213 protein-coding genes, 1 tRNA gene and 4 pseudogenes (1 of these 218 cut by a window edge) are annotated in these 225,580 nt (G+C 59.0%); 122 read left to right on the forward strand and 96 right to left on the reverse strand.

The features are described from left to right. The 4 genes and pseudogenes from AC07OG_RS12840 to AC07OG_RS12855 all read right to left on the reverse strand — a co-directional run. Positions 1 to 245: pseudogene (locus tag AC07OG_RS12840) on the reverse strand (phospholipase); the annotation flags it as partial. Then, positions 242 to 451 carry a hypothetical protein gene (locus AC07OG_RS12845; protein WP_495067192.1) on the reverse strand — a complete coding sequence of 70 codons (210 nt, stop codon included), beginning with the start codon at positions 449 to 451 and terminating at the stop codon, positions 242 to 244. The gene AC07OG_RS12845 and the pseudogene AC07OG_RS12840, both read right to left, overlap by 4 nt. Before the next feature lie 225 nt (positions 452 to 676). Then, the gene (locus AC07OG_RS12850; RefSeq protein WP_495067193.1) at positions 677 to 976 is read right to left on the reverse strand and encodes a DUF6124 family protein; all 300 of its coding nucleotides are present in this window, start codon (positions 974 to 976) and stop codon (positions 677 to 679) included. An 819-nt stretch (positions 977 to 1,795) separates the two neighbouring features. Continuing rightward, on the reverse strand, positions 1,796 to 2,449 hold the full coding sequence (locus AC07OG_RS12855; RefSeq protein ID WP_495067194.1) for an HD domain-containing protein: 654 nt from the start codon (positions 2,447 to 2,449) through the stop codon (positions 1,796 to 1,798). Positions 2,450 to 2,729: 280 nt separating this feature from the next. On the opposite strand from AC07OG_RS12855, the gene AC07OG_RS12860 reads away from it, so the two are divergent. Together AC07OG_RS12860 and AC07OG_RS12865 are read left to right on the forward strand one after the other, a co-directional pair. Continuing rightward, on the forward strand, positions 2,730 to 2,987 hold the full coding sequence (locus tag AC07OG_RS12860) for a hypothetical protein (protein ID WP_060542943.1): 258 nt from the start codon (positions 2,730 to 2,732) through the stop codon (positions 2,985 to 2,987). Between the two features lie 390 nt (positions 2,988 to 3,377). Next, positions 3,378 to 3,812, forward strand: coding sequence for a hypothetical protein (locus AC07OG_RS12865; protein WP_495067195.1), 435 nt, complete (start codon positions 3,378 to 3,380; stop codon positions 3,810 to 3,812). Between the two features lie 145 nt (positions 3,813 to 3,957). On the opposite strand, the gene AC07OG_RS12870 is transcribed toward AC07OG_RS12865, so the two are convergent. The 9 genes from AC07OG_RS12870 to AC07OG_RS12910 form a co-directional block, all read right to left on the reverse strand. Next, positions 3,958 to 4,938, reverse strand: coding sequence for a peptide ABC transporter ATP-binding protein (locus AC07OG_RS12870; RefSeq protein ID WP_218425629.1), 981 nt, complete (start codon positions 4,936 to 4,938; stop codon positions 3,958 to 3,960). Next, on the reverse strand, positions 4,938 to 5,906 hold the full coding sequence (locus AC07OG_RS12875) for an ABC transporter ATP-binding protein (protein WP_060542945.1): 969 nt from the start codon (positions 5,904 to 5,906) through the stop codon (positions 4,938 to 4,940). Before AC07OG_RS12875 ends, AC07OG_RS12870 begins: the two co-directional genes overlap by 1 nt. Positions 5,907 to 5,916: 10 nt before the next feature. Further along, the gene (locus AC07OG_RS12880) at positions 5,917 to 6,840 is read right to left on the reverse strand and encodes an ABC transporter permease subunit (RefSeq protein WP_495067196.1); all 924 of its coding nucleotides are present in this window, start codon (positions 6,838 to 6,840) and stop codon (positions 5,917 to 5,919) included. Positions 6,841 to 6,850: 10 nt separating this feature from the next. Beyond that, positions 6,851 to 7,861 carry an ABC transporter permease subunit gene (locus tag AC07OG_RS12885; RefSeq protein ID WP_060542947.1) on the reverse strand — a complete coding sequence of 337 codons (1,011 nt, stop codon included), beginning with the start codon at positions 7,859 to 7,861 and terminating at the stop codon, positions 6,851 to 6,853. Positions 7,862 to 7,933: 72 nt separating this feature from the next. Then, positions 7,934 to 9,529 (reverse strand): ABC transporter substrate-binding protein, encoded by a 1,596-nt coding sequence (locus AC07OG_RS12890; RefSeq protein ID WP_495067197.1) that lies wholly within the window; start codon positions 9,527 to 9,529, stop codon positions 7,934 to 7,936. 79 nt (positions 9,530 to 9,608) lie between these two features. Next, positions 9,609 to 11,042 (reverse strand): OprD family porin, encoded by a 1,434-nt coding sequence (locus AC07OG_RS12895; RefSeq protein ID WP_218425626.1) that lies wholly within the window; start codon positions 11,040 to 11,042, stop codon positions 9,609 to 9,611. Positions 11,043 to 11,215: 173 nt separating this feature from the next. Then, complete coding sequence (locus AC07OG_RS12900) at positions 11,216 to 12,817, reverse strand: ABC transporter substrate-binding protein (protein WP_060542950.1); 1,602 nt, start codon at positions 12,815 to 12,817, stop codon at positions 11,216 to 11,218. Between the two features lie 302 nt (positions 12,818 to 13,119). Continuing rightward, complete coding sequence (locus tag AC07OG_RS12905) at positions 13,120 to 14,745, reverse strand: ABC transporter substrate-binding protein (protein WP_060542951.1); 1,626 nt, start codon at positions 14,743 to 14,745, stop codon at positions 13,120 to 13,122. A 469-nt stretch (positions 14,746 to 15,214) separates the two neighbouring features. Continuing rightward, a complete protein-coding gene (locus AC07OG_RS12910) occupies positions 15,215 to 15,931 on the reverse strand; it encodes an SIMPL domain-containing protein (protein WP_495067198.1) in 717 nt (238 codons plus the stop codon). Between the two features lie 447 nt (positions 15,932 to 16,378). On the opposite strand from AC07OG_RS12910, the gene AC07OG_RS12915 reads away from it, so the two are divergent. From AC07OG_RS12915 to AC07OG_RS12930, 4 genes are all read left to right on the forward strand, one after another. After that, the gene (locus tag AC07OG_RS12915) at positions 16,379 to 17,641 is read left to right on the forward strand and encodes an ATP-binding protein (protein WP_060542953.1); all 1,263 of its coding nucleotides are present in this window, start codon (positions 16,379 to 16,381) and stop codon (positions 17,639 to 17,641) included. Beyond that, positions 17,634 to 18,194 carry a response regulator transcription factor gene (locus AC07OG_RS12920; RefSeq protein ID WP_060542954.1) on the forward strand — a complete coding sequence of 187 codons (561 nt, stop codon included), beginning with the start codon at positions 17,634 to 17,636 and terminating at the stop codon, positions 18,192 to 18,194. Before AC07OG_RS12915 ends, AC07OG_RS12920 begins: the two co-directional genes overlap by 8 nt. 97 nt (positions 18,195 to 18,291) lie before the next feature. Next, positions 18,292 to 20,019 carry an ABC transporter ATP-binding protein/permease gene (locus AC07OG_RS12925; RefSeq protein WP_495067199.1) on the forward strand — a complete coding sequence of 576 codons (1,728 nt, stop codon included), beginning with the start codon at positions 18,292 to 18,294 and terminating at the stop codon, positions 20,017 to 20,019. Positions 20,020 to 20,166: 147 nt separating this feature from the next. Next, positions 20,167 to 20,916, forward strand: a complete 750-nt coding sequence (locus AC07OG_RS12930) for a FadR/GntR family transcriptional regulator (RefSeq protein ID WP_495067200.1) — start codon at positions 20,167 to 20,169, stop codon at positions 20,914 to 20,916. Positions 20,917 to 20,941: 25 nt separating this feature from the next. On the opposite strand, the gene AC07OG_RS12935 is transcribed toward AC07OG_RS12930, so the two are convergent. Continuing rightward, complete coding sequence (locus AC07OG_RS12935; RefSeq protein ID WP_495067201.1) at positions 20,942 to 21,298, reverse strand: hypothetical protein; 357 nt, start codon at positions 21,296 to 21,298, stop codon at positions 20,942 to 20,944. 382 nt (positions 21,299 to 21,680) lie between these two features. Between AC07OG_RS12935 and kdgD the strand changes: the two genes are divergently transcribed. The 5 genes from kdgD to AC07OG_RS12960 all read left to right on the forward strand — a co-directional run bounded on the left by kdgD (position 21,681) and on the right by AC07OG_RS12960 (position 28,314). Beyond that, complete coding sequence (gene kdgD / locus AC07OG_RS12940; protein WP_060542957.1) at positions 21,681 to 22,592, forward strand: 5-dehydro-4-deoxyglucarate dehydratase; 912 nt, start codon at positions 21,681 to 21,683, stop codon at positions 22,590 to 22,592. Positions 22,593 to 22,653: 61 nt separating this feature from the next. Then, complete coding sequence (locus AC07OG_RS12945; protein ID WP_495067202.1) at positions 22,654 to 24,099, forward strand: aldehyde dehydrogenase family protein; 1,446 nt, start codon at positions 22,654 to 22,656, stop codon at positions 24,097 to 24,099. A gap of 166 nt (positions 24,100 to 24,265) precedes the next feature. Further along, positions 24,266 to 25,633, forward strand: coding sequence for an MFS transporter (locus AC07OG_RS12950; RefSeq protein WP_495067203.1), 1,368 nt, complete (start codon positions 24,266 to 24,268; stop codon positions 25,631 to 25,633). Between the two features lie 11 nt (positions 25,634 to 25,644). Beyond that, positions 25,645 to 27,198, forward strand: coding sequence for a galactarate dehydratase (gene garD / locus AC07OG_RS12955; RefSeq protein WP_495067204.1), 1,554 nt, complete (start codon positions 25,645 to 25,647; stop codon positions 27,196 to 27,198). 174 nt (positions 27,199 to 27,372) lie between these two features. Next, positions 27,373 to 28,314: an AEC family transporter gene (locus AC07OG_RS12960; RefSeq protein ID WP_218425618.1), complete on the forward strand. Its 942-nt coding sequence runs from the start codon at positions 27,373 to 27,375 to the stop codon at positions 28,312 to 28,314. A 155-nt stretch (positions 28,315 to 28,469) separates the two neighbouring features. Here AC07OG_RS12960 and AC07OG_RS12965 read toward each other — a convergent pair whose 3' ends face one another. From AC07OG_RS12965 to gatC, 6 genes are all read right to left on the reverse strand, one after another. Then, positions 28,470 to 28,850 (reverse strand): carboxymuconolactone decarboxylase family protein, encoded by a 381-nt coding sequence (locus AC07OG_RS12965; RefSeq protein WP_060542962.1) that lies wholly within the window; start codon positions 28,848 to 28,850, stop codon positions 28,470 to 28,472. Further along, positions 28,847 to 29,908: a calcium/sodium antiporter gene (locus AC07OG_RS12970; RefSeq protein ID WP_060542963.1), complete on the reverse strand. Its 1,062-nt coding sequence runs from the start codon at positions 29,906 to 29,908 to the stop codon at positions 28,847 to 28,849. Before AC07OG_RS12970 ends, AC07OG_RS12965 begins: the two co-directional genes overlap by 4 nt. A gap of 50 nt (positions 29,909 to 29,958) precedes the next feature. Continuing rightward, complete coding sequence (locus AC07OG_RS12975; RefSeq protein ID WP_060542964.1) at positions 29,959 to 30,330, reverse strand: septal ring lytic transglycosylase RlpA family protein; 372 nt, start codon at positions 30,328 to 30,330, stop codon at positions 29,959 to 29,961. A gap of 225 nt (positions 30,331 to 30,555) precedes the next feature. Further along, positions 30,556 to 32,001, reverse strand: coding sequence for an Asp-tRNA(Asn)/Glu-tRNA(Gln) amidotransferase subunit GatB (gatB, locus tag AC07OG_RS12980; RefSeq protein WP_060542965.1), 1,446 nt, complete (start codon positions 31,999 to 32,001; stop codon positions 30,556 to 30,558). Positions 32,002 to 32,011: 10 nt separating this feature from the next. Then, positions 32,012 to 33,463 carry an Asp-tRNA(Asn)/Glu-tRNA(Gln) amidotransferase subunit GatA gene (gene gatA / locus AC07OG_RS12985; protein ID WP_218425617.1) on the reverse strand — a complete coding sequence of 484 codons (1,452 nt, stop codon included), beginning with the start codon at positions 33,461 to 33,463 and terminating at the stop codon, positions 32,012 to 32,014. Positions 33,464 to 33,479: 16 nt separating this feature from the next. Then, the gene (gatC, locus tag AC07OG_RS12990; protein WP_007976465.1) at positions 33,480 to 33,767 is read right to left on the reverse strand and encodes an Asp-tRNA(Asn)/Glu-tRNA(Gln) amidotransferase subunit GatC; all 288 of its coding nucleotides are present in this window, start codon (positions 33,765 to 33,767) and stop codon (positions 33,480 to 33,482) included. 211 nt (positions 33,768 to 33,978) lie between these two features. Here gatC and mreB point away from each other — a divergent pair, with 211 nt between their 5' ends. From mreB to tldD, 8 genes are all read left to right on the forward strand, one after another. Continuing rightward, positions 33,979 to 35,016, forward strand: a complete 1,038-nt coding sequence (mreB, locus tag AC07OG_RS12995; RefSeq protein WP_002555108.1) for a rod shape-determining protein MreB — start codon at positions 33,979 to 33,981, stop codon at positions 35,014 to 35,016. Positions 35,017 to 35,159: 143 nt separating this feature from the next. Continuing rightward, positions 35,160 to 36,281 carry a rod shape-determining protein MreC gene (mreC, locus tag AC07OG_RS13000; RefSeq protein WP_495067325.1) on the forward strand — a complete coding sequence of 374 codons (1,122 nt, stop codon included), beginning with the start codon at positions 35,160 to 35,162 and terminating at the stop codon, positions 36,279 to 36,281. Then, positions 36,281 to 36,772: a rod shape-determining protein MreD gene (gene mreD / locus AC07OG_RS13005; protein WP_060542968.1), complete on the forward strand. Its 492-nt coding sequence runs from the start codon at positions 36,281 to 36,283 to the stop codon at positions 36,770 to 36,772. Before mreC ends, mreD begins: the two co-directional genes overlap by 1 nt. A gap of 85 nt (positions 36,773 to 36,857) precedes the next feature. After that, entirely contained in the window at positions 36,858 to 37,445 is a 588-nt protein-coding gene (locus AC07OG_RS13010; RefSeq protein WP_060542969.1) for a Maf family protein, read from the forward strand. A gap of 67 nt (positions 37,446 to 37,512) precedes the next feature. After that, positions 37,513 to 38,970, forward strand: coding sequence for a ribonuclease G (gene rng, locus AC07OG_RS13015; protein ID WP_060542970.1), 1,458 nt, complete (start codon positions 37,513 to 37,515; stop codon positions 38,968 to 38,970). Between the two features lie 76 nt (positions 38,971 to 39,046). Then, a complete protein-coding gene (locus tag AC07OG_RS13020) occupies positions 39,047 to 42,850 on the forward strand; it encodes a YhdP family protein (RefSeq protein WP_495067205.1) in 3,804 nt (1,267 codons plus the stop codon). A gap of 197 nt (positions 42,851 to 43,047) precedes the next feature. Next, a complete protein-coding gene (locus AC07OG_RS13025; protein WP_218425615.1) occupies positions 43,048 to 43,902 on the forward strand; it encodes a carbon-nitrogen hydrolase family protein in 855 nt (284 codons plus the stop codon). Positions 43,903 to 43,914: 12 nt separating this feature from the next. Next, positions 43,915 to 45,357, forward strand: coding sequence for a metalloprotease TldD (tldD, locus tag AC07OG_RS13030; protein ID WP_495067206.1), 1,443 nt, complete (start codon positions 43,915 to 43,917; stop codon positions 45,355 to 45,357). Between the two features lie 122 nt (positions 45,358 to 45,479). Here tldD and yjgA read toward each other — a convergent pair whose 3' ends face one another. Then, positions 45,480 to 46,004, reverse strand: coding sequence for a ribosome biogenesis factor YjgA (gene yjgA / locus AC07OG_RS13035; RefSeq protein WP_218425613.1), 525 nt, complete (start codon positions 46,002 to 46,004; stop codon positions 45,480 to 45,482). A gap of 108 nt (positions 46,005 to 46,112) precedes the next feature. Here yjgA and pmbA point away from each other — a divergent pair, with 108 nt between their 5' ends. Then, entirely contained in the window at positions 46,113 to 47,459 is a 1,347-nt protein-coding gene (gene pmbA / locus AC07OG_RS13040; protein WP_060542975.1) for a metalloprotease PmbA, read from the forward strand. A 144-nt stretch (positions 47,460 to 47,603) separates the two neighbouring features. Here pmbA and AC07OG_RS13045 read toward each other — a convergent pair whose 3' ends face one another. From AC07OG_RS13045 to AC07OG_RS13090, 10 genes are all read right to left on the reverse strand, one after another. Then, complete coding sequence (locus AC07OG_RS13045) at positions 47,604 to 47,876, reverse strand: HPr family phosphocarrier protein (protein ID WP_060542976.1); 273 nt, start codon at positions 47,874 to 47,876, stop codon at positions 47,604 to 47,606. A 15-nt stretch (positions 47,877 to 47,891) separates the two neighbouring features. Continuing rightward, positions 47,892 to 48,749, reverse strand: coding sequence for an RNase adapter RapZ (gene rapZ / locus AC07OG_RS13050; RefSeq protein WP_060542977.1), 858 nt, complete (start codon positions 48,747 to 48,749; stop codon positions 47,892 to 47,894). A 2-nt stretch (positions 48,750 to 48,751) separates the two neighbouring features. After that, positions 48,752 to 49,216, reverse strand: coding sequence for a PTS IIA-like nitrogen regulatory protein PtsN (ptsN, locus tag AC07OG_RS13055; protein WP_060542978.1), 465 nt, complete (start codon positions 49,214 to 49,216; stop codon positions 48,752 to 48,754). Positions 49,217 to 49,228: 12 nt separating this feature from the next. Next, the gene (gene hpf / locus AC07OG_RS13060; protein WP_060542979.1) at positions 49,229 to 49,537 is read right to left on the reverse strand and encodes a ribosome hibernation-promoting factor, HPF/YfiA family; all 309 of its coding nucleotides are present in this window, start codon (positions 49,535 to 49,537) and stop codon (positions 49,229 to 49,231) included. Positions 49,538 to 49,611: 74 nt separating this feature from the next. Then, positions 49,612 to 51,105, reverse strand: coding sequence for an RNA polymerase factor sigma-54 (locus AC07OG_RS13065; protein ID WP_060542980.1), 1,494 nt, complete (start codon positions 51,103 to 51,105; stop codon positions 49,612 to 49,614). A 184-nt stretch (positions 51,106 to 51,289) separates the two neighbouring features. After that, positions 51,290 to 52,015 (reverse strand): LPS export ABC transporter ATP-binding protein, encoded by a 726-nt coding sequence (gene lptB / locus AC07OG_RS13070; protein ID WP_007970262.1) that lies wholly within the window; start codon positions 52,013 to 52,015, stop codon positions 51,290 to 51,292. Then, entirely contained in the window at positions 52,015 to 52,563 is a 549-nt protein-coding gene (gene lptA, locus AC07OG_RS13075) for a lipopolysaccharide transport periplasmic protein LptA (RefSeq protein WP_060542981.1), read from the reverse strand. Before lptA ends, lptB begins: the two co-directional genes overlap by 1 nt. Continuing rightward, positions 52,550 to 53,122, reverse strand: coding sequence for an LPS export ABC transporter periplasmic protein LptC (gene lptC / locus AC07OG_RS13080; RefSeq protein WP_060542982.1), 573 nt, complete (start codon positions 53,120 to 53,122; stop codon positions 52,550 to 52,552). The genes lptA and lptC overlap by 14 nt, the downstream gene beginning before the upstream one ends. Positions 53,123 to 53,129: 7 nt before the next feature. Continuing rightward, a complete protein-coding gene (locus AC07OG_RS13085) occupies positions 53,130 to 53,654 on the reverse strand; it encodes a KdsC family phosphatase (RefSeq protein WP_060542983.1) in 525 nt (174 codons plus the stop codon). Further along, positions 53,654 to 54,628 carry a KpsF/GutQ family sugar-phosphate isomerase gene (locus tag AC07OG_RS13090; RefSeq protein ID WP_060542984.1) on the reverse strand — a complete coding sequence of 325 codons (975 nt, stop codon included), beginning with the start codon at positions 54,626 to 54,628 and terminating at the stop codon, positions 53,654 to 53,656. The genes AC07OG_RS13085 and AC07OG_RS13090 overlap by 1 nt, the downstream gene beginning before the upstream one ends. Before the next feature lie 277 nt (positions 54,629 to 54,905). Here AC07OG_RS13090 and AC07OG_RS13095 point away from each other — a divergent pair, with 277 nt between their 5' ends. The 10 genes from AC07OG_RS13095 to hisC all read left to right on the forward strand — a co-directional run bounded on the left by AC07OG_RS13095 (position 54,906) and on the right by hisC (position 62,845). Then, positions 54,906 to 55,715, forward strand: a complete 810-nt coding sequence (locus tag AC07OG_RS13095) for an ATP-binding cassette domain-containing protein (protein ID WP_060542985.1) — start codon at positions 54,906 to 54,908, stop codon at positions 55,713 to 55,715. Beyond that, entirely contained in the window at positions 55,715 to 56,512 is a 798-nt protein-coding gene (gene mlaE / locus AC07OG_RS13100) for a lipid asymmetry maintenance ABC transporter permease subunit MlaE (RefSeq protein ID WP_495067207.1), read from the forward strand. The genes AC07OG_RS13095 and mlaE overlap by 1 nt, the downstream gene beginning before the upstream one ends. Beyond that, positions 56,512 to 56,979: an outer membrane lipid asymmetry maintenance protein MlaD gene (gene mlaD / locus AC07OG_RS13105; RefSeq protein ID WP_060542987.1), complete on the forward strand. Its 468-nt coding sequence runs from the start codon at positions 56,512 to 56,514 to the stop codon at positions 56,977 to 56,979. Before mlaE ends, mlaD begins: the two co-directional genes overlap by 1 nt. 11 nt (positions 56,980 to 56,990) lie before the next feature. Then, complete coding sequence (locus AC07OG_RS13110) at positions 56,991 to 57,632, forward strand: MlaC/ttg2D family ABC transporter substrate-binding protein (protein ID WP_495067208.1); 642 nt, start codon at positions 56,991 to 56,993, stop codon at positions 57,630 to 57,632. Next, a complete protein-coding gene (locus AC07OG_RS13115; RefSeq protein WP_060542989.1) occupies positions 57,629 to 57,934 on the forward strand; it encodes an STAS domain-containing protein in 306 nt (101 codons plus the stop codon). The genes AC07OG_RS13110 and AC07OG_RS13115 overlap by 4 nt, the downstream gene beginning before the upstream one ends. Before the next feature lie 114 nt (positions 57,935 to 58,048). Then, positions 58,049 to 58,288 (forward strand): BolA family protein, encoded by a 240-nt coding sequence (locus tag AC07OG_RS13120; RefSeq protein ID WP_007912386.1) that lies wholly within the window; start codon positions 58,049 to 58,051, stop codon positions 58,286 to 58,288. 22 nt (positions 58,289 to 58,310) lie between these two features. Continuing rightward, entirely contained in the window at positions 58,311 to 59,576 is a 1,266-nt protein-coding gene (gene murA, locus AC07OG_RS13125) for a UDP-N-acetylglucosamine 1-carboxyvinyltransferase (RefSeq protein WP_495067209.1), read from the forward strand. 127 nt (positions 59,577 to 59,703) lie between these two features. Next, positions 59,704 to 60,339 carry an ATP phosphoribosyltransferase gene (gene hisG, locus AC07OG_RS13130; protein WP_060542991.1) on the forward strand — a complete coding sequence of 212 codons (636 nt, stop codon included), beginning with the start codon at positions 59,704 to 59,706 and terminating at the stop codon, positions 60,337 to 60,339. 125 nt (positions 60,340 to 60,464) lie between these two features. Beyond that, entirely contained in the window at positions 60,465 to 61,790 is a 1,326-nt protein-coding gene (gene hisD / locus AC07OG_RS13135; protein ID WP_218425612.1) for a histidinol dehydrogenase, read from the forward strand. 2 nt (positions 61,791 to 61,792) lie between these two features. Then, positions 61,793 to 62,845, forward strand: a complete 1,053-nt coding sequence (hisC, locus tag AC07OG_RS13140; RefSeq protein WP_495067210.1) for a histidinol-phosphate transaminase — start codon at positions 61,793 to 61,795, stop codon at positions 62,843 to 62,845. 126 nt (positions 62,846 to 62,971) lie between these two features. On the opposite strand, the gene algW is transcribed toward hisC, so the two are convergent. Then, the gene (gene algW / locus AC07OG_RS13145) at positions 62,972 to 64,132 is read right to left on the reverse strand and encodes a Do family serine endopeptidase AlgW (protein WP_495067211.1); all 1,161 of its coding nucleotides are present in this window, start codon (positions 64,130 to 64,132) and stop codon (positions 62,972 to 62,974) included. Between the two features lie 103 nt (positions 64,133 to 64,235). On the opposite strand from algW, the gene AC07OG_RS13150 reads away from it, so the two are divergent. From AC07OG_RS13150 to AC07OG_RS13175, 6 genes are all read left to right on the forward strand, one after another. Beyond that, entirely contained in the window at positions 64,236 to 64,994 is a 759-nt protein-coding gene (locus tag AC07OG_RS13150; RefSeq protein WP_495067212.1) for a Nif3-like dinuclear metal center hexameric protein, read from the forward strand. Positions 64,995 to 65,256: 262 nt separating this feature from the next. After that, on the forward strand, positions 65,257 to 66,174 hold the full coding sequence (gene cysD, locus AC07OG_RS13155) for a sulfate adenylyltransferase subunit CysD (protein WP_060542996.1): 918 nt from the start codon (positions 65,257 to 65,259) through the stop codon (positions 66,172 to 66,174). Between the two features lie 9 nt (positions 66,175 to 66,183). Continuing rightward, a complete protein-coding gene (gene cysN / locus AC07OG_RS13160) occupies positions 66,184 to 68,082 on the forward strand; it encodes a sulfate adenylyltransferase subunit CysN (RefSeq protein ID WP_060542997.1) in 1,899 nt (632 codons plus the stop codon). A gap of 453 nt (positions 68,083 to 68,535) precedes the next feature. After that, positions 68,536 to 69,087, forward strand: coding sequence for a hypothetical protein (locus tag AC07OG_RS13165; RefSeq protein ID WP_495067213.1), 552 nt, complete (start codon positions 68,536 to 68,538; stop codon positions 69,085 to 69,087). After that, a complete protein-coding gene (locus tag AC07OG_RS13170) occupies positions 69,068 to 69,652 on the forward strand; it encodes a 2OG-Fe(II) oxygenase (RefSeq protein ID WP_495067214.1) in 585 nt (194 codons plus the stop codon). Before AC07OG_RS13165 ends, AC07OG_RS13170 begins: the two co-directional genes overlap by 20 nt. A 3-nt stretch (positions 69,653 to 69,655) precedes the next feature. Continuing rightward, on the forward strand, positions 69,656 to 70,456 hold the full coding sequence (locus AC07OG_RS13175) for a hypothetical protein (RefSeq protein WP_495067215.1): 801 nt from the start codon (positions 69,656 to 69,658) through the stop codon (positions 70,454 to 70,456). A 426-nt stretch (positions 70,457 to 70,882) separates the two neighbouring features. Here AC07OG_RS13175 and yihG read toward each other — a convergent pair whose 3' ends face one another. From yihG to AC07OG_RS13190, 3 genes are read right to left on the reverse strand one after another with little or no spacing between them, the layout of a single operon-like run. Next, positions 70,883 to 71,788, reverse strand: coding sequence for a 1-acylglycerol-3-phosphate O-acyltransferase, YihG family (gene yihG, locus AC07OG_RS13180; RefSeq protein WP_495067216.1), 906 nt, complete (start codon positions 71,786 to 71,788; stop codon positions 70,883 to 70,885). Further along, positions 71,789 to 73,888, reverse strand: coding sequence for a phosphate acetyltransferase (pta, locus tag AC07OG_RS13185; protein ID WP_060542999.1), 2,100 nt, complete (start codon positions 73,886 to 73,888; stop codon positions 71,789 to 71,791). 60 nt (positions 73,889 to 73,948) lie between these two features. Beyond that, positions 73,949 to 74,275: a DUF3565 domain-containing protein gene (locus AC07OG_RS13190; protein WP_495067217.1), complete on the reverse strand. Its 327-nt coding sequence runs from the start codon at positions 74,273 to 74,275 to the stop codon at positions 73,949 to 73,951. Between AC07OG_RS13190 and AC07OG_RS13195 the strand changes: the two genes are divergently transcribed. The 3 genes from AC07OG_RS13195 (at position 74,244) to AC07OG_RS13205 (ending at position 76,656) form a co-directional block, all read left to right on the forward strand. Next, positions 74,244 to 74,729 carry an FKBP-type peptidyl-prolyl cis-trans isomerase gene (locus AC07OG_RS13195; RefSeq protein ID WP_008054392.1) on the forward strand — a complete coding sequence of 162 codons (486 nt, stop codon included), beginning with the start codon at positions 74,244 to 74,246 and terminating at the stop codon, positions 74,727 to 74,729. The two genes, AC07OG_RS13190 and AC07OG_RS13195, sit on opposite strands and share 32 nt — an antisense overlap. A gap of 121 nt (positions 74,730 to 74,850) precedes the next feature. Continuing rightward, positions 74,851 to 75,333 carry a glutathione peroxidase gene (locus AC07OG_RS13200; RefSeq protein ID WP_060543000.1) on the forward strand — a complete coding sequence of 161 codons (483 nt, stop codon included), beginning with the start codon at positions 74,851 to 74,853 and terminating at the stop codon, positions 75,331 to 75,333. 219 nt (positions 75,334 to 75,552) lie between these two features. Next, entirely contained in the window at positions 75,553 to 76,656 is a 1,104-nt protein-coding gene (locus AC07OG_RS13205; protein ID WP_495067218.1) for an NADH:flavin oxidoreductase, read from the forward strand. Positions 76,657 to 76,782: 126 nt separating this feature from the next. Here the strand turns inward: AC07OG_RS13205 and AC07OG_RS13210 are convergent, their stop codons facing one another. Together AC07OG_RS13210 and cysZ are read right to left on the reverse strand one after the other, a co-directional pair. After that, positions 76,783 to 77,982, reverse strand: coding sequence for a glycosyltransferase family 4 protein (locus AC07OG_RS13210; RefSeq protein ID WP_495067219.1), 1,200 nt, complete (start codon positions 77,980 to 77,982; stop codon positions 76,783 to 76,785). A 42-nt stretch (positions 77,983 to 78,024) separates the two neighbouring features. Then, positions 78,025 to 78,777 (reverse strand): sulfate transporter CysZ, encoded by a 753-nt coding sequence (gene cysZ, locus AC07OG_RS13215; protein ID WP_060543003.1) that lies wholly within the window; start codon positions 78,775 to 78,777, stop codon positions 78,025 to 78,027. 314 nt (positions 78,778 to 79,091) lie between these two features. Between cysZ and trxB the strand changes: the two genes are divergently transcribed. Beyond that, on the forward strand, positions 79,092 to 80,048 hold the full coding sequence (gene trxB / locus AC07OG_RS13220; RefSeq protein WP_218425607.1) for a thioredoxin-disulfide reductase: 957 nt from the start codon (positions 79,092 to 79,094) through the stop codon (positions 80,046 to 80,048). Positions 80,049 to 80,225: 177 nt separating this feature from the next. Here the strand turns inward: trxB and AC07OG_RS13225 are convergent, their stop codons facing one another. From AC07OG_RS13225 to AC07OG_RS13255, 7 genes are all read right to left on the reverse strand, one after another. After that, positions 80,226 to 81,476, reverse strand: a complete 1,251-nt coding sequence (locus AC07OG_RS13225; RefSeq protein ID WP_495067220.1) for a 2-aminoadipate transaminase — start codon at positions 81,474 to 81,476, stop codon at positions 80,226 to 80,228. 335 nt (positions 81,477 to 81,811) lie between these two features. Beyond that, entirely contained in the window at positions 81,812 to 82,150 is a 339-nt protein-coding gene (locus AC07OG_RS13230) for a HopJ type III effector protein (RefSeq protein ID WP_218425606.1), read from the reverse strand. After that, on the reverse strand, positions 82,143 to 82,439 hold the full coding sequence (locus AC07OG_RS13235) for a DUF1244 domain-containing protein (protein WP_007944633.1): 297 nt from the start codon (positions 82,437 to 82,439) through the stop codon (positions 82,143 to 82,145). The genes AC07OG_RS13230 and AC07OG_RS13235 overlap by 8 nt, the downstream gene beginning before the upstream one ends. A 95-nt stretch (positions 82,440 to 82,534) precedes the next feature. Next, positions 82,535 to 82,906 (reverse strand): dihydroneopterin triphosphate 2'-epimerase, encoded by a 372-nt coding sequence (folX, locus tag AC07OG_RS13240; protein WP_059403284.1) that lies wholly within the window; start codon positions 82,904 to 82,906, stop codon positions 82,535 to 82,537. Further along, positions 82,906 to 83,484, reverse strand: a complete 579-nt coding sequence (gene folE, locus AC07OG_RS13245; protein WP_060543007.1) for a GTP cyclohydrolase I FolE — start codon at positions 83,482 to 83,484, stop codon at positions 82,906 to 82,908. Before folE ends, folX begins: the two co-directional genes overlap by 1 nt. 20 nt (positions 83,485 to 83,504) lie before the next feature. Further along, positions 83,505 to 84,215 (reverse strand): dihydromonapterin reductase, encoded by a 711-nt coding sequence (gene folM / locus AC07OG_RS13250; protein ID WP_060543008.1) that lies wholly within the window; start codon positions 84,213 to 84,215, stop codon positions 83,505 to 83,507. Between the two features lie 167 nt (positions 84,216 to 84,382). After that, positions 84,383 to 84,955 (reverse strand): antibiotic biosynthesis monooxygenase, encoded by a 573-nt coding sequence (locus tag AC07OG_RS13255; RefSeq protein WP_060543009.1) that lies wholly within the window; start codon positions 84,953 to 84,955, stop codon positions 84,383 to 84,385. A gap of 212 nt (positions 84,956 to 85,167) precedes the next feature. On the opposite strand from AC07OG_RS13255, the gene AC07OG_RS13260 reads away from it, so the two are divergent. Further along, a complete protein-coding gene (locus AC07OG_RS13260) occupies positions 85,168 to 86,127 on the forward strand; it encodes a MerR family transcriptional regulator (RefSeq protein WP_495067221.1) in 960 nt (319 codons plus the stop codon). Between the two features lie 3 nt (positions 86,128 to 86,130). Here the strand turns inward: AC07OG_RS13260 and AC07OG_RS13265 are convergent, their stop codons facing one another. Both AC07OG_RS13265 and AC07OG_RS13270 read right to left on the reverse strand, forming a co-directional pair. Then, entirely contained in the window at positions 86,131 to 86,736 is a 606-nt protein-coding gene (locus AC07OG_RS13265; protein ID WP_495067222.1) for a hypothetical protein, read from the reverse strand. Positions 86,737 to 86,790: 54 nt separating this feature from the next. Further along, positions 86,791 to 87,267 (reverse strand): PAS domain-containing protein, encoded by a 477-nt coding sequence (locus tag AC07OG_RS13270; RefSeq protein ID WP_218425631.1) that lies wholly within the window; start codon positions 87,265 to 87,267, stop codon positions 86,791 to 86,793. 103 nt (positions 87,268 to 87,370) lie between these two features. On the opposite strand from AC07OG_RS13270, the gene AC07OG_RS13275 reads away from it, so the two are divergent. From AC07OG_RS13275 to AC07OG_RS13290, 4 genes are all read left to right on the forward strand, one after another. After that, entirely contained in the window at positions 87,371 to 87,826 is a 456-nt protein-coding gene (locus tag AC07OG_RS13275; protein WP_060543013.1) for a flavodoxin, read from the forward strand. Positions 87,827 to 88,055: 229 nt separating this feature from the next. Next, a complete protein-coding gene (locus AC07OG_RS13280; RefSeq protein ID WP_371318102.1) occupies positions 88,056 to 88,832 on the forward strand; it encodes a class II aldolase/adducin family protein in 777 nt (258 codons plus the stop codon). Then, positions 88,832 to 89,734 carry an alpha/beta fold hydrolase gene (locus AC07OG_RS13285; protein ID WP_218425602.1) on the forward strand — a complete coding sequence of 301 codons (903 nt, stop codon included), beginning with the start codon at positions 88,832 to 88,834 and terminating at the stop codon, positions 89,732 to 89,734. The genes AC07OG_RS13280 and AC07OG_RS13285 overlap by 1 nt, the downstream gene beginning before the upstream one ends. A 145-nt stretch (positions 89,735 to 89,879) precedes the next feature. Further along, positions 89,880 to 90,791, forward strand: coding sequence for an SDR family oxidoreductase (locus AC07OG_RS13290; protein WP_060543016.1), 912 nt, complete (start codon positions 89,880 to 89,882; stop codon positions 90,789 to 90,791). A gap of 141 nt (positions 90,792 to 90,932) precedes the next feature. Here the strand turns inward: AC07OG_RS13290 and AC07OG_RS13295 are convergent, their stop codons facing one another. After that, positions 90,933 to 91,724 carry an N-acetylmuramoyl-L-alanine amidase gene (locus tag AC07OG_RS13295; RefSeq protein WP_495067223.1) on the reverse strand — a complete coding sequence of 264 codons (792 nt, stop codon included), beginning with the start codon at positions 91,722 to 91,724 and terminating at the stop codon, positions 90,933 to 90,935. Between the two features lie 546 nt (positions 91,725 to 92,270). Here AC07OG_RS13295 and AC07OG_RS13300 point away from each other — a divergent pair. The 3 genes from AC07OG_RS13300 to AC07OG_RS13310 all read left to right on the forward strand — a co-directional run bounded on the left by AC07OG_RS13300 (position 92,271) and on the right by AC07OG_RS13310 (position 98,142). Next, on the forward strand, positions 92,271 to 94,064 hold the full coding sequence (locus AC07OG_RS13300; protein ID WP_060543018.1) for a DUF1302 domain-containing protein: 1,794 nt from the start codon (positions 92,271 to 92,273) through the stop codon (positions 94,062 to 94,064). A gap of 23 nt (positions 94,065 to 94,087) precedes the next feature. Continuing rightward, the gene (locus tag AC07OG_RS13305; RefSeq protein ID WP_495067224.1) at positions 94,088 to 95,458 is read left to right on the forward strand and encodes a DUF1329 domain-containing protein; all 1,371 of its coding nucleotides are present in this window, start codon (positions 94,088 to 94,090) and stop codon (positions 95,456 to 95,458) included. A gap of 140 nt (positions 95,459 to 95,598) precedes the next feature. Beyond that, positions 95,599 to 98,142: a helix-turn-helix transcriptional regulator gene (locus AC07OG_RS13310; protein WP_495067225.1), complete on the forward strand. Its 2,544-nt coding sequence runs from the start codon at positions 95,599 to 95,601 to the stop codon at positions 98,140 to 98,142. A gap of 15 nt (positions 98,143 to 98,157) precedes the next feature. On the opposite strand, the gene AC07OG_RS13315 is transcribed toward AC07OG_RS13310, so the two are convergent. Continuing rightward, the gene (locus tag AC07OG_RS13315) at positions 98,158 to 98,958 is read right to left on the reverse strand and encodes an IclR family transcriptional regulator (RefSeq protein WP_495067226.1); all 801 of its coding nucleotides are present in this window, start codon (positions 98,956 to 98,958) and stop codon (positions 98,158 to 98,160) included. A 164-nt stretch (positions 98,959 to 99,122) separates the two neighbouring features. Here AC07OG_RS13315 and hmgA point away from each other — a divergent pair, with 164 nt between their 5' ends. From hmgA to maiA, 3 genes are read left to right on the forward strand one after another with little or no spacing between them, the layout of a single operon-like run. Continuing rightward, complete coding sequence (hmgA, locus tag AC07OG_RS13320; protein WP_495067227.1) at positions 99,123 to 100,427, forward strand: homogentisate 1,2-dioxygenase; 1,305 nt, start codon at positions 99,123 to 99,125, stop codon at positions 100,425 to 100,427. A 3-nt stretch (positions 100,428 to 100,430) separates the two neighbouring features. Further along, complete coding sequence (gene fahA, locus AC07OG_RS13325) at positions 100,431 to 101,735, forward strand: fumarylacetoacetase (RefSeq protein ID WP_495067228.1); 1,305 nt, start codon at positions 100,431 to 100,433, stop codon at positions 101,733 to 101,735. A 12-nt stretch (positions 101,736 to 101,747) separates the two neighbouring features. Beyond that, positions 101,748 to 102,383 (forward strand): maleylacetoacetate isomerase, encoded by a 636-nt coding sequence (gene maiA, locus AC07OG_RS13330; RefSeq protein WP_495067229.1) that lies wholly within the window; start codon positions 101,748 to 101,750, stop codon positions 102,381 to 102,383. Between the two features lie 23 nt (positions 102,384 to 102,406). On the opposite strand, the gene AC07OG_RS13335 is transcribed toward maiA, so the two are convergent. Then, entirely contained in the window at positions 102,407 to 103,210 is an 804-nt protein-coding gene (locus tag AC07OG_RS13335) for a SirB1 family protein (protein ID WP_060543025.1), read from the reverse strand. A 185-nt stretch (positions 103,211 to 103,395) separates the two neighbouring features. On the opposite strand from AC07OG_RS13335, the gene AC07OG_RS13340 reads away from it, so the two are divergent. Next, positions 103,396 to 104,415, forward strand: a complete 1,020-nt coding sequence (locus AC07OG_RS13340; RefSeq protein ID WP_060543026.1) for a Leu/Phe/Val dehydrogenase — start codon at positions 103,396 to 103,398, stop codon at positions 104,413 to 104,415. 202 nt (positions 104,416 to 104,617) lie between these two features. Here AC07OG_RS13340 and AC07OG_RS13345 read toward each other — a convergent pair. Next, positions 104,618 to 104,872: pseudogene (locus AC07OG_RS13345) on the reverse strand (YebG family protein); the annotation flags it as partial. A 316-nt stretch (positions 104,873 to 105,188) separates the two neighbouring features. Here AC07OG_RS13345 and AC07OG_RS13350 point away from each other — a divergent pair. Beyond that, entirely contained in the window at positions 105,189 to 105,689 is a 501-nt protein-coding gene (locus AC07OG_RS13350; protein ID WP_060543028.1) for a phosphate-starvation-inducible protein PsiE, read from the forward strand. Here AC07OG_RS13350 and AC07OG_RS13355 read toward each other — a convergent pair. Then, positions 105,686 to 106,003, reverse strand: coding sequence for a DUF3509 domain-containing protein (locus tag AC07OG_RS13355; protein WP_060543029.1), 318 nt, complete (start codon positions 106,001 to 106,003; stop codon positions 105,686 to 105,688). The two genes, AC07OG_RS13350 and AC07OG_RS13355, sit on opposite strands and share 4 nt — an antisense overlap. 254 nt (positions 106,004 to 106,257) lie before the next feature. Then, the gene (locus AC07OG_RS13360; protein WP_060543030.1) at positions 106,258 to 107,634 is read right to left on the reverse strand and encodes an L-serine ammonia-lyase; all 1,377 of its coding nucleotides are present in this window, start codon (positions 107,632 to 107,634) and stop codon (positions 106,258 to 106,260) included. Positions 107,635 to 107,769: 135 nt separating this feature from the next. Between AC07OG_RS13360 and AC07OG_RS13365 the strand changes: the two genes are divergently transcribed. Both AC07OG_RS13365 and AC07OG_RS13370 read left to right on the forward strand, forming a co-directional pair. Next, positions 107,770 to 108,717: a LysR substrate-binding domain-containing protein gene (locus tag AC07OG_RS13365; protein ID WP_218425595.1), complete on the forward strand. Its 948-nt coding sequence runs from the start codon at positions 107,770 to 107,772 to the stop codon at positions 108,715 to 108,717. Positions 108,718 to 108,930: 213 nt separating this feature from the next. Further along, positions 108,931 to 109,338, forward strand: coding sequence for an HPF/RaiA family ribosome-associated protein (locus AC07OG_RS13370; RefSeq protein WP_060543032.1), 408 nt, complete (start codon positions 108,931 to 108,933; stop codon positions 109,336 to 109,338). A 112-nt stretch (positions 109,339 to 109,450) separates the two neighbouring features. Here the strand turns inward: AC07OG_RS13370 and AC07OG_RS13375 are convergent, their stop codons facing one another. Beyond that, the gene (locus AC07OG_RS13375; RefSeq protein ID WP_060543033.1) at positions 109,451 to 110,326 is read right to left on the reverse strand and encodes an AraC family transcriptional regulator; all 876 of its coding nucleotides are present in this window, start codon (positions 110,324 to 110,326) and stop codon (positions 109,451 to 109,453) included. A 138-nt stretch (positions 110,327 to 110,464) separates the two neighbouring features. Between AC07OG_RS13375 and AC07OG_RS13380 the strand changes: the two genes are divergently transcribed. After that, positions 110,465 to 111,367 (forward strand): DMT family transporter, encoded by a 903-nt coding sequence (locus AC07OG_RS13380; RefSeq protein ID WP_495067230.1) that lies wholly within the window; start codon positions 110,465 to 110,467, stop codon positions 111,365 to 111,367. A gap of 6 nt (positions 111,368 to 111,373) precedes the next feature. On the opposite strand, the gene AC07OG_RS13385 is transcribed toward AC07OG_RS13380, so the two are convergent. Together AC07OG_RS13385 and AC07OG_RS13390 are read right to left on the reverse strand one after the other, a co-directional pair. Then, a complete protein-coding gene (locus AC07OG_RS13385) occupies positions 111,374 to 111,883 on the reverse strand; it encodes a DUF2165 family protein (protein ID WP_495067231.1) in 510 nt (169 codons plus the stop codon). A gap of 183 nt (positions 111,884 to 112,066) precedes the next feature. Then, a complete protein-coding gene (locus AC07OG_RS13390) occupies positions 112,067 to 113,041 on the reverse strand; it encodes a 2-hydroxyacid dehydrogenase (protein WP_495067232.1) in 975 nt (324 codons plus the stop codon). Positions 113,042 to 113,232: 191 nt separating this feature from the next. Between AC07OG_RS13390 and AC07OG_RS13395 the strand changes: the two genes are divergently transcribed. After that, positions 113,233 to 113,490: a hypothetical protein gene (locus AC07OG_RS13395; protein WP_060543037.1), complete on the forward strand. Its 258-nt coding sequence runs from the start codon at positions 113,233 to 113,235 to the stop codon at positions 113,488 to 113,490. Positions 113,491 to 113,563: 73 nt separating this feature from the next. On the opposite strand, the gene AC07OG_RS13400 is transcribed toward AC07OG_RS13395, so the two are convergent. From AC07OG_RS13400 to norR, 4 genes are all read right to left on the reverse strand, one after another. Continuing rightward, positions 113,564 to 113,890: a hypothetical protein gene (locus AC07OG_RS13400; protein ID WP_060543038.1), complete on the reverse strand. Its 327-nt coding sequence runs from the start codon at positions 113,888 to 113,890 to the stop codon at positions 113,564 to 113,566. 105 nt (positions 113,891 to 113,995) lie between these two features. Continuing rightward, on the reverse strand, positions 113,996 to 114,454 hold the full coding sequence (locus tag AC07OG_RS13405; RefSeq protein ID WP_495067233.1) for a GNAT family N-acetyltransferase: 459 nt from the start codon (positions 114,452 to 114,454) through the stop codon (positions 113,996 to 113,998). 27 nt (positions 114,455 to 114,481) lie between these two features. Then, positions 114,482 to 115,384: a chemotaxis protein CheV gene (locus AC07OG_RS13410; protein ID WP_060543040.1), complete on the reverse strand. Its 903-nt coding sequence runs from the start codon at positions 115,382 to 115,384 to the stop codon at positions 114,482 to 114,484. 384 nt (positions 115,385 to 115,768) lie between these two features. Beyond that, complete coding sequence (norR, locus tag AC07OG_RS13415) at positions 115,769 to 117,319, reverse strand: nitric oxide reductase transcriptional regulator NorR (RefSeq protein ID WP_060543041.1); 1,551 nt, start codon at positions 117,317 to 117,319, stop codon at positions 115,769 to 115,771. A gap of 154 nt (positions 117,320 to 117,473) precedes the next feature. Here norR and hmpA point away from each other — a divergent pair, with 154 nt between their 5' ends. From hmpA to AC07OG_RS13465, 10 genes and pseudogenes are all read left to right on the forward strand, one after another. Then, entirely contained in the window at positions 117,474 to 118,655 is a 1,182-nt protein-coding gene (hmpA, locus tag AC07OG_RS13420) for an NO-inducible flavohemoprotein (RefSeq protein WP_495067234.1), read from the forward strand. A 286-nt stretch (positions 118,656 to 118,941) separates the two neighbouring features. Then, positions 118,942 to 119,451, forward strand: a complete 510-nt coding sequence (locus AC07OG_RS13425) for a disulfide bond formation protein B (protein ID WP_060543043.1) — start codon at positions 118,942 to 118,944, stop codon at positions 119,449 to 119,451. A gap of 818 nt (positions 119,452 to 120,269) precedes the next feature. Continuing rightward, on the forward strand, positions 120,270 to 121,205 hold the full coding sequence (cyoA, locus tag AC07OG_RS13430) for a ubiquinol oxidase subunit II (protein ID WP_060543045.1): 936 nt from the start codon (positions 120,270 to 120,272) through the stop codon (positions 121,203 to 121,205). A gap of 3 nt (positions 121,206 to 121,208) precedes the next feature. Next, on the forward strand, positions 121,209 to 123,239 hold the full coding sequence (gene cyoB / locus AC07OG_RS13435) for a cytochrome o ubiquinol oxidase subunit I (RefSeq protein WP_495067235.1): 2,031 nt from the start codon (positions 121,209 to 121,211) through the stop codon (positions 123,237 to 123,239). Between the two features lie 3 nt (positions 123,240 to 123,242). Beyond that, a complete protein-coding gene (locus tag AC07OG_RS13440) occupies positions 123,243 to 123,869 on the forward strand; it encodes a cytochrome o ubiquinol oxidase subunit III (RefSeq protein ID WP_110660132.1) in 627 nt (208 codons plus the stop codon). After that, positions 123,870 to 124,205 (forward strand): cytochrome o ubiquinol oxidase subunit IV, encoded by a 336-nt coding sequence (gene cyoD, locus AC07OG_RS13445; RefSeq protein WP_495067236.1) that lies wholly within the window; start codon positions 123,870 to 123,872, stop codon positions 124,203 to 124,205. An 11-nt stretch (positions 124,206 to 124,216) separates the two neighbouring features. Further along, positions 124,217 to 125,104 (forward strand): heme o synthase, encoded by an 888-nt coding sequence (cyoE, locus tag AC07OG_RS13450; protein WP_060543049.1) that lies wholly within the window; start codon positions 124,217 to 124,219, stop codon positions 125,102 to 125,104. A 200-nt stretch (positions 125,105 to 125,304) separates the two neighbouring features. Beyond that, a pseudogene (locus AC07OG_RS13455) lies at positions 125,305 to 125,647 on the forward strand (toxin). Next, positions 125,644 to 125,958 (forward strand): helix-turn-helix domain-containing protein, encoded by a 315-nt coding sequence (locus AC07OG_RS13460; RefSeq protein ID WP_060543051.1) that lies wholly within the window; start codon positions 125,644 to 125,646, stop codon positions 125,956 to 125,958. The pseudogene AC07OG_RS13455 and the gene AC07OG_RS13460 overlap by 4 nt, the downstream one beginning before the upstream one ends. A 308-nt stretch (positions 125,959 to 126,266) precedes the next feature. Continuing rightward, positions 126,267 to 126,761: a RidA family protein gene (locus tag AC07OG_RS13465; RefSeq protein ID WP_060543052.1), complete on the forward strand. Its 495-nt coding sequence runs from the start codon at positions 126,267 to 126,269 to the stop codon at positions 126,759 to 126,761. A 325-nt stretch (positions 126,762 to 127,086) separates the two neighbouring features. Here the strand turns inward: AC07OG_RS13465 and AC07OG_RS13470 are convergent, their stop codons facing one another. From AC07OG_RS13470 to AC07OG_RS13480, 3 genes are all read right to left on the reverse strand, one after another. Continuing rightward, entirely contained in the window at positions 127,087 to 127,791 is a 705-nt protein-coding gene (locus tag AC07OG_RS13470) for a hypothetical protein (RefSeq protein ID WP_495067237.1), read from the reverse strand. Positions 127,792 to 128,105: 314 nt separating this feature from the next. After that, positions 128,106 to 129,626 (reverse strand): sensor histidine kinase, encoded by a 1,521-nt coding sequence (locus AC07OG_RS13475; protein ID WP_495067238.1) that lies wholly within the window; start codon positions 129,624 to 129,626, stop codon positions 128,106 to 128,108. After that, positions 129,623 to 130,342 (reverse strand): response regulator transcription factor, encoded by a 720-nt coding sequence (locus AC07OG_RS13480; protein ID WP_495067239.1) that lies wholly within the window; start codon positions 130,340 to 130,342, stop codon positions 129,623 to 129,625. Before AC07OG_RS13480 ends, AC07OG_RS13475 begins: the two co-directional genes overlap by 4 nt. 186 nt (positions 130,343 to 130,528) lie before the next feature. On the opposite strand from AC07OG_RS13480, the gene msrB reads away from it, so the two are divergent. Both msrB and msrA read left to right on the forward strand, forming a co-directional pair. Beyond that, positions 130,529 to 131,047, forward strand: a complete 519-nt coding sequence (gene msrB / locus AC07OG_RS13485; RefSeq protein ID WP_495067240.1) for a peptide-methionine (R)-S-oxide reductase MsrB — start codon at positions 130,529 to 130,531, stop codon at positions 131,045 to 131,047. A 67-nt stretch (positions 131,048 to 131,114) separates the two neighbouring features. Further along, complete coding sequence (msrA, locus tag AC07OG_RS13490; protein ID WP_495067241.1) at positions 131,115 to 131,822, forward strand: peptide-methionine (S)-S-oxide reductase MsrA; 708 nt, start codon at positions 131,115 to 131,117, stop codon at positions 131,820 to 131,822. A gap of 10 nt (positions 131,823 to 131,832) precedes the next feature. Here msrA and AC07OG_RS13495 read toward each other — a convergent pair. Together AC07OG_RS13495 and AC07OG_RS13500 are read right to left on the reverse strand one after the other, a co-directional pair. After that, positions 131,833 to 132,846: pseudogene (locus AC07OG_RS13495) on the reverse strand (sensor domain-containing diguanylate cyclase). A 72-nt stretch (positions 132,847 to 132,918) separates the two neighbouring features. Then, the gene (locus AC07OG_RS13500; RefSeq protein ID WP_060543059.1) at positions 132,919 to 133,824 is read right to left on the reverse strand and encodes a LysR family transcriptional regulator; all 906 of its coding nucleotides are present in this window, start codon (positions 133,822 to 133,824) and stop codon (positions 132,919 to 132,921) included. Between the two features lie 232 nt (positions 133,825 to 134,056). Between AC07OG_RS13500 and AC07OG_RS13505 the strand changes: the two genes are divergently transcribed. Further along, on the forward strand, positions 134,057 to 135,247 hold the full coding sequence (locus AC07OG_RS13505) for an aspartate aminotransferase family protein (RefSeq protein ID WP_495067242.1): 1,191 nt from the start codon (positions 134,057 to 134,059) through the stop codon (positions 135,245 to 135,247). On the opposite strand, the gene AC07OG_RS13510 is transcribed toward AC07OG_RS13505, so the two are convergent. The 4 genes from AC07OG_RS13510 to AC07OG_RS13525 form a co-directional block, all read right to left on the reverse strand. Then, positions 135,241 to 135,495, reverse strand: a complete 255-nt coding sequence (locus AC07OG_RS13510) for a Txe/YoeB family addiction module toxin (RefSeq protein ID WP_060543062.1) — start codon at positions 135,493 to 135,495, stop codon at positions 135,241 to 135,243. The genes AC07OG_RS13505 and AC07OG_RS13510 overlap by 7 nt on opposite strands. After that, complete coding sequence (locus AC07OG_RS13515; RefSeq protein ID WP_082457593.1) at positions 135,492 to 135,746, reverse strand: type II toxin-antitoxin system prevent-host-death family antitoxin; 255 nt, start codon at positions 135,744 to 135,746, stop codon at positions 135,492 to 135,494. The genes AC07OG_RS13510 and AC07OG_RS13515 overlap by 4 nt, the downstream gene beginning before the upstream one ends. 185 nt (positions 135,747 to 135,931) lie before the next feature. Next, positions 135,932 to 136,423, reverse strand: a complete 492-nt coding sequence (locus tag AC07OG_RS13520; RefSeq protein ID WP_495067326.1) for a P-loop NTPase family protein — start codon at positions 136,421 to 136,423, stop codon at positions 135,932 to 135,934. A 56-nt stretch (positions 136,424 to 136,479) separates the two neighbouring features. After that, on the reverse strand, positions 136,480 to 138,399 hold the full coding sequence (locus AC07OG_RS13525) for an alkaline phosphatase D family protein (protein ID WP_495067243.1): 1,920 nt from the start codon (positions 138,397 to 138,399) through the stop codon (positions 136,480 to 136,482). Positions 138,400 to 138,526: 127 nt separating this feature from the next. Between AC07OG_RS13525 and AC07OG_RS13530 the strand changes: the two genes are divergently transcribed. The 8 genes from AC07OG_RS13530 to AC07OG_RS13565 all read left to right on the forward strand — a co-directional run bounded on the left by AC07OG_RS13530 (position 138,527) and on the right by AC07OG_RS13565 (position 145,526). Beyond that, positions 138,527 to 138,988, forward strand: a complete 462-nt coding sequence (locus AC07OG_RS13530; protein WP_060543064.1) for a hypothetical protein — start codon at positions 138,527 to 138,529, stop codon at positions 138,986 to 138,988. A 150-nt stretch (positions 138,989 to 139,138) separates the two neighbouring features. Continuing rightward, positions 139,139 to 140,119 carry a quinone oxidoreductase family protein gene (locus AC07OG_RS13535; RefSeq protein WP_060543065.1) on the forward strand — a complete coding sequence of 327 codons (981 nt, stop codon included), beginning with the start codon at positions 139,139 to 139,141 and terminating at the stop codon, positions 140,117 to 140,119. Positions 140,120 to 140,132: 13 nt separating this feature from the next. After that, positions 140,133 to 140,981: a TauD/TfdA dioxygenase family protein gene (locus tag AC07OG_RS13540; protein ID WP_060543066.1), complete on the forward strand. Its 849-nt coding sequence runs from the start codon at positions 140,133 to 140,135 to the stop codon at positions 140,979 to 140,981. An 83-nt stretch (positions 140,982 to 141,064) separates the two neighbouring features. After that, entirely contained in the window at positions 141,065 to 142,117 is a 1,053-nt protein-coding gene (locus AC07OG_RS13545) for a beta-keto acid cleavage family enzyme (RefSeq protein WP_060543067.1), read from the forward strand. A 91-nt stretch (positions 142,118 to 142,208) separates the two neighbouring features. After that, on the forward strand, positions 142,209 to 143,537 hold the full coding sequence (locus AC07OG_RS13550) for an MFS transporter (protein WP_495067244.1): 1,329 nt from the start codon (positions 142,209 to 142,211) through the stop codon (positions 143,535 to 143,537). Then, on the forward strand, positions 143,534 to 144,196 hold the full coding sequence (locus AC07OG_RS13555; protein WP_495067245.1) for a DsbA family oxidoreductase: 663 nt from the start codon (positions 143,534 to 143,536) through the stop codon (positions 144,194 to 144,196). Before AC07OG_RS13550 ends, AC07OG_RS13555 begins: the two co-directional genes overlap by 4 nt. After that, on the forward strand, positions 144,193 to 144,519 hold the full coding sequence (locus AC07OG_RS13560; RefSeq protein WP_060543070.1) for a Rieske (2Fe-2S) protein: 327 nt from the start codon (positions 144,193 to 144,195) through the stop codon (positions 144,517 to 144,519). The genes AC07OG_RS13555 and AC07OG_RS13560 overlap by 4 nt, the downstream gene beginning before the upstream one ends. Beyond that, on the forward strand, positions 144,516 to 145,526 hold the full coding sequence (locus AC07OG_RS13565) for a YeiH family protein (RefSeq protein ID WP_495067246.1): 1,011 nt from the start codon (positions 144,516 to 144,518) through the stop codon (positions 145,524 to 145,526). The genes AC07OG_RS13560 and AC07OG_RS13565 overlap by 4 nt, the downstream gene beginning before the upstream one ends. Before the next feature lie 328 nt (positions 145,527 to 145,854). Here AC07OG_RS13565 and AC07OG_RS13570 read toward each other — a convergent pair whose 3' ends face one another. Beyond that, positions 145,855 to 146,910 (reverse strand): AraC family transcriptional regulator, encoded by a 1,056-nt coding sequence (locus tag AC07OG_RS13570; RefSeq protein ID WP_495067247.1) that lies wholly within the window; start codon positions 146,908 to 146,910, stop codon positions 145,855 to 145,857. A 364-nt stretch (positions 146,911 to 147,274) separates the two neighbouring features. On the opposite strand from AC07OG_RS13570, the gene AC07OG_RS13575 reads away from it, so the two are divergent. The 8 genes from AC07OG_RS13575 to AC07OG_RS13610 all read left to right on the forward strand — a co-directional run bounded on the left by AC07OG_RS13575 (position 147,275) and on the right by AC07OG_RS13610 (position 159,441). Then, positions 147,275 to 147,841: an RBBP9/YdeN family alpha/beta hydrolase gene (locus AC07OG_RS13575; RefSeq protein ID WP_060543073.1), complete on the forward strand. Its 567-nt coding sequence runs from the start codon at positions 147,275 to 147,277 to the stop codon at positions 147,839 to 147,841. Positions 147,842 to 147,963: 122 nt separating this feature from the next. Next, positions 147,964 to 149,976, forward strand: a complete 2,013-nt coding sequence (locus AC07OG_RS13580; protein ID WP_495067248.1) for a DUF1302 domain-containing protein — start codon at positions 147,964 to 147,966, stop codon at positions 149,974 to 149,976. 40 nt (positions 149,977 to 150,016) lie between these two features. Continuing rightward, positions 150,017 to 151,375 carry a DUF1329 domain-containing protein gene (locus tag AC07OG_RS13585; RefSeq protein ID WP_495067249.1) on the forward strand — a complete coding sequence of 453 codons (1,359 nt, stop codon included), beginning with the start codon at positions 150,017 to 150,019 and terminating at the stop codon, positions 151,373 to 151,375. 258 nt (positions 151,376 to 151,633) lie between these two features. Then, positions 151,634 to 152,725, forward strand: a complete 1,092-nt coding sequence (locus tag AC07OG_RS13590; RefSeq protein ID WP_495067250.1) for a WD40/YVTN/BNR-like repeat-containing protein — start codon at positions 151,634 to 151,636, stop codon at positions 152,723 to 152,725. 16 nt (positions 152,726 to 152,741) lie between these two features. Next, a complete protein-coding gene (locus tag AC07OG_RS13595) occupies positions 152,742 to 155,270 on the forward strand; it encodes an efflux RND transporter permease subunit (protein WP_495067251.1) in 2,529 nt (842 codons plus the stop codon). 6 nt (positions 155,271 to 155,276) lie between these two features. Beyond that, a complete protein-coding gene (locus AC07OG_RS13600) occupies positions 155,277 to 157,055 on the forward strand; it encodes an acyl-CoA dehydrogenase C-terminal domain-containing protein (RefSeq protein ID WP_060543078.1) in 1,779 nt (592 codons plus the stop codon). 41 nt (positions 157,056 to 157,096) lie between these two features. Then, positions 157,097 to 158,740 carry a fatty acid--CoA ligase gene (locus AC07OG_RS13605; protein ID WP_218425572.1) on the forward strand — a complete coding sequence of 548 codons (1,644 nt, stop codon included), beginning with the start codon at positions 157,097 to 157,099 and terminating at the stop codon, positions 158,738 to 158,740. A gap of 353 nt (positions 158,741 to 159,093) precedes the next feature. Continuing rightward, entirely contained in the window at positions 159,094 to 159,441 is a 348-nt protein-coding gene (locus AC07OG_RS13610) for a potassium channel family protein (protein ID WP_495067252.1), read from the forward strand. Between the two features lie 1,225 nt (positions 159,442 to 160,666). On the opposite strand, the gene AC07OG_RS13615 is transcribed toward AC07OG_RS13610, so the two are convergent. The 5 genes from AC07OG_RS13615 to AC07OG_RS13635 form a co-directional block, all read right to left on the reverse strand. Next, complete coding sequence (locus AC07OG_RS13615; RefSeq protein ID WP_218425570.1) at positions 160,667 to 160,888, reverse strand: formate dehydrogenase subunit delta; 222 nt, start codon at positions 160,886 to 160,888, stop codon at positions 160,667 to 160,669. Beyond that, complete coding sequence (fdhF, locus tag AC07OG_RS13620; protein ID WP_495067253.1) at positions 160,885 to 163,767, reverse strand: formate dehydrogenase subunit alpha; 2,883 nt, start codon at positions 163,765 to 163,767, stop codon at positions 160,885 to 160,887. Before fdhF ends, AC07OG_RS13615 begins: the two co-directional genes overlap by 4 nt. After that, positions 163,764 to 165,323: a formate dehydrogenase beta subunit gene (locus tag AC07OG_RS13625; protein WP_495067254.1), complete on the reverse strand. Its 1,560-nt coding sequence runs from the start codon at positions 165,321 to 165,323 to the stop codon at positions 163,764 to 163,766. Before AC07OG_RS13625 ends, fdhF begins: the two co-directional genes overlap by 4 nt. Then, positions 165,323 to 165,799, reverse strand: coding sequence for a formate dehydrogenase subunit gamma (locus AC07OG_RS13630; RefSeq protein WP_495067255.1), 477 nt, complete (start codon positions 165,797 to 165,799; stop codon positions 165,323 to 165,325). Before AC07OG_RS13630 ends, AC07OG_RS13625 begins: the two co-directional genes overlap by 1 nt. Positions 165,800 to 166,761: 962 nt before the next feature. Beyond that, on the reverse strand, positions 166,762 to 167,070 hold the full coding sequence (locus AC07OG_RS13635) for a DUF3077 domain-containing protein (protein ID WP_495067256.1): 309 nt from the start codon (positions 167,068 to 167,070) through the stop codon (positions 166,762 to 166,764). A gap of 537 nt (positions 167,071 to 167,607) precedes the next feature. Here AC07OG_RS13635 and AC07OG_RS13640 point away from each other — a divergent pair. Continuing rightward, positions 167,608 to 168,321, forward strand: coding sequence for a hypothetical protein (locus AC07OG_RS13640; RefSeq protein WP_495067257.1), 714 nt, complete (start codon positions 167,608 to 167,610; stop codon positions 168,319 to 168,321). Positions 168,322 to 168,488: 167 nt separating this feature from the next. On the opposite strand, the gene AC07OG_RS13645 is transcribed toward AC07OG_RS13640, so the two are convergent. The 3 genes from AC07OG_RS13645 to AC07OG_RS13655 all read right to left on the reverse strand — a co-directional run bounded on the left by AC07OG_RS13645 (position 168,489) and on the right by AC07OG_RS13655 (position 170,968). Further along, positions 168,489 to 169,499, reverse strand: a complete 1,011-nt coding sequence (locus AC07OG_RS13645; RefSeq protein ID WP_495067258.1) for an RHS repeat-associated core domain-containing protein — start codon at positions 169,497 to 169,499, stop codon at positions 168,489 to 168,491. 151 nt (positions 169,500 to 169,650) lie between these two features. Beyond that, complete coding sequence (locus AC07OG_RS13650; RefSeq protein WP_495067259.1) at positions 169,651 to 169,980, reverse strand: hypothetical protein; 330 nt, start codon at positions 169,978 to 169,980, stop codon at positions 169,651 to 169,653. A gap of 265 nt (positions 169,981 to 170,245) precedes the next feature. Further along, positions 170,246 to 170,968, reverse strand: coding sequence for a hypothetical protein (locus AC07OG_RS13655; protein WP_495067260.1), 723 nt, complete (start codon positions 170,966 to 170,968; stop codon positions 170,246 to 170,248). An 839-nt stretch (positions 170,969 to 171,807) separates the two neighbouring features. Here AC07OG_RS13655 and AC07OG_RS13660 point away from each other — a divergent pair. From AC07OG_RS13660 to AC07OG_RS13675, 4 genes are all read left to right on the forward strand, one after another. After that, positions 171,808 to 174,420: an AAA family ATPase gene (locus AC07OG_RS13660; RefSeq protein ID WP_495067261.1), complete on the forward strand. Its 2,613-nt coding sequence runs from the start codon at positions 171,808 to 171,810 to the stop codon at positions 174,418 to 174,420. A 252-nt stretch (positions 174,421 to 174,672) separates the two neighbouring features. After that, positions 174,673 to 175,950 carry a hypothetical protein gene (locus AC07OG_RS13665; RefSeq protein WP_495067262.1) on the forward strand — a complete coding sequence of 426 codons (1,278 nt, stop codon included), beginning with the start codon at positions 174,673 to 174,675 and terminating at the stop codon, positions 175,948 to 175,950. 1 nt (position 175,951) lies between these two features. Further along, the gene (locus tag AC07OG_RS13670) at positions 175,952 to 177,064 is read left to right on the forward strand and encodes a hypothetical protein (protein WP_495067263.1); all 1,113 of its coding nucleotides are present in this window, start codon (positions 175,952 to 175,954) and stop codon (positions 177,062 to 177,064) included. Positions 177,065 to 177,245: 181 nt separating this feature from the next. Further along, positions 177,246 to 177,974 (forward strand): hypothetical protein, encoded by a 729-nt coding sequence (locus AC07OG_RS13675; protein WP_495067264.1) that lies wholly within the window; start codon positions 177,246 to 177,248, stop codon positions 177,972 to 177,974. A 153-nt stretch (positions 177,975 to 178,127) separates the two neighbouring features. On the opposite strand, the gene AC07OG_RS13680 is transcribed toward AC07OG_RS13675, so the two are convergent. The 11 genes from AC07OG_RS13680 to AC07OG_RS13730 form a co-directional block, all read right to left on the reverse strand. After that, positions 178,128 to 178,313 (reverse strand): hypothetical protein, encoded by a 186-nt coding sequence (locus tag AC07OG_RS13680; protein ID WP_495067265.1) that lies wholly within the window; start codon positions 178,311 to 178,313, stop codon positions 178,128 to 178,130. Positions 178,314 to 178,378: 65 nt separating this feature from the next. Next, complete coding sequence (locus AC07OG_RS13685) at positions 178,379 to 179,221, reverse strand: chromosome segregation protein SMC (protein WP_495067266.1); 843 nt, start codon at positions 179,219 to 179,221, stop codon at positions 178,379 to 178,381. A 92-nt stretch (positions 179,222 to 179,313) separates the two neighbouring features. Next, positions 179,314 to 182,220, reverse strand: coding sequence for a DUF927 domain-containing protein (locus AC07OG_RS13690; protein ID WP_495067267.1), 2,907 nt, complete (start codon positions 182,218 to 182,220; stop codon positions 179,314 to 179,316). Beyond that, the gene (locus AC07OG_RS13695) at positions 182,217 to 182,483 is read right to left on the reverse strand and encodes a DUF3077 domain-containing protein (protein WP_495067268.1); all 267 of its coding nucleotides are present in this window, start codon (positions 182,481 to 182,483) and stop codon (positions 182,217 to 182,219) included. Before AC07OG_RS13695 ends, AC07OG_RS13690 begins: the two co-directional genes overlap by 4 nt. Beyond that, complete coding sequence (locus tag AC07OG_RS13700) at positions 182,480 to 182,764, reverse strand: hypothetical protein (protein WP_495067269.1); 285 nt, start codon at positions 182,762 to 182,764, stop codon at positions 182,480 to 182,482. The genes AC07OG_RS13695 and AC07OG_RS13700 overlap by 4 nt, the downstream gene beginning before the upstream one ends. After that, positions 182,761 to 182,919 carry a hypothetical protein gene (locus AC07OG_RS13705; protein ID WP_495067270.1) on the reverse strand — a complete coding sequence of 53 codons (159 nt, stop codon included), beginning with the start codon at positions 182,917 to 182,919 and terminating at the stop codon, positions 182,761 to 182,763. Before AC07OG_RS13705 ends, AC07OG_RS13700 begins: the two co-directional genes overlap by 4 nt. A gap of 376 nt (positions 182,920 to 183,295) precedes the next feature. Continuing rightward, complete coding sequence (locus AC07OG_RS13710) at positions 183,296 to 183,601, reverse strand: hypothetical protein (RefSeq protein ID WP_495067271.1); 306 nt, start codon at positions 183,599 to 183,601, stop codon at positions 183,296 to 183,298. Continuing rightward, positions 183,598 to 183,864, reverse strand: a complete 267-nt coding sequence (locus tag AC07OG_RS13715; protein ID WP_495067272.1) for a helix-turn-helix transcriptional regulator — start codon at positions 183,862 to 183,864, stop codon at positions 183,598 to 183,600. The genes AC07OG_RS13710 and AC07OG_RS13715 overlap by 4 nt, the downstream gene beginning before the upstream one ends. An 88-nt stretch (positions 183,865 to 183,952) precedes the next feature. Continuing rightward, a complete protein-coding gene (locus AC07OG_RS13720; RefSeq protein ID WP_495067273.1) occupies positions 183,953 to 184,873 on the reverse strand; it encodes a hypothetical protein in 921 nt (306 codons plus the stop codon). Between the two features lie 244 nt (positions 184,874 to 185,117). Further along, positions 185,118 to 186,359, reverse strand: coding sequence for a tyrosine-type recombinase/integrase (locus AC07OG_RS13725; RefSeq protein ID WP_495067274.1), 1,242 nt, complete (start codon positions 186,357 to 186,359; stop codon positions 185,118 to 185,120). Between the two features lie 164 nt (positions 186,360 to 186,523). Next, positions 186,524 to 186,608: transfer RNA gene (locus AC07OG_RS13730), tRNA-Leu, on the reverse strand. 105 nt (positions 186,609 to 186,713) lie between these two features. Here AC07OG_RS13730 and queA point away from each other — a divergent pair. The 6 genes from queA (at position 186,714) to AC07OG_RS13760 (ending at position 192,818) form a co-directional block, all read left to right on the forward strand. After that, positions 186,714 to 187,778, forward strand: coding sequence for a tRNA preQ1(34) S-adenosylmethionine ribosyltransferase-isomerase QueA (gene queA / locus AC07OG_RS13735; protein ID WP_060543097.1), 1,065 nt, complete (start codon positions 186,714 to 186,716; stop codon positions 187,776 to 187,778). Between the two features lie 14 nt (positions 187,779 to 187,792). Then, positions 187,793 to 188,908 carry a tRNA guanosine(34) transglycosylase Tgt gene (gene tgt / locus AC07OG_RS13740; RefSeq protein ID WP_162488928.1) on the forward strand — a complete coding sequence of 372 codons (1,116 nt, stop codon included), beginning with the start codon at positions 187,793 to 187,795 and terminating at the stop codon, positions 188,906 to 188,908. A 43-nt stretch (positions 188,909 to 188,951) separates the two neighbouring features. Beyond that, complete coding sequence (gene yajC, locus AC07OG_RS13745; protein WP_007916913.1) at positions 188,952 to 189,290, forward strand: preprotein translocase subunit YajC; 339 nt, start codon at positions 188,952 to 188,954, stop codon at positions 189,288 to 189,290. 64 nt (positions 189,291 to 189,354) lie between these two features. Further along, positions 189,355 to 191,223 carry a protein translocase subunit SecD gene (secD, locus tag AC07OG_RS13750; RefSeq protein ID WP_495067275.1) on the forward strand — a complete coding sequence of 623 codons (1,869 nt, stop codon included), beginning with the start codon at positions 189,355 to 189,357 and terminating at the stop codon, positions 191,221 to 191,223. Between the two features lie 9 nt (positions 191,224 to 191,232). Beyond that, positions 191,233 to 192,147, forward strand: a complete 915-nt coding sequence (secF, locus tag AC07OG_RS13755) for a protein translocase subunit SecF (RefSeq protein WP_495067276.1) — start codon at positions 191,233 to 191,235, stop codon at positions 192,145 to 192,147. Positions 192,148 to 192,266: 119 nt separating this feature from the next. Beyond that, a complete protein-coding gene (locus tag AC07OG_RS13760; RefSeq protein ID WP_495067277.1) occupies positions 192,267 to 192,818 on the forward strand; it encodes a glycine zipper 2TM domain-containing protein in 552 nt (183 codons plus the stop codon). A 246-nt stretch (positions 192,819 to 193,064) separates the two neighbouring features. Here AC07OG_RS13760 and suhB read toward each other — a convergent pair whose 3' ends face one another. Beyond that, positions 193,065 to 193,883 (reverse strand): type III secretion system regulator SuhB, encoded by an 819-nt coding sequence (suhB, locus tag AC07OG_RS13765; protein ID WP_016984379.1) that lies wholly within the window; start codon positions 193,881 to 193,883, stop codon positions 193,065 to 193,067. Between the two features lie 146 nt (positions 193,884 to 194,029). Here suhB and trmJ point away from each other — a divergent pair, with 146 nt between their 5' ends. The 21 genes from trmJ to AC07OG_RS13870 all read left to right on the forward strand — a co-directional run bounded on the left by trmJ (position 194,030) and on the right by AC07OG_RS13870 (position 213,117). After that, positions 194,030 to 194,800 (forward strand): tRNA (cytosine(32)/uridine(32)-2'-O)-methyltransferase TrmJ, encoded by a 771-nt coding sequence (gene trmJ, locus AC07OG_RS13770; protein ID WP_060543102.1) that lies wholly within the window; start codon positions 194,030 to 194,032, stop codon positions 194,798 to 194,800. Between the two features lie 2 nt (positions 194,801 to 194,802). Next, the gene (gene cysE, locus AC07OG_RS13775) at positions 194,803 to 195,579 is read left to right on the forward strand and encodes a serine O-acetyltransferase (RefSeq protein WP_060543103.1); all 777 of its coding nucleotides are present in this window, start codon (positions 194,803 to 194,805) and stop codon (positions 195,577 to 195,579) included. Positions 195,580 to 195,817: 238 nt separating this feature from the next. Continuing rightward, the gene (gene iscR / locus AC07OG_RS13780) at positions 195,818 to 196,309 is read left to right on the forward strand and encodes a Fe-S cluster assembly transcriptional regulator IscR (RefSeq protein WP_003227911.1); all 492 of its coding nucleotides are present in this window, start codon (positions 195,818 to 195,820) and stop codon (positions 196,307 to 196,309) included. A 50-nt stretch (positions 196,310 to 196,359) separates the two neighbouring features. Continuing rightward, positions 196,360 to 197,574: an IscS subfamily cysteine desulfurase gene (locus AC07OG_RS13785; protein WP_053162334.1), complete on the forward strand. Its 1,215-nt coding sequence runs from the start codon at positions 196,360 to 196,362 to the stop codon at positions 197,572 to 197,574. A gap of 101 nt (positions 197,575 to 197,675) precedes the next feature. Beyond that, entirely contained in the window at positions 197,676 to 198,062 is a 387-nt protein-coding gene (gene iscU / locus AC07OG_RS13790) for a Fe-S cluster assembly scaffold IscU (protein WP_007974006.1), read from the forward strand. Between the two features lie 34 nt (positions 198,063 to 198,096). Then, positions 198,097 to 198,420 (forward strand): iron-sulfur cluster assembly protein IscA, encoded by a 324-nt coding sequence (iscA, locus tag AC07OG_RS13795; protein WP_003227904.1) that lies wholly within the window; start codon positions 198,097 to 198,099, stop codon positions 198,418 to 198,420. Between the two features lie 8 nt (positions 198,421 to 198,428). Beyond that, the gene (gene hscB / locus AC07OG_RS13800; RefSeq protein ID WP_060543105.1) at positions 198,429 to 198,950 is read left to right on the forward strand and encodes a co-chaperone HscB; all 522 of its coding nucleotides are present in this window, start codon (positions 198,429 to 198,431) and stop codon (positions 198,948 to 198,950) included. A 51-nt stretch (positions 198,951 to 199,001) separates the two neighbouring features. Next, positions 199,002 to 200,864, forward strand: coding sequence for a Fe-S protein assembly chaperone HscA (gene hscA / locus AC07OG_RS13805; protein ID WP_060543106.1), 1,863 nt, complete (start codon positions 199,002 to 199,004; stop codon positions 200,862 to 200,864). Between the two features lie 2 nt (positions 200,865 to 200,866). After that, a complete protein-coding gene (fdx, locus tag AC07OG_RS13810) occupies positions 200,867 to 201,208 on the forward strand; it encodes an ISC system 2Fe-2S type ferredoxin (RefSeq protein WP_060543107.1) in 342 nt (113 codons plus the stop codon). 14 nt (positions 201,209 to 201,222) lie between these two features. Next, on the forward strand, positions 201,223 to 201,423 hold the full coding sequence (gene iscX, locus AC07OG_RS13815) for a Fe-S cluster assembly protein IscX (RefSeq protein WP_060543108.1): 201 nt from the start codon (positions 201,223 to 201,225) through the stop codon (positions 201,421 to 201,423). An 88-nt stretch (positions 201,424 to 201,511) separates the two neighbouring features. Then, positions 201,512 to 201,937, forward strand: a complete 426-nt coding sequence (gene ndk / locus AC07OG_RS13820; RefSeq protein ID WP_024014216.1) for a nucleoside-diphosphate kinase — start codon at positions 201,512 to 201,514, stop codon at positions 201,935 to 201,937. A gap of 28 nt (positions 201,938 to 201,965) precedes the next feature. Beyond that, the gene (gene rlmN / locus AC07OG_RS13825) at positions 201,966 to 203,114 is read left to right on the forward strand and encodes a dual-specificity RNA methyltransferase RlmN (protein WP_218424919.1); all 1,149 of its coding nucleotides are present in this window, start codon (positions 201,966 to 201,968) and stop codon (positions 203,112 to 203,114) included. A gap of 12 nt (positions 203,115 to 203,126) precedes the next feature. Further along, positions 203,127 to 203,885: a type IV pilus biogenesis/stability protein PilW gene (gene pilW, locus AC07OG_RS13830; protein WP_060543110.1), complete on the forward strand. Its 759-nt coding sequence runs from the start codon at positions 203,127 to 203,129 to the stop codon at positions 203,883 to 203,885. Next, complete coding sequence (locus AC07OG_RS13835) at positions 203,885 to 204,931, forward strand: RodZ domain-containing protein (RefSeq protein WP_495067278.1); 1,047 nt, start codon at positions 203,885 to 203,887, stop codon at positions 204,929 to 204,931. The genes pilW and AC07OG_RS13835 overlap by 1 nt, the downstream gene beginning before the upstream one ends. A gap of 3 nt (positions 204,932 to 204,934) precedes the next feature. Further along, positions 204,935 to 206,044, forward strand: a complete 1,110-nt coding sequence (ispG, locus tag AC07OG_RS13840) for a flavodoxin-dependent (E)-4-hydroxy-3-methylbut-2-enyl-diphosphate synthase (protein ID WP_060543112.1) — start codon at positions 204,935 to 204,937, stop codon at positions 206,042 to 206,044. A gap of 39 nt (positions 206,045 to 206,083) precedes the next feature. After that, on the forward strand, positions 206,084 to 207,373 hold the full coding sequence (hisS, locus tag AC07OG_RS13845; protein WP_495067279.1) for a histidine--tRNA ligase: 1,290 nt from the start codon (positions 206,084 to 206,086) through the stop codon (positions 207,371 to 207,373). 41 nt (positions 207,374 to 207,414) lie between these two features. Next, entirely contained in the window at positions 207,415 to 208,056 is a 642-nt protein-coding gene (locus tag AC07OG_RS13850) for a tetratricopeptide repeat protein (RefSeq protein ID WP_495067280.1), read from the forward strand. Continuing rightward, positions 208,049 to 209,200 carry an outer membrane protein assembly factor BamB gene (gene bamB, locus AC07OG_RS13855; RefSeq protein ID WP_218424914.1) on the forward strand — a complete coding sequence of 384 codons (1,152 nt, stop codon included), beginning with the start codon at positions 208,049 to 208,051 and terminating at the stop codon, positions 209,198 to 209,200. Before AC07OG_RS13850 ends, bamB begins: the two co-directional genes overlap by 8 nt. Positions 209,201 to 209,413: 213 nt before the next feature. Beyond that, positions 209,414 to 210,883: a ribosome biogenesis GTPase Der gene (gene der, locus AC07OG_RS13860; RefSeq protein ID WP_060543116.1), complete on the forward strand. Its 1,470-nt coding sequence runs from the start codon at positions 209,414 to 209,416 to the stop codon at positions 210,881 to 210,883. A 306-nt stretch (positions 210,884 to 211,189) separates the two neighbouring features. Then, positions 211,190 to 212,338, forward strand: a complete 1,149-nt coding sequence (locus AC07OG_RS13865; protein WP_495067281.1) for a pyridoxal phosphate-dependent aminotransferase — start codon at positions 211,190 to 211,192, stop codon at positions 212,336 to 212,338. Further along, positions 212,326 to 213,117 carry an amidohydrolase gene (locus tag AC07OG_RS13870; RefSeq protein WP_060543118.1) on the forward strand — a complete coding sequence of 264 codons (792 nt, stop codon included), beginning with the start codon at positions 212,326 to 212,328 and terminating at the stop codon, positions 213,115 to 213,117. Before AC07OG_RS13865 ends, AC07OG_RS13870 begins: the two co-directional genes overlap by 13 nt. Before the next feature lie 189 nt (positions 213,118 to 213,306). On the opposite strand, the gene leuA is transcribed toward AC07OG_RS13870, so the two are convergent. From leuA to AC07OG_RS13890, 4 genes are all read right to left on the reverse strand, one after another. Then, positions 213,307 to 214,986: a 2-isopropylmalate synthase gene (gene leuA, locus AC07OG_RS13875; protein ID WP_218424912.1), complete on the reverse strand. Its 1,680-nt coding sequence runs from the start codon at positions 214,984 to 214,986 to the stop codon at positions 213,307 to 213,309. Positions 214,987 to 215,488: 502 nt separating this feature from the next. Next, a complete protein-coding gene (locus AC07OG_RS13880) occupies positions 215,489 to 216,310 on the reverse strand; it encodes a peptidoglycan DD-metalloendopeptidase family protein (protein WP_495067282.1) in 822 nt (273 codons plus the stop codon). A gap of 3 nt (positions 216,311 to 216,313) precedes the next feature. Continuing rightward, positions 216,314 to 217,693 carry an exodeoxyribonuclease VII large subunit gene (gene xseA, locus AC07OG_RS13885; protein ID WP_495067283.1) on the reverse strand — a complete coding sequence of 460 codons (1,380 nt, stop codon included), beginning with the start codon at positions 217,691 to 217,693 and terminating at the stop codon, positions 216,314 to 216,316. A gap of 42 nt (positions 217,694 to 217,735) precedes the next feature. After that, positions 217,736 to 218,626: a LysR family transcriptional regulator gene (locus AC07OG_RS13890; protein ID WP_495067327.1), complete on the reverse strand. Its 891-nt coding sequence runs from the start codon at positions 218,624 to 218,626 to the stop codon at positions 217,736 to 217,738. A gap of 99 nt (positions 218,627 to 218,725) precedes the next feature. On the opposite strand from AC07OG_RS13890, the gene AC07OG_RS13895 reads away from it, so the two are divergent. Next, positions 218,726 to 219,493 carry a sulfite exporter TauE/SafE family protein gene (locus tag AC07OG_RS13895; RefSeq protein ID WP_495067284.1) on the forward strand — a complete coding sequence of 256 codons (768 nt, stop codon included), beginning with the start codon at positions 218,726 to 218,728 and terminating at the stop codon, positions 219,491 to 219,493. A 193-nt stretch (positions 219,494 to 219,686) separates the two neighbouring features. Here AC07OG_RS13895 and AC07OG_RS13900 read toward each other — a convergent pair whose 3' ends face one another. From AC07OG_RS13900 to AC07OG_RS13910, 3 genes are read right to left on the reverse strand one after another with little or no spacing between them, the layout of a single operon-like run. Next, positions 219,687 to 220,082, reverse strand: coding sequence for a hypothetical protein (locus tag AC07OG_RS13900; protein WP_060543124.1), 396 nt, complete (start codon positions 220,080 to 220,082; stop codon positions 219,687 to 219,689). 8 nt (positions 220,083 to 220,090) lie between these two features. Further along, complete coding sequence (locus AC07OG_RS13905) at positions 220,091 to 220,519, reverse strand: DNA polymerase III subunit chi (protein ID WP_495067285.1); 429 nt, start codon at positions 220,517 to 220,519, stop codon at positions 220,091 to 220,093. 60 nt (positions 220,520 to 220,579) lie between these two features. After that, complete coding sequence (locus tag AC07OG_RS13910) at positions 220,580 to 222,070, reverse strand: leucyl aminopeptidase (protein WP_218424906.1); 1,491 nt, start codon at positions 222,068 to 222,070, stop codon at positions 220,580 to 220,582. Positions 222,071 to 222,463: 393 nt separating this feature from the next. Between AC07OG_RS13910 and lptF the strand changes: the two genes are divergently transcribed. From lptF to lepA, 3 genes are all read left to right on the forward strand, one after another. After that, positions 222,464 to 223,582, forward strand: a complete 1,119-nt coding sequence (gene lptF, locus AC07OG_RS13915) for an LPS export ABC transporter permease LptF (protein WP_060543127.1) — start codon at positions 222,464 to 222,466, stop codon at positions 223,580 to 223,582. After that, positions 223,575 to 224,636, forward strand: a complete 1,062-nt coding sequence (lptG, locus tag AC07OG_RS13920; protein WP_495067286.1) for an LPS export ABC transporter permease LptG — start codon at positions 223,575 to 223,577, stop codon at positions 224,634 to 224,636. Before lptF ends, lptG begins: the two co-directional genes overlap by 8 nt. 171 nt (positions 224,637 to 224,807) lie before the next feature. Then, positions 224,808 to 225,580, forward strand: partial view of a translation elongation factor 4 gene (lepA, locus tag AC07OG_RS13925; RefSeq protein ID WP_060543129.1) — the 5' end (the start) only. 1,027 nt of this gene lie beyond the right edge of the window; only the first 773 of its 1,800 coding nucleotides appear in the window; it begins with the start codon at positions 224,808 to 224,810; the stop codon falls past the right edge of the window.

Here is a 225,580-nt window from a genome sequence, read left to right on the forward strand (position 1 = left end):
GGCGCCTTGCCGTCGCGGATGAAAAACATCGACGGCTGAAACCCCCAGCAGATGATATCGACGGATTTTTTCGCCCCAGCGATGGCCTCGTGCACGGCCTTGAACGCCTCTTCGCCGTTGATCAACGGCTGATAGGTGGCGCCAACCGGATGGTATTCGGTGTTGCACACGTACCAGGGCGCTGTGCAGGTGGCCGTGTTGGTGTGCTGCAGTGCGATGGGCACCACGCATTCAAATTGAGTCATCGGGTTTTCTCTCCTTGAGGGGCGATGTGCGCGGCGTACTGTCCGCGATGATCGGTGTGCGAAGCGGGCTGATTGACACTGGTATCGGTTTGCGAGGGGTGGTTATGCAGCCCCTGATTGGCGAGGACGTCGAGGTGGGTGTCGAGTTGGTCGATCTTGAGTTTATGGCGGCTGTGGTCGTAAAAAGTGCGCAGCGGATCGCTCATGCTCAGTCACTCCTTGTCTGCGGGGGACGGGCAGAAAAGGCAGAGCTTTCACCCGGGTCCTGGGGGGATGAAAGCATTGAAAATTTGGAGAACAGTTGAAATAGGAAGCTTCTGAGGTGTGTGTAGGACGCGTCCAAAAAAGTTGCAGTGCTTGATCTGTAGGGATTTATTCGGCTCTGGGTTTTGTGGCGATGGCACTGGGGCTCTCGCCACAAGGTTCAGCGTTTAGTCCAGCGGCGCGACGTTATCCAGTGCGCGGTTGACGGCCAGGTCCGCCAGCATGATCACCTGCTGGATGCCCAGCAGCATGCTGCGCTGCGGGCCGTCGAGGAAGGTGGCGAAGTCGCTGGCCATCACGCTTGCCGAGGCCAGGGATTCGCAGGCGTGGGCCAGGAGGCTTTCGGTGTCGATGTTGGGGGCGATGACGAACATTGCGCTGGGCTTGTGGGGGATGCTGGGCTTGAGAATGGCGGGTTTGAGGTTGAGGGTATTGGATTCAGGGGGATTGGGGGTGGGTTTGACCATGATGGAGCTCCTTGATTGATGGAGCTGCCACGGTTCGCTGCGAAGCGGAGAAGGTGGCAGCCATACGCAGGTTCGCAGACCGGGAATCAAGGAACCCGGCAGACCGGAGGTCTCCCGCGCATAGCCGCCATGACGCATTACAGTGTGCAAACAAAAGCGCCAACTGAATGGAAACGGTGGCGCTGAGCGCCTTGATTGACCCAGGCTGCGAAACCCGATCGCTGAGTTTTCAGCGACCCGGCGACGATAGAGTCCGGGTCCAAGGCGCACAAGCCGGCGGATTCTGGCGTAGTTGTAGGCAATGGCGCAAGGCGGTGTAGTTACGGTTCTGGTCCTACAGACCGCTCTGATATTTGCCCATGTGGCGGGAGCGTGCAGGCCGCCATCGCTGGCAAGCCACACACAGGTGAACGGGTCTGCTCACGGAATTCGCGCCCGGCGAAGAACAACTGTAGGAGCCGGCTTGCTGGCGATGGTCGTCAACGATGACGCTGGGTCCCTGATACCCCGCAGCGCGCCAAGGTTTTTCGCGAGCGTGCTCGCTCCTACAGGGGGGCGGTGTCTGTTCGCGAATTTTGCGCCTGGCGCTGATCAACTGTAGGAGCGAGCATGCTCTGGTCGGCGTTCCGACGAAGGAGGTTAACGATGACGCGGGCATTCCGGGTGCCCTCGGCGCTCTCGGGTTTTTCGCGAGCCTGCTCGCTCCTACAGGGTATGGCGTCAGATGATGGATTTGGCGTCTGGCGTAGATCAACTGTGGGAGCCTGCTCGCGAAGGATCCGGATTCGCCGCGTTTAGTCAGAATGTCTGCGCTGTGAATCAGCCAATCCCGATCTCTTCCTTGAACTGCTCCAGAAACCCCTTCAAACGATCATGGCGAACATGTGCCAAACGTTGTCCCGTAGTGGTCTGGAAACCATCCGCCAAGTGCAGCAGCTTGGTCTGGAAATGGTCTATGCAAAAGCGAGTGTCATCGTAGTCGCGGTCGTTTGCTTCGGGGTCTTGCGGGTCGTAGAGAGCGCTGCCCATGCGTCCGGCCACGTAAAAGGTACGGGCGACTCCGAGCATGCCCAGGGAGTCGAGGCGATCGGCGTCCTGGATGACTTTCGCTTCCAGCGAGGTTGGAGTGATGTTGGCGGAAAAACTGTGGGCTTCAATGGCGTGGGCGACGGCTGCGATTTTGCTGTCGGACCAAGCCATCTCCGCTAACACCCTCGACGCTTTCTGCGCCGCCAGTTGTGATGCCTGGGAACGCAGCGGCGAGTTCTTTTCCACCGCCACGCAATCATGCAACAGCACCCCGGCCAGCAGCACTTCAAGATCGCCACCTTCTTGTGCCTGAATCAAGCGCACGTTGTGCCATACCCGCTGCAGGTGCGACAGGTCGTGAGCACCGTCTCCCGAGGGTTCCAGGGCGTGGGGCAGCAAGGTAGCGGCGAGTGATTGCATCGGTGCGAAAGCGCTGGTGGTCATCCGGTGTCCTATGGTCTGAACGTACTTTGCCGCGCATGTCGGCCAATCTTGCGAGGAGTCATTGTGGCATGCAAAACCTGGGCTCCCGAAGAAAGATCAAAAGATCGCAGCCTTCGGCAGCTCCTACAGATATCGATCTTTTCGGCATAACCCTTATTGCAAACCAGTCTCCAGCCCAATGGCATTCCGTCCGCTCGCTTGCGTCCTATCTGGAGAACCGTGCTGATCGCAACTAGATTTCAGTCAGCGCCATACACTCCACAAATGGAAGGACTCGGCCATGAACAGGTTGCTACGTGTTTTATTGGTATTGAAGGTGTTGGTGATGCTGTCCCTCGGCAGTGCTACGGCGTGGGCCGAGTGCGAGAAGCATGAAACCCAGGCTTCGAATGCTCAAGCTGGGCAGGGTGAATTGATGATCGCCGCGTCCGACTCGGAGCCGGGCGACATGGGGCAGGGTGGCAGCGCGGGCAATGATGACGCGACCACTGATGAACCGGATTCCGATGACCCCGACGAAGGCGATAGCCAGACGTAAATCACAGAAAAAATAAAACCCCTTCCAGAGGGATTGGAAGGGGGCTGACCGAGTAACACGATCCCTGTGGGAGCGAGCTTGCTCGCGATGGCGGCGCGTCAGTACCCCTTATGCTGACTGACACTCCGCCATCGCGAGCGCGCTCGCTCCTACAGTTTTTTCACTCCGTTGTTATATCGCGCGTCGAGAAATTGCTCGGCGTAGTGGCAGCCACCTGAGGGCTGCCTGGCAATATGGATGACGAAAAGCTATTGCTGCCGTCTGTCTGGAAAATTGATGGAAACGTAATAACTGTCAAAAGTGACAGTAGACGGTTGTCCGAGTGATGCCTTCAAATATGCGCTCAAGTTAGATATTTTATCTCTGAGTATAAATATAAAGGTATCAATCATGAAAGCTGTAGGTGTTGAGAATATAACAGAAGGTCAGTTAATAGCTGTGGGGCATACCACAGGAGGTTTCGTTGCTACGAAAGTTGAATTTAATTGTGGTCAAAGAAATCGCTTTATTGAGTTTGCAGGGTGGAAGGACAATGGCGAAAGATTTTGGTTTATGGTGAATGATGTTTATGATAATCACATTGAAATAGGCAGGCATTATGTGCTTCGTACTACTGATAGTCCGCGAGATGCACAAGGCGATTTCACTGATGACAAAGGTAGAAGGTTTAAAGTGACCTCCGGGTACATTGTTTTTAAAAGATACAGCTTTGAGTTTCATCATGCCACACTTGAAGCCAAGTTTGTCTCCAGCGAGCTTGGCGAGGAAACTGAAATTAATATGGAGGCTAAGTTCGACGGCTTTAATATAGTTGACTTGGTATGACCACTCTCTCTCGATTGATGCGCAATCGAGGAAGAAAGGACTGGTGAGCAGTGTGGGAGCGGGCTTGCTCGCGAAGGCGGTCTGTCAGTCGTAGTAATATTGACTGAAATGACGCCTTCGCGAGCAAGCCCGCTCCCACATTTTTTTATGCCGCGCCGTCGAGGAACTGCTCGGCGTAGTGGCAAGCAACCTGGCGGTTGTCGAGCGCGCGCAAGGCCGGCTCTTCAGTGCTGCAGCGCTCGGTCGCGTACGGGCAGCGCTTGTGGAAAGCGCAGCCGGGTGGCGGGTTCAGCGGGTTGGGCAATTCGCCGACGATCTTGATCTTCGGCTTGTTCGGGTCCGGGTGAATGGTCGGGGTGGCCGACAGCAACGCCTGGGTGTACGGGTGCAGCGGACGCTCATAGATGTCGTTCTTCGGGCCCATTTCCACCGGGCGGCCGAGGTACATCACCATCACGTCATCGGCGACGTGTTGCACCACCGCGAGGTTGTGGGAGATGAACACGTAGGCGGTGTTGAACTCTTGCTGCAGATCCATGAACAGGTTCAGTACCTGCGCCTGAATCGACACGTCCAGGGCCGAGGTCGGTTCGTCCGCCACCAGCACTTTCGGTTGCAGCATCATCGCCCGCGCCAGGGCAATCCGCTGGCGCTGACCGCCGGAGAACATGTGCGGATAACGCTGATAATGCTCAGGGCGCAGACCCACTTGCTTCATCATCGCCTGCACTTTTTCGCGACGTTCCGAGGCGCTCAGGTTGGTGTTGATCAACAGCGGTTCGGCCAGCTGATCACCGACTTTCTGCCGTGGGTTCAACGAGGCGTACGGGCTCTGGAACACCATCTGCACGTCTTTGCGCAGCTGTTTGCGCTGGGCTTTGTCTGCGCCGGAAACTTCCTGCCCGGCGATTTTCAAGGAGCCGGAGGACGGCTCTTCGATCAGCGTCAGGGCTCGGGCCAGGGTGGATTTGCCGCAACCCGACTCGCCCACGACGGCGAGGGTCTTGCCGGCTTCCAGCTCGAACGACACGCCGTTGAGGGCGCGTACGGTCGCGTGCCCCTTGAACATGCCACGGGACACTTCGTAATGACGGGTGAGGTCGCGGGCGGTAAGTACGACGGCCATTACGCCACCTCCTGGTTCAGCGGGTAGAAGCAGCGGGCGAGGCTGTTGCTTTTCGGGTCAAGGGTCGGACGCTGCGCGCGGCAGTTGTCCTGCACATACGGGCAGCGCGGCGACAGCAGGCAGCCTTGCGGACGGTCATAACGACCAGGAACGATGCCCGGCAGGGTCGACAGACGCGAGGCCCCCAGGCTGTGTTCCGGAATCGCCTTGAGCAGTGCTTCGCTGTAAGGGTGCGCCGGAATGTCGAACAGTTGTGGTACCTGACCGACTTCTACGGCTTGCCCTGCGTACATCACGCACACGCGCTGGGCGGTTTCCGCCACGACGGCAAGGTCGTGGGTGATCAGCACCAGGCCCATGTTCTGTTCTTTCTGCAACGCCAGCAGCAGGTCCATGATCTGCGCCTGAATGGTTACGTCCAGTGCAGTGGTCGGTTCGTCGGCGATCAGCAGCTTTGGTTCGCCGGCAATCGCCATGGCGATCGCGACGCGCTGGCTCATGCCGCCGGACAGTTGATGCGGGTAGGCGTCCATGCGACTGGCCGCGCCCGGAATCTCAACTTTTTCCAGCAGTTCGATGGCGCGTTTGCGCGCAGCCTTGCCGGACATTTTCAGGTGCAGGCGCAGCACTTCTTCGATCTGGAAACCGACGGTGTAGCTTGGGTTTAGCGCAGTCATCGGGTCCTGGAAGACCATCGACAGGTCCTTGCCGACGATCTGCCGACGCTGACGATTGCTCAGCTTGAGCATGTCCTTGCCGTCAAAGCTGAGGGAGTCGGCGGTGACGATGCCTGGGTGCTCGATCAAGCCCATCAGCGCCATCATGGTCACGGATTTACCCGAACCCGACTCGCCAACGATGGCCAGCACTTCGCCCTTGTCGACTTTCAGGTCGAGGCCGTCGACCACTGGCGTGGCGTTCTTGTCGCCGAAGCGCACATTGAGATTCTTGATTTCTAACAGTGACATTGGAATCTCCTCAGGCGGCGTTCTTGAGTTTCGGGTCCAGCGCGTCGCGCAGGCCGTCACCCATCAAGTTGATTGCCAGCACGCTGAGCAAAATGGTCAAACCAGGCAGGCTCACGACCCACCAGGCGCGTTCGATGTAGTCGCGAGCGGAAGCCAGCATGGTGCCCCACTCAGGGGTTGGCGGTTGTACGCCAAGGCCGAGGAAGCCCAGTGCCGCGGCATCGAGAATCGCCGAGGAGAAGCTCAGGGTAGCCTGAACGATCAGCGGCGCCATGCAGTTGGGCAGCACGGTGACGAACATCAGGCGTGGCAGGCCGGCACCGGCCAGGCGCGCGGCGGTCACGTAGTCGCGGTTCAGTTCGCCCATCACCGCGGCGCGGGTCAGACGAACGTAGGACGGCAGGGATACCACGGCGATCGCGATCACGGTGTTGATCAGGCCAGGGCCGAGGATGGCGACGATCGCCACGGCCAGCAGCAGGGACGGCAGGGCCAGCATGATGTCCATCAGACGCATGATGCTCGGGCCGAGCAGGCGCGGGAAGAACCCGGCGAACAGACCCAGCAGGATGCCCGGGATCAGCGACATCACCACCGACGACAGGCCGATCATCAAGGACAGGCGCGAACCCTGGATCAGGCGCGACAGCAGGTCACGGCCCAGCTCGTCGGTGCCCAGCAGGAACTGCAGTTGCCCACCTTCCAGCCAGGCTGGCGGGGTCAGCAGGAAGTCACGGTATTGCTCGCTCGGGTCATGGGGCGCGACCCATGGAGCGAAGATGGCGCAGAAAATCACCAGCAACATGAACATCAGACCGGCAACGGCACCCTTGTTGCGGGAAAACGCGTGCCAGAATTCTTTGTACGGAGACGGGTACAGCAGGCTTTGATCGACTGTTACCGCTTGATTTGGAGTTGTAGCTGGAGTGGTCATGGTCATGATCTCAGCGCTGATGACGGATGCGTGGGTTGGCAAAGCCGTAGAGGATGTCCACTACGAAGTTGACCACAATCACCAGGCAGGCGATTAACAGGATGCCGTTCTGCACAACCGGATAGTCCCGGGCGCCAATGGCTTCGATCAGCCATTTGCCGATGCCGGGCCAGGAGAAGATGGTTTCAGTCAGGACCGCACCGGCCAGCAGGGTACCGACTTGCAGGCCGACCACGGTGAGTACCGGGATCAGTGCGTTGCGCAGGCCGTGAACGAACACCACGCGTGCCGGCGACAGGCCCTTGGCCTTGGCGGTGCGGATGTAGTCCTCGCGCAGCACTTCGAGCATCGACGAACGGGTCATCCGCGCGATCACTGCCAGCGGAATGGTGCCGAGCACAATGGCCGGCAGAATCAGGTGGTGCAGGGCGTCGAAGAAGGCGTCCGGCTCGTCGGCCAGCAGCGTATCGATGAGCATGAAGCCGGTGCGTGGCTCGATGTCGTACAGCAGGTCGATCCGCCCGGAAACCGGAGTCCATCCCAGGCTTACCGAGAAGAACATGATCAGGATCAGGCCCCACCAGAAGATCGGCATCGAGTATCCCGCCAGGGAGATGCCCATCACCCCATGGTCGAACAGGGATCCTCGCTTGAGTGCCGCGATCACCCCGGCCAGAAGGCCCAGGATGCCGGCGAACAACAGGGCGGCCATGGACAGTTCCAGGGTCGCGGGGAACAGGGAAGTGAACTCGCTCCACACGCTTTCACGGGTACGCAGGGACTCACCGAGATCGCCCTGGGCCAGCTTGCCGATGTAGTCCAGGTACTGGGCGTACAGGGGTTTGTTCAAACCTAGGCGTTCCATTGCCTGAGCGTGCATTTCAGGGTCAACCCTGCGTTCTCCCATCATGACTTCCACTGGGTCGCCGGGGATCATGCGAATCAACGCGAAAGTCAGCAAGGTGATGCCGAAGAACGTGGGGATCAGTAACCCCAGTCGGCGGGCAATAAAACTAAACATCGTGTGGTGTACCTCATCAGCCGGTTAGGCGTGCCCGGCATGCCTGGGTCAGCCATGCCGGGAGTTTCTTATCTACTTCACCTGGGTGGTGGCGAAGTTATTAGTGGTGAGTGGACTAATGTGGTAGCCCTCTACGTTGTTGCGCATTGCGGTGAACATTCTAGTGTGTGCCATGCTGATCCATGGCTGGTCCTGGTTAAAAATAACCTGAGCCTGTTCGTAAAGCGCTGCACGTTCGGCCGGATCGGTTTTTTCCCGGGCCTGGTCGATCAGCGTCTGGAACTTGTCATTGCACCAGCGCGCGTAGTTTTCTCCGTTCTTCGCCGCTTCACAACTGAGCATAGGCGTAAGGAAATTATCCGGGTCGCCGTTGTCGCCCGCCCATCCGGCGGAAACCATATCGTGCTCACCGTTTTTCGCGCGCTTGAGCATTTCACCCCATTCCATCACGCGGATGTCGATCTTGATGCCGACCTTGGCCAGGTCGGCCTGCATCATCTGCGCGCCAAGCATCGGGTTGGGGTTGGTCGGGCCGCCACCGTTGCGGGTGAACAGGGTGAACGTGGTGCCCTCGGGAACGCCGGCTTCCTTGAGCAGGGCGCGGGCCTTGTCCAGATCGCGAGGCGGGTTCTTCAGGTTGTGGTTGTAGCCCAGCAGGGTGTCCGGGTACGGGTTCACCGCCACTGTCGCATTGCCTTTGCCGAACAGTGCGTTGACGTAGGCCTCCTTGTCGAAGGCGATGTCGATGGCTTTGCGCACTCGCACGTCGCTCATGTACTTGTGCGTGGTGTTCATGCCGATGTACGAAACGGTCATCGCGTTCAGCTCGTCGACCTTCAGGTTCGGGTCTTTCTTGATGCTCGGGATGTCATCCGGTTTCGGATACAGCGCGATCTGGCACTCATTGGCCTTGAGTTTCTGCAGGCGCACGTTGTTGTCGGTAGCGATGGCCAGGATCAGCGCATCAGCCGGTGGTTTGCCACGGAAGTAATCCGGGTTGGCCTTGAAGCGAACCTGGGCGTCCTTGTTGTAACGCTGGAAAACGAACGGGCCGGTGCCGACAGGCTTGTTGTTCAGGTCGCCGGTCTTGTTGGCCTTGAGCAGCTGGTCGGCGTACTCGGCGGAGTAGATCGAGGAGAACGCCATGGCGATGTCGGCCAGGAACGGCGCCTCGCGACGGGTCAGGGTGAATTTGACCGTGTTGTCGTCGACCTTCTCGACGCTTTTGAGCAGTTCCTTGAAGCCCATGCTTTCAAAGTACGGGAAGCCCACGCTCGACAGTTTGTGCCATGGATGATTCGGGTCCAACTGGCGCTGGAAGCTCCAGACCACGTCGTCGGCATTCATGTCGCGGGTCGGCTTGAAGTATTCGGTGGTGTGAAACTTGACGCCTTTGCGCAGGTGAAAGGTGTAGCTCAGGCCGTCCTCGCTGATGTCCCAGGATTCGGCCAGTGCCGGAATCACATCAGTGGTGCCGGGTTTGAAGTCCACCAAACGATTGAAGATGGTCTCGGCCACCGCATCGGCGGTGACTGCAGTCGTGTACTGGACCATGTCGAAGCCTTCCGGACTGGCTTCGGTGCAGACCACCAAAGGTTTGGCCGATACGCCAACCGCAACACTCAGCAACGCAGCCGCGAGGGCCGCACGTAGGGGAAGTATTTTCATCAAGAACCCTCTGCAATCGGTTAGAAGGACAAAAGCCGAACGGCCGATTCGTCACTGAATCAGCCGTTCGACCGGTGCATTACAGGATGTTGAACGGAACCGTGGTCACGAGACGGAACTCGTTGATGCTGCCGTCATTCTGGTTTTCACTGGCACGGTGGGCGGTGTAGGTAGCGCGCACAGTGGTGGCCTTGAGCGGGCCACTCTGTACGGCGTAGGTCGCACCGATACCGTATTCATAGTGGTGTTCGCCATCCTGGGCCTGGATGCCGTCGTAACCCTTGCCGGCCACGCCGCCGTTGCCGGTGTAGTGCGTACCGTCGATGCCCCAGCCGCGAGCCTGGTAGATGTTGAATTTCAGGCCTGGCACGCCGTATTCGGCCATGTTCAAACCGTAGGCGACCTGGAAGGATTTCTCGTTCGGGCCGTTGAAGTCCGAGAGCAGGGAGTTGGCCAGGTAGATGCCGTTGGTTTCGTGCAGGTAGTCGAAGTACTCGTTACCGTTCACTTGCTGGTAGGAGAGTGTCAGGGTGTGGGCCAGGTGGGTCAGGCCGAACGACAGGGAGTAGGTGTCGTTGTCGATGTCGCCGATCAGGGCCTTGCCGGTGTCCTGAGTCTTGTAGTAGTTCAGGCCGGTGGTCAGGCTCAGCACCTGGCTGTCACCGAGTACGTGGGTGGCGCCGAAGTAGTACTGGTTCCAGATGTCTTCAGCCTGGGTCGCCCAAAGGCTGGTGGTCAGGCTGGCGAGTGGGGTGTAGGTGATGCCGGCGGTGTTGACGTGATCGGTTTCAACGATGCCGTTGGCGTATTCAGTGCGGAATTTGCTCAGGCTTTCTTCGGTACGCGGTGAGTTGCGATCGAAAGTGGCCAGGTCGAAGGCCAGGTTGTTCAGCTCTTCGCTGTGAAGCGCCACACCCTGGAAGCTCGAAGGCAGCGCACGGTTGCCGATGACGTCGACCTGCGGGCTGCTGAAGTTCATGCGGCCGGCGGTCAGGGTGCTGTTGGACACACGGGCCTTGACGTTGGCCAGACCCAGTTTGCTCCACTGGCCCTGGGCGTCACCGCCTTCTTTGGTCAGCGTACGGTTGTTGCCGGCGCCTGGACGAGTGCCGGGTGCGCCGCCATTGTTGGATGCCAGATCCTTGCGGTCCTGATCCAGGGCGATGGCGTTGTAGGCCGCCACTTCAGTGCTGAAACCAACGGTGCCTTCGGTGAAGCCCGAGTTGTACTTGACGATGGTGCCCTGGACCCAGTTGATCCGGCGATCAGTCGGGGTCGACACGCCGTCTTTCTTGTAGGAAAACTTGGCGCCGCGCTTGAGTTGTTCGTTGGCGTACCAGTTACGGGTAGTGCCGCTGATCGACTGCCCCTCGATGAAGCCGGTCGCTTCGCTCTGGGCGCTTTTATCTTTGACGGTAACCGGGGTGAATTCCTGGCTCTGGGTTTCTGCGTACGCCGTGGCGGTTATGCTGCTGATGGCCAAGGCCAATAACGCGGTGCTACTCAGTTTCATGGTGAAGCTCCTCACTTTCTTTTTGTATTCCGGTCTCTTCTTGTGATCCGGCTTTTTGGTTTAGAACTCATGCATGGCACTGCAAACGTTTGCTATTGGCCAAATTGGCGAATTACGGCAATACGCTTGCATGGGGGCGAAAAATTCGCCCCCCGGCATTTCTGACAAAACGGTTATTTTTCCAGGCTGACACCCGAGAACACGTTGCGACCGAACGGGCTCACCTTGAACCCTTCGATTTTGGCACTCAACGGCTGGTTGACCGTCGAGTGAGCGACCGGCGTGATCGGCACTTGCTGCTTGAGCAACTGCTGCGCCTGTTTGTAGAGCACGGTGCGCTGGTCGCGGTCGGTGACGACCTTGGCCTGCTTGATCAGCTTGTCGTAAGCCGGATCACACCACATGGAGTAGTTGTTGCCGCCAATGGCATCGCAGCTGTACAGCGTGCCCAGCCAGTTGTCCGGGTCCCCGTTGTCCCCGGTCCAGCCGATCAGGCTCACATCATGCTCGCCATTCTTGGTGCGCTTGATGTACTCGCCCCATTCGTAGCTGACGATCTTGACCTTGAGGCCGATTTTCGCCCAGTCGGCCTGGAGCATCTCGGCCATCAACTTGGCGTTGGGGTTGTACGGACGCTGAACCGGCATGGCCCAGAGGGTGATTTCGGTGCCTTCCTTGACGCCGGCGGCCTTGAGCAATTCCCGGGCTTTTTCCGGGTTGTAGGCGGCATCCTTGATGGTCTCGTCGTAGGACCATTGGGTTGGCGGCATGGCATTGACCGCCAATTGGCCCGCGCCCTGGTAAACGGCGTTGAGAATGCCTTGCTTGTTCACCGCCATGTCCAGCGCCTGGCGCACTTCGAGCTGGTCGAATGGTTTGTGGCGCACGTTGTAGGCTATGTAGCCAAGGTTAAAGCCGGGCTTTTCGATGAGCTTCAGGGCCGGGTCGCTTTTCAACGCGGTCACGTCGGCAGGGCGCGGATGCAGGGTGATCTGGCACTCGTTGGCCTTGAGCTTCTGTACGCGTACCGACGCGTCGGTGTTGATGGCGAAAATCAGGTTGTCGAGCTTGACCCGGCTCGGGTCCCAGTACTGCTTGTTGCCGGTGTAGCGGATGTTCGAGTCTTTCTGGTAGCTCTTGAACACGAATGGCCCGGTGCCGATCGGTTTCTGGTTGATGTCGCTCGGCTTGCCCTCGGCCAGCAGTTTGTCGGCGTATTCGGCGGACAGGATGGCGGCGAAGCTCATGGCGATATTCTGGATGAACGCGGCATCGACGCTGTTGAGCGTCATGACCACGGTCAATGGCCCGGTTTTTTCGACCTTGGCGATGTTCTTGTTCAGGCTCATGCCGTTGAAGTACGGAAACTCGGTCGGATAAGCCTTGCGGAATGGTTGTTGCGGATCGAGCATGCGATTGAAGGTGAAGAGCACGTCGTCGGCGTTGAAGTCACGGGTCGGGGTGAAGTATTTGGTTGTGTGAAACTTCACGCCTTCGCGCAGGTGGAAGGTGTACTTGAGGCCGTCCTCGGAAATATCCCAGCTGGTAGCCAGGCCCGGTACGACGTTGGTCGCGCCTTTTTCAAACTCTGCCAGGCGGTTGTATAGCGGCTCGGCGGCATCATTATCGGTCGCCGTGGTGTACTGCGCCGTGTCGAAACCGGCGGGGCTGCCTTCGGAGCAGAATACCAGGCTGTTGCTCGCGGCCTGGCTGATGGAGGCGGTGGCCAACAGGCCGGTGCCCAGCAATGCGGATAAAATCAAGGTATGGCGCATAACGCTCCCTTTTTCTCTAAGTGATTGGCAATGAGCCGTCATCCCATCCCTGGACGTAGCGGCATCACTGATCTCAAGCCATACGCGCGGCAATGACCGATGACCCACGCAGTCGCTGGTCAGACCCCGACGGTATGAGTCGTGGGTCCGGCAGTAAATGCGAAAGGTCCTAAAGTCTTGTAGGAAATAGAAACATCGCTAACCCGGTGCCTGTAGCCAGTTGCGGATTGGGATGTAGGCAAATTCCTGCTTTATCGGCAGATATGCAACGGCGACGTCAAAAACGTCGCCGTTGCATAACCTTATTTGCTGACGCTGACGCCGTAGAAGGAGTTCAAGCCAAACGGGCTGATCTTGAAGTCCTGCACGTTGTCGCGCATAGGCTGGAACACCGTCGAGTGAGCGATAGGTGTCATTGGAACTGCATCTTTGAGGACGTGTTGCGCCTGCTTGTACAGTTCGGTGCGCTTGGCCTGGTCGGTTGTGCGCTTGGCTTCCTTGACGATGCCGTCAAATTTCTTGTCGCACCATTTGGAGAAGTTATTGCCTTCCAGCGAGTCGCAGCCGAACAGCACGTTGAGCCAGTTGTCCGGGTCACCATTGTCACCGCTCCAGCCGATGATCATCGCCTGGTTCTCGCCACCCTTGGAGCGCTTGATGTACTCGCCCCATTCGTAGCTGACAATTTTCACTTTGAGACCGATTTTGGCCCAGTCGGACTGCAGCATTTCAGCCATCAGTTTGGCGTTCGGGTTGTACGGACGCTGCACCGGCATCGCCCACAGAACGATTTCGGTGCCTTCCTTGACGCCAGCTTCCTTGAGCAGCTCTTTGGCTTTCTCAGGGTCGTACTTGGCATCCTTGATGGTGGTGTCGTAGGACCACTGGGTCGGCGGCATGGCGTTTACGGCCAGTTGGCCCGCGCCCTGGTAAACCGAGTCGATGATCTGCTGTTTATTGACGGCCATGTCCAGTGCCTGACGCACTTTCAGCTGGGCCAGCGGGTTCGCCTCGTTGCTGCCCTTGACCTTGTCCATCACGTTATAGGCGATGTAACCCAGGTTGAAACCAGCCTGGTCAGGCACTTTCAGGGCCTTGTCTTCTTTCAGCGCCTTCAGGTCAGCCGGACGCGGGAACAGAGTGATCTGGCACTCGTTCTTCTTCAGCTTCTGTATACGTACCGACGGGTCGGTGGTGATGGCGAAGATCAGGTTGTCGATCTTCACGTCTTCAGGCTTCCAGTAGTCCTTGTTCCCGGTGTAGCGGATGTTGGAGTCTTTCTGGTAGCTCTTGAACACGAACGGACCAGTGCCAACCGGCTTCTGGTTGATGTCGGCGGCCTTGCCTTCTTTCAGCAGCTGGGCTGCGTACTCGGCGGACTGCACCGAAGCGAAGCTCATGGCCATGTTCTGGATGAACGCGGCATCAACTTCCTTGAGGGTGAACTTGACGGTTTTGTCGTCGACTTTATCGATCTTGGTGATGTTGGTGTCCATCCCCATGTCGGTGAAGTACGGGAATTCGGTCGGGTACACCTTACGGAACGGATCATCCTTGTTGATCATTCGATTGAAGGTGAACAACACGTCGTCGGCGTTGAACTCACGAGTCGGCTTGAAGTACGAGGTGGTGTGGAACTTGACGCCTTCGCGCAGGTGGAAGGTGTACGTCAACCCGTCCGGGGAAATGTCCCAGCTGGTGGCCAGACCAGGAACCACGGCGGTGCCGCCGCGCTCGAACTGGGTCAAGCGGTTGAACATGGTTTCTGCAGAGGCGTCGAAGTCGGTTCCGGTGGTGTATTGACCTGGATCGAAACCGGCCGGGCTCCCTTCGGAGCAGAACACCAGGTTAGTCGCAGCTTGAGCGAAAGGTGCGCTGGCCAATAGGCTGGCGCCGACTAAAAACGGAATGACCGCGTGTTTAAGCATGGTGGCCTCAGATTGTTGTCATTTTTCGAATTAGAGGACGACCTCGTGAGTCGTGCCTGCGGATACTTATGCAGGGGCCATACCCAATGCAAGATCCAGAGTGACTACAAGCCTTAAACGGTGGCACGAACGTACCTTAATGTCGCATATGTATAATTTTTGACGCATTTGAACGTTTGCGCGACGTTTTTGCGGTGCAACTCGCGCACTTTTGTCGTGCGTCGCACCCAACGGGATGCTCCCGGTTGGGGCGGGTGTTACTTATTTATACCCTTGGCACTGGGGTGGGTATGGCACAAGTGCGGCTGGTTATTGTTGCACCCGGGTTGCGCAGACAAGTCCGAGTGATACCGGGTACAACCACTGGCTTTGCCAGTACACCTATTCATTTATAGCTCACGGGAAAACCGCTGCAAAAAAAACGGCGATCATTTTCGATGATCGCCGTTTGGGTATTCGAGTCAGCGAATCAAGGCATCAGCACTTCAATAGAGCCGTCTGCGGTCATGCTGACCTGACTGGTACCGGCTTCAACTTCCGGAGTGACCGGTGCGGTATCCATGGCGGCGGCTTTCATCATCATCGGCCCGCGCATATAGGGTTGTGGATAACCGTTGCTGTTGAGGTTCAGGTTGACGATTTTGTAGCTCTTGCCGCCCAAGGCATCGGTGGCCAGTTGAGCACGGGCCTTGAAGGCGCTTACGGCCTCTTTGAGCAGGGCGTCTTCGCTGGCCTTGCGGGTCGGCGTCGCGATGGCGAAGTCCATGCCGCCCATTTTCAGATCGGTGAGCAGTTCGCCGGTCAGTTTCGACAGCGCGGCGAAGTCCGCACTTTCCAGGCGCAGTTCGGCGCGTTCACGCCAGCCGGTGATCTTCTGACCCTTGGTGTCGTAGATCGGGTAGCTGTTGCGGCTGCCCTGGCGCAGCGTGATGTCTTTGACTTGCTTGGCCTGGGCCAGCGCCTTGTTCATGGTGGTGCTGACGTCGGCGGCGAGTTTGGCCGGGTCGCTGTTCTGTTCTTCGGTGTAGAGGGTCACGATCATCAGGTCGCGGGCCACTTCCTGACTGACTTCGGCGCGCAGGGAAATCTGGTTGTAATGAAGCTCGTCGGCCGCCAGGGCCGGGAGGCTGGCGAGGGTGCCAACGCCCAGGGCGAGGAGGGCGGCGCTGCGGCGGAATGTGTACATGAAGGCTCCTTGAAAGGTGCGCAGGGGTATGGTCCGGGCCTGCGTGAAATCATCAGACTCTAGCTTTGATGGTCGGGTTCGCATAGTTACAACTTCTATACAGATGTAACTCAGGTGGCCCTGTGTGGAAGGGGGCTGCTGTGGAAGGGGGCTGCTGTGGCGAGGGGGCTTGCAGTGGCGAGGGGGCTTGCTGTGGCGAGGGGGCTTGCCCCCGTTGGACTGCGAAGCAGTCCCCCCCCAACCCTGCCGCCGCATTTTATCTGCCGTACCAGGTGAGGCAATCCACGACTGCTTCGCAGCCGAACGGGGGCAAGCCCCCTCGCCACAGTTGTCATCGCCCGGGAAATCATGGGTAGCACTGTGGCCGTTTGCCGCACTTTTGCCTGCCAGCCCCCGCGCTTGGTTATACTCCCAGCGATCCGCCTGGAGCGCTCATCAGGAGAGCTCATGCTCGCCCCCGTTCAAATCACCTCCGCCACTCGCCAGAACCTCTGGCGGCTGACCTTCATCCGCACGTTGGTGCTGGCCGCTCAGGCCGGTTCCGTGGGGCTGGCCTACTGGCTTGAGTTGTTGCCGCTGCCCTGGTTTCAACTGGCCGCTACCCTTGCTTGCTCAATGCTGCTGTGCGCGTTCACGGCAATTCGCCTGCGCACCTCGTGGCCAGTGACCGAGCTTGAATACGCCGTACAACTGGCCTGCGATCTGTTTATCCACAGCGCCTTGCTGTACTTCTCCGGTGGTTCGACCAATCCCTTCGTCTCTTATTACCTGGTGCCGCTGACCATCGCCGCGGTGACGCTGCCGTGGCGCTATTCGGTGATCCTGTCGGGCATCGCGTTGACGATGTACACCCTGCTGCTGGCGCGGTTCTATCCACTGCAAACCTTTCCCATTGCCCGGGAAAACCTGCAGGTGTACGGCATGTGGCTGAGCTTCGCCCTCGCCGCAGCGGTGATCACCTTCTTCGCCGCACGCATGGCCGAGGAGTTGCGTCGCCAGGAGGAACTGCGCGCCATACGTCGTGAAGAAGGCCTGCGTGATCAGCAGTTGCTGGCGGTCGCAACCCAGGCGGCCGGTGCCGCTCATGAATTGGGCACGCCGTTGGCAACCATGAGCGTACTGCTCAAGGAAATGCGCCAGGACCATCACGACCCGATGTTGCAGGACGACCTCAGTGTGCTGCAGGATCAGGTCAAGCTATGCAAGGAAACCTTGCAGCATCTGGTGCGCGCCGCCGAGGCCAACCGGCGTCTTGCCGTGGAAATGCAAGACGTTACCGATTGGCTCGACGAGGCATTGAATCGCTGGCACCTGATGCGCCCCGAAGCCAGCTATCGCTTCCAGCGACTCGGCCAGGGCGCCGTTCCACGCATGGCGCCGCCGCCGGACCTGACCCAGGCCTTGTTAAACTTGCTCAATAACGCCGCCGATGCGTGTCCCGAGGGGCTGCAAGTGACGCTGGACTGGGACGCGGAAAACCTGACCATCAGCATTCGCGACCATGGCGCCGGTGTGCCATTGGCCATTGCCGAGCAAATCGGCAAGCCGTTTTTTACCACCAAGGGCAAAGGTTTCGGCCTGGGCCTGTTTTTGAGCAAGGCCAGCGTGACTCGCGCTGGCGGCTCAGTAAAACTCTACAGTCATGAGGAAGGCGGTACGCTCACCGAGCTGCGCCTGCCCCGTGTCGCCCGAGGAGACGAACATGAGTGACGATATCCAGGTTGAAGGCGAAGAACTGCCGCACTTGCTGCTGGTCGATGACGACGCCACGTTCACCCGCGTCATGGCCCGTGCCATGGCTCGCCGTGGGTTTCGTGTCAGTACGGCCGGCTCTGCCGAAGAAGGGCTGGAACTGGCCAAGGCCGATCTGCCGGACTACGCTGCGCTGGACCTGAAAATGGATGGCGATTCCGGCCTGGTGCTGCTGCCCAAGTTGCTGGAAATGGATCCGGAAATGCGCGTGGTGATTCTCACCGGCTATTCCAGCATTGCCACCGCTGTTGAAGCGATCAAGCGCGGCGCCTGCAACTACCTGTGCAAACCGGCCGATGCCGACGACGTGCTGGCAGCGCTGCTGTCCGAACACGCCGACCTCGACAGCCTGGTGCCGGAAAACCCGATGTCCGTGGACCGCCTGCAGTGGGAGCACATTCAGCGCGTTCTGACCGAACACGAAGGCAACATCTCCGCCACCGCCCGCGCCCTGGGCATGCATCGGCGCACCTTGCAGCGCAAATTGCAGAAGCGTCCCGTTCGCCGCTGAACCTGCGCTGAACGAATGCCGGCCGCTGCTCGCGACAAACCGAACCGATCATCTATGATCGGTTCGTGCGTGTACTTTTCTCTATCGAGCCTTTTCCATGAATCAGAACGCTGAGTACTCCGCGGTCAACGATGCTGTGCGCGGGCAGTTTTTTCGCAAAGTGTGGGCGATGATCACGCCTTACTGGCGAAGTGAAGAAAAGGGCAAGGCCTGGACCTTGCTGATCGCTGTGATTGCGCTGTCGCTGATCAGCGTGGGGATCTCGGTGTGGTTCAACACCTGGTACAAGGATTTCTACAACGCCCTGCAGCAAAAAGACGAGGCGGCCTTCTGGCGGCTTATTCTGTATTTCTGCGGGATTGCCGCGGTGGCGATTGTCGGTGCGGTGTACCGGCTCTACCTGACGCAGATGCTGACAATCCGCTGGCGGGCGTGGCTCACCGAAAAACACTTCACTCGCTGGCTCGACGACAAGAATTACTACCGGCTGGAGCAGGGCGGTTACACCGATAACCCCGATCAGCGGATTTCCGAAGATCTCAATAATTTCACCTCCGATACCTTGAGCCTGGGCATTGGCCTGCTGCGCAACGTCGTCAGCCTCGTGTCGTTCTCGATCATCCTCTGGGGTGTGTCGGGGAGCATCGAAGTGTTCGGTGTGACCATTCCCGGCTACATGTTCTGGTGCGTACTGGTTTACGCGGTGCTGGGCAGTTGGCTGACGCATTTGATCGGTCGTCGCTTGATCGGCCTGAACAACCGGCAACAACGTTTCGAAGCCGACCTGCGTTTCTCCCTGGTGCGGGTCCGCGAGAATGCCGAAAGCATCGCGTTGTACAACGGCGAGCCGAACGAGAATCGCCGATTGAGCAGCCGCTTCGGCATGGTCTGGCATAATTTCTGGGACATCATGAAAGTGTCCAAGCGTCTCACCTTCTTCACTTCCGGTTACGAACAGGCCGCAGTCATTTTTCCTTTCATGGTTGCTGCGCCACGCTACCTCGCCGGCAAGATCGAGCTCGGTGAACTGATGCAAATCAGCTCGGCGTTCGGCAATGTCCAGGACAGTTTCAGCTGGTTTATCACTGCCTACCAGAACCTCGCCTCGTGGCGTGCCACCTGCGATCGTCTGCTCAGCTTCCGTCAGGCCATGACCGACAACGAGCAGCGTGCACCGGCCATCGACGTGCAAAACACTGGCTCGGTGTTGAAGGTGCATGACTTGGGTCTTGATCTGGCTGACGGTCGTCACTTGCTGACCAGCGCCGACATGACCGTGCAAGAGGGCGAGCGCGTCATGCTCAGCGGCCGTTCCGGCAGCGGCAAGTCCACCTTGCTGCGGGCGATGGGGCATCTTTGGCCGACGGGGCACGGAAGCATTCGATTACCGGCGGCGCGCTACCTGTTCCTGCCGCAAAAACCCTATCTGCCCATTGGCACACTGCGAGAGGCACTGAGTTATCCACAGCCTGGCGAAACCTACCCGCAAGAACGTTACGTCCAAGTGCTGGAAACCTGCCGTTTGCCGCATCTGGTGGCACGCCTGGATGAAGCTAACCACTGGCAGCGCATGCTGTCGCCGGGTGAGCAGCAACGCCTGGCCTTTGCCCGGGCTCTGCTGTACGCGCCGCAGTGGCTATACATGGATGAAGCGACGTCGGCGATGGATGAAGAAGACGAGGCTTCGCTGTATCAGGCTCTGATTGATGAGTTGCCGGGGCTGAGTATTGTCAGCGTTGGCCATCGCAGCAGCCTCAAGCGTTTCCATCCAAGGCACATCCGCATCGAGAATGGCCATCTGGTGGATCAGGCAGTGACTGCGTAGCCACTCTTGTTCGCGATTTGTGGCGATGCGGCGTTCCCACAAGCCCCCTCACCACAAAGCCAGCTCCTGCAAGGGAGGGTGGTGATCGTACAACCCGCTTGAGCTATGATGCACTTTCAGCCGATTCTTTCGAGACAGATGTTCACCATGGAAAACCCGAACGCCGTACCACGCCTCCCTCGCAAGCGCCGCAGCCTCGCTCAGGAACTGGTGACGGTGCTGTCCGAGCAGATCCGCGACGGGCAGCTCAAACGTGGCGACAAATTGCCCACCGAATCGGCGATCATGGATTCCCATGGCGTCAGCCGGACGGTCGTGCGCGAAGCGATATCCCGTTTGCAGGCGGCCGGGCAGGTGGAAACCCGCCATGGCATCGGCACCTTCGTGCTCGACACTCCGAGCCCGAGCGGTTTCCGTATCGACCCGGCGACAGTGGTCACCTTGCGCGATGTGCTGGCGATTCTCGAGCTGCGTATCAGCCTCGAAGTGGAGTCGGCAGGTCTGGCAGCGCAGCGCCGCAGCCCCGAGCAGCTGGCGTTGATGCGCGCGGCACTGGACGCGCTGAATGAAAGCGTTTCCCACGCCAGCGATGCCGTGGCTTCGGACTTCCAGTTCCACCTGCAAATTGCCCTGGCGACCGGCAACCGCTACTTCACCGACATCATGACCCACCTGGGCACCAGCATCATCCCGCGCACCCGCCTCAACTCTGCGCGACTGGCCCATGACGACCAGCAGCACTACATGAATCGCCTGAGCCGTGAGCACGAAGAGATCTACGACGCGATTGCCCGCCAAGACTCCGATGCTGCGCGTGCAGCCATGCGCCTGCACCTGACCAACAGCCGCGAGCGGCTGCGCCAAGCCCACGAAGAGGCTGAGGCGCAGCGCGGCTGATGCCAAAAAAGGGTCTGGCGGGGCGTCAGGGTTCGATCCGCACCTCAAGCTGAGCCGAGCTGATTGCCAAGTCCGACTCTCCGCTGGTTTGGTAGCTCAGGCTCACTGACCGGTTCAGGTACTTCTCCAGCTCTTTCTTGGGGATTGGTACGCTCAGGTTCCTCACTCTTTCAATGTCTTCAGTTTCTTCGTTCCATTGTCCCACCTGAACCCTGGCGCTGCGCCAGTCCGGGGTTTCTTGACTTTCCCCCAGTATCGCAAAGACATCATTCATCGTTGGTATGTCAGCTTCATTCGGGATGCTGAGATCCACTGGATCCTTTAGTTTCGACAGCGATACAACATCGGTGAATCCTTTGATACTGGGGGCGGGAAGTGCCATGAGATGTCTCCTTTAGCGACGATTGAGCCGTAGTGTTTGCGGTTCACCAGAGCGTTATCGCGCCACATGGCCTTCGTCGAAACTGTAAGAAATAACAGTTTCGACGAGTGGTGCTGGGTGCCTCGATCTCTCCTCAGGGCCTGGAGCTACTGCTCTTAGGACAACGTATGTCCTGTGTAGGCTTGCGTCGAAGCAGCAGCCTCTCTCACGCCAACAGCATCCCCCGCGCAGCGGTCGGTCGACGGCCCCTTGTCCAAAATTTTCACCCCTGCCGATGAAATGCAGTTGACGGTTATTTTTTAAGTTGTACGATGACCTACAACTTCGGCGCAGGCTGAACGGTTTTCTCACACATAACGTCGCAACCCAGGGTGTTCGAATAATGAATCCACAAGAACTGAAGTCCATCCTCTCTTCCGGTCTGCTGTCTTTCCCGGTCACCGATTTCAATGCCCAGGGCGACTTCAATCGCGCGGGTTACATCAAGCGTCTCGAATGGCTGGCCCCATACGGCGCCTCGGCTCTGTTCGCCGCAGGCGGCACCGGTGAGTTCTTCTCTCTGGCGGCCAGCGAATATTCGGAAATCATCAAGACTGCGGTCGACACCTGCGCGACCAGCGTGCCGATTCTGGCCGGCGTTGGCGGTTCTACTCGCCAGGCCATCGAATATGCACAGGAAGCCGAGCGCCTGGGCGCCAAAGGCCTGTTGCTGCTGCCGCACTACCTGACCGAAGCCAGCCAGGACGGCGTTGCCGCCCACGTTGAAGCGGTGTGCAAGTCGGTCAGCATCGGCGTCGTGGTCTACAACCGTAACGTCTGCCGCCTGACCGCGCCGCTGCTGGAACGCCTGGCCGAGCGCTGCCCGAACCTGATCGGCTACAAGGATGGCCTGGGCGATATCGAATTGATGGTGTCGATCCGCCGCCGCCTCGGTGATCGCTTCAGCTACCTGGGTGGCCTGCCGACCGCCGAAGTCTACGCCGCTGCCTACAAGGCTTTGGGCGTACCGGTCTACTCCTCGGCGGTGTTCAACTTCATCCCGAAAACCGCGATGGATTTCTACCACGCCATCGCTCGTGAAGATCACGCCACCGTCGGCAAGATCATCGACGACTTCTTCCTGCCGTACCTGGACATCCGTAACCGCAAGGCCGGCTACGCCGTGAGCATCGTCAAGGCCGGGGCAAAAATTGCCGGCTATGACGCCGGTCCCGTGCGTGCGCCGCTGACCGATCTGACCGGCGAAGAGTACGAAATGCTCGCCGCGCTGATCGACAAGCAGGGTGCGCAGTAATACATCCGATTTAGTAAGGCCGCTGAGCAATCAGCGGCCTTTTGCGTGAGGAGATATTAAAGTGGCAGATGCAAAGCGTTTCGATAACTACATCAATGGGGAATGGGTTGCCGGTGGCGATTATTCGGCCAACATCAACCCGTCCGAACTGACCGACACCATCGGCGATTACGCCAAGGCCGACCTGGCTCAGGTCAACGCCGCCATCGATGCTGCCCGTGCCGCATTCCCGGCCTGGTCCACTTCCGGCATTCAGGCCCGTCACGATTCCCTGGATAAAGTCGGCACCGAAATCCTCGCCCGTCGCGAAGAACTCGGCACCCTGTTGGCCCGGGAAGAGGGCAAGACCCTGCCTGAAGCCATCGGCGAAGTGACCCGCGCCGGCAACATCTTCAAGTTCTTCGCCGGCGAATGCCTGCGCCTGTCCGGCGACTATCTGCCGTCGGTGCGTCCGGGCGTCAACGTTGAAGTCACCCGCGAAGCCCTTGGCGTGGTCGGTCTGATCACCCCGTGGAACTTCCCGATTGCCATCCCGTCGTGGAAAATCGCCCCGGCCCTGGCCTACGGCAACTGCGTCGTGCTGAAACCTGCTGACCTGGTACCGGGTTGCGCCTGGGCCCTGGCCGAAATCATCTCCCGCGCCGGCTTCCCGGCCGGTGTGTTCAACCTGGTGATGGGCAGCGGTCGCGTGGTTGGCGATGCACTGGTCCATAGCCCGAAAGTCGACGGCATCAGCTTCACCGGTTCCGTGGGTGTTGGTCGTCAGATTGCTGTCAGCTGCGTGTCGCGTCAGGCCAAAGTTCAGCTGGAAATGGGCGGCAAGAACCCGCAGATCATTCTCGACGACGCCGACCTCAAGCAAGCCGTCGAACTGTCGGTACAGAGCGCGTTCTACTCCACCGGCCAGCGTTGCACCGCATCGAGCCGCTTCATCGTCACCGCCGGGATTCACGACAAATTCGTCGAAGCCATGGCCGAGCGCATGAAGTCGATCAAGGTCGGCCACGCGTTGAAATCCGGCACGGACATCGGTCCTGTGGTATCGCAAGCCCAGCTTGAGCAGGACATGAAGTACATCGACATCGGCCAGTCCGAAGGTGCACGTCTGGTCAGCGGCGGCGGTCTGGTGACCTGCGACACCGAGGGCTACTTCCTCGCGCCAACGCTGTTTGCCGACAGCGAAGCGTCGATGCGCATCAGCCGCGAAGAGATCTTCGGCCCGGTGGCCAATATTGTCCGTGTCGCCGATTACGAAGCCGCACTGGCCATGGCCAACGACACCGAGTTCGGTCTGTCGGCGGGTATCGCCACCACTTCGTTGAAGTACGCCAACCACTTCAAACGCCACTCCCAGGCCGGGATGGTGATGGTCAACCTGCCGACGGCCGGCGTGGATTACCACGTTCCGTTCGGGGGGCGTAAAGGTTCATCCTATGGATCACGTGAGCAAGGTCGCTATGCGCAAGAGTTCTACACGGTCGTGAAAACCAGCTACATCGGTTCGTAAACGCAAAACCCTGTAGGAGCGAGCGTGCTCGCGATGGTCTTGAGGTCGCGGCGGTAAACCTGATGCCCCGCGTCATCGTTGACGACCATCTCGAGCAGGCCCGCTCCTACAGGGAGCAGTAACAGATTCACCCGCGCATAAAAATAATTTGTGGGAGTACATCTACATGCAATCGACCAAGCCGACTCACGTCCGCTATTTGATCCTGCTCATGCTTTTTCTGGTGACCACGATCAACTACGCCGACCGGGCTACCATCGCAATCGCTGGCTCCAGCCTGCAAAAAGATCTCGGCATCGACGCCGTTACCCTCGGCTACATCTTCTCCGCATTCGGTTGGGCCTACGTGGCCGGGCAAATCCCCGGCGGCTGGCTGCTGGACCGATTCGGTTCGAAAAAAATCTATGCGCTGAGCATTTTCACCTGGTCACTCTTCACCGTGTTGCAGGGCTATGTCGGTGAGTTCGGCATGTCCACAGCGGTGGTCGCACTGTTCATGCTGCGCTTCCTCGTGGGCCTGGCCGAAGCGCCATCCTTTCCCGGTAACGCACGTATAGTCGCGGCCTGGTTCCCGACCGCTGAACGCGGCACCGCCTCGGCGATCTTCAACTCCGCGCAATACTTTGCCACTGTATTGTTCGCACCGTTGATGGGCTGGATCGTCTACAGCTTCGGCTGGCAGCACGTGTTCATCGTCATGGGCGTGATCGGCATCATCTTCTCGGGGATCTGGCTGAAGGTGATCTACAGCCCGCGTCAGCACCCGATGATCAACGAGGCCGAGTTCAAGCACATTGCTGACAACGGCGGCATGGTCGACATGGACCAGGACAAGGGCAAAGGCAAAAAGGGCGACGGTCCGAAGTGGGACTACATCCGCCAGTTGCTGACCAACCGCATGATGCTCGGCGTGTATCTGGGCCAGTACTGCATCAACGGTATCACTTACTTCTTCCTGACCTGGTTCCCGGTGTACTTGGTACAGGAACGCGGCATGACCATCCTCAAGGCCGGTTTCATCGCCTCTTTACCAGCGATCTGCGGCTTCATCGGCGGTGTACTCGGCGGGGTGATTTCCGATTACCTGCTGCGTAAAGGCCATTCCCTGACTTTCGCCCGCAAGGCGCCGATCATCGCTGGCCTGCTGGTTTCCAGCAGCATCGTGGCGTGCAACTACGTGGACGTTGAATGGATGGTTGTCGGCTTCATGGCCCTGGCATTCTTCGGCAAAGGCGTGGGCGCATTGGGCTGGGCGGTGGTGTCCGACACCTCGCCGAAGCAAATCGCCGGTCTCAGCGGTGGCTTGTTCAATACCTTCGGCAACATTGCTTCGATCACCACACCAATCGTGATCGGCTACATCATCAGCTCCACCGGTTCGTTCAAATGGGCGCTGGTGTTTGTTGGTTGCAACGCACTGGTCGCGGTGTTCAGCTACCTGGTGATCGTGGGTCCGATCAAGCGTGTGGTGCTCAAAGAGCCACCTGCGAACGGTACTGAAGCCCCTGGCAAATTGTCTCAAGCGCATTCCTGAGGAGCGGCGTCATGCAGTTGATTGAACATTCCGATTCGCCGCGCTACATCCGTCTGCACGAGCGGGACAACGTGGTGATCGTGGTCAATGATCAGGGCGTACCGGCCGGCACCGAGTTTGCCGATGGCCTGGTTACCGTGGACTTCGTGCCCCAGAGCCACAAGGTCACTCTGGAAGACATTCCCGAGGGTGGCCAGGTGATACGTTACGGCCAGGTCATTGGCTACGCTCTGCAGCCGATTCCCCGTGGCAGTTGGGTCAAGGAAGATCAACTGCGCATGCCGACCGCGCCACCGCTGGACAGCCTGCCGCTGTCCACCGAAGTGCCGGCCGCGCAGGCACCGCTGGAAGGGTTTACTTTCGAGGGTTATCGCAACGTCGACGGCACCGTCGGCACGCGCAACATCCTTGGTATCACCACCACGGTTCAGTGCGTAACGGGTGTGCTCGACCATGCGGTAAAACGCATCAAGGACGAGTTGCTGCCCAAGTATCCGCACGTCGATGACGTGGTGGCGCTGACCCACAGCTACGGCTGTGGTGTGGCAATCACCGCCACCGATGCGTACATCCCGATCCGTACCGTGCGCAACCTGGCACGCAACCCGAACCTGGGCGGTGAAGCCCTGGTGATCAGCCTGGGCTGCGAGAAATTGCAGGCCGGGCAGGTGATGCACGAGAACGACAGTTCGGTGGATCTCAGCGAGCCATGGCTGTACCGCTTGCAGGATTCCAGCCACGGTTTCAGCGAAATGATCGAGCAGATCATGGAACTGGCCGAGACCCGTTTGAAGAAGCTCGATCAGCGTCGCCGGGAAACCGTGCCGGCGTCCGAGCTGATTCTCGGTATGCAGTGCGGCGGCAGCGATGCGTTCTCCGGAATTACCGCCAACCCGGCGCTCGGTTATGCCTCCGATCTGCTGCTGCGGGCTGGCGCGACAGTGATGTTTTCCGAAGTCACCGAAGTGCGCGATGCGATTTACCTGCTGACCTCCCGCGCTCAAACCGAGGAGGTTGCCCGGGAACTGGTGCGGGAAATGGACTGGTACGACCGTTACCTGGCCAAGGGTGAGGCCGATCGCAGCGCCAACACCACGCCGGGCAACAAGAAGGGCGGGTTGTCGAACATTGTCGAGAAGTCCCTGGGCTCGATCGTCAAGTCCGGCAGCAGCGCTATCACGGGGGTTCTCGGCCCTGGCGAGCGATTCAAGGAAAAAGGCCTGATCTTTTGTGCGACCCCGGCCAGCGACTTTGTCTGCGGTACGTTGCAACTGGCGGCGGGGATGAACCTGCATGTGTTCACCACGGGGCGCGGTACGCCTTATGGACTGGCCATGGCGCCGGTGGTGAAAGTGTCGACCCGGACCGAACTGGCGCAGCGCTGGCCTGATCTGATTGATATCGACGCCGGGCGCATTGCCACCGGGCGCGCATCCATCGAAGAGCTTGGCTGGGAGCTGTTTCACTACTACCTGGATGTGGCCAGCGGCAAGCAGCAGACCTGGGCTGAAAAGCACAAGTTGCATAACGACATCACGTTGTTCAATCCGGCGCCGATTACCTGATACCGCGTCGTCTGCTTCGCGAGCAAGCCCGCTCCCACATTCGACCGCATGTAGCCTGAGCGAATGCGATCAAATGTGGGAGCGGCCTTGCTCGCGAAGGCGATCTCCCAGACGCCGAAGTCCTTGGTGGCTTATCATTAGCCAACTAACGACACCTTCAAGGTTCCCTCCGGCATGCTGGCAATTTTCCTCGAAACCCTGAACATCACCGCCCCGGTGTTCGCCATGCTGTTTCTCGGTGTGTTGCTCAAACGCATCGACTGGATCAACGACAACTTCATCCACACCGCGTCGTCCCTGGTGTTCAACGTCACCATGCCGGCGCTGCTGTTTCTGGGCATCCTGCATGCCGACCTGCACGCCGCGCTGCAACCGGCTCTGCTGATCTACTTCTCCCTGGCGACCCTGGCGTGTTTTGCCATCGCCTGGGGCTGGGCGATCTTCAAGTGCCCGCGGGAGGATCGGGGGATTTATACCCAGGGGGCCTTTCGCGGCAACAACGGTGTGATCGGCCTGGCGCTGGCAGCGAGCATGTACGGCGACTACGGTATTTCCCTCGGGGCGATTCTCGCGGCGCTGGTGATTCTGTTCTACAACACGCTCTCGACCATCGTCCTGGCGGTATACAGCCCGGTGATCAAGTCCGATCCCTGGAGCATCTGCAAAAGTGTTTTCAGCAATCCGCTGATCATCAGCGTGATTGCCGCTGCCCCGTTCGCCTATTTCCAGATCGGCTTGCCTGGGTGGCTGGAAACGTCCGGCCAATACCTGGCGCAAACCACTTTGCCGCTGGCGCTGATCTGTATCGGCGGCACGCTGTCACTGGCGGCGCTGCGCAAAAGCGGCAAGATGGCGCTCAGTTCCAGCCTGGTGAAAATGCTCGGATTGCCGATACTGGCGACGCTGGGCGCATGGTTATGGGGCTTTCGCGGGGCGGAACTGGGGATTCTGTTCCTGTACTTCGGCAGCCCGACCGCCGCAGCCAGTTTTGTAATGGCGCGGGCGGCGGATGGCAATCATGAACTGGCGGCGGCGATTATCGTCATCACCACGTTGATGGCGGCGGTGACGACTAATATCGGGATCTTTTTGTTGCAGTGGGGTGGGTGGATCTGACTGGCAGTGTTGTGGTGTGCTCTCGGGCCTCTTCGCGGGCAAGCCCGCTCCCACAGGGTTCTTTTGTGTGAATTAAATTTCAGAACCACATAGGAACCTGTGGGAGCGGGCTTGCTCGCGAAGGCGTCAGATCAGGCAACCGGAATCCCAATGACTCACGTGGGTTGTTGGTAACTATCAATCACTTCCTGCGCCGCCCGAAACGCATCGATCGCCGCCGGCACGCCTGCATACACTGCGCAATGCAGCAGCGCCTCGCGAATCTCGTCCACGGTGCAACCGTTGTTCAGCGCACCGCGCACGTGACCTTTCAACTCTTGCGGGCATTTGAGTGCGGTCAAGGCGGCGAGGGTGATCAGGCTGCGGGTCTTCAGCGGCAGGCCTTCGCGATTCCACACGCCACCCCAGGCGTGTTCATTGACGAAATCCTGCAGCGGCTGGGTGAACTCGGTGGCATTGCCCAGTGCCCGGTCGACGAAGGCGTCGCCCATCACTTGGCGGCGGACTTCAACGCCGGGTTTTTTATGCTCGGTCATGGCGATTCCTTTTTATGGTGTTGGCGACGCCAGGCGCGCAGTGACGTGAATAGCAAAAACGCCACCAGCGCCGGCAAAACGAAAAACAGCATCAGGTGCTCAAGCTTGCCGGCCAGGGGCATGCCGGTGGTGAACGACACCACGTGCAGCCCATAGGCCATATAAAGGCCCAGAAACAGCAGGCCTTCGGCGCGGGTCACCCGATAGCCGGAATAAAATAACGGCAGGCACAGCACTGCCACGCCGAGCATCACTGGCAGGTCGAAATCCAGGGCATTGGGCGACACCGACAATGGCGACGGCGCCACGAGCGCCGTGAAACCGAGCACTCCCAGAAGATTGAACAGGTTACTGCCGATCACGTTGCCCACGGCGATATCGCGCTGACCACGTAGCGCGGCGATCAATGAAGTGGCCAGCTCGGGCAACGATGTACTGATTGCGACGATGGTCAGGCCAATGATGCGCTCCGACAACCCCAGATCGGTGGCGACCACCACTGCGGCCCCAAGCAGCAGGTGCCCGGCGTACACCAGCATCGCCAGTCCGGCAACGATCATCAGCAAGCTGCTGAACCAGGGTGCTTGCGTGTTGCGTCCCTGGCTCGATACCGGACGCGCCGAGTGCCGGGACTGGCGCAGCAACAGACCCAGATACAGCGCCAGTGCTATCAGCAGCACCACGCCGTCGGTCCGGGTCAGTTGTTCATTCCAGGCCAGTATGGACACCAGCAGGCTGGCGCCGATCATCAGTGGAATATCCAGGCGCACCAATTGCCGGGACACGCGCAAGGGAATGATCAGCGCAGACAACCCGAGCGTGACTAGGATGTTGAAAATGCTGCTGCCAATCACGCTGCCGACGGCGATGTCGGTGTTGTTGGCCAGGGTGGCTTGCAGGCTGACGGCCATCTGCGGGGCGCTGCTGCCGAGGGCGACGATGGTCAGGCCGATGATCAGCGGGCGCACATGCAAGCGTGCGGCCAGGCGTACGGCGGCGCGCACCATCAGTTCGGCGCCGGCTATCAGCAGGCATAGCCCGCTGAGCAATTCGATCACGCTGATCAGGGGTAGGTCGTCTAATCCGAAAATGGTTGTGGCTCCGTCTATCAGTCGAGGGCTTGCACACGAACCCGCGCGGTACCGCTCTTGACCATGCCCAGGCGTTCGGCGGCTTCGTGGGAAAGGTCGATCAGACGTCCACGGGTGTGCGGCCCACGATCATTGATGCGCACCACACAGGACTTGTCGTTTTTCAGATTGGTGACCTTCACCCGTGTACCGAAGGGTAGCTGGCGGTGGGCGGCGGTCATGGAATTCTTGTCAAAACGCTCGCCACTGGCGGTGCGCTTGCCTTGGTGTTTGGCGCCGTAGTACGAGGCTACGCCAGTTTTGTCGTAGCCATGCGGATCGACGGTGTCGGTGCTGGCGCAACCGGCCAGCAGCGAGAGGAGGGCGCAGGCGCCAAGCAGACGTTTCATTCAAGGTTTTCCCGAAGCTATTGTGGGACAGAGCCAATGTGGCGAGGGGGCGTGCCCCCGTTGGGTTGCCCAGCAGCCCCAATACCTGCATTCGGAGTCTATCTGACACACCGAGTTTTCAAGTATCGGGATTGCTGTGCAACCCAACGGGGGCAAGCCCCCTCGCCACAAAAGCCCGCTCCCACAGGGGGTTGGAGCCAGATTTTAGAGCTGGCTCCATTTGCATCAGCCTTCGAGCTTGCTTTTGAGCAGTTCGTTGACCTGTTGCGGGTTGGCCTTGCCTTTGGAGGCTTTCATGGCCTGGCCGACAAAGAAGCCGAACATTTTGCCGCGCTTGGCTTCATCTGCCGCGCGGTATTGTTCGACCTGCTCGGCGTTGGCCGCGAGCATTTCGTCCAGCACCGCCGAAATGGCGCCGGTGTCGGTAACCTGCTTGAGGCCGCGCTTGTCGATAATCTCGTCTGCGCTGCCTTCGCCGTTGGCCATCGCTTCAAACACGACCTTGGCGATCTTGCCGGAGATGGTGTTGTCCTTGATGCGCAACAGCATGCCGCCCAATTGCTCGGCCGAAACTGGCGACTCTTCAATGTCCAGGCCTTGCTTGTTGAGCAGGCTGCCCAACTCGACCATCACCCAGTTCGCCGCCAGCTTGGCGTCGCCGCCGATGCTCGCGACTTTCTCGAAGTAGTCGGCCTGTTCGCGGCTGGTCGCCAGAACGCTGGCGTCGTAGACCGACAGGCCGAACTGCTCCTGGAAGCGCTCGCGCTTTTGCGGTGGCAGTTCCGGCAGGGTGGCGCGCACGTCGTCGAGGAACGAGCTTTCGATCACGACTGGCAGCAGGTCCGGGTCAGGGAAGTAACGGTAGTCGTTGGCCTCCTCTTTGCTGCGCATCGGACGGGTTTCGTCCTTGTTAGGATCGTACAGACGGGTCTGCTGGATCACTTTGCCGCCGTCTTCGATCAGCTCGATCTGACGCTGAATCTCGGAGTTGATCGCCTTCTCGATGAAACGGAACGAGTTGACGTTCTTGATCTCGCAGCGGGTGCCAAACTCGACCTGGCCTTTTGGACGGATCGACACGTTGCAGTCGCAACGCAGCGAGCCTTCGGCCATGTTGCCATCGCAAATCCCCAGGTAACGCACCAGCGCGTGGATCGCCTTGACGTAAGCCACGGCTTCCTTGGCGCTGCGCATGTCCGGCTCGGAAACGATTTCCAGCAGCGGCGTGCCGGCACGGTTCAGATCGATGCCGCTGGCACCGTTGAATTCTTCGTGCAGGCTCTTGCCGGCGTCTTCTTCCAGGTGTGCGCGGGTGATGCCGACACGTTTGACCGTGCCGTCTTCCAGGGCGATGTCCAGGTGTCCCTTGCCGACGATCGGCAATTCCATCTGGCTGATCTGGTAGCCCTTGGGCAGGTCCGGGTAAAAGTAGTTTTTACGGGCGAACACGTTGTGCTGGCCGATCTCGGCGTCAATCGCCAGACCGAACATCACCGCCATGCGCACAGCTTCCTGGTTCAGCACCGGCAACACGCCGGGCATGCCCAGGTCGATCAGGCTGGCCTGGGTGTTCGGCTCGGAACCGAAGGTGGTGGAACTACCGGAAAAGATTTTCGACCGGGTGGTGAGCTGGGTATGAATCTCCAGCCCGATCACGACTTCCCATTGCATGTGTGTCTCCTCAGAAGCCGGTTGGGGTGCGGGTGTGCCAGTCAGTGTGTAACTGATACTGGTGCGCAACGTTGAGCAAGCGGCCTTCCTGGAAATACGGAGCGAGCAACTGCACGCCGACCGGCAGACCGTCGACAAAACCTGCTGGCATCGACAGGCCCGGCAGGCCCGCGAGGTTGGCGGTGATGGTGTAGACGTCTTCCAGGTACGCAGCGACCGGGTCGCTGTTCTTGGCGCCGAGCTTCCAGGCCGGGTTCGGCGTGGTTGGGCCGAGGATGATGTCGACCTCATTGAAGGCAGCCATGAAGTCGTTCTTGATCAAGCGACGGATCTTCTGCGCCTTCAGGTAGTAGGCGTCGTAGTAACCGGCGGACAGTGCGTAGGCACCGACCATGATCCGACGCTGTACTTCCGGGCCGAAGCCTTCGCCACGGGAGCGTTTGTACAGGTCGATCAGGTTGACCGGGTTCTCGCAGCGGTAGCCGAAGCGCACCCCATCGAAACGCGACAGGTTGGAAGAAGCTTCCGCCGGGGCGATCACGTAGTACGCAGGAATCGCGTGCTGCATGTTCGGCAGGCTGATTTCCTTGATCACGGCGCCGAGCTTTTCCAGCTCCTTGACGCTGTTGTGGATCAGCTCGGCGATGCGCGGGTCGAGACCGGCGCTGAAATACTCTTTCGGCACGCCGATGCGCAGGCCTTGCAGCGAGCCGTTGAGGCTGGCGCTGTAGTCTGGCACCGGCTCATCGATGCTGGTGGAGTCGTTTGCATCGAAGCCTGCCATGCCTTGTAACAAAATCGCGCAGTCTTCGGCGGTGCGTGCCATCGGTCCGCCCTGATCCAGGCTTGAGGCGTAAGCGATCATGCCCCAGCGTGAAACACGACCGTACGTCGGTTTCAGGCCAGTCAGGTTGGTCAACGCAGCGGGCTGACGAATGGAACCACCGGTGTCGGTGCCGGTAGCGGCAGGCAACAGACGAGCGGCAACCGCGGCGGCCGAACCGCCGGACGAACCGCCCGGAACGTGTTCCAGGTTCCACGGGTTTTTCACTGCGCCGTAGTAGCTCGACTCGTTGGCCGAACCCATGGCGAATTCGTCCATGTTGGTCTTGCCCAGGGTCACGGCCCCGGCAGCGGCCAGCTTGGCGACGACGGTCGCGTCGTAGGGTGCCTTGAAGTTGTCGAGCATCTTCGAGCCGCAGCTGGTGCGAATGCCCTGGGTGCAGAACAGGTCTTTGTGGGCGATCGGCGCACCGAGCAGGGCACCGCTCTCACCATTGGCCCGGCGGGCGTCAGCGGCTTTCGCCTGCGACAGCGCCAGGTCTTCGGTGAGGCTGATGAAACTGTTGAGCTGTGGATCGAGCTGGGCGATACGCGCCAGCAGGACCTTGGTCAGCTCTTCGGAAGAAAACTTTTTATCGGCGAGTCCGCGGGCGATCTCGGCCAGAGTCAATTGATGCATTGCAGGCTCTTTCCCTTTAGTCGATGACTTTCGGAACCAGGTACAGGCCGTTTTCGACCGCTGGTGCGATGGACTGGTAGGCCTCGCGGTTATTGGTCTCGGTCACGACGTCTGCGCGCAGGCGCTGGCTGGCTTCCAGTGGGTGGGCCAGCGGCTCGATACCGTCGGTATTGACCGCCTGCATTTCGTCGACCAGCCCGAGAATGCTGTTTAGGGCCGAAGTGATGTGTGGAAGATCGGCATCATTGAGGCCCAGACAGGCCAGATGAGCGATTTTTTCCACGTCGGAGCGTTCAAGCGCCATTGGGATTCTCCAGTGGAAAACAGAACGGACGGCGTCCGTGTGTTAGATTGTCGGAACACTACCGCACTTCTACGGTCATAAGGCCGCGATTGTGGGGCTTGGTGCACAGAAAAGCGGCCAATTTAACATATTGGCGCCTTGCCCAAAATCCCTGTCGTTGTTAGAGTTTGCCGCACTTTTTTACCCACGCGTTGCCTAGGGTCCCTTTCCCATGTTCAAGAAACTGCGTGGCATGTTTTCCAGCGATCTTTCCATTGACCTGGGCACTGCCAACACCCTTATTTACGTGCGCGAGCGCGGTATCGTCCTGAATGAGCCATCGGTTGTGGCTATTCGGACACACGGTAACCAGAAAAGTGTCGTAGCTGTCGGCACCGAAGCGAAGCGCATGTTGGGCCGAACGCCGGGCAACATTGCTGCCATTCGTCCGATGAAGGATGGCGTGATCGCCGACTTCAGTGTCTGCGAAAAGATGCTGCAGTACTTCATCAACAAGGTTCACGAAAACAGCTTCCTGCAGCCCAGCCCTCGTGTGCTGATCTGCGTTCCATGCAAATCCACCCAGGTTGAGCGTCGTGCCATCCGTGAATCGGCCCTTGGTGCCGGTGCCCGTGAAGTGTTCCTGATCGAAGAGCCAATGGCCGCTGCGATCGGTGCCGGCCTGCCGGTTGAGGAAGCTCGCGGTTCGATGGTCGTGGATATCGGTGGTGGTACCACTGAAATCGCGCTGATCTCCCTGAACGGTGTGGTTTACGCCGAATCCGTACGGGTTGGCGGCGACCGCTTCGACGAAGCGATCATCACCTATGTGCGTCGCAACTACGGCAGCCTGATCGGCGAATCCACCGCCGAGCGCATCAAGCAGGAAATCGGTACTGCCTACCCGGGCGGCGAAGTTCGTGAAGTCGACGTTCGTGGCCGTAACCTGGCTGAAGGCGTTCCACGCGCATTCACCCTGAACTCCAACGAAGTGCTGGAAGCTCTGCAAGAGTCCCTGGCCACTATCGTTCAAGCCGTGAAAAGCGCCCTGGAGCAATCGCCGCCGGAACTGGCTTCCGACATCGCCGAGCGTGGCCTGGTGCTGACCGGTGGTGGCGCCTTGCTGCGTGACCTCGACAAGTTGCTGGCCCAGGAAACCGGTCTGCCGGTGATCGTCGCCGAAGACCCACTGACCTGCGTTGCTCGCGGTGGTGGCCGTGCATTGGAAATGATGGATAAACACACCATGGATCTGCTCTCCAGCGAATAAGTCGCCGGATTGCCTCTATGCTGTTGAGCGCGCAGGCGGCACTTTGCAGTGCTGCCTGTTGGCGTTTATCTTCTGTCACTCTGCATCCAGGCCGGTTTGATGCCGTATGAATAAAGAAAATATTTGCCTGGGAGGAGCGGCTTATTAAACCGCTTTTCACCAAGGGTCCCTCACTGGGCGTGCGCTTGTTGGTGCTGGTCGTGCTGTCGGTCGCGCTGATGGTGTTCGATGCCCGCTTCACACTGCTTAAGCCAGTGCGTAGCCAAATGTCGCTGGTATTGATGCAGTCTTACTGGATCACCGACCTGCCGCAGAGGCTATGGCAAGGTGTGGCCAGCCAGTTTGGCAGCCGGACCGAACTCGTCGCCGAAAACGAAAAACTCAAGACCGAAAACTTGCTGTTGCAGGGGCGCATGCAGAAGCTTGCCGCCCTGACCGAGCAGAACGTTCGGCTGCGCGAGTTGCTCAACTCATCCGCGCTGGTCAACGAGAAGGTCGAAGTGGCCGAGTTGATCGGCATGGATCCCAACCCGTTCACCCATCGCATCATCATCAACAAGGGTGAGCGCGACGGCGTGATCCTCGGTCAGCCGGTGCTCGATGCCCGTGGCCTGATGGGGCAGGTGGTCGAGTTGATGCCGTATACCTCCCGTGTCCTGTTGCTGACCGATACCACCCACAGCATTCCGGTACAGGTAAACCGCAACGGTCTGCGCGCTATTGCCAGCGGCACCGGTAACCCGGAACGCCTGGAGTTGCGCCACGTGGCGGACACCGCTGACATCAAGGAAGGCGATCTGCTGGTCAGCTCGGGCCTGGGTCAACGTTTCCCGGCAGGTTACCCGGTCGCGACCGTCAAGGAAGTGATTCATGATTCCGGCCAGCCATTTGCCATCGTCCGAGCCGTACCGACCGCTGCTTTGAACCGCAGCCGTTACCTGCTGCTGGTGTTCAGCGACACCCGTACCCCGGAAGAGCGTGCCAACGACGCCGCCCAGGCCCAGGAAAGTCTGGACGCGCAGGGCGGTGGTCCGGTCATTCCGGCGACCGTGCCGAAACTGGTCAGTCCGGCCGCTGCGGCTACGCCAGCCGCTCCGGCCGCTGCACCTGCTGCCACAGCTCCGGCCGCTGCACCTGCTGCTACAGCCCCGGCAGTCACCCCGGCTAAACCGGCTGCCGCCGCTCCGGCGAAGCCACCCGCTGTCGTGAAGCCAGCTGTCAAACCGCCAGTCTCCGCGCCGGCCACTCCAGGGGGAAGAGAATAATGGCTGGTGTCAAAGCATCCCGTAACGGCTGGATAGTCTGGCTGACGTTCGCCGTCGGCCTGTTGCTCAGCGTTTCGCCGTTGCCACAATTCATGGAAGTCCTGCGCCCGCTGTGGCTGGCCTTGCTGCTGGCGTTCTGGGCACTGGCCCTGCCGCAGAAAGTCGGCATGGCGACCGCGTGGTGCCTGGGCCTGGCTGAAGACGTGCTGTACGGCACGCTGCTGGGGCAGAACGCATTGATCCTGACCCTTATCACTTACCTGGTGCTGGCGCTGCAGCAACGACTGCGCATGTTCCCGATGTGGCAACAGAGCCTGGTGATCCTGGTGATTTTCGGCCTCGCGCAGCTGGTTCAGCTATGGCTGAGCGCCTTGACCGGCAACCGTCAGCCAACCCTGGCGTTGGTGCTGCCGGCATTGGTCAGCGCATTGCTGTGGCCCTGGATCAGTTTCGGTTTGCGCGGATTAAGTCGACGCTACAAAATCAATTGATTCGGTCAGGCATTGGCCCGCACCGGTGACGCCGCCAAAAAGGAACAGTATTGGTGAGCAGGGCACTAAACAGGGAGATGTCTCGATGAAACAGCTGTACCTCGCCTCTGGCTCGCCGCGTCGGCGTGAACTGCTCACGCAGATCGGCGTGCCGTTCGCCGCTGTCAGTGCGGACATCGATGAAACCCCCTTGCATCAAGAATCCCCGCCGGCCTATGTCGAGCGTCTGGCGCGCGGCAAGGCCAGGGCCGGATACGATGCTGTGGTGTCTGAAAATCCGTTTTGTGTGCTCGGCGCCGATACCGCCGTGGTGCTCGACGGAAAAATTCTCGGCAAACCGCTGGATGAAGCCGACGCATGCGCCATGCTGATGATGCTGTCCGGTGGTGAGCATCAGGTCTTGACCGCGATTGCCGTACTCGATGGCGAGCGTTGCGAATCCCGGGTGATCACCAGTCAGGTGCGTTTTCGTGACATCAGTCGCGATGAAGCGGCGGCCTACTGGGCCAGCGGCGAGCCACGTGACAAGGCTGGAGGCTACGGTATTCAAGGCCTGGGTGCAGTGTTCGTCGCCGGGCTTGCAGGAAGTTATTCGGCGGTGGTCGGATTGCCGCTGTGCGAAACCTTCGAGTTGCTCGGCCATTTCGGCATACCCTGTTGGCAAACCCTTTAACGCGCGCTGAGCGTCGTACTGACAAGATGCGGCCATTATCGTGAACATGCCTGAGCGAGACCCTGCCATGAGTGAAGAGATCCTGATCAACATCACGCCGATGGAATCGCGTGTGGCGGTGGTCGAAAACGGTGTGCTGCAAGAGGTCCATGTCGAGCGCACGCAGAAACGCGGAATCGTCGGCAATATCTACAAAGGCAAAGTCGTGCGGGTATTGCCGGGTATGCAGGCGGCTTTTGTCGACATCGGCCTTGATCGGGCCGCGTTCATTCATGCTTCGGAAATTTCCCTGCGTGAAGGCCCGGCAGTCGAGAGCATCAGCGCGCTGGTACACGAAGGCCAGAGTCTGGTGGTGCAAGTCACCAAGGACCCAATTGGCTCCAAGGGCGCGCGCCTGACCACTCAGTTGTCGATCCCGTCGCGTTATCTGGTGTATATGCCGCGCACCGCCCACGTCGGCATTTCCCTGAAGATCGAAGACGAAGCCGAGCGCGAGCGCCTCAAGCAAGTGGTCACCGATTGCGTGGCCAAGGAAGGCATCAAGGAAGCCGGTGGTTTCATCCTGCGAACGGCGGCCGAAGGTGCCGGGGGCGATGAAATTCTCATGGACATCCGCTACCTGCGCCGCCTGTGGGACCAGATCAACGCCCAGATCAAAACCATTAGTGCGCCGAGCGTGATTTACGAAGACCTCGGCCTGGCGCTCCGCACCCTGCGAGACCTGGTGAGCCCGAAGATCGAGAAGATCCGTATCGATTCGCGGGAAACCTTCCAGAAAACCACACAGTTCGTCGCCGAATTGATGCCGGAAATTGCCGATCGTCTGGAGCACTATCCGGGTGAGCGGCCTATTTTCGACCTGTACGGCGTCGAAGACGAAATCCAGAAAGCCCTCGAGCGCAAAGTCCCGCTCAAGTCCGGGGGCTATCTGGTAGTGGATCCGGCGGAGGCAATGACTACCATTGACGTGAACACCGGGGCATTCGTCGGTCATCGCAATCTCGAAGAAACCATCTTCAAGACCAATCTCGAAGCCGCCACCGCTATTGCCCGTCAGCTGCGCCTGCGCAACCTGGGCGGCATCATCATCATCGACTTCATCGACATGGAAGACGAAGAGCATCAGCGTCAGGTGCTGCGCACGCTCGAGAAGCAACTGGAGCGCGATCACGCCAAGACCAACATCATCGGTATCACCGAGTTGGGCCTGGTGCAGATGACCCGCAAGCGCACCCGCGAAAGCCTTGAGCAAGTGCTGTGCGAGCCATGCAGCTGTTGCCAGGGCCGCGGCAAGCTCAAGACCGCCGAAACCATATGCTACGAAATCTTCCGGGAAATCCTGCGGGAGGCTCGCGCCTATGAGGCGGAAGGCTATCGTGTATTGGCGAACCAGAAAGTCGTCGACCGCCTGCTTGATGAAGAGTCGGGCAATGTCGCCGAGCTGGAAGGATTTATCGGGCGCACCATTCGCTTTCAGGTAGAAACCATGTATTCCCAGGAACAATACGACGTGGTGTTGCTCTGAATCCCTACGTTGCAACCGTTCCACAAAGGCTGGCCTCAGCTTTTTGCAAATTTTTTTGCCATGGGAGCCATCCGACATGGACCGTCTGACACGCATTTTGGCCGCACTGATCCGCTGGGGTCTGGGCCTGTGCGCGTTGGTTTTGGTGGTGATGGCGCTCTATGTCAGCCTCGGGCGAGAGCTGACGCCGCTGGTGGCCGAATACCGTGGCGAAATCGAAACCAGAGCCACCCAAGCCTTGGGCATGCCGCTGCAGATTGGCGAACTGGAAGGCAACTGGAGCGGGCTCGCCCCCATCCTTTCCGCTCATGATGTGACGGTCGGCGACGGCGCCAACGCACTGCACCTGGAAAAAGTGCGCGCCGTTCCGGACCTTTGGGGCAGCTTGCTGGCGCGTGAAGTGCGGATCGCTCATCTGGAGCTCAATGGCCTGAAAATCAGCCTCAAGCAAGGTGATGACGGTCGGTGGTCCCTGGAAGGCTTGCCGGTGAAGGACGACCAGCCCCTCGACCCGGAACAGTTGCTCAATCGTATGCAAATGATTCAGCGGTTGTCGGTACTCGATAGCCAGATCACTTTGCAGCCGTGGGGAGAATCGCCGCTGACCCTGAAGTATGTCGGCTTGAACCTGAAAACCGGTCCTTCCCGTCAACGCCTGGATGCCCGCTTGACCCTGCCCGATGGTCAGCCGGTAGCCATGAGCCTGCGTACGCGCATTCGTGCCAGCCATTGGAAAGACGGCGAAGCGCAGGTTTATGTGAGCCTGCCGCAAAGCGACTGGTCGAAATGGTTGCCTGAAACCCTGACCCAGCAATGGAATTTCTCCGAGTTCAAGGCTGGCGGCGAGCTGTGGCTGAACTGGAGCGAGGGTGCCATGCAGAGCGGCGCTGTGCGACTGAACGCGCCGCAACTCAAGGGGGCCTACGCCGAACGCAAACCGATCCAGATCCACAATCTGGCGCTCAACGGCTATTTCCAGCGCAGCAGCGAAGGTGTGTTGGTGAGCCTCGACTCCCTGGCCATGAACTTTGGCGAGACCCGCTGGGAAACGCATCTGCAGCTCAAGCAAAGCGCCGCCACCGACAAGTCCTTGGAACTCTGGCACCTGCAAGCGGATCGACTCGACCTCACGCCACTCACGCCGTTGCTCAACGCCTTGGCGCCGTTACCAGAGGGGCTGGCCAAGACGGTCGAGCGTCTCAAAGTCATTGGCAGCCTGCGTAACGTGCTGATTGATGTTCGTCCCAATGCTACCGACGACAGCAAGTTCAGCTTTGCCGCCAACCTCGATCAGGTGGGCTTCGACGCCTATCACGGCGCCCCGGCGGCACGAAATGTCACGGGCAGCATCAGCGGTGACCTGGGGCACGGGGAATTGCGCATGGACAGCAAGGATTTCATGCTGCACCTGGACCCGATATTCGCTAAACCATGGCAATACATTCAGGCCAATGCACGGTTGACCTGGAAGCTCGACAAAGACAGTTTCACCCTCGTCGCGCCGTATCTGAAGGTGTTGGGCGAAGAAGGCAAGATTGCCGGCGACTTCCTGATCCGTCTGTTTTTCGATCCCGCCCAAGAAGACTACATGGACCTGCGTGTGGGCATGGTGGAGGGCGATGGTCGCTATACCGCCAAGTATCTGCCGGCAGTCCTCAGCCCGGCGCTGGATGGATGGTTGCGCACAGCGATTCTCAAGGGCGCGGTGGATGAAGGTTTCTTTCAGTACCAGGGATCGTTGAATCACGGCGCGGCGGAAACGGCGCGCAGTATCAGTCTGTTTTTCAAAGTGCACGATGCCGAGTTGGCGTTCCAGCCGGGCTGGCCGCACGTCAGCAAGGTCACAGGTGACGTGTTCGTTGAAGACAGCGGAGTGCGGGTGCTGGCCAGCAAGGGCCAACTGCTCGACACCCAGGTCAGCGACGTTTACGTCAACATTCCCCATGTGCCTGACGGGCAGAACGTTCATTTGTTCCTCGATGGCGGTTTTTCGGGTGGATTGGGCGACGGCCTGAAAATCCTCAAGGAAGCGCCGATCGGAACTGCCGACACCTTTGCCGGCTGGGAAGGCGAGGGTGAACTGCAAGGCAAGCTCAAGCTGGATATTCCATTGGCCAAAGGCGAGGAGCCGAAAATTCTCGTCGACTTCAAGACCGCCAAGGCGCGCTTGAAATTGGCCGAGCCGCCACTGGAATTGACCCAGCTCAAAGGTGATTTCCGTTTTGACAGCACCAAGGGTCTGAGCGGGCAAAACATCAGCGCGAGAGCCTTCGACAAACCGGTGACCGCGCAGATTTTTGCCGATGGCCGCGCCGGCAAGCTTAATACCCGTGTCACCGCTTCCGGTCAGGTCGAGGTGAAGAAACTCACCGAATGGCTGAGTGTGACCCAGCCGCTGCCGGTCAGTGGCGTGATTCCCTATCAACTGCAACTGACCCTCGACGGTGCCGACAGCCAGTTGATGGTCAATTCCAGCCTCAAGGGGGTGGCGGTGGATCTGCCGGCACCGTTCGGGCTGGCGGCCGATGCCGGGCGCGATACGACATTTCGCATGACATTGCAGGGCGAAGAGCGACGCTATTGGGTCAACTACGCCGATCTGGCGAACTTTACCTTTGCTGCCCCTGCCGGCAACTTCGGCGATGGTCGCGGGGAGCTTTTCCTGGGCGGTGGCAATGCGGTTTTACCCGGAACAAAGGGCCTGCGGATACGGGGCGAACTGTCTGAGCTGGATGTTGGCCCGTGGAAGGATCTGCTGGACAAGTACGCCGGCCAGGACCCCACCGGCAGTGCCAAGCAATTGCTCAGCGGCGCGGACATCAAGGTCGGCAAGCTCAGTGGCATCGGCACGACCCTCGATCAGGCATCGGTTCAACTGACACGTAAGCCGGCGTCCTGGGCGCTGCAACTCGACAGTCAGCAGGTCAAGGGCAGCGCGGCTGTTCCCGATGCGAGTGGCGCGCCGATTGTGATCAATCTGCAATACGTGCGCCTGCCGGCACCGGACCCGACCGTGCTGGCCGATGAAAACTCACCGGACCCGCTGGCCTCGGTGGACCCGACGAAAATCCCGGCGATGGACATCACCATCAAGCAGTTGTTACAGGGCCAGGACCTGGTGGGCGCCTGGTCACTGAAGATTCGTCCGACGGCCAAGGGCATCGTCCTGAATGCGCTGGACCTGGGCCTCAAGGGAATCATGCTGGCGGGCAGCGGTGGTTGGGAAGGCAAACCCGGAGCGAGTTCCAGCTGGTACAAGGGCCGGATCAGCGGCAAGAATCTCGCCGATGTGCTCAAGGGCTGGGGCTATGCACCGAGCGTCACCAGCCAGGAGTTCCATATGGATGTCGATGGGCGCTGGCCGGGTTCCCCGGCATGGCTGGCGACCAAGCGCTTCTCCGGTACCCTCGATGCTTCGCTCAACGAAGGTCAATTCGTCGAGGTAGAGGGTAGTGCTTCTGCGTTGCGAGTGTTTGGCCTGCTCAACTTCAACTCGATTGGCCGGCGCTTGCGCCTGGACTTCTCCGACCTGTTCGGCAAGGGCTTGAGCTATGACCGGGTCAAGGGCCTGCTGGTGGCGGACAACGGCGTGTACGTCACCCGTGAGCCAATCCGGATGACCGGTCCTTCGAGCAATATTGAACTCGATGGCACCCTGAACGCGGTGGCCGACCGGATCGACGCGAAACTGCTGGTGACCTTGCCGGTCACCAACAACTTGCCGATCGCCGCATTGATCGTCGGCGCACCGGCCATCGGCGGCGCGCTGTTCCTGATCGACAAGTTGATCGGTGATCGCGTGTCCCGTTTCGCCAGTGTGAAATACACCGTCAAGGGGCCCTGGAAAGAACCGCAGATCACCTTCGACAAACCTTTTTGAGAAACCATTTTCCGGACCTATGGAGTAGCATGGTCATAGTCCATCGCTTACCCCTGTAGGAGCGAGCCCGCTCGCGATGGGCGTGAACGATTACGCGTGCTACCTGAAACAGCTCAGTTTCAATTTCATCGTCGGACTGCCACCGCGCAACAAGCTCGCTCCTACAGGTATGTAATGATCTCGATAAGGAACAGGCCATGTCGGTAGCGGTGATACAAATGGTCAGTCAGAGCGATGTGCTGGCCAATCTGGCCCAGGCCCGCCGACTGCTGGAGCAAGCGGCGCAAGGCGGCGCGAAGCTGGCTGTCCTGCCGGAAAACTTCGCCGCCATGGGCCGGCGCGACATCGCCGACATCGGCCGGGCCGAAGCGCAGGGCGAAGGCCCGATCCTGCCCTGGTTGAAACAGACTGCGCGCGACCTCAAGTTATGGATAGTGGCCGGCACCTTGCCGTTGCCGCCGGTGGATCAACCGACGGCCAAGGTGCATGCCTGCTCGTTACTGGTCGATGATCAGGGCGAAATTGTTGCGCGCTATGACAAGTTGCACCTGTTCGACGTGGATGTGGCGGACAATCGTGGCCGTTATCGCGAATCCGATGACTATGCTTATGGCAGCGGGGTAGTGGTGGCGGACACGCCGGTCGGTCGCGTCGGCCTGACGGTTTGTTATGACCTGCGCTTCCCCGAGTTGTATAGCGAATTGCGTGCCGCCGGGGCGGAGTTGATTACTGCACCGTCGGCGTTTACCGCGGTAACCGGTGCGGCGCATTGGGACGTACTGATCCGTGCTCGGGCCATCGAGACTCAATGTTATGTCCTCGCGGCTGCCCAGGGTGGAACACACCCGGGGCCGCGGGAAACCTTCGGGCATGCCGCCATCATCGACCCTTGGGGGCGAGTGCTGGCGCAACAGGACCAAGGTGAAGCCGTGCTGCTGGCCGAGCGTGACAGCAGCGAACAGGCGTCCATCAGGGCGCGGATGCCGGTGTCCAGTCACCGGCGCTTTTTCTCGCAGGGCGCCCGGCGACCTGCATCAGAACGACGAATTTAAGGCGTAAAGCATATGAGCGAGTTGTTGTCCTCAGTCAGTGAACACCTCCTGGCGCCCGGCGGCGTGACGATCGAGAGCTTGCAAGGCGTGCTCGGCGATCTGGCCGGCCCGGGCATCGATGCCGCCGACCTGTATTTCCAGGGGCAGATATCCGAGTCCTGGGCCCTCGAAGACGGCATCGTCAAGGAAGGCAGCTTCAACCTTGACCAAGGGGTCGGCGTGCGCGCGCAATCGGGTGAGAAAACCGGTTTCGCCTACAGCAATGCCATCACGCTGGAAGCCCTCGGGGCGGCAGCGCGAGCGGCCCGTTCGATCTCTCGCGCGGGGCAAAGCGGTACCGTCCAGGCCTTCACCACCCAGGAGGTGGCCCAGCTGTACGGTCCGGATAATCCGCTGGAAGTCCTGACCCGCGCTGAAAAAGTCGATTTGCTCAAGCGCGTCGACGCCGCAACCCGCGCCCTGGATCCACGCATCCAGCAGGTTACCGTGAGCATGGCCGGTGTCTGGGAACGGATTCTGGTGGCCTCCACCGACGGCGGCCTGGCGGCGGATGTGCGGCCATTGGTGCGCTTCAACGTCAGTGTGATCGTCGAACAGAACGGCCGCCGCGAACGCGGCGGCCATGGCGGTGGCGGGCGGACCGATTACCGTTATTTCCTCGGCGAAGACCGCGCCATGAGCTACGCCCGCGAAGCGTTGCGCCAGGCCCTGGTCAACCTCGAAGCCATCCCGGCACCGGCGGGTACCTTGCCGGTGGTGCTTGGGTCCGGTTGGTCGGGCGTGCTGCTGCATGAAGCCGTCGGCCATGGTCTGGAAGGCGACTTTAACCGCAAGGGCAGTTCCGCCTATAGCGGGCGCATGGGTGAAATGGTTGCGTCGAAACTCTGCACCATCGTCGATGATGGCACCCTGGCCGGCCGTCGCGGATCATTGAGCGTCGATGACGAAGGCACCCCGACCGAGTGCACCACGCTGATCGAAAACGGCGTACTCAAAGGCTACATGCAGGACAAACTCAACGCGCGCCTGATGGGCGTGGCCCGTACCGGCAACGGTCGGCGTGAATCCTACGCGCATCTACCGATGCCGCGCATGACCAACACCTACATGCTCGGTGGTGACAGCGATCCGGCGGAAATCATCGCCTCGGTGAAGCGTGGCATCTACTGCGCCAATCTCGGCGGCGGTCAGGTGGACATCACCAGCGGCAAGTTCGTGTTCTCCACCAGCGAGGCGTACCTGATCGAGGACGGCAAGATTACCGCACCGGTCAAAGGCGCGACCCTGATCGGCAACGGTCCTGAAGCCATGAGCAAAGTGTCGATGGTCGGTAACGACCTGGCGCTGGACAGCGGTGTGGGGACGTGTGGCAAGGACGGGCAGTCGGTGCCGGTGGGTGTCGGTCAGCCAACGCTGAAGATTGATGCAATTACCGTGGGTGGCACGGGCGCGTAAGGGGATACACCTGTAGGAGCGAGCATGCTCGCGATGGACGTCAACGATAACGCTGGCATCCTGACACCCAGCGGTGTCATTGAGTTCATCGCGAGCATGCTCGCTCCTACAGAGGGCGGGGCTCAGCGCAGACCGCGTTGAGTCTCGTCCAGTTCACGGATGTACTTGAAGATTTTACGGCTGGAAGCAGGAGGCTTGTTTTGCGCAACCTCGTGCTGGGCCTGACGGACCAGGGAACGCAATTGCTGGCGATCCGCGTCCGGGTATTCGACGACGAATTTTTCCAGTACCGCGTCGTCGCCGGCAATCAATCGATCGCGCCAGCGCTCCAGGTTATGGAAACGTTCGTTGTATTGGCGAGTGGAGGCATCAAGTTGGTCGAGCAGAACAAGAATGGCGTCAATGTCCTGATCGCGCATCAGTTTGCCGATGAACTGAAGGTGCCGTTTACGCGCGATATTCGCGGTGTGCTTGGGCGCATCGGCCAGAGCCCGGCGCAATGCGTCGGTCAGGGGCAGTTTTGCCAGCAAGTCAGGCTTGAGTGTTGTAAGGCGCTCGCCGAGGTCAACCAGAGCATGCAGCTCGCGTTTAACCTGGGATTTGCTTTTTTCTCCCGTATCGAGGGAGTCATCGTAAGAATCAACCATGGTGGCCGTCCGCAAAGAAACGCCGCCATGATAACCAGTCGGGGGCCGCTTGTCCGGCCCGGTCGCTCGATGACCGTTACCGAAAGCAGAATTTGAGTGGAGAACAGCATGAGTGCAGTTGAAAGCGTCGGCCCACAAGCGTTGCCGGCACTGCAGGAACAAGTCGAGCAGATCATCGCTGAAGCCAAGCGCCAGGGCGCCAGTGCCTGTGAAGTTGCGGTGTCCCTGGAGCAAGGCCTGTCGACCACGGTGCGCCAGCGTGAAGTCGAAACGGTCGAGTTCAATCGCGACCAGGGCTTTGGTATCACCCTGTACGTCGGCCAGCGTAAAGGCTCGGCCAGCACCTCGGCCAGCGGTCCGGACGCGATTCGCGAAACCGTCGCCGCCGCCCTGGCCATCGCCAAACACACCTCGGAAGACGAGGCCTCGGGTCTGGCAGATGCCGCGCTGATGGCCAAAGATCTAGCGGATTTCGACCTGTTCCACCAATGGGATATCACCCCGGAACAGGCCATCGAGCAGGCCCTGGCCTGTGAAGCGGCGGCGTTTGCGGCCGATAGCCGGATCAAGAATGCCGACGGCACCACGCTCAATACCCATCAGGGCTGCCGTGTCTATGGCAACAGCCACGGGTTTGTCGGTGGCTATGCGTCGACCCGGCACAGCCTGAGCTGCGTGATGATTGCCGAGGCCGACGGTCAGATGCAGCGCGACTACTGGTACGACGTCAATCGCCAGGGCAACTTGCTGGCTGACCCGGTGAGCATCGGCCAGCGTGCCGCGCAACGCGCAGCCAGTCGTCTGGGCGCGCGTCCGGTGCCGACCTGCGAAGTACCGGTGCTGTTTTCCGCTGAATTGGCCGGTGGTCTGTTTGGCAGTTTCCTGTCGGCGATTTCCGGTGGCAGCCTGTATCGCAAGTCATCCTTCCTCGAAGGCACCCTGGGCCAGAAGCTGTTTCCGGAGTGGCTGACCATCGATGAGCGTCCACACCTGATGCGTGCCATGGGCAGCGCCGCGTTCGACGGTGATGGCCTGGCGACCTATGCCAAGCCGTTCGTCGAAAAAGGCGAGTTGGTGTCCTACATCCTTGGCACCTACTCCGGCCGCAAGCTCGGCATGCCGAGCACCGCTAACGCTGGCGGCGTGCACAACCTGTTCGTCACCCATGGCGATGAAGACCAGGCGGCCTTGCTGCGCCGTATGGGGCGCGGCCTGCTGGTCACCGAGTTGATGGGGCAGGGACTGAACATGGTCACCGGCGATTATTCCCGTGGAGCGGCGGGTTACTGGGTCGAGAACGGCGAAATCCAGTTCGCGGTGCAGGAAGTGACCATCGCCGGCAACATGCGCGACATGTTCAAGCAGATTGTCGCGGTCGGTAATGATCTGGAGCTGCGCAGCAACATTCGCACGGGTTCGGTATTGATCGAGCGGATGATGGTGGCGGGTAGCTGATTCCCGGTCGCAACACAAAAGGCGCGTCACCCATCGGGTGGCGCTTTTTTTTAGATCAAAAAATCGCGGCCTTCGTCAGTTCCTGCAAGTAATCCAATGCAGGAGCTGCCGAAGACTGCGATCTTTTGATCTTGATCCTGACTGTTACTCGCCTTCGTCGAAGAAGTTGTTGATCAACGCCACCAGCGCGGCCAGCGCTTCATCTTCCTGCTCGCCTTCAGTACTCAAATGAATCGTTGTGCCTTTGCCAGCCGCGAGCATCATCATGGCCATGATGCTTTTGCCATCGACCATCGATGTGGGTGTACGACCGGCCCGGATCTGGCACGGGTACTGACCTGCCACCCCAACAAATTTCGCAGAAGCGCGGGCGTGCAGCCCCAGCTTGTTGATGATTTCGATTTCCAGAGCAGGCATCGCGGTGTGAATCCTTTAGCTGAGGTCGCGGTGGCGAACCTGGACGTTCTTCAGAGATTGTTGCAGGACCTGGCCAAGACGTTCGGTCAGGTACACGGAGCGGTGATGCCCGCCGGTGCAGCCAATGGCAATGGTGACGTACGCGCGGTTGCTGGCGGCAAAACGCGGCAGCCACTTTAGCAGATATGTGGAAATATCCTGGAACATCTCTTCGACATCCGGCTGCGCTGCAAGGTATTCGGCAACCGGCTGATCGAGACCGGACTGCTCGCGCAACTCCGGTTTCCAATAGGGGTTTGGCAGGCAGCGCACATCGAACACCAGGTCGGCATCCACCGGCATCCCGCGCTTGAATCCGAAAGACTCCACCAGAAACGCGGTGCCGGGTTCCGGCTGGTTCAGCAGGCGCAGCTTGATGGCATCACGCAGCTGATACAGGTTCAGGCTGGTGGTGTTGATTTTCAGGTCGGCGAGGTCAGCGATGGGCCCGAGCAGAAGGCTCTCGACGCTGATGGCTTCGGCCAGCGAACGGTTGGCATTGCTCAGTGGGTGGCGCCGGCGGGTTTCCGAGAAGCGCTTGAGCAGGGTCTCTTCGTCAGCGTCCAGGTACAGGACATCGCAATGGATATGGCGACTGCGAACTTCCTCGAGCAGGTCGGGAAAGCGCGACAGGTGGCTTGGCAGGTTGCGCGCGTCGATGGATACGGCCACCAGCGGCTGAGTCAGTTCAGTGTGGATCAGCGCTGTTTGCGCGAGTTCCGGCAGCAGCCCGGCAGGCAGGTTGTCGATACAGTAATAGCCGTTGTCCTCGAGTACATCGAGGGCGGTACTTTTACCTGAGCCGGAACGGCCACTGACGATGATCAAGCGCATGATTACTGACCGTTCTGCTCGTCCAGGACAACCTGATACAAGGCTTCGTTGCTTGGGGCGCTACGCAGCTTTTCCCGTACTTCCTTGCGGTCGAGCATGCTGGCGATCTGCCGCAGCAACTCAAGGTGCGCATCGGTAGCGGCTTGCGGGACCAGCAGTACGAACAGCAGGTCAACCGGTGCGCCGTCGATGGCGTCGAAATCGATGGGTGCGTCCAGGTGCATCAAGGCACTGATGGGCGAATTGCAGCCCTTGAGGCGGCAATGGGGAATGGCGATGCCGTTGCCAAACCCGGTGGAACCGAGTTTTTCACGGGCAATCAATGCCTCGAAGACATCTTGCATCTCCATGCCCGGCACTTCGCGGGCGATCAGATTGGCAATTTGTTCGAGGGCTTTCTTTTTACTGCCGCCCGGCACGTTCACCAGGGAACGGCCGGGGGTCAGGATACTTTCAAGTCGGATCATGGGTTGGGAGTGTTAACGACCGGTTGCGCCCTGAAGGAGGCTCTGGGTCTTTTCCTTATGCTTTTTGAGTTGGCGATCCAGCTTGTCGGTGAGTGAGTCGATAGCCGCATACATGTCGTCATGTTCTGCGTTTGCGACTACTTCACTACCGGGAATATGCAAGGTGGCTTCGATTTTCTGCTTCAGCTTTTCGACTGTCATCGTGACCTGCACGTTGGTGATCTTGTCGAAATGCCTTTCCAATCGTTCGAGTTTTTCGCCGATGTAGGTGCGAAGAGGTTCGGTCACTTCCAGTTGGTGTCCACTGATATTGACTTGCATACAGCTTCTCCTTCGTTGCCAGTGCATAAAGCGGTAGATCAGATGATCTACCACTGGAACGCTGTGGCGTGGCTCTACATCAACCGCTTACGTTCGCTCGAAGGCGCGATCCCGAGGGATTCGCGGTATTTGGCGACGGTGCGGCGAGCCACCTGAATGCCTTGTGCTTCCAGTAAACCAGCGATCTTGCTGTCACTCAATGGCTTTTTCTGATTTTCCGCGGCAACCAGTTTTTTGATGATCGCGCGGATCGCCGTAGACGAGCATTCACCGCCTTCGGAGGTGCTGACGTGGCTGGAGAAAAAGTATTTCAGTTCATAGATTCCCCGAGGGGTGTGCATGAACTTCTGGGTGGTGACCCGGGAAATCGTCGATTCGTGCATGCCCACCGCTTCGGCGATGTCATGCAGGACCAGCGGCTTCATGGCTTCATCGCCGTACTCGAGAAAACCGCGCTGGTGCTCGACGATCTGGGTCGCCACTTTCATCAGGGTCTCGTTGCGGCTTTGCAGGCTCTTGATGAACCAGCGGGCTTCCTGCAACTGGTTACGCATGAAGGTGTTGTCGGCGCTGGTGTCGGCGCGGCGCACGAAACCGGCGTACTGGGCGTTGACGCGCAGGCGTGGCACCGACTCCTGATTCAGTTCGACCAGCCAGCGCTCGTTGTCCTTGCGCACGATGACGTCCGGTACGACGTACTCGGCTTCGGTGGACTCGATCTGCGAGCCGGGCCGAGGGTTGAGGCTCTGAACCAGTTCGATCACCTGGCGCAGCTCATCTTCCTTGAGTTTCATGCGGCGCATCAGCTGGCTGTAGTCGCGGCTGCCCAGCAGGTCGATGTAGTCGCTGACCAGGCGCTTGGCCTCGGCCAGCCAAGGGGTCTTGGCCGGCAACTGGCGCAATTGCAGCAGCAGGCACTCGCTCAGATTGCGGGCGCCGATGCCAGCGGGCTCGAATTGCTGGATGCGGTGCAGGACGGCTTCGATTTCGTCCAGTTCAATGTCCAGCTCCGGATCGAAGGCTTCGAGGATTTCCTCGAGTGTCTCGTCCAGGTAGCCCTGATTGTTGATGCAGTCGATCAGGGTGACGGCTATCAGCCGATCGGTGTCGGACATCGGCGCCAGATTCAACTGCCACAGCAGGTGGCTTTGCAGGCTTTCGCCAGCCGATGTGCGGGTGGTGAAATCCCATTCGTCGTCATCGTTGCTTGGCAGGCTGCTGGCGCTGGTCTGATAAACGTCTTCCCACGCTGTATCGACGGGGAGCTCGTTGGGAATGCGCTCGTTCCAGTCGCCTTCCTCCAGGTTATCCACCGTGGGGGCGCTTTCCTGGTAGGAAGGCTCCTGAATGTCGGTATTGGGCTTCTGTTCGGCACTGTCGGCCAGGGGGTCGGAATTGTCGAAGTCGTCGCCTTCTTCCTGGCGTTCGAGCATCGGATTGGACTCCAGCGCCTCCTGGATTTCCTGTTGCAGGTCCAGGGTCGACAATTGGAGCAGGCGGATGGCCTGTTGCAGCTGCGGTGTCATCGTCAGCTGCTGGCCCATTCTCAAGACTAGCGATGGTTTCATGGCAGGGGCTTAACACCTTATTCGCCGGCGCACATGCGCCATCCACTACAGGGCGCCGAAGCGCCAAACATAAGCAAATTATATGCCCGAAACTGCAGTGTTTGCCTAGAGCGCTGTAACAATAAAAAAGTGTTGATTTTTTATCGAGATAAGCACTCTGGCGACCTGCCAGACACCTCAGCGCTTACAGGCGGAACTCATGGCCCAGGTAAACTTCCTTCACCAGGTCGTTGGCCAGGATGGTCTCGGCGTCGCCCTCGGCGATCAATTGGCCATCGTTGACGATGTAGGCGGTTTCGCAGATATCCAGGGTTTCACGGACGTTGTGGTCAGTGATCAGCACGCCAATGCCCTTGGCCTTGAGGTGGTAGATGATCTGTTTGATGTCGCCCACCGAAATCGGGTCGACGCCGGCGAAAGGTTCATCCAGGAGGATGAATTTCGGGTTGGTGGCCAGTGCCCGGGCGATCTCCACGCGGCGGCGCTCACCGCCGGACAGGCTCATGCCGAGGTTGTCGCGGATGTGGCTGATGTGGAATTCCTGCAGCAGGCTTTCCAGCTCCTTGCGGCGACCGGCCTTGTCGAGTTCCTTGCGGGTCTCGAGGATCGCCATGATGTTGTCGGCCACCGAGAGTTTGCGAAAGATCGATGCTTCCTGCGGCAGATAGCCGATGCCGGCCTTTGCACGGCCGTGCATTGGCTGGTGGCTGACGTCCAGGTCGTCGATCAGCACGCGACCCTGATCAGCCTGCACCAGGCCTACGATCATGTAGAAACAGGTGGTCTTGCCGGCGCCGTTGGGGCCGAGCAGGCCGACGATCTGACCGCTGTCGATGGACAGGCTGACGTCACGTACGACCTGGCGGCTCTTGTAGCTCTTGGCCAGATGCTGAGCTTTCAGAGTTGCCATTACTGGGCCTTTTTCTCGTCGGTTTTCTTCTTCGGCTGGATAACCATGTCGATGCGCGGGCGCGACTCGGTCACCTTGCTGCCGGTAGCGCGACCGGCGCTGGCGAGCTTCTTCTCGGTGTCGTAGACGATTTTCTCGCCCTGGGTGATGTTGTTGTCCTTGTCGACAACTTTGGCCTTGTCGATCAGCACGACGCGATTTTGCGCGGCGTGGTACTGGATCGTCACGCCCCAGCCCTGCACAGGCTTGGTATCACCAGCCGTTTGCAACTGCTCGAAGTAGGCCAGATTGCCCACCGAGGTCACCACGTCGATGTCACCGTTGGGGGTGCGGGTCATGGTTACCTTGTTGCCGGTAACCTTCATCGAGCCCTGGGTGATGATTACGTCGCCGGTGTAGGTGGCAACACCGTTCTTGTCGTCCAGTTGGGCGTCGTCGGCCTGAATGCGAATAGGCTGTTGTTGATCGTCCGGCAGAGCCCAGGCGCTCACGCTTCCCAGTGCTGCGCCCAGACTGAGCAAAATCGGAAGGGTTTTAACGAGCCTCATACTGTCCTCTTACGTTCGATAGCAGGTGTATCCTGCTTTCTTTCAAATACGCTTTCATTCCCTTGCCAGTCGATACACCGCCAGCGCCGTCGATTCTAACGTCTTGCTCGGTCTGCGCATATTCTTGCTGCGGGAACACCGTCATGCGGGTGCTGGTGATCAGGGTTCTTCGGTTTTTCTCGTCGAAGCGGGTGATGCGCACGTCATCGATCAATTCGACTTCCGTGCCGTCCGGGTTTACTTCAGCGCGCAAACTCTGGACATGCCATGGAAACTCCGTACCGCGAAACATATTCAGGTCGGGGTTGGTCAGCAGTGTCACTTCGGTCGCCTTGAGGTGTTCGACCTTGTCCGACGTCATTTCGTATTGCAATCCGCCGTCCGGCAGGAACTGCACACTGTGCGCATTGATGGCGTAATAGTCGATGGCACTTTCATCGACAGGCACAACCGGCTTGTCGAGGAAACGTTCAGGGCTGATGTTCCAATAGCCGACCGCGGCGAATATCGCAGCGATGCAACCGAACAGTAGTGTGTTGCGAAACTTTTTGCTCAGCATAGTGGGCTCACAGGTACGCAGCGTTGGCCGCATCGAGGCGGCCCTGGGCGCGCAGGATCAATTCGCAGAATTCGCGTGCGGCACCTTCGCCGCCACGGGCAACGGTAATGCCGTGGGCGTGTTCGCGCACGAAGCTGGCGGCGTTGGCCACCGCCATGCCCAGGCCTACGCGGCGAATCACCGGCAGGTCCGGCAGGTCGTCGCCAAGATAGGCGACCTGTTCATAGCTTAGATTGAGTTGGGCGAGAAGTTCGTCCAGTACCACCAGTTTATCCTCTCGTCCCTGATAAAGGTGCGGGATGCCGAGGTTCTTGGCCCGTCGCTCGACCACCGGGGTCTTGCGGCCACTGATGATAGCTGTCTGTACGCCGGCTGCCATCAACATCTTGATGCCCTGGCCGTCGAGGGTGTTGAAGGTCTTGAACTCGCTGCCGTCTTCGAGGAAGTACAGGCGCCCGTCGGTGAGGACGCCGTCGACGTCGAAAACCGCCAGTTTGATCTGCTTGCCACGTTGCATCAGGTCAATGGTCATTACATTACTCCTGCGCGCAGCAAGTCGTGCATGTTCAAGGCACCGACCGGGCGGTCGTCGCCGTCGACCACGACCAGCGCGTTGATCTTGTGGTCTTCCATGATTTTCAGTGCTTCGGCCGCGAGCATCTCGGCCCGGGCAGTCTTGCCATGGGCGGTCATGACCTGGTCGATGGTGGCACTGTGGATGTCGATGCTGCGGTCCAGGGTGCGGCGCAAATCACCGTCGGTGAAGATCCCCGCCAGTTTGCCGTCGGCTTCCAGGATCACGGTCATGCCCAGGCCCTTGCGGGTCATTTCCATCAGCGCGTCCTTGAGCAGGGTGCCGCGTTGCACCTGTGGTAGTTCCTGGCCGGCGTGCATGACGTTTTCCACTTTCAGCAACAGCCGTCGACCCAGTGCACCACCGGGGTGGGAGAAGGCGAAGTCTTCGGCGGTAAAGCCGCGGGCTTCCAGCAGCGCAACAGCCAGGGCATCGCCCATGACCAGTGCTGCGGTGGTCGACGAGGTGGGCGCCAGGTTCAATGGGCAGGCTTCATGCTCGACGTGAACATTGAGGTTGACCTCGGCAGCCTTGGCCAGCGCCGACTCGGGGTTGCCGGTCACGCTGATCAGCTTGATGCCAAGGCGCTTGATCAGTGGCAGCAGGGTGACGATTTCATTGGTGGAGCCGGAGTTCGAGAGCGCCAGAATGATGTCGTCACGGGTGATCATGCCCATGTCACCATGGCTGGCTTCGGCCGGGTGCACGAAAAAAGCCGTTGTGCCGGTGCTGGCCAGGGTGGCGGCGATCTTGTTGCCGACGTGCCCGGATTTGCCCATGCCGACCACCACCACGCGGCCTTTGCTGGCCAGAATCATCTCGCAAGCGCGTACGAAATCCGCGTCGATATGGGGCAGCAGGCCTTGTACGGCCTCTACCTCGAGGCGGATGGTGCGTTGTGCCGATTGAATCAGGTCGCTGGATTGGCTCATGTCTGAAATCGTATAGCCCGATGAAAAGGCGGCGATTATAGCGGTTATGATCGAATCCCTCACGCTAGTTCGTCGCGCATTGTCACTCCTTGTTACCACGAAGCCTCTATAAAGAAGCTTTCAGTCATTCATGTTGTTGCACATGGCCCGGCTTTAGCCTTGGGCGCGTGGCCTTTGCAGTGATATAGTTCGCCGCCTGTTCGGCCTGCCCGGGAGGTATGTGCTTTCGCTGGAAAGCCAGGCGCCCGAGCAAGAGGCTGCATCGCAAGGAGTTTAGATGAGTGCCGATAACGCCTACGCGGTCGAGCTGAAGGGACTGACCTTCAAGCGCGGTGCGCGGAGCATTTTCAATAACGTTGATATTCGCATACCGCGCGGCAAGGTCACGGGCATCATGGGGCCGTCCGGGTGCGGCAAGACCACGCTCCTGCGTTTGATGGGCGCCCAGTTGCGGCCTACCAGCGGCGAAGTCTGGGTCAATGGGCAGAATTTGCCGGAGCTTTCGCGCAGCGACCTGTTCGATGCGCGCAAGCATATGGGCGTGCTGTTTCAGAGCGGCGCATTGTTTACCGACCTCGATGTGTTCGAGAACGTCGCCTTTCCGCTGCGGGTCCACACCCGGCTGCCGGAAGAAATGATCCGCGACATCGTTCTGCTCAAATTGCAGGCCGTGGGCCTGCGTGGCGCTATCGACCTGATGCCCGACGAACTGTCCGGTGGCATGAAGCGTCGTGTCGCGCTGGCCCGGGCGATTGCCCTGGATCCGCAGATCCTCATGTATGACGAGCCCTTTGTCGGCCAGGACCCTATCGCGATGGGCGTTCTGGTGCGCCTGATCCGCTTGCTCAACGATGCGCTGGGTATCACCAGCATCGTGGTTTCCCACGATCTGGCCGAGACCGCGAGCATTGCCGACTACATCTATGTGGTGGGCGACGGCCAGGTGCTGGGGCAGGGCACGCCAGACGAGTTGATGAACTCGGATGACCCACGGATTCGCCAGTTCATGACCGGTGAGCCTGATGGGCCGGTGCCGTATCACTTTCCAGCGACGGATTACCGCGCAGATCTTCTGGGGAAGCGCTGATGCGCAAAACTTCATTAATAGAACGTGTACGCCGGTTCGGCCACGCAGCCATTGATGCGCTGGCGGTGTTCGGGCGTGCGACGCTGTTCCTGTTTCATGCCCTGCTCGGTCGCGGTGGCATTGGCGGCGGTTTCGGGTTGCTGATCAAGCAGCTGCATTCGGTGGGCGTCATGTCCCTGGTGATCATCGTGGTCTCCGGGGTGTTCATCGGCATGGTGCTGGCCCTGCAAGGCTTCAACATCCTGTCCAGCTATGGTTCCGAGCAGGCTGTCGGGCAGATGGTTGCGCTGACGCTGTTGCGTGAACTGGGGCCGGTGGTGACGGCCTTGCTGTTCGCCGGGCGTGCCGGTTCGGCGTTGACAGCCGAAATCGGCAACATGAAATCCACCGAGCAGTTGTCCAGTCTGGAAATGATCGGGGTCGACCCGCTCAAGTACATCATTGCCCCGCGCCTGTGGGCCGGCTTCATTTCCCTGCCGGTGCTGGCGATGATTTTCAGCGTGGTGGGCATCTGGGGTGGTTCGTGGGTGGCGGTGGACTGGCTGGGCGTCTATGAGGGCTCCTACTGGTCGAACATGCAGAACAGCGTGACATTCACCGATGACGTCCTGAACGGGATCGTCAAAAGTGTTGTCTTTGCCTTTGTCGTGACCTGGATCGCCGTATTCCAAGGCTATGATTGTGAACCCACTTCCGAGGGGATCAGTCGTGCCACTACCAAGACCGTTGTGTACGCCTCGTTGGCTGTACTCGGCCTGGACTTTATTCTGACCGCCTTGATGTTTGGAGATTTCTGATGCAAAACCGCACCCTGGAAATCGGTGTCGGCCTTTTCCTGCTGGCTGGCATCCTGGCTTTGTTGTTGCTGGCGTTGCGGGTCAGCGGCCTGTCGCCGAGCCCGAGCACTGACACTTATAAACTTTACGCATATTTTGACAATATCGCCGGTTTGACGGTCAGAGCGAAGGTGACCATGGCCGGTGTAACCATCGGCAAGGTGACCGCGATCGATCTGGATCGCGACAGCTTTACCGGTCGGGTGACCATGGAGCTGGAAAAACGCGTCGATAACCTGCCGTCTGACTCTACCGCCTCTATCCTGACTGCGGGCCTGTTGGGCGAGAAGTACATCGGCATCAGTGTCGGCGGGGAAGAAAGTCTGCTCGCGGATGGCGCAACCATCCACGACACCCAGTCGTCGCTTGTGCTGGAAGACCTGATCGGTAAATTCCTGCTCAATACCGTTAGCAAAGAAGCTAAATGAGGAACTGTTAAATGATCTCTATCTTGCGACGTGGCCTGTTGGTAATGCTCGCGGCGCTGCCGTTGGTGGCCAACGCAGTGGCGGCGCCTTCGGCACACGATCTGGTACAGGACACTACCAATCGTATGCTTGCCGATCTGGCGGCCAACAAAGAAAAGTACAAGCAGGATCCGCAGGACTTTTATGCGGCGCTCGACAGCATTGTCGGTCCTGTCGTGGATGCCGAGGGTATTTCCAAGAGCATCATGACGGTCAAGTACTCGCGCAAGGCCACGCCTGCGCAGATGAAAACCTTTGAAGAGAACTTCAAAAAAGGTCTGTTTCAGTTCTATGGCAATGCCTTGCTGGAGTACAACAATCAGGGCATCGTCGTTGACCCGCCCAAGGACGAGTCGGGCGACCGCACCAGCGTCGGCATGACGGTCAAGGGCAGCAGCGGCGCGATCTACCCGGTTTCCTACACGCTGGAAAAGATCAATGGCGAATGGAAACTGCGCAACGTGATCATCAATGGCATCAACATTGGCAAACTGTTCCGTGACCAGTTCGCTGACGCGATGCAGCGCAATGGCAATGATCTGGACAAGACCATCAATGGTTGGGCCGGAGAAGTTGCCAAGGCCAAGCAGTCCACCGAGAAACAAAGCCAATGAGTGAGTCCGCCGTTCAAATGAACGAGGCTGGCGAGCTACAGCTCAGCGGTGTGCTGGATTATCGCAGCGGCCCGGGCCTGCGCGAGCAGGGCCAGGCGCTGATCAAGGCGAGCAAGGCTGCTGCGCTGGTGGTTGATTGTTCGGCGGTGACGAAGTCCAGTAGCATCGGCCTGTCGCTGCTGCTGTGCTTCATGCGCGATGCGCAGGCGGCCGGCAAGCCGTTGAGCATCCGCGGGATGCCAGAAGACATGCGCGAAATCGCCCAGGTCAGTGAGCTGACCGAGCTGTTGGCGCATCCCTAACCCGCATCGACAAACAAGCCCCCCGTCCGAGTCCTGCTTGGCGGGGTTCGCAGGCGCGGGGCTTTTTTGTATGATGTCCGACCCGCGCGCACAGGGCGCCGATTGAGGTTGAGCATGCAGGCCGTAGAAGTGAAGAGCTTCCTTGAAGGAAAGCTGCCCGGAACGTTGGTGGAAGTTGAGGGCGAAGGCTGCAATTTCCAGCTGAACGTGATTAGCGATGAACTGGCGGCATTGAGCCCGGTCAAGCGTCAGCAGCAGATCTATGCCCATTTGAACCCATGGATCACCGATGGCAGCATCCATGCGGTCACTATGAAATTTTTCAGCAGCGCGGCCTGGGCCGAGCGCACCTGAGCCCAAGGGCGTCGAGATTCTTATGGATAAATTGATTATTACCGGTGGCGTTCGTCTTGATGGCGAAATCCGCATCTCCGGGGCAAAGAACTCTGCCCTGCCGATCCTGGCTGCCACCCTGCTGTGCGACGGCCCGGTAACCGTGGCCAACCTGCCGCACCTGCACGACATCACCACGATGATTGAGCTGTTCGGTCGCATGGGCATTGAGCCGGTGATCGACGAAAAACTCAGCGTCGAAATCGACCCGCGCACCATCAAGACCCTGATCGCTCCGTACGAACTGGTTAAAACCATGCGTGCTTCGATTCTGGTGCTGGGCCCGATGGTTGCCCGCTTCGGTGAAGCCGAAGTCGCGTTGCCTGGCGGTTGCGCCATCGGTTCGCGTCCGGTCGACCTGCACATCCGTGGCCTGGAAGCCATGGGCGCGGTCATCGATGTCGAAGGCGGCTACATCAAGGCCAAGGCGCCTGAAGGCGGCCTGCGCGGTGCGCAGTTCTTCTTCGACACCGTCAGCGTAACCGGTACCGAGAACATCATGATGGCCGCCGCTCTGGCCAAGGGCCGCAGCGTACTGCAAAACGCCGCTCGCGAGCCTGAAGTGGTCGACCTGGCCAACTTCCTCAACGCCATGGGCGCCAAGGTTTCCGGCGCCGGCACCGACACCATCACCATCGATGGCGTCGAGCGTCTGCACACCACCACCTACAAGGTCATGCCCGATCGTATCGAAACCGGTACTTACCTGGTGGCGGCGGCCGTGACTGGCGGTCGTGTGAAGGTCAAGGACACCGATCCGACCATTCTCGAAGCGGTGTTGGAAAAGCTGCGCGAGTCGGGTGCCGAAATCACTTGCGGCGAAGACTGGATCGAACTGAACATGCACGGCAAGCGGGCCAAGGCCGTCAACGTGCGGACCGCTCCGTACCCGGCGTTCCCGACGGACATGCAGGCGCAGTTCATCTCCCTCAACGCCGTTGCCGAAGGCACGGGCGCCGTGATCGAGACGATCTTCGAAAACCGTTTCATGCACGTTTACGAACTGCACCGCATGGGCGCCAAAATCCAGGTCGAAGGCAACACTGCGATCGTCACCGGCACCGAAAAACTCAAGGGCGCGCCAGTCATGGCGACCGACTTGCGTGCTTCGGCCAGCCTGGTGATCTCGGCCCTGGTTGCCGAAGGCGACACCTTGATCGATCGCATCTACCACATAGACCGTGGCTACGAGTGCATCGAAGAGAAACTGCAGATGCTGGGCGCCAAGATCCGTCGCGTTCCGGGCTAGTAGTGCTGCATGGGCACAGGGACGTGCCTGTTGGATTGATATAAGTCGAGCCGGTTTCCGGCTCGATGCGTGTCCGGCGCCGATTGCGTCCGGGCATAAGATTGCTGATTAAGGGCTGACGTTTCCCATGCTGACTATCGCACTGTCCAAGGGCCGCATCCTTGACGACACCTTGCCGCTTCTGGCTGAAGCGGGCATCGTGCCGACCGAGAATCCGGACAAGAGCCGCAAGCTGATCATCCCCACGACCCAGGACGATGTACGTCTGCTGATCGTGCGCGCTACCGATGTGCCGACCTACGTCGAGCATGGTGCCGCGGACCTCGGCGTGGCCGGTAAGGATGTGCTGATGGAATATGGCGGCCAGGGCCTGTACGAGCCACTGGACCTGCAGATCGCCCAATGCAAGCTGATGACCGCCGGTAAAGTCGGTGCGATCGAGCCCAAGGGCCGCCTGCGCATCGCCACCAAGTTCGTCAACGTCGCCAAGCGCTACTACGCCGAGCAAGGTCGTCAGGTCGATATCATCAAGCTTTACGGCTCGATGGAGCTGGCGCCGCTGATCGGCCTGGCGGACAAGATCATCGACGTTGTCGACACCGGTAACACGCTGCGGGCCAATGGCCTGGAGCCACAGGATTTCATTGCTGCCATCAGCTCCCGGCTGATCGTCAACAAAGCTTCGATGAAAATGCAGCACGCCCGTATCCAGGCGTTGATCGACACCCTGCGCAAGGCAGTGGAGTCTCGACACCGCGGCTGATTCACCTGCGCGACGTTAAGTTGCGCCCGTCTATCCGCCTCATAGCCAGAATCTCAGGTGCCCAAGCGGAAACGACTGCTAAGTTAGGGCGCCTGAGTTTTTGCCATTCCTATGAGGCTCTCGCTATGACCGCACCGACTGCAATTCGCCGACTCAACGCTGCTGACCCGGATTTCGCGCATCATCTGGATCATCTGCTGAGCTGGGAAAGTGTGTCTGACGACTCGGTCAATCAGCGGGTGCTGGACATCATCAAGGCTGTGCGTGAGCGTGGCGACGCGGCACTGGTGGACTTTACCCGCCAGTTCGACGGCCTGGACGTAGCGTCCATGGCCGACCTGATCCTGCCGCGCGAGCGTCTGGAACTGGCACTGACCCGTATCTCCGTGCCCCAGCGCGAAGCCCTGGAAGTCGCCGCCGCCCGTGTGCGCAGCTACCACGAAAAGCAGAAGCAGGACTCCTGGAGCTACACCGAGGCCGACGGCACCGTGCTGGGCCAGAAAGTCACGCCGCTGGACCGTGCCGGCCTGTACGTCCCGGGTGGCAAGGCATCGTACCCGTCGTCGGTGTTGATGAACGCGATTCCGGCCAAGGTCGCCGGTGTCACCGAAGTGGTCATGGTCGTACCGACTCCGCGCGGTGAAATCAACGAGCTGGTACTGGCCGCCGCTTGCATCGCCGGCGTTGACCGTGTGTTCACCATCGGTGGTGCCCAAGCGGTTGCCGCGCTGGCTTACGGCACCGAAAGCGTGCCGAAGGTCGACAAGGTGGTAGGCCCGGGCAACATCTATGTCGCCACCGCCAAGCGCCACGTGTTTGGCCAGGTCGGTATCGACATGATTGCCGGCCCTTCGGAAATTCTCGTGGTTTGTGACGGTCAGACCGATCCGGACTGGATCGCCATGGACCTGTTTTCCCAGGCCGAGCACGACGAAGACGCTCAGGCGATTCTGGTCAGCCCGGATGCCGAGTTCCTCGACAAGGTTGCCGCCAGCATCGACAAGCTGATGCCGACCATGGAGCGTGCCGCGATCATCGAAACCTCGATCAATGGCCGTGGTGCACTGATCAAGGTTCGCGACATGGAGCAGGCCATCGAAGTCGCCAACCGCATTGCTCCGGAACACCTGGAGTTGTCGGTCGCCGATCCGCAAGCCTGGCTGCCGCAGATCCGTCACGCTGGCGCAATCTTCATGGGCCGCCACACCTCTGAGGCCTTGGGCGACTACTGCGCAGGTCCCAACCACGTGTTGCCGACCTCCGGTACTGCGCGTTTCTCCTCGCCGCTGGGTGTTTACGACTTCCAGAAACGTTCGTCGATCATCTTCTGCTCCGAGCAAGGTGCGTCAGAACTGGGCAAGACTGCTTCCGTGCTGGCCCGTGGCGAATCGCTGAGCGCTCACGCACGTAGCGCCGAATACCGCATCAAAGACGAAGCGAAGGGGAACTGAGCATGAGCAAATTCTGGAGCCCGTTCGTCAAGGATCTGGTGCCTTATGTGCCGGGTGAGCAGCCGAAGCTGACCAAACTGGTCAAGCTCAACACCAACGAGAACCCGTACGGTCCGTCGCCAAAAGCCTTGGCGGCGATGCAGACCGAACTCAATGACAACCTGCGCCTGTACCCGGACCCGAACAGCGATCTGCTGAAAAATGCAGTCGCCAAGTATTACGGCGTGCAGAGCAATCAGGTGTTCCTCGGCAACGGTTCGGATGAGGTGCTGGCGCACATTTTCCACGGTCTGTTGCAACACGAGCAGCCGATTCTGTTCCCGGACATCAGCTATAGCTTCTACCCGGTGTATTGCGGGCTGTACGGCATCAAGTTCGATGCAGTGCCGCTGGATGAGGAATTCCAGATCAACCCGGCGGACTACGCCAAGCCGAACGGCGGGATCATTTTCCCTAACCCGAACGCGCCGACCGGTTGCCTGCTGGCACTGGACGCGGTCGAGCAAATCCTCAAGGCCAGCCCGAACTCGGTGGTGGTTGTGGATGAGGCTTATATCGACTTCGGCGGCGAGACAGCGATCAGTCTGGTGGACCGTTATCCGAACCTGCTGGTGACTCAAACCCTGTCCAAGTCCCGTTCGCTGGCGGGCCTGCGGGTTGGCCTGGCGGTTGGGCACCCGGAGCTGATCGAGGCGCTGGAGCGGATCAAGAACAGCTTCAACTCCTATCCGCTGGACCGTCTGGCGAATGTCGGCGCGGCGGCGGCGTTCGAGGATCGCGAGTACTTCGACAAGACTTGCCGTCTGGTCATCGAGAGCCGTGAGTGGGTGATCGCGCAGTTGCAGGCCAAGGGCTTTGAAGTGTTGCCGTCGGCAGCGAACTTCATTTTTGCCCGGCATCCGCAGCATGACGCGGCAGGGCTGGCGGCGAAACTGCGCGAGCAGGGCGTGATCGTGCGCCACTTCAAGCAGGAGCGGATTGCGCAGTTCCTGCGGATCTCCATCGGCACACCTGAGCAGAACCAGGCGCTGATTGACGGTCTTGGCGATCTTTAACCCACGACTAACCCTAATGTGGGAGCGGGCTTGCTCGCGAATACGGTTTTTCATTCAACAGAAATGTTGACTGATCGACCGCTTTCGCGAGCAAGCCCGCTCCCATATTGGTTCTTGTATACGGCTTCAGTCTTCTTCTTTCTCTTTGACCGGAGCCGGCGGCGGACGCAGGCCGATTTCCGCGCTCAGCTTGAGTTCCTTGCCGTTGCGCATCACCTGGATCGACACCTTGTCGGTCGGTTTGATCCGCGCCACCTGATTCATCGAACGGCGACCATCACCCGCCGGCTCGCCGTCGATGGCAAGAATCACATCGCCCAGTTGCAGGCCGGCTTTCTGCGCCGGACCGTCGCGGAAAATTCCCGCAACGACAATTCCCGGACGTCCCGACAAGCCAAAGGACTCGGCCAGTTCCTGGGTCAACGGCTGCACTTCAATGCCCAGCCAGCCGCGAATCACCTGGCCGTGTTCGATGATCGACTTCATCACCTCCATCGCCAGTTTCACCGGGATCGCGAAGCCGATGCCCTGGGAGCCACCGGACTTGGAGAAAATCGCCGTATTGATGCCGGTCAGGTTGCCGCTTGCATCCACCAGCGCACCACCGGAGTTGCCGGGGTTGATCGCCGCATCGGTCTGGATGAAGTCTTCATAGTTGTTCAGGCCCAGCTGATTGCGCCCGGTGGCACTGATAATACCCATGGTCACGGTCTGGCCGACGCCGAACGGGTTGCCAATGGCCAGCGCGACGTCGCCGATGCGGATGTTGTCGGAACGACCGACCGTGATCGATGGCAAACTTTTCAGATCGATCTTCAGCACCGCAAGGTCGGTTTCCGGATCGCTACCGATCACCCGGGCCAGGGTCTCACGCCCGTCCTTGAGCGCCACGACAATCTGGTCGGCACCGCTGGTCACGTGGTTGTTGGTCAGGATGTAGCCTTCCGGGCTCATGATCACGCCGGAACCCAGGCTCGACTCCATGCGCTTTTGCTTGGGCGAGTTGTCGCCGAAAAAGCGCCGGAACTGCGGGTCTTCAAACAGCGGATGAGAGGGTTTGTTAATGACCTTGGTGGTGTAGAGGTTGACCACCGACGGCGCGGCCGTGGTCACCGCGTCGGCGTAAGACACCGGCCCTTGCTGTACGCTGGTGGTTTGCGGGGCTTGTTGCAGATTGACGTCGAGGCTCGGGAGCCCGACCCACTGCGGGTAACGCTGGATGATTAACAGAGCGACAAGCACGCCGGCCAACAGCGGCCAGCCGGAAAAACGCAGCGCCTTGAGCATTAAGCACGTCCTGAGAGAGTTGCAGGCGGAATGAGACCGCTCATAATGTCGCGCATTATACGAGGCCGCGCGTGCCTCTGAACGGGATATTTAGGAGTCTTTTATGGCCGTAGCCCTGAGCACCCTGGTCGAAGAAGCCGACCGTTACCTTGGCAGTTCGAAAATTGCCGATTATTGCCCCAACGGCCTGCAAGTGGAGGGGCGGCCGCAGGTGCTGCGCATCGTCAGCGGCGTCACCGCCAGTCAGGCCCTGCTCGATGCCGCCGTGCAAGCCAACGCCGATCTGGTGCTGGTGCATCATGGCTACTTCTGGAAGGGCGAGAATCCGTGCATCACTGGCATGAAGCAGCGTCGCCTGAAGACCTTGCTCAAGCACGACATCAGCCTGCTCGCTTACCACTTACCCCTGGATCTGCACCCGGACGTCGGCAATAACGTGCAGTTGGCGCGTCAGCTGGATATCACCGTCGAAGGCCCGCTCGATCCGGATAACCTGAAGATCGTCGGCCTGGTCGGTTCGTTGAATGAACCGGCGACCCCCCGGGATTTCGCCCGACGGGTCCAGGAAGTCATGGGCCGCGAGCCACTGTTGATTGAAGGTAGTGCGGTGATCCGTCGGGTTGGCTGGTGCACCGGGGGTGGCCAGGGCTACATCGATCAGGCAGTAATGGCCGGGTGCGACCTGTTCCTCAGTGGCGAGGCGTCCGAGCAAACCTTCCACAGTGCCCGGGAAAACGACATCAGCTTCATCGCCGCCGGCCACCACGCCACCGAGCGTTATGGTGTTCAGGCGCTGGGGGATTACCTGGCACGACGCTTTGCCCTTGAACACATCTTCATCGATTGCCCGAACCCGATCTGACGGTGAACGCGACACTGTAGGAGCGAGCATGCTCGCGATGAACCTGAGAACAACGCCGGGTGTCAGGTTTCCAGCGTTATCGTTGACGACCATCGCGAGCCTGCTCGCTCCTACAGAAGCTCCCGTATCGCCCAAACGAGCAGGCATATTCATATATTTTTTCGATCTAGTTGGCGTCCTGATTAGAAGAGGTCGCTGTGCTAGGATTCCTCGCTCGAACACGGCCCGCTGGCCGTTCATAAGAAAGCTTTCGTGAGTAGCCATGGTCGACAAACTGACGCATCTGAAACAGCTGGAGGCGGAAAGCATCCACATCATCCGCGAGGTGGCCGCCGAGTTCGATAACCCGGTGATGCTGTACTCCATCGGTAAGGACTCCGCCGTGATGCTGCATCTGGCACGCAAGGCGTTCTTCCCGGGCAAGCTGCCGTTTCCGGTGATGCACGTCGACACCCAGTGGAAATTCCAGGAGATGTACAGCTTCCGCGACAAGATGGTCGCGGAACTGGGCCTCGACCTGATCACTCACGTCAATCCTGACGGCGTGGCGCAGGGCATCAACCCGTTCACCCACGGCAGTGCCAAGCACACCGACATCATGAAGACCGAAGGCCTCAAGCAGGCCCTGGACAAACATGGTTTCGACGCCGCCTTCGGTGGTGCGCGCCGCGATGAAGAGAAATCCCGCGCCAAGGAGCGCGTGTACTCGTTCCGCGACAGCAAGCATCGCTGGGACCCGAAGAACCAGCGTCCCGAGTTGTGGAACGTCTACAACGGCAAGGTCAACAAGGGCGAATCCATCCGCGTCTTCCCGTTGTCGAACTGGACCGAGCTGGACATCTGGCAGTACATCTACCTCGAAGGCATCCCGATCGTGCCGCTGTACTTCGCCGCCGAGCGTGAAGTCATCGAGAAGAACGGCACCCTGATCATGATCGACGACGAGCGCATCCTCGAACACCTGAGCGATGAAGACAAAGCCCGTATCGTCAAAAAGAAAGTGCGTTTCCGTACCCTTGGTTGCTACCCGTTGACGGGCGCGGTGGAGTCCGAGGCCGAAAGCCTCACGGACATCATTCAGGAAATGCTCCTGACGCGAACTTCCGAGCGCCAGGGCCGTGTCATCGACCACGATGGCGCCGGCTCCATGGAAGACAAAAAACGTCAGGGTTATTTCTAAGGGGTTGTCATGTCGCACGTATCTGATTTGATCAGCGAGGACATCCTCGCCTACCTGGGCCAGCACGAACGTAAAGAGCTGCTGCGCTTTCTGACCTGCGGTAACGTCGATGACGGCAAGAGCACCCTGATCGGGCGCCTGCTGCACGACTCCAAGATGATTTACGAAGATCACCTGGAAGCCATTACCCGCGACTCGAAAAAAGTCGGCACCACCGGCGAAGACATCGACCTGGCATTGCTGGTCGACGGCCTGCAGGCCGAGCGCGAGCAAGGCATCACCATCGATGTCGCGTACCGCTATTTCTCCACCGCCAAGCGCAAATTCATCATCGCCGACACCCCCGGCCATGAGCAGTACACCCGCAACATGGCCACCGGTGCTTCCACCTGTGACCTGGCGATCATCCTGGTCGACGCCCGTTACGGCGTGCAGACCCAGACCCGTCGCCACAGCTTCATCGCCTCGTTGCTGGGCATCAAGCATATCGTTGTGGCCATCAACAAGATGGACCTCAAGGGCTTCGACCAGGGCGTGTTCGAGTCGATCAAGGCCGACTACCTGGCGTTCGCCGAAGGCCTGAAGCTCAAGCCGACCAGCATGCACTTCGTGCCGATGTCTGCCCTCAAGGGCGACAACGTGGTGAACAAGTCCGAGCGCTCGCCGTGGTACACCGGCCAGTCACTGATGGAAATCCTCGAGACCGTGGAAGTGGCGGGCGATCGCAACTTTACCGACCTGCGTTTCCCGGTGCAGTACGTCAACCGTCCAAACCTGAACTTCCGTGGTTTCGCCGGCACCCTGGCCAGCGGCATCGTCAAGAAAGGCGACGAAGTCGTGGTCCTGCCTTCGGGCAAGAGCAGCCGCGTGAAGTCCATCGTCACCTTCGAAGGCGAACTGGAGCACGCAGGTCCTGGCCAGGCTGTGACGCTGACCATGGAAGACGAGATCGATATCTCCCGTGGCGACCTCTTGGTGCATGCCGACAACGTTCCGCCAGTCACCGACAGCTTCGAAGCGATGCTGGTGTGGATGGCTGAAGAGCCAATGCTGCCGGGCAAGAAGTACGACATCAAGCGCGCCACCAGTTACGTGCCGGGCTCGATTGCCAGCATCGTCAATAAGGTCGACGTGAACACTTTGGAAGAAGGTCCGGCCAGCGCATTGCAGCTGAACGAAATCGGCAAGGTCAGGATCGCGCTCGACGCGCCGATTGCCCTCGACGGTTACGACAGCAACCGCACCACCGGCGCGTTCATCATCATTGACCGGTTGACCAACGGCACCGTTGGCGCTGGCATGATCGTCGCCCAGCCTTTGGCCCACGGCACCAGCACGCACCACGGCAAACTGGCTCACGTCGCTACCGAAGAGCGCGCTCAGCGCTTCGGCCAGCAACCGGCCACCGTATTGTTCAGCGGCCTGTCGGGCGCGGGCAAGAGCACTCTGGCTTATGCCGTCGAGCGCAAGCTCTTCGACCTGGGCCGTGCGGTGTTTGTGCTCGATGGCCAGAACCTGCGTCACGACCTGAACAAAGGTCTGCCGCAGGATCGCGCCGGGCGTACCGAGAACTGGCGTCGTGCGGCCCACGTCGCCCGTCAGTTCAACGAAGCCGGCCTGCTGACCCTGGCAGCGTTCGTTGCGCCGAGTGCTGAAGGTCGTGAACAGGCCAAGGACCTGATCGGCAAAGAGCGTCTGGTGACGGTCTACGTCCAGGCCTCGCCGGCGGTCTGTGCCGAGCGTGACCCGCAAGGCCTGTACGCTGCTGCCGGCGATAACATCCCGGGCGAATCCTTCCCGTACGATGTGCCGCTGGATGCCGATCTGGTGATCGACACCCAGTCTGTTTCGCTGGAAGAGGGCGTGAAGCAGGTGCTGGATCTGTTGCGTAGCCGCGGCGCGATCTAAGCAGGAATAGCACCAAGCTTCCGGTTTCAAGCTGCAAACAAAAACCCGCATACGAGTGATCGTCTGCGGGTTTTTTTGTGCTCGGGATTTACGGTTAACAAAGCGCTCTGCGAGCGGGGTTTCCGCGATGGGCGCCGCAGTCATCATAGTTACTGACTGATCAGTCCCAATATCAGCCGAGGAAGCAGTTGGTCGTCTCCCGTCAATTTCCAGCGTCATTAGCACTTGGGAAATGGACTACAGGGTTATCGGAAATGGGTAAGTTACGTTTCTTTGTGTAGGGGGATATTGTCTTTGACAGAGGCAAGACCCCAGGGGGTATGCGTTTTTTAAAGTTGTTTCTTGCTATTCGAGCGTGGCGTTATAAGTTGGGTTATTTCTAAATTGTGAATAACCACAAAAATACTCAGCGCTATGTCGGTAGTGTTGTTGTTCAGGTTTGTGGGTGCCTCTATGTGTGCAAAAAAAACATCTATTTCAGTTCGGTATATTGCTAGTTTTGGTGAGATTGTTCTTTGTGTGGTATTGCTTTTTTGTTTGTTGTTAGCCTTGTTTTTTATAGGTGGTGGAATAAAAAAAATCCCGCCATTGCCAGAGCAGTTTGTTATGGAGAGGGCTTGTGTTTTTCGGGCCGTTTCGCACGAAAAGAGCTCCTCGTATTTATACCTTAGAGTCGGAGTGGGTGATGAGTCATATAAGTACGTCATTGAGGCTCATAGTGGTGATGTGCGGCATCTGGATTTTAGTAAGTCACGAAAGCTCTGGGTTGCCGTAGATTCGGATCGAAGTAAAAAATTTGTTTGGTCGGTTTATGATGCTGGCGGTGGGTTGCTGATCAGTCGGTCAGACATATTGTACTGGGCGAAATACCAGAACGTTGGTGTCTATTTAGTAATGTTTGGTTGGTCTGTTTCGTCTTTGTGGTTGCTTGTTTTTGTTATTAGGGACGGTGTTTGGAATAGATGTGTTTCTAAAAGGAAGGGATATGAAGATCGAGAAAATTGATGGTGAAATATATGTAGTCGACGACTTTTTAACGGAAAGCGAAGAGGCTGGTATAAATCTTCAGCTTAAGGGGGCTGTCTGGAGATACAACTGGCCGAATTATGAAGAACTCCCGTTCGTTCGACCCTGCTGGCATGTATTCATCGCAGGTAAAGGCCGTCCTGATCGAAAGTCCTGCTTAGAAGAGTTGAGTAATAATGAGTCGTGGTGTTTTCTGATCGGTTTTTGGGAGCGCTTCATAGGATTACATAACTTTGACATGACATTGTTAGGTGTTTACGCGAACGGGCAGACGTTTGGGCAGGACACCATTATTCACCGCGATAACAAAACGCATTCAGGACTGACAGTGATCGTTTTCGGTAACGAATACTGGCCGACGTCTTGGGGAGGGGAGCTCGTTTTTTATGATGATACGAAACAAAATATCATTAAGGCGGTACTTCCGAAATCTCGTCGGGTAGTGATTTTCGATGGGCGGATTCCCCATGCTGCAAGATCACCTTCCGTGAAGTGTGACCAGGTAAGAATGACATTAGCATTTAAAACTGTGATCAAGGAGTAAGGTATGGCCGGGAAAGCTGAGATATTTGTGGGCGTGGTGAACGATGGTGTTACTGTCGGTTCGGGCGCGACTGCGGTGGCAGATCAGTTTTTAGTAAATGGGAATGGTATGGTGGTGTTGAATCAGGCTGCACAGACCGGGGCTGTTATAGCTAGCGTGACGTCTGTCACCAAAATAGCAGGTCCATATGTGCCGATTGTGAGTATGCCTGCCAATATAACTGCAGGAACGATTACATTACTAAAGATAGGGGTAGACATTAGGGATGGCGCGAAATTTGATTTGAATGATGTTGTTAGTCTTGTTGGTAATGTTGCAGGTGTGATCGCGACTATGGCCGTTTTAATGGCTTCTCCGACGGTGGTTGTTGTCAGTTTGAGTGTTTCTGCTGTTGCTGGTGGATACTCAATCTATCAATCGCAAGTCGTTAAAGATATCATAACAAATGCGGCAGCCTTCTTTGAGGGGAATGCGCTGGATAATTATATCGATTATGTTTGGGCTCCCGATATGAAGTTTGTGCATAAAGACGTATTGGGGGTGTCGTACAATAGTCAAATGCTTTCACTCAATTGGTCGCCTGAGACCGGGGAGGTGGTGCCTTCGGCAGTATCTACAATTAGTGAGGATAGTGGGGGTGGGGGTTTTGCTCCGCCAACGAATCCTGTGCTTCCGACTCCTCCTCCTGATATAGTTCCAACAATCACCATCGGTCCCCTTGAATTTGGTAATGGAAATGCTGGTGCAGACGATAACGGTGATGAGTATGGGTGCTGCACTAGTGGAAGTGATGGTTATGTGTAATTGCCCACATACATAGCTAATGTCGTTCTGATTCTTTCTCCGATTTAAAATCTCGTTAACGAATTATTCGTCGGTCAAGTAATAATGGTGAGTTAGGCTGTGCTGATTAGTGCGTCTGCGTGTTTCCCTCGTCAGCCCTTTGATCCGTATTAACCTGGAACGAAGCTAAAATTTTTTTTCAAAAACTCTCGGTTGTGTCGCTTGAGAAGGCGTCAAGCAAGTTCTGGATCTGTTGCGCAAACGTGGCGCGATCTAATTCTTAGCCAGAAATGAATAACCCGCCGACGAGTGATCAACGGCGGGTTTTTTATTTCAGGTCGACCCGGTCAACTGTGGGAGCGGGCTTGCTCGCGAATACGGACGAACATTCAACGTTGATGCCGACTGATGCGCCGCTTTCGCGAGCAAGCCCGCTCCCACATTGGTTCAGCGGCGGTCTGGGTATTCCCGATGCATTTGCCCCAACAACGCATCCTTGTCTTCCCACAACTGGTTGATCCAGCCTTGGAACTGCAGTCGGTATTCCCCATCCTGATCGTAGTTCTTGCCAATGAACTGCGGCGGAATCTTCAGTTCCTCAAAATGCACCACCACATCCGCGACATTCCCGCACAGTAAATCCCAGAAACCGGGACGTCCGGCGGGGTAGTGAATAGTCACGTTGACGATGGATTCCAATTGCTCACCCATGGCATCCAGCACGAATGCAATGCCGCCAGCCTTGGGTTTGAGCAAGTACTTGAACGGTGACTTTTGCTGGGCGTGCTTGCCCTCGGTGAAGCGCGTGCCCTCGACGAAATTGAAAATCCCCACCGGGTTATGGCGAAATTTCGCGCACGTCTTGCGGGTGGTTTCCAGGTCCTTGCCTTTCTTCTCCGGGTGCTTTTCCAGATAAGCCTTGGAGTAGCGCTTCATGAACGGAAAATCGAGCGCCCACCAGGCCAGGCCGATCACAGGGACCCAGATCAGCTCTTGCTTGAGAAAGAACTTCAACGGCTGGATGCGGCGGTTGAGCACGTATTGCAGCACGAGGATGTCGACCCAGCTCTGGTGGTTGCTGGTGATCAGGTAGGAGTGTTGATAGTCGAGACCTTGCAGGCCACTGATGTGCCAACGGGTACGGCGCACCAGATTCATCCAGCCTTTATTGTTGCTGATCCAGGCTTCGTGGGTATGGCTCATCAGCCAGTGTGCGAAACGCCGGGTAAGGGCGAACGGCAAGGCTTTCAACAGCGCCACGCAGAACAGAAAGGTGCAGAGCAATATCGTGTTCAGAGCCAACAGCACAGAGGTGATCACGCCTCGCAGCGGTGCAGGTAGAAAATCCAGCATTTAAATATCCATAGGTCGGTTGGCAGCCTGAATCGCGGTCAGTGCGATGGTATAGACGATGTCGTCGACCTGCGCGCCGCGCGGCAGGTCGTTCACCGGTTTGCGCAGGCCTTGCAGCATCGGCCCGAGGCTGACGCAGTCGGCGCTGCGCTGCACAGCTTTGTGAGTGGTGTTACCGGTGTTGAGGTCGGGGAACACGAATACCGTGGCGCGACCGGCCACCTGGCTGTTCGGCGCCAGTTGCCGGGCCACGGTTTCGTTGGCGGCGGCGTCGTACTGCAACGGGCCATCGATCAGCAGTGAATTTTGCTGTTCGTGGGCGAGCAGGGTGGCCTCGCGCACTTTTTCGACTTCTTCGCCACTGGCCGAATCACCGCTGGAGTAGCTGATCATAGCCACCCGTGGCGTGATGCCGAACGCAGCGGCCGAGTCGGCGCTTTGCAGGGCAATCTCGGCCAGTTCACTCGCGCTCGGGTGCGGGTTCATGACGCAGTCGCCATAGACCAGCACTTCTTCGGGAAACAGCATGAAGAACACCGACGACACCAAGGTGCAGCCGGGCGCGGTCTTGATCAGCTGCAGGGCTGGGCGGATGGTGTTGGCGGTGGAGTGAATGACACCCGATACCAGGCCGTCGACCTCATCCAGCGCCAGCATCATGGTGCCGATCACCACGGTGTCTTCCAGTTGCTGCTCGGCCATTGGCGCGTTGAGGCTCTTGCTTTTGCGCAGGGCGACCATGGGTTCGACGTAGCGCTCGCGGATCAAATCCGGATCGAGGATTTCCAGCCCCGGCGGCAGCTCGATGCCCTGGGCGCGAGCGACCGCCTGCACGTCTTCGGGTTTGGCCAGCAACACGCAGCGAGCGATGCCGCGCGCCTGGCAGATCGCCGCGGCCTGCACGGTCAGCGGCTCGCTGCCTTCGGGCAGGACGATGCGCTTGTTGGCGCCTTGGGCGCGCTGGATCAATTGATAGCGGAATACCGCCGGCGACAGGCGCATCTCCCGAGGTGTGCCGCAGCGCTGGTGCAGCCAGTTGGCGTCCAGATGGCTGGCGACGAAATCGGTGATGATCTCCGCGCGCTCGCGGTCATCGATGGGGATCTCCTTGTTCAGGCCGTTCAACTGGTTGGCGGTGTCGTAGGAGCCGGTGCTCACCGACAACACCGGCAGGCCAGCCTGCAAGGCGCCTCGGCACAGGTCCATGATGCGCGGGTCGGGCAGGGTGTCGCTGGTCAGCAACAGGCCGGCCAGAGGCACGCCATTCATCGCCGCGAGGCTGACGGCGAGGATGATGTCGTCGCGATCGCCGGGGGTTACCACCAGCACGCCGGGCTTGAGCAGCTCCACAGTGTTGCGCATGGTGCGCGCGCAAATGATGATTTTGGTCATGCGTCGGGTTTCGTAGTCGCCGGCGTTGAGCACTTGCGCGCCCATCAGGTCGGCTACGTCGCGGGTGCGCGGTGCGTTCAATTCCGGCTGGAACGGAATGCAGCCCAGCAGGCGGAAATCGCCACTGCGCAACAGTGGCGAATGTTCCTTCAGCCGTGCGGCGAACGCCTCCATGCTCTCGTCGGTCTTGACCTTGTTGAGAATCACGCCAAGGACTTTCGGGTCCTTCGGGCCACCGAACAATTGCGCCTGCAATTCCACGCGGCCGGACAGTTCGGTCAGCACTTCGTTTTCCGGTGCCGAGACCAGAATCACCTCGGCGTCGAGGCTCTTGGCCAGATGCAGGTTGACCCGTGCGGCGTAGCTGGCGCTGCGGGTCGGCACCATGCCTTCGACGATCAGCACGTCCTTGCCGATGGCGGCCTGCTGATAGAGCGTGATGATCTCTTCGAGCAATTCGTCCAGTTGACCATCGCCCAGCATGCGCTCGACATGGGCCAGACCCAAAGGCTGTGGTGGTTTGAGCCCGTGGGTGCGGGCCACCAGCTCGGTGGAGCGCTCGGGCCCGGTGTCGCCGGGATGGGGCTGGGCAATCGGCTTGAAGAAGCCGACTTTCAGGCCGGCTCGCTCAAGGGTGCGCACCAGCCCGAGGCTGATGGAGGTCAGACCCACGCCAAAATCGGTGGGGGCGATAAAAAAAGTTTGCATGCGGATTCTCTGGAGGTGCATGGCAATGGTGACGGCCTATGACTGGCCCTCTACCGAAATTCAGTGGTCAAGATTATCGCTAACCGAGCCTTGTGCGCACCAACCGCAAGCAAAGGGTTGGCCTATTTTTTCCTGGCGTTGCGCAGGGTCCATGACCCAGGCCCGGGATTGCCACGGCGGCTGATGCCGCAGGTGCTGGGTATGGCCGCAGGAAAGCTCGGCCACCCAGTGCCCGTCCTCGTCCTGATGGAAGCCTTTGATCGTCGAATCCCGTCTGTCCGGGTTGTGTTCGCTTTCGGGCGATGGCTTCGCTAAACTTGGTCTTTCAAATTTCTTATGCAAAAGGTCTCGCCCCATGCTGATCGCCGCCAATAAGGCTGTCTCCATCGACTATACCCTGACCAACGACGCTGGTGAGGTCATCGACAGCTCCGCCGGCGGCGCGCCGCTGGTTTACCTGCAAGGTGCAGGCAATATCATCCCGGGCCTGGAAAAGGCACTGGAAGGCAAGGCCGTTGGCGACGAACTGACTGTAGCCGTTGAACCTGAAGACGCTTACGGCGAATACGCTGCCGAACTGGTCAGCACCCTGAGCCGCAGCATGTTCGAAGGCGTCGATGAACTGGAAGTGGGCATGCAGTTCCACGCTTCCGCTCCGGACGGCCAGATGCAGATCGTGACCATTCGCGACCTCGATGGCGACGACGTTACCGTTGACGGCAACCACCCGTTGGCTGGTCAGCGCCTGAATTTCCAGGTCAAGATCATCAACATCCGCGATGCCAGCCAGGAAGAAATCGCTCATGGTCACGTCCATGGCGAAGGTGGCCATCACCACTGATTTCTGCGCTAAGCTCAGATAACTGGAGAGGCGCCCCGAGGGCGCCTTTTTAGTCTGCGGTCGTCCCGGCGACACCGCCAAGTGGCTGTTTCGAGAAGAACACGGGAATCTGGAGTACGCGATGAGTGCTTTTCACGACCTTAAATTGACAGCCCTGGATGGACAGGAGCTACCACTGGCGCCCTTCAAAGGGCAAGTTGTGCTGGTGGTTAACGTCGCGTCCAAATGTGGCCTGACTCCGCAGTACGCAGCGCTGGAAAACCTTTACCAGCAATACAAGGCCAAAGGCTTCAGCGTGCTGGGCTTGCCCTGCAACCAGTTTGCCGGGCAGGAACCGGGTAGCGAGCAGGAGATCAAGGATTTCTGCAGCCTCAACTATGGCGTGACCTTTCCGTTATCCAGCAAGCTGGAAGTCAACGGACACGAGCGTCATCAGTTGTACCGCCTGCTGGCGGGAGAGGGCGCGGAGTTCCCCGGCGACATCACCTGGAACTTCGAGAAGTTCCTGTTGGGCAAGGACGGCCGCGTACTGGCGCGTTTCTCGCCGCGCACGGCGCCGGATGATCCGACCATTGTCCATGCGATTGAAAAAGCCCTGAGCTGACGTCCCCCTGGAGGAGCGAGCATGCGCGCGATGGTCGTGAACGATAACGCGGGGTAACTGACACCCCACGGCGTTCTCAGGTTTATCGCGAGCAGGCTCGCTCCTGCAACGTTATTCGTTACCTTTTGAGCCTTAATCACCAAAATCAATAATGCTGTTAAATGCTTTGCGGACGCAATATTATGGCTGTCATAAAGTCATTCTTCCGTGGAGCGTCCCATGCCAGTAAAAGCCCTGTTCAAACCGTTCCACCTCGGCACCCTCCAATTGCCGACCCGCGTCGTCATGGCGCCGATGACCCGCTCGTTTTCCCCAGGTGGCGTCCCTAATTCCAAAGTGATCGAATACTACCGTCGTCGCGCCGCTGCGGGCGTCGGCCTGATCATCACCGAAGGCACCACCGTCGGGCACCAGGCTTCTAACGGTTACCCGAACGTTCCGCATTTCTACGGTGAAGCGGCTCTGGCTGGCTGGAAAAAAGTCGTCGACGCGGTCCACGCCGAAGGCGGCAAGATCGTTCCGCAACTGTGGCATGTGGGCAACGTGCGTCGCATCGGCACCGAGCCGGACGCCGGCGTGCCGGGTTACGGCCCGTCGGAAAAAGTGAAGGACGGCCAGGTCGTGGTTCACGGCATGACTAAACAAGATATCCAGGAGGTGATCGCCGCGTTCGCCCAAGCGGCAAAGGATGCCCAGAGCATCGGCATGGACGGCGTGGAAATCCACGGCGCCCACGGCTATCTGGTCGACCAGTTCTTCTGGGAAGGCAGCAACCAGCGCACCGACGAATACGGCGGCAGCCTGGCCAACCGTTCGCGCTTCGCCATCGAGCTGATTCAGGCGGTGCGTGCCGCAGTCGGGGAAGATTTCCCGATTATCTTGCGCTTTTCGCAGTGGAAACAGCAGGACTACACCGCGCGCCTGGTACAAACCCCGGAGGCGCTGGGCGAGTTCCTCAAGCCGTTGTCTGATGCGGGTGTGGATATTTTCCACTGCTCGACCCGCCGTTTCTGGGAGCCGGAATTCGACGGTTCCGAGCTGAACCTGGCAGGCTGGACCCGCCAACTCACCGGCAAGCCAACCATCACTGTGGGCAGCGTCGGCCTGGACGGCGAGTTCCTGCAGTTCATGGTCAACACCGACAAGGTCGCGCAGCCTGCCAGCCTGGAGAAGCTGCTGGAGCGCCTGAACAACGATGAGTTCGACCTGGTTGCGGTCGGTCGTGCCTTGCTGGTTGACCCGGACTGGGCGCAGAAAGTGCGTGACGGTCGCGAGGAAGACATCCTGCCGTTCAGTCGTGAGGCGTTGATGACGCTGGTTTAAGCGACGTCTGGACTTACGCCTTCGCGAGCAAGCCCGCTCCCACATTTGACCTCATCTCTCTGAGATAACCCGGTAACCTGTGGGAGCGGGCTTGCTCGCGAAGACTGACTAAAGGGCACTACAAAATCAGGGAACAATCGGTGTATTCGGCACCACCAGTTCCCCGGCACACGCCCCACGCAACTGCCCCTCGAATTGCTCGATAATCGTCGCCCAACCCTGTCGACTGGCATGCTGTCGCGCATTGAGCCTGATATTGCGCAACGCTTCGCGCTCCTCCAGCAACCACGCCGCTGCATCGCAGAACGCCTCTTCATCCCCCGGCATAGCCAATACTCCGTTGTAGCCATGCCGAATATGCTGGGCTGCCGCCGCCTGGTCGTAGGCCACTACCCCAAGCCCCGAGGCGAGCGCTTCAAGCACCACATTGCCGAAGGTTTCGGTCAGGCTCGGGAACAAAAACACATCCCCCGAGGCGTAATGGCAGGCCAGGGCTTCGCCACGCTGGGCGCCGCAGAAAACCGCCTCGGGCAGTTCCCGTTGCAGCTCCTGACGCTGCGGGCCGTCGCCGACCACGATCAGCTTGAGAACGTGCTGTGGATAACTTGTCTTGAGGGCGTCAAATGTACGTTTGAGCAAGCCGAGGTTCTTTTCCACAGCCAGACGACCGACATGAATGACGGCAATGTCTTGCTCGGCCAACCCCCATTGCTCGCGCAGGGCATTCAGGCGTTTGGCGGGGTGAAACAATTGGCTGTCGACACCCCTGGACAGCAAGGCCAGGCGTTCGAAATGACGCCGTTCCAGTTCCATTCGCTGACTGACACTGGGTACCAGGGTCAAATTGGAGCGGTTATGAAACCAGCGCAAGTAATGAGTCAGCAAACGTGTCAGCAGGCCAAGGCCGTACTCGCTGGTGTATTGCTGGAAATTGGTGTGAAAGCCACTGACCACAGAAATACCCAGGCGCCGTGCGGCGCGCAATGCCGACAACCCCAGCGGTCCTTCAGTGGCGATGTACAGCACGTCCGGGCGATGACGCTTCCAGCGTCGCAACAGCTTATGCATCGACGACTGGCCCCACTGCAGGCCAGGATAGCCCGGCAGCGGCCAGCCCCGGCACAACATCAATTCATCGTCGCTGCCCTGTTGCTGGTCACAGCCCTGGCGCGGTCGTACCAGCTCCACCTGATGCCCGCGCGCGCGCAAGCCATCGCACAAACGGCCAAGGGTGTTGGCCACGCCGTTGATTTCCGGTGGGAAGGTTTCGGTGATCAGGGTGATATGTAGAGTTGTCGTCATGACCCCAGTGTCGATTGGGGTCATGTCGTCAGTGTGACGTCGGGATGATGGATTTGTGACGACCGCTTAGCGCTGGGCCACCAGATTCTCGGCACCGCGCTCACGCACCCAGAACAGCGTCGCCCCGGCCACGGCGGCCGGCATCATCAGGATGTTGACCACCGGGATCAGCAGCACCAGATAAACGCTCCCGCCAAAGCTCATGCTCTGCCAGCGCTTCTCGCGCAGCCAGGCGAGCATCTCGTTCCAGCCCAGCTTGTGGTTGTCCGCCGGGTAGTCGATGTACTGGATCGCCATCATCCACACCCCGAACAGCAGCCATAGCGGCGCGGCAATGATGTTCAGCACCGGGATGAACGAGAGGATGAACAGCCCGATTGCCCGCGGCAGGAAGTAGCCGAGTTTGCGCATCTCCCGGGCCAATGTTCGCGGAACCATTGCGACCAGTTCGCCCCAGCTGAAAGCCGGGAAGTCGTCAGTGCCGCGTACCACCACCTCGACTTTCTCCGCGAGAAAACCGTTGAACGGCGCGGCGATGACGTTGGCGAGCATGGTGAAGGTGAAGAACACCATCAACCCCACCAGAACCACGAACAACGGCCAGAGGATGTAACTGAGAAAACTCAGCCAGTCGGGCAGGGACGGCATCAGCGCATCGACCCACAGGCTGAATTGATGGCCGGCCAGATAGATCAATCCGACGAACAGCACCAGGTTGATCGCCAGCGGCAAAAGCACAAACAGGCGCAGGCCGGGACTCAGCACCAGCTTGAGGCCTTCGCGCAGGTATTGCGGGCCGGACAGAACGGGGGCGGGCATAACGGGCTCCGAGCAGAGGGAAAACGCGCCGACCTTACCGGCTTTGCGGTGCAGGTGAAAGCGCGGCGGCGGTATCGACATTCACTGTAACAAAGACGTCCCTTTAGTCACGGTGATGGAATAGAGACCACCTATGAGCTGGATTGTTATTCGGTATTTCCTTAATCTTCGCCCCCTCGATACGCTGCACCCAACTTTTTACAGGACGGTCGTGTTCAAGCCTTCCCCAAGTGCTTGCAACCGTTCTTTTTTATTCCCGCCGGCGATCCGGCGTTCCGCGCCAGGTGTTCCGGGCCGGTCAACAGGAGCAGGTCATGTCTGAAGTTCGTCATTCGCGAGTGATTATTCTCGGTTCCGGCCCTGCCGGTTACAGCGCCGCGGTCTATGCCGCCCGTGCCAACCTCAAGCCACTGCTGATCACCGGCATGCAGGCCGGCGGTCAACTGACTACCACCACCGAAGTCGACAACTGGCCTGGCGATGTCCACGGTCTGACCGGCCCGGCGCTGATGGAGCGGATGAAAGAGCACGCCGAGCGTTTTGAAACCGAGATCGTTTTCGATCACATCAATGCCGTGGACTTCGCTGCCAAGCCGTACACCCTGACCGGTGACAGCGCGACCTACACCTGTGATGCCCTGATCATCGCCACCGGTGCCAGCGCTCGTTACCTGGGCCTGCCATCGGAAGAAGCGTTCATGGGCAAAGGCGTTTCCGCCTGCGCTACCTGCGACGGTTTCTTCTATCGCAACAAGCCAGTGGCCGTGGTCGGTGGTGGCAACACAGCGGTGGAAGAAGCACTGTACCTGGCCAACATTGCCAGCACCGTGACCCTGATCCACCGTCGCGAAACCTTCCGCGCCGAGAAGATCCTGATCGACAAGCTCAATGCCCGGGTTGCCGAAGGCAAGATCATCCTGAAGCTGAACGCGACCCTGGACGAAGTCCTGGGCGACAACATGGGCGTGACCGGCGCGCGTCTGAAGAACAACGACGGCAGCTTCGACGAAATCAAGGTCGACGGCGTGTTCATCGCCATCGGCCACACCCCGAACACTTCGCTGTTCGAGGGCCAGTTGACCCTCAAAGACGGCTACCTGGTCGTGCAGGGCGGCCGTGACGGCAACGCCACTGCGACCAACCTTGAAGGTATCTTCGCCGCTGGCGACGTAGCAGACCACGTGTACCGTCAGGCCATCACCTCGGCCGGCGCCGGCTGCATGGCGGCACTGGATGCAGAGCGCTACCTCGACAATCTGAAAAACGCTTGATTCTGTGCTCGTAAAAAAACCGGCTTCGGCCGGTTTTTTTTGTCCACAATTTAGTGCCTGATTACATTCCGGACCTTTAGGAGCCGGCTTGCCAGCGATGACGGTGCATCAACCCACATTGAGCTCGCCTGACACACCGCCTTCGCCAGCAAGCCGGCTTCTACAGGGATCAGGTTGTCAGGACAGTCTGGCCAGGCACGCTTCAAGAATATCCAGGCCTTCCTCCAATACCGCCGCCTCGGTAGTCAGCGGCGCCAACAGCCGAACAATGTGCCGCGACTTGCCACTTGGCATCAGCAGCAACCCGGCTTCCCGCGCCAGGCCCAGCAGTTGCGTCAACTGCGCCGAGGCCGGTGTGCCGTCGGCGTTGGCCAGTTCAATGCCACGCATCGAGCCAACGCCGGTCAGGCGTCCGAGGTAGGGGGACAGGTTGCGATCGCGCCAGGATTGGTAGCGGCTGACAATCGCCTCCTCCTGCTGCGAACCCCAGGCTTGCAGATTGGCGTCGGTCATTACGTCCAGCGTCGCCAGTCCGGCAGCGCACGCGATGGGGTTGCCCGAATAGGTGCCACCGAGTCCGCCCTTGGGCAAGTTGTCGAGCAGTGCCTTGCGCCCGACCACCGCGCCCAGCGGTACGCCGCCGGCGATGCTTTTGCCCAGCAGGATCAGGTCCGGCTCGATGCCCAGCCGCGAGAAGGCAAAGCGCTGCCCGGTACGGCCGAAGCCGGACTGGATTTCATCGGCGATCAGCAGGATGCCTTTCTCGTCGCACAAGCGCCGCAGCGCCTGGGCGAATTGCACGTCCATGGCCAGGAAGCCGCCTTCACCCTGCACCGGTTCGACGATGAAACAGGCCACGTCGTCGACATCGATCTCGACGTTGAACAACCGCTCCATGGCCTTCAGGGCCTCGGCGCAGGTCACGTCGTTATCCTGGCTGGGGAAGGGCAGGTGGTACACCGGGCCGGGCAACACGCCGACTTTCTGTTTGTAGGGGGCAACTTTGCCGTTGAGATTGAGGGTGGCCAGTGTGCGACCGTGGAAGGCGCCATCAAAGGCGACGACTGCCGTGCGACCCGTAGCGCCGCGAACGATCTTCAAGGCGTTTTCAGCCGCCTCGGCGCCGCTGTTGGTGAACATTCCGCTGACCGGGTAATCCACCGGGATAAACGCGCAGAGGCGGTCCATGAACTCGATGTAGGGCGTATGGGGCGCAGCGTTGAAAGCGTAATGAGTCAGTTTTGTCGCTTGTTCGCCAATGGCCTGGACGATACGCGGATGGCAGTGGCCGAGGTTCAGCACGCCGATGCCGCCGACAAAGTCGATGTAGCGTTTGCCATCGGTGTCCCAGACCTCGGCATTTTTGCCGTGGCTGAGCGTGACAGGGTGAACGATGTTGATCGACTGACTGATGCTTTCGCTGTTCATGGATGACCGGCTCGAAAGAAGGGAGGCTTCTTTTATCTAAGCCGCGATCAGCGCTACCGGACAAACGAAATAAAGTGGCGGGATCAATCTTAAAAGTCTGGATGTGCTGTTCGATCAGGCGCAGACCCTGTAGGAGCGAGCATGCTCGCGATGCTCGCGAACGATTACGCTGGGCGCCAGATACCCCGCAGCATTCCCAGGTTCATCGCGGCGATGTGGCGCAGACCCTGTAGGAGCGAGCATGCTCGCGATGGTCGTTAACGATAACGCTGGGCGCCAGATACCCCGCAGCGTTCTCAGGTTCATCGCGAGCATGCTCGCTCCTACAAGTTGAATCAGCGGCGGGTCAGGGGCTGCCGGGCGAACTTCACCCCGGCCAGCCCATTGGCGATCAACGCACGGATATTGCCGTGGTCGCTGCCTTCAGGGGTGGCCAGCACCGAGCGGTAATGCTCGCCAAATGCCAACAGCGCTTCTTCATCGCTCAACCCTTCCAGCAGGGCCAGGCCCAGGGTCTTGCACGAACCTTCGTTTTGCAAGGCGGCGTTTTCCACACCGCCGTTGTTGAATGCCTGAGGCTGATAGTCATAGCCGGCGGCGATGAACGCCAGGGTATCGGCGAAAACGTGTTCGCCGCTCTTCAGGCTGGTGCGCAAGGTGTTCAAATCACTCATTGGGTTTTCCTTTGGCGAACGCCGCTTGTTGTTCGGCGCTGGCTTCTTGCTGGTATTGGGCTTTCCACTCGGCGTACGGCATGCCGTAGACGACTTCACGGGCGTCATCAAGGCTGACGTCGATCTGGCGTTCGTCAGCCGCGGCCTTGTACCACTTCGACAGGCAGTTGCGGCAGAACCCCGAGAGGTTCATCAGGTCGATGTTCTGTACATCCTTGCGGCTGTCCAGATGGGCCACCAGCCGGCGAAAGGCGGCGGCTTCGAGTTCCAGGCGTTGTTGATCGGTCATGGGGGTCTCTTCGAGACAGCTTTGAGCGGCAAGCTTCGAGCTGCAAGTGGATTGCGGTGCGGTGAAGTTTACAGCTTGCCGCTTGCCGCTTGAAGCTAACGGCTCGCTGCGAGTGTTATCGACACCGACTCTGCAAAACGCAGGGCATGAGGTTTGTCGACCTCGACTTCGGCGTACAGCACCGATTCATTGGCCATGACCAGATCGAGAATTTCCTGGGTCAGGCGTTCGAGCAAGGCGAATCGATTGCCTTCCACGTGCGCGATGATCGCTTTGGTGATGGTGCGGTAATTCAACGCGTGATCGATATCGTTGTCACGCACGGCATCCTGCGCCGCATACAGAATCGTCAGGTTGATCAACACATCCTGCTTGTTGAGGATTTCATCCTCGTTGATCCCGATGAAGGTGCGCAGGCACAGGTCCTTGACCCGGATGCGTGCCATGCCTGGTTGAAGTTGTGGCATTACTTCTTGCTCCGTCCAATCAATTGCAGGAACTCCTGTCGGGTGTTGCTCGACTCGCGGAAGGCGCCGAGCATCACCGAGGTGTTCATGGTCGAATTCTGTTTTTCGACGCCGCGCATCATCATGCACATGTGCTGCGCCTCGATGACCACCGCAACGCCGGCCGCGCCGGTCACTTGTTGTACCGCGTCGGCAATTTGCCGAGTGAGGTTTTCCTGGATTTGCAGGCGACGGGCGAACATGTCCACCAACCGCGCAATCTTCGACAGGCCCAGCACCTTGCCCGTTGGAATATAAGCCACATGAGCCTTGCCGATGAAGGGCAACAGATGATGTTCGCACAGAGAATACAGTTCGATGTTGTCGACGATGACCATTTCATCGTTGTCCGAGGCGAACAACGCGCCGTTGACGATCTCTTCGATACTTTGATCGTACCCGTGGCAGAGGTACTGCATGGCTTTGGCCGCCCGTGCCGGTGTATCGAGCAAGCCTTCGCGCTCGGGATTTTCACCAAGGCCGATGAGGATCTCGCGATAGCTCTGGGACAAGGACTGCCGGGGCAGGGGTAGCGTCATGGAACATCCTCGCGGGGCGGTTATTTGACGTGCCGTCCGCCGTTGACGGTCAGTGTGGTGCCGGTCACATAAGGGCTGTCGAGCAAATAGCGCAGGCTTTGGTAGATCACTTCGCTGCCAGGCTCAATGCCCAGTGCGGATTTGGCCAGCGCCTTGGCGCGGTAGGCTGCATCGTCATCGGCATTGAACAGTAGCAGGGCTGGCGCGATGCCGTTGACCTTGATGCCTGGCGCGTACTTCGCGGCGAAGGACAGGGTCAGGCTGTCGAGCCCGGCTTTACTGGCGCAATAGCCGATGTGCTTGCTGCTGCCCTTGCGGGTCACGTCATCGCCGATGTGCACGATGTCGGCCGGCGTCGAGCGTTGCAGCAAATCAGCGCAATGCAGGTTGATCAGGTAGGGCGCCAGCATGTGCACGCTGAACATGCGCGTGAACGCTGCGGCATCGGTGTCGGGGGTTTCGGCCAGCCATTCGGAAGCGTTATGGACAATCGCCCGCAGGCTGTCGGTATGGGTTTTCAGGTCGCTGATGAATGCGAAAATCCCGGTTTCACTGGAGAAATCCGCGAACAGTGCAGTCGCCCCCAGATCGCGCAGGGCTCGCACGCCCGGGCGCTCGGTGCGGTAGGTGAAGATCACCCGGTGGCCGTCTTCAAGCAATCGTTGCGCGCAGTGCAGGCCGACACGCTGGCCGGCGCCGGTGATGAGAATGGGGGCTGCGGAAGAGGTCATGAACGGCTCACGTCGCGGTAATAGCAAAACTATACCAGCGCGCGGTGGTGTTCACCTATCGAGGGTGCGTCGTCTGAGGGAGCCAGCCTGCTCGCGATGGCGGTAGATCAGGCGCCACTGATGTTGAATGTGGCGGCCTCATCGCAAGCAGGCTCGCTCCCGCAGGTTTATCTATGATTTTGCGTGGAGGGCTCGACGTGCAAGTGGCGTGCAGGCGTGGCATTCAACCAGTTGGCCAGCAACCGGGTCGAGAGGGGAATGAAGAGATACACCATCATCGGCGTCAGGCACAGGGTGCTGACTAACACCTTGGGCAGCAATGCCATGTCACTGAGCAATGGGCCCAGTACAAAGTTGAACAGCATCGATACCGGAAAAAATGCCAGCCAGATCGCCACTGCCTGTTTCCAGCGTGGCGGTCGTTGACCGGCCGCACCGAACCAGCCTTCGATACCGCTTACTCGATGTTCGGTTGGATGGGCGAACAGATCGCTGCCACGTCCGAGCCAGGCAGTGCGCGAAGCGGAGTGCTCCCAGGCGTGCAGGGTCTGCTCGTCGGCGAAGCGAAAGATGATCTGGAATTCGTCATCGTCGGGCGGCGGAGCAAGCACGCCGGAGCCGAGATAGCCGGGGAAGTCGGTGGCCAGTTGTTCGCCTTCGCGCAACCAGGCGATCAGTTCCTGATAGCGGCCATCGGCAACGCGGCGAGCAACCATCAGCGTGACGGGTGAGGTAGACATTGTGTATCTCCGTAAATACGTCTGCGATGTTCCGGGTAGGAACTTCGCCAGGCACAGCGCCGGGGTGGTGGGCTGCCTCTGGGGACTAGCAAGGACTATTCCGTATTCTACCTGTTTTCGTATTTGTTGTTTTTCGAGCAGCGATGGCTTGAATCAAAGTGGTGCAAGAGCGTTAAATGGGGGGCCGAACTACACATGGACGTAGAACGCCGATGCCCGTACTCACTGATGCTGCTTCAGGTGTACAGGTGTCCGCTTCGCTGGAACAGCAAGAGTTGTTTCCGATTCGCGAGGTGGCGCGCCTGACAGGAGTCAACCCGGTCACGCTCCGGGCCTGGGAGCGCCGTCATGGGCTGATCGTGCCCACGCGCACCGAAAGTGGGCATCGCCTGTATTCGATGACCGATATTGAGCGTGTTCGCAGTATTCTGGGCTGGATAGAGCGCGGTGTTGCTGTCAGCAAGATTGGCACGATACTGGCCAGGTCTGCTCCGTTGCAGCCATTGGCGCATCTGATTCCCAACGACCTGGTGCAAGCCGACTACGCGCAATGGCAGCAGCAGGTTCAGGCTGCCGTCAGCGCGTTTGACGAGATCCAGCTGGAGCGAATCTACGGGCAGATCTTTTCCACATATTCCCAAGCGGTGGTGTTTCAAGACATTCTGATGCCTGTCTGGAAGCAATTGCTGCATCGCCAGGATAGATTCGGCGGCTCCAGCGAGTGGCTGTTCTTCGATGGTTTCCTGCGGGATCGAGTGCTGCAACGACTGCTGTTGAATCGCGGTACAGATCCTCGAAGGGTGATTGTCGGCGCCCTGGCCGGCCAGTGCCGGGAACTGGAATTGCTGGTTGCCTCGCTGTTTCTTGGCGCAGGGCAGGCGGGAGTGCGAGTACTGAATATCGGTCAGTTGCTAGACGAACTGCCCCTGGTCTGCGAAAGGATCAGGCCCGAGGCGCTGGTGTTGTTCTCCAATCACCTGCCGGCAGCCGACTTGCCCCGGCGCTTGAACCGCCTGGCCATGAGCCTGGAATGCCGGTTGTTGCTGGCCGGGGATGCTTCTGATTTGGCGGAAGAGGAACTGGCCGGATCATCCATCGGTTGCCTGGGTCACGACGGCGATGTCATGTGCCAACGTCTGAATCAGTTCCTGGCAGGCAATCTCGATACTTGACAGTCATTGATGCAAGGCGGGGTGAGTCAGCCGATGCTGCTGCAGGATGTACTGGCGCAGGCGTTCGGTTTCGTCGGTATCACTCTGGTTCAATTGGTAGGCGTAGAAACCCTGTTCGGTTTCTTTCTCAAAGGTGCCGCGCAACGCGATCCGCTCGTAGCCCGAAGGGCTGAACCACAGGGCAAAATGCTTGGGCGGTTTGGTCTTGTTGCGCACTTCCAGCAAAACCCCTTTGAACGACACTTCATGCACCCACATTGTACCGGGTTGGCCAGTGGCGTTCTCCAGTGCCACAGGTTCATTGAGCACCAGCCGCCATGGTCGGACCAACGGCCCGTCTTCATAAATGGCAGGAACACCAAGGCGTAAATGCAAGGCATGGAATTCGTCTTCCACCAGGTGCAGGGGGAAGGCTATTTGCTGGTTTTCGAAACTCGCCTGAATGGTCACCTGTTCATGCGCTGCCAGCCGGGTGAGCAAGTCACGGATTTGCGATCCACCGTTGACGAGCAGGCTCGACGTCGCATCCCGCACATTTAGCTGCGGGTTGTGTTGCATGGTCTGGATGAAATCCAGCTCATCCTGGGTCAGGAGTGCGTCACGATGCATGGTCAGCTCGAAAGGTATAATTACAAAGTCATTGGTGATTATAGTTAATGACCATTAGTTCTCGGTTTTGTTTCTACCGTTCGTCGCCTGCAGTGCTGCAAGCTCAGACTTCAGCGCGGCCACCTGTGCTTCAAGCTGAACCACACGCTGTTGCGCCTTGACCTGAGCGGTGACGTCTTTCTGCACGCCGACGAAATAGGTTTGTCCGTCGTTGGGGTTCTTCACCGTCGAAAGGGACAATTCGTTCCAGAACGGCGTGCCGTCCTTGCGGTAGTTTCTGAGGATTTCCCGGCAGGATCCTTGGCCTTTCAGCGCGGCGCGAATAGATGTCAGCGCTTCCTGATCCCGGTCGCCGGACTGCAGAAAGCGGCAGTCCTGATAGAGGATTTCTTCACTGGTGTAGCCTGTCAGGCGTTCGAACGCCGGGTTGACGTAAATCAGGATGTTGTCTTGATCGCCTTCCTTTTCGGCAATCACGATGCCGTCGTTAGAGGCATTTATGACCATCTGCAAAAGCTGCGCGTTAATCATCGTGGCATCCATTCGTGATTGATTGTCGATTGCATTCTAAAAGAACATTCAACAGCGGGCTGTTAATATCCCGGTCCTCTACTTGGTATCAGGATTCAGATTGATGAAAGTCGCCATCATTTCCGGCTCGGTCTATGGCTCGGCGGAAGAAGTTGCCCGCCACGCAGCGAGCATTTTGCAAGCCGCCGGTTTCGACACCTGGCACAACCCGCGAGGCACGCTTGCAGACGTTCTGGCCTATGGCCCGCAAGCCTTTCTGGCAGTGACTTCGACCACAGGCATGGGCGAGTTGCCGGACAACCTGCAACCCCTGTATTCGACGATTCGTGACCAGTTGCCCGCCGCCTGGCGTGGCCTGCCGGGCGCCGTGATCGGATTGGGTGATGCGAGCTATGGCGATACGTTTTGCGGCGGCGGCGAACTGATGCGGGAATTGTTCAGCGAGATGGGCGTTCGTGAAGTCGTACCGATGCTGCGTCTGGATGCCAGCGAAAGCGTGACCCCGGAGACGGACGCCGAGCCTTGGCTAGCCCAACTGATCAGCGCCTTGCAGGGCTGAGAGACACCCAATTGCAGAAGCAGTCATGGTTCTGGCGGCCAGGCATTCACTGCCCGCCTGACCATGACTGGCGTCGGTACTTTGACACTGATGCGGTTTCCCACAGCGACTGACTCGCCGGGCCATCAAGCTGGCTGCCAATGCAACTACACGAACCCTGCGGGGGACTAGACTCGGTAATCATTGGATACACACCATAATAAAAAGACCGAGGTTTCTGGCCGTGTACATAGCTCCAGTCTTATCCCCCAATCGTGTAAAAGACCGGGTCAGTGCAGCCGAGTGGCAAACTCGCGTCGACCTCGCTGCCTGTTACCGACTGGTAGCGCAGCATGGCTGGGATGATCTGATTTTTACCCACATCTCGGCCAAGGTGCCGGGCACTGAAGACTTCCTGATCAACCCGTTCGGGCTGATGTTTGACGAAATCACCGCATCGAGCCTGGTCAAGGTCGATCAGGCGGGCAACAAACTGATGGACAGCCCCTACGAGATCAATCCGGCGGGGTACACCATCCATAGCGCGGTGCATGAAGTGCGACACGACGTCGTTTGCGTGTTGCATACCCATACGGCGTCGGGTGTCGCCGTATCGGCGCAGAAACAGGGCATTGTGCCAATCAGCCAGCAGGCACTGTTTGTTCTTTCCAGCCTGGCTTATCACCCCTATGAAGGTGTCGCACTCAACCATGAAGAAAAAGCGCGGTTGCAGGCCGATCTGGGCGAAAACAACTTCCTGATGTTGCATAACCACGGTTTGCTGACCTGCGGCAGCACCATCGCCGACACGTTTCTGATGATGTTTACCTTCCAGCGCGCCTGTGACATTCAGGTCATGGCGCAAAACGGCAGTGCCGAACTGATTGCCATCGAGCCACAGGTTCTGGCCGGTGCCAAGGCGATGATTGCTGGCGTTACCCGAAGTGCTCAAGGAATGGGCGGAGCGTTGGCCTGGCCGGCGCTGCTGCGCAAACTCGATAAACTCGACCCGGGTTACAAACTCTGATGGAACTCCCCGAGATCCCGCTGTGTGTCTGGCGCAAACGCAGCCAGATGTTTGAATTCCGCGGGCAGGCCATCCGCTACTGGACGGCAGGTCAGGGCGAGCCCCTGCTGCTCATTCATGGCTTTCCTACAGCCAGTTGGGACTGGCACTACCTTTGGCAGCCGCTGGCCCAGCGTTTTCGTGTGATTGCCTGCGACATGTTGGGTTTTGGTGATTCCGCCAAACCGGTGAACCATGAATACAGCCTGCTGGAGCAGGCGGACCTGCAAGAGGCGCTACTCGCGCATTTGAAGGTCGAGCAAGCGGTGCACTTGTTGGCCCACGATTATGGCGACAGTGTGGCGCAAGAACTGCTGGCCAGGCATTACGAATCGCGCGTGATGCTGGCCAGTTGCGTGTTTCTCAACGGCGGCCTGTTTCCTGAAACCCATCGTCCGGTATTGGTGCAAAAGCTGCTGCTCAGCCCGTTGGGCTGGATGATCGGCCGCGCCTTCAGCCGGGACGGACTGGTAAAGAGTTTTCGGCAGATATTCGGGCCGCACACCCGCCCCAGCGAAAGCGAGATGGATGACTTCTGGAGCCTGGTGGAAAGCCATCGCGGGCCACGGATCATGCACAAATTGATCGGCTACATCCCCGAACGACGAGTCTGGCGTGACCGTTGGGTGACAGCGATGCAGCGTGGTGAAGTGCCGTTGCGGGTGATCGATGGCGAAGTCGATCCGATCTCCGGTGCGCATATGGTCGAACGTTATCGGCAACTGATTGCCGAGCCGGACACTGTGGTTTTGCCGGGCATCGGCCATTACCCGCAGATCGAGGCTGCGGGGCAGGTGCTCAGGCACTACCTGGAGTTTCGTGATCAATTGATGTCGCAACCGCGCAAAGTGGCCTGCTCCTGAGCAGCCACAGGACCGTGTCTACTTCTTCAGTCAATCATCCCCCAGCCTTATCGCGCACCATTCAGCCTTCCTCGTGTTCATTGTGACCCGCCGCGCCGTGCCTGACACTCGGACCTATCGTCCCTAGGCCTGCTGGAGTCCCCCAATGAATGAGTCTGTGCGCTTCGAAGATAAAGTTGTGATCATTACCGGCGCAGGTGGTGGCCTGGGACGCGCCCATGCACTGCTGTTCGCCAAGCAGGGCGCCAGGGTTCTGGTCAACGATCTCGGCGGCTCGGCCCAGGGCGAGGGCGCCAACGCTTCGGCGGCAGACCGGGTAGTCGCGGAGATTCGCGAGGCCGGCGGCATCGCCGAGGCCAACCACGACTCCGTCACCGATGGCGACAAACTCGTGCAACACGCCCTCGACGTTTTTGGCCGGGTCGACGTGGTGGTCAACAATGCCGGGATCCTGCGCGACAAGACCTTCCACAAGATGGACGACGCCGACTGGGACCTGGTTTACCGCGTCCACGTGGAGGGCGCCTACAAAGTGACCCGCGCGGCCTGGCCGCACATGCGTGAGCAAAACTACGGTCGGGTGATCTTCACTGCGTCCACCTCGGGCATCTACGGCAACTTCGGCCAGTCCAACTACGGCATGGCCAAACTCGGCCTCTACGGCCTGACCCGCACCCTCGCCATCGAAGGTCGCAAGAACAACATTCTGGTCAACGCCATAGCCCCGACCGGCGGCACCCGCATGACCGAAGGCCTGATCCCGCCGCAAGTGTTCGAGCAACTGAAGCCGGAACTGGTCAGCCCGCTGGTGGTGTACCTGGCCAGCGAGAACTGCCAGGAAACCTCCGGCCTGTTCGAAGTCGGCGGCGGCTGGATGGGCAAGGTCCGCTGGGAGCGCAGCCTGGGGGCAGGGTTTGATCCGCGGGTTGGATTTTCTCCGGAAGACGTGGCGGCGCACTGGCAGCAGATTTGTGATTTCGAAGGCGCGGCGCATCCAAAGGACAATATTGAAGCGTTGAAGGAGATGATGGGGAATTTGCAGAAGTATTCTCTGTAAAGAGTTGCAGGCGGGTTTTGTCGGAACGATTTGCCAAGATTCTATGAAACCCAACCAGAACGATGAGAAGGGTAAAGCAACTCGCGTATACGGTATCGGCAAGGCCACACTCTGTGTCCTTGCCGATTTTTTAATGGCGGATCACAGTCCGGTTTTCGCAGGTGATTCAGGGAAGTACTTGTGTACCAGCGCCGCCAGGTTTGCGGCCGTCTGTGCGTCGATCACCCCATCGTAATTTTCCGAGCGAAAGTGCAACTGAAACGCGCGGACAAGTGCTTTGAGTCCCGCCTTGTTAGAGGCGTTAGATGTGTCATACCCATAACGTTTAAATAATCTCAATAATTCACATTGCGCCGGAACACCGGATGCCTCGTATTGCTGAAGATATTTGTCACGGGTTGATTCATCAAACCAGGCACCGACGCCCTTCAAGTAAAGTGTATGCCAGGGGAACTCTGGCCCGGGGTCGCTTCTGCGACCAATCGTGATATCGGAATGACCCAGAACATGCGTGGGGTTAATATCTGGATAACGCGTCAGAATATTCAGCGCCAGATCTTCAATCACGGCAATTTGCTCGGGATGATACGGCGGAAAAAAGAACTCACCACCGTTGTCGGTCGCCAGGTTGACGATTTCTACACCGATGGAAGACTCATTCAGCAGCCGGCGGTTACCCCACTGGCTGACGCCTGCATGCCAAGCGCGATCGCGTTCGTCCACCAGGTTGAAGACTTCCTGTTCCGTGTAGCCGGCTTCCAGGTAGGTCGGGTCGGTAATATCCGGAACCAGATAATGAGCGCTGACAGACGGACCGGTCAATAAATCGATTGAGCGGGCAAAGTCGCTGGCCGTGTAGTGGAACACCAGAAAACGTACGCGACTGTCAAAGCCTGCAATTGAGCGATACTTGTTATATGTGATTTTTTTCATGGGGAGACTCGTGTGGTCAAGATTTAAACCAGCTGTCCATTCAGTGATGGCTGGAAATTGATCTTAAGTCCAATAAGTGCTCAGGATGTTTGCGCAAGTATGTATGGGTGTTCCCGACAAGTGGGATAACTTTATATAAAGATGTGTAGTGAATATTATTGGTTAATTGATGTTGCCCATAAAAAAGGCCGCTGCAAACGCAGCGGCCAAAGTAAGACGTTTGATCAAGGAGCAACAAATCAACGTCAGTGCACACAGGGCGATAAACCGAAGTCTTCAGTTCATCCGAAATCTGTCAGTAACGACCCGAGTCGTTACGTCCTGCGCTCAGGCGGTTTACCGCGAGCGCACAAAAAGCATAGACCCCGAATCCTCCAGGAAAAATACCGATTCCGGACATGCACTGTTGCAGCCGGGGCAACAGTCGGCGAAATCCACTGCCCAGTCATCCTTTCGAGCTACACCGCGAATACCTCCTTGGTGCGCTTATCGACCCCGGTACCCGGCAGTAGGGTGAAGCCTTCTGTCACTCACCGGGGAAGACGCATGACAAAAACAACAATGCGCGCCATCTTCACACCGCAAGCCTTGGCGGCTGCGGTGGCTTTGGGTTGCTGTGCCCAGGCACAGGCCATTTCATTCAACATCGGCGAGATCGAGGGGACGTTCGACTCTTCACTCTCGGTCGGCGCGAGTTGGGGGATGCGGGACGCGGATGACGCGTTGGTGGGCACGGTCAATGGCGGCAGTGGTCAGGCCTCGACCGGTGACGACGGGCGACTGAACTTCAAGAAGGGTGAAACCTTCTCGAAGATTTTCAAAGGTATTCATGACCTCGAACTGAAGTACGGCGACACCGGTGTGTTTGTTCGCGGCAAGTACTGGTACGACTTCGAGTTGAAGGACGAAGATCGTGAGTTCAAGCCGATCAGCGATCACAATCGCAAAGAGGGCGCCAAGTCGTCAGGGGGGCAGATCCTCGATGCCTTCGTCTATCACAACTATTCCATCGCCGATCTGCCCGGTACGTCGCGAGTCGGCAAGCAGGTGGTCAGTTGGGGGGAAAGTACTTTCATCGGCAACTCGATCAACAGCATCAACCCGGTCGACGTGTCCGCGTTTCGCCGCCCGGGTGCCGAGATCAAGGAAGGCCTGATTCCGGTCAACATGCTGTTCGCTTCCCAGGGCCTGACCGACAAATTGACAGTCGAAGGCTTCTACCAGCTGGAGTGGGACCAGACCGTCGTCGATAACTGCGGCACCTTCTTTGGTGTCGATGTGGTGGCGGACGGTTGCAACAAGGGCTACACCGTCGGCAACCCGGCCATTGCACCGTTGCAGCCGATTGCCGCTGCGTTTGGCCAGGGCTTCGAAGTCACCCGCGAAGGCGTGGTCGTGCCCCGTGGCGGCGACCGCGATGCGCGGGATTCGGGGCAGTGGGGTTCGGCGCTGCGCTGGTTGGGGGATGACACCGAGTACGGTCTGTACTTCATGAACTATCACAGCCGCACACCCAATGTCGGCACCACCACCGCCGGGGCCGGGACGCTGGCGAGCATTCCGGGGATCGTCGCTACCGCCAACCGTATCGCTCCCGGCACAGGCTCGGGGCTGGCGCAAAGCGTGATGCTCGGGCGCGGCCAGTACTACCTCGAGTACCCCGAAGACATTCGCCTGTATGGCGCGAGCTTCTCCACCACGTTGTCGACCGGTACCGCCTGGACCGGCGAGATCAGCTATCGCCCCAACGCCCCGGTACAGGTCAACACCAACGACTTGACCCTGGCGTTGCTCAATCCGATCGCCGGCGGTGCGGCGTCACCGATTGCGACCTCGCCCGGTGCCGACAACAAAGGCTATCGCCGCAAGGAAGTGACGCAGATCCAGAGCACCCTGACACACTTCATCGATCAAGTTGCAGGTGCCGATCGCCTGACCCTGGTGGGTGAGGCCGCAGTGGTGCGGGTCGGCGGACTGGAGGGGCGCAGCAAACTGCGTTACGGCCGCGATTCGGTGTACGGCCAGTACGGCTTCGGCGGTGACACCGATGGCTTCGTCACATCGACGTCATGGGGTTATCGCGCCCGGGCCATCCTCGACTACAACAACGTCATCGCCGGGATCAACTTGAAGCCCAACCTCTCATGGTCCCACGACGTCGCTGGTTATGGCCCCAACGGTCTGTTCAATGAAGGCGCCAAGGCGGTCAGCCTCGGCGTCGATGCGGACTACCGCAATACCTACAGCGCGAGCCTCAGTTACACCGACTTTTTCGGTGGTGATTACAACGTCCTCGAAGACCGTGACTTCGTGGCATTGAGCTTTGGCGTGAACTTCTGATCTGGCTGAAAAGGATAATTGCAATGCGCAAGATGATTCTGCAAATCGGCAGTGTTCTGGCCCTGAGCTTGCTGGCCGCCAATGTGATGGCCGCGGTATCGCCGCAGGAGGCCGACAAGCTCGGTACCAGCCTCACGCCCGTAGGCGCCGAGAAGGCCGGCAATGCCGCTGGCTCGATTCCGGCCTGGACCGGTGGCATCGCGAAAAACGCCGGCGCCGTGGACAGCAAGGGTTTCCTCGCCGACCCGTTTGCCAATGAAAAACCGTTGTTCATCATCACGGCAGCGACCGCCGACAAGTACAAGGACAAGCTCTCTGACGGTCAGCTCGCGATGTTCAAACGCTATCCCGAAACCTACAAGATCCCGGTTTACCCGACTCACCGCACCGTGGCCCTGCCGACGGAGATCTACGAGTCGGCCAAGCGCAGCGCGCTGAACGTGACCCCGATCAACGACGGTAACGGGCTGGCCAATTTCACCGGCAAGCGCTACTACGCCTTCCCGATTCCGAAAAACGGCGTGGAGGTGATCTGGAACCACATCACCCGTTATCACGGCGGCAATCTGCGCCGTACCATCACCCAGGCAACACCACAATCGAATGGTGATTTCACTGTCATCCGCTTCAAGGACGAGGTGGCCGTACCGTCGTTGCTGGGGGATCTGAAGCCTGGAAGTGATGAAAACGTCCTCAGCTATTTCAAGCAGGAAGTCACCGCACCGGCGCGGCTGGCGGGCAACGTGTTGCTGGTTCACGAGACCCTCGATCAGGTCAAGGAGCCGCGCAAGGCCTGGATCTACAACGCCGGCCAGCGCCGGGTACGACGCGCGCCACAAGTGGCGTATGACGGTGTCGGCACCTCGTCGGACGGGTTGCGCACCACCGACAACTTCGACATGTTTTCCGGGGCGCCGGATCGCTACGACTGGAAGCTGATCGGCAAGAAGGAAATGTACATCCCCTACAACAGCTACAAACTCGACTCGCCAAACCTCAAATACACCGATGTGATCAAGGCCGGGCATATCAATCAGGACCTGACCCGCTATGAGCTGCACCGGGTCTGGGAGGTCGTCGCCACAGTCAAACCCAACGAACGGCACGTATACGCCAAGCGGCACATGTACATCGACGAGGACAGCTGGCAGGTGGCCCTGGCCGATCACTACGACGGGCGTGGCCAACTCTGGCGAGTCGCCGAAGGGCATGCGCAGTTCTACTACGATCACCAGGTGCCGGCCTACACCGTCGAAGCCTTGTATGACCTGATCGCCGGTCGCTACATTGCCTTGGGGATGAAGAACGAAGAGAAGCGCAGCTTTGAGTTCAACATCGATGCCAAAGCAGGGGACTACACACCGGCAGCCTTGCGGAGTACGGGCGTGCGGTAGTTTTCCTACATCGTTTGCACAAAAGGGTGACTTTTCGGTCACCTTTTTTATAGCGGGCGATCAGTGTGTTGAATACTTCTTCACCAAGCGCTCGGGAGAGGTCTAGGGTGGCGCCAGAATTATAAAAAAGGCGCACCACAATGACTGCAATGAGGGCCTGTCAGGATCGCCCCGCATTTGTGCCCCGATTGTCATCCCAGCACCTGTCGCGCCAGCGCCTGACCGAGCCGATGCTGGCCTCCACGGCGCGGGTGAAGTTGCTGTGTGCTCCCGCGGGCAGCGGCAAGAGCGCGCTGCTTACCGAGTGCTTGTTACGGGCACCGGAGCACTGTCGGGTGTATTGGCTGCCACTGGCGGGGGAGTCCTTCAGTGTTGGCGGATTTGTGTTGCGTCTGTCACAGGTGCTGGGCCTGGCTTCGTCGGATGAGTCAGGGTTGCTGGAGTCTCTGGCTCAGTTGCAAACTCCAACCTGGCTGTTTCTCGACGATTACTGTCGCCTGCCCAATCCAGAGCTCGATCGCCTGCTGGATCGCCTGCTGGCCGTCGCCAGTCCGGCGCTGACATGGTGGCTGGGTTCGCGTCGGCGACCGCCTTGCAACTGGCCACGGTTGCTGCTGGATGACCAACTGTATGAGTGCGAAAGCCGGACACTGGCGTTTACCGAAGCCGAGATCGCCCAGCTACTTGTCCATGTCGAGCCATCTGTGGCGATGCAAACCGCCAGAAAAGTTTTCGAGCGCAGTGGCGGCTGGTGTGCCGGCGTGCGTATCACATTGCTAGAGGGTTGTCCCTGGGCGAGCGAGCAGGGGCGTTCGACGACGCTGCTCGATTACTTGCAACATGAACTGTTCAACACCCTGCCGCCGGAACTGGTCGAGGTATGGCAGGTGTTGGTCCATTTGCCGCGTTTCAATGCCAGCCTGTGCGAGCATCTTTTCGGCGCCGGTGAGGGCGCGCAATGGCTGCATGCGTTGCAGGAGGCGGGCTGCTTCATCGAACCCTGGGAGGACTCCGCCGAGTGGTTGCGAATCTTCGAACCATTGGCCAGGGCGATGCGTGACGAGCCAGGTTCGACCGGCCGTTCCTGGCATCGCCGGGCCTGCCAATGGTTCAGCGCCGAGGAGGACTGGCAGGGTGCGTTCGAGCAAGCGTTATTGGCGCAGGAGTTCGAGGTCGCGGTCAGCCTGTTGCAGCATTTCAGCGTTGAGCACCTGTTCAAACGCCAGAATGTAACCTTGTTGTTGAGGCTGCATGAACGCCTGGGCGAGCAATTGACCCTGGGGACGCCGCACCGGGTGGGGCTGATTACCGCTGCGCTGCTATTTGCCGGGCGCTTCGAGCAGGGGGCTGCCTGCATTGAACAGTTGGGACGCTTCGCCCCGCAGCCGACCGCGCTGTTGCAGCGCCAGCTGCTGGCCCGTTGGCAAGCGCAGCAGGGCTGGCTCCTGCATTTGCAGGGGCGCAAAGCGCCTGCGCGGGCACACTTCCTTGAAGCGCTGGACGACCTGGGCCCCGACGCCTGGCCGGCCAGGCTGCTGTGTTTTTCCGGGTTGACCCAGCAAGCGTTGCTCGATGCCGACCTGGACGCTGCCCAGTCTTTCAATCGCGACGCATTGTGCCTGGCGCGGGCGCAAGGCTCGCTGCTGTTCGAGGGCTTGCTGGAACTGGATCATGCGCAATTGCTGGAGCAACGGGGCGCGCCCGGGCGTGCCGAGCGGTTGCTGGTCGATATCGAGGAAATGCTGGGGCGCCAGGCCGATCGGCCGACGCCCCTGCTGGGGCGCATTGCCTTGCGTCGCGGGCGGTTGGCCCTCAGTCAGGGGCAAGACGAATTGGCCGCAGAGTTGTTCCGCAGCGGCCTGGATGATTGCCTGCTCAGCCAGGACAAGCATGTGTTGTATGGCTTTCTCGGGCAGGCGCAGATAGCCGCTAATCAGCGCGATTACGCCCATGCGTTTGATCGTCTGCGCGAGGCGGAACGGCTGATGCAACAGCGGCAGATTCCCGACACGGTTTATCGCGGAGTGTTGCTGCAAATCAGCAGCCATTTCTGGTTGCAGCAAGGGCGTGCGCAATTGGCTCGTGAAGCCTTGACCCGTGTCTTGCGTCATTATCGCGGGCCCCATGCGCGCCAGGCTCCTCCGGCGACGTTGCAGTTGATCACGCGTATCGAATATCAACTGTTGCTGGCAGAGACCTATCAGCAACAGGCGCAGCAGCCACTGCATCGGCTCAGGGAGTTACTCGATCATGCGCAGCGGCACGCCATGCTGACGCTGGAAGCGGAATTGCAACTGGTGATCTGCGAAGTGGCGGACCTCACCGGCGAGCCGGCTCTGGCCAAGAGCGCACTGGCTGCAGGCCTGGCGCTGGTGGAACGCTGCAATGGGCAACAGGCATTGCGCGAGCTGTGTCTACGCCAGCCTGACCTGCTCTGCCGCTTGCGCGGGGAAGTACCGGCGGCCACGCTGGCGCCAGACGCCAGCTTGTTGAGTACTCGTGAGCTTGAAGTGCTCGGGTTGATTGCCCAAGGTCACTCCAATCAACAAATTGCCGAGCAGTTGTTCATCTCATTGCACACGGTAAAAACCCACGCACGGCGTATCCATGGCAAGTTGGGTGTTGAACGTCGCACCCAGGCTGTTGCCATGGCCAAGAAACTGGGATTGATGCTGCACGCCTGATCACAAGCGCCGGGTTCAAGGGGGCGATGCTGCGGGTTCAAACCCCATGCGCCAACTGACCGCACGGCTGGCCGCCAGCAAACGCCGGGCAGCGGGACCGTCTTCATCGGCATGGAACAGCGAGGTCGGCCCGACCACGGTCAGTACCGCGATTATTTTGCCCATCGTGTTGAACACCGGTGCCGACAGGGCATCTACGCCAGGCATCAGCAAGCCGTGGACATGATGCAGGCCGCGTTGGCGGATCTGTTCGCAGGTTGCCGACCAGGCCTGCTCATGCGCCATCCCATGGGCTGCGTTGCCTTGTAACTCCTGATCACGCAGCTCCACGGTCTCCCGTGCAGGCAGATAAGCGCCGAACACCAGCCCTGTCGAAGAGCTGAGCAGCGGCAGCACCGACCCCAGTTGTGTTACCACCGTCACCGCGCGCACCGCCGGTTCGATGTGTACCACCGTGGCACCCTGATTGCCCCAAACCGCCAGGAAACAGGTTTCGTTCAAGTCGTCGCGTAACTCGGCCAGGGGCAGGGCGGCGACTTTCAGCACGTCCATACTGTTGAGTGCCGCCAGGCCTACGCGCAAAGCTTCGCGGCCCAGTCCGTAATGGTTGGTGGCGGGGTTCTGTTCGGCGAAACCGCTGGCGATCAGCGCCTGCAGATAACGGTGAACCTTGCTTGCCGGCATCTGCACGTGTTCAGCCAGGCGCGACAGCGAGGTCGAAGGCGACAACATGGCCAGGGCCTTGAGGATGTCGGTGCCGACCTCGGCCGAGCGGACTTTCTGTTTGCCGTTGCTGTCGCTGGTAGGTTTTTCCATGGCGGCGGTGTGATCCCGTATCGAATGGGCGTCTTTATAACTTGACGGTCAATACCAATCAAATTACGTTATGCGTAATTGAATTACGATAAAAATAACCCAGGCGTGCCTTCAGCCCTGCACCAGGGCGACTGGCCGGCGCCGACTCCCGTTCAGGAGGCTCCATGAACACCGATTCAACGACGTCGGCGCTGGCGTATCTGCCTGGTTTCGGCAACGAATTCAGCAGTGAAGCGTTGCCCGGCGCACTGCCCGTCGGCCACAACTCCCCGCAGAAAGCGCCGTACGGCCTCTACACCGAACAGTTTTCCGGCACGGCGTTCACCATGCCGCGCAGTGAAGCGCGGCGAACCTGGATGTACCGCATTCAGCCGTCAGCCAACCACCCGGCGTTCGTCAAACTCGATCGGCAACTGGCCGGCGGCCCATTGGGTGAAGTCACCCCCAATCGCCTGCGCTGGAATCCGCTGGACATTCCCGCCGAGCCGACTGATTTCATCGACGGGCTGGTGAGCATGGCGGCCAACTCGGCCGGGGAAAAACCGGCCGGGATCAGCATCTATCACTACAGCGCCAACCGCTCCATGGAACGTGTGTTCTTCAATGCTGACGGTGAACTGTTGCTGGTTCCGGAGTTGGGCCGCCTGCGCATTGCCACAGAGCTTGGCGTGCTGGAGCTTGCGCCATTGGAGATCGCCGTGCTGCCGCGTGGCCTCAAATTCCGTATCGAGTTGCTCGACCCGCAAGCTCGCGGCTATGTTGCCGAGAACCATGGTGCGCCACTGCGCCTGCCGGACCTGGGGCCGATCGGCAGCAACGGCCTGGCCAATGCACGAGACTTTCTGACCCCGGTCGCTGCCTATGAAAACCTGCAGCAACCGACCACTCTGGTGCAGAAATTCCTCGGCCAGTTGTGGGCCTGCGAGCTCGACCATTCGCCGTTGAACGTGGTGGCCTGGCACGGTAACAACGTGCCGTACAAATATGACCTGCGCCGCTTCAATACCCTCGGCACGGTCAGCTTCGATCACCCCGATCCTTCGATTTTCACAGTCCTGACCTCGCCGACCAGCGTCCATGGCCTGGCCAATCTAGACTTCGTGATCTTCCCGCCGCGCTGGATGGTGGCCGAGAACACCTTCCGGCCGCCGTGGTTCCACCGCAATCTGATGAACGAATACATGGGCCTGATCCAGGGCGAATACGACGCCAAGGCCGAAGGCTTCGTGCCTGGCGGCGCATCCCTGCACAGCTGCATGAGCGCCCACGGCCCGGACGGCGAAACCTGCACCAAGGCCATCAACGCCGAGCTCAAGCCTTCGAAAATCGACAGCACCATGGCCTTCATGTTCGAGACCAGCCAGGTGCTGCGCCCGAGCCGTTTCGCCCTCGATTGCCCGCAACTGCAAAACACTTACGACGCCTGCTGGGCCACGCTGCCCGCCACTTTCGACCCGACCCGGAGATAACCCATGACGCAAACAACCATTACTCGCAGCTGGGTTGCTTCGGCCAACGGCCATGCTGATTTCCCCCTGCAGAACCTGCCGTTGGGCGTGTTCAGCTGCCAGGGGTCGGCGCCCCGTTGCGGCGTGGCCATCGGCGAACATATTTTCGATCTGCAGGCGGCACTCGATGCCGGCCTGTTTGACGGTGCTGCAAAAACTGCGGTGGAAGCGACCCGCGGCGGTCAGTTGAACGCCTTTTTCGAACTGGGCCGTGACGCGCGAGTAGCCCTGCGCGAACGCCTGCTGGAATTGTTCGCCGAAGGCAGCACCCTGCACGGCAAGATCGAAGCCCAGGGCGCAAAACTGCTGCCGCTGGCGGCGGACTGCGAAATGCACCTGCCGGCGAAAATCAACGACTACACCGACTTCTACGTCGGCATCGAGCACGCGCAGAACGTCGGCAAACTGTTCCGTCCGGACAATCCGCTGCTGCCGAACTACAAGTACGTACCGATCGGCTACCACGGCCGCGCATCGACCATTCGCCCCTCCGGCACCGACGTGCGCCGTCCGAAAGGCCAGACCTTGCCTGCCGGTCAGACCGAGCCGGTATTCGGCCCTTGCGCGCGCCTGGACTACGAACTGGAACTGGGTATCTGGATCGGCCAGGGCAACGACATGGGCGACTCGATTGCCATCGGTGACGCTGCCGATCACATCGCCGGTTTCTGCCTGCTCAACGACTGGTCGGCGCGGGATATCCAGGCCTGGGAATACCAGCCGCTGGGCCCGTTCCTGTCGAAGAGTTTCATCACCAGCATTTCGCCGTGGGTAGTCACTGCCGAAGCCCTGGAGCCGTTCCGGCGCGCCCAGCCTGCGCGTCCGCAAGGTGACCCGCAGCCGTTGCCGTACCTGCTCGACAAGCGTGACCAGTTGGGCGGCGCTTTCGACATCGAGCTGGAAGTGTTGCTCCTTACCGAAACCATGCGTGAACAGAATCTGCCAGCCCATCGCCTGACCCTGAGCAACACCCGGCACATGTACTGGACGGTGGCACAAATGGTCGCGCACCACAGCGTCAATGGCTGCCAGCTGCAGGCCGGTGACCTGTTCGGTTCGGGTACCTTGTCGGGGCCGCAAAGCGGTCAGTTCGGCAGCCTGCTGGAGATCACCGAAGGCGGCAAGCAGCCCATCGAACTGGCTTCCGGCGAGGTGCGCAAATTCCTCGAGGACGGTGATGAAATCATCCTGCGTGGGCGCTGCACCCGCGAGGGTTTTGCTTCCATCGGTTTTGGCGAGTGCCGCGGCAAAGTACTGCCGGCGCGTTAACGGGAGCGGGGCATGGAACTCTATACCTACTACCGCTCGACTTCGTCCTACCGGGTGCGCATCGCGCTGGCATTGAAGGGGCTGGACTATCAGGCGTTGCCGGTCAACCTGATCGCCCCGCCGGGTGGCGAGCACCGACAGCCAGCGTATCTGGGCATCAATCCCCAGGGGCGAGTGCCGGCGTTGCGCACTGACGAGGGCGAGTTGCTGATCCAGTCTCCCGCGATCATCGAGTACCTGGAGGAACGTTATCCACAGGTGGCGCTGCTTTCCAGTGACCTTGGCGCGCGCGCCCGGGAGCGCGGGGTGGCGGCGGTGATCGGCTGCGACGTGCATCCATTGCACAACGTCAGCGTGCTCAACAGGCTGCGCCAGTTGGGCCATGACGAACCGCAGGTGGTGGAATGGATTGGCCACTGGATCGGCCAGGGGCTGCCGACAGTGGAGCAGTTGATCGGTGATGAGGGTTACTGCTTCGGCCCTGAGCCTGGCCTGGCTGACGTTTACCTGATCCCACAACTGTACGCGGCCGAGCGTTTCAATGTTTCCCTTGAGGCGTATCCACGGATTCGCCGCGTGGCGGCATTGGCAGCGAACCATTCGGCATTCATCAAGGCTCATCCGGCGAATCAGCCAGATACGCCTTGAATCAAAAGCCGGATTTTTTGCTTTTAATGGACGATGGCATTGGGCGGTAAATGGCCCAGGCGCTCCGTCAGTCGAATCCGCTGGATCGGGTCGTCACTGAGCATCAGGGCATGTTCCAGGTCGAAGCGTTCCGCATTCGGGCAGTCCAGCCTTTGATACAGGCTGGCCCGGGCCAGATAGTCGGAAGCGCTGGCGTTGCCCAGTTCGAGTACCCGCTCGGCGTCGATCAGGGCGCCAATGTAGTCTTCGTGCGACAGGTGCAACTGACGCAGGTTGCGCGACAGCCGCTGCAGCATTTGCACCGGTTCGGCGGTGACCAGATGTTCGGCGCTGAGCTTCATGTCCGGACCGTATTGACGGTGTAGCAGCTCCCGGCAATCGTTGGGATACAGGCGTCGACCGCCACAGGGGTCGAGCAGGTGATCGGCGCCTGGTACCCGCAACAGGAAGTGTCCGGGAAAGTTCACCCCGACCATGGGGATCTCCAGGCCTCTGGCCAGCTCAAGCGCAATCAGGCCCAGGGTGAGAGGCTGCCCACGCCGACGTTCCAGGACTTTATTGAGCAACGCCACTTGCGGGCGCAACGGGGTGAAGTCGTCCTGGGCAAAGCCCAGGTCGTTCATGCGCCGCAGCAACGGCTGGGCCAGTTCGCTCACTGGCAGCATCGGCAAACCGCTACTGACCCGCTGTTGCAGTTCCTTGAAATCCGCCAGTGCGGCCTCGGGTTTGACCTCGGCGTCGTGTTCGGCCGCAATCCACAGCGCCGCCTCGAACAGTGCGGGCGGTGAACGTTGCAGGCAGGCGAAGAACGATTGGCGCGGGGTCATCAAAATCTCCGGGGGAATGCCTCGTTTTAGCCCCGTCGTCGGCTTTCGTCCAGTACCACGCGAGACTCCTTCGAGGTTATTTCCGAAAGCCTGCATGGCGCTCGTGCTTATTCCGGTGCGCTTCTGCAATTTTTGGGCGCAAGCCTATACTGGCGTCTACAAGAAAGTGATTCGGGAGCCTTACGATGTTCGCTCTCATGCAAAGCACTCGCCTTGAATCGCTGCATCTGAGCGTCGACCCGGTGACCGGGTTGAAGGCGGTCATTGCCATTCATAACAGCCGTTTAGGGCCCGCCCTGGGTGGTTGTCGTTACCTTGCCTATCCCAACGACGAGTCTGCGGTCGAGGACGCTGCGCGCCTGGCTCAGGGCATGAGCTACAAGGCGGCGCTGGCCGGCCTGGCCCAGGGCGGAGGCGTCGCGGTGATCGTGCGCCCGGCCCATGTCGAAAGCCGGGCTGCGCTGTTCGAGGCATTCGGGCGTTGCATCGAGCAGCTCGAGGGCCGCTACATCACGGCGATCGACAGCGGCACTTCAGTGGCCGATATGGACTGCATCGCCCAACAGACCCGGCACGTCACCAGTACCACTTCGGCGGGTGATCCTGCTCCGCATGCGGCGATGGGTGTGTTCACCGGTATTCGCAGCACTGCCATGGCCCGGCTCGGCAGCGATAATCTGGAAGGTTTGCGCGTGGCCATCCAGGGGCTGGGCAATGTCGGCTATGCGCTGGCCGAACAGCTGCATGCCGCCGGCGCCGAATTACTGGTCAGCGATATCGACCACGGCAAGGTGCAACTGGCCATGGAACAACTCGGCGCTCATCCGATCGCCAACGACGCCCTGCTCAGCACGCCCTGCGACATCCTCGCGCCCTGCGGCCTGGGGGGTGTGCTCAACAGCCATTCGGTGGCGCAACTGCGCTGTTCGGCGGTGGCCGGCTCGGCAAACAACCAGTTGACTCATCTTGATGTCGCCGACCAGTTGGAGCGTCGCGGAATTTTGTATGCCCCGGACTACGTGATCAATGCCGGCGGGTTGATCTACGTGTCGCTCAAGCACCGTGGCGATGAGTTGGGCACCATCACGGCACACCTGTCGAAAATCAGCTCGCGACTGACCGAAGTCTTCGCCCATGCCCAGGCGGAAAAGCGCTCGCCAGCCCGGGTGGCCGACGAACTCGCCGAGAAAGTGCTGTACCGGTAGGAGCTGCCGCAGGTCGGGCCGCGTTCGGACGGTCTTTTGCTGTAGCCATGAAAAAGGCCCTGAGCCATTCGACTCAGGGCCTATTCAATTCGGGCATTGCTTACTTTGCTGCTTTCGATGCCTTGGCCGGTTTGGTCGGGGCGATCGGCTCGGCGCCGGCCTCTTCAACAGGCGCCGCGACTTCAACCGTTTCCGCGACTTCGGCAGGAGCACTGAGCAATTCGGACAGGGCGTCCGGCTGGCTCTTGAACGCCTTGGCAAATACATCGCGGTTCTTCGCCATGTAGATCCCGGCTTCTTCCACTTGCTGCTCGGTCAGGGACGGAACGGCTTTGTGCAGCACTTCAGCCAGCAACTCGGCCAGCTCGAGCATTTTGTCATGACGGTCAGCTTCGGCTTTATCCATGAACAAGCGCTCCAGATCTCGGCTGCTGCGGTATACCACTTCGACGGCCATTTACCACCTCACATGCCTTCACATTGGTTGTCTGTATCGACTACTGTATCTATATACAGCTAAAGAATAAGCGAATCCCCGTGGTTTGGGTAGTGGCTTTTTAATGTAGCTTGATTTCGGGGTTTGTCCGGTGGCCTGTGCAGCATCCATTCGCGAGCAACACCGGCTTCGGGGAGGCAGCCACGGGTGCGACCAAACGCCACGGCGCGCGATCCCTGACGGCTCGCCATCATGGGCTGGCCTTTTTTCTGCATGCAGAATAACCGTCACGTCCAACCCGCATCATCCGGTCGAGCAGACCTAAGGAAGCATCATCGTGAAAATCAATTGGGCCGAAAGGCTGCGGCAGAACGTGCATGAACTGGCCGAGTCCCTGGGCAACCTGTTCGTCGAATCCTTTCACTACCTGGCACTGTTTGCCATCGGAGCGGTGACCGCCTGGGCGGCGGTCATGGAATTTTTGGGGATGATCGAGCAGGGACGCATCAAGATCGATGACATCCTGCTGCTGTTCATTTATCTGGAATTGGGTGCAATGGTCGGGATTTATTTCAAGACCAACCATATGCCAGTGCGCTTCCTGATCTATGTGGCGATCACGGCGCTGACGCGGCTGCTGATCTCCAACGTGTCGCACCACAATCCGCCGGATATCGGGATCATCTACCTGTGCGGCGGGATCCTGTTGCTGGCGTTTGCGATTCTGGTGGTGCGCTACGCTTCGTCGCAATTCCCGTCGGTGAAGATCGAACACCCGCAACGCAAGATCGGTGCGGGTTCCGGGGAGCATCCCGAAATCGAGAAAGGCGAGCTTTAAAGGTACAGGTTGGGGCGGGGCCTGCCCTTGGTCCGTGGCGGCGGCAGGGTATGGCTGTCGCCATTGGTCATGGCGTCGAGGATGGCCTTGGCGCTGTGACCCTGTTCGATGGCAATGCCGAACTGAATGCTTTGCACCAGGCGCTTGAGGCGCTTGGGGTCATTGCGCTGGTCGGCGCTGATCATCCGCTTGGCTACCACGCGGCCCTTGTTGGAAAGGGTCAGCATGATGCTGCCATCGAGGCCCTGAATGCTCAGGTTGACCTGGTAATCCGGCGCAAAGGCATCGGTAATGAGCTGGAAAGGGTTGTCCATGATGCGTCACCGCCTGATTGAACGTGCAGTTGTTGACCGGCCGTGATCGGGTTTAGTTCGCAACACCGGACCATCGGCCATCGCCATCATCATTTCTGTGGAGCAGCCTGCGGCAGCTCTTCCAGCATGTAGCAAGGCGCGTGCCGGAAGAATTTTCGAACAATAAACACTGGAAATAGAAGGCGCGCACGAGGCCCGCCTGCTTTCTGCCCGCCCGATTCAGGGCAGTAAACAGCGGTATGCCACCAAAGCGGTCAGCACTCCACCCAGTTCACCGCCAGGCCGCCTCGGGAAGTTTCCTTGTATTTGTCATGCATGTCGGCGCCGGTATCACGCATGGTACGGATGACCCGGTCCAGGGAAATGAAGTGCTTGCCGTCGCCGCGCAGGGCCATCTGCGTGGCATTGATTGCCTTCACCGCAGCGATCGCGTTGCGCTCGATGCACGGCACCTGCACCAACCCGCCGACCGGGTCGCAGGTCAGGCCGAGGTTATGCTCGAGGCCGATTTCGGCGGCGTTTTCCAATTGCTCGGGCGTGGCGCCGAGCACTTCTGCAAGTCCGGCGGCAGCCATGGCGCAGGCGGAGCCGACTTCGCCCTGGCATCCGACTTCGGCGCCGGAGATCGAGGCATTTTTCTTGCACAGAATGCCAACCGCTGCCGCACCCAGGAGGAAGGCAACGACGTCATCGTCCGAGGCATCCGCATTGAATTTCATGTAGTAGTGCAACACCGCCGGAATGATCCCCGCCGCGCCGTTGGTCGGTGCAGTGACCATGCGCCCGCCGGCGGCGTTTTCTTCGTTCACGGCCAGGGCAAACAGGTTGACCCACTCCATCGCCGACAAGGTCGAAGTGATGACATTCGGCTTGCCGATTTCCAGCAGGCTGCGGTGCAGTTTCGCCGCCCGACGAGGAACATTCAGGCCGCCGGGCAGGATGCCTTCGTGACGCAGTCCTTGCTCGACGCACTCGCGCATTACCGACCAGATGTGCAGTAGCCCTTGGCGGATCTGCACCTCGCTGCGCCATGCGCGTTCGTTGGCCATCATCAGTTCGCCAACTCGCAGGCCGTGCTGGTTGCATAGCTTGAGCAATTCAGCGGCGCTGGAAAAATCGTACGGCAATTCGACTTCATTGCCCGGCGCCTTGCCTGAGGCCGCCTCGGCCGCTTCGATGATGAAACCACCGCCCACCGAGTAATAGGTTTGCTCGAACAGTTCCCCGGTTTCGCCGAAGGCTGTCAGCGACATGGCATTGGGGTGGTAGGGCAGGCTCTCGTCGAGCAGCAGGAGATCGCGTTGCCAGTTGAAGGCAATGGTTGCCTGGCCTGCCAGATAAAGTTCGCCCGTTTCGCGCAGGGCCTGGATGCGCCCGTCGATGGTGCCAGGATCTATGCTGTCCGGCCATTCGCCCATCAAGCCCATGACACAGGCACGGTCTGTCGCGTGGCCGACGCCGGTTGCCGACAGGGAGCCGTAGAGGCGGATTTGTACCCGTCGCACGTCGGCCAGAAATCCTTGATCTATCAGGGCTTGGGCAAAGGTTGCGGCAGCACGCATGGGGCCCACGGTGTGGGAACTGGACGGACCGATGCCGACTTTGAATAGATCGAAAACACTGATAGCCATGCTAAACCCTATACAAGCAATGGAAGAGGAATCGCTGCCATTTGTGTAGGACAAGCGCAATTTCGGCGATACTGCCTGTCAAGGTCTTCCATGACCAACGACAATTCCTAAGACATCCTTTAGCAGGACTAAACGATGAGCCGTCAATTACACGCCCAGACTTATGTCTGGCTCAACGTGTTTGCCTGTGCCGCGCGACACTTGTCCTTCACCCGCTGTGCCGAAGAACTGCACATCACACCGGGGGCGGTCAGCCAGCAGATCCGTCAACTGGAGGAGCGTCTGGGGTTTCGCTTGTTTCATCGGCGGGCCCGAGGGGTGGAGTTGAGTGCTGAAGGACAGCGACTGGCCATTACTGTGAATGAGGCCTACGGCAGCATCGACGCGGAACTGCGGCGGCTGGACGCGGGCATGATCAGCGGGATTTTGCGCGTGCGCTCGATTCCCTCCTTCCTGAGCAAATGGTTGACCCCGCGCCTGCCGCGCCTGCAGCAGCGCTTCCCGGATATCCAGTTGCGCCTGGTGGCCGAGGACAGCAGCGTGCCGTTGCACGAAGGGGACTTCGATCTGGCGATCGATCTGAACGATGGCAGTTACCCGGGCCTGTTATCCACAGCCTTGCTCGATGAGCAGATCTTTCCGGTGTGCGCGCCGAGTCTGTTGCGTGGCCGCCCACCGCTGCACGGCCCTGCCGACCTGATGCATTTTCCCTTGTTGCACGACATCACTGCCTGGCGCGGCAGTTACGAGTACGCGGAGTGGGAGTTCTATCTCAATGCCATCGGTTTCGAGGGGGCCGACGTACGGCGCGGACATACCTTCAACCGCAATCACCTGACGATCGAAGCGGCCATCGCCGGGATGGGCGTGGCGATTGCCCGGCGAACGCTGCTCAATGATGAGCTGGAGCGCGGCGCGTTGATCGTGCCGTTTGGCCTGGCGGTACCCAACCACAAACGTTACATGCTGCTGTATGCCCCGGGGGCACTGAGCCATCCGGGCGTGCGCGCGGTGCATGACTGGCTGGTAGAGGAGGCGGGGGTTTTTCGCGGTCTGCACCCGTTGGGCGAGCAGCAGATGTGAGGATTTCGCATCAACAAGTGGTGCGACCCAACTCCCGACCTTAGCAGCGCTTTTGCCCTTTGTCCGACTTTTTTTGCGTATGAATATTTATCTTTTTTCAGGGGTTGAAATGTTCAGCGTACAGACCGATTGTGTAAGTAAGAGGTCACGGTGATGACGCCCAAGGGCTAACTGACCGGCCTCTCGCGAGCTAGCTGAAATAAGGGATGAACTATGCAAATCCAAGTCAATAGCGATAACCATATTCAAGGCAGTAAACGACTGGAGGAGTGGGTACGTACTACCATTGAGAGCACGCTCGAACGATACGAAGAGGATCTGACCCGGGTTGAGGTTCACCTGCGGGACGAGAACGGCGACAAGCCCGGTCCTCACGATATGCGCTGCCAGCTGGAAGCGCGGCCAAAAGGCCATCAACCGATTTCCGTCACCCATAAAGCCTCCACCATGGAGCAGGCGATCGACGGCGCGGCGACCAAACTCGAACATGCGCTGGAACATATGTTCGGCAAATTACGCGGCAAGCGAGCTAGTGTGGTGCCCATCGAGAGTGGCGCCCATGCCGATCAGCTGCTGGAAGAAGAGTTTCTGGAAAACGAACAGGCTGCGCTTAACGGCTGACAGCTGATTCACTTTACCTTCCCCAGTCTTTCACCTGAAAACAACGGGCCTGCAATCGCAGGCCCGTTTTGTTTGTACGGCGTTGCGGGCGATTCGAACAAGCAATTGCGGGTTAACGCACAAACGCCTGCCGATATTCCCCCGGAGCCGCGCCCAGAGCCTGACGAAACCGGTTGGTAAAATGACTGGCACTGGAGAATCCGCAGGCCAGGGCAATATCTCCCAGCGGCTGCACTGTTGTGCGCAGCAAATCCCGCGCCCGGCTCAAGCGTCGCGCCAACACATACTGGTGCGGCGGCAAGCCGAAGCTTTCGCGGAACATTCGCGCAAAGTGGTATTCCGATAGCGCGCACAGCGCGGCCAACTGCCCCAGGCTGAGAGCTTCAGCCAGTTGGCTGTCGATAAACTCAATCAAGTGCCGACGCTGGTGTGCGGCCAGGCCACCCTTGAGGCGCAGACCTTGACGCACGCCGACCTGGCTGAGCAGGGCATGACTGAGCATTTCATGAGCCAGGCTGCTGGTTAGCAGGCGCTCCGCCGGTTCGTCCCAGTTGAGGGCGATCAACTGCCGAAAACGTAATGCCTGTTGAGGGTCCTCCAGAAAGGTTTGCTCACGAAGTTGTACCTCACGCGGTTCGCGATCGAGCAGGGTGACGCAGCCAAGGGCAAACTGTTGTGGGCTGAAATACAGGTGAGCCAGGCGAATGTCGCCGTTGATCACCCAGCCTGACTGGTGGTCGGCGGGCAGGATGCACAGCTTGTCCGGGGCGCCCTTTTTGCCGGGCTGGTCGCGGCGAAAGGTGCCGGTGCCTCCGGAGAGGTAGCAGGACAGGGTGTGGTGGCTGGGAGCTTCGTAATCCCTGGCATCGTGATGATTGCTCCACAAGGCTGCGGACAAGCCGTCACCGAGCTCGGCACTGTGCTCGAGACGAGCATTCGGCGAACTGTTGAGGGCTTGAAAGACTTGCAAGGTGTCCAGTGCGGCCATGATCGGTTCTCTCCAACGCCTTGCATCCTACTCTGTAGTCGATCACCTGCCAGCCCGTCACCTGACAAATGCGCAAGATTATGCAAGTGCGCCCAAGCCCATCGCAGGACACTGGGCTCCTATTGAGGAGCCTGTGTCATGAACCTTTCTTTGTACCTGTTGACCGTCTTGATCTGGGGCACCACCTGGATCGCCTTGAAATGGCAGCTGGGTGTGGTGGCCATTCCGGTGTCGATAGTCTATCGCTTCGGCCTCGCCGCGCTGGTGCTGTTCGTGATGCTGCTGCTAAGCCGGCGCCTGCAAGTGATGAACCGGCGTGGGCATTTGATTTGTCTGGCCCAGGGGCTGTGCCTGTTTTGCGTCAACTTCATGTGCTTTCTCACCGCCAGCCAGTGGATTCCCAGTGGCCTGGTGGCCGTGGTGTTTTCTACCGCCACACTATGGAACGCTCTTAATGCGCGGGTGTTTTTCGGCCTGAGAATTGCACGCAACGTACTGATGGGCGGTGCCTTGGGTCTGCTGGGCCTTGGGTTACTGTTCTGGCCGGAACTGGCAGGGCACACCGCCAGCCCTGAAACCCTTCTGGGGCTCGGCCTGGCACTGTGTGGCACCTTGTGCTTCTCGGCAGGCAACATTTTGTCGAGCCTGCAGCAAAAGGCGGGCCTCAAGCCGCTCACTACCAACGCCTGGGGCATGGCCTACGGCGCGGCGATGCTCTCGGTCTGGTGCCTGGTCAAAGGTATTCCATTCGATATGGAGTGGAACACGCGCTACATCGGCTCGTTGCTGTACCTCGTCATTCCGGGATCGGTGATCGGCTTCACGGCCTACCTGACCCTGGTCGGGCGCATGGGGCCCGAGCGTGCCGCCTATTGCACCGTGCTGTTTCCGGTGGTGGCGCTCAATGTCTCGGCATTTGCCGAAGGTTACCAATGGACGGCGCCGGCACTGGTGGGGCTGCTGATGGTGATGTCGGGTAATGTGCTGGTGTTTCGCAAGCCCAGGGCCGGCGTCAATTCCACGGCGGAAAAACTGGCCTGAAACTATTTAACTGTCCCTTGGCAAGGTGAGGAATATTAATCCCAGGAACATATATTCAATATTGTTTCTGGCCCACTCATAACCGGTATGGTGAGGGGCGAAAGCCATGTCGAACCATTCATTAAGAATGATTGAGTAAAAGGTTTGGTAGGTGAAGATTGCTGTAGCGAAACCTATTATTGCAAATTTTTTTGCTTCATTGAATTCTCTGCGCGGTGCATTGAGCTTGTGCAGGAGTTGAAGGGTGCCCAGTAACAGACAAAAGGTGAAAATTATCTCGAGCGTGATGATGGCCCAGTACAATCGGTGATGGAGAAGGCCCGAGGTAACGGCCCTGTGGCGCCTGGAATCGTTGCCTTCGGTATTGGTCATGCTGAGGACATTACCAATGAACTCTGCATAGGCAGAGTAGTCGGTGAAGTTGTTGGCAAGAGTAGTTAGTCCGAATAGTGTCGCCATGAAAACAATTAAAACTTTGCTTCGCCTTATCACGTAGGCGCTGGTGAAGTGGTGCATGTTGTGTGCTCCGAATATGCGGCGATGGATTTATCGATGTTCGGAGTTTATAGGGCTTTAGAAGGGAGGGGCCAAGGGGTGCTTTGCAAGTTATGTCTCTAACTGTGTTGTGCACAGTGGTTGGTTGAGGTTGTTTTATTGATTTGTAAAGTGGCACGTCCAGCAGGACGTGCCTTCGTTCAATCAGCCTTTCCACACTTGCGGATTAACCAGATCCTGCGGTCGTTCGCCCAGCAAGGCGCTGCGCAGGTTAGTCAGGGCACGGTTGGCCATGGCATCGCGGGTTTCATGGGTGGCCGAGCCGATGTGGGGTAAGGTTACGGCGTTTTTCAGCTGAAACAGAGGCGACTCGGTCAGCGGCTCCTTTTCATAGACGTCCAGCCCGGCGCCACGGATCCGGTTGTTTTGCAGCGCTTCAATCAGGGCCGGTTCATCCACTACAGGCCCACGGGAAATGTTCACCAGAATGGCGCTCGGCTTCATTAGCGCGAGTTCACGATGGCTGATCAGATGTCGGGTCTTTTCGCTGAGGGGTACAACCAGGCAGACGAAGTCGGCCTCGGCCAGCAGTTGATCGAGGCTGCGAAATTGCGCGCCGAGTTCCTGCTCCAGTTCGGTCTTGCGGCTGTTACCGCTGTAAATGACCGGCATGTTGAAGCCCAGGCGACCGCGTCGGGCAATGGCCGCACCAATGTTGCCCATGCCGACGATGCCCAGGGTCTTGCCGTGCACATCACAACCGAACAGCGGTGCGCCAACGGTCGCTTGCCATTGGCCGGCCTTGGTCCAGGCATCGAGTTCCGCGACGCGACGGGCGCTGCTCATCAAGAGTGCGAAGGCAAGATCCGCAGTGCTTTCGGTGAGCACGTCGGGCGTGTTGGTGAGCATGATCCCGCGTTCATTGAAGTACGCCAGATCGTAGTTGTCGTAGCCCACCGAGACACTGGAAACCACTTCCAGGCGGGTAGCGTTTTCCAGCTGAGTGCGACCGAGTTTGCGACCCACGCCGATCAGGCCGTGGGCATTAGGCAGGGCTTCGTTGAATTGAGCGGTGATGTCACCGTTTTTCGGATTCGGCACGATGACGTCGAAGTCTTGTTGCAGGCGTTCGACCATTTCGGGAGTGACGCGGCTGAAAGCCAGGACGGTCTTTTTCATGAGGCGGGCTCGTCGGGCGGAGAATGCTGAGCACGCTAACATTCGCCCGGCGGCAGCTACAAGCGGCAAGTCACGGTGAAGGGAGCGGCTTTAAACTTGCCGCTAGAGGCTTGTCGCTCACGATCCGTTATACTGGCGCCTTTCGCGGCTCGCTGATCGGGCCCGACATTTATGCACCACCCGGAGCTTTCATGACATCCCCGAAACAACCGCCGGTAGCCGACGCATCCAGCGTCGCCCAGGCAGAGCTGCCAGACAGCGTCGACTCCAGCGCAGACAGCGAAACCGAGGCTGCGATCCCGGCGTTCAAGTTCCCGTTCAAGCCCGGCGAGCTGGCAGCGGCCAAGAACTCCAACCAGCCGTGGTACAAGAACGGCGCCAAGAACGGCCACACCAAGACTCCGGGGATGGCACCTCCCGGGACTCGTCGTTCGATGGGCAAGCGCTAGGTTTCAGGTTGCTCGGTGACTGCGGCGACTAATGCCGCCGCAAATACTGGTATCGAAGCATGTCATGCACCCTTCACTGTGCCTTGGCAGTTGGCCGGATAGAGTCCCATTCGGTGACATACGCGGTTTTGCTCTTTTTGCTGTACAGGCACAGCTCGGTACCTTGCGCGCCTTTCATGTGTTTTTGCGGGTACTGGCCCTGGAGCAGCAGCGCGGTATAACCGACGCGATCATCGAACTGCGCAGGGTTGCCGACGGGGTTGGCATTCTTCAGGCCACTGGCCTTGGTGCAACTGGCCAGTACTGTCTTGTCGTAGGCGGCCCAGGCGTCAAGGCTGGAGGCGCTGGCCTGATGGGCGAGGGCGGCGATGCAGAGCAGGCTCAGGGTTGCGGCTTTCATGGTTCAGGAGTCCTTGGGCAGGTGCGGTCCAAGGGGTGAGTATGCCTGATGGTGGGATGGTATCTGTAAGGCCGTCATGGCGAGCCTGATCGCGAAGGCGATGTATCAGACCGGCACCGCCTCCCGGCGAACCACGCGCATCCCGACACTTTCATACAATCGCTGCGCCCGTTGATTGTCTTCCAGCACCTTCAAATCCACGAAACCCTCCCGGCGTTGTTGAAACGTCTTGAACGCCTGTAGCAGCAACGCGCGGCCCAAACCTTGTCGTTGAGCCCGCGGATGCACCACCAGATTGTAGATATACGCGCTGGTCCAGCACTGGCACACGGCAACCACGCCCTCGGCGTCCAGAGCAATGAAACACAGGGACGGGTCGTATTCGGGGTCGGTTTCGAACCGCTGTTGCCAGGCGTCCAGCGCCGGAACGCGACCACCACCTTGCCGATGGCCGAGCTCCATCAGTTGGTGCACGGCAGCGGCGAGGGCAGGGTGATATTGAGTCAACTGCACGCCGGCTGGCCAGATGGCTTGCGGCACGACGTCAGTAAGGTCGCGCCGCATCAGCCAGCAAAATTCTCCGGCCAAGACTCAATAACCTTGCTCGGCAACGGCCTTGGCTGCGGTGATCAGGCACTGGGTCAACTCGGGTGAAGAAAACTTGGTCAGTACCGCATTCGCCCCGGCCACGCGCGCTTTCTCTGCGTTCATCGCGCTGTCGAGGGAAGTGTGCAGCAACACATAGAGGTGTGCGAAGTCCGGAGTTTCACGCAGGGTACGGGTAAAGGCGTAACCGTCCATTTCCGACATTTCAATGTCCGAGACAATCAGGTTGATCTGATTGGCGGTGCCTTGCAGGTCCAGCAGGCAGTCGATGGCTTCCTTGGCGCTGCGGGCGGTATGACATTGCAGGCCGAGGTTGCGCAGGGTGTGCACCGACTGTTGCAGTGCGACCTGGCTGTCATCGACTACCAGAATCCGCGCACTGCCGAGCGTCTCGGCGTCCTCCATGCTCAGTTCGGTGGGTGCCATCTCGATCTGCACCGGGGCGATGCCGTGAATGACTTTTTCGATATCCAGCACTTGCACCAGGTTGCCATCGACCGAGGTCACACCGGTGATGTACGAACGCAGGCCGCCGGAACCGAAGGGGGGCGGACGGATGTCGGTGGTCAGGCAATGGATGATCTTGCTGACTGCCTGAACATGCAGCCCCTGCTTGGAGCGACTGACATCGGTGACGATCAGGCAACCGCCGTTCGGGTCCTCCAGCGGGCGCTCACCAATGGCGCGGCTGAGGTCGATCACCGACAGCGACGCTCCGCGCAGGGTGGCGATGCCTTTGACGTGAGGATGCGACTCCGGCAACTTGGTCAGCGGCGGGCAGGGAATGATTTCACTGACCTTGAGCAGGTTGATCGCCATCAGCTTGCCGCTGCGCAAGGTAAACAGCAGAAGCGACAGTGAGTCTGCGCGGGCTTTGGTGGCGGTCATATGAACCTTCTGTTGAGAAAGGTGGCGGGCAATCCCGGGATGGCCAACGGCTATCGATGCCGGGTTATCGACTTGTTGGGGGCAGGCTTTAATGCAATCAGTCTACCTGTGGCAATGGGGCTTTCTGTTGTGAGGGAGCTCGCTATGGTCACGGCGCCTTCTGTGGTCAGGGAGCCTTCTGTGGCGAGGGGGCTTGCTGTGGCGAGGGGGCTTGCCCCCGTCGGAGTGCGAAGCGCTCCCCAGCCTTTGCGACCGCTTCGCGGTCGAACGGGGGCAAGCCCCCTCGCCACAGAAAGCCCCAATTCCCAGCAAGCCCCGTTCCCCAGCAAGCCCCGTTCCACAGCAACCCCCATACCACAGCATGCCCTCTTGCCACAGGGGGATTCATTTCATCCCCAAGCGCTTGGCCATGCGCCCCAGGTTCGCCCGATCCAGGCCTAGTTCACGCGCGGCACTAGCCCAGTTGTTGTGATGCCGTTCCAGGCACGCGGCGATCACTTGGCGTTGATAGTTCTCGGTGGCCTCGCGCAAGTCTCCCGTTACCAGCGTCATCGCAGGCGCTGCAGGCTGCTGTGCGGTGACTTCAACGCTGCCATTGGGCAAGTCCAGATCCGCGGCGCTCAGGCTTAGAATCTTCGGTCTCTCCTTACAGTTACCCAGCGCTTTGAGGGCGCTGCGGCCGATCAAGTGTTCCAGTTCGCGAACATTGCCCGGCCAGTCATAGGCAAGCAGTGCGTTTTGCGCATCACTACCCAGGCGCAGACTGTTGAGGCCCATGCGCGAACGATTCTGCTCCAGGAAATACCCGCTGAGCAGCAACACGTCACGCCCGCGATCGCGCAGCGCCGGCACCAGCAACGGGTAGACGCTGAGGCGGTGATAAAAGTCGGCACGATAACGGCCGCTGCGCACTTCCTCGGCCAGGTCGCGGTTGGTTGCCGCGATCAGGCGGACGTCGACCTGATGCTCCTTGTCCGAACCCAATCGCTGCAGTTGGCCGCTTTGCAGCACGCGCAACAGCTTGGCCTGCACGGTCAATGACAATTCGCCGACTTCATCGAGAAACAGCGTGCCGCCATTGGCCAGTTCGAACTTGCCGCGCCGGTCGTTCATCGCCCCGGTAAAGGCACCGCGCACATGCCCGAACAGCTCGCTCTCCACCAGGGTGTCCGGCAGCGCGGCACAGTTGAGGCTGATGATCGGTTTGTCGGCGCGGGCCGAGGCGGCGTGAATGGCCTGGGCCACCAACTCCTTGCCCACCCCGGTTTCCCCGGTGATCAGCACGGTCAGATCGCTGCCGCCGACCAGATTGATTTCTTCGACCAGCCGTTTGTGGGCCTTGCTCTGGCCGATCATCTCGCGGCTCTGCTGGCCGCTGGCCTGGCGGTACACCTCGGCGCGCTGGTGTTCGTCTTCGGCGCGATTGGCCAGGCGTTCGATGCGCTCGGCGGCGTTGACCGTGGCGGCGGCGAGGCTGGCGAAGGCTTGCAGAGCGTCCAGTTCGATCGGTTCGAAGCGCTCCGGGTCGAGGGCATCGAGGGTCAGCAGGCCCCATGGACGCTCGTCGATAAACAGTGGGCAACCCATGCAATCATGCACTTCCAGATGATCATCCAGGCCATCGACCAGACCGTCATAAGGGTCGGGCAACTCGCTGTCGGCGGCGAAGCGCGTCGGCCCAGGGCTGCCGAGCAGTGCCTGGAAGCGCGGATGTTCGCTGACTTTGAAGCGCCGGCCGAGGGTGTCGGTGCTCAAGCCATCGACGGCCAGCGGCACCAGCCATTCGCCATCGAGACGCAGCAGCGCGGCAGCATCGCACGGCAGCAGGGCGCGCATCGCTTCGAGCAAGCGGCGATAGCGCTCGCCTTCGGGGAGTTCACGGGACAGGTCAGAGACCAGAGGCAGCAGTGCGGTCAGCAGGGATTTTGCAGTCATATTGACTCCATGTAGTCGGTATGACTATAAAGCAGTCTGTGTCTAAATGACTATGTTGATACTAAGCTTTTGATTTTAAACAATAAAATAGTTGGCACGGAAGCTGATAAGTATAGGGCAATCAGTTAGCAATCAAGAAACCTGGAGTCACTTTATGCTGAGCGCCCAAGACCGTGCCATCGTCAAATCCACTGTCCCGCTGCTGGAAAGCGGTGGCGAAGCGTTGATCACGCACTTTTACCGCATGATGCTCTGCGAATACCCTGAAGTGCGCCCATTGTTCAATCAGGCCCACCAGGCCAGCGGCGATCAGCCGCGCGCCCTGGCCAACGGCGTGCTGATGTATGCGCGCCACATCGATCAGCTCGATCAACTGGGTGATCTGGTGGCCAAGATCATCAACAAGCACGTGGCCCTGCAGATCCTGCCGGAACATTACCCGATTGTCGGCAACTGCCTGCTGCGTGCAATCGCCGAAGTGCTGGGCGAAGAAATTGCCACGCCGCAAGTGATTGCAGCCTGGGGTGCAGCTTACGGTCAACTGGCCGACATTCTGATCGGTGCCGAAGGCAGCATTTACGACCAGAAAGCGCAGGCACCCGGCGGCTGGCGTGGAGCGCGGGATTTCATCGTTGCAGCCAAGGTCGAGGAAAGCGCGGAAATCACCTCGTTCTACTTCGAACCGGCTGACAAAGGACCGATTCTCGCTGCTGAACCGGGCCAGTACATCGGCATGAAACTGTTCCTCGATGGAGAGGAAATCCGTCGTAACTATTCACTGTCGGCCTTGGCGAGCAAAGGCCAGTACCGCATCAGCGTCAAGCGCGAAAGCGGTGGCCGCGCCTCCAACTATCTGCACGACCAATTGCCGGTCGGTGCGAGCATCCAGTTGTTTCCGCCATCGGGTGAGTTTGTGCTGACTGCCAGCGACAAACCCCTGGTATTGATCAGCGGCGGAGTCGGCATTACGCCAACCCTGGCGATGCTCGAAGCGGCATTGCAAACCGAGCGTCCAGTGCATTTCATTCACTGCGCGCGTAACGGCAGCGTTCATGCGTTCCGCGACTGGATCGACGGGCTGGCCGAGCGTCATCCGCAACTCAAGCGCTTCTATTGCTATGCCGAGGATGACGGTGTGAGCCCGGCGGCGCACAAGGTTGGATTGCTGAGCCAGCAACAGTTGAACGAATGGTTGCCGCAAGAGCGCGATGTGGATGCTTACTTCCTCGGGCCGAAGGGCTTCATGGGAGCGATCAAGCGCCACCTCAAGGCCTTGGGTGTGCCGGAGAAACAGAGCCGTTACGAGTTCTTCGGGCCGGCTTCGGCGCTGGAGTAAGTAGCGAGGTGACTCGGGGATCGAGTCGCCAGCTTCGCGAGCAAGCCCGCTCCCACACTGATCGCGGTGAACACAAAGTTTTGTGTCCGGCGTCAATCCAATGTGGGAGCGGGCTTGCTCGCGAATGCTGCACCGCGTTTTCAACTTGTGAAAAACCTTTGAAAGTTAATCCCTTCTTAACCCGCTTATCGTCTATTCCCCCAAATCCCCCGACACGCTCCAGGCTCTCAAAGGTCATGGCCAGCGTGTAGACTGGCGGGCAATCGATATATTGAAGGGAAACGCGATGAGCGAGGAAACCATGCGGTTGGGGCGTGAACGACGCTATCTGGTGTTGCTGGGCATCATTTGCCTGGCACTGATCGGTGGCGCGTTGTACATGCAGATTGTGCTGGGCGAGGCGCCTTGCCCGCTGTGCATCCTGCAACGGTACGCATTGCTGCTGATCGCCATTTTTGCCTTCGTCGGCGCCGCCATGCGTTCGCGCCGCAGCATCACGATTTTTGAAACCCTGGTGGTGATTTGCGCTCTGGCGGGTGTCGCAGTGGCCGGGCATCACGTTTATACGCAGTTCTATCCGGCGATCAGTTGTGGCATCGATGTGCTGCAACCCATAGTCGACGGCCTGCCGCTGGCGAAGATCTTCCCGCTGGGTTTCCAGGTCGACGGCTTCTGCTCCACGCCCTATCCACCCATCCTCGGTTTGTCGCTGGCGCAGTGGGCACTATTGGCCTTCGTGCTGATCGTGATTCTGGTGCCGCTACTGACCTCGCGTAACCGTAAAGCGCTGCGCTGAGTTCATCTGCCGGCAACCATTGTCGGACAAAAAAACGCCCCGGTCCTCGATGAGAGGAGCGGGGCGTTTTTGCATTTCACATGCCCGGTAAAAAGACCGTGATGCGTGACAGTCAGGGGTGCGACACGTGTGCGACACGTTGTCACAGCGAAAAGGTCGCAGGTCATTTCATGAAGCCGGATCAGCAGGTGATCGAGTCACCCAATCAGCCTGTTCCGGCCGTTGCCGACTTCCACCACGTCGAGCTGGAACAGGCAGTTTTAACAAGGTCTGGCGAATGGCCAGAGCCCTTGTCATATCGGGCTTGCGGCAAGGTCGAGGGCAATGGAAGTTGCGTCGATACTGTCTGAAATGCCGGGGGTAGACCTACTTATTTTGGTGTTTTTGTTGAGAATTTATTTCGATAAGATGCGCGACTTTTACGAGATCGGCGAATGATTGTTGCCGCTTCGGATAAAAATTATTTCGGGATGAGACATGGTTTATAAAACGCTACATATCTACAATCGCCCGCACTGAATTCCCGGCACTGCTCAATCCTTGATCAGGTACTGAGCGGGACAGGGTGTCGAGAGCTTCACGCGACCCCGGTGTCGGTGCCGCCAACTACCCGCACCAAATGGAATTGGTCTGTAACAAGGCCTTTGACCACGAATTCGAATAAGAACTCAACGCAGGCCCAGGATTTGTCGAAACGCGTCTGACGCCACGACGGGCAGGCCCTTATTCAATCCAAGAAAAATGCCAACCCTTGGCAGGGTGAAGTGTTGGCGATCAAAACCCAACTGCATTGCGCAAGCTGCTTTAGAGGTCGTGAGATGAGTAAAAACAGGTACCCCAGACTACTAGGCTTATTGCCGCTGATCGGCACGTTGCTGCTGTCAGGCTGCAACATGACCTTGCTCAATCCCAAGGGCCAGGTTGGTCTGGACGAGCGAAACCTGATCATCACCGCAACGCTGCTGATGCTGTTGGTCGTGGTTCCGGTCATCGTCATGACTTTCCTGTTCGCCTGGAAATACCGCGCGTCCAACACCAGCGCTACCTACACGCCGAAATGGAACCACTCCACCAAGATCGAGATCGCGGTGTGGGCTGTTCCGGTACTGATCATCATTGCCCTGGGTTACGTCACCTACAAGTCGACCCACGCCCTTGACCCGTACAAGCCACTGGAATCCGACGTCAAGCCTGTGACCATCGAAGTGGTCGCGCTGGACTGGAAGTGGCTGTTCATCTACCCGGAACAAGGCATCGCCACGGTCAACAAGATCGTGTTCCCGGCGCACACCCCGATCAACTTCAAGATCACTTCCGACGCTGTGATGAACTCGTTCTTCATCCCTGCTCTGGGTGGCCAGATCTACGCGATGGCGGGCATGCAGACCAAGCTGCACCTGATCGCCAACGAAAACGCTGAAATGGACGGTATCTCCGCCAACTACAGCGGCGCCGGTTTCACCGGTATGAAATTCAAAGCGATCGCAACTTCCCAGGAAGATTTCGACGCCTGGGTCAGTGAAGTCAAAAAGGCACCTAAACAGCTTGAACAAGCTGAATACGCAGCCCTTGCCAAGCAGAGCCAGAACAACCCAGTCGAGCTCTACTCCTCGGTCACACCGAACCTGTTCCAGACCATCGTCGACAAGTACGAAGGCATGAAACCAGGTCCGAAAGTGAAGCACGAGAAGAAAGAGAAAGAAGTGGCCGCTACGGACATGGATTCGCATTCAGCTGCCGGGGCAGAGGAGTAAACGATGTTTGGTAAATTAAGTTGGGAAGCGGTCCCGTTCCACGAGCCGATCGTGATGGTGACCATCGCCATGATCGCGCTGGGTGGTCTGGCACTGTTTGCAGGTATCACTTATTTCAAGAAGTGGACCTACCTGTGGACCGAGTGGCTGACGTCGGTCGACCACAAGAAAATCGGCGTGATGTACATCATCGTCGCCATGGTCATGCTGCTGCGCGGTTTTGCCGACGCCATCATGATGCGTACCCAGTTGGCCATGGCCACCGAGGGTTCGCCTGGCTACCTGCCACCTGAACACTATGACCAGATCTTCACCGCCCACGGTGTGATCATGATCATCTTCATGGCGATGCCATTCTTCACCGGCCTGATGAACCTTGCAGTGCCGCTGCAGATCGGCGCGCGTGACGTTGCCTACCCGTTCCTGAACTCCCTGAGCTTCTGGCTGCTGGTTTCCGGCGTGGTGCTGATCAACCTGTCCCTGGGCGTCGGCGAATTCGCCAAGACCGGCTGGGTTGCCTATCCACCGCTGTCGGGTCTGCAATACAGCCCTGGCGTGGGGATGGACTACTACATCTGGGCGCTACAGCTATCGGGTCTGGGGACAACGCTGACGGGGGTCAACTTCCTGGCCACCGTGCTGAAAATGCGTACCCCTGGCATGAAGCTGATGGACATGCCGATCTTCACCTGGACCTGCACCTGGGCCAACGTCCTGATCGTGGCTTCGTTCCCGATCCTGACCGCTACCCTGGCACTGCTGACGCTTGACCGTTACATGGATTTCCACATTTTCACCAACGAACTTGGTGGCAATCCGATGATGTACGTGAACCTGTTCTGGGCATGGGGTCACCCTGAGGTGTACATCCTGATCCTGCCAGCGTTCGGTATCTTCTCTGAAGTCATCTCGACCTTCACCGGCAAGAAACTGTTCGGCCACCACTCGATGGTCTATGCATCGGGCGCGATCTCGATCCTGGGCTTCATGGTCTGGCTGCACCACTTCTTCACCATGGGTTCGGGTGCCAGCGTCAACGCCTTCTTCGGTCTGGCGACGATGCTGATTTCCATCCCGACGGGTGTGAAACTGTTCAACTGGCTGTTCACCATCTACCAGGGCCGTCTGCGTTTCACCAGCCAGGTTCTGTGGACCCTGGGCTTCATGGTGACCTTCGCCATCGGCGGCATGACCGGCGTACTGCTGGCCATTCCGGGTGCTGACTTCGTTCTGCACAACAGCCTGTTCGTGATCGCGCACTTCCATAACGTGATCATCGGCGGCGCGGTATTCGGCTACATCGCAGGCTTCGCGTTCTACTTCCCGAAAGCGTTCGGCTTCAAGCTGCACGAAGGTTGGGGCAAGGCAGCGTTCTGGTTCTGGATCAGCGGCTTCTTCGTCGCGTTCATGCCGCTCTACGCTCTGGGCTTCATGGGCATGACCCGTCGCCTGAACGCCACCACCAACCCTGAGTGGGTGCCGTACCTGTACGTCGCCATGTTCGGTGCGGTGATGATCGCCGTGGGTATCGCTTGTCAGTTGATCCAGCTCTACGTGAGTGTGCGTGACCGCAACAAGCCAGAGAACATGTGCGAACACGGTGACCCGTGGAATGCTCACACTCTGGAATGGTCGACCTCTTCGCCACCTCCGTTCTACAACTTCGCCGTGCTGCCAAAAGCCGACGTAGTCGACCCGTTCACCGAAGCCAAGGAAAACGGCACCGCGTACAAGGCTCCGGCCAAGTACGAGCCGATCCACATGCCAAACAACACCGCGACCGGTGTGGTCATGGGCGCACTGTTGACCGTGTTCGGCTTCGCGATGATCTGGCACATCTGGTGGCTGGCGATCGCTGGCCTGGCCGGCACCGTGATCTACTTCGTGATCCACGCGGCCCGTGATGATCAAGGCTATATGGTGCCGGTCGACGTGATCGAGCGCATCGAAGCCGAGCAGCACAAGCGTCTGGTAGCAGCCGGGAAAGTCCCAGCCACTGCCACCCGTGTTGAAACCTCGTTGGAACAGGCTTAAACCATGTCGAACTTAGTGACCAATGCTGGACACACCCATGTCGATGGACATGGGCATGATGACCATCACCACGACTCGGGCGAGATGACCGTATTCGGCTTCTGGCTCTACCTGATGACCGACTGCATTCTGTTTGCGTCGATCTTCGCAGCGTACGCGGTACTGGTTAACAACGTAGCGGGTGGCCCGTCGGGCCACGATATCTTTGAACTGCCATACGTACTGGGCGAAACCGCTCTGCTGCTGTTCAGTTCGATCACCTACGGCTTCGCCATGCTGGCGTTCTTCAAGGGCAACAAGAAGCAGGTCCTGGGCTGGCTGGCCATGACCTTCCTGTTCGGTGCCGGCTTCATCGGCATGGAGATCAACGAGTTCCACATGCTGATCTCCGAGGGCTACGGCCCTAGCCGTTCGGGCTTCCTCTCCGGGTTCTTCACCCTGGTCGGCACCCACGGTCTGCACGTGACCAGCGGTCTGATCTGGATGGCGATCATGATGTATCAGGTGCAGAAAAACGGCCTGACGGCGACCAACAAGACCCGTCTGAGCTGCCTGAGCCTGTTCTGGCACTTCCTGGACGTTGTGTGGATCTGTGTATTCACCGTTGTTTACCTGATGGGGACTATGTAAATGGCTAACGCACATTCCCACGACAACCACGATGCCGGTCACGGCAGCGTCAAGTCCTACGGCATCGGTTTCATCCTGTCGGTGATCCTGACCCTGATCCCGTTCGGCCTGGTGATGTACCCGACGCTGCCGAAGTCGATCACCCTGATGATCGTCGTCGCAATGGCCGTCATCCAGGTGCTGGTGCACCTGGTGTACTTCCTGCACCTAGACCGTTCGGCCGCGCAGCGTAACAACGTGATTGCGTTTGTCTTTGCCGCGATCGTGATTGTCCTGCTGGTTGGCCTGTCGCTGTGGATCATGTTCAGCATCCACACGTTCATGATGGCGAAGTGAGGTAAGTCCGCATGTCCCTCAAGCACTTTATCCAAATCACCAAACCGGGGATCATTTTCGGTAACGTGCTTTCTGTGGCAGGCGGATTTTTCCTGGCCTCCAAAGGGCATGTCGATCTGGCCATCTTCCTGGCCGCCATGATCGGCACGTCCCTGGTGGTCGCCTCCGGTTGCGTGTTCAACAACTGCATCGACCGCGACATCGACCTGAAGATGGAGCGCACCAAGAACCGGGTGCTGGTCCAGGGCTTGATCTCCCTGAAACTGGCCCTGATCTACGCGACCGTCCTGGGTGTCGCCGGCGTTGTGTTGTTGTACAAAGTAGCCAATCCGCTGGCTGCTTTGTTCGCAGTCATCGGCTTCGTGATCTACGTCGGCTTCTACAGCCTGTACCTCAAGCGCAAGTCGGTTCACGGCACGCTGGTGGGCAGTCTGTCGGGCGCCATGCCGCCGGTGATCGGCTACGTCGCGGTAAGCAATACCTTCGACATGGCCGCGCTGACCCTGCTGGTGATGTTCAGCCTGTGGCAGATGCCGCATTCCTACGCCATCGCGATCTTCCGCTTCAACGATTACCTGGCCGCATCGATTCCGGTGCTGCCAGTCAAGCGCGGGATCAAAGTGGCCAAGAAGCACATCCTGCTCTACATCCTGGCGTTCCTCGTGGCGACCTTGATGCTGACCTTCAGCGGCTACGCCGGCATGAGCTACCTCGCCGTCGCCGCCGCCATGGGCATGTACTGGCTGTACATGGCCTGGACCGGCTACAAGGCAGTGGATGACACGGTCTGGGCACGCAAGCTGTTCGTGTTCTCGATCTTCACCATTACCGCGTTGAGCGTGATGATGTCCCTGGACTTCAAGGTGCCGGCAGAGCTGTTGCTGACGTACGCGCCTTAAGATTCAGATGCTGCACCGAAAAGCCCCGCCTTCGAGAGAAGCGCGGGGCTTTTTGTTTGGATGTGTCTCGTCCTGAATAAGGTTTACACCTGTTTCAGGACGAGACAATGCTTTTTAGCAGGTCGAGGTCGTTAGCAGGGTTTGTCAGGAAGATGACTCGCCGGTTGCCTGACTATAAGCATATTGCGTATAGTTAGGCGATGCGAACCGTATTCTTCGAAACCACATCCTTTACTGCCACCGTTGGCAATTATCTGACGGACGATGAGTATCGTGCGCTGCAAACCCGCATGCAGCTCAATCCCCTGGCGGGCGCTGTGATGCCTCGCACGGGAGGCTTTCGAAAACTCCGCTGGGCCGATGAGCGTCGAGGAAGGCAGGCGAGGTGGCTTGCGGGTTATCTATTATTGGCTTATGAATGATGGCCAGTTCTGGATGTTTGCAATTTATGACAAAGATGAGCTTGAGAATTTGACCGCCGACCAAGAAAAGGTGCTCAAGAAAGCCATAGAAACAGAGTTGAAAAAACGAGGTACCCCATGAAAAAACGCGACCTGTTTGCAGAGTTGATGCAGGGCGTTGATGAGATGGCGGCTCAACGCGAAGGCAAGATTACGTTGCGCAACACGACCGTGGAGGACATTCCGGCTCCTGAGGTGGGGGCGCAGGAAATCGTTGCACTACGGGAAAAGTTGCACATGTCCCAAGCCGTTTTCGCCAAGCGAATTCGCACCAGCCCCAGCACCCTGAGAAACTGGGAACAGCAAAAGTCGAAGCCAAATGCTCAGGCCGCCTTGTTGATCAGGTTGGTGGAGAAATTTCCGGATATGGTTGATCGACTGGCAGTCGTTTGATCAAACCATCGAACAATTGAAAAGCCCCGCCTTCGAGAGAAGCGCGGGGCTTTTTGTTGGTGCAGTGTTTGGGATGGCAAGGCGGTGTCGCCGTTTGCGGAGTTTGACAAGGCCAATGTCTGGCTCGACGCGGCCACCAACAGCGTTCTGGCCCTGGGCTATCGGCCCTTGTTATTGTTGTTGCCATCAGCTTTATGGGTGCTTGGCCGCCGCTCCCTGAGCTTCACGCTGCTGTGTATTGGCGCAGCTGTGTGTTGAACGGGCAAGGGCGAGAATTTTTTGCAGTACTGATCAAGAGGACTGGCTAAATGATTGGGAACATGACCTGCGATGAACGCTTCATCGCCCTGGCCAAGGAATTCGGTTACGACATCTATGGCGAAAACACCGTCGGCGGGCATTACGCACCGCTGATCCGTCACCACGACGAACTCTATATCAGCGGTCTGGTGCCACGCATGAACGGCAAAATTCACTACCCCGGCCGGGTCGGGCTGGATCTGACCCTGACCGATGCGCAAGCGGCAGCCGGCATCAGTGCGCTGCGTGGGCTGGCGCTGATCGTCGATGCGATCGGTTCGCTGGACAAAATCAAATCGCTGATTCGGGTGACGGTGTATGTGAAGTCGACAGCGGATTTTGTCGACCTGAGCGAAGTGGCCAATGGCGCGTCGGATGTATTCAGCCATGTTCTGGGTGAGGCGGGCAAACACACGCGAACGACGGTTGGTGTTTATCAGTTACCGAAGAACGCCGCGATTGAGGTGGACATGATCGCGGCATTGCGTCCATCGGTCTCCTGAACAAGGATGGAATGAATCGCGGGCAATAAAACGCCCCGCACTGGGGCGTCATGCTGTTCTCTCAAGCGGGGCACACACCTTGTGGTGAGGGGGCTTGCCTGTGGCGAGGGGGTTCGTCGGACCGCCGCACCGCAGCACCGCCCCGTTCGGTTGAGGAGCAGCCGCAAGACCATTACACGCGGTGTATCTGATACGGCTCGGTGGCAGGTTTTGGGGCCGCTTCGCGGCCCAACGGGGGCAAGCCCCCTCGCCACAGGCAAGCCCTCTGCCACAGATGAGCCCCCTTGTCACAGATGAGCCTCACCAGAATTTATCGCGCTTTGGACTATTGCGCGGCGATGGCGTAGCCAGCAAACGCGGTCTGCTGTTGCAGGGCGGTGATGATGTTCTTGCGGTTGACCGCCAGTTCAGCCCCGGAGTTGTCCAGGAACGTCTCGCCGTCCAGTTCCGCTTCTTCGCCTTCGCCAACGAAGGTAAAGCCGAGGAACTCCAGGGCTTCACGGTCGATGTTCAAGCGCGAGCGCGGGGTGCGCAACGGCAAGGTGACGCTCACGCCGTCCTTGCTGATGGTGAACACTTCGACTTCTTTCTTGGCCCGTGCGGCTTTGCTTTTGCCGCTGCCAGGGTTGCTGATGGCCTGGTGGGTCTGGTTGAGCACCTTCAGGGCCAGGCCGTAGACGATCTCCTGAAACGCCGGGTCGTCCTTGAAACTGGAAAGGATGCGGCTGATCGGGAACTTGCTGCTCAAGTCTTCCAGAGCCGCGATGTCGGCGGCTTCGGCATCCTTGAGTTGCTTGAGCTGGCCCATCAGTTCGTAGGCCTTATCGTCGTCGAAGCTGTCATGAGCCTGGCGAATGGCGGCGCGCAGCTCGCGAATCTGGTCGCTTTCGCGAGTGGACTGGAAAGCGTCCAGCACCATCTCGCTGATGGTCTTGGCCTGGGGCACGTGCTGTGAAAGATTGATGGAGTTTTCGTATTCCGCTTTGGACGACAAGGTGACTACGGATTCGGCGGTGTTGGAATCGGACATTGAAATTTCACTACTTCTGTAACTTGAATTGAGGCGAGAAAGCACGGGGGCCTTTTCAGGTCGCCTAATCTATTGGACCGGGGCGGCGTTGTCACGGATCAACAGGTGGCTGGTCATATTTTTGCCTTTCTGTGGGGGTGACCCTGCTCGCGATGGAGGTTAACGATAATGCGTTCATTCTGGATGAGCGCGGTGCCCCTGAGTCCATCGCGAGCCTGCTCGCTCCTACAGTTGATCTGATTTGCCACGGGTGTTTTGAGCGACACATGAACCTTGTGGGGGCGAGCCTGCTCGCGATGCAGGTAGTGCGGTCCTCACACCTGATTCGGTACATTGAGGTTCATCGACCGCTGCGCCAATGAAGTGGCCGTTTGCTCATCGATCGGTAACGAAAACCGCAACGTCGCCCCCCGTCCCGGCACATCGATCAACTGAATCTCGCACCCGTGCAGTTGCAGGATTCGGTGCACGATCCGCAGCCCCAGCCCGCCATCGCGCCGCGCACCACCAATGTTGAATGGCCGCAGGAACAGACCTTCGCGCAGTTCGGGGGCGATGCCGGGGCCGGTGTCGCTGACGGTCACTTCGACGAAAGATCCCTGCGCACGCAAGCTCAGTTCAACTTCTCCGCCCGAAGGGGTATGGCGCAGGGCGTTGTCGAACAGGTTGGTCAGCACTCGTTCGATCAGCCCCAGGTCGGCACAGGCCACCGACACATTGGCTGCGAAGCTGGCTTTGAGTTCCACCTGGCGGGCTTCGGCGGTGAGCTCGAATTTCTGAAAAATATCCTGCGTCAGATCCGTCAGGGAAAAGCGTTCCAGTACCGGTTGCACGAAACCGTGCTCCAGGCGCACCAGCTCCAGCAGCGACTGCGCCAGCCCCCCGACCTTGCGGCTTTGATCCAAAGCAATGCCCAGATAGCGACGGCGGTCGGCAGGGGACAGCGTGGCGTCCTTGAGCGAAAGGGTTTCCAGATAACCGTGCAGGGAGGCCAGCGGTGTGCGCAGGTCGTGGGAGATGTTTGCCACCAGTTCGCGACGCTCCTGGTCCTGGCGGGTCAGGGTGCGCCATTGCTCGCCGAGGCGTGCCTGCATCTGCCGGAAAGTGGCATCGAGTATGGAAATTTCATCGTGCCCGGCAGTTATTTCCGCAGGGATGGGCAGGGTCGCAGAGGCCGGGACGCCATCGATGTCGAACCGGCTGACGGTTTCGGTCAGGCGGCGCAATGGCCGGGTGATCAGGGCAAACGCGGCAAGACCGGCAATCAGGCACAGCAGCGCGACCAGTGCGATGGACAGCAATGCGGTATTGAGTGCCGCGCTGGTCGCACCACGCGCGGCCAGGCGATCGTGATCTTCGCCGAGCAACACCACATACAGATAACCGACCTGCTTGCCATCGACCTTCAACGGCGCGGCGCTGAACACCTTGTGCGCATCGACGCTGCGCGGATCGTCGCCGGGAATCGGCAGGGCTTCGCCCCTGAGCAGGCGCTGGATCGGTGCCAGGTCGACCTGCTCGCGCTGTATCCGGCCTTCAGGCGCGGCGCTGCCGACAATCTTGCCCTGGTTGTCGAGCAGGTACACCTCGACACTCGGGTTGACCAGCATCAGTTGACTGAACAGATCGCGCACAGCATCGGGCATCAGGCCCTGGGTGTTCATCAGAACGGTGTCGTTGGCGATGTGTTGCGCCAGGTCCCGGGACAACCCTTGCACCACTTCCTGTTCATGCATCTGGTTGGAGCGCACCTGCATCCACGCCGAGGTACCGCAACACACCAGCAGCAGCGCGGCGAACACCAGGGACAGGCGTTGCGTCAGGGTCAGCCTCATGGTCGTGGCTCCTCACCGGTGGCGAATTTGTAGCCGCGGCCCCAGACCGTGAGAATGCGCACCGGTTGTGCCGGGTCGGTCTCGATCTTGGCGCGCAGGCGGTTGATGTGGGTGTTGACCGTGTGCTCGTAGCCTTCGTGGCTGTAGCCCCAGACGGCATTGAGCAGGTCCATGCGCGAAAACACCTTGCCGGGCTGGCGGGCGAAAAAGTACAGCAGGTCGAACTCCCGTGGCGTCAGGTCGAGACGACGACCGGCGAGGGACACTTCGCGGGTGATCGGGTCAATGGCAAGGCCGTCGATGATCAGGCCGCCGGCGTCCATCTTAAGGTTGCGCGCCATGGCATCGACCCGGCGCAACAGGGCTTTGACCCGTGCCACCAGTTCGAGCATGGAGAACGGCTTGGCCAGGTAATCGTCGGCGCCCAGTTCGAGGCCGAGAATGCGGTGCACTTCACTGGAGCGCGCACTGGTGATGATGATCGGCGTGTAGCGCGCCATGGCACGGGCACGTCGGCAGATTTCCAGGCCATCGACACCTGGCAGCATCAGGTCGAGGATCAATGCATCCCAGTTACCTTGCTGCAGCAGGCGCATACCTTCGTTGCCATCGGCGCTGTGTACCACTTCGAACTGTTCGTCACGCAGGTGCAGGCAGATCAGGTCGGCGATGTGCAGGTCGTCCTCGACCACGAGGACTCGTTTGGTCTGTTCCATCCAGCTCAATCCTTCGGCGCGATGCACCATTGTGCGAAATACTACCCACAGTGGGGCAGATGCATTGTGCGGGTTTTTCCGGTCCCGAGTTATCACGAATTGTTTAACTTCCCGTGAGGATTTGGCGATCACCCCAAGGCTAGTCTTGGCTCCATGAAACACCCCGTGGGATTCTTGGAGGCGAACATGTTTTCACGACGGCAATTTCTAGTGGCGAGCGGCGGGATGGGGGTTGCAGCCCTGGCGATCGGTGTATTGCCCCAATTTGCCAAAAGCTCGGCGCTGATCAGCGAGGCCGGCGCGCAAGAGGTGTTCGAAGTGAGCCACAGCGACAGCGAATGGCGCAACATCCTGAGCGACGAGCAATACGAAATCCTCCGTGAAGAAGGCACCGAACGCGCCTACAGCAGCCCGCTGAACAATGAACACCGTGACGGGACGTTCGCTTGTGCCGGTTGCGATCTCCCGCTGTTTTCCTCGGCGACAAAATTCGACAGCCGTACCGGTTGGCCGAGTTTCTGGGCGCCGCTGGAAAGGGCCGTGGCAACCCGCCAGGACCGCGCCTTTGGGATGGTGCGTGAAGAAGTGCACTGCCGGCGCTGTGGCGGGCACCTGGGCCATGTCTTCGATGACGGTCCCAAACCCACCGGCTTGCGCTATTGCATGAACGGCCTGGCGATGAAGTTCGAACCCTCGACCATCTGATTTTTTTCATCCGGTTTTTTGTCGGTAGCCACCCTCTGGCCATCCAATTCTTCAGGAGTCATGCCCCATGAAAATCTTGCTCACATGGCGTCGTACATTGCTGGGGCTGGCGGCTGCCGGCATCATCAGTCAGTGCTCGGCGTTCTCTCTGGGTGGGGCTGAAGAGGCCGTCATCATTCCACCGCCGACTCTCGACGAAATCACCCAGGCCCGCAGCGAAACCGCGATTTTCGCCGGTGGTTGCTTCTGGGGTGTGCAAGGGGTGTTCCAGCATGTCAAAGGGGTGAAGAGCGCGGTCTCCGGCTATGCCGGCGGTGCGGCCGATACCGCGCAGTACGAGCGCGTCAGCGGCGGTGACACCGGCCATGCGGAGTCGGTCGAAGTGACCTTCGACCCCAACCAGGTCAGCTACGGCAGCCTGCTGCAAATCTACTTCTCGGTGGCGCACAACCCGACCGAACTCAACCGTCAGGGCCCGGACAGCGGCACCCAGTATCGCTCGGCCATTTTCACCAAAAGCGCTGAGCAACAGCGAGTCGCGCAGGCCTACATCACCCAGCTCGATGCGGCCCGTTCGTTCGACAAACCGATTGCGACCCAACTGGAAACCTTCAACGGTTTCTACCCGGCCGAAGAAGAGCATCAGGACTTTCTCACCGAGCACCCGACCTACCCGTACATCGTGATCAACGATCTGCCGAAGGTCGCACAGCTCAAGCAACTGTACCCGAATCGCTATCAGGATCAGCCGGTGCTGGTGAAAGCGGACAGGTGAGGGGCGGCCCTCATTCGCAAATCAGATTCCTGCCCGAGATCTTCGAGCGATACAGCGCCTGATCGGCCCGCGCCATCAGGCCGGTCTGCTGTTCCTCGTCAAAGCGCTGGACCACCCCGAAACTCATGGTCACCTTGAAGTCGCCAACGGGCAACAGCTCCGCCAGGCCGTCACGGATCTTGCCGGCGAGAGACTTGGCTTCAGCCAGTGCGGTGTCGGGCAAGACCAGGATGAATTCGTCGCCGCCCCAGCGCGCCAGCAAGTCGCCGTCGCGGACGAAGCGTTTCACGTTTTAGACCACATGGGTCAAGGCGGCGTCACCCAGGGCGTGGCCATAGTGATCGTTGATGGTCTTGAAGTCGTCGATGTCCATGGCGATCAGCGACAACGGCTCGCGGAACCGCTCGGCGCGCTCGCAGGCCTGGGGCAGCACTTGGTCCAGGCGATAGCGATTGGCAATGGAGGTCAAGGTGTCGGTTTGCGCCAGCCTGCGATTCTCTTCGAGCTGCAACTGTAGCTGCAGGTTGACCCGGGACAACTCGCTGGTGCGCTCTTCGATAATTGTTTCGAGGGAGTGATTGCGCTGCTCGAGTGCTTTGAACAGGCGTCGTTTGTCTTCGATGCTGCGGTGTGCGCCGATCATCCGCGCCACTGAACCGTCGGGGTTGCGCGCCAGAATGTGGCCACGGTCTTCGATCCACAGGTAACTGCCATCCTGCATACGGCAGCGATACTCGGCCTGGTACTCACTGGTGCGCCGGCTCAGGTAATCATCAAACACAGCCATGACCCGAGGGTAGTCATCGGGATGGATGACGTTTTCCCAGGTCAATACATTGTTGTCCAGCGAATGCGGTGTGTAGCCAAGCATCTCGTACCAGCGGGCGGTGCGATACACCAAACCGGTGTTGGCGTTCCAGTCCCAGATACCGTCGCTGATCAGCTCCATGATGGTATGCAGCATGCCGTCGTTCAGATCTGCCATGTCGAACTTCAGCGGCTCGTTATTTGATGTCTCACCCATCTCTGCGCTCCTTGCTTTGTGGATATTGCTGACCTATCGGCTGGCAGATTAGTGCAAGGCGCATTCGACCCGCTAGTGTCTGCCCCACAACTGCATGGCGAAGTCGACGAAACGACGCAATTTCGGCAAACGGTAGCGATCCTGAGCGTATACCAGGTGCATCGGCCGGCTGAGCGGCTGGTAATCCGGCATCAAAGCCTGCAGGTTTCCGTCCTTGAGGTCTTGCTCGACCAGGGCATCGGGCATCATCACGATGCCCATGCCGGTGCGCGCCGCCTGATGCATGGCTGCCGAACTATTGATCAGCATCGGGCCACTGACCGCAACGGCGACGTCGCCTTCAGGTCCGCTCAGACGCCATTGCTTTTCCACCGATTGCCAGTCGTCTCCGGCCGGATACGCGAAGGACAGGCAATCGTGGTGTTGCAGGTCGGCAGGGTGCTCCGGTACCCCCCGGCGTGCCAGGTATTGCGGGGCTGCACACATGGTCAGGGTGTAGTCGATCAGTGGCCGGGCGATCAGGCTGGAAGGCTCAAGCGCACCAAGGCGGAACGCCACGTCGAAGCCGTTATCCAGCAGGTCCGGGCGCCGGTTGGTGAGCACGACATCGAGTTTCACCCGCGGGTTGTGCAGGCTGAACTCGCTCAAGGCCGGTGCCAGGCGTTCGGTGCCGAACGTCAGCGGCGCGGTGATGCGCAGGGTGCCACTGGGTTCGTCGAGGGCCTGTTCCGCCAAGCGTTCGGAATCCGCCACCAGGCCCAACACTTCAAGGCAACGCTGGTAGTACGCAGCGCCGAATTCGGTAAGGCGCTGGCGCCGGGTGGTGCGGTTGAGCAGGCGCACACCCAGGCGCTGCTCCAGGGCCTTGAGGTGATTGCCGACCATGGTCGTGGACATTTCGCACTGCAGGGCGGCGGCCGTCATGCTACCGGCCTCCACCACTTTGACGTAAACGGTCATTGCCTGGAACAGATCCATTATCAAGCCCAGCTTAAAAATGATTGAAGTTTTACCGGGTTTATCCAGCTCAGGTGGCTAACCATACTGCAAAAACACCGACCCTTGCCGTCGATGACTTGTAGGAGCGAGCATGCTCGCGATGGACTCAAGAGCGCCGCGTTTAGCTAGTAAACCCGCGTTATCGTTCACGACCATCGCTAGCATGCTAGCTCCTACAAGGATCACACGACCCTTGCTGGAGCTTGATGTCATGACCGCCGCCTGCCTGATGAGTACGTACCAACCCCTGGCCTTGAGCTTCACCAAAGGCCTGGGCACACGCCTGTGGGACCAGGCCGGTCGTGAGTACCTGGACGCGGTCGCCGGCGTGGCGGTGACCAATGTCGGGCATTGCCACCCGAAAGTCGTCGCGGCCATCAGCGAGCAGGCCGGGCTGCTCCTGCACACGTCCAATCTCTACAGCATCGACTGGCAACAGCGGCTGGCGCAGAAGCTGACTCGGCTGGCGGGCATGGACGGGGCGTTTTTCAACAACTCCGGTGCCGAGGCCAACGAAACCGCGCTGAAAATCGCCCGGTTGCATGGCTGGCACAAAGGCATCGAGCAACCGCTGGTGGTGGTCATGGAGAACGCGTTCCATGGCCGAACCCTCGGCACCCTGTCGGCCAGCGACGGCCCGGCGGTGAGGCTCGGCTTCAACAAATTACCGGGGGATTTCGTCAAGGTGCCGTTCGGCGACCTCGAAGCCCTGGAACGGGTGCAACAGACACATGGCTCGCGGATCGTGGCGATCCTGATGGAACCGATACAGGGTGAAAGCGGTGTGCAGCTGGCGCCGCCCGGTTATCTCAAGGCCCTGCGCGAATTGTGCAACCGGCGCTCCTGGCTGTTGATGCTCGACGAAATCCAGACCGGCATCGGCCGCACCGGCCAGTGGTTTGCCTGTCAGCATGAAGGCATCGTCCCGGACGTCATGACCCTGGCCAAAGGCCTGGGTAACGGCATCCCCATCGGTGCCTGCCTGGCTCGGGGCAAAGCCGCTGAACTGTTCACCCCTGGCAGCCATGGCAGCACCTTCGGCGGCAATCCGCTGGCCTGCCGGGTGGCCTGCACCGTGCTGGAGATTATCGAAGAACAAGGTCTGCTGGATAATGCGCGGCTGCAGGGCGAACGACTGCTCGACAGATTGCGCATGGAACTGGCGGATGAACCCAACGTCTCAGCCATCCGCGGGCAGGGCCTGATGATCGGTATCGAACTCAAGCAATCGATCCGCGACCTGAGCCTGATCGCCGCCAGGGATCATGCCTTGCTGATCAACGTGACGCGCGGGCAGATCATTCGCCTGCTGCCGCCGCTGACGATTGATGAGTGGGAGGTGGAGATGATTGTCAGAGGGGTGAGCCAGGTTGTGAAAGCGGCTCCTGCAGCGGATCAGTAGTGATATCTGCACATGACGATGCGCATTTCACCCTCTTCGATGGTATAGACCAGCCGGTGTTCAGCCGTAATCCGTCGAGACCAGAAACCGCTCAGGTTATGTTTGAGCGGTTCAGGTTTTCCAAGGCCGCCGAACGGTTCGCGCTGAATGGCTTTGATCAGTAAATTGATTCGTTTGAGGCCGGCCTTATCGTTTTGCTGGAACCAGAGGTAGTCCTCCCAGCCTTCGGAAGTGAACTCGATATTCATGTTTCAATAAGTTGCCTGGCTTTGGTTTTCCCTGCCCGCAGGTTGCCGATTGATTTGATTAACCGCGCAGCATTGGCTGGCGAACGCAGCAGGTAGGCGGTCTCTTCCAGTGAGTTGTATTCCGCCAGTGACATCATCACTACCGGTTCGCCTTTCTGGCGAGTCACCAGTAATGGGGCGCGGTCCTCGTTGACCCTATCCATGGTCTCTGCCAAATGCGCGCGTGCGGTGGTGTAGTTGATGGTTTGCATGTTGTAGTCCTCGCTTGATGCTAAGAACGTACAGAAATGAGTACAGGATGACAAGGCGATACCTCTCAGTGGTCGTCAGGAAATGGGTGCACCAATGCCTGCACTGAGTATCGTCGAAATCACTTCGGGACGTTTCCGTGACCGTTGTAGTCCCATTCCGATTTGAACTTCCGGGGCATGGATCACTAGGTCTGCCGCAGTGAGCAGATCAAACCTGCCATCTCATCCCGTCCTGCCAGTTGTATCTTTGAGCCACCAAAACCATTGAACAACCGCCGATGACCTGCATAGCCGCTGTCCCCCTCACGGCTTCGATAGCTTGCGGCCCACTCCAGCATGGCGAGCAATCGATCATCGTCCTTTGTTTCCCGCTGGTGAATGTTGGCCACGCACTCTTGATCCTCGACGCACAGCCAGATCAGCGTCGTGGCGCGGTGGATGATTTCACTGATGATCCAGCCATACACCCCTTCGATCACCCAGCGCTCTTCATCGGCCGCTACCCGCGCCAGGGCCAGCACGTGCGAGCCGGGGCGGGGGATGCTGTGTTTGTCGGACAGCCAGTGAATCCGGTCCAGATCAATCCACGGCACCTTCAATGACCGGGCCATTCGGCTGGCCAGCCAGCTCTTGCCGGAGCCGGAGTTGCCGATGATCAGGGTTCGGCGCAGGTCCAGGCTGTTCGGGGGTGGCAGATTCGTCTTCATGCGCGGGAGTACCTGCGACAGATTCGTCAGTCGTGCTGTTGCGGTGCAACCATCCGGGTCTTCGGCGAGCCGTTCGAGTTGTGCTGATAGATCGCTTCGGGCTGGCCTTGATCATTGAAGAACACCTGGCCGATCCCTGCCGAATTCCATAGCCGCTCGCCCGCTTCGGCATGTTCCGGGATGTGCGGCACGATGCGCATGCGCCGGCGTTTGGTCAGCCAGTTCAGTGGTGAGCGCGGGGAATACAACCAGCGGTTGAGACGGTCGAACCATTCGAGCAGGTTGCGCGGGAATTCATTCTTGATGCCGCTGCTGGTGATTTGCCAGATTTTTGGCCCGCCCTTGCGGTGTCGTATGAATACTTCGTAGACGAAGGAATAATGCACATCGCCTGACAGCACCACATAGTTACCCGGCGTACGCGAGTGTCGGAAAATATTCAGGATTACCTGCGCCGCGCCGCGATGGGCCATCCAGTTTTCTGCGTCCACCAGCAGCGGATAACCGCACCAGCTGAACACTCGCTGCACGGTCTCGATCAGTTTGACGCCGAAAATCGGCGCGGGTGAAACGATGATCGCGCTCGGGTGGTCGAGCAGTTCCTGCTGCAGTTCGCTCAGGGCTTCCCAGTCCAGCAATCCCGACGGTTGCTTGAGGTTCATCTCGCTGCGCCAGCGCCGGGTACGGGTGTCGACCACCAGCACGGCCGGGGTGGTCGGCAACAGGTAATGCCAGTTCTGAAACTTCAGCAGGTCATTGATCAAGTCGTCCTGAACCGGGCTGTCGAGGTAGCGGTCATCGCCACTGGCGCTCAGTGCGGCGGCCTTCTCCAGCACGGTAGTGAATGCATCGGGATGGTTGCCCCAGCCCTGGCACAGCATGTAAGCGATCAGCGCGTTGCCGATAATGCGCCGGGAGAATGGATGGCCGTAGGCCGTTTCCTCCCATTGCGCGGAAAGGTTCCAGTCATCGGTAATATCGTGGTCATCGAAAATCATCAGCGTCGGCAGATGCGCCAGTGCCCGGGCGACGTTGCCCAGGCCGCGGGTGAAAGAATCGATGCAAATCTGCTCAGCGGCATAACGCTCGCGTCTTTGCGGCGTCAGGGCAGGGGGCTGTGGCGTGATCAAGGTCCAGGGAGTCGGCGACCAGACCAACAGGTACATGGCCATGACTTCGGCGAACGTCACCAGGTGATTGTCGGCACTGCTGCTGGTGAAAATCGGCTTGCGTGCACCGCCGAAAAAACGCTCGCGTAGGGTTTCGTTGCTCTGCAGCGCCGGCAACAGATCCGCGCGGTGATAGTAACTGGCAGGGTGCTCGTAGAGTTTGGCGCTGTCGCTGACCACCGCACCTTCGAGGTGCTCCTCAAACAGGCCCAGGCGTTTGATCAAGGCATGAATCGCCCGCAACATCGGCCCGGCTACGTCGTCGGCATACACCTGGTCGCCGGTCATCATCAGGAGCGCCGGGCGGTCGTGGGCTGCAGGTTGTTCTGCCAGCAACCGATCGACGCACAGCAAGCCGTCGGCAGCCGGGTGATGAGGCTTGCGGCAGGAGCCATGCAGCAACTGATCGACCCGCGAGCGCAAAACCAAGGTCGGGCATCGGGCATCGCCGTACAGCAGATGAGGCGCCCACTCGGCGATACCCGCCTGCTCGTCGTCTATCAGCAGGTCATACTCGATCAGTTCGTCACAGGGCAGGGCGGTATCGAGATGCACATCGATCAGATGCACGAAGGCATGGGCGCCGGCCGCAATGACCGTACACTGACTGGCATCGAGGCGGATATCGGCGCTACCTTGTATCCGCAAGGTCAGCGCCAGTGTCCTCGACCCGACCAGCCACAATACCAGGCGCCGGGGCTCCAGGCGCCGCAACAGCGGGCCGACGAGGACGGGTGGCAGGGCATGATCTTCAGTTTGTGGCAGCGGTGCGGGCATCCGGGTTCAAGACTCGAGAGGGTAGAGGCGGGCGATGATAACGCAGGTGGTGGCGGGACAGGCTAACGTGAAGCTGCCACGCCCTGTGTGAGGGTTCGGTAATATGTCGATCGCAAGAGGGGGATTCATGAACAAAGTCATCCTGCCGGCACTGGCTATTTTGCTATTCGCCCAGTCCCCGGCCTACGCCATCAACGACAAGTATCGCAAACAGCTGGAGGCATCCGGTTGCACCCAGGTGAGCGAGCTCGAGGGCTGTGATATCCACAAGACCAAGGCGCAAAATGCCGAGGCCGGGTTCAGCAACCAGGCGCCGGTCACCACCGACACCACAACCGCGCCGACCCCCTATGCCGGGCAGTGGGTCGCCAAAAGTGACGCTGGCGCGACCGTCGCCACCATTCGCATCGACTCCAGGGAAAACGTCTGGGTCAATGGTGAACGGGTCAAGGCCAAACGCACCGATGGCACGCTGCAATTCCATCAGGGCAAGCTCACTTTCACGATTCAGGGCGACCGACGGTTGATCAACGAAGACTACTGGATTGACAGCGATGCCGGGACCCGCGGGCCGATTCAGGTCGAGTAGCTTCGCGGCGCCGGAGGGTGCCGCCACGCCTGTCACGAAATGAAAAGCCATTGTCGTCTGATGAGAAGCATCGCAGCAGGCGTCAACTTACAGTCCAATCAGCGCAATTCGATGCCGCACGCCTACATTGCAGATTGGAGAACAAGAAAAATGGCCAAAGCCGTACGCTTTTACGAAACTGGTGGTCCCGAGGTTCTACGTTATGAAGACGTCGAGGTCGGCGATCCTGGTCCTGGCCAGGTCCGTCTGCGTCATGTAGCTGTGGGCCTGAACTATGCCGACACCTACTTCCGCAATGGTACCTATCCGATCCCGATGCCTAACGGCATGGGCGTCGAGGCTTCTGGCGTAGTCCAGGCCGTCGGCGAAGGTGTTACCAATGTTGAGGTCGGCGACCGCGTTACCTACACCGGTTTCCTCAATACCCTCGGCGCCTACAGCACCGAGCGCCTGATCGCGGCCGCACCGCTGATCAAGCTGCCTGAAACCATCAGCTTCGAGACCGCCGCTGCCATGACCATGCGCGGCCTGACGTCTTCGTACCTGATGCGTCGCATCTACGACTTCAAGGCTGGCGACACCATCTTGCTGCACGCTGCCGCCGGCGGTGTTGGCCTGATCGTTTCGCAGTGGGCCAAGCTGCTCGGCCTGAACGTGATTGGCACCGTGTCGACCGAGCAGAAGGCTGAAATTGCCCGCGCTCACGGTTGCGACCATACGATCAATTACAGCCATGAAGACGTCGCCGCTCGCGTTCGCGAGATGACCGATGGCGTGGGCGTCAACGTTGTGTTCGACAGCGTTGGCAAGAACACCTTCATGGGTTCGCTGGATTCGTTGAAACCCCGTGGCCTGATGGTTTGCGTGGGTACCGCGTCCGGACCGATCCCGGCCTTCGACCCAGTGATGCTGGCGATGAAAGGCTCGCTGTTCCTGACCCGTCCGGCCCTGGCCAACTACATCAGCGACCCGGCCGAAAAAGCCGAACTGGCTGGCGAGTTGTTCGACCACGTCGGCAGCGGCCGCATCAAGATCGAGATCAACCAGCACTACGCGTTGCAGGACGCGGTGCAAGCCCATCGCGATCTCGAGTCTCGCAAGACTACCGGCTCGTCGATTTTCGTCGTTTAAGGAGCTGCCAGCCATGAAAGTCGAACAATTGACCTGCAGCATTGGCGCCGAACTGATCGGCGTCAACCTGGCCGATGCGGTACATGACGACGGTCTGTTTGCCGAGATCCGTGCCCAGTTGCTCAAGCATCGCGTGGTATTCCTGCGCGACCAGGACATCTCCCGCGCCGATCACGTGGCCTTCGCCCGTCGTTTCGGCGAGCTGGAAGATCACCCTGTAGCTGGCAGCGATCCGGATCATCCGGGTCTGGTGCGTATCTACAAAAACCCTGATCAGCCGATGGATCGTTACGAAAACGCCTGGCACACCGATGCGACCTGGCGCGAAGCGCCGCCAATGGGTTGTGTGCTGCGTTGCGTCGAATGCCCACCGGTTGGTGGCGACACCATGTGGACCAACATGGTCGAGGCTTATGCCCGCCTTCCGGAAGACGTGAAGCTGAAGATTGCCGACCTGCGCGCCCGCCACAGCATCGAAGCGAGCTTTGGTGCGGCCATGCCGATCGAAAAGCGTCTGGCGCTCAAGGCGATGTACCCGGATGCCGAGCACCCGGTAGTACGTACCCATCCGGAAACCGGGGAGAAGGTGCTGTTCGTCAACGCCTTCACCACTCACTTCAGCAACTACCACACCCCTGATCGGGTGCGGTTCGGCCAGGATGCCAATCCGGGTGCGGGTGAGCTGCTGCGTTACCTGGTCAGCCAGGCTTACATCCCGGAATATCAAGTGCGCTGGCGCTGGAAGCCTAACTCCATCGCTATCTGGGACAACCGCAGTACCCAGCACTACGCCGTCATGGATTACCCGCCATGCCATCGCAAGATGGAACGCGCCGGGATCATCGGCGACAAGACATTCTGATCGACCCTTCAGCAATAGCATTCGACTACACGTCTGCCCGGTATCCCCGGGCGGGCGGACAATCAAAAAAATAGGAGTAATCCATGCAATTTTTCGACGATTCCCTGCACCCCGAAAACATGGAGAAAGTGGTTATCACCGTGGCCCCGTACGGCCCTGAGTGGATGCCAGAAGACTTCCCTGAAGACATCCCGCTGACCATGGATGAACAAATCCAGAAAGCGGTCGAGTGCTATGACGCCGGCGCCACCGTTCTGCACTTGCACGTGCGTGAACTGGACGGCAAGGGTTCCAAACGTCTGTCCAAGTTCAACGAGCTGATCGCCGGTGTGCGTGCAGCAGTGCCGGACATGATCATCCAGGTCGGTGGTTCGATTTCCTTCGCTCCAGAAAGCGATGGCGAAGCCGCCAAGTGGCTGTCCGATGACACCCGCCACATGCTGGCCGAGCTGACCCCGAAACCGGATCAGGTCACGGTGGCAATCAACACCACCCAGATGAACATCATGGAACTGCTGTATCCGGAATACCTGGAAGGTACTTCCCTGGCCAACCCTGCCTTCCAGGCGGCCTACAGCGAAATGACCGTGCCAGCCGGCCCGGCCTGGGTGATCGAGCACCTCAAGCGCCTGATGGACAACGACATCCAGCCGCACTTCCAGCTGACCGGCATCCATGCCCTGGAAACCCTTGAGCGCCTGGTACGCAAAGGCCTCTACAAGGGTCCGATGAACCTGACCTGGATCGGCATCGGCGGCGGTTTCGACGGTCCGAACCCGTTCAACTTCTTCAACTTCATCCACCGCGTTCCGAACGGTTGCACCTTGACCTCCGAATCGCTGCTCAAGAACGTGCTGCCGTTCAACACCATGGCGATGTCCATGGGTCTGCACCCGCGCGTAGGCAATGAAGACACTATCATTGACCATAAGGGCGCTCGTTTCGGCTCGGTGGCGCAGATCAAGCAGACCGTGCGCATCGCTCACGAGCTGGGTCGCGAAATCGCCAATGGTAAAGAAGCCCGTGCGATCTATCGCATCGGCGAGAAGTACAACTCCATCGAAGAAACCCTGTTGGCCAACGGCATGGCCCCCAACCGCAAGGCTGGGCAGAAAGGTGTGCCGCAACGCGGCTGACCGGTAGCGAGGACGGGAGGTCGACGACCTCCCGTTCGCTGCAAAAGTAATACGCTGGATAACAACAATAAATAAAGCTTGAGGAGGCCCCATGGCCTTTACACCGATCGCCGCAGACGATGACGACTCCGGTTGCGTCGACGTCGCGCGTAAATATGCCTGGATTGTCTTCGCGCTGACCTTCGGCCTGTTGATTTCCGACTACATGTCACGCCAAGTACTTAACGCGGTGTTCCCGCTGCTCAAGAGCGAGTGGGCACTGAGTGACGGCCAGCTCGGCCTGCTCAGTGGCGTGGTCGCCCTGATGGTTGGCCTGCTGACGTTCCCGCTGTCGCTGATGGCTGACCGCTTCGGCCGGGTCAAGAGCCTGGCGCTGATGGCGATGCTGTGGAGTGTGGCCACCCTGGGCTGCGCCCTGGCGCAGGACTACCAGCAAATGTTCATCGCACGGTTCATGGTCGGCGTGGGCGAAGCTGCCTACGGCAGCGTGGGCATTGCGGTAGTGATTTCGGTGTTTCCGAAGCACATGCGCGCCACCCTCGCCAGTGCGTTCATGGCCGGTGGCATGTTCGGCTCGGTACTGGGCATGGCCCTGGGCGGCGCTATTGCTGCCAAGCTGGGCTGGCGCTGGTCGTTTGCCGGCATGGCGCTGTTTGGCCTGTGCCTGGCGGTGCTTTACCCGATCATCGTCAAGGAAGCGCGCATTGCTCCGCAGCGTGCTGCCCGGGCGATGGACAAGGTGGCAGCGGTCAAGCGTCCGCTGAGCACGCTGTGGTCCAGCCGTTCAGTGATTGCGACTTACGTCGGCAGCGGTTTGCAGCTGTTTGTGGGTGGCACGGTGATCGTGTGGATTCCGAGCTATCTCAACCGTTATTACGACATGCCTACGGGCAAGGCGGGCGGTATCGCCGCAATCATCGTGTTGTGCAGCGGCGCCGGGATGATCCTGTGCGGCATGCTCAGCGACCGCCTGTGCCGTCACTCGCCGGAGCGCAAGGTCAGCCTGGCCATTGCTTTCTGTCTGGGCAGTTGCCTGCTGCTGTCGGCGGCATTCGCCTTGCCAGCGGGGCCTGCGCAACTGGGCTTGATCTGTCTGGGCATGCTGATTGCCGCGGGTACCACTGGTCCTTGCGGGGCGATGGTCGCCAACCTGACCCATTACTCGGTGCATGGTACGGCGTTCGCTACCCTGACTCTGGCCAACAACTTGCTGGGCCTGGCGCCTGGTCCGTTCATCACTGGTCGCTTGTCCGACCTGATCGGCCTGCACGCGGCGTTTCAAGTGGTGCCCCTGATCAGCATTGCGGCAGCGGCCGTGTTCTTTTATGCCAAGTGTCATTACCAAAAAGATATCGCCCGATTAAAGGGTGAGAGCGTCACTGACTCCGTCAGTGGCGCCGCGTTAGAGGTGAAGTTGTGAGCGGTAGTTTACGTATAGATGTGTTTATCGATTTCATTTGCCCCTGGTGCCTGATCGGCAAGCGCCAGCTGGAGCGTGCGCAAGAAATGTTGCGCAGCAGCCAGCCGGACGTGCAGATCACCACCGTGTGGCACGGGGTGCAATTGCTGCCGCACATGCCGGCACAAGGCGAACCCTTTGCCGACTTTTACCTCAAGCGCCTGGGCAGTGCCGATGCTGTCAGCATGCGCCAGGCTCAGGTGAAAATGGCCGCAAGTGCTGTCGGGGTGTCCATCGACTTCAGCCGTATCAACACGATGCCCAACACAGCAGACGCTCATCGTCTGCTGGAGCGGGTAAACGCGCAGGGCACTGCCGCCCAGTGTGACGCATTGATCGAGCGACTGTTTGAAGCGTATTTCCACAACGGAGAGGATCTGGGTTGCCGTGAAACCCTGATCGCCATTGCCCGCTCGTGCGGCGTTGATGCGCAGATCGTGGCTGACTGCCTGCTGGGCGATGCCAGCCCTTATGACAGTCATCCGGCTGCTGCCAGTGGCGTGCCGAGTTTTCAGTTCGACGGGCGCCTGCAAGTCGTCGGCGCACAGCCTGCCGAGGCATTGCTCGCGGCTATGGGCGAAGCCTTGCGCGACAGTGAACGCAAGCGGAATCCGGCATGAGCAGGCGTATTCCCGTTCCTGCCAGCAAGCATCCGCAGGTCGGTGGCCGTGCGTTATTCGAGTTCGAGGACAAAAGCCTCGCACTGTTCAACGTCGATGGCGAGCTGTTCGCCATTGATGACAGCTGTCCCCATCAAGGTGCCTCGCTGTGTGGCGGTCGCCTTGAAGGCCGGGTGATTCAATGTTGTGCCCACGGCCTGCGTTTCAATCTACAGAGCGGCTATCTGCTCAATTCCACTCAGCTGAAAGTCGCTAACTACCCGGTCGAGATCATCGACGGCCAGGCGTTTATCGTCATCGTTACCGAGGAGTCCGCGCCATGAGCGCCATCGCTCTCACCCGTCTCCATGCCCGCACGCGCGAATTGGCGCCGGGTTTTATCGTCAGCCTGATCGTTGCGGCTGCCGCTTCGTTTTTGTCCGAGCACTACGGTGCGCCGGTCATGCTGTTTGCCTTGCTGCTGGGCATGGCGCTGAACTTCCTGGCGTCTGAAGGCCCTTGCAAGGCCGGCATCGAATTCACTGCCCGTACGGTACTGCGCATTGGCGTAGCCCTGCTGGGCATGCGCATCACCCTTGAGCAGATGGCGGCACTGGGCTGGAAGCCGGTAGCGCTGGTGGTGATTCTGGTGGTGGTAACTATCAGTGTCTCGGTGATCGCGGCCAAGTTCCTGGGCTTCTCGCGTCTGTTCGGCATGCTCACCGGCGGTGCGACTGCGATCTGTGGCGCTTCGGCGGCGTTGGCGCTGGCAGCGGCTTTGCCTAACCATCCGCAGAAAGAGCGCGCGACCTTGTTCACGGTGATCGGGGTGTCGGCACTGTCGACCCTGGCGATGATCGTGTACCCGATGATCGCCAACTATTTTTCGCTGTCGCCGCAGATGGCCGGGGTGTTCCTCGGGGCCACCATCCACGACGTCGCCCAGGTAGTCGGCGCCGGTTACAGCATGTCGACCGAGACCGGTGACACGGCCACCGTGGTCAAGCTGATGCGTGTCGCCATGCTGCTGCCGGTGATCGTCACCGCGGCCATGATTACCCGGATGCAAGGCGCCGACCCGACTGGCAAGCGTCCGCCGCTGCTGCCGTGGTTCGCCGTTGGATTCCTGATCCTGGCGTGCATCAACAGCACGGGCTGGATCGCTCCGGCAGTGCAGGGCGGGGTCAATGAGTTGTCGCGCTGGTGCCTGGTGATTTCCATCAGTGCCCTGGGCATGAAGACCCGCCTCAAGGAACTGGCGGCGGTCGGAATCAAGCCGATCCTGTTGATGGTAGGGGAGACGGTGTTCCTGGTACTGCTGGTGCTGCTGTTGCTGCACTGGGGTGCTTGAGAGCTCGACGGTAATACACCTGATGGCAGGGCTTCACTTGACTGACTCCTCGTCGCAGTGAAGCTCTTGGCCGGTGTCACAAACACCGGCCTTTGCGGCGACTGTACCAGCAGTCGCCGTTTTTTTTTGCGAGTTCGTTACGCAGCCCCGGGAAACACAGGGACAAGAAGGGTGAATTAGTGGTTGCTGCAAATATGACGCCGGAGGGCGCAAGCGGGAAAAGCGCAAAACCTGCAGGAGCGAGCACGCTCGCGAAAAAAACCGAGCGCGTCGCGGGCATCCAGGAAGCCTGCGTTATCGTTGACGACCATCGCGAGCGTGCTCGCTCCTATAGGGGGTGTTCCGGGTCGGGATCTGCCGCGTCTGCCTGAAGCCTTACAACGCCCGGTTTGTGCGTACTGCGCCAAACCGCCGGCGGCATGCCGAACTGGTTGATGAACCAGCGGGTGAAGGAGCTGGCCATGGAGTAGCCGAGCATGTCGGCGATGCGACTGAGCGGGTAGCTCGGGTTTTCCAGATAGCGCAGCACCAGGTCGCGGCGCACGTCGTTGATCACGTCGTTGAAGGCGCAGCCGTCGTCCTTGAGCCTGCGTTGCAGGGTGCGCACGTTCATGCCCTGGCTCTGGGCAATCTGTTCGATGGTCGCGCGCCCCATGGGCAGCAGCAGGTAGATGGCCTTGCGCACCTCAAACAGCATTGAGGTGTTTTCCTCGCCCTGCAGCGAGTCGAGGTAGCTCTGGGCGTAGCGCGCCATGGCCGGGTCGGCATGGGGGTTGGCCATGTCGAGACTGGTATTGGGGCAGACAATGCCATTGAACTCGCTGCCGAACTCCAGGTTGCAGTGAAACAGGCGGCGATGTAGCTGAAGGTTGTCGGGAGCCTGATGCATGAAGTTGACGCTGTAGGGGTGCCAGTGGCTGCCCAGCAGCGCGGCACAGAGGCGGAACATCACGCCGATGGCCAGCTCCGTGGCCTGGCGGCTGGGCATCGAAGAGTCGGTGACCACTTCTTCGCGAATGATCACCATCTTGCCGGCTTCTTCAACGAAAATGGCTAAAGAATTGTTCATCAGGTGCCGATAATGCAGCACCACCTGCAAGGCGTCGCGCAGGCTTCGCTGATGGCTCAGCAGCAGGCTGACCACCCCGAAGTCCGACAGTTGACGCGATTCGGCCATGTTCAGGCCAAAGCTCTGGCAGCCGCTGGCGACAGCCGAGTCTTCCAGCAGGCGCACCGCGGTATCGATGGGGATGCGCGTTTCAGGTGCCATCAACTGGGCCCTGCTCAGGCCAACGCCGGCCAATACCTCACGGGGGTTGAACCCCAGGTACTGGGTAACCTCCAGGTAGTTGGTCAAGACGGCGGCGCGAACAAGCTTGGTCATGCGAAGGTCTTTCCTTGGCCAATATGGTTGGCGTAATTGTAGTTATAAGTGTGGCGACTATATCCAGCGCTTTGGCGATTGAACAGTTGTGAAATGGTCCAACGCGCGCACGCCTGAGTGCTCCGAATCGTCTACGCTGCTGCTTCAAGGGTGCTTGATCCATTGATTACAGCGGCTTGGCACGCACCAGCGGTTTTTTTGACCGGTGGTCGCGGGCGACAAGTGTCCGACAATTTGTCATCAAAAGAAAAGTGCCTGACGTCCAATGTAAAGCGCCAGGGGTGGCCGCTCTTTAATGTCGACACTACAAAAAGCCCCTGGCAAAAGAGCCAGTCGAGTTATCGAGAAAGCGAAAGGTATTGACGTGGACAAACTGCAAACCGCTGCCACCGTTCTGATCGTACCCGGTCTGCGCGAGCACGTTGCCGAACATTGGCAGACGTTGCTTGAAGCCAGGCTGAGCAAGGTACGCAGTGTTCCGCCACTGGAAACCGACAAGCTCGATTGCATGGCGCGTGTGCGGGCGATCCAGCACGAACTCGAACAAATCGACGGCCCGGTGATTCTGGTCGCCCACAGTGCCGGCGTATTGATGGTCGCCCACTGGGCTGCGCACTTCAGCCGCCCGATCAAGGGCGCCCTGCTGGCCGCACCACCGGATCTGGATGCCAGCTGGCCGGCAAACTACCCTTCCCCTGAAACCCTGCGCAGCAGCGGTTGGGACCCTCTTCCTAAAGCCCCGCTGCCGTTTCGCAGCATCGTGGCCGCAAGTACCAACGATTACCTGGCCAGCCTGGATGCTGCCACTGACCTGGCTAAATGCTGGGGCGCCGAGTTGCTCAATCTGGGTGACGTCGGCCATCTCAATCCGGCTGCAGGATTTGGCCCCTGGCCCCAGGCTGAAGAGCTCATTCTGGAGCTGGACCGCTAGTACAGGAGCCGGTCTGGCCCCTTGCCAGCCGGCGTTTTGCCCTCGCTCCTGAAAGCGCAGTCCCGATGGGATTGCGGGAGGGCAGCTGCGCTTAAAACAAAAAAAATGGCGGAGACAACGCAATGCACAACACGCACAACAATAAGAGTTACTGCTTCACTGCGGCCCGTTACACCGTGCTGGCTTCGGCCATTATGGCGGCCTACATGCCGCTCGCTCATGGGGTAGAAATCGACACCGGCAACCCGGACTGGACTGCGCGTCTGGACAACACCGTCAAGTACAACTACGGCGTGCGCACCGAAAGTGCCGACAAACGCATGTTGGCATCGCCGAACAACAACGACGGCGACTACAACTTCCGCAAGGCCGGCACCAACATCACCAACCGTATCGACCTGTTGACCGAGATGGATGTGGTCTACAAGAACAGCATGGGCTTTCGCGTCAGTGCTGCCACCTGGTACGACAAGGCCTACGAGAACACCGGCTCCAACTCCAACCCGTTCGTCAACGGCAACGATGCACGCTCGGGCCTGGTCGCCAACGATCCACGTCTGGCCGGGGTCGTCAATGACAACGTCGGTAACGGCAGCTCGCACCTGAGCAACTATGCCCAGCGTTATTACACCGGCCCGTCCGGCGAAATCCTTGACGCCTTCGTGTTCTACAGCACGGAAGTGGGCGAAGAGTCGCTGCTGAGCTTCAAGGCCGGCCAGCACAACGTGTTCTGGGGCGAGACCATTCTCAACCCGGTGCACTCGATCAGCTACGGCCAGTCCGGCCTCGACCTGGCCAAGCTGGCCGCGTCACCGGGTACTGAAGCCAAGGAACTGTTCGTACCGCGCAACCAGCTGTCGACGACCTTCACCGTCAATCCCGAGCTGACCATTGGCGCCCAGTACTTCCTCGACTGGGATGCCGCGCGCCTGCCGGAAGCTGGCACCTATTACGGCGGTTCCGACCTGGTGGGCACCGGCGCGCAGTCGTTCCTGCTGGGCAACACCAACGGCATCGTTCCGGGCAGCCCGCTGGGTTGTGGCGTGGCCCCGTGCAACGCGCTGACCAACGTCCGTCGCGGCAATGACCTGACGCCGGACAAGCGCGGCGACTGGGGCGTCATGGCCAAGTGGTCGCCAGCCTGGCTGGACGGCACCCTCGGCGTCTACTACCGCGAAACGTCGGAAATCCTGCCGCAAGCCTGGCTGGATGCCCGCGGCGTCACGTCGGCCAGCGCCAACGGCACCCCGCCGGCAGGCGCAGTGCCAGGCGTGGTCAACATCCTCAACTCGCTGAACACCGCCACCTACCAGATGGCCTATGCTGACGACATCAAGATCGTCGGCCTGAGCCTGTCCAAGGATGTGGGCGGGGTGAGCGTGGGTTCGGACCTGAACGTTCGTCACAACATGCCGCTGGCCAGTATTCCGGCGATTGTCAGCAGCAGCAGTCCGTTGGGTCTGGGCAGAGGGCTTGGCTTGTTGCCGGCACGTACCGCCGCCACCGGTGTGATTTACGACACGCCCAAAGATGGCGACAGCATGGCCGCCACCGGCGACACCTTGCACTGGACGCTCAACGGTCTGATGACCCTGCCGAAAACGCCTGTGTTTGACTCGGCGACCGTGCTCGCAGAGCTGTACTACAGCAACCTGCTCAAGCTCGATAGCAAGAACGAGGCGCTCTACAAAGGCAAGGATACCTATCGCGGCATCGACAAGGCGACCCGCGACAACTGGGGCCTGGCACTTAACTTCACACCGACCTGGTACCAGGTATTCCCGGGTGTTGACCTCAACGCCCCAATGTCGATCAACATCGGTCTTGATGGTGTGTCGCCGGTTTCCGGTGGCGGTGCCAAGGACACCGGTAACTACGCAGTCGGCATGGGTGCCGTTGTGTACAACAAATACTTTGTCGACCTGAAGTACGTGGACGCCTTCGGCAAGGCCGACAAGTGCAACAACAGTGGTGTGAGCACCGGACCAACTGGTGGTGACGGCTCGACACCCAACGCCTTCAGCGGCAACGAAAACTACGCCTGCTACGCCGGTGGCTACTCAGCCTTCTCCGGTGGTGGTGCTACGACTGAAGACCGTGGCGCTGTTTACCTGACGATGAAAACCACCTTTTGATGCACCACTTCTTACTTAATGTAAGCAGGAGAATAACAAGATGAAATTTGCACAAACCGTGTTGGCCGCTTCGCTGGCGATGATCCTCGCCGGCCAGGCACAGGCCGCTGTATCGGCTAAGGAAGCCGCCAAGCTGGGCACCAGCCTGACCCTGGTCGGCGCTGAAAAAGCCGGCAATGCCGATGGCTCCATCCCTGCCTACGACGGTGGCCTGACCACCCCGCCTGCCAGTTTCAAGGCCGGTGACAGCATGCGTCCGGATCCTTTTGTGAACGAGAAGCCAGTGCTGGTGATCGACGGCAAGAACGTCGATCAGTACAAAGGCATGCTCACCGCCACCACCGTGGAGCTGGCCAAGCGTTTCCCCAGCTTCCACGTCAACGTATACCCGACTCACCGTACCGTCTCGCTGCCTAAGGCGGTGCTGGACAATGGCGTGAAAAACGCCACCGGTGCCAAGGCACTGGAAGGTGGCCTGGCCATCGACAACGTGTTGCCTGGTGTGCCGTTCCCGATTCCTCAGTCGGGTAACGAAGCCATGTGGAACTTCCTGTTGCGTTACCAGGGTGTGAGCATGAGCTCCAAGTACGACTCCTGGAACGTTGACTCCGCCGGCGTTGCGAGCCTGGCCACTACCGGGCAGGCGTTCATCTCCTATCCGATCTACGAGAACCTGTCGCAGCCGATCAGCGGCTCCGATGTGTACTACCAGATGAAGCTGGCTTACACCGGTCCTGCACGCCGGGCCGGCGAAGCGATGATGCTCAAGGACGCCGCCAACCCGCTGCAACAGCCACGTCGCGCCTGGCAGTACCTGCCGGGCCAGCGCCGCGTCAAGCTGGCACCGAACCTGGCTTACGACACGCCTAACCCAGGCACCGCCGGCGCGGGCACCTATGACGACGCTTTCGTGTTCAACGGTGCGCTGGATCGCTACGACTGGAAGGTGGTCGGCAAGCAGGAAATGTACGTGCCTTACAACACCTACAAGCTGACCTACGTCCAGGACCCGAAGTCGATCACGACGCCGAACCACCTGGCTCCGGAGTTCGTGCGCTGGGAGAAACACCGCGTGTGGGTGGTCGAGGGCAATCTGAAGGCTGGCGCTCGTCACATCTACCAGAAGCGTCGCTTCTACCTCGACGAAGACAGCTGGAGCGCTTTGGCCTCGGATCAGTATGACGCCCGTGGTCAGCTGTACCGTGGTTCGTTCGCCTTCCTCAGCCAGAGCTATGACAAGCAGGTACCGGACGCCACGCCGTTCATGATCTATGACCTGGTGGGCGGTTCCTACAACATCAACGGTGTAGTCGGCCCGTACGGCGGCATCCAGTACATCGATCCGCTCTCCAAGGCTCAGTGGTCGTCGGAATCCCTGGCGGGCGCCGGCATTCGCTAAGCAAGCTCAATTGTAGGAACAAGTCTCCTCGCGATGAACGCAAGATCACCGCGGGGAGCCAGATATCCCGCGTCATCGTTAACGTCTATCGCGAGCATGCTCGCTCCTACAAAAAGGCGACGGACCTGTAGGGGCGAGCATGCTCGCGATGCACGCAAGATCCCCGCGGGGAGCCAGACATCCCGCGTCATCGTTAACGACCATCGCGAGCATGCTCGCTCCTACAGAAAGGCGAAGCAGTTTTGAAGAGGACGCAGTATGTGTTCGTATAAAAATAATATTGTGCAACTGACCCTCGGTGTTGTGCTCTGCCTGCTGCAGGGTGCCGCCCAGGCCGCCGATTATGTCGACGTCCTGGATCTGCCAGCCAAGGTCAGCGCCCTGGCGGGTAAAAGCCCGCTGTCCGGCGTAGCCCGTGCGGGCGAACGCGTGGTGGTGGTTGGCCAGCGCGGTCACATCCTGTTTTCCGACGATTCCGGCAAGCAATGGCAACAGGCCGTTGTGCCAGTCAGCGCCGACCTTACGGCGGTGAGTTTTCCAACGGCTACCCAAGGCTGGGCAGTGGGCAACGACGGCGTGGTGCTGCACAGCAGCGATGCCGGCGCGACCTGGGCCAAGCAGCTCGATGGCCGTCAGATCGGCGATTTGCTGATCAAACATTATTCCGCTTTGGCCACTGCCGAACCGGACAACGAAACGTGGCCCGGCCTGGTCGCCGAAGGCCAGCGCCTGGTTGAACAGGGCGCCGACAAACCGTTGCTCGACGTGTGGTTCGCCAACGACAAGCTCGGCTATGTGGTGGGCGTGTTCAACCTGATCCTGCGCACCGAGGATGGCGGCCAGACCTGGACCCCGTTCCAGGATCGCACTGACAACCCACAGGGTTTCCATCTCAACGCCATTGCCTCCACCGGCGATGCTTTGTACATCGCCGGCGAGCAGGGCCTGCTACTCAAATGGGACGAGAGCGCGCAGCGCTTCACCGTCCTGGAAACACCGTATCAAGGCAGCTTCTTCGGCGTGCTCGGCAAGCCGGGCGAAGTGCTGGTGTACGGCTTGCGCGGCAACGTGCTGCGCAGCACCGATGGCGGCCAAAGCTGGACCGCACTGGATACTGGCCTGCACGTCAGCATTACCTCCGGCCTGGTCGATGCCAGCGGCAAGTACCGCTTGTTCACCTTGGGTGGGCAGATGCTGGTCAGCCAAGGCAGCGGCGAGCAGTTGCACCTGGTGCGCAAACCGGCACCGACCCCCATAGCCGGCGCAACGCAGTCCGCTGCTGGCGCACTGGTGGTGGCAGGCAGCCGTGGCGTCCAGGCGCTGTCCGTCGATCCAGACCTCGAACCCTAAGAGCGAGAACCCAGTCATGGGCAACATAAAACAAGAAGCCATGCCGGTGATCCGCGACCTGCGCGATTTCGACCAGAACTCCGGCAATCGCCTGGAACGCCTGGTGTTCAACTTCCGCCCGCTGTTCATGCTGCTGATGGCGCTGGCCACCGTGGTGCTGGGCTTCATGGCGGTGACCCGCCTGGAGCTGCGTCCCAGCTTCGAAAAAATGATTCCGCAGAGCCAGCCGTACATCCAGAACTTCCTCGAGAACCGCGCGTCCTTGCGCGGCCTGGGCAACTCGGTGCGGGTGGTGGTGGAAAACACCCAGGGCGATATCTTCGACCCCGAGTACCTGGACGTGCTCAAGCAGGTCAACGACCAGTTGTTCCTCACCGAAGGTGTCGACCGCGCCTGGATGAAGTCGCTGTGGAGCCCGGCAGTACGCTGGACCGAAGTCACCGAGCAAGGCTTCCAGGGTGGCCCGGTAATGCCCGACACCTACTCGGGGCAGCCGGAACAGATCGAACAACTGCGCCAGAACATCTCCCGCGCCGGCATCGTCGGCAGCCTGGTGGCCAGCGACTTCAAGTCGAGCATGCTCATCGTGCCGCTGCTCGATAAAGCTGCTGCGGGCGGCCAGCGCATCGACTACCACGCCTTTTCGCAGATGCTCGAAGAGCAATTGCGCGACAAGATCGAATATGCCGGCGACAGCGCCGCGCGTAAATCCGGGGAAGAGGGCAAGGGCAAGTACAAGGTGCGGGTGATCGGTTTCGCCAAGCTGATGGGCGACCTGATCGACGGCCTGATCCAGGTGATGATGTTCTTCGGCCTGGCCGTGATCACCTCGCTGATCATCATCTACGCCTACACCCGTTGCGTGCGCAGCACGATGCTGGTGGTCGGCTGCTCGCTGATCGCGGTGGTCTGGCAACTGGGCATCGTCGCCTGGCTGGGCTACGCCATCGACCCGTACTCGGTACTGGTGCCGTTCCTGATCTTCGCCATCGGTGTGTCCCACGCCGCGCAGAAGATGAACGGCATCATGCAGGACATCGCCCGCGGCACCCACAAGCTGATCGCTGCGCGCTACACCTTCCGCCGTCTGTTCATTGCCGGTGTGACCGCCTTGCTCGCCGATGCGGTGGGTTTTGCCGTGCTGATGCTGATCGACATCCCGGTGATCCAGGACCTGGCGATCACCGCCAGTATCGGTGTCGCGGTATTGATCTTCACCTCGCTGCTGCTCATGCCAGTGGCGCTGTCCTACGTCGGCGTTGGCGCCAAGGCGGCCGAGCGCGCGCTGAAAATCGACAACCGTGCCGAACGCAACAAAGGCTTTGGCAAACTGTGGGCGATGCTCGATCGCTTCACCACGCGCAAGTGGGCCATCGGTGCGGTACTGGTCGCGTTGCTGATGGGCATCGGCGGCTTCATGGTCAGCCTGCAGTTGAAAATCGGCGACCTGGAAAGCGGTGCGCCGGAGTTGCGCGCCGACTCGCGTTACAACATCGATAACGCCTACATCACCAGCCACTACGCACTGTCCAGCGACCTGTTCGCGGTGATGATCAAGACCGCCCCGGAAGGCTGCCTGAACTACAAGACCCTGGTCCTGGCCGACCGCCTGGCCTGGGAACTGCAGCAGTACCCGGGCGTGCAGGCGACCTCCTCGCTGGTCAACGCTGTGCGCCAGATCACTGCCGGTACCTACGAAGGCAACCCCAAGCTCAACAGCATCCAGCGCAACCAGGACGTGTTGAACTACGCCGCCCAGCAAGCCTCGGTCAACTCGCCGGAGCTGTTCAACAACAATTGCTCGCTGATGCCGGTGATTGCCTTCCTCAAGGATCACAAGGCTGAAACCCTGGATGCCGTGGTGGCGATTGCCGACAAGTTCGCCAAGGAAAACAGCACCGACGATCGCCAGTTCCTGCTCGCCGCTGGTAGCGCCGGCATCGAGGCCGCGACCAACATCGTGGTGCGCGAAGCCAACCACACCATGCTGCTTTACGTGTATGCGGCGGTGACGCTGTTCTGCCTGATCACCTTCCGCAGCTGGAGGGCGACCCTGGTGGCATTGCTGCCGCTGATGCTGACCTCGATCCTCTGCGAAGCCTTGATGGTAGCCATGGGCATCGGTGTGAAAGTGGCAACGTTGCCGGTAATCGCCCTGGGGGTGGGTATCGGGGTGGACTACGCCTTGTACCTGCTCAGCGTGCAATTGCACTTCCAGCGCCAGGGCATGCCGCTGTCCCAGGCCTACCGCAATGCGGTGTCGTTCACCGGCCGCGTGGTTGGTCTGGTCGGCATCACCCTGGCTGCCGGTGTGGTGTGCTGGGTCTGGTCGCCGATCAAGTTCCAGGCCGACATGGGCATCCTGCTGACCTTCATGTTCCTGTGGAACATGCTCGGTGCGCTGATCCTGATTCCGGCGCTGTCGTACTTCCTGCTGCGCGAACGTGTGCCGATGCCTGATGTAGATGACGCAGACGCACCAGCCGATAACACCGAAATGTCTCAACGTCCCGGCGTTACCAATGCCATGACAATTTCCGAGTAAGTAACGATGTCTGAATACAAAGCTCCATTGCGCGACATGCGCTTCGTCCTCAACGAGGTTTTTGACGTATCCCGTCTGTGGGCCGAGTTGCCTGGCCTGGCCGATGTGATCGACGAAGAAACGGCTGCCGCTATCCTTGAAGAAGCAGGGAAAATCACTGGTGAAGTGATTGCCCCGCTGAACCGCAGCAGCGATGAGCAAGGCTGCACCTGGAGCAATGGCGCTGTGTCTGCGCCGGACGGTTTCGCCGCGGCCTACCAGGCCTTCGCCGAAGGCGGCTGGGTAGGTGTGGGTGGTGATCCGGAGTTTGGTGGCATGGGCATGCCCAAGGCCATTTCGGCGCAGGTCGAGGAAATGGTCAACTCGGCCAGCCTGTCCTTCGGTCTGTACCCGATGCTGACGGCGGGCGCCTGCCTGTCGATCAAGGCGCACGCCAGCGAAGAGCTGAAGGCCGCCTACCTGCCGAACATGTACGCCGGCACCTGGACCGGTTCGATGTGCCTGACCGAAGCCCACGCCGGTACCGACCTGGGGCTGATCCGCACCAAGGCCGAACCCCAGGCCGACGGCAGCTACGCGATCAGCGGCAGCAAGATCTTCATCACCGGTGGCGAGCACGACCTGACCGAGAACATCATCCACCTGGTCCTGGCACGCCTGCCGGACGCACCGGCCGGGCCTAAAGGTATCTCGCTGTTCCTGGTGCCCAAGGTGCTGGTCAATGCCGACGGTTCCCTGGGCGAGCGCAACGCGCTGTCCTGCGGTTCGATCGAACACAAGATGGGCATCAAGGCCTCCGCTACCTGCGTGATGAACTTCGACGGCGCCACCGGCTGGATCGTCGATGCGCCGAACAAGGGCCTGGCGGCGATGTTCACCATGATGAACTACGAGCGTCTGGGTGTTGGCATCCAGGGTCTGGCGCAAGGCGAGCGTTCCTACCAGAACGCCGTGGCCTACGCCCGTGACCGCCTGCAAAGCCGTGCGCCGACCGGTGCGCAGAACAAGGACAAGTCCGCCGACCCGATCATCGTCCACCCGGACGTACGTCGTATGCTGTTGACCATGAAAGCCTTGAACGAAGGCGGTCGTGCATTCTCCAGCTACGTGGCCCTGCAACTGGACATCGCCAAGTACAGCGAAGACGCCGCCGCCCGTACCCGCGCGCAAGAACTGGTAGCGCTACTGACCCCGGTGGCCAAGGCGTTCCTCACCGACATGGGTCTGGAAACCACCATCCACGGCCAGCAGGTGTTTGGTGGCCACGGCTTTATCCGCGAGTGGGGCCAGGAGCAACTGGTGCGTGATGTGCGCATCACCCAGATCTACGAAGGCACCAACGGCATCCAGTCCCTGGACCTGGCCGGGCGCAAGATCGTCGGCAGCGGCGGCGCACTGTATCGCCTGTTCGCCACCGAGATTCGCGATTTCACCGCCGGCGCCAGCGCCGACCTCGCTGAGTTCATCCAGCCGTTGAATGCCGCCGTCGACACCCTCGACGACCTGACTGCATGGCTGCTGGACCGCGCTCAACAGAACCCGAATGAAATCGGTGCGGCCTCGGTCGAGTACCTGCAAGTGTTCGGCTACACCGCCTATGCCTACATGTGGGCACTGATGGCCAAGGCGGCCAAGGACAAGCAAGGCGAAGACGACTTCTACACCAGCAAGCTGGCCACTGCGCGCTTCTACTTCGCCCGCCTGCTGCCGCGCATTCACTCGTTGAGCGCATCGGCCAAGGCCGGCAGCGACTGCCTCTATCAACTGGATGCAGCGCAGTTCTAAGAACTGCGCCTACGCATAGAAAGGATCAGGAACAAATACCCATGATGGCGACAAAAATAATCCCGCCGGCCGACGGTGCCTACACCTATCCCTTGCTGATCAAGCAACTGCTGCTGTCCGGTGAGCGCTACGAGCCGGGCCGGGAAATCGTCTACGCCGACAAACTGCGCTACAGCTACAAGACGCTCAACCAGCGCATCCGCCGCCTGGCCAATGCGCTGACGGCAGCCGGCGTTAAAGCTGGCGACACCGTGGGCCTGCTGGACTGGGACAGCCACCGCTACCTGGAATGCTTCTTCGCCGTACCGATGATCGGCGCGGTGCTGCACACCGTGAACATTCGCCTGTCCCCGGATCAGGTGCTCTACACCATGAACCACGCCGAGGACGACCTGGTGCTGGTGCATGATGACTTCCTGCCGCTGGTCGAGCAGGTTCAGGATCGCCTGACCACCGTCAAAGGCTTCATCCAGCTCACCGATGACAGCGCCGCCGAGACTTCGCTGCCGGTACTGGGCGAATACGAGCAGTTGCTGTGCGCGGCGTCGGACCAGTACGAGTTCCCGGACTTCGACGAGAACTCGGTGGCGACCCTGTTCTACACCACCGGCACCACCGGCGCGCCTAAAGGGGTGTACTTCACCCATCGCCAACTGGTTCTGCACACCCTCAATGCCGCCGGTACCCTGGGTGGTTATCAAGGCCAGCCACTGCTGCGCTCCGATGACGTGTACATGCCGATCACGCCGATGTTCCACGTGCATGCCTGGGGCGTGCCTTATGTCGCGACCCTGATGGGCATCAAGCAGGTCTACCCTGGCCGCTATGAACCCAACAGCCTGGTCCGGCTGCACCGCGAAGAGAAGGTGACCTTCTCCCACTGCGTGCCGACCATTTTGCAAATGATCCTCAACTGTGAGGAAGGCAAGGCCGCCCGTTTCGACGGCTGGAAAATGCTCCTGGGCGGCAGCGCGCTGACCCTCGGCATCGCCAGCGACGCCAGCGCCAAAGGCATGGTGGTACACGCCGGCTACGGCATGTCGGAAACCTGCCCGTTGCTGTGCCTGACCTACCTGCGTGATGAAGACCTCAAGCTGCCGATGCAAGGTCAGCTGCCGATCCGCATCAAGACCGGCACGCCGGTGCCGATGGTCGACCTGAGAATCGTCGACGGCAATGGCAAAGACGTCGCCCACGATGGTGAGTCTCTGGGCGAGATCGTTGTGCGTGCGCCATGGCTGACCCAAGGCTATCTGAAGGAGCCGGAAAAAGGCGCCGAGCTCTGGGAAAACGGCTGGCTGCACACCGGCGACCTGGCTTCCATCGACGCCATGGGTGGCGTGGAAATCAAGGACCGCATCAAGGACGTGATCAAGACTGGCGGCGAGTGGATCAGCTCCCTGGACCTTGAGAACCTGATCAGCGAGCACGAGGCTGTCATGTCCGTCGCGGTGGTGGGTATTGCCGACGAGCAATGGGGCGAACGCCCGATGGCGCTGGTGGTGTGCGAGCCTGGCCAGTACCTGGACCGCAAGATCCTCGAAGCCCATCTGCAGACCTTCGTTGAATGCGGTCGCATCAACAAGTGGGCGATTCCCAAGCAGTTCAAGTTCGTCACCGAAATCCCCAAGACCAGCGTTGGCAAGATCAACAAAAAGCTGATCCGCGAAAGCGAAACCAACTGAGCCTCAAATCCTCGGGCGCTGCCTCTTTGAGTGCATGCGCTGCCGGGGAGGGATAAGCCTGTCATTACCTCGGTGGCAGGCGGATTCTGGATAGCATCGGCGGGCTTATCTTTGCCATAGTCATGGCAAGACAAACCGCTGAGCGCCATGCCGACGGCGAGCAGGGCAGGGGAAATCCGCTGATGGATCAGCGGATTTCTCACTGTCGTGCGCATCCAGCCAGGTTTGCGTTCATTGACGGGCAGCGCTCGGTTGCTCGCAAGTGAAAGTCGAGCGGCTAATTCTGGCACTTGTGCCAAGCTCATTGGTGCCCAATCGCCTGTCGCCCAGGCAATCCAGAGGAAACCCATGACATGAACCTCATCCGCTCAAAAAACGTCCGCCGTGAATTCTACAAAGCCGTGTGGTTCTACTTCCGCGTGGTCTGGCCGATCTTTTCCATATTGATTGTGCTGATCGTCGCGCTCGGGCTGATCATCGGTCACCTGGAAGGCTGGGCGCCCTATGACGGTATCTACTTTGGCTTCGTGACCGGTTTGACCATCGGCTACGGCGAGCTTGTGCCCAAGCTGCCGATCTCACGGGTATTGGCAATTATCCTCGGTTTCAACGGAGTACTGATGACCGCGATTTTTGCGGCGATCAGCGTGCGGGCGATTGAAGCTACGATCGGGGCCGACAAAGACCAGGGCCCGGAGTAACCCTGTCTATATCAGCGACACCGTCCCACTGTAGGAGCGAGCACGCTCGCGATGGACGCTAACGATAACGCGGGCTTCCTGGCTAAACGCAGCGCTCTTTAATCCATCGCGAGCAGGCTCGCTCCTGCAGTTTTTTCAGCCTGCTCCACCGAGTACAAGTCCACGCCCTGATGTTCCGTCTGCCAGGCGCTTGTCATCACACACAACCCCCCTGTAGGAGCGTAATGCTGTTCACTTAAGCAGGGTCACACACTTGTGGCGAGGGGGCTTGCCCCCGTGGGTCGCGGAGCGGCCCCAATACTTGCCACCGAGGTGTATCAGGTACGTCGCGTGTTATGGTTTTACGACTGCTCCGCAGCCGAACGGGGGTAAACCCCCTCGCCACAAGGTGTGCCCCCCGCTTAAGTGAACAGTATTACCCTGTAAGAGCGAGCACGCTCGCGATGGTCGCTAACGATAACGCGGGCTTCCTGGCTAACCGCAGCACCTGTAGGAGCGAGCACGCTCGCGATGGACGCTAACGATAACGCGGGCTTCCTGGCTAACCGCAGCACCTGTAGGAGCGAGCATGCTCGCGATGGTCGTTAACGATAACGCGGGCTTCCTGGCTAAACGCAGCACCTGTAGGAGCGAGCATGCTCGCGATGGACGCTAACGATAACGCGGGCTTCCTGGCTAAACGCGGTGCTCTTTAGTCCATCGCGAGCAGGCTCGCTCCTGCAGTTTTTTCAGCCTGCTCCACCGAGTACAAGTCCACGCCCTGATGTTCCGTCTGCCAGGCGCTTGTCATCACACCCCCCCCCTGTAGGAGCGTAATGCTGTTCACTTAAGCAGGGTCACACACTTGTGGCGAGGGGGCTTGCCCCCGTGGGGCGCGGAGCGGCCCCAAAACCTGCCACCGAGGTGTATCAGGTACGTCGCGTGTTATGGTTTTACGACTGCTCCGCAGCCGAACGGGGGTAAACCCCCTCGCCACAAGGTGTGCCCCCCGCTTAAGTGAACAGTATTACCCTGTAAGAGCGAGCATGCTCGCGATGGTCGTTAACGATAACGCAGGCTCCCTGGCTAACCGCAGCACCTGTAGGAGCGAGCACGCTCGCGATGGTCGTTAACGATAACGCGGGCTTCCTGGCTAAACGCGGCGCTCTTTAGTTCCTCGCGAGCATGCTCGCTCCTACAGTTTTTCAGCCTGCAGGTCAGGGGTATCGCCCAGGGTTTTGTAAATCTAAGCCCCCCAACCCGCCCCACTCACCGCCGCCTGCACCAGCGGATGCAATTGCGCCCCCTGATGCTCCATCTGCCAGGCCAACAACTCCTTGCGCATGCTCGGCGCCCAATACATCTGCAGATGATTACGCACGCCCAGCACCGCCTGCTCCTGGTCCGGCTGGCTGGCAAAGTACTGGGCGATCTGGTTGGCCATCTTGATCAGGTTGTCCGTACTCATCGGCGTACCTCCGCTTTATCACCACGGGCGTGTCGACGATCCTTGAGCAATCGGTCCTGTTCGTCACTGAATGCCTGGAAGCGCTTCTGCCACTCCGACGGGTGATACACGCGGCTGACTTCCACCGCCGTCACCTTGTACTCCGGACAGTTGGTGGCCCAGTCGGAGTTATCGGTGGTAATCACGTTGGCCCCCGATTCAGGGAAGTGGAACGTGGTGTACACCACGCCCGGCGCGACCCGTTCGGTGATCCGCGCCCGCAATACCGTCTGCCCGGCACGGCTGCCAATACCAACCCAGTCCCCATCGTTGATACCACGGCTTTCAGCGTCGGTCGGATGGATTTCCAGCCGGTCTTCGTCATGCCAGGCCACGTTCTCTGTACGCCGGGTTTGAGCGCCAACGTTGTACTGGCTGAGGATGCGCCCGGTGGTCAGCAGCAGCGGATAACGACTGTTGACCTTCTCCTCGGTCGGCACGTACCCGGTCAGCATGAAACGCCCCTTGCCACGCACGAACTCCTCGATGTGCATGGTCGGCGTACCGTCCGGTGCCGCCGCGTTGCACGGCCATTGCAGGCTGCCGTGGCGATCCAGTTCGGCGTAGCTGACGTTGGTGAAGGTCGGCGTCAGGCGGGCTATTTCATCCATGATTTGCGATGGATGCTGGTAGTGCATCGGGTAGCCCAAAGCGTTGGCCAGCGCCACCGTACCTTCCCAGTCGGCCTTGCCGCCCAGCGGGTCCATGACCTTGCGCACCCGCGAGATACGTCGTTCGGCGTTGGTAAAGGTGCCGTCTTTTTCCAGGAACGAAGCGCCCGGCAAAAACACATGGGCGAACTTCGCGGTTTCGTTGAGGAAAATATCCTGCACCACCACGCATTCCATGGCCGACAGCGCCGCAGTGACGTGCTGGGTATTCGGATCGCTCTGGGCGATGTCCTCGCCCTGGCAATACAGGCCCTTGAAACTGCCGGCCAATGCCGACTCGAACATGTTGGGGATACGCAGGCCCGGCTCGGCCTGCAGAGTAACGTTCCACGCCTGCTCGAACTGCGTGCGCACCACCTCGTTGGAGATGTGCCGGTAGCCAGGCAACTCGTGGGGGAACGAGCCCATGTCACAGGAGCCCTGAACGTTGTTCTGCCCCCGCAGCGGGTTCACGCCCACGCCTTCGCGGCCGATGTTACCGGTGGCCATGGCCAGGTTGGCAATGCCCATGACGGCGGTGCTGCCCTGGCTGTGCTCAGTAACACCGAGTCCGTAGTAGATCGCCGCATTACCGCCAGTAGCATACAAACGCGCAGCGGCACGAATGTCGGCAGCAGGCACACCGCAGATCGCGCCCAGCATTTCCGGCGAATTTTCCGGCCGGCTGACGAACTCGCGCCAGTTGGCGAAATCACTGCCCTCGCAACGGGCGTCGATAAAGGCCTGATTGAGCAAGCCTTCGGTGACGATCACATGCGCCAATGCGTTGAGCATGGCGACGTTGGTGCCGGGGCGCAGAGCCAGGTGCAGTTCAGCACGGGCATGCACCGAATCCACCAGATCAATGCGGCGTGGATCGATGACGATCAGCCGAGCGCCTTCACGCAGACGGCGCTTGAGCTGGGAAGCGAATACCGGGTGCGCATCGCTCGGGTTCGCGCCCATCACCAGAATCACGTCAGCCTGCATCACCGAGTCGAAACTCTGGGTGCCGGCGGACTCGCCCAACGTTTGCTTCAGGCCATAACCAGTCGGCGAATGGCAAACCCGCGCACAGGTGTCGACGTTGTTATTGCCGAACGCCGCGCGTACCAGTTTCTGCACCAGATAGGTTTCTTCGTTGGTGCAGCGGCTGGAGGTAATCCCACCAATGGAGTCGCGACCATATTTTTGCTGTAAACGACGGAATTCACTGGCGGCGTAGGTTACCGCTTCATCCCAACTGACTTCCTGCCAAGGGTCGTTGATGTGCTGGCGGATCATCGGCTTGGTAATGCGATCCGGGTGGGTGGCGTAGCCCCAGGCAAAGCGCCCCTTGACGCAGGAGTGGCCGTGGTTGGCCTGGCCGTTCTTGTCCGGAACCATGCGCACCAACTGGTCGCCTTTCATCTCGGCGCGGAACGAACAGCCCACGCCGCAATAGGCGCAGGTGGTGATCACGCTGCGTTCGGGTTGACCCAGTTCGACCACGCTTTTTTCCATCAGGGTCGCAGTCGGGCAGGCTTGCACACAGGCGCCGCAGGACACGCATTCCGAATCGAGGAAGTTATCCCCACCCGCAGCGGCCACCCGGGATTCAAAACCGCGCCCGGTAATGGTTAGGGCAAAGGTGCCCTGGGTTTCTTCACAGGCGCGCACGCAGCGGTTGCAGACGATGCACTTGCTCGGGTCGTAGTCGAAGTAAGGGTTGGATTTGTCCTTCACATCGGCCAGATGGTTGTCGCCTTCGTAGCCGTAACGCACCTCCCGCAGACCGACCTGACCGGCCACGGTTTGCAGCTCGCAGTTGCCGTTGGCCGAGCAGGTCAGGCAGTCCAGCGGGTGATCGGAGATGTACAACTCCATCACGTTGCGCCGCAGGGTCGCGAGCTTCGGCGTCTGGGTGTGCACGCTCATGCCTTCAGTCACTGGCGTGGTGCAGGACGCGGGGTAGCCGCGCATGCCGTCGATCTCCACCAGGCACATGCGGCAGGAGCCGAAGGCTTCCAGGCTGTCGGTGGCGCAGAGTTTGGGAATGGTGGTGCCCAGCAGCGCAGCGGCGCGCATCACCGAAGTGCCTTCGGGAACGCTGATGCTGCGGCCGTCGATGTTCAGGGTGACTTGCACCTGGCTGTCGCGGGCGGGAGTACCAAGGTCAATGTCTGTATTCGGGTCGAAGAGAGTGATCATTGCTCGGCCTCCGGGGGCAACAAGCCGAAGTCGGCGGGGAAGTGCTTGAGGGCGCTGGCGACCGGAAAGGACACCATGCCGCCCAACGCGCACAGCGAACCGTATTGCAGGGTGTCGCACAGGTCCTTGAGGATGATCACCTGCTCATCGCGCCCGTTCGGGTCTTGCGCGGCCAGCAACCGGTCGATTACCTCCACGCCCCGGGTCGAGCCGATGCGGCACGGCGTGCATTTGCCACAGGATTCCTCGGCGCAGAACTCCATGGCGAAGCGCGCCATGTGAGCCATGTCCAAGGTGTCGTCCGCCACCACCACACCACCGTGACCGAGCATCGCGCCGATGGCGGCAAAGGCTTCGTAATCCAGCGGCGTGTCGAATTGCGACGGCGGCACCCAGGCGCCGAGCGGGCCACCCACCTGCGCAGCCTTCAACGGCCGACCACTGGCGGTGCCGCCGCCGTAGTCTTCCACCAGTTCGCGCAGGGTCAGGCCAAAGGCTCGTTCCACCAGGCCGCCGCGACGGATATTGCCCGCCAACTGGAAGGGCATGGTGCCCAGGGAACGGCCCATGCCGTAATCGCGATAGAACTGTGCGCCCTTGGCTAGAATCAGCGGCACCGAGGCTAAAGTCAGCACGTTATGCACAAGCGTCGGCTGGCCGAACAATCCCTTCAAGGCGGGGATAGGCGGCTTGGCGCGCACGATTCCGCGCTTGCCTTCGAGGGAGTCCAGCAGCGCGGTTTCTTCACCGCAGATGTAGGCGCCGGCACCGACCCGCACTTCCATATCGAAAGCCTGACCGCTGCCGCCGACATTGGCGCCGAGGTAACCATTCTTCCGGGCAATCTCCAGCGCGTTGCGCAGGATGGCCACGGCATCCGGGTATTCCGAGCGCACATAGATGTAGCCGTAGGTGGCGCCGACGCACAGGCCGGCAATGGCCATCCCTTCGATCAGCAGGAAGGGGTCGCCTTCCATCAGCATGCGGTCGGCAAAGGTGCCCGAGTCACCTTCGTCGGCGTTGCACACGATGTACTTTTGCGCCGCTTCAGTCGCGCGCACCGTGCGCCACTTGATCCCGGCGGGGAAGGCCGCGCCGCCACGGCCACGCAGGCCTGAGTCGAACACTTCAGTCGCAGTCCGTTCGCCACCGAGGATGACGGCTCTTTTCAAACCCTCGAAACCGCCATGATCCAGGTAATCGTCGATGTACAGCGGCTGTGTGATGCCGGCGCGGGCAAACAGCAGGCGTTGTTGAGTCTTCAGATAGGGCAACTCTTCCACCAGACCCAGGGCCAATGGATGAGCAGACGGCTCGCCTTTCAGGGCTTCGAGCACTGACGGTACATCGTCAGCACTCAGTGGGCCGAAGCCGAAACGACCTTGCGGCGTGTCCACTTCCAGCAATGGTTCCAGCCAGTACAGGCCACGCGAACTGGTGCGGTTTATCACCAGCGGCACGACGCGCCCCCGGCCATGGATGATAAGGGCCTCCACAACCTCTTCGGCACCCACGGCACGGGCTACCGAATCACCAGACACATAGAAAGCGGGCATTATGCGTCCTCCCGGCAAGCATCAAGCAAGGCATCCAGACGCTCTGCACTCAACCGCGCATGCACCCGGCCATCCAGCTCCAGCGCCGGCGAACAGGCGCAAGCCCCCAGGCAATACACCGGCCGCAAACTGATGCTGCCATCGGCGCTGCTGCCCTGATCGTCCAGTTGCAGACGTTCGCGCAACTGCGCCGCCAACTGCTCGGCACCACGACTCTTGCACGACTCGGCCCGGCACAGCCGCAGGATATGCCGCGCGGGCGGCGCGGTACGGAAGTCATGGTAAAAACTGATCACCCCACGAACCTCGGCCTGACTCTGGTTCAGCGCATGGGCAATCTCGGGGACGGCGGCATCGGGGATGTACCCAATGCGCTCCTGAATATCATGAAGAATGGGCAACAGCGCACCCGCAGAGCCCTTGTGGCGCTCCAGCAGGCTGTTGACCAAAGGCAGGTGCAACTCAACATCAGGCATTCAGCAATCCTCACGGTCACGGACACACAAGAGGGTAGTCGGTTGTCCGGAAGTGTTGGCTGCGGCACTCACACCACGTCACGGCATCGTGGCAATTTGGCCGTTGGCCAGGGCACCCTGAGCGGGCATCTTGTTGTGCCCGGTGCGGTCTTCGCCGCACCTCGACTGGGCATAAAGGGCAGCTTGCCACGCCGCTATTGATCCAACTGCACCAAAGCGACGTGTTTGGTTCTGCCTACGACTATCCATTAAGTCTAGATGAGTGAGACGCGGGGCGTTCACACACTGGCCTGATGCCCAAAGAGCCTGTCGATGCCTGATGTATAGCAAGCATTACAGGCGAGAAGAAGTATCAGAACCGTGAGCAATTCTACGGAGCAGATGCACTGATCCAATCCGTCATAACCCGAAAGCGTTCCCCTCTGACCCAAACACAAAAAAGCCCCGAAAACCTCGAGGCCGACCCCAAATCCCAGCCCCCACCCAAATCCCCCTGTGGGAGCCAGCCTGCTGGCGATAGCGCCAGCCCTACCACCACCAATGCTGAAGCTGCACCCAAACCCACTCAAACACCGCAGCCAAACAATGCCCGCCAGCCCACCGCAACCCTCCCCCCTGTGGGAGCGAGCCTGCTCGCGAAAACGCCAGCCCAGCCAACATCAATGCTGAAGCTAGCCACTACCCCTCAACCTCCACCGCCACCCGCATGTGTGTCACCAAAGCCAGTGTTCAATGCGAAGTCAAAGTTGCCACATCATCAGGCTGGCTCAGTCCGGCATTTCATTCGGGCCTTCTTGTCATGAAACACGGAAGTCCTCCAATCCAACACCACACCCGCCCCCTGTAGGAGCGAGCATGCTCGCGAAAAACCCAAGGCAACCACCACGCCCGCTGAATGTCCAAGCCCCCCGCAACCAAACCCACCCCTACAAGCGTCATGCCTGACGCCAGAAACCCAGAACCTACCCTTCAGCCTCCGCCGCCCGCTTGGACATCGGCCCAACCGTCCGATCCCGCTCCAGCACCTTCACCGCATCATCCACCAACGCCTTACTCATCGACGTCAAATAATGCGCAGCCCAGGCATGGCGGTCGGTATCCCTGGCATAGGCGGCATCTTCAGTGAGCGTCTTGGCCAGGAATAGAAAATCAGAAGCCATCGACAACGCATCACCGAGCGGAACACCGCGAGTGACGTGGAACAGTGGTTGATCGGAGCAGTAGATGGCAGGCGTCAGGCCAATGGTTTTGAGTTCAGTTTGTTCGGTCATTGGCCACCTCCGAGAATGGAGAGGCAACGGGGGAGGGCGTTACACGATTGGGAACCGCCTAGAGAGAAAAGCCAAATTTCAAACGGATTGATACTGCGCATTATCCAACTCCTTGATATGAGGAGCTGCCACGTTCGTTTCCACACGAATGGGTGACAGCTGTGCGCAGGGTGGAAAACCGGGAATCAAGGAAACCGGCACGTCCGAAGACGTCCCACGCACAGCCGCCATAACTCACGCCGCAGGCATAAAAAAAGCGCCGGCAGACGTGATGGGGGCGCTGTTGCGCCTTGAATTACACGGGTTTCCACACCCGGTCGCTGAATTGGCAGCGACGGTGGAAGGGTATCGTGTAGACCCAGTGCCTGCAACCTCGACGACAACGAGGTTTTCATCAACAGTGGCTGGGTCAAAAACAGATTCAGCCATGGACTATCGAACACTAATCAACTTTGGATGAGTAGACCATCTCGGTTTAGTCGCTGATAGACTGAGTTTTCCGCAGCCACTTGGGCTGCCGACTAGCCCGGTCGTAAGATGAATATCAAAGAGTTTTGCCAGACTCATGAATTCGACATGAGCAAGTGTGCAGTAAATTTAGGTGGCGGCAGCTTCACAATGGCGGAGCTAAAAACTTCGCCTATCGAGTTCTTGAGCTTGGCAGAAGACGACTTTGAACGGGGCGGTCTGTCTGCGCTTGTTAATGCAACGACTAATTCAAAGCGCGCGATTGTCTGTCAGATCGATCAGTTATTGATTTCCTTTGGTTATCAGTCGCTTAGGTGGAATGTTCCGAAGAAATTAGAGCGGTTGCGTGCGCTTGGCCTATTGGTGCCAAGTCTATTGCGCAAAATAGTTGATGTGCGGAATGTTCTGGAACACGAGTACAAAGCGCCTGATCTTGAGATTGTAAAAGAGTCATTGGATATTGCGACTCTGTTTGTAATGTCTGCTACTGCTATGTTTATTCCTTTCGATGATGTATTGGAGTTCTCACTGCCTGAATCAAGTTTTAGGGATAACTCAGTTGCACGCATTACTGTTGGGCTGAACCGAGAGCCTCGTGGTGTTTTTTACACCGTCTATGCGTATGAGTCCGACGAGTTTTACGATCGATGCGTTGGTCAATGCGAGATTCCATCAGGGCATTTTCTTTTCGAGGCAATGGTGAAGCTTTCCGCGTCGTTGATGCTTCGATATAAGATCGACCAAGCTTTTGATGAATTTGATAAGGCCTACGCACAGCTTTGAAATTGCAAAATAAGGAAAAAAGTGGAAAAGGGGCAGACTTATTTCCTTGAAAATAAATCTGCCCCTTTTCCCTGCATCATCACTCAAGCGTAACTCCTCGTCGTCAAATAATGCGCGGCCCAAGCGTGATAGTCCGTGTCCCAGGCGTTTGATGTCAGCAATGGTTATTAAACCCCCATGCGGATTAAGCGAACAACGGGTTGCAGCCTGGGATCAGTGGGTAGAAGTATGTACCACCCGTCAGGAGTGGCGTAGTTCCGAATAGGGGGTGAAACGGGCCTGCTAACGGCAGGCTGTGTTGAGCGCGGTGTGAGTTGGATGTCCCACTTGTCAGGATCTGCGTGGTTAAAAATAGGGGCTATGCCGGTGTTGCGTTGAGCTGTAGAAGCCGTATTGGCATCCATGGTTTTATGCGCAAGCGTACTTAGTTCTTTGCGAGTGTCGGGCTCGCCGGTGGGGTGTATTTTTGTCGGAGGGGCGTTTGTTTGTTGCATATTTTGACGGCTGGGCGGTGTTGTTTTCTTTGGTGTTAGTGTAGGTGTTACTTTCGTTTTTTGTATACTGCCCGGGCTTTTGGTAGCCCGACGCACAACGGCGAGTACCTCTGGTTTTTCGTATAATTTAAAGCTTGTAAAGAAACGCCTTATTTTGCCTGATGGATCTGTGTAGTTGATCGGATCATTTTCGCAGTAGGCATAAGCATTAAAGCCACCTTCTCCGAACGGGCTTAAACGATCCGGACTGATGAATCGCATCAGAACTGGATTAAACGCCCGATATCCGTTCCCCAACAAATAATTCCCCGTCAACGGATCCCGGCGCTCACCATTAAAGGCAAGCAGGCTGAGCAGCCCACTTGTAGAGGGGCAGTGACCATAGGGTGAAAAGGCTATAGATTGTGGTTGATGATTGGTCTTGAGCGTCTGCAATATCGAGCGTTGTTGATCATTGGCCAGTAGTGTGGAGTGGAGCACATCACCGTCACTTTGAAGTTGCGCCAATAACTGGTCGCCGTGTTGGACGATGGAATGGCTTATCTTTCCCTGTATCTCTGTGCTGAGGCGGTTTCTGCAGTAGAAGCGCTGGCGCTCTTGCTCTCCTGGCATCATGTTGCCGACCAGCCGGTCGAGGGCATCATGGCGATATTGGCACAGCAGAGTTTCGTATCGGGCAGTCATGGGGTGAATACCTCGGAAATCCCAAGTGAAGGTGTTCAGTATTGAACGACTGGCGAGGCAGGGGTACTAGCAGAACTGATAGATCTACTGATCTCAAGCAGCAGGTGGGCAACTGCAATGCGAGATGCCTCTACAGCGGATGATGGTCATGTCACTGAATATCTTTCAGATAATCCTTGAGCGCGATGAGCGGGACATCGAGCTGCTCCATCATCTCAATTCTGGAGAATTCCCCCGCCAACCTCCCCAACTCCCGCCCCAACGGCTTATCCACACCCCCAACCGCCTCCAACGCCAACCCCACACATTCACCCACCTTCACCTGAATCCTCTCAACATCCCCCCGCCGCACCAGCAACTCAAACACATCCCGCTGGTAATCACCCATCACCAAATCATCCCGCAAAATCGGGCTTGAACCTTCCGACTCATAAGCCAGTTTGAGGGAGAAGAGGGCGACGGTTTCCAGGTGCAATTCCATGGGGGGAATCCTTGTGAAATGTTCCGGCGGTGCGGGTGGTGTGGAAGGGCAATGGGCAAAAGCATCGCCAGCAGGCTGGCTCCCACAGGGTGTGTGGGGTGTCAGGGGCTTTTCTGCGGGCGAAAAAAAAGGCCTTGCTAAGCAAGACCTTTCTTAATTTTGGTGCCCGAGGGAGACTCGAGCACTCTATATAATCCGTGGCTTGCGGCCGGATTGTACAGTTAGGGATACAGATAGGGATACACGTTGATCTCTACTGCACCCGTCAGCTTAGGCTGTCTATTTTAATACCAGCCGATTCTGAAAGGGCACCGCTAAAATTCCGATCTGCGTCTGAATGAGCAATGCCCTCGATTTCGGTAAACCAAATTTTGCCGAATTTTGACCAATCGAACGAGTAAGAGTGCTTCAACGTTAGGCAGACCTCTTTCCCCCCGATGGGAACGCGGATCGTCCCGCCTGGGAATGTAAAACCATGTGAAATGTCATACGCCCAGTACTTTCCATTTTTCACCTTTGGCTCAGTGATAGACGGCATATCATTCATCACAAGCGCTACGCCACGGCTTGCGACACCGGCGTCGATGTAGTGCTCAAGAATTTGCAGATCCTCATAGACGTCCTTCTGAAAAACGTCCTGAGCCCCCCGAGGGCCTCCAGAGGAACTGATGTTGCGGTAGCACTTCATCTCGATAGCGATTTTGATGCAGCCTTTCGCAGAGACTCCAGTGACTAATATGTCAATGTTGCTGGAGCCACCAGGTAGCCGGACTCCGGTTTCCAGCTCAATGTCTGCTGTCTCATCCGGGTTGTGCAGGATCAGTGGAAGCAGTTGCTTTAATAAGTACGCGTATTGAAGCTGCATCGAGGCTTCTTTATTGATAGGAATGAGCCCGCCGCCCACCTTCCTGGCAAAGACCTTCCAAGCGACCGATATTGCATGGCGCAGACGTACCTCAAACGACTCTTCGACTATGAACAAAGGCACTCGGGCTCTCTCCAGTAGATGGCGGTAGGCCATTGTAGTCGAGCGGCTGTCAGTCAATCAGCGTTATTGGAGTCTCGAGCTATTGAAGGTGGAGTAGGTCATCTGATTTCCATGGTTGCAGCCAGAAAGGCGCTGGGGACCCTGACGATATTCACACGACACGGGGTCGGAAACCCGCGGGACTGAGTTAGTGGGAGGTTCTGAAAGTTACTGAAATTTCAGTCGTTGAAATTGAAAGGATCTTGAAGAAAAAGGGGCATCGTTACCGTGTTGGTAATGATCCCCCTTTGTGTTGCTGATAACGCACGCTTGGCGTTCGTCAACCGAGTCAACCTGTCAACCAACTTAAAAAATCCAGCCGCTAACACGAACGCGCGGGTTCTTTGCCCCGTGTCTATCCTAAATGCCCAGGGTCCCCAGCGATCTCCCAAGGGATTGGGCGACCCCGCTATTGCTTTCGCTGTAGGTGTGCCATCCAATGGGGTATGGGGAGGTGTCTCAGAAAGTCGTGTTACAGGTGTTACATGTGTTGCGGCATCTATTAACCTATTGAATCAAAAGATTTTTTATTTGTGTTACACAGATCCATCTTTCACATTTGTTGGGTGTAACAAGCCAAATAGGTGTAACAGCAGCGTTTACAAATTTGGGCAAACCGAAGGTCGCAATCAGTCCAGCAGCAGCTACTAGCGTGTAGTCAACTTGTTCCATCACCCTTCCCGAGTCGTCGAAAATAAAAATGCCGGTAGAGAGGCATGAACTAGGCTTGAATGAGCGCCATGGCTAGACTAGTCGTGGCGCACTGATCCATATGTTTATGGAAGACACGGAGCTAGGGTATGGCTATTTACGAGGAAATGTTGGTATGGGCGGACAGGCTGCCGCCATGGCGTCAGGACGCTTTGCGCCGCCTGTGTATTCAGGGAGGATGGAGCGAAGAGGATCTTAACGAAATTGTCGATCTCGCCAAGCAACATCACGGAATCAGCAGCGCGATCGAGCCTATGCCCCAAGTAATCCCGTTCGCCGTTGACCATTTCCCTGCCGAGGCTAATCAGGACCGGACAGTCGCTCTCACGGCGCTACATACCTTTCTTAACGTCGGAAAAATACCGAGCGACCAGGCTCTGGGGTTTCAGTCGCAGGGGCTCACCATCGCTTACGGTGGTAACGGCACTGGTAAGTCCAGCTATGCGCGCGTACTGAAACAGGCGTGCCGAGCCAGAAGCCCAGGCACTGTCTATGCTAACGCCTACGACCCGAATTTTCAGCAACTCACGCCGAGCGCTATCATTGACTTCGAGTTGGACGGGACCCCTGACCAAGCTATCTGGAGCAGTGAGCGCGGTTACATCTCGCGGCCCGAACTCCGGGGTATATCAGTCTTCGACGGCGACTGCGCACGCCATTACCTTCAGGCGATGGAAGCGGCCACCTTTCAGCCGCTTGCGTTAACCTACCTCCAGCAATTGGCCAATGGGCTCAATCAGACGCTACGTCCAAGGCTTCAGGCAGAAATCTCCGGTCTCGCTGTAGACGTTACACCGTTCAATGTCATCCCCGCTGATACCGAGGCCGGTCGGGCAGTGCATCCGATCAGCGCCGGCTCGGATCTGGCGCGCGCGCGCGCACTGGCCGCTCTCAACCAGAATGAGCACGCAGAACTCGCGAGACTGCCTCAGGAGATCAGCGAGGCGGATCCCTCGGCCAAGGCGACGATATTAGACAACGCGGCGACAAGGGTTGATGAGTTGGTCGACAGTATCGCCGCCGCCAATGTCGTGTCCGATGATGCAATCGATGCCACGCTCTCGGAGCATCGAAAGCTATTGGATGCCGAGGCGGCTGAGCGCGCCGCATCCGCCCTGCTGCAGGCTGAAGATACTACACCGATGCTTGCCGGCACGGGCCAAGGCGCATGGGCTTTACTTTTCAGCGCCGCACGCGAGTACTCAATCAGCGCCGCTTTTCCGGGGCAAGCCTTTCCGGTAACTGAGGACGGTGCGGTATGCGTGCTTTGCCAGCAGGAGTTGACTCCTGCTGCGAAGGGTCGTTTACAGCGTTTTGATCGATATGTCCGGGACACGGCGTCTGAAGCCGCCCAGGCCGCACGCAACTCCTGGCAACAGATCGTACGTGATGTCGGCCAAGCGACCGTTGCCTTTACCGTCTCCCAAGTCATGTTAGATGGCTTGGGTAATCGCATAGCAACGCTGCCGGCCGACATCATGACTTTCCAAGAAGATTTGCTCTCTCGGCTCCAGTGGCTCAGAACTGGCGTTGCGAACGGGGAATGGCAGGACAGGCCAACTTATCGCTGCGCGGATCCGACAGCTTCGATCCGACAGATTGCGGATACCCTGCGTGCCGAGGCGGCCGCATTACGCGCCAACCTCGATGCACAAGCCTTAGCCGCCAAGCGGGTTCGCCTCCGGGAATTGGAAGCGCGGCGGCTGCTTTCAGAGCATATCGAAAGCATTGCCCTGGTGATTGGTAATCTCGCCCACAGAGTGAAGCTTCAGAACTGCCTTGGGGATATCGGTAACACCCGCATCATTAGCTTGTTTGCAGGTCTTCTCTCCAAGAAGTACGTTAGTGAAGCGCTGGCCGTGAGGATGAATGAAGAACTCAGGAAGCTAGATCTTTACCACATTTGCGCCGCAGTCGATTCAGCCGGTGATGCGGGATCTGTACGACTTGGTATTGTACTTCCCGACAGCCAGCTCGATCCGCATCTTGTACTAAGTGAGGCAGAGCAGCGCATGTGTGCGCTCGCGTACTTCTTCGCAGAACTCCACCAGTCTGGCTCCACTTCGGGGATTGTTTTCGACGATCCTGTTTCGAGCCTGGACCACAGCCATCGAACCGCCGTCGCGCGACGGATTGTTGAGGAGTCCGCCAACCGACAGGTTATTGTCTTCACCCACGATGCGGTGTTTTTTGGAGAGTTGAGCACGCTCTGCGGGGATGCCCAGTTAGTCCCTTCAGTAAAATCTATCAGCTATCGCGCAGAAGGACCGGGTTACATCGATGCCGGACTGCCTTATGACATGCGAAGGCATCGTGATCGCATTACACAACACCGTGCCGACCACCAGCGAATTGCGGCCAACTTCAATAACCCACCCGGGGATGATGAGCGACTTGCCGTTCGCAATGTTTATGATGACCTTCGCGTCACGATAGAAGTGGGAATCGAGGACACGATACTCAATGAAACCGTAGTGCGGTTCCGCGACGGAATCTCGGTCGGCCGGCTTAATGGCGTGATGATTGTGCAGGAGGCGGAGTACCGCGAAGTACAGCGCTTGCATGACAAGTGCTGCCGAAATGTGCGAGCACATTCACATGCGGCCGGCCAGCAGCGTGCGGTTACGCAACCGGAGGAGCTTTTGGGGGATATTGATGCCGTCCATACATTGTTCCAAGATATCCGCAGGCGCAGAGGTTGAGCCGGTCCGCAATACCGAGTCAACAAGGGGCAGTTAACGCCCCCCGTGACGGGAGCTATCGCTCAAATGCGGATAACCAATCCAACAGCGCATCGACTGCCACAGAATATCGACTGAGCAATGCACCGCTTGAAATGTATTTTTTCGACGGGGCGCAAAGAGAACTTTTTGGCTACAGATATGATAAATATCCTCATAAAAAACAAGCCCAAGCAATGTGCCCTAAAAATCTAAACACATAGGAGAGTGTTGATGCTAAGTGGTCGTAAGTTAATTGAGCTTTCTTATGACGTGCAAGCGGGTCTAGGTCGGATTGATGTTCCCGACTTTGACCGCCTAAGAACAATGGGGATGGCTGCCACGCTTGCAATTCACTTGCGCGGTTTACAGGAGATTGATTTCGAAGTTTTAAGGAAGGTCAGTGATCATTTTTTTTCGATACCATCTTACGCACTAAAAGAAGTTTGCGGGATTTTATCGGAAATTGGCTACATTGATTTGGTAAAAAAAGTAGATAGGATTATTTCTATAATACCAAATATCCCTCACTTTAAAGATCTTTATGCAGGGGTTGGAGATTATTTTACGTTTTCGGAGTTGAACGAGCACGAGCAAGGAACCTTGCTGATATTGTCTGAACTCCAGAATAAGCCGGAGAATAGAGATAGGCTTATTTCAACAATTGGTATCGATCGTCCATTATTGGAACGCTGTGTTGATATTGGCTCGACTGGTAATTACTTTAAAGAATTCAGGGCGCGAGGTAGGAGTATCATTGCAAGCCCATTTTATTTCTCTGATAATCTTGACGAGTTAGCTGATGTGACTGCCCGAGTTGGAGCAGATGATATAGCTACCGTGCTTGAGGTGATAAAGAGCAATCAAGGATGGCCACTTTCTCTGATTCAGAAGCGCCTTGAATTGGGTGGGAAAAAATTAACACAAGATCAAATGCAACTTCTAGTGCATTTGTGTGCAGAGGGCATACTCAAACCACCTTCTATAGAGTTCAAAAATTCTAAAGAAACTTTTGTTTTTACTCCCAAGCCTGGTGGAAATCGTCTTGATGCCTCTAATCGTGAAATCTATGAGCGCGCGATGGCTCTCGTCTCATGTGTGCGCAAGGGGCAATTGCTGGCGGATCAGTTTCGAATAAAAATGCCTGTACGTATTTTAGAGGTGTTGAGAGATCAAGGCTATATTGGTTCGAACTCTGAAGCCGTCAATCAGTATAGAAATTTGGTATTTCTAAGGGTCGGTCACCTGAAACATGTGACTGGTGATAGATATCAGTTTCACTTGACTCCTGGCGAAGAAAACAGAGCGGCTCTCGATCTTGCTATAAACCTTCTTCGAACAGGTGAGCTTGCAAACCTCGATGTTAGACAGGAAGCTCGACTTGCTTTATCCAAAGACGAAAAATATATACAGTCGATAATTTCCGCCGCCGAATTGAAAGGTCGAGGTCAGGTTGCTTTGCAAGGTGACTCTGCGGACCAATTCGAACAACTAATATTTGCGTACGAGTAATATGTCTAAATTAGATAAAGACATCCATCAAAAAGAAATGGCAATTCGTTTTTGCCTTGTTAATGATATGGCGCCTTTTCCTGAGGTTGATGTTCAGAATTTTAGGGAGTTATCAACGACTAGTACGATAATAACCGACATAGACGTACTTGGAATAAAAATTGATTCGACAGGGCGACCGCGCAGAGTCGCGTTCGATTGTAAAACATTAGGGAAGACTAGCCCAATAAATCGGGCTTTTTGGGCCGGTGGCTTGATGGGTTTCACCGGGTGTGATGAAGCTTTTATCATACTTAGAAAAAAAGCTTCTGAAGCGCATCGCCTATCTGCCAAACAGATAAAAGTGCATTTGTTTGATGAGGTTCAGTTTCAGAGCTATGCTAATTCCTGTTCTGTTGATTTCAATATTGACTATTGCTATTCAACATCTATTGAAAATTGGATAAGGCTTTTCGAAGTAACCGTACATGATCCTGGTCTTAGTAAGTATTCAGCATTTCTTCATAGCGAAATTCCAATTGAGCGGGATGCAGTTAAAGCATTGCGGAAGTTTCTAGCTGCACTTACGAAAATTAAAGGCGAGCTTGACCCGGCAAAAGAAAAGCATAGATGCCTTTTCCTATATTCAGTATCCATATTTGCGTTTCTGATGGCTCAGGTCGTTCATGATTTGAGAAATATTATAGAGTTTGATGCAGAAGAAAAACAATTCGAAACCATTCTTAAATACTATATTTGGGGGGGGCGTGACAGTTATCTGCTTCGGAGTCGACTAACCGAACTTTTCGCGGCTCAGCGTGACGGTGTACCCCTTCAAGAACCGGAACTTAGGGATTGGTCTGGTTTTATGGAACTCACACGGAAGCTACTAAACTCACCTATGGATATACAAAAGTGTATGTTTCCACTGAGGGAGTTTGCTTTTATGAAGGTTGCAAACAAAAACGAAGCGAAACACGATTACATTTCGGAAAAGATACATTCAAATAAAAGACTAAGGCAATTTTGCGTAAGTCTTACACGATACCTCGTAGATTCTCTGAAACTTCCACGCGAGTTTTTATCTCAGCTTGATGACGATTTTAACAATCTTCGCTTCCCCGACATGAGCTAGATCGCGTTGTTGCGGCCTAATAATTAATTTAGGCCGCAGCGATATATCTCAGAAATAGCCGAGGCATACGAATCCAAAATGTATCTTGCAAGCAATTTATAGCAGTTATGCTACTAACGGAAAACATGCTTCAATCCGATTGGGAAAAGAAACAGTCGGTCATTAGCTAGTGAGAATTAGAATGAATAAAGCCGAGTATGCGCAAAAATATGAAATTGAAGCGCTCTCTGCAATCGGGCAGCTTGCAACTATAGTCGCGCCATTACTTTATCTATTGGGTCGAAAGTATGCCTCTGCATATTTTGACAGTCTTGGCTGCGGATGGGTCATTTCGCATTTGACGATTCAGGAGTCTATTTTTTATTCTCTACCTGTCACAGTTCCTATACTCGCCGCTATTTTTTTGTCTTTAGAAATTTTGCTAAATGGCACATCGTATCAAACATTAAGGAGAGCGCTAATATATGTGTTTGTTGCATTGCTCTTGATTGTAACGATCAGCAGTTTTTTTTGGGGCTTCAGCTACCTTGAGGCTACGTCAAGACTTTTTGCTTACGGTTTTTTTACATCATTCGGAATTTATATTTCGGAAATTTTTCTCGCGGTAAAGCGTAATGATGCACCAAACTTAAAGTCAGCTATTGCTTGGATTGTAGGCTCTACGGTAGTGGTCTATGGGGCTGCAGCTACGTTAGGGAGTGTTGACGCGAGTAGAGTTTTGGAATCTCCCGAAAATTTTTTTCCATTGATTACAAAGGGTCCTGCTTATGGGAGACCCCAAGCATTGAGGCTGGTATCAAAGGTTGGAGATAAATACCTTCTAATAGATCAAGTGAGTGGGAAAAATTTATTTCGAATTGAATCAAATGTTGATGGCTATATTATTCAATCTTTAGATGGGGTTCGTTAGTCTTGATTAAGTACTAATTCGAGTCGCAATAAGGTTTTCGCTTAGTTTTGAAGGTTTGCTGATAGACGTTGGATCTGATGTCCGCTTCTCGCCGGAAGCTGCGTTCCGAATTTGAACCCAACGGAAGTTCTCGCGAGCTTCCGCTTAACTTCATCACTGTTTGTTCAGCTTATGCTCGATTAGCCCCATTTCTGCCTTGATCGCAGTGATGGTGAGCTTTTGCATCGCTGTGCTTTTTCCGATTTTGGTATCCACGATCTTGAGTAGGGCGGTCAGGTGGGCTTTTCTCGCTTTAAGCGTTTCGGATAGGGATGAACTGTTTTGCGGTGCTGTATTCATGGCTTTGATCCTTGGAGTGATTTAAACAGCCCGCGAAAGCAGGCTGTTTCAGGGTAAATCGGCGGTTACATCGCGAGCAGATCCTGCAGGCGATGCCGGCTGCTACGGTCTGCTAGCTCACCCCATTTCCAACTACCATAACTCTCACCAAGCTGAGGAATATCGAGCTTGAAGAGAGATACAGGATCCCGGTTGATCATGCGGGAAGCAGCATAAAGCTTGCCCCCCACGTCGAGCAGCGCCTTGGCCGCTTCATTCCACTGTTCCTCCAAAACGTCATGTGCGAGGTGTAAGGCCTTTTTCTCGATCTTTTGGTGCTCTTCCTGAGCTTCGGTGATGTGTCGGTCAACAATGACCAATTCCTGCTCCAGGGCGGCGATGATCAGGTGCTGGCGACGATGTTGTTCGGTCGCGGCAGTAAGGTTTTTTGCCGCTTTCTGTGCGTCACTGCTGGCAGATTTCTCACCCTCTCCATCGCCCCATGCCACTGCCTGCGCGTAGGCGGTAGCCGCGAGGGTCTCCGCTTGGCGCGCACTGGCTATCTCCTCCTGTGCTTGCTGACGCACTTCCTCCAGGCGAGTGCTAAGGCTTTGTCGTTTTGCATTGAGTTCAATCTCATCCGCAGCCCAGTTCGCCATGTCGGCGGTGTAGTCCGTCATGAGCGTGGCGCAGTTGGCAAGGTTCTCACGGCGACGGATCTTCGGGTTCAGCCGGTAGAGTTCCATATCCAACGAGTCAATCTTTCTTTTTCGCTCGTTGTACTGGTCGCGCACTTCACGTTCCCGGCCCTGCTCAATCGTTTCGGGGTTCTCCAGCGCAGTTTCATAGGGAATCAGGGCGGCTTGAAGACTCTCCATCTCACTGGTCAGTTGGTCGCGACGGTCTTTCATTTCTTGAATTTCGTTCATTTGATTGGTCTCTGTGTGAATCGATGGTGGAATGGTTGAGCGGCTGGCGAGGCCGGAATGAGCCGGCGTTACCTCAGTCAGTAGGCTTGCCGTCAGGCGGCCTGAGCCTCGCTTTCATCCAAACCCGGCACGGTCTTCACCACATAACAACGCTGTGTGCCCATCCCGGGTAAGCGGACGGAGCAGGAGGCTTTGCCGTTGGGACCTTGCTCAAGGACACCACGGCGAATTAGCTCTTTGTTCACCGCATTGATGTTCATGCCCCGGAAAATCTCCGAGCGCCATGCCTCGGGCAGTACGTAGTAGGTGTTGGTGGTGTGCAGGGAGTCGCCCAGACCGTGCTCCAACGTCTTGCGAAAGCCGAGGCGGTCGATGGTGCGTGGACCGTGTTCGTCGATCTTTGCCGCTGCCGATTCCCAGCGGGTGAAACGACTTTCGCCAAAGCGCTCGATGACCTGGCGCAGCCGCGCCAAGATCGCATCCCCCTCGAAGTTTCCGGCACCGCCACGCTCGTTCATCCATGCGTTGAGGCACACGCGGGCAGCAGTGGTGGCGGTTCCGTCGGGCCAGCCGGTGATCCCCATCGCGGTGGCCAGCTCACCAGCTGCGGCGGCAAGGCCGAAGCGAGCGGCGGCACGGTGCGCTTGGCCGCTGGCCGACGCCGGTAATGACTGGGCGATAAAGCCTTCCAATGTGCGGCGCAGGATGGCGGACCAACCGTGACGCTTACCAGGTTCGCATAGCGCCGTGAGGAAGGCCGTGAGCGGTGTGCCGTAATACTTCGCCACGCGTGCCTTGAGCGCGTCGGACAGTGCCGCCGCATCTTCAAAACCGTTGAGCGCATCGAACATGCCGAGGCCTTTGCTGGCATCAGCTGGAACGGCAAGCATGCGCACTTCCATACCCGCTTTCAGTTCCTTGTTCGCCTCGGCCATGTGCTGGGCCAACGTCTTCTCCCCGGTGGAGAGGAACAGCAAACGCCACTCCTGTACCTGTCGGCCTGCTTGACCTCGATCATTGGCGCGTGCCTTGCCGGTGCCGTTGCCGAGCATGTACACCGTTTCGCCGATGATGCGCGGATCGCACATGCCGATTTCATCGAGCACCAGAAGGCCATCGGAGTGCGCGGCGGCGATGGATTCCAACGCGTTGTCGGTGGAGCGCCACGAACGCACCAGGCGCGGCCCGCCGTAGATTGAGGCGGCGACTTGAAGGTGCGTGGTCTTACCGCCTGAGCTGTCGCCGTACAGGTGAAAGCCGCCCGATTCGTGTCCAAGCATGTGCAGCAGTGGACCCGCAAAAGCCACGCCGACGACGAACGCCAAGCGATGGTTACCGACACACAGTGCGCCGATCTGCTCCTGCCACTGCTCAAGCGAGCCTGCTTCGCTAATCGGCGGAAGCTGATAGCCGGCCTCGTAGAAGTGCAGGTGTTCGCTGTGCGCGCCGACCTGCTGCTCGGGCAGCAGAAAAGCGTTGTCGTGCCAACCCAAGCGGGTAACCAGTCTTGCCCTCTGCGCGCTGTCGAAGCCGCCGAGGTAACTCTGCAGGTCGTTGCGTGCATTGCGTCCGGAGCGACTACCGGCGAGGCGCAAGCCCATGTCTACGAGTGGACCAAGCACGTCCTTGCCGAAATCGCCGGTCATTGTGCGCGCCGGAATGTTCCAGCGTTTCTTGGCGCCGTCGGGATCGTCGAACTCGACCAGCAAACCCCAGTTCTGGCCTTTGTCGTCGCGAGTGCGGGCAAGGATTTCCAGTGACGAACACACGGGCCGCGCCTCACCGTCGTCGCCCGAATAAAACACACCTTCGGACGTGAGGCGAAAGCCGCCGGGCATCAGATCATTTTTCGGCTTAGAGGGACGCTTGGCCGCTGCTTTTGTCTTCGGTTCCGGCTTGGTCTCGGCCTGCTCCGGCTCCGGCTTTTCGACAACCACACCAAACAGTTCACCGCTGCTTTCCAGCTCGGCGAAGTGGGCAGCTGTCCAGCCTTTGGCGAGTGCATCAGCGGCATCGTCGCCGTCGTCCCATTGACCACCTTTGGCGAAGGCGGCGCGGTCGTTCTTCAGCGTGGGCTTGCGTTTGAACACGTCTAACGCAATGACTCGAACCGAGGCGGCGCCGATTTCACGCAGCTTATCGGCGACGGCTTCCATGCAGGCTTTGCCGCTGACATCGTTGTCCGGCCACAACAGCACGTCGCGCCCTTTGAGCGGTGTCAGGTCGGCTTTGTGCCAGGAGTTGGAGCCGTTCGGCCAGCAGGTGGCCACGTAACCTGACAGCAGTTCGGCGGCTGCATCAGCGGCTTTTTCGCCTTCGCACAGCGCAACAGGCACGTCAGTGCGCTGGGCCAGTTCATCAAGGCGCAGCAATGGGCGCGGATCCGACAGCCCCTGCCAACGCCAATGCGTGGTCTGGCCATCGGCGCGCTGGCACCACGTCAGAGGCGCGAAGACTTTCTTCGGTTTGCCGTCTTCATCCGGCGCGAGGTCGAAGCGGTATAGCGCCATAAGCGGCTGGCCCTGCGCGTCGCGGTAGATCCACACCTTGGACGGCGCGCCGTGTTGCCGATGCTTGGCCGGGCACTTATTCATGGCCTCGGCCGGGATCGGCTGAATGGCAATCCACTCAGCTGCTTTTGTCTTGGCAGACGCTGGCTTGGTCTGGGCGGCGCCGGGCGATACGTTGAACAGGTCTGCCAGCTTTTTGCAGGCCTCGACGTCGGTGCCGCCGTCCAGATAGCGCACCAGATCGATCAGGTCGCCGCCCTTGTCACCGGTGGCGAAGTCGGCCCATGTGCCCTTGCTCAGATTGATCTTGAGCGAACCGGCGCGTTTGTCGCTGCGGGTCGGATTCGGAGCGGTGTATTCCTTGCCGCCGTCCACGCGCTTACCGTTGGGGAGCCAGTGCGACAGGACACGATCAATGTCTTTCAGTGCGGCGGTTTTCACGTCGGCGAAACTCGGCCGTTTCGCAGAGTTGCTCGGGCGTTGGCTCATGTGTTGGCCCTCGACAAAAACAGCGCGTTATTGATGTCATCGATCAAGGCCTTGGCCATCTCCCCCAGGTACAGCGCAGGCCAACTGAAACGTTCGCCCTTTTCGCTCATGGCGGCGTCGAGGGTGAGTTCATTAGCGTAGTGCTGCAGCAACGAAGCCATCTCAAGCGCTTCCTCGATTGGCACACCGGCATTTACTCGAAACAGTTCTAAGTCGTTGATGCGGGAAAAAGTGGCACGGCCCGGCGTAGTGGCGTTGCTCATAGCGCACCGCCTTTCTGCACAGCAGGGGTCGAAGTGGCGTCGCCGTGCAAGGCCAGAGTTTTGATCAGGCCGAGGGTACCGCGCACGTCCCAGAGGACGGCGGCTATGACGTGGTTAGCGAGGCGCGAGGATTCGTTTTCGAAGTGATCCTCAAGCAGCGTCAGTACCGAATCAGCACGTTCAATGGCGCAGGTGATGGCGTCGATGGGCACACCGGCTACGACGGTTTTGCTGACGCTCAGCAGGTCTTCGGGTAGGGCACAACTCAGGAGGCTGTTCATTGGGCACCGCCTGCGGCTTCGAGAGCGCGGGCTTTGGCCATGTGGTCGTTGTAGCGGGTGAGGCGTGTAGCGAGGCTGGAATTGGCGTGTAAAGCTGCGAGAGCCATTGCACGGTGTGCAGCGGCGCGAATTTTGAACGGGTTGAGGGCGTACATTGGTCGAGCTCCTGTATGTGAGGAGCTGCCACTGATCGTCGCCAAACGATATAAGGGTGGCAGCTGTGCGCGGGTTGGCGAACCGGGCATACAGGACCCCGGCAGACCCGAAGGTCTCCCACGCACAGCCACCATAAAGCAAGAATGCGGGCGCAAAAAAAGCGCCTGCAATCGGTATGGAGACGCCTGTGCGCCTGTATGGACTCGGGTCGCCAAACCCGTTCGCTGATTTTGCAGCGATGGTCAGAGAGTAACGTCCGTTTTTTGAAAGTGCAACTGCGTTGATGGCTTGCGGTTTTTTCAGATGCGGCATAAATTGTTCGGGCATGTAGATTTACCTCAACGCCTCCGGATCGCTCCCGGAGGCGTTTTCGTTTCAGGCATGGGCTTCCCAGCGCAGGGAGAGCAGGGGTAGGAATCCGCCGCTCAGCATGGAGTGGGCGTCTTCGTAGGCTTGCGTTTGCTGGCCTTCGTCGACGATCACGGCTCCGGTCTTTTCGCAATGGAGGGAGAGGGCGCACCAAGTGCCATCAGCCCAACTGAGTACGCTGACGACACGCCCTTGTTTGTCCTGCTGGCTTCGGTAGTGCTCTAACCGTTGCATGAGGCGTGGTGAAAAGCCGATTCTTCGCAAAATGGAGAAGGGGTGCATCAGAGCTTTGCTGACGACCTCGCGGCTCATGCGGCCACCTGATCGCGGGCGTCGATGCGGCCGCGTGCCCATGCTTGGATTTCGGAAAGAACCCACGCTACTGGTGCTCCGCGTGCGGTGCTTGTGCTCAGCTTTACAGGGCGCGGAAAGCCGCTTTTTGGGCACTGCATTAGCTTGTAAATAGTGGGGCGTGCCAGGCCAACGATAGCCATGACTTCGGAGATTCTGATCAAGGTTGTCGCCGGGTCGCGATGAGGAATGTGGTTGATTGTTGACGCGCGGGAGTTAGACATAGTCGTGCCTGTAAGGTGAGAGACAGGCGCAGACTAAAAGACGAAAAAAAAGCAAACATGGTTTGCTTTTCGTCGGTACAAAGAAAATTTATCTAGGGAGAAATTTACCTTTTCTCAGGTATTTTCTAACGGTCGGGGCAGATGCCTTGCCCTGGTCGACTAGCGCTTTGACTAATTCGGTTTCCGTTATGTTGGGCTCGGCAGATATTTGGCTTTTTGCCGCTTTGCTTATGTCCTCAAAAAGCATCTTGGTGTTCTCTTGCTTGATTGTGCCTGGCTTGGCGTTAGCCTTCCCGGCCGCTTTGCCTCTTTCCGACGCTTTTGCGGCAAAAGCCTTTTCCAGCGCTCCCCGCAAAAAACTTGATGCGCTAAAGTCGTGGCGCGAAACGTCCGCGCAGTCCGCTTGTTGATAAAGTGAAGCAAGCATCAAAATCTTGGAGGCCTCGCCATTGAAATCAGCAAACCCCTCTCGGGCATCGATTTCGAAGTCGCTCTTTCGCTTTCGTTCTCTCTGAATGAGGAGGAGGTATTGTTTGGGGTCAGTCTGTTTGAGCTGCTCCACCAGATCTAGATCCAGATCGTAGAGGGCGAGTTCTAGGTCGAATAGCCAGTTTGCAAGGACTTCAACCGCCTGCACAGCTTGAATAAGCGCATAAGTCGCTACGAGTTGTGTGTCGCTTGCGGGATGGTCAATGCCAAGGAAGCGGCGAACGACTCTGGGCAGTGAGGTCGGTTCGGAAAAGTAGAAATGCTCTTCAATGGGGTCGCGAAGACGAAACATTGTCTTTGTCGCTGATTCAGCACAGTCAGCGTATCGGCCTTCCTCGAGCCAGAACGATGTTGCATTGTGGATGCAGGTAAACGCATCACGGAAGTGCTCGGAGAATTGGCTGTATAGCGCCAACTCACGGACAGCCAGTTCGACCTCATCAAGATCCCAAAGCAGGCAGCCAACGTCTACTCCGGCAATCTCAAGCTCTAGAGCGTCGGTGCCAAGATTGCTGCTCATTATGACACCCCTCGCCCCGTACCGAGCGTACAGCCCCAGCGAGGTGTATCTGGCAAAACTGCTGCCAGCAGGGGGCTTGTGGTTCGATAACTGTTACACGCTTCAGCAGCGTTACACGCGGATTTCGTTGAGCGCGGATACGGTGTAGCCTTAAGAAAATATAATATTATCAATAGGTTGGACTGACTCGTTACACGAGTAACACCCGTTACACCGGTTTTAGAGGTAGCCTGGGTAAGTGATCTCATATCGCTTTTCCAAACTGGGCTTGCACTACATTGTCAGCTGCAAGTCCATCAAGATGATCGGCATACCACTGCATCATCGTTACGCGTTGCTCGAGGTATTGGGCCTTGTTGTATACCCCTGAGATGCCTTCCTCTTTGTGGGCAAGCTGCGCTTCAACATGTTCCTTCGGCCAGCCATGTTCTCGAAGCAACGTGCTTGCGGTGTGTCGAGTACCGTGTCCAACGAGGCGACCTTTGTAGCCGATGGTGGCAAAGACTTTGTTGATTGTGTTTTCACTGATAGTTGGGTTCTTGGCTCCTACACCGGGGAAAAGCCAGCGACTCCGTCCTGTTAAGTAGTGCAGATCCTTCAGAGCGGTAACAGCTTGATGGGGGAGGGGGCATACAAAATCCCGACGCATCTTCATTTTGGCTGCAGGCGTAGTCCAAATGGCTTTCTCAAGGTCGAACTCTTTCCACTCAGCCAAGCGGACCATCCCAGGGCGCGATGCTGTCCAGACACAAAGCCAAGCGGCGGTGCGGGCTGTCAGTCTGCTCGGTGTGTTTTTGAGTGCGTGGAGGAATTCAGCCAGCTCAGGTTCTAGCAGGTGTGGATGCTGCTGAGTCTTGGGGGCTTGGGCTGCAATGTCCCGGAGGCGACTACCCGGATCGTTTTCGGTGAGCCCTAAGCCGATGGCTCGGCCGAAGATTTGATTGATCCAGGTGCGACACTTTTCCGCCACGTTGTGTGCGTTTCGGGCTTCGAGGGTTGCTTGGAGTTCTGCACAGTCGGTACGGGTGATTTCGTCGAGGGGCTTCTCTCCCAGCGCCGGGAGTATGTCTTTGTCGAGGTAAGTGCGGATTTTGTTAAGAGTGGAGGAGGCAAGACCCTTTTCTTCTTTGGCCTTAAGCCAAGCTTCAGCAGCAGCTCGGAAGGTCCGAGTCCTGGCAGCATCAATGGCAGCTTTGGCTGAGCGTTTCTGTTCGAGAGGATCGGCCCCGCTGCTAACTACCTTGCGCAGTTCACCAGCTTTGTCCCGAGCCAGCGCGCCACTTACTTCCGGGTAACCCCCGAGCCCCATCCAAGCCCAATTGCCCGCCGGACGTTTGTAGCGGAGCTGCCAGGATTTACCACCATCAGGTTTAACCCTGAAGTAGAGGCCGTTTCCATCCAGCTCTCGGTATTCCTTTGATTCCGGCTCCAATCCCGCAAGTGTTGTGTCAGCGAGAGGGCGGCGCTTGATGTCTGCGCGCTTCATCCTTGTATCCCAAAGTTCGATATTTTTCTCAGGATACAAGCAGGGATACAGGGATACAACGGATAAGGGGAGACAGGGGTAGACCGGCAGGCACAAAAAAACCGGCCAAGTGGCCGGTTTCTCTGGGTCTGAGAGGCTGGTAGAGACTCTCAGATACTGCTATGTGGTGCCCCGAGGGAGACTCGAACTCCCACTCCTTTCGAAAACGGATTTTGAATCCGCCGCGTCTACCAATTCCGCCATCAGGGCAATGGCCGCGGAGTATAGAGATGAGATAACCGCTGGTCAATCAGGTACATGGAGAATTTTTGATATTTCCGCTAGACTTCCCGGCCCTGCTAGACGAACCCCATCATGCGCGTTGCTGACTTTACTTTCGAGCTCCCTGATTCGCTGATCGCTCGCCACCCTTTGGCTGAGCGTCGCAATAGTCGCCTGTTGACCCTTGATGGGGTCAGCGGCGCCCTGGCACACCGTCAATTCACTGATTTGCTGGAGCATTTGCGCCCCGGCGACTTGATGGTGTTCAACAATACCCGGGTGATTCCGGCGCGGCTGTTTGGCCAGAAGGCTTCCGGCGGCAAGCTGGAAATCCTGGTGGAGCGGGTGCTCGACAGTCATCGCGTGCTGGCCCATGTGCGTTCCAGCAAGTCGCCCAAGCCTGGGTCGAAGATCTTGATCGACGGCGGTGGCGAGGCGGAGATGTTGGCGCGGCACGATGCGTTGTTCGAGCTGGGGTTCGCCGAAGAAGTGTTGCCGCTGCTCGACCGCGTCGGGCACATGCCGCTGCCTCCTTATATAGACCGCCCGGATGAAGGCGCCGACCGCGAGCGTTACCAGACCGTCTACGCCCAGCGTCTGGGCGCGGTGGCGGCGCCGACGGCGGGGCTGCATTTCGATCAGGTGCTGATGGAGGCGATTGCCGCCAAGGGCGTCGAGACTGCGTTCGTGACCCTGCACGTTGGCGCCGGCACTTTCCAGCCGGTGCGCGTGGAGAAGCTTGAAGATCACCACATGCACAGCGAATGGCTGGAAGTCGGCCAGGACGTGGTGGATGCCGTTGCCGCCTGCCGTGCTCGCGGTGGTCGCGTGGTAGCCGTGGGCACCACGAGTGTGCGGTCCCTGGAAAGTGCTGCGCGCGATGGCGTGCTCAAGCCGTTCAGTGGCGACACCGACATTTTCATTTTCCCGGGCCGGCCGTTTCATGTGGTCGATGCCCTGGTTACCAACTTTCATTTGCCTGAATCCACGCTGTTGATGCTGGTTTCGGCGTTCGCCGGTTATCCCGAGACCATGGCTGCCTACAAGGCCGCGGTCGACAACGGTTACCGCTTTTTCAGTTACGGTGATGCGATGTTCATCACACGTAATCCTGCGCCGACTGCCCCTAAAGAATCGGGCCCAGAGGAAACTGTATGAGTCGCACCTGTCGTATGTCTTTCGAGCTGCTGGCCACTGATGGCAAGGCTCGTCGCGGTCGTTTGACCTTCCCGCGCGGTACCGTCGAGACCCCGGCTTTCATGCCAGTGGGCACGTACGGCACGGTCAAGGGCATGCTGCCACGGGATATCGAGGCGACCGGCGCTGAAATCATTCTGGGCAACACCTTCCACCTGTGGCTGCGTCCGGGTACGGAAGTGATCAAGAAGCACGGCGACCTGCACGATTTCATGCAGTGGAAAGGCCCGATCCTGACCGACTCCGGCGGTTTCCAGGTGTTCAGCCTGGGCGCCATGCGCAAGATCAAGGAGGAGGGCGTGACCTTCGCTTCTCCGGTCGACGGCGCCAAGGTGTTCATGGGCCCGGAAGAGTCGATGCAGGTTCAGCGTGACCTGGGCTCCGACATCGTGATGATTTTCGACGAATGCACGCCGTACCCGGCTGATGAAGACGTCGCTCGTATTTCCATGGAGTTGTCGCTGCGTTGGGCCAAGCGTTCGAAAGAAGCCCATGGCGAGAACACGGCGGCGCTGTTCGGCATCGTGCAGGGCGGCATGCACCAGGACCTGCGCATGCGCTCCCTGGAAGGTCTCGACAAGATCGGCTTCGACGGCCTGGCCATCGGTGGTCTGTCGGTAGGCGAGCCCAAGCACGAGATGATCAAGGTGCTGGATTATCTGCCGGGCATGATGCCGGCTGACAAACCTCGTTACCTTATGGGCGTTGGCAAACCGGAAGACTTGGTTGAGGGTGTGCGCCGCGGTGTGGACATGTTCGATTGCGTGATGCCAACCCGTAATGCCCGCAATGGGCATCTGTTCATCGATACCGGCGTGCTGAAGATCCGAAACGCGTTCCATCGCCATGATGATTCGCCGCTCGATCCGACCTGCGATTGCTATACCTGCCAGAACTTCTCCCGCGCTTATCTGCATCACCTGGACAAGTGCGGCGAAATGCTGGGGAGCATGCTCAATACCATCCATAACTTGCGTCATTATCAAGTGCTTATGGCTGGTTTGCGCGAGGCTATTCAACAGGGTACATTGGCCGCCTTTGTCGATGCCTTCTACGCCAAACGCGGGCTTCCCGTGCCGCCTTTGGACTGAGTTTCCTGACCCCAAGATTCAACATTTGCAACTGGAGTGCTAAATGAGCTTTTTTATCTCTAATGCCATGGCTGACGCTGCTGCACCTGCTGCTGCCGGCCCAATGGGTGGCGGTTTCGAGTGGATTTTCCTGGTCGGCTTCCTGGTCATCTTCTACCTGATGATCTGGCGTCCACAGGCCAAGCGCGCCAAAGAGCAGAAGAACCTGCTGAGCAGCCTGCAGAAAGGCGACGAAGTTGTGACCACCGGCGGCATCGCCGGCAAGATCACTAAAGTGGCCGACGATTTCGTCGTTCTGGAAGTTTCCGACACCGTCGAAATGAAATTCCAGAAAGGCGCCATCGCCGCCACGCTGCCAAAAGGCACGCTCAAAGCGATCTAAGTTTCAACTTCATATTCAATCGACGGGGCGCGCAAGGCGCCCCGCGTCATAAACGGGCGGCGTGATGCTGAACAAATATCCTCTGTGGAAATACATTCTGATCCTGGCGGTGCTGGCGGTCGGTCTGATTTATTCCGCTCCCAATCTTTATCCTGATGACCCGGCCATTCAGGTCAGCGGTGCAAGCACTGCGCTGCAGGTCAATCAGGCTGATCTGGACCGTGTGAGCGCTGCGCTCAAGGAATCCGGGATCAACGTCAAGGCTGCCACGCTGACTGCCGGCGGCAAGGGCGGGCTGATTCGCCTGACCAAGGCTGAAGACCAGCTGCCGGCCAAGGACGTCGTGCGCAAGGCGTTGGGTGATGACTACGTCGTTGCACTGAACCTGGCACAAACCACCCCGCAATGGCTGCGCAACCTCGGGGCTCACCCGATGAAGCTCGGTCTGGACTTGTCCGGTGGTGTGCACTTCCTGCTGGAAGTGGACATGGACAAAGCCCTCGACGCACGCCTGAAAGTCTACGAAGGCGATGTGAAGAGCCTGTTGCGTAAAGAGAAACTGCGCTATCGCAGCCTGCCGCAACTCGACGGTGCCATTCAGTTGGGCTTCTCTGATGAAGCTACCCGCGAACAGGCCCGTACGATCATCCGCAAGAACTTCAACGATTTCGACATTGTTCCGGCCGACCTCAATGGTCAACCGGTGCTGCGTCTGGCGATGACCCCGGCCAAGCTGGCGGAAATCCGTGAATACTCCATCAAGCAGAACTTGACCACGGTACGTAACCGCGTCAACGAGCTGGGTGTTGCCGAGCCGATCGTTCAGCGTCAGGGCGCCAACCGCATCGTGGTTGAGCTGCCGGGTGTGCAGGACACCGCAGAAGCCAAGCGTATCCTCGGCAAGACGGCCAACCTGGAGTTCCGTCTGGCTGCTGAGCCGGGTGCTTCCAAGGCCACTTCCGAATCCTTCGAGTTCCGTGAGGGCAAGCGTCCTCCTGCATTGATCGAGCGCGGCCTGATCATCACCGGTGACCAGGTGACTGACGCCAAGGCTGGCTTCGGCGAGCACGGCACGCCGGAAGTGAACATCCGTCTGGATGGTCACGGCGGCGAGCTGATGAACCGTGCGACCCGTTCCAACGTCGGTCGCAGCATGGCGGTGATCTTCATCGAGCAGCGTCCGGTCACCACTTACACCAAGCAAGTGGTCAACGGCGTCGAGAAAGACGTGCCGGTGCAGACGTTCAAGGAAGAGAAGCGCATCATCAGCCTGGCGACCATCCAGTCGCCGCTGGGCGCGCAGTTCCGTATCACTGGCCTGAACGGTCAGGGCGAATCGTCCGAACTGGCGCTGCTGTTGCGTGCCGGTGGTCTGGCTGCACCGATGTACTTCGCTGAAGAGCGCACCATTGGTCCAAGCCTGGGTGCCGACAACATCACCAAGGGTATCGATGCATCGCTGTGGGGCATGCTGTTCGTCTCGCTGTTCATCATCGCCATCTACCGCTTCTTCGGCATCATCGCCACTGTCGCACTGGCAGTGAACATGGTGCTGCTGCTGGCCTTGATGTCGCTGCTGGGTGCAACGCTGACCCTGCCGGGTATCGCCGGTATCGTATTGACCATGGGTATGGCGGTCGACGCCAACGTACTGATCTTCTCGCGGATACGTGAAGAGATCGCTGCGGGCATGACCGTGCAACGGGCAATCAACGAAGGCTTCGGCCGGGCATTCACCGCGATTCTCGACGCCAACCTGACAACCTTGTTGGTCGGCGGGATTCTCTTTGCCATGGGCACCGGCCCCGTCAAAGGCTTCGCAGTGACCATGTCCCTCGGGATCTTTACCTCGATGTTCACGGCAATCATGGTGACCCGCGCGATGGTCAACCTGATCTTCGGCGGTCGTGACTTCAAGAAGTTGTGGATTTAAGGGGCTGCCATGTTACGTACAATCAACTTCATGGGCGTTCGCAACTTTGCGTTCGGCGTCACATTGTTCCTTACCGTGCTGGCCTTGTTCAGCGTCGCCACCAAGGGCATGAACTGGGGCCTGGACTTCACCGGCGGTACGCTCATCGAGCTGACCTACGAGCGTCCGGCTGATGTCACCAAGGTGCGTGAACAACTGGTTACCTCCGGTTATCACGAAGCCATCGTGCAGAACTTCGGTGCCACCACCGATCTTCTGGTGCGTATGCCGGGCGAAGACCCGCAACTGGGTCACCAGGTAGCCGAGGCCTTGCAGAAGGTCGGCGGCGACAACCCGGCCACGGTCAAGCGTGTCGAGTTCGTCGGCCCGCAGGTCGGTGAAGAGCTGCGCGACCAGGGCGGCCTCGGCATGCTAATGGCGCTGGGCGGCATCCTGATCTACCTGGCTTTCCGCTTTCAGTGGAAGTTTGCGGTTGGCGCGATCGTGTCCCTGATTCACGACGTGATCGTGACCATCGGTATCCTCTCGTTCTTCCAGATCACCTTCGACCTGACGGTGCTGGCGGCGGTACTGGCGATCATCGGTTACTCGCTCAACGACACCATCGTGGTATTCGACCGGGTTCGTGAGAACTTCCGGGTACTGCGCAAGGCCAGCCTGATCGAGAACATCAACATCTCGACCACGCAAACCCTGCTGCGCACCATGGCGACTTCGATCTCCACCTTGCTGGCGATCGCGGCACTGTTGTTCTTCGGCGGCGACAACCTGTTCGGCTTCTCCATCGCCCTGTTCATCGGTGTGTTGGCGGGTACCTACTCGTCGATCTACATCGCCAACGTGGTGCTGATCTGGCTGAACCTGAGCACTGAAGATCTGATTCCTCCGGTGAATACCGATAAGGAAGTTGACGACCGTCCTTGAAGGAAATTTCTCTTGGCGGTGTAGTCCAAAAAGGCGCGAGTTGAACTCGCGCCTTTTTTTGTGCTCCAAGGCTGGGAGAAGCGCGGACATGTTCCGCATGTGATGGTCAGGAGGTTCATGTGAACAAATCGATGCTGGTTGGTGCGGTTCTGGGTGCTGTCGGTGTGACTGCCGGGGGTGCTGTGGCCACCTACAGCTTGGTTAAAAGTGGCCCTGAATACGCGCAAGTACTGGCTGTAGAGCCGGTCAAGACGCAAATCAAGACTCCACGTGAGGTGTGCAAGGACGTAGCGGTCACCCGGCAGGCGCCGGTCAAAGATCAACATCAGATTGCCGGTACGGTGGTAGGTGCCCTGGCCGGTGGTCTGCTGGGTAACCAGATCGGTGGCGGTAACGGCAAGAAGATCGCCACGGTCGCCGGTGCTGTCGGCGGTGGTTATGCCGGTAACAAGGTTCAGGAAGGCATGCAGGAGCGTGACACCTACACCACGACCCAGACCCGTTGTAATACGGTGAACGACATCAGTGACAAGGTTGTAGGTTACGACGTGCGTTATTCGCTCGATGGCAAGGAAGGCAAGGTGCGTATGGATCGCGACCCGGGCAACCAGATTCCGGTGGACAAGGAAGGTCAGCTGATTCTGACACAGAACGACCGGGTCACTAATTAACACCGCTTAAAAAGAAGCACCCTGCGGGGTGCTTTTTTGTGCCCGCAATTTATGGCCCCCCCCCCCCAATCCCCTTGTGGGAGCGGGCTTGCTCGCGAATGCGGTCCGTCATTCAAAATCCATGTTGGCTGACCCGCCGCCTTCGCGAGCAAGCCCGCTCCCACATTGGTTTTGTGGTGTGTCAGGGATTGAATCGCAGGCATAAAAAAAGCACCCCGCAGGGTGCTTTTTTCTGTCGCTGGAAGCTTAGCGCTTCAGCGAGGCCGGCAGGTGCGGCTGGATGGCCGTCAGTACTGCCTTGAAGCATTTGGTGTTGCCGGCAACGATGTGGCCTTTCTCAAGGAAATCGTGACCGCCGGTGAAGTCGCTCACCAGGCCGCCTGCTTCCTGGATCAGCAGGGCGCCTGCAGCCATGTCCCACTCGGACAGACCCGACTCCCAGAACGCGTCGAAACGACCGGCAGCCACGTAGGCCAGGTCCAGGCTGGCGGAACCGGCGCGGCGGATGCCGGCAGTCTGGCCAACCAGGGCGCGGAACATGCCCAGGTAGTTGTCGAGGTTATCCATCTGGTCGTCACGGAACGGGAAGCCGGTACCCAGCAGGGCGCCGTCCAGGCTGGTGCGGCCGCTGACGCGCAGGCGACGACCGTTCAGTTGGGCGCCGCGACCACGGCTGGCGGTGAATTCTTCCTGGCGAACCGGGTCCAGAACAACAGCGTGTTCCAGGCGACCGCGGTATTTGCAGGCGATGCTGACGGCAAAGTGAGGAATGCCGCGCAGGAAGTTGGTGGTGCCGTCCAGTGGGTCGATGATCCACAGGTACTCTTCGCCTTCGATGCCGGTGCCAGCGTGCAGGCCGGTCTCTTCACCGCGAATCGAGTGATTCGGGTAGGCCTTGCGCAGGGCGTCGATGATTTTCTGTTCGGCGGCGCGATCCACCTCGGATACGTAATCCTTGGCGTCTTTTTCGTCGACCTTGATGGTATCCAGGCGCTCGATGGAGCGGAAGATCAATTCACTGGCGCTGCGGGCGGCGCGCAGCGCGATATTCAGCATGGGCTGCATGGATGTGTCACCTAAGGTTGTTAAAGAAAGCCGGGCATTCTATCAGAAAGTTTCTACAGGAGAAGGACGACGTTCGCTTTCATGGCTTAACGGTAGCTCTCGCTGTAAGATTCTGCTCCCGATTATTGTGTTCGAGAGCGCCTCCCTTGCTGCAAAACATTCGTGTCGTGCTGGTCAATACCAGCCATCCGGGCAATATCGGCGGGGCTGCGCGTGCCATGAAGAACATGGGCCTGTCGCGGCTGGTGCTGGTCGAGCCCCGGCAATTTCCGCATCACGAGGCCGATGCCCGCGCCTCCGGTGCCGGGGATATCCTTGAAAACGCGCAAGTCGTCGCCACCCTGGAAGATGCCCTGGTGGGCTGCAATCTGGTGCTCGGCACCAGTGCGCGTGATCGTCGCATTCCCTGGCCGCTGCTTGATCCGCGCGAATGCGGGACGAAAGTGGTCGAAGAAGCCGCGGCGGGTGCGCAGATCGCGCTGGTGTTCGGTCGTGAGGATTCCGGCCTGACCAACGAGGAGCTGCAGCGATGTCATTATCACGTGCACATTCCATCAGACCCTGAATTCAGTTCGCTGAATCTCGGGGCAGCGGTGCAGGTGTTGGGTTATGAAGTGCGTATGTCCTGGCTGGCCGCGCAAGGTCAGCCGACCAAGGTCGAGAAGGAAGAAGTGGCCTCCGTGAAAAGCGCCGAGCTGGCGACCATGGACGAGTTGGAGCGATTCTATGAGCACCTGGAGCAGACTCTGGTGGCCATCGAGTTCCTCGATCCGGAAAAACCACGGCACTTGATGGCGCGCCTGCGCCGGTTGTACGGACGCAGCTCGGTCAGTCGGGCGGAAATGAATATATTGCGTGGCATCCTCACGGAAACCCAAAAAGCGGCCCGTGGTGAGCTTCTAAAGCGGAAGGATTAATGATGTTCGAGCGTTTGCGTGAAGATATCCAAAGCGTATTCCACCGAGACCCGGCGGCGCGTAACGCTTTTGAAGTCCTGACTTGCTACCCCGGCATGCATGCCATCTGGATCCACCGTTTGTCGGCAATGCTGTGGCGCGCGGACCTGAAATGGCTGGCGCGGCTGGTGTCGAATTTCGGTCGCTGGTTGACCGGGATCGAGATCCATCCGGGGGCGAAGGTCGGTCGGCGTTTCTTCATTGACCACGGCATGGGTATCGTCATTGGCGAAACGGCCGAGATCGGTGACGACGTGACCATTTATCAGGGCGTGACCCTGGGCGGCACCAGCTGGAACAAGGGCAAGCGTCACCCAACCCTGGGTGATGGGGTGGTGGTCGGTGCTGGCGCCAAGGTGCTTGGCCCGTTCACTGTCGGTGCGGGTGCCAAGGTCGGTTCCAACGCCGTGGTGACCAAGGAAGTGCCGCCGGGCGCCACAGTGGTGGGGATTCCTGGGCGGATCATCGTCAAGCCTGACGAAGAGCTGGACGCCAAGCGCAAGGCCATGGCCGAGAAGATTGGCTTCGATGCCTATGGTGTAACTGAGGACATGCCTGACCCGGTGGCTCGCGCCATTAACCAGCTGCTCGATCATCTGCAGGCGGTTGATGGGCGTCTGGAGGGGATGTGCGGGGCGTTGAAGGATCTGGGCAGTAATTACTGTGCGAAAGATCTGCCTGAGCTGCGCGAAGAAGACTTCGCCTGTGTGAAGGACAAGGATCAGAGTCAGGCCAGCTAGACCGCGTCGACCCCTTCGCGAGCAAGCCCGCTCCCACATTTGAAATGCATTCCAATGTGGGAGCGGGCTTGCTCGCGAAGAACGATAACGCGCAATTGCTGGCTGTAACCGTCCAGCCTTTGCTATGATGCGCGCGCTCTTTTACGGGTAAACCTGACTAAAGTACTAGGTCTTATAGTTGACTTAAATACTCGGGAATTGCATACTCGTTTCATTCTGAACTCCGTGGTAATTGTCCATGCGACTGACTACAAAAGGCCGATACGCCGTGACCGCCATGCTTGATCTGGCGTTGCACGCGCAGCACGGGCCCGTGTCCCTGGCCGATATCTCCGAGCGCCAAGGCATCTCCCTGTCCTACCTCGAACAGCTTTTCGCCAAGTTGCGCCGCAGCAACCTGGTGTCCAGCGTCCGTGGTCCAGGCGGCGGTTACCAGTTGTCCCGCGACATGCAGGGCATCCAGGTCGCCCAGGTGATCGATGCAGTGAACGAATCGGTCGATGCCACCAAATGCCAGGGCCAGGGCGATTGCCATTCCGGCGACACCTGTCTGACCCACCACTTGTGGTGCGATCTGAGCCTGCAGATTCACGAATTTCTCAGCGGTATCAGCTTGGCTGACCTTGTCACTCGCCGTGAGGTACAAGAAGTAGCCCAGCGTCAGGATCAGCGCCGTTGCAACAGCAAGGCGCCACGCCTGGACAAGATTGAAGCGTCCGCCGTCGAATGACAGCCAAAGAGCTAGCGGCACGCCAGCCAGCCTGATTTAGGAGATAGTCCATGAAATTGCCGATTTACCTTGATTACTCTGCGACCACCCCGGTTGATCCGCGTGTAGCGCAAAAAATGAGTGAATGCCTGCTGGTCGACGGAAACTTCGGTAACCCGGCGTCCCGTTCCCACGTGTTCGGCTGGAAAGCCGAAGAGTCCGTTGAAAACGCTCGTCGTCAGGTCGCCGACCTGGTCAACGCCGACCCACGTGAAATCGTCTGGACCTCCGGTGCCACCGAGTCCGACAACCTGGCAATCAAGGGTGCGGCACATTTCTACGCCACCAAAGGCAAGCACCTGATCACCACCAAGATCGAGCACAAGGCTGTCCTGGACACCATGCGCCAACTGGAGCGTGAAGGCTTCGAAGTCACCTACATCGAGCCACGCACCGACGGTCTGGTCACTCCGGAGATGATCGAAGCCGAACTGCGCGACGACACCATCCTGGTTTCGGTCATGCACGTGAACAACGAAATCGGCACCGTCAACGACATCGCTGCGATCGGTGAACTGCTGCGTTCCAAGGGCATCCTGTTCCACGTCGACGCTGCTCAGTCCACCGGCAAGGTCGAAATCGACCTGTCGAAGCTGAAAGTCGACATGATGTCGTTCTCCGCCCACAAGACCTACGGTCCTAAAGGCATCGGCGCCCTGTACGTAAGCCGCAAGCCGCGCGTACGTATCGAAGCGACCATGCACGGCGGCGGTCACGAGCGCGGCATGCGTTCCGGCACCCTGGCGACCCACCAGATCGTCGGCATGGGCGAAGCCTTCCGTGTAGCCAAGGAAGACATGGCTGCCGAGAACGTGCGCATCAAGGCCCTGAGCGACCGTTTCTACAAGCAGGTCGAGCATCTGGAAGAGCTGTACGTCAACGGCAGCCTGACCGCCCGCGTTCCGCACAACCTGAACCTGAGCTTCAACTACGTTGAAGGCGAGTCGCTGATCATGGCCCTCAAGGACCTGGCAGTTTCTTCCGGTTCGGCTTGCACCTCGGCATCGCTCGAGCCTTCGTACGTACTGCGCGCCCTGGGCCGCAACGACGAACTGGCACACAGCTCGATCCGCTTCACCTTCGGCCGTTTCACCACCGAAGAAGAAATCGATTACGCCGCGCAGAAAGTCTGCGAGGCCGTTACCAAGCTGCGCGCTCTGTCGCCGCTGTGGGACATGTACAAAGACGGCGTCGATATCTCGAAGATCGAGTGGGCGGCACACTAAATATAGAAGCCGCCAGATACAGCTCCTGTAGCGACGCGGCGACTGACGCAAGCGTAGTTACAGGGCCTCAAGAGCGGCCCTGATGAGTGAGGATTAGAATCATGGCTTACAGCGAAAAGGTCATCGACCACTACGAAAACCCGCGCAACGTCGGCAAGATGGACGCGGAAGATCCTGATGTCGGCACCGGCATGGTCGGCGCTCCGGCGTGCGGCGATGTGATGCGCCTGCAGATCAAGGTCAACGACGCCGGCATCATCGAAGATGCCAAGTTCAAGACCTACGGCTGCGGTTCGGCTATCGCTTCCAGCTCCCTCGCCACTGAGTGGATGAAGGGCAAGACCCTGGACGAAGCGGAAACCATCAAGAACACCCAGCTGGCTGAAGAACTGGCCCTGCCGCCAGTGAAAATTCACTGCTCGGTACTCGCTGAAGACGCCATCAAGGCGGCGGTTCGCGATTACAAGCAGAAGAAAGGCTTGATCTGATTTTCGAGTTTTGGCGACGAGTAAGGAGTCACCGATGGCTATCAGCATGACAGAAGCGGCTGCCCGGCACGTGCGCCGCTCCCTCGACGGGCGCGGCAAAGGTGAAGGGATTCGTCTGGGTGTTCGCACCACGGGCTGTTCCGGCCTTGCCTATGTGCTGGAGTTTGTCGACGAGGTGGTCGCGGAAGACCAGGTGTTCGAAAGTCACGGCGAGAAAGTGATCATCGACCCGAAAAGCCTGGCCTACCTGGACGGCACCGAGCTCGATTTCGTCAAGGAAGGGTTGAACGAAGGCTTCAAGTTCAACAACCCCAACGTACGCGGTGAATGTGGCTGCGGCGAAAGCTTCAACATCTGAGGCTTGTCGTGGGTACTCCTTGTCATTTCGCTTTATTCGAGCTGCAACCGGGGTTCAATCTGGACCTCGACCAGTTGGCTACGCGCTACCGTGAGTTGGCGCGCAGCGTACATCCAGACCGTTTTGCCGACGCTTCCGAGCGTGAGCAGCGGCTGGCGCTGGAACAATCCGCAAGCCTCAACGAGGCCTACCAGACGCTCAAGAATCCCCCCAAGCGCGCGCGTTACCTGCTCGCCTTGAAAGGTGGTGAGCTGCCGCTGGAGGTCACGGTGCATGATCCGGAGTTTCTGTTGCAGCAGATGCAATGGCGCGAAGAACTCGAAGACCTGCAAGACAGCGCCGATCTGGCGGGTGTTGCGGTATTCAAGCGCCGTCTGAAAGTCGCTCAGGATAAACTGAACGAAAGCTTCGCAGCCTGTTGGGATGATGCAGCGCAACGTGAGCAGGCCGAACGCCTGATGCGGCGCATGCAGTTCCTCGACAAGCTCACCTACGAAGTGCGCCAGCTAGAAGAGCGCCTCGACGATTAACCCAGTGCCGCTCCGGTCGCACGCCTGATATACAGATAAGACCTGATAACGATGGCCCTACTGCAGATCGCCGAACCCGGCCAAAGTCCTCAACCGCACCAGCGTCGTCTGGCTGTGGGGATCGACTTGGGCACTACCAATTCGCTGGTCGCTGCGTTGCGCAGTGGTCTTTCCGAGCCCCTGGCCGACGCAGAAGGGCGGGTCATCCTGCCGTCTGCCGTGCGCTATCACGCCGATCGCGTTGAGGTCGGCGAGTCGGCCAAGCTGGCTGCCGCCACTGATCCCCTGAACACCGTGCTGTCGGTCAAGCGCCTGATGGGCCGGGGTCTGTCCGACGTCAAGCAATTGGGCGAGCAACTGCCGTACCGCTTTGTCGGTGGCGAATCGCACATGCCGTTCATCGACACCATCCAGGGCCCGAAAAGCCCGGTGGAAGTCTCTGCCGATATCCTCAAGGTCCTGCGTCAGCGCGCCGAGGCTACATTGGGTGGCGAGCTGGTGGGTGCGGTCATTACCGTGCCGGCGTATTTCGACGATGCTCAGCGTCAAGCCACCAAGGACGCGGCCAAACTGGCCGGCCTGAACGTGCTGCGCTTGCTCAACGAGCCGACCGCTGCCGCTGTGGCCTACGGTCTGGATCAGCATGCCGAAGGCCTGGTCGCGATTTACGACCTGGGCGGCGGCACCTTCGATATTTCGATTCTGCGCCTGACCGGCGGTGTCTTCGAAGTCCTGGCCACCGGCGGCGACAGCGCCCTGGGCGGCGATGACTTCGACCACGCGATCGCTGGCTGGATCATCGAGAGCGCCGGTCTGTCCGCCGATCTCGACCCGGGTGCGCAGCGTCAACTGCTGCAAACGGCCTGTGCCGCGAAAGAAGCGCTGACCAATGCCTCGTCGGTCGAAGTGGCTCACGGCGACTGGAAAGCCGAGCTGACCCGCGAAGCCTTTGATGCGCTGATCGAGCCGATGGTCGCTCGCAGCCTGAAAGCCTGCCGCCGTGCGGTGCGTGATTCCGGCGTCGAGCTCGAAGACGTGCATGCCGTGGTCATGGTCGGTGGTTCGACTCGTGTGCCGCGTGTTCGCGAAGCTGTCGCTGAAGCCTTTGGTCGTCAACCTCTGACCGAAATCGACCCGGATCAAGTGGTGGCCATTGGTGCCGCGATCCAGGCCGACACCCTGGCCGGCAACAAGCGCGATGGCGATGAACTGCTGCTGCTCGACGTGATTCCGTTGTCCCTGGGGCTGGAAACCATGGGCGGCCTGATGGAGAAGGTGATTCCGCGCAACACCACCATCCCCGTCGCTCGCGCCCAGGACTTCACCACTTACAAAGACGGCCAGTCGGCCATGGCGATCCACGTGTTGCAGGGTGAGCGCGAGCTGATCAGCGACTGCCGCTCCCTGGCACGCTTTGAATTGCGTGGTATCCCGGCGATGGTGGCTGGCGCAGCGAAGATTCGCGTGACCTTCCAGGTCGATGCCGACGGTCTGCTCAGCGTTTCCGCCCGCGAACTGGGTTCGGGCGTTGAGGCCAGCATCCAGGTCAAGCCGTCCTACGGCCTGACCGACGGCGAAATCGCCAAAATGCTCAAGGATTCGTTCCAGCACGCCAATGACGACAAGGTTGCCCGCGTACTGCGCGAGCAGCAGGTCGATGCCCAGCGCCTGATCGAAGCAGTGCAGGGCGCCCTGGAAGCCGACGGTGAGCGTCTGCTCGATGCCGAAGAGCGCATGGTCATTGAATTGCAGATGCAGGAACTGACCGAGCTGATGAAAGGTTCCGATGGTTTTGCCATCGAGCAGCAGACCAAGCGTCTGTCGCAAGTGACCGACGCTTTTGCCGCCCGCCGCATGGACTTGACCGTCAAAGCCGCGCTGTCGGGACGCAACCTGAATGAGATTGAGGAATAACGATGCCGCAGGTCATTTTTCTGCCACACGAGAAGTTTTGCCCCGAAGGCATGGTTGTGGAGGCTGAGACCGGTACGTCCATCCTCGAACTGGCTCACGAACACCATATCGAGATGGAAAGTGCCTGTGGCGGCGTCTGCGCCTGCACCACCTGCCACTGCATCATTCGCGAAGGTTTCGATTCGCTGGAAGAGGCGGATGAGCTGGAGGAAGACTACCTTGATAAGGCTTGGGGTCTTGAGCGTGAGTCCCGTCTGGGCTGTCAGGCCAAGGTCGGTACCGAAGACCTGACTGTCGAAATTCCGAAGTACTCGCTCAACCACGCAGCCGAAGCGCCGCACTGATTCAAGGAATTGTCATGAGTCTGAAGTGGACTGATGTGCTGGAAATCGCGATCCAGCTGGCTGAAACCAAGCCCGATGTTGACCCTATGTCGGTCAACTTCGTCGATCTGCGTAAATGGGTGATGGAATTGCCCGAGTTCGACGACAAGCCTGAGCATTGTGGCGAAAAGATCCTGGAGGCCATTCAGGCCCACTGGATCGAAGAACGCGACTGAGCCACGCCGCAGGTTAGGCAATACCCGAGAACCCGCGTATAATTCGCGGGTTTAATTTTTCGTAAATTACCGTTTCTGGAGTTACACCATGGCTGTTCAACGTACTTTCTCCATCATCAAGCCTGACGCCGTTGCTAAAAACGTGATCGGCAAGATCACCACTCGCTTCGAAGACGCTGGCCTGCGCGTTGTAGCTTCGAAACTGAAGCAACTGTCCAAAGCCGAAGCCGAAGGCTTCTACGCTGAGCACAGCGAGCGCGGTTTCTTCGGTGACCTGGTTGCCTTCATGACTTCCGGTCCGGTTGTTGTTCAGGTTCTGGAAGGCGAAAACGCTATCGCTCGCAACCGTGAGCTGATGGGCGCTACCAACCCTAAAGAAGCTGCTGCCGGCACCATCCGTGCTGACTTCGCTGAATCGATCGACGCCAACGCCGTTCACGGTTCGGACTCCGAAGCCGCTGCCGCTCGCGAAATCGCATACTTCTTCGCAGCTACTGAAGTAACCACTCGCTAAGCATTGGCTTAAGAGTGAAGGTGAATCCATGACTACATCGACTGTAAAAACTAACCTGCTGGGTCTGACCCAGCTGGAAATGGAAAAATTCTTCGACTCAATCGGGGAGAAGCGTTTCCGTGCCGGTCAGGTAATGAAATGGATTCACCACTTTGGCGTCGATGATTTCGACGCCATGACGAACGTCAGCAAGGCCCTGCGCGATAAGCTCAAGGCCATTGCCGAGGTTCGTGGTCCGGAAGTGGTCAGCGAGGACATCTCCAGCGACGGCACCCGCAAGTGGGTGGTGCGCGTGGCGTCCGGCAGCTGCGTCGAGACCGTGTACATTCCCCAGGGCAAGCGCGGCACCTTGTGCGTTTCGTCCCAGGCAGGCTGTGCCCTGGATTGCAGTTTCTGCTCCACCGGCAAGCAAGGCTTCAACAGCAACCTCACCGCCGCCGAAGTCATCGGCCAGGTGTGGATTGCCAACAAATCTTTCGGCAGCGTCCCGGCAACCGTCGACCGTGCCATCACCAACGTGGTGATGATGGGCATGGGTGAGCCGCTGCTGAACTTCGACAACGTCGTCGCGGCCATGCACCTGATGATGGACGACCTGGGTTACGGCATTTCCAAGCGCCGTGTAACCCTGTCGACCTCCGGCGTGGTACCGATGATCGATGAGCTGTCCAAGCACATCGACGTCTCCCTGGCGTTGTCCCTGCACGCACCCAATGACGCATTGCGTAACCAATTGGTGCCGATCAACAAGAAGTATCCGCTTAAGATGCTCCTCGAGTCGTGCCAGCGCTACATGTCCAATCTGGGCGAAAAGCGCGTGCTGACCATCGAGTACACCTTGCTCAAGGACATCAACGACAAGGTCGAGCATGCAGTCGAGATGATCGAACTGCTCAAGAACATCCCGTGCAAGATCAACCTGATCCCGTTCAACCCGTTCCCGCATTCCGGGTACGAGCGACCGAGCAACAACGCCATTCGTCGGTTCCAGGATCAGCTTCATCATGCCGGTTTCAACGTTACCGTCCGCACCACCCGTGGTGAAGACATCGACGCCGCTTGTGGTCAGTTGGTAGGACAGGTGCTGGATCGCACCCGTCGCAGCGAACGTTATATCGCCGTGCGTGAATTGAACGCCGACAACGATATCGCTTCGAACGCTGCGAACAATAACTAAGAGAGGATCTCTATGTCCCTGCGCTTTGCGCTGCTGTTGCTGTTGGCCAGCCTCTGTGCTGGCTGTGTTCTTTCGGGTGATTACAACCCGCTCAAGACCAGCAAGGGCCGTGATGAAGCGCGCGAGGCATACGTGCAGCTCGGCATCGGCTATTTGCAACAGGGTATGACCGAGCGCGCCAAGGTCCCGCTGAAGAAGGCGTTGGAGCTTGATAGCGCCGACCCCGATGCCAACGCGGCACTGGCGCTGGTGTTCCAGGCCGAGATGGAGCCTGAGCTTGCCGACGAGCATTTTCGCAAGGCGCTGTCTTCACGCCCCGCTGATGCGCGTATCCTTAACAACTACGGCAGTTTTCTGTTCCAGCAGCAACGTTACAAGGACGCTTACCAGCGCTTTGAACAAGCGGCTGCCGATACCCTGTATCCTGAGCGTTCGCGGGTGTTCGAGAACCTGGGTATGACCGCGTCGAAGCTTGGGCAGCGTGATCTGGCCCAGTTGCAGCTGGAAAAAGCCTTGCGTTTGAATCGCCAGCAGCCACGTGCATTGCTGGAAATGGCTGAGTTGTCTTACGAAGACAGGCATTATGTGCCCGCGCGCGATTATTACGACCGTTTTAGCCTGCTTGCCGAACAAAATGCACGTAGTCTATTGCTCGGCGTTCGGCTGGCAAAAGTGTTTGAAGATCGCGACAAGGCCGCAAGTGCTGGCCTGCAATTAAAACGACTCTATCCCGGTACGCCGGAATATCAGCAATACCTGTCGGAGCAATGATGAAAGCGGCGCATCCCGAAGTTGTAGCAGCGAATCGCGTTAACCCAGGTGAAATCCTGCGCCAGGCCCGCGAAAGCAATGGCTGGTCGCTGGCCGAAGTGGCCCTCAAGCTCAACCTCACCACCACTTCCCTGAGCAATCTGGAAGCCGGCGCTTTCGACAAGCTGCCTGGGCATACTTTTGCCCGCGGTTATATTCGCGCCTATGCCAAATTGCTCGGCATGGACCAGGCCGTTCTGGTCCAGCAGTTCGACCAGTCCACCGGCACCGATTCCAAGGGCAGCAGTGTCCACAGCCTGGGCCGTATCGAAGAGCCTGTACGGGTTTCCCACACCATTTTGCGCATTGTCAGCCTGTTGCTGCTGATCGCGGTGATCGGTGGCGGGTTTGTCTGGTGGCAGGATCAGGCTTCGTTGCGCACCAAGGACCTGATCGGTCTGGCGCCGGAGCACGTCGAAGTCGAAGGCGCCGACGGCACTACCCAGATTCATCCGCTGGACGAGCCGGAAGACCAGGCCGTCGCGCAAGGCCAGGCAGAAGGCGAAACCACGCTTGCCTTGCAGCAGCCCGAGACTTCCGAACAGGCACCGGCCGACACTCAGGCTGCCGCACCTTCCACCGTGCCGACAGCACCGACCGCACCGGCTGCAGCACCTGTTGCGCCAACTCACAGCACCGCCCCGGTTGTGGCAACTCCGGCAGCCCCCGCTCCGGCGGTGCCTGCGGCTACGGCTCCGGTCGTGACTGCTCCGGTTGCTCCGAGCGCTCCGGCTCCAGCGTCTGCCGCGGCCGCCCCGGTTGCCGGCCAGGGCCAGGTTCAACTGCAATTCACCGCCGATTGCTGGACGCAAGTGACCGATGGCAACGGCAAGGTGCTGTTGAGCGGTCTAAAGCGTAAAGGCGATAGCGCTTCCCTCAGCGGCAAGCCACCGTTTGCCGTGCGCCTGGGCTTCGCCCGGGGTGCGCAAGTCAGCTATAACGGCCAGGCGGTCGATGTCGCTCCGTTCACCAGTGGCGAGACTGCTCGCCTGAAGTTGGGTCAATAAGTCATGCACGGCGAATCTCCAATCAAACGTCGCGAATCACGCAAGATCTGGGTCGGTAACGTACCTGTCGGCGGCGATGCGCCCATCGCTGTGCAGAGCATGACCAACAGCGACACCAATGATGTCGCGGCCACGGTTGCCCAGATCAATCGCCTGGAAGCGGCCGGCGTCGATATCGTGCGCATTTCCGTACCGGACATGGACGCTGCCGAAGCCTTCGGCAAGATCAAGCAACTGGTCAAAGTACCTTTGGTTGCCGACATCCACTTCGACTACCGCATCGCCTTGCGCGTCGCCGAGCTGGGCGTTGACTGCCTGCGTATCAACCCTGGCAACATCGGTCGCGAAGACCGCGTGCGTGCGGTGGTCGATGCGGCCCGTGACCGCGGGATTCCGATCCGTATCGGCGTCAACGCCGGTTCCCTGGAAAAAGACCTGCAAAAGAAATACGGCGAGCCGACCCCGGCCGCGCTGGTCGAATCCGCCTTGCGCCACGTCGAGCACCTCGAGCGCCTGAACTTCCAGGACTTCAAGGTCAGCGTGAAAGCCTCCGACGTGTTCATGGCCGTCGAAGCCTACCGCCTGCTGGCCAAGGAAATCGTCCAGCCGCTGCACCTGGGGATCACCGAAGCCGGTGGTTTGCGTTCAGGCACGGTGAAATCAGCCGTGGGCCTCGGTATGCTGCTTGCCGAAGGGATTGGCGATACTATTCGCATCTCGTTGGCGGCCGACCCGGTCGAGGAAGTGAAAGTCGGTTACGACATTCTCAAGTCCCTGCACCTGCGTTCCCGTGGTATCAACTTCATCGCCTGCCCGAGCTGCTCGCGGCAGAACTTCGATGTGGTCAAGACCATGAACGAGCTGGAAGGGCGTCTCGAAGACCTGTTGGTGCCGCTGGATGTTGCGGTGATCGGTTGCGTGGTAAACGGCCCGGGTGAAGCCAAGGAGGCCCATATCGGCTTGACCGGCGGCACGCCAAACCTGATTTACATCGACGGCAAGCCGTCGCAGAAACTGACGAATGACAATCTGGTGGATGAGCTTGAACGCTTGATCCGCGAGAAAGCGGCCGAAAAGGTCGAAGCTGACGCTGCCGTTATCGCACGTGGCTAAGCCGGGCTGAAAAGAGCCGAACGAATTTAAGGATTTAAAGTGAGCAAGTCTCTGCAAGCCATACGTGGCATGAACGACATCCTGCCCGATCAGACCCCCCTGTGGCGTCATTTCGAAGGCGCCGTTTCGCGCCTGCTGGATAACTACGGTTACAAGCAGATCCGCATGCCGATCGTCGAGTTCACCGAGCTGTTCAAACGCTCCATCGGTGAAGTGACCGACATCGTCGAAAAAGAGATGTACACCTTCGACGACCGTAACGGCGACTCCCTGACCCTGCGCCCTGAAGGCACGGCGGCCTGCGTGCGTGCTGTGCTCGAACACGGCATCACCGGCGGTGGCCAGGTGCAGAAACTCTGGTACATCGGCCCGATGTTCCGCCACGAACGTCCGCAGAAAGGCCGTTATCGCCAGTTCCACCAGATCGGCGTCGAGGTGTTCAACCTTGATGGTCCGGACATCGACGCCGAGCTGATCGTGCTGACCTGGCGCCTGTGGGGCGAGCTGGGAATCCGCGATGCGGTCAAGCTCGAACTCAACAGCCTGGGCACCAGCGAGTCCCGTGGCCGCTATCGTGAAGCGCTGGTCGAGTTCCTGTCCGCACATCTGGACAAGCTGGACGAAGACAGCCAGCGTCGCCTGAAAACCAACCCGTTGCGGGTACTGGACACCAAGAACGCCGACACACAGGCGATCCTGGTCGACGCGCCGAAGATGGCCGACTACCTCGACGAAGAATCGCGCGTGCACTTCGAGGGCCTCAAGGCTCGCCTGGACGCCGCCGGCATTCCTTACGTGATCAACCCGAAGCTGGTGCGCGGGCTGGATTACTACAGCAAGACCGTTTTCGAATGGGTTACCGACAAGCTGGGTGCCCAGGGCACCGTCTGCGCCGGTGGTCGTTACGACGGTCTGGTCGAGCAGATGGGCGGCAAGCCGACTGCAGGCGTTGGTTTCGCCATGGGCATCGAGCGCCTGGTGCTGCTGCTCGAAACCCTGGAGCAGATCCCGCAAGAGATCTCCCGTCAGGTCGACGTCTACCTCTGTGCCTTTGGTGAAGAGGCCGAACTGGCCGGTCTGGCCCTGGCCGAGCGGGTACGTGATCAATTACCCAACCTGCGCCTGCAAGTGAATGCCGGCGCCGGCAGTTTCAAAAGCCAGTTCAAGAAAGCCGACAAGAGCGGCGCGCTGTATGCGCTGATTCTCGGTGACGACGAAATGGCCCAGCAAGTGGTAGGTTTCAAACCCCTGCGTGGCCAGGGCGAACAACAAAGCATTGCCTGGGATGCGCTTGCTGCACACCTGGCCACCTGCGTCGTGCAGGGTTGAAGCTGTCTGAACAGCCGATTTAGCGATTAAGGAGTATTGGGGTGTCGAGTACCGAAGACGAACATCTGGCGGATTTGAAGGATTGGTGGTCACGCAACGGCAAGCCCCTGGTCACTGGCGGCCTGTTGGCGCTGGTCATCGTGTTCGGCTGGCAGGCGTTCCACAAGTATCAGAACAATCAGGCGCAAGGCGCTTCGATTCTCTATCAGCAATTGCTGGAAACCACGCTGACGCCTGACGGCAAGCCTGATGCAGCGCGCGTCGCCGATCTGGCCGGTAAGCTCAACGCCGAATTCGGCGGCAGTGCCTACGCGCAATACGGCAGCCTGTTCGTGGCCAAGGTCGCGGTCGACAGCGGCAAGCTGGACGACGCTGTCAGCCAGCTCAAAGCCATTGCCGACAAACCGGCCAACCCGGCGCTGGGCGAAATTGCCCGTCAGCGTCTGGCCCAGGTGCTGGGTGCCCAGAACAAGGCGGATGAAGCCCTGAAACTGCTCGAAGGCGATGCCGACAAGGCATTCCTGGCCACTCGTGAAGAACTCAAGGGCGACCTGCTGGTGCAGTTGGGTCGTACCGAAGAAGCGAATGCGGCGTATCAAAAAGCCAAGGCGGCACTGTCGGATGAAGCGGCGGTCGGTGGCCTGCAAATCAAGCTGGACGATCTGGCCAAAGGGGATGCGTGACGTGATCCGTTGGAAACATGCAGCACTGCTGGCCCTGGCCATTTTGGCCGCGGGTTGCAGCAGCAACAGCAAAAAAGAACTGCCTCCGGCCGAGTTGACTGACTTCAAGGAAGAAGTGGTTCTGCACAAGCAGTGGAGTCGTTCGATCGGTGACGGTCAGGGCGAAACCTACAACATGCTGGTGCCGGCAATCGATGGCGAAACCATCTATGCCGCCGACGTCACCGGTGTGGTGATGGCGATGGATCGCAGCAATGGCGACGTCAAGTGGAAGAAAGATCTCGAACTGCCTGTGTCCGGCGCCGTTGGCGTGGGTTACGGTCTGGTCATGATCGGTACGCTGCAGGGCGAAATCGTTGCCCTGGACGCCATCAACGGTGAAGAGAAATGGCGCGCTCGCGTGTCCAGCGAAGTACTCGCACCGCCGGCCAACAACGGTGACGTGGTCGTGGTTCAGACCCAGGACGACCGTCTGATCGGCCTGGATGCGTCCACCGGTGATCGTCGCTGGATCTATGACAGCACTCCAGCGGTACTGACCCTGCGTGGCACCAGTGCGCCGATCGTGACCAACCGCCTCGCGGTGGCTGGCCTGTCGACCGGTAAAGTGGTTGCTTTGGATATCTCCAACGGCGTGCCGGTGTGGGAACAGCGTGTTGCGATCCCGCAAGGTCGTTCGGAGCTGGAGCGTGTGGTCGATATCGACGGCGGCTTGCTGCTGTCCGGCGGTACCTTGTACGTTGCCAGCTACCAGGGGCGCGTTGCGGCACTGGACCTGGAAAGCGGTCGCCAGCTCTGGCAGCGTGATGCTTCCAGCTATGCCGGTGTCGCCCAAGGGTTGGGCACCGTCTATGTGAGCCTGTCTTCGGGCACCGTTGAAGGCGTCGACGAGCGTTCCACCACAGCCTTGTGGAGCAACGACTCGCTGGCTCGCCGTCAACTGTCGGCTCCGGAAGTGTTTTCCAGCTATGTGGCAGTCGGTGACCTGGAAGGTTACCTGCACCTGCTGAGTCAGGTGGACGGTCGATTCGTCGGCCGCGAGCGCATCGACAGCGACGGCCTGCGTGCCCGTCCGCTGGTGGTGGGTGACACGATTTATGTGTATGGCAACAGCGGCAAACTGGAAGCCCTGACCATCAAGTAACGACTATGCTTGGGGTTTAACCCCAGGCAGCGGCTTTTCTGTAGGAGCGAGCAGGCTCGCGATGGACGTCAACGATAACGCTGGCAGTCCGATTAATCGCGGTGCCATGACGTTTCTCGCGAGCATGCTCGCTCCTACAGATTGCTGCCCGAGCACCAGCCGCTGCCTAGCAGCGGCTTTTGTATTTTCTGAAATAACGAAGTGGAGAGCCGCATGGTTCCCGTAATCGCCCTGGTGGGCCGACCGAACGTCGGCAAGTCCACCTTGTTCAACCGCCTGACCAGGACTCGCGACGCCATCGTCGGCGACCTGTCCGGTCTGACCCGTGATCGCCAATACGGTGAGGCCAAATGGCAAGGGCGTTCCTACATTCTGGTCGACACCGGTGGTATCTCCGGTGACGAGCACGGTATGGACGAAAAAATGGCCGAGCAGTCACTGCTGGCCATTGAAGAAGCGGATGTTGTGCTGTTCCTGGTAGATGCCAAGGCCGGTTTTACCGCCGCCGACCAGATGATCGCAGAGCATTTGCGCAAACGTAACAAGCGTTCCTACGTGGTTGCCAACAAGGTCGACAACATCGACCCTGAAATGGCCCGCGCCGAATTCGCTCCGTTGGGCATGGGCCACGCGATTCCGATCGCAGGTGCTCACGGTCGTGGCATCACCCAGATGCTGGAAATCGCCCTGAGCGACTTCCCGAAAGACGAAGAAGAGCCGGAAGAAGGCGAGGAAGAGATCGTTGCCGAAGGCGAGGAAGCCAAGCGCATTCCTGGTCCGAGCGAAAAAGACGGGATCAAGATCGCGATCATTGGCCGTCCGAACGTCGGCAAGTCGACCCTGGTCAACCGTATGCTCGGTGAAGACCGGGTTATCGTGTACGACCAGCCGGGCACCACCCGCGACAGTATCTACATCCCGTTCGAGCGTAACGAAGAGAAGTACACGCTGATCGACACCGCCGGTGTGCGCAAGCGCGGCAAGATCCACGAAGAAGTCGAAAAATTCTCCGTGGTCAAAACCCTGCAAGCGATCAAAGACGCCAACGTGGTGATCTTCGTGATGGACGCCCGCGAAGGCGTGGTGGATCACGACCTCAACCTGTTGGGCTTTGCCATTGAGTCGGGTCGTGCGCTGGTTATCGCGATCAACAAGTGGGACGGCATGACGCCGAGCGAGCGCGACTTCGTCAAGGTCGAGCTGCAGCGTCGTCTGTTCTTCGTTGACTACGCCGACATCCACTTCATCTCGGCCCTGCACGGCACTGGCGTGGGTAACCTCTACGCATCCGTACAGAACTCGTTCAAGTCTGCGGTCACCCGCTGGCCGACCAACCGCCTGACCCAGATTCTGGAAGACGCTGTCGGTGAGCACGCGCCACCGATGGTCAACAATCGCCGGATCAAACTGCGTTATGCCCACCTGGGTGGCGCGAACCCGCCGATCATCGTGATTCACGGTAACCAGATCGAGAAGGTGCCGAAGTCTTACGTGCGTTACCTGGAAAACACTTACCGTCGTGTGTTGAAGCTGGTCGGTACGCCGATCCGCATCGAGTTCAAGGGCGGCGAAAACCCGTACGAAGGCAACAAGAACTCGCTGACCGACCGCCAGGTCAACAAGAAGCGTCGCTTGATGTCGCACCACAAGAAGGCCGACAAGAAGCGCCGCGACAAGCGCTGATTCAAGACCCGCACTCCATTTTTGTGGTGGGGGGGATTGTGGCGAGGGGGCTTGTCGGACCGCCGCATCGCCCCGTTCGGCTGCGAAGCAGTCGTAAAACCTGCAATGCGGTTTTTTGACAGACCGCGTGGATGGTTTCAGGGCGGCTACGCCACCCAACGGGGGCAAGCCCCCTCGCCACAAGGTTATGTGTTGATCATCAGAAGGAGGGCGCCGGTTGGCGCCCTTTTTTTATGGGCGCCGGATGGGCTATCCTCGAACTCCCCCGCGCCGCCGTAGAGCCGGGTGTAGAGCAGGGAACCACCGATGATCACCAGTAAGCTGCCGAATGTCGGCATCACCATCTTCACTCAGATGTCTCAGCTCGCGGCGCAAACCGGCGCGCTCAATCTGTCCCAGGGTTTCCCCGATTTCGACGCTCCGCAGGCCCTGTGCGATGCGGTAGGCCGGCACATTGCCAACGGCCATAACCAGTATTCGCCAATGACCGGTTTGCCAGCGTTGCGTCAGCAAGTGGCGGCGAAGATCGCGCGCAGCTATGGCGTCAATGTCGATGCCGACAACGAGGTGACGATAACCCCCGGCGCTACCCAGGCGATCTTCTGTGCGATCCAGGCGGTTATCCACAGCGGCGACGAAGTGATCGTGTTCGACCCTTGCTACGACAGTTACGAACCGGCGACTGAACTGGCAGGCGGGCGTTGCGTGCATGTGCAGCTCGGGCTCGATGATTTTTCCATCGACTTCCAGAAACTCGCTGATGCGATTACCCCGCGCACGCGGATGATTGTTCTCAACTCGCCGCACAACCCGAGCGGCGCGCTGATCAGCCGTGCCGAGCTGGATCAGTTGGCGGATCTGATTCGTGATCGCGACATCTATATCCTCAGCGACGAAGTCTACGAGCACCTGGTATTCGACGGCGTACCTCACGTCAGCGTGCTGAATCACCAAGAGCTGTATCAGCGTGCTTTCGTTGTCAGTTCCTTCGGCAAGACCTATCACGTCACCGGCTGGAAAACCGGCTACGTCGTCGCCCCACCGGCGCTGACGGCGGAGCTGCGCAAGGTGCATCAGTACGTCAGCTTCTGCGGCGTGACCCCGCTGCAATACGCCCTGGCCGATTTCATGGCCGAGCAGCCACAGCATGTCGAAGAGTTGCCGGACTTCTATCAGGCCAAACGCGATCTGTTCTGCGATCTGCTGGCGCCGTCGCGCTTCAAATTCACCCGTGTGACCGGCACCTACTTCCAACTGGTCGATTACTCGCAGATCCGTCCGGACCTCAATGATGTCGAGATGGCGCTGTGGATGACCCGCGAACACGGGGTGGCGAGCATTCCGATCTCGGTGTTCTACCAGACCCCGCCCGAAGGCCAGCGCCTGGTGCGGTTGTGCTTCGCCAAGCGCGAGGAGACCCTGCGAGAAGCGGCGGAAAAACTATGCGTGATCTGAGTGCGTTACCCAACCTGACGGTCGCGTTGATCCAGACTTCCCTGGCCTGGCATGACCGCCAGGCCAACCTGGAGCATTTCGAGCCCCTGCTGGATGAGGCTCGTGGCGCGGACTTGATCATCCTGCCAGAGATGTTCACCACCGGTTTCTCCATGGAATCCGAGACCCTCGCCGAGGCGGAAAACGGCCCCACCAGCAAATGGCTGCGGGCCCAGGCGCTAAGGCTCGATGCGGTGATCACCGGCAGTGTCATCATTCAGGCCGCCGACGGCAGTCATCGTAATCGCCTGTTGTGGGCGCGCCCGGACGGCGAGGTGCTGCATTACGACAAGCGCCATCTGTTTCGCATGGCCGGCGAGCATAACCATTACACCCCCGGCGAGCGTCAGGTGCAGTTCGAGCTCAAGGGCTGGCGTGTACGCCCGCTGATCTGCTACGACCTGCGCTTCCCGGTGTGGAGTCGCGATGCCCAGGACACCGACCTGTTGCTGTACACCGCGAACTGGCCGGGCGCACGACGCCAGCACTGGAACCGCCTGTTGCCGGCACGGGCGATCGAGAACCTGTGCTATGTGGCGGCGGTCAATCGCATAGGCACTGACGGCAAGGGTTTTGCCTATACCGGCGACAGTCAGGTCCTGGATTTCCAGGGTGAGACTTTGCTCGGTGCCGGTGAGGCGGACGGGGTGTTCACTGTGGTGCTGAATGCGGCGGAGTTGGCGGCGTATCGCACGCGGTTTCCGGCGAACCTGGATGCCGATACCTTCGAGTTCACCTGATATTTTCACTGCCTGACAGGACCCCATCGCCAGCAGGCTGGCTCCCACAGTGGGCGGTGTTCACAACACAATACCCCTGTGGGAGCCAGCCTGCTGGCGATGGCGCCAGAACAGGCAACACAAAAATCCCAGACAAACAAAAAGGCCCCGAGATTCACATCCCGGGGCCTTTTGTGTTTCAGCGATGGCTTACGCCGCTTTAGCTTCCGGCTGGCTCAGCGAACGATTCAGCGCGCTGAACAGAGCCTTGAAGCTGGCGGTGGTGATATTTTCATCGATACCCACGCCGTGGACCGCGCGTTCACCGTTCACCCGCAGTTCAATGTAGGCCGCAGCCTTGGCATTGGTCCCGGCACCGATCGCGTGCTCGTTGTAGTCCATGATTTCCACCGGGATCGGCAGGCCGGCCACCAGGGCTTCCAGGGCGCCGTTGCCCTTGCCGCGCCAGTGCAGGTTGGTCTCGCCCTGGCCTTTGCCGGCGACTTCGACTTCGACGGCACTGTTGCCGTTTTCTTCCTGAAGGCGGTGGCTGACCAGCGCGTACGGGGTGTTTGCCTGCAAGTATTCGCTGTGCAGCAGTGCGTGGATCTGCTGGGCGGTCATCTCAAGGCCCAGGCGATCGGTTTCACGCTGCACGACCTGGCTGAACTCGATCTGCATGCGGCGCGGCAAGTTGATGCCGTATTCCTGTTCCAGCAGATAAGCGATGCCGCCCTTGCCCGACTGGCTGTTGACGCGGATCACTGCCTCGTAGCTGCGGCCAATGTCGGCCGGGTCGATCGGCAGGTACGGCACTTCCCACAGTGCATCCGGTTTCTGCTGGGCGAAGCCCTTGCGGATTGCATCCTGGTGCGAGCCGGAGAACGCGGTATGGACCAGGTCGCCAACGTACGGGTGACGCGGGTGCACCTGGATCTGGTTGCACTCTTCGACGACTTTGCGCACGCCGTCGATATCGGAGAAGTCCAGTTCAGGATGAACGCCCTGGGTGTAGAGGTTCAGCGCCACGGTCACCAGGTCAACGTTGCCGGTACGCTCGCCGTTGCCGAACAGGCAGCCTTCGACACGGTCAGCGCCGGCCATCAGGCCCAACTCGGTGGCGGCCACGCCGGTGCCACGGTCGTTGTGGGTGTGCAGGCTGATGATCACGCTGTCACGACGGTTGATGTGACGGCCGAACCACTCGATCTGGTCGGCATAAATGTTCGGGGTCGCGCATTCGACGGTGGCCGGCAGGTTGAGGATCATCTTGTGCTCGGGCGTCGGGTTCCAGACTTCGATCACCGCGTCGCAGACTTCCTTGGCGAACTCAAGCTCGGTGGCGCTGAAGGTTTCCGGCGAGTACTCGAAAGTCCACTGGGTTTCCGGCTGCTGGGCGGCGTATTTGACGAACAGCTTGGCCGCGCTGACGGCGATTTCCTTGATCCCGTCCTTGTCCTGGTTGAAGACAATGCGGCGGAAGGAAGGGGAGGTTGCGTTGTACAGGTGAACGATGGCTTTCTTCGCGCCACGCAGGGATTCGAAGGTGCGCGCGATCAGGTCTTCACGGCCCTGGGTCAGCACCTGGATGGTGGTGTCGTCCGGGATGTGGTTGCCTTCGATCAGGGTACGCACGAAGTCGAAGTCGGTTTGCGAGGCGGCCGGGAACGAAGCTTCGATTTCCTTCACGCCGACTTGCACCAGGGTTTTCCAGAAGCGCAGCTTCTTGACCGCGTCCATCGGCTCGATCAGCGACTGGTTGCCATCGCGCAGGTCGGAACTGCACCAGATTGGCGCGGCAGTGATGGTTTTCGATGGCCAGGTGCGGTCCGGGATATCGATGGTCGGGAACGCGCGGTATTTCGAAGACGGGTCTTTGAGCATGCTCATCGGGTAATCCTTATTGTGTGGGCCGAAAAAAGGCGGCCTGCCGGTGGATCAAATGTTCTTGGAATAACGCTTGGGACGAGGCACTGCGATTCAGCCCGGTAGTCGTGCGCTGACAAGGCACAGGCTGCGGTGCTGACGAAGCTGAATGAGGGTGTGAGAGGTTTTCATGCCTTCAACCCTAACCGCCGTGGTTGAGGATGGCAAGCAGTCGAAAAAAATTGAGAGGAATTCTCGTGGGCGAGTGTTTATCGCGATTTTATTGCTTCAATTTTATGCGATTGTTGTGTTGTTTGCGCTAGGTTTGAGTGGTGCGCAATTAAGAAAAAGGGGATTCAGGTCGGCGAGGCTGGGGGAACCTTGGATTTATCGGGTGATTCGACTGCCGTCTTCGCGGGCAAGCCCGCTCCCACAGTGGGCGATGGTGTTCATGGAATTTATGTACGCCTCCAGTCCCTGTGGGAGCGGGCTTGCCCGCGATCAGGCCATCAGTCTCACTAGAGAGTTAAGGCTGGAACGCCCCAATGAAAATCGCCGGATCCACCCGCGCATCATTCAGGCTGATATTCCAATGCATATGCGGCCCGGTTGCCCGGCCGGTCGCACCGACTTTCCCCACCACGCCGCCACGGGCCAGTTGCTGGCCGACCTTCACGTCAATCTTCGACATGTGGCAGAACATGCTGATAAAGCCCTGGCCGTGGTCAACAAATACCGTGTTGCCATTGAAGAAGTAATTGCCGATCAGAATCACCTTGCCGGCGGCCGGGGTCTTGATCGGTGTGCCAGCGCCCACGGCGAAATCCAGGCCAGAGTGAGGGTTGCGCTCTTCACCGTTGAAGAAACGGCGCACGCCGAACTTGCTCGACAGCGGGCCGTTGACCGGTTTGTCGAGCAACAGGTTGCTTGGGGTGTTCGGGCTGAAGGTGCGATAAGCGGCAATCTGCTCCGCCAATTCGCGCTCGATGCGCTTGAGGTTCTCCGGGTCAGGATTGACCTGCTGAGTGTTTTTCAGGGTGATGCGCTGTTCCGGGTATTTCTTGGCTCCGACCGTGAAACTCAGGTTGCGACCGCCGCTGCTGATGGACTGGGCACCCGGCTTGACCGTCAGCGGTACGCCGACAATCGCCAGCCAGTTGTTCTGTTCCTTGACCACCAGCACCGGTTTGCCCTGGTAGCTGGCTTTCGGCGCTTGCACGGACGCGCCCAAGTCCACGACGGCCACGCCGCCCGGCACCGGCTTGTTCAACAGGCGGGTGATGTAGCTGTCAGCATGGGCGTTGAAGGTCAGGCACAGCAGTAGCAACGAAGCAAAAAAACGCGGCATGGATCAGTCCAGTAAAGAGAGGGTGACGGGCGTCAGGTGATTGTCTTCGACCCGCACCTGCAGTTCGCCGTCACCCAGCTTGGCCTTAAGGCGTTGGCCGGTATGAGTTTGGCCGGCGTTGCGGATTACGTTGCCGCGCTCGTCGAGCAAAATGCTGTAGCCACGGCCGAGGGTCGCCAGAGGGCTGACCACGTGCAACGTCTGCATCTGGCTTTGCAGTTGCAGGCGGCGGCTTTTCAAGCCCTCGCGGATAGCGCGGGGCAGGCGTTCGGCAAGGCTGTCGAGGCGTTGACGCAGCATCGCCAGTTGCCGACCGGGATGTTGCCCGGCCAGGCGGGTTTCGAGACGGATCAGCCGCTCGCGACGGGTGTTGAGACTGCGCTCGAAGGCGCGCCGCATACGCATGTCCAGATCGTCCAGGCGTTGTGCTTGCTGGCGCAGGCGTTCGCCCGGATGACGCAATCGACGCGAGATACCTTCCAGGCGCAGGCGATCGCGCATCAGGCGATCGCGCATGCGCATTACCAGGCGCCGGTGCAAGTTTTCGACCCGGCGTACCAGATCGCTGGAGTCCGGAGCCAGCAGTTCGGCGGCGGCGGAGGGCGTTGGCGCGCGTACGTCGGCTACGAAGTCACTGATTGAAACATCGGTTTCATGGCCGACGGCGCTGACGATCGGAGTCACGCAGGCATCCACGGCACGGGCCACGGTTTCCTCGTTGAAGCACCAGAGGTCTTCCAGGGAGCCGCCGCCCCGGGCCAGGATCAGTGCGTCAAAGCCACGGGCGTCGGCCAGCTTCAGGGCGCGGACAATCTGTGCGGTGGCTTCGCGCCCCTGTACGGCAGTGGGAATCAGCGTCAACTGCACCTGCGGTGCCCGGCGGCGGAACACGCTGATGATGTCGCGGATCACGGCGCCGGTGGGCGAGCTGATGATGCCGATGCGTTGCGGATGTGCCGGCAGCGGCACCTTGCGCTCGGCACTGAACAAACCTTCGGCGCTGAGCTTTTCCTTCAGCGCCTCGAAGGCCAGGCGCAACGCGCCGTCGCCAGCTGGCTCCACGGTATCGAGGATCAGTTGGTAATCGCCGCGGCCCTCGAACAACGAGACCTTGCCGCGCACCTTGACCGCCAGGCCGTCTTTCAACGCCTGGCGAACCCGTGCCGCGTTCTGCCGGAACAGCGCGCAACGCACCTGGGCGCCGCTGTCCTTGAGGGTGAAGTAGACATGGCCGGACGCCGGGCGGGCGAGGTTGGAGATTTCACCTTCGACCCAGATATTGCTGAACACGTCTTCGAGCAGCACCCGCGCGCGGCCGTTGAGCTGGCTGACGGTCAGGACCTCGCGGTCGAGGCCGAGTCTTGCAAAGGGATCTTTAATCATGGGGCGCAGTTTAAAGGCATTTTCCAAGTGAATGCACGATCCCTATATGACCAAATGATCGATGAACTGTTGAACCAGCGTCGTTGGGTGTTTGCGGTATGCCAAGGCGACGCTGCTATGGCTGTCGGGGTCTGCCAGTGGCAGGAAATGGACGTCGGGTGGCGCAATGTCCTGCATTGATTCCGGCAAAAGGGCGATACCAAATCCCGCCTGGATTAATTGCAGTTGCGTGGTTTTACGCGACATCACCCGAGCTGCTTTGGGAAAGAAACCCTGGCGCATGCACAACTGGGCAGACAGGTAGCTAAGCCCTCCTCGTTGGGGGTGAGGGATAGAAATAAACTCTTCGTCACGCAACTGTCCCAGGTTGATTGGCTGCCCGGGTATGTCCCCGGCCAACCAGTGATCGGGCGGAACTGCCACCAGCAAAGGCTCCTCGTAAAGCACCTCAATCTGTATTTCTTCGCACTGGCGGAGCACCGGCAAACGCAATAGACCGATATCCAGTCGACCGTCTGCCAATTCTTGCAGTTGCGCTTCGGAAGACAACTGAGCGATGTCCATGGATACACCGGGATGATGTTCAAGATAATCGCTGACACTGCGTAACAGTCGGCCGCTCATGGGCACCGTGCTGGAATGACTCAGGCGTAAGGTACCGGTTTGGCCACTACCGATCTTGGTGGCCATTTCGCTGGCCTTGATCAGTTCGCTCAACAGATTTTTGGCTCGGGGTAAAAAAGCTTCCCCCGCAGGTGTGAGCTGGGGTCTGCGTGCAGTACGTTCAAAGAGCGGGGTTTGCAGGTGCGCTTCCATGTCCTTGATTTGTCGACTCAGCGCCGACTGGGCGATGAACAGACGCTCGGCTGCGGCCCCAAAACTGCCGCACTCAGCGATTTCTACGAAGTAACGCAGTTGCCGGATTGAAAGCACAAGAGATGCCTTTTTGAGATGGGTGGGTGGCTTTGATGATATTAGTCGCAACGCTCGGCGATGGCTAAAGTCAGCGAACTTAAATAGAGGAACGCTGCAATGAGCGTATTGACGTTGCTGGGGCAATGGCCGTTCGGCGCCATGGACTGGCTGATCATCGGGGCGGGCATCGCCCTGGCTTACATCGTGTTTGGCATTGCCGGATTCGGCACCGCGCTGGTGGCCGGGCCGATTCTGATTCTGTTTATGCCGCTGTCGAAGATCGTACCGCTGCTGGTGTTGCTGGATTTCGTCGCGGCTTTCGGCAATCTGCTGCCTTCGCGGCGTGATGTGGCCAGGCCGGAGTTGCTGCGTTTGCTGCCGTGCATGGCGGTGGGCTGCACTCTGGGGGTGATTTTCCTGCTGAATCTCAAGTCGGATTTGTTGCTGCTGTTGATGGGGCTGTTTATCAGCGCCTATGCGATCTACAGCCTGGGTGTCAAAACCCGGCCGACGCAATTGTCCGCAGCATGGGCAGTGCCGATGGGTACGGTAGGCGGGATGTTTGGCGCGTTGTTCGGCAGTGGCGGTTTTTTGTATGCGATCTATCTGAACAGTCGTTTGTCCAAAGAGGCGGCGCGGGCGACCCAGAGTGCATTGATCAGTTGCAGCACCGTGGTGCGGTTGAGCCTGTTCGTGATAGCGGGTGTGTATGCCGATTTGCCGTTGCTGGCGCTGGCGTTGTGTCTGCTGCCGGCCATGGCGCTGGGGCTGTGGATCGGCCGACGGCTGACCATGAAGCTGTCGCGCGAGGCGTTCGTGCGCCTGGTGACCTGGCTGGTGCTGGCCAGCGGAATTGCCTTGATTGGGCGCTACTTGAGCACCTGAATACTATTTGTGGATAGGGGGCTTGCTGTGGCGAGGGGGCTTGTCGGACCGCGGCACCGCCCCGTTGGGTGGCGAAGCCACCCCGGTTTTGTTTCAGTCAGATCAGGGTGCCTGAGTTTGCGACTGCTTCGCAGCCGAGCGGGGGCAAGCCCCCTCGCCACAGTAAGCCCCTCACTACAGTAGTTGCGTTCTGTCAGTCGTTGTACTGACTCAACAACCGCTCCAGCCGCGCATTGAGGCGGCGCTTGATCTCGGTTTCTATGTGCGGGGCGAAATCGTCGATCACGTCTTGCATGATCAATTGCGCGGCCGCGCGCAGTTCGCTGTCCAGATGCAGCAGGGCATCGGGATTCTGGCTGGCACCTGGCGCAGGTGCCGGTGCGGCCTCTGGTGCCGGGGCTGTCGGTACGACCGGTTGCGGCGGTTCGGTGACCGCATCGAACAACATGGGAATCTGTTCCTGGTCGCTGTCCTCGACCGTGTCGGTCAGCAGGGGCGGTTGCAGGTTGTCATCGCCGAGCAACTGGCGGATCGACTCGAGGTCGTCCAGCAGGTGCGCAGACTGTTGCAGCGGTTTTGGAGTGTCCATCGGAATGCTCAGAGTCGCTGTAGACGGTGATCTTGCAGAGGATAGCCCTGTTCGCGGTAGAAACGGAAACTCTCCCGCGCGGCCTGGCGAATCGCCGGATCTTCCACCACCACTTCCGCCACGCGGGCGAAACGCTGGGCGAAGGCCGGGACTTTCAGGTCAAGGTTGACCAGCAGGTCCTGGTGCTGACCGCAGTCGTCCCCAAAGCCCAGGCTGATCAAGCCCTCTGGTTCGCTTTCGACGGGACCATGGGGCACGAAGCTTTCGCCCTTGAACGCCCACAGGCGTGCGTCGAGATCATCACGCTGGGTCGCGTCGCTGCAATGCAGGTAGATACGGTGGCCCATGCGCCAGGCTTTTTCGGTGAGCTTGCAGGCGAAATCGAGCCGCGCCGAAGGATCGGCGCTTGGCAGGATATAGAAGTCGACTTTGGTCATTGCGGTTCCTGAGCCCTGGGCGGCGTTGCTCGAACGCAACGCCGCCCAGGGTCATTGGTTTCAGGCTTTGGCGCGGTCCAGCAGGTACTGGGTCAGCAACGGAACCGGACGGCCAGTGGCGCCCTTGTCCTTGCCGCCACTGGTCCAGGCGGTGCCGGCGATGTCCAGGTGCGCCCAGTTCAGGTTCTTGGTGAAGCGCGACAGGAAGCAGGCGGCCGTGATGGTGCCGGCTTTCGGGCCGCCTATGTTGGCGATGTCGGCGAACGGGCTGTCCAGTTGCTCTTGGTACTCATCGAACAGCGGCAGTTGCCAGGCGCGGTCGTCGGCAGCCTTGCCGGCGCTGAGCAGTTGGCCGATCAGTTCGTCGTTATTGCCCAGCAGGCCCGACGTGTGGGAACCCAGGGCTACGATGCAGGCACCGGTCAGGGTGGCGATGTCGATCACCGCTTGTGGCTTGAAGCGCTCGGAGTAGGTCAGGGCGTCGCACAGCACCAGGCGGCCTTCGGCGTCGGTGTTGAGGATTTCCACGGTCTGGCCGCTCATGGTGGTGACGATGTCGCCCGGACGCGAAGCGTTGCCGCTCGGCATGTTCTCGGCGCAAGCCAGGATGCACACCAGGTTGATAGGCAGCTTCAGTTCGAGCACGGCACGCAGGGTACCGAACACGCTGGCGGCGCCGCCCATGTCGTACTTCATTTCATCCATGCCGGCGCCGGGTTTCAGGCTGATGCCGCCGGTGTCGAAAGTGATGCCTTTGCCGACCAGTGCGTATGGCTTCTCGGATTTCTTGCCGCCGTTGTATTGCATGACGATCAGGCGCGGTGGCTGGGCACTGCCCTGGCCCACGGCGTAGAAGGAACCCATGCCCAGGTCCTTGATCTTCTTCTCGTCGAGTACTTCGACTTTCAGTTCCTTGAACTCTTTGCCCAGGCTCTTGGCTTGCTCGCCGAGGAAGGTCGGGTGGCAGATGTTCGGCGGCAGGTTGCCCAGGTTGCGGGTGAAGGCCATGCCGTTGGCGATCGCGGTGCCATGATTCACGGCGCGCTGCACTTCGGCCTGAGCGGCCTTGATGGTCACCAGGGTAATTTTCTTCAGGGCGCGCGGTTCGGCTTTCTGGCTCTTGAACTGGTCGAAGCTGTACTCGCCGTCTACCAGGGTTTCCGCCAGCAGGCGAGTCTTGCCATAGCTGTCGCGGCCTTTGACCACGACTTCATCCAGTGCCAGCACCGCATCGCTGCCGCCCAGGCCCTTGAGGGTGTTGAGGATGCCGGCGATGATTTTGCGGAAGGGGCGGTCACCCAGTTCATCGTCCTTGCCTACGCCCACCAGCAACACGCGCTCGGCCTTGAGGTTCGGCAGACTGTGCAGCAACAGGCTCTGGCCGACTTTGCCGGCCAGGTCGCCACGCTTGAGCACGGCGCTGATTGCGCCGCCGCTCAGTTCGTCGATTTGCCGGGCAACGGCACCGAGCTTGCGGCCTTCGCTGACGGCCACTACCAGGGTGGCGGTTTTCAATGTTTCCGGGTTGACGCTTTTTACAACCAGTTCCATGTCCGGGTCCCTGCATTGTTGGTGAATGCGCAAGCGCCCGGCACTGGGTGTGCGTCGCTTGCTCATAAAATAGAAAGGCGCCAATGACTGTCGGCGACAAAGGCCGCAGTTTGAACCTCGCTACCGGCGCCTGACAACCCTCGGTTGTACTATTGTAGGAGCGAGCCTGCTCGCGAAGAACCCGAGACCGCCGCGGGGTTTCAGGTTCTACACATTATCGTTGGCGACATCTTGAGCAAGCTCGCGCCTGCGTCCGCACCAGTGCATTGCGCAGTGACAGGCGCGCTCAATCACAGGATAATGCGCAATCTTTTTCGGCGGCTCTGTCTTGTGGGCTGTCTGATACGTTTGCTTGTTTGGCCGCCTTAGCCTGACAACCCTGGAGTGTCTGGTTTGATTGTCTTCCGTTATTTATCCCGCGAAGTCCTGTTGACCTTGAGCGCCGTCAGCGCCGTGCTGCTGGTCATCATCATGAGTGGTCGCTTCATCAAATACCTCGCCCAGGCCGCTGCGGGCCTGCTGGATCCGGGCTCATTGTTCCTGATCATGGGGTTTCGTCTGCCCGGTTTCCTTCAGCTGATCCTGCCTCTGGGGCTGTTTCTCGGGATCCTGCTGTCTTATGGCCGGTTGTATCTTGAAAGTGAAATGACGGTGTTGTCGGCCACGGGCATGAGCCAGCAGCGCCTGTTTTGCATGACCCTGTTTCCAGCCACGCTGGTTGCACTGGTGGTGGCATGGTTGAGCCTGAGCCTGGCGCCGCAGGGGGCCAATCAGTTTCAGTTGCTGCTCAACAAGCAGGACGCCCTGACCGAGTTCGATACCCTGGAGCCGGGCCGCTTCCAGTCCCTGCGTGACGGCACCCGGGTGACCTACACCGAGACCTTGTCGGATGATCGCATCAACCTGGGCAGTGTCTTCATCTCGCAGAAAAACATCAGTTCCGACAAGAAAGACCGGGGCATTTCCGTACTGGTGGCTGAAAAGGGCCGTCAGGAAATCCGCCCTGACGGCAATCGCTACCTGATCCTCGACAACGGTTACCGTTATGACGGTAATCCCGGGCAGGCCGACTACCGGGCGATCAAGTACGAGGAGTACGGTGTCCTGCTGCCAAAACCGGATGTGAGCGACGAAGTCACCGATCGTGACGCGATGCCCACCAGTTCGCTGATTGGCAGCGATGACATTCGTTCCCACACTGAACTGCAATGGCGTCTGTCTCTGCCATTGCTGGTCTTCATCGTGACCTTGATGGCGGTGCCTCTGTCGCGGGTCAACCCGCGTCAGGGCCGATTCCTCAAGTTGCTGCCGGCGATTCTTCTTTATATGGCTTACCTGTCTATCCTGATTGCCGCTCGCGGCGCCCTGGAAAAGGGCAAGATCCCGACTTCGGTGGGGTTGTGGTGGGTGCACGGGATATTCCTGGCCATTGGCCTGGGCCTGCTCTACTGGGAAACCCTGTGCCTGAAGCTGGCGAGTCGTCGCAGCGCGCGGGAGGTGGCCCGTGGTTAAGCTCGATCGCTACATCGGTAGCAGCGTGTTCATGGCGATCCTGGCGGTACTGGGGATCATCCTCGGCCTGGCGACATTGTTTGCCTTCATTGACGAGATGAGCGAAGTCAGCGATTCCTACACCTTGGTCGATGTCCTGAGTTACGTAATGCTGACCGCACCGCGTCGTCTGTACGACATGCTGCCAATGGCGGCCTTGATCGGTTGCCTTATCGGCCTCGGCAGTCTGGCCAGCAACAGTGAATTGACCATCATGCGTGCCGCCGGCGTGTCGATCGGGCGAATCGTCTGGGCGGTCATGAAGCCCATGCTGGTGTTGATGCTGGTCGGTGTGTTGATCGGCGAGTATGTCGCGCCGGCCACCGAAACCGTGGCGCAGGCCAATCGCTCGCTGGCCCAGGGCAGTGGCGACGCACAAAGCGCCAGGCATGGCTTGTGGCACCGCCAGGGTGACGAGTTCATTCACGTCAACTCGGTGCAACCCAACGGTATCCTGTACGGCGTCACCCGCTATCGCTTCGATAACGAACGGCACATGTTGTCGGCGAGCTTCGCCAAGCGCGCGGAATTCGACACCGATCACTGGCAGTTGACGGATGTCACCACCACGCTGTTCCACGAAAAGCGTACGGAAGTGGTGACGGCGCCTGTCGAGCGCTGGGATGTTGCACTTAGCCCGCAGCTGCTGAGTACCGTGGTCATGGCGCCAGAGTCGTTGTCGATCAGCGGTCTCTGGGGTTACATCCACTATCTGGCAGACCAGGGGCTGAACAATGGCCGTTACTGGCTGGCATTTTGGGTCAAGGTGTTGCAGCCATTGGTCACTGCCGCCCTGGTGTTGATGGCGATCTCCTTCATCTTCGGTCCGCTGCGCTCGGTGACCCTCGGCCAGCGGGTGTTCACCGGTGTCCTGGTGGGCTTCACCTTCCGTATCGTCCAGGATTTGCTGGGCCCTTCGAGCCTGGTGTTCGGTTTCCCGCCATTGCTGGCGGTGCTGGTTCCGGCCGGTATCTGTGCCTTGGCCGGGCTCTGGATGTTGCGTCGCGCCGGTTGATCTGGGGCTTTTGCGCCCTCGTTGTCGATAAAAAAACGCCCCTGCCGCAAGGCCGGGGCGTTTTTGTATGTGCCGTCTGACCTGTGAACGTGACGCTGGCACCGTGGATCAGGTACAATTCGCGGCTATTTTTCGGCGGGCTATGCCTGCAGCCTTTTTGAGTGTTGATCCGTGAGTGATTTGAGTCATATCCGCAATTTCTCCATCATCGCCCACATTGACCATGGCAAGTCGACGCTGGCCGATCGCTTCATCCAGATGTGCGGCGGCCTGGCCGAGCGCGAAATGGAAGCCCAGGTCCTGGACTCCATGGATCTGGAGCGTGAGCGCGGGATCACCATCAAGGCGCACAGCGTTACTCTGTATTACAAAGCCCGCGATGGTATCAACTACCAGTTGAACTTCATTGACACCCCCGGCCACGTTGACTTCACCTATGAAGTCAGTCGTTCGCTGGCGGCCTGTGAAGGCGCGCTGCTGGTGGTCGACGCCGGTCAAGGTGTTGAAGCACAATCGGTTGCCAACTGCTACACGGCGATCGAGCAGGGTCTGGAAGTGATGCCGGTGCTGAACAAGATCGACCTGCCACAGGCCGATCCGGACCGTGTGAAGGAAGAAATCGAAAAAATCATCGGCATCGATGCCACCGACGCGGTCACTTGCAGTGCCAAGACCGGTCTGGGCGTCGATGAAGTGCTCGAACGCCTGGTCACCACCATTCCCGCGCCGACCGGCAACATCGAAGATCCGCTGCAAGCGTTGATCATCGACTCCTGGTTCGACAACTACCTGGGCGTTGTGTCCCTGGTGCGTGTACGCCACGGCCGCGTGAAGAAGGGCGACAAGATTCTGGTCAAGTCCACCGGCAAGATCCACCTGGTGGACAGCGTCGGTGTGTTCAACCCGAAACACACCGCCACCGTTGACCTGAAGGCTGGCGAAGT

Source organism: Pseudomonas sp. GW821-FHT09H03 (assembly GCF_059415945.1).

Excerpts from the sequence above, each read along its gene's own strand:
- AC07OG_RS13480 (WP_495067239.1), bottom strand. The coding sequence starts at position 130,342 with ATGGAACAGACCAAACGAGTCCTCGTGGTCGAGGACGACCTGCACATC.
- AC07OG_RS13460 (WP_060543051.1), top strand. The coding sequence starts at position 125,644 with ATGAAAAAACGCGACCTGTTTGCAGAGTTGATGCAGGGCGTTGATGAG.
- AC07OG_RS12965 (WP_060542962.1), bottom strand. The coding sequence starts at position 28,850 with ATGACCGAGCATAAAAAACCCGGCGTTGAAGTCCGCCGCCAAGTGATG.
- iscX (WP_060543108.1), top strand. The coding sequence starts at position 201,223 with ATGAGTCTGAAGTGGACTGATGTGCTGGAAATCGCGATCCAGCTGGCT.
- leuA (WP_218424912.1), bottom strand. The coding sequence starts at position 214,986 with ATGAGCATGCTCAAAGACCCGTCTTCGAAATACCGCGCGTTCCCGACC.
- AC07OG_RS13340 (WP_060543026.1), top strand. The coding sequence starts at position 103,396 with ATGTTCGCTCTCATGCAAAGCACTCGCCTTGAATCGCTGCATCTGAGC.
- msrA (WP_495067241.1), top strand. The coding sequence starts at position 131,115 with ATGAAAATCTTGCTCACATGGCGTCGTACATTGCTGGGGCTGGCGGCT.
- hisD (WP_218425612.1), top strand. The coding sequence starts at position 60,465 with ATGACCGCACCGACTGCAATTCGCCGACTCAACGCTGCTGACCCGGAT.
- AC07OG_RS13475 (WP_495067238.1), bottom strand. The coding sequence starts at position 129,626 with ATGAGGCTGACCCTGACGCAACGCCTGTCCCTGGTGTTCGCCGCGCTG.
- lptA (WP_060542981.1), bottom strand. The coding sequence starts at position 52,563 with ATGAGGCTCGTTAAAACCCTTCCGATTTTGCTCAGTCTGGGCGCAGCA.
- AC07OG_RS13380 (WP_495067230.1), top strand. The coding sequence starts at position 110,465 with ATGAACCTTTCTTTGTACCTGTTGACCGTCTTGATCTGGGGCACCACC.
- AC07OG_RS13175 (WP_495067215.1), top strand. The coding sequence starts at position 69,656 with ATGGCCGGGAAAGCTGAGATATTTGTGGGCGTGGTGAACGATGGTGTT.
- xseA (WP_495067283.1), bottom strand. The coding sequence starts at position 217,693 with ATGATTAAAGATCCCTTTGCAAGACTCGGCCTCGACCGCGAGGTCCTG.
- AC07OG_RS13515 (WP_082457593.1), bottom strand. The coding sequence starts at position 135,746 with ATGCAAACCATCAACTACACCACCGCACGCGCGCATTTGGCAGAGACC.
- pilW (WP_060543110.1), top strand. The coding sequence starts at position 203,127 with ATGTCCCTGCGCTTTGCGCTGCTGTTGCTGTTGGCCAGCCTCTGTGCT.
- AC07OG_RS12870 (WP_218425629.1), bottom strand. The coding sequence starts at position 4,938 with ATGGCCGTCGTACTTACCGCCCGCGACCTCACCCGTCATTACGAAGTG.
- norR (WP_060543041.1), bottom strand. The coding sequence starts at position 117,319 with ATGACTGCAAAATCCCTGCTGACCGCACTGCTGCCTCTGGTCTCTGAC.
- AC07OG_RS13270 (WP_218425631.1), bottom strand. The coding sequence starts at position 87,267 with ATGATTAACGCGCAGCTTTTGCAGATGGTCATAAATGCCTCTAACGAC.
- pta (WP_060542999.1), bottom strand. The coding sequence starts at position 73,888 with ATGCAAACTTTTTTTATCGCCCCCACCGATTTTGGCGTGGGTCTGACC.
- AC07OG_RS12910 (WP_495067198.1), bottom strand. The coding sequence starts at position 15,931 with ATGTACACATTCCGCCGCAGCGCCGCCCTCCTCGCCCTGGGCGTTGGC.
- AC07OG_RS13360 (WP_060543030.1), bottom strand. The coding sequence starts at position 107,634 with ATGGCTATCAGTGTTTTCGATCTATTCAAAGTCGGCATCGGTCCGTCC.
- AC07OG_RS12915 (WP_060542953.1), top strand. The coding sequence starts at position 16,379 with ATGCTCGCCCCCGTTCAAATCACCTCCGCCACTCGCCAGAACCTCTGG.
- AC07OG_RS13540 (WP_060543066.1), top strand. The coding sequence starts at position 140,133 with ATGAAAGTCGAACAATTGACCTGCAGCATTGGCGCCGAACTGATCGGC.
- AC07OG_RS13465 (WP_060543052.1), top strand. The coding sequence starts at position 126,267 with ATGATTGGGAACATGACCTGCGATGAACGCTTCATCGCCCTGGCCAAG.
- AC07OG_RS13310 (WP_495067225.1), top strand. The coding sequence starts at position 95,599 with ATGACTGCAATGAGGGCCTGTCAGGATCGCCCCGCATTTGTGCCCCGA.
- AC07OG_RS13530 (WP_060543064.1), top strand. The coding sequence starts at position 138,527 with ATGAACAAAGTCATCCTGCCGGCACTGGCTATTTTGCTATTCGCCCAG.
- AC07OG_RS13535 (WP_060543065.1), top strand. The coding sequence starts at position 139,139 with ATGGCCAAAGCCGTACGCTTTTACGAAACTGGTGGTCCCGAGGTTCTA.
- AC07OG_RS13710 (WP_495067271.1), bottom strand. The coding sequence starts at position 183,601 with ATGAGCCGCGAGGTCGTCAGCAAAGCTCTGATGCACCCCTTCTCCATT.
- AC07OG_RS13570 (WP_495067247.1), bottom strand. The coding sequence starts at position 146,910 with ATGACCAAGCTTGTTCGCGCCGCCGTCTTGACCAACTACCTGGAGGTT.
- iscR (WP_003227911.1), top strand. The coding sequence starts at position 195,818 with ATGCGACTGACTACAAAAGGCCGATACGCCGTGACCGCCATGCTTGAT.
- AC07OG_RS13905 (WP_495067285.1), bottom strand. The coding sequence starts at position 220,519 with ATGACCAAAGTCGACTTCTATATCCTGCCAAGCGCCGATCCTTCGGCG.
- mlaE (WP_495067207.1), top strand. The coding sequence starts at position 55,715 with ATGCGCAAAACTTCATTAATAGAACGTGTACGCCGGTTCGGCCACGCA.
- yajC (WP_007916913.1), top strand. The coding sequence starts at position 188,952 with ATGAGCTTTTTTATCTCTAATGCCATGGCTGACGCTGCTGCACCTGCT.
- AC07OG_RS13025 (WP_218425615.1), top strand. The coding sequence starts at position 43,048 with ATGTCGGTAGCGGTGATACAAATGGTCAGTCAGAGCGATGTGCTGGCC.
- AC07OG_RS13580 (WP_495067248.1), top strand. The coding sequence starts at position 147,964 with ATGCACAACACGCACAACAATAAGAGTTACTGCTTCACTGCGGCCCGT.
- folE (WP_060543007.1), bottom strand. The coding sequence starts at position 83,484 with ATGACGCTACCCCTGCCCCGGCAGTCCTTGTCCCAGAGCTATCGCGAG.
- AC07OG_RS13295 (WP_495067223.1), bottom strand. The coding sequence starts at position 91,724 with ATGAAAAAAATCACATATAACAAGTATCGCTCAATTGCAGGCTTTGAC.
- suhB (WP_016984379.1), bottom strand. The coding sequence starts at position 193,883 with ATGCAGCCCATGCTGAATATCGCGCTGCGCGCCGCCCGCAGCGCCAGT.
- AC07OG_RS13290 (WP_060543016.1), top strand. The coding sequence starts at position 89,880 with ATGAATGAGTCTGTGCGCTTCGAAGATAAAGTTGTGATCATTACCGGC.
- AC07OG_RS13665 (WP_495067262.1), top strand. The coding sequence starts at position 174,673 with ATGCTAAGTGGTCGTAAGTTAATTGAGCTTTCTTATGACGTGCAAGCG.
- AC07OG_RS12920 (WP_060542954.1), top strand. The coding sequence starts at position 17,634 with ATGAGTGACGATATCCAGGTTGAAGGCGAAGAACTGCCGCACTTGCTG.
- AC07OG_RS13425 (WP_060543043.1), top strand. The coding sequence starts at position 118,942 with ATGAGCGAGGAAACCATGCGGTTGGGGCGTGAACGACGCTATCTGGTG.
- AC07OG_RS12855 (WP_495067194.1), bottom strand. The coding sequence starts at position 2,449 with ATGACCACCAGCGCTTTCGCACCGATGCAATCACTCGCCGCTACCTTG.
- AC07OG_RS12895 (WP_218425626.1), bottom strand. The coding sequence starts at position 11,042 with ATGAAACTGAGTAGCACCGCGTTATTGGCCTTGGCCATCAGCAGCATA.
- AC07OG_RS13230 (WP_218425606.1), bottom strand. The coding sequence starts at position 82,150 with ATGAGTGATTTGAACACCTTGCGCACCAGCCTGAAGAGCGGCGAACAC.
- cyoE (WP_060543049.1), top strand. The coding sequence starts at position 124,217 with ATGTCCCTCAAGCACTTTATCCAAATCACCAAACCGGGGATCATTTTC.
- algW (WP_495067211.1), bottom strand. The coding sequence starts at position 64,132 with ATGCTCAAGGCGCTGCGTTTTTCCGGCTGGCCGCTGTTGGCCGGCGTG.
- AC07OG_RS13470 (WP_495067237.1), bottom strand. The coding sequence starts at position 127,791 with ATGTCCGATTCCAACACCGCCGAATCCGTAGTCACCTTGTCGTCCAAA.
- AC07OG_RS13120 (WP_007912386.1), top strand. The coding sequence starts at position 58,049 with ATGCAGGCCGTAGAAGTGAAGAGCTTCCTTGAAGGAAAGCTGCCCGGA.
- AC07OG_RS13645 (WP_495067258.1), bottom strand. The coding sequence starts at position 169,499 with ATGACTGCCCGATACGAAACTCTGCTGTGCCAATATCGCCATGATGCC.
- AC07OG_RS13610 (WP_495067252.1), top strand. The coding sequence starts at position 159,094 with ATGAACCTCATCCGCTCAAAAAACGTCCGCCGTGAATTCTACAAAGCC.
- AC07OG_RS13600 (WP_060543078.1), top strand. The coding sequence starts at position 155,277 with ATGTCTGAATACAAAGCTCCATTGCGCGACATGCGCTTCGTCCTCAAC.
- AC07OG_RS12880 (WP_495067196.1), bottom strand. The coding sequence starts at position 6,840 with ATGACCACTCCAGCTACAACTCCAAATCAAGCGGTAACAGTCGATCAA.
- AC07OG_RS13385 (WP_495067231.1), bottom strand. The coding sequence starts at position 111,883 with ATGCACCACTTCACCAGCGCCTACGTGATAAGGCGAAGCAAAGTTTTA.
- AC07OG_RS13640 (WP_495067257.1), top strand. The coding sequence starts at position 167,608 with ATGAATATCAAAGAGTTTTGCCAGACTCATGAATTCGACATGAGCAAG.
- AC07OG_RS13020 (WP_495067205.1), top strand. The coding sequence starts at position 39,047 with ATGGACCGTCTGACACGCATTTTGGCCGCACTGATCCGCTGGGGTCTG.
- hscA (WP_060543106.1), top strand. The coding sequence starts at position 199,002 with ATGGCCCTACTGCAGATCGCCGAACCCGGCCAAAGTCCTCAACCGCAC.
- ndk (WP_024014216.1), top strand. The coding sequence starts at position 201,512 with ATGGCTGTTCAACGTACTTTCTCCATCATCAAGCCTGACGCCGTTGCT.
- AC07OG_RS13110 (WP_495067208.1), top strand. The coding sequence starts at position 56,991 with ATGATCTCTATCTTGCGACGTGGCCTGTTGGTAATGCTCGCGGCGCTG.
- AC07OG_RS13390 (WP_495067232.1), bottom strand. The coding sequence starts at position 113,041 with ATGAAAAAGACCGTCCTGGCTTTCAGCCGCGTCACTCCCGAAATGGTC.
- AC07OG_RS13590 (WP_495067250.1), top strand. The coding sequence starts at position 151,634 with ATGTGTTCGTATAAAAATAATATTGTGCAACTGACCCTCGGTGTTGTG.
- AC07OG_RS13510 (WP_060543062.1), bottom strand. The coding sequence starts at position 135,495 with ATGAATATCGAGTTCACTTCCGAAGGCTGGGAGGACTACCTCTGGTTC.
- AC07OG_RS13900 (WP_060543124.1), bottom strand. The coding sequence starts at position 220,082 with ATGGACACTCCAAAACCGCTGCAACAGTCTGCGCACCTGCTGGACGAC.
- AC07OG_RS12875 (WP_060542945.1), bottom strand. The coding sequence starts at position 5,906 with ATGTCACTGTTAGAAATCAAGAATCTCAATGTGCGCTTCGGCGACAAG.
- hisG (WP_060542991.1), top strand. The coding sequence starts at position 59,704 with ATGCTGACTATCGCACTGTCCAAGGGCCGCATCCTTGACGACACCTTG.
- AC07OG_RS13720 (WP_495067273.1), bottom strand. The coding sequence starts at position 184,873 with ATGAGCAGCAATCTTGGCACCGACGCTCTAGAGCTTGAGATTGCCGGA.
- AC07OG_RS13500 (WP_060543059.1), bottom strand. The coding sequence starts at position 133,824 with ATGGATCTGTTCCAGGCAATGACCGTTTACGTCAAAGTGGTGGAGGCC.
- rapZ (WP_060542977.1), bottom strand. The coding sequence starts at position 48,749 with ATGCGCTTGATCATCGTCAGTGGCCGTTCCGGCTCAGGTAAAAGTACC.
- AC07OG_RS13725 (WP_495067274.1), bottom strand. The coding sequence starts at position 186,359 with ATGAAGCGCGCAGACATCAAGCGCCGCCCTCTCGCTGACACAACACTT.
- AC07OG_RS13170 (WP_495067214.1), top strand. The coding sequence starts at position 69,068 with ATGAAGATCGAGAAAATTGATGGTGAAATATATGTAGTCGACGACTTT.
- hpf (WP_060542979.1), bottom strand. The coding sequence starts at position 49,537 with ATGCAAGTCAATATCAGTGGACACCAACTGGAAGTGACCGAACCTCTT.
- AC07OG_RS13095 (WP_060542985.1), top strand. The coding sequence starts at position 54,906 with ATGAGTGCCGATAACGCCTACGCGGTCGAGCTGAAGGGACTGACCTTC.
- gatC (WP_007976465.1), bottom strand. The coding sequence starts at position 33,767 with ATGGCGCTTGAACGCTCCGACGTGGAAAAAATCGCTCATCTGGCCTGT.
- lptC (WP_060542982.1), bottom strand. The coding sequence starts at position 53,122 with ATGCTGAGCAAAAAGTTTCGCAACACACTACTGTTCGGTTGCATCGCT.
- AC07OG_RS13150 (WP_495067212.1), top strand. The coding sequence starts at position 64,236 with ATGGCCGTAGCCCTGAGCACCCTGGTCGAAGAAGCCGACCGTTACCTT.
- AC07OG_RS13615 (WP_218425570.1), bottom strand. The coding sequence starts at position 160,888 with ATGAGTACGGACAACCTGATCAAGATGGCCAACCAGATCGCCCAGTAC.
- garD (WP_495067204.1), top strand. The coding sequence starts at position 25,645 with ATGCAGTTGATTGAACATTCCGATTCGCCGCGCTACATCCGTCTGCAC.
- AC07OG_RS12925 (WP_495067199.1), top strand. The coding sequence starts at position 18,292 with ATGAATCAGAACGCTGAGTACTCCGCGGTCAACGATGCTGTGCGCGGG.
- yihG (WP_495067216.1), bottom strand. The coding sequence starts at position 71,788 with ATGCTGGATTTTCTACCTGCACCGCTGCGAGGCGTGATCACCTCTGTG.
- yjgA (WP_218425613.1), bottom strand. The coding sequence starts at position 46,004 with ATGGTTGATTCTTACGATGACTCCCTCGATACGGGAGAAAAAAGCAAA.
- AC07OG_RS13065 (WP_060542980.1), bottom strand. The coding sequence starts at position 51,105 with ATGAAACCATCGCTAGTCTTGAGAATGGGCCAGCAGCTGACGATGACA.
- AC07OG_RS13910 (WP_218424906.1), bottom strand. The coding sequence starts at position 222,070 with ATGGAACTGGTTGTAAAAAGCGTCAACCCGGAAACATTGAAAACCGCC.
- AC07OG_RS13865 (WP_495067281.1), top strand. The coding sequence starts at position 211,190 with ATGATCACCAGTAAGCTGCCGAATGTCGGCATCACCATCTTCACTCAG.
- bamB (WP_218424914.1), top strand. The coding sequence starts at position 208,049 with ATGCGTGACGTGATCCGTTGGAAACATGCAGCACTGCTGGCCCTGGCC.
- AC07OG_RS13235 (WP_007944633.1), bottom strand. The coding sequence starts at position 82,439 with ATGACCGATCAACAACGCCTGGAACTCGAAGCCGCCGCCTTTCGCCGG.
- AC07OG_RS13335 (WP_060543025.1), bottom strand. The coding sequence starts at position 103,210 with ATGACCCCGCGCCAATCGTTCTTCGCCTGCCTGCAACGTTCACCGCCC.
- AC07OG_RS13785 (WP_053162334.1), top strand. The coding sequence starts at position 196,360 with ATGAAATTGCCGATTTACCTTGATTACTCTGCGACCACCCCGGTTGAT.
- AC07OG_RS13550 (WP_495067244.1), top strand. The coding sequence starts at position 142,209 with ATGGCCTTTACACCGATCGCCGCAGACGATGACGACTCCGGTTGCGTC.
- AC07OG_RS13440 (WP_110660132.1), top strand. The coding sequence starts at position 123,243 with ATGTCGAACTTAGTGACCAATGCTGGACACACCCATGTCGATGGACAT.
- pmbA (WP_060542975.1), top strand. The coding sequence starts at position 46,113 with ATGAGTGCAGTTGAAAGCGTCGGCCCACAAGCGTTGCCGGCACTGCAG.
- AC07OG_RS13880 (WP_495067282.1), bottom strand. The coding sequence starts at position 216,310 with ATGCCGCGTTTTTTTGCTTCGTTGCTACTGCTGTGCCTGACCTTCAAC.
- AC07OG_RS13695 (WP_495067268.1), bottom strand. The coding sequence starts at position 182,483 with ATGAGCAACGCCACTACGCCGGGCCGTGCCACTTTTTCCCGCATCAAC.
- AC07OG_RS13085 (WP_060542983.1), bottom strand. The coding sequence starts at position 53,654 with ATGACCATTGACCTGATGCAACGTGGCAAGCAGATCAAACTGGCGGTT.
- AC07OG_RS13700 (WP_495067269.1), bottom strand. The coding sequence starts at position 182,764 with ATGAACAGCCTCCTGAGTTGTGCCCTACCCGAAGACCTGCTGAGCGTC.
- ptsN (WP_060542978.1), bottom strand. The coding sequence starts at position 49,216 with ATGATCCGACTTGAAAGTATCCTGACCCCCGGCCGTTCCCTGGTGAAC.
- rng (WP_060542970.1), top strand. The coding sequence starts at position 37,513 with ATGAGTGAAGAGATCCTGATCAACATCACGCCGATGGAATCGCGTGTG.
- AC07OG_RS13585 (WP_495067249.1), top strand. The coding sequence starts at position 150,017 with ATGAAATTTGCACAAACCGTGTTGGCCGCTTCGCTGGCGATGATCCTC.
- AC07OG_RS13675 (WP_495067264.1), top strand. The coding sequence starts at position 177,246 with ATGAATAAAGCCGAGTATGCGCAAAAATATGAAATTGAAGCGCTCTCT.
- fdx (WP_060543107.1), top strand. The coding sequence starts at position 200,867 with ATGCCGCAGGTCATTTTTCTGCCACACGAGAAGTTTTGCCCCGAAGGC.
- tgt (WP_162488928.1), top strand. The coding sequence starts at position 187,793 with ATGTCTTTCGAGCTGCTGGCCACTGATGGCAAGGCTCGTCGCGGTCGT.
- mreD (WP_060542968.1), top strand. The coding sequence starts at position 36,281 with ATGGCTGGTGTCAAAGCATCCCGTAACGGCTGGATAGTCTGGCTGACG.
- tldD (WP_495067206.1), top strand. The coding sequence starts at position 43,915 with ATGAGCGAGTTGTTGTCCTCAGTCAGTGAACACCTCCTGGCGCCCGGC.
- cyoA (WP_060543045.1), top strand. The coding sequence starts at position 120,270 with ATGAGTAAAAACAGGTACCCCAGACTACTAGGCTTATTGCCGCTGATC.
- AC07OG_RS13660 (WP_495067261.1), top strand. The coding sequence starts at position 171,808 with ATGGCTATTTACGAGGAAATGTTGGTATGGGCGGACAGGCTGCCGCCA.
- AC07OG_RS13395 (WP_060543037.1), top strand. The coding sequence starts at position 113,233 with ATGACATCCCCGAAACAACCGCCGGTAGCCGACGCATCCAGCGTCGCC.
- AC07OG_RS12900 (WP_060542950.1), bottom strand. The coding sequence starts at position 12,817 with ATGCGCCATACCTTGATTTTATCCGCATTGCTGGGCACCGGCCTGTTG.
- AC07OG_RS13625 (WP_495067254.1), bottom strand. The coding sequence starts at position 165,323 with ATGCCCGCTTTCTATGTGTCTGGTGATTCGGTAGCCCGTGCCGTGGGT.
- trxB (WP_218425607.1), top strand. The coding sequence starts at position 79,092 with ATGTCTGAAGTTCGTCATTCGCGAGTGATTATTCTCGGTTCCGGCCCT.
- mreB (WP_002555108.1), top strand. The coding sequence starts at position 33,979 with ATGTTCAAGAAACTGCGTGGCATGTTTTCCAGCGATCTTTCCATTGAC.
- AC07OG_RS13200 (WP_060543000.1), top strand. The coding sequence starts at position 74,851 with ATGAGTGCTTTTCACGACCTTAAATTGACAGCCCTGGATGGACAGGAG.
- AC07OG_RS13630 (WP_495067255.1), bottom strand. The coding sequence starts at position 165,799 with ATGCCTGATGTTGAGTTGCACCTGCCTTTGGTCAACAGCCTGCTGGAG.
- AC07OG_RS13680 (WP_495067265.1), bottom strand. The coding sequence starts at position 178,313 with ATGAATACAGCACCGCAAAACAGTTCATCCCTATCCGAAACGCTTAAA.
- der (WP_060543116.1), top strand. The coding sequence starts at position 209,414 with ATGGTTCCCGTAATCGCCCTGGTGGGCCGACCGAACGTCGGCAAGTCC.
- AC07OG_RS13305 (WP_495067224.1), top strand. The coding sequence starts at position 94,088 with ATGCGCAAGATGATTCTGCAAATCGGCAGTGTTCTGGCCCTGAGCTTG.
- AC07OG_RS12950 (WP_495067203.1), top strand. The coding sequence starts at position 24,266 with ATGCAATCGACCAAGCCGACTCACGTCCGCTATTTGATCCTGCTCATG.
- cyoD (WP_495067236.1), top strand. The coding sequence starts at position 123,870 with ATGGCTAACGCACATTCCCACGACAACCACGATGCCGGTCACGGCAGC.
- AC07OG_RS12890 (WP_495067197.1), bottom strand. The coding sequence starts at position 9,529 with ATGAAAATACTTCCCCTACGTGCGGCCCTCGCGGCTGCGTTGCTGAGT.
- cysN (WP_060542997.1), top strand. The coding sequence starts at position 66,184 with ATGTCGCACGTATCTGATTTGATCAGCGAGGACATCCTCGCCTACCTG.
- AC07OG_RS13195 (WP_008054392.1), top strand. The coding sequence starts at position 74,244 with ATGCTGATCGCCGCCAATAAGGCTGTCTCCATCGACTATACCCTGACC.
- AC07OG_RS13365 (WP_218425595.1), top strand. The coding sequence starts at position 107,770 with ATGAGCCGTCAATTACACGCCCAGACTTATGTCTGGCTCAACGTGTTT.
- fdhF (WP_495067253.1), bottom strand. The coding sequence starts at position 163,767 with ATGATCACTCTCTTCGACCCGAATACAGACATTGACCTTGGTACTCCC.
- AC07OG_RS12935 (WP_495067201.1), bottom strand. The coding sequence starts at position 21,298 with ATGGCACTTCCCGCCCCCAGTATCAAAGGATTCACCGATGTTGTATCG.
- AC07OG_RS12905 (WP_060542951.1), bottom strand. The coding sequence starts at position 14,745 with ATGCTTAAACACGCGGTCATTCCGTTTTTAGTCGGCGCCAGCCTATTG.
- AC07OG_RS12845 (WP_495067192.1), bottom strand. The coding sequence starts at position 451 with ATGAGCGATCCGCTGCGCACTTTTTACGACCACAGCCGCCATAAACTC.
- AC07OG_RS13410 (WP_060543040.1), bottom strand. The coding sequence starts at position 115,384 with ATGACCGCCACCAAAGCCCGCGCAGACTCACTGTCGCTTCTGCTGTTT.
- cysD (WP_060542996.1), top strand. The coding sequence starts at position 65,257 with ATGGTCGACAAACTGACGCATCTGAAACAGCTGGAGGCGGAAAGCATC.
- AC07OG_RS13525 (WP_495067243.1), bottom strand. The coding sequence starts at position 138,399 with ATGCCCGCACCGCTGCCACAAACTGAAGATCATGCCCTGCCACCCGTC.
- mlaD (WP_060542987.1), top strand. The coding sequence starts at position 56,512 with ATGCAAAACCGCACCCTGGAAATCGGTGTCGGCCTTTTCCTGCTGGCT.
- iscU (WP_007974006.1), top strand. The coding sequence starts at position 197,676 with ATGGCTTACAGCGAAAAGGTCATCGACCACTACGAAAACCCGCGCAAC.
- AC07OG_RS13315 (WP_495067226.1), bottom strand. The coding sequence starts at position 98,958 with ATGGAAAAACCTACCAGCGACAGCAACGGCAAACAGAAAGTCCGCTCG.
- maiA (WP_495067229.1), top strand. The coding sequence starts at position 101,748 with ATGGAACTCTATACCTACTACCGCTCGACTTCGTCCTACCGGGTGCGC.
- AC07OG_RS13255 (WP_060543009.1), bottom strand. The coding sequence starts at position 84,955 with ATGTCTACCTCACCCGTCACGCTGATGGTTGCTCGCCGCGTTGCCGAT.
- rlmN (WP_218424919.1), top strand. The coding sequence starts at position 201,966 with ATGACTACATCGACTGTAAAAACTAACCTGCTGGGTCTGACCCAGCTG.
- AC07OG_RS13275 (WP_060543013.1), top strand. The coding sequence starts at position 87,371 with ATGAAAGTCGCCATCATTTCCGGCTCGGTCTATGGCTCGGCGGAAGAA.
- cyoB (WP_495067235.1), top strand. The coding sequence starts at position 121,209 with ATGTTTGGTAAATTAAGTTGGGAAGCGGTCCCGTTCCACGAGCCGATC.
- AC07OG_RS12865 (WP_495067195.1), top strand. The coding sequence starts at position 3,378 with ATGAAAGCTGTAGGTGTTGAGAATATAACAGAAGGTCAGTTAATAGCT.
- AC07OG_RS13010 (WP_060542969.1), top strand. The coding sequence starts at position 36,858 with ATGAAACAGCTGTACCTCGCCTCTGGCTCGCCGCGTCGGCGTGAACTG.
- AC07OG_RS13370 (WP_060543032.1), top strand. The coding sequence starts at position 108,931 with ATGCAAATCCAAGTCAATAGCGATAACCATATTCAAGGCAGTAAACGA.
- AC07OG_RS13595 (WP_495067251.1), top strand. The coding sequence starts at position 152,742 with ATGGGCAACATAAAACAAGAAGCCATGCCGGTGATCCGCGACCTGCGC.
- AC07OG_RS13895 (WP_495067284.1), top strand. The coding sequence starts at position 218,726 with ATGAGCGTATTGACGTTGCTGGGGCAATGGCCGTTCGGCGCCATGGAC.
- hisC (WP_495067210.1), top strand. The coding sequence starts at position 61,793 with ATGAGCAAATTCTGGAGCCCGTTCGTCAAGGATCTGGTGCCTTATGTG.
- AC07OG_RS13210 (WP_495067219.1), bottom strand. The coding sequence starts at position 77,982 with ATGACCCCAATCGACACTGGGGTCATGACGACAACTCTACATATCACC.
- folX (WP_059403284.1), bottom strand. The coding sequence starts at position 82,906 with ATGCCACAACTTCAACCAGGCATGGCACGCATCCGGGTCAAGGACCTG.
- AC07OG_RS13265 (WP_495067222.1), bottom strand. The coding sequence starts at position 86,736 with ATGCATCGTGACGCACTCCTGACCCAGGATGAGCTGGATTTCATCCAG.
- AC07OG_RS13870 (WP_060543118.1), top strand. The coding sequence starts at position 212,326 with ATGCGTGATCTGAGTGCGTTACCCAACCTGACGGTCGCGTTGATCCAG.
- AC07OG_RS13685 (WP_495067266.1), bottom strand. The coding sequence starts at position 179,221 with ATGAACGAAATTCAAGAAATGAAAGACCGTCGCGACCAACTGACCAGT.
- cysZ (WP_060543003.1), bottom strand. The coding sequence starts at position 78,777 with ATGCCCGCCCCCGTTCTGTCCGGCCCGCAATACCTGCGCGAAGGCCTC.
- AC07OG_RS13505 (WP_495067242.1), top strand. The coding sequence starts at position 134,057 with ATGACCGCCGCCTGCCTGATGAGTACGTACCAACCCCTGGCCTTGAGC.
- AC07OG_RS13545 (WP_060543067.1), top strand. The coding sequence starts at position 141,065 with ATGCAATTTTTCGACGATTCCCTGCACCCCGAAAACATGGAGAAAGTG.
- iscA (WP_003227904.1), top strand. The coding sequence starts at position 198,097 with ATGGCTATCAGCATGACAGAAGCGGCTGCCCGGCACGTGCGCCGCTCC.
- AC07OG_RS13690 (WP_495067267.1), bottom strand. The coding sequence starts at position 182,220 with ATGAGCCAACGCCCGAGCAACTCTGCGAAACGGCCGAGTTTCGCCGAC.
- AC07OG_RS13355 (WP_060543029.1), bottom strand. The coding sequence starts at position 106,003 with ATGGACAACCCTTTCCAGCTCATTACCGATGCCTTTGCGCCGGATTAC.
- AC07OG_RS13090 (WP_060542984.1), bottom strand. The coding sequence starts at position 54,628 with ATGAGCCAATCCAGCGACCTGATTCAATCGGCACAACGCACCATCCGC.
- ispG (WP_060543112.1), top strand. The coding sequence starts at position 204,935 with ATGCACGGCGAATCTCCAATCAAACGTCGCGAATCACGCAAGATCTGG.
- AC07OG_RS12930 (WP_495067200.1), top strand. The coding sequence starts at position 20,167 with ATGGAAAACCCGAACGCCGTACCACGCCTCCCTCGCAAGCGCCGCAGC.
- AC07OG_RS13560 (WP_060543070.1), top strand. The coding sequence starts at position 144,193 with ATGAGCAGGCGTATTCCCGTTCCTGCCAGCAAGCATCCGCAGGTCGGT.
- AC07OG_RS12960 (WP_218425618.1), top strand. The coding sequence starts at position 27,373 with ATGCTGGCAATTTTCCTCGAAACCCTGAACATCACCGCCCCGGTGTTC.
- AC07OG_RS13300 (WP_060543018.1), top strand. The coding sequence starts at position 92,271 with ATGACAAAAACAACAATGCGCGCCATCTTCACACCGCAAGCCTTGGCG.
- AC07OG_RS13670 (WP_495067263.1), top strand. The coding sequence starts at position 175,952 with ATGTCTAAATTAGATAAAGACATCCATCAAAAAGAAATGGCAATTCGT.
- AC07OG_RS12860 (WP_060542943.1), top strand. The coding sequence starts at position 2,730 with ATGAACAGGTTGCTACGTGTTTTATTGGTATTGAAGGTGTTGGTGATG.
- AC07OG_RS13165 (WP_495067213.1), top strand. The coding sequence starts at position 68,536 with ATGTGTGCAAAAAAAACATCTATTTCAGTTCGGTATATTGCTAGTTTT.
- AC07OG_RS13115 (WP_060542989.1), top strand. The coding sequence starts at position 57,629 with ATGAGTGAGTCCGCCGTTCAAATGAACGAGGCTGGCGAGCTACAGCTC.
- cysE (WP_060543103.1), top strand. The coding sequence starts at position 194,803 with ATGTTCGAGCGTTTGCGTGAAGATATCCAAAGCGTATTCCACCGAGAC.
- msrB (WP_495067240.1), top strand. The coding sequence starts at position 130,529 with ATGTTTTCACGACGGCAATTTCTAGTGGCGAGCGGCGGGATGGGGGTT.
- lptB (WP_007970262.1), bottom strand. The coding sequence starts at position 52,015 with ATGGCAACTCTGAAAGCTCAGCATCTGGCCAAGAGCTACAAGAGCCGC.
- secF (WP_495067276.1), top strand. The coding sequence starts at position 191,233 with ATGTTACGTACAATCAACTTCATGGGCGTTCGCAACTTTGCGTTCGGC.
- AC07OG_RS13635 (WP_495067256.1), bottom strand. The coding sequence starts at position 167,070 with ATGACCGAACAAACTGAACTCAAAACCATTGGCCTGACGCCTGCCATC.
- AC07OG_RS13715 (WP_495067272.1), bottom strand. The coding sequence starts at position 183,864 with ATGTCTAACTCCCGCGCGTCAACAATCAACCACATTCCTCATCGCGAC.
- AC07OG_RS13260 (WP_495067221.1), top strand. The coding sequence starts at position 85,168 with ATGCCCGTACTCACTGATGCTGCTTCAGGTGTACAGGTGTCCGCTTCG.
- queA (WP_060543097.1), top strand. The coding sequence starts at position 186,714 with ATGCGCGTTGCTGACTTTACTTTCGAGCTCCCTGATTCGCTGATCGCT.
- AC07OG_RS13705 (WP_495067270.1), bottom strand. The coding sequence starts at position 182,919 with ATGTACGCCCTCAACCCGTTCAAAATTCGCGCCGCTGCACACCGTGCA.
- AC07OG_RS13205 (WP_495067218.1), top strand. The coding sequence starts at position 75,553 with ATGCCAGTAAAAGCCCTGTTCAAACCGTTCCACCTCGGCACCCTCCAA.
- AC07OG_RS13190 (WP_495067217.1), bottom strand. The coding sequence starts at position 74,275 with ATGGAGACAGCCTTATTGGCGGCGATCAGCATGGGGCGAGACCTTTTG.
- AC07OG_RS13835 (WP_495067278.1), top strand. The coding sequence starts at position 203,885 with ATGAAAGCGGCGCATCCCGAAGTTGTAGCAGCGAATCGCGTTAACCCA.
- gatB (WP_060542965.1), bottom strand. The coding sequence starts at position 32,001 with ATGCAATGGGAAGTCGTGATCGGGCTGGAGATTCATACCCAGCTCACC.
- AC07OG_RS13565 (WP_495067246.1), top strand. The coding sequence starts at position 144,516 with ATGAGCGCCATCGCTCTCACCCGTCTCCATGCCCGCACGCGCGAATTG.
- AC07OG_RS13605 (WP_218425572.1), top strand. The coding sequence starts at position 157,097 with ATGATGGCGACAAAAATAATCCCGCCGGCCGACGGTGCCTACACCTAT.
- AC07OG_RS13285 (WP_218425602.1), top strand. The coding sequence starts at position 88,832 with ATGGAACTCCCCGAGATCCCGCTGTGTGTCTGGCGCAAACGCAGCCAG.
- murA (WP_495067209.1), top strand. The coding sequence starts at position 58,311 with ATGGATAAATTGATTATTACCGGTGGCGTTCGTCTTGATGGCGAAATC.
- gatA (WP_218425617.1), bottom strand. The coding sequence starts at position 33,463 with ATGCATCAATTGACTCTGGCCGAGATCGCCCGCGGACTCGCCGATAAA.
- AC07OG_RS12850 (WP_495067193.1), bottom strand. The coding sequence starts at position 976 with ATGGTCAAACCCACCCCCAATCCCCCTGAATCCAATACCCTCAACCTC.
- AC07OG_RS13650 (WP_495067259.1), bottom strand. The coding sequence starts at position 169,980 with ATGGAATTGCACCTGGAAACCGTCGCCCTCTTCTCCCTCAAACTGGCT.
- hmpA (WP_495067234.1), top strand. The coding sequence starts at position 117,474 with ATGCTGAGCGCCCAAGACCGTGCCATCGTCAAATCCACTGTCCCGCTG.
- AC07OG_RS13045 (WP_060542976.1), bottom strand. The coding sequence starts at position 47,876 with ATGCCTGCTCTGGAAATCGAAATCATCAACAAGCTGGGGCTGCACGCC.
- AC07OG_RS13375 (WP_060543033.1), bottom strand. The coding sequence starts at position 110,326 with ATGGCCGCACTGGACACCTTGCAAGTCTTTCAAGCCCTCAACAGTTCG.
- AC07OG_RS13400 (WP_060543038.1), bottom strand. The coding sequence starts at position 113,890 with ATGAAAGCCGCAACCCTGAGCCTGCTCTGCATCGCCGCCCTCGCCCAT.
- kdgD (WP_060542957.1), top strand. The coding sequence starts at position 21,681 with ATGAATCCACAAGAACTGAAGTCCATCCTCTCTTCCGGTCTGCTGTCT.
- secD (WP_495067275.1), top strand. The coding sequence starts at position 189,355 with ATGCTGAACAAATATCCTCTGTGGAAATACATTCTGATCCTGGCGGTG.
- AC07OG_RS13405 (WP_495067233.1), bottom strand. The coding sequence starts at position 114,454 with ATGCGGCGCGACCTTACTGACGTCGTGCCGCAAGCCATCTGGCCAGCC.
- AC07OG_RS12975 (WP_060542964.1), bottom strand. The coding sequence starts at position 30,330 with ATGAAACGTCTGCTTGGCGCCTGCGCCCTCCTCTCGCTGCTGGCCGGT.
- hmgA (WP_495067227.1), top strand. The coding sequence starts at position 99,123 with ATGAACACCGATTCAACGACGTCGGCGCTGGCGTATCTGCCTGGTTTC.
- AC07OG_RS12885 (WP_060542947.1), bottom strand. The coding sequence starts at position 7,861 with ATGTTTAGTTTTATTGCCCGCCGACTGGGGTTACTGATCCCCACGTTC.
- folM (WP_060543008.1), bottom strand. The coding sequence starts at position 84,215 with ATGACCTCTTCCGCAGCCCCCATTCTCATCACCGGCGCCGGCCAGCGT.
- AC07OG_RS13225 (WP_495067220.1), bottom strand. The coding sequence starts at position 81,476 with ATGAACAGCGAAAGCATCAGTCAGTCGATCAACATCGTTCACCCTGTC.
- fahA (WP_495067228.1), top strand. The coding sequence starts at position 100,431 with ATGACGCAAACAACCATTACTCGCAGCTGGGTTGCTTCGGCCAACGGC.